Source organism: Maricaulis sp., from assembly GCF_048269565.1.
In the GTDB taxonomy this organism is placed as follows: Bacteria; Pseudomonadota; Alphaproteobacteria; order Caulobacterales; family Maricaulaceae; genus Maricaulis.
Map to the genome: position 1 here is coordinate 47,540 of NZ_JBLXIK010000002.1, position 224,137 is coordinate 271,676.

General features: G+C 64.4%; 222 protein-coding genes and 2 tRNA genes (1 of these 224 only partly in view). 123 read left to right on the top strand and 101 right to left on the bottom strand.

Annotated features, from left to right (window positions below):
• Positions 1-650: 650 nt before the first annotated feature.
• The 3 genes from ACN0YL_RS03690 to ACN0YL_RS03700 form a co-directional block, all read right to left on the bottom strand.
• Positions 651-1,817 carry a dipeptidase gene (locus ACN0YL_RS03690; RefSeq protein WP_417497072.1) on the bottom strand — a complete coding sequence of 389 codons (1,167 nt, stop codon included), beginning with the start codon at positions 1,815-1,817 and terminating at the stop codon, positions 651-653.
• 127 nt (positions 1,818-1,944) lie between these two features.
• On the bottom strand, positions 1,945-3,276 hold the full coding sequence (locus ACN0YL_RS03695; RefSeq protein ID WP_417492449.1) for a hypothetical protein: 1,332 nt from the start codon (positions 3,274-3,276) through the stop codon (positions 1,945-1,947).
• 150 nt (positions 3,277-3,426) lie between these two features.
• Positions 3,427-3,789 (bottom strand): Hpt domain-containing protein, encoded by a 363-nt coding sequence (locus tag ACN0YL_RS03700; protein WP_417497073.1) that lies wholly within the window; start codon positions 3,787-3,789, stop codon positions 3,427-3,429.
• A gap of 187 nt (positions 3,790-3,976) precedes the next feature.
• Between ACN0YL_RS03700 and ACN0YL_RS03705 the strand changes: the two genes are divergently transcribed.
• Positions 3,977-4,315 (top strand): hypothetical protein, encoded by a 339-nt coding sequence (locus ACN0YL_RS03705; protein ID WP_417497074.1) that lies wholly within the window; start codon positions 3,977-3,979, stop codon positions 4,313-4,315.
• A gap of 15 nt (positions 4,316-4,330) precedes the next feature.
• Entirely contained in the window at positions 4,331-6,145 is a 1,815-nt protein-coding gene (locus ACN0YL_RS03710) for a putative bifunctional diguanylate cyclase/phosphodiesterase (RefSeq protein ID WP_417497075.1), read from the top strand.
• A 9-nt stretch (positions 6,146-6,154) separates the two neighbouring features.
• On the opposite strand, the gene ACN0YL_RS03715 is transcribed toward ACN0YL_RS03710, so the two are convergent.
• Positions 6,155-6,829, bottom strand: a complete 675-nt coding sequence (locus ACN0YL_RS03715; RefSeq protein ID WP_417492452.1) for a ChrR family anti-sigma-E factor — start codon at positions 6,827-6,829, stop codon at positions 6,155-6,157.
• Complete coding sequence (locus ACN0YL_RS03720) at positions 6,826-7,404, bottom strand: sigma-70 family RNA polymerase sigma factor (RefSeq protein ID WP_417497076.1); 579 nt, start codon at positions 7,402-7,404, stop codon at positions 6,826-6,828. Before ACN0YL_RS03720 ends, ACN0YL_RS03715 begins: the two co-directional genes overlap by 4 nt.
• 156 nt (positions 7,405-7,560) lie before the next feature.
• Between ACN0YL_RS03720 and ACN0YL_RS03725 the strand changes: the two genes are divergently transcribed.
• The 7 genes from ACN0YL_RS03725 to ACN0YL_RS03755 all read left to right on the top strand — a co-directional run bounded on the left by ACN0YL_RS03725 (position 7,561) and on the right by ACN0YL_RS03755 (position 14,817).
• The gene (locus tag ACN0YL_RS03725; protein WP_417497077.1) at positions 7,561-8,931 is read left to right on the top strand and encodes an NAD(P)/FAD-dependent oxidoreductase; all 1,371 of its coding nucleotides are present in this window, start codon (positions 7,561-7,563) and stop codon (positions 8,929-8,931) included.
• The gene (locus ACN0YL_RS03730) at positions 8,928-9,701 is read left to right on the top strand and encodes a DUF1365 domain-containing protein (protein ID WP_417497078.1); all 774 of its coding nucleotides are present in this window, start codon (positions 8,928-8,930) and stop codon (positions 9,699-9,701) included. Before ACN0YL_RS03725 ends, ACN0YL_RS03730 begins: the two co-directional genes overlap by 4 nt.
• Complete coding sequence (locus ACN0YL_RS03735) at positions 9,701-10,942, top strand: class I SAM-dependent methyltransferase (RefSeq protein ID WP_417497079.1); 1,242 nt, start codon at positions 9,701-9,703, stop codon at positions 10,940-10,942. Before ACN0YL_RS03730 ends, ACN0YL_RS03735 begins: the two co-directional genes overlap by 1 nt.
• Before the next feature lie 116 nt (positions 10,943-11,058).
• Positions 11,059-11,823, top strand: coding sequence for a molybdate ABC transporter substrate-binding protein (gene modA / locus ACN0YL_RS03740; RefSeq protein ID WP_417497080.1), 765 nt, complete (start codon positions 11,059-11,061; stop codon positions 11,821-11,823).
• On the top strand, positions 11,823-12,494 hold the full coding sequence (gene modB / locus ACN0YL_RS03745) for a molybdate ABC transporter permease subunit (protein ID WP_417471121.1): 672 nt from the start codon (positions 11,823-11,825) through the stop codon (positions 12,492-12,494). The genes modA and modB overlap by 1 nt, the downstream gene beginning before the upstream one ends.
• On the top strand, positions 12,484-13,578 hold the full coding sequence (gene modC / locus ACN0YL_RS03750) for a molybdenum ABC transporter ATP-binding protein (protein ID WP_417497081.1): 1,095 nt from the start codon (positions 12,484-12,486) through the stop codon (positions 13,576-13,578). The genes modB and modC overlap by 11 nt, the downstream gene beginning before the upstream one ends.
• An 87-nt stretch (positions 13,579-13,665) precedes the next feature.
• Positions 13,666-14,817, top strand: a complete 1,152-nt coding sequence (locus ACN0YL_RS03755; RefSeq protein ID WP_417497082.1) for a CaiB/BaiF CoA transferase family protein — start codon at positions 13,666-13,668, stop codon at positions 14,815-14,817.
• On the opposite strand, the gene ACN0YL_RS03760 is transcribed toward ACN0YL_RS03755, so the two are convergent.
• The 4 genes from ACN0YL_RS03760 to proB (ACN0YL_RS03775) all read right to left on the bottom strand — a co-directional run bounded on the left by ACN0YL_RS03760 (position 14,814) and on the right by proB (ACN0YL_RS03775) (position 21,816).
• Positions 14,814-15,800 carry a hypothetical protein gene (locus tag ACN0YL_RS03760; RefSeq protein WP_417497083.1) on the bottom strand — a complete coding sequence of 329 codons (987 nt, stop codon included), beginning with the start codon at positions 15,798-15,800 and terminating at the stop codon, positions 14,814-14,816. The genes ACN0YL_RS03755 and ACN0YL_RS03760 overlap by 4 nt on opposite strands.
• Entirely contained in the window at positions 15,800-20,056 is a 4,257-nt protein-coding gene (locus ACN0YL_RS03765; protein ID WP_417497084.1) for a VWA domain-containing protein, read from the bottom strand. The genes ACN0YL_RS03760 and ACN0YL_RS03765 overlap by 1 nt, the downstream gene beginning before the upstream one ends.
• The gene (locus tag ACN0YL_RS03770; RefSeq protein ID WP_417492462.1) at positions 20,038-20,562 is read right to left on the bottom strand and encodes a hypothetical protein; all 525 of its coding nucleotides are present in this window, start codon (positions 20,560-20,562) and stop codon (positions 20,038-20,040) included. The genes ACN0YL_RS03765 and ACN0YL_RS03770 overlap by 19 nt, the downstream gene beginning before the upstream one ends.
• 96 nt (positions 20,563-20,658) lie before the next feature.
• Complete coding sequence (proB, locus tag ACN0YL_RS03775; protein ID WP_417497085.1) at positions 20,659-21,816, bottom strand: glutamate 5-kinase; 1,158 nt, start codon at positions 21,814-21,816, stop codon at positions 20,659-20,661.
• A 298-nt stretch (positions 21,817-22,114) separates the two neighbouring features.
• Here proB (ACN0YL_RS03775) and ACN0YL_RS03780 point away from each other — a divergent pair, with 298 nt between their 5' ends.
• From ACN0YL_RS03780 to putP, 3 genes are read left to right on the top strand one after another with little or no spacing between them, the layout of a single operon-like run.
• Positions 22,115-22,894: a pyrroline-5-carboxylate reductase family protein gene (locus ACN0YL_RS03780; protein WP_417497086.1), complete on the top strand. Its 780-nt coding sequence runs from the start codon at positions 22,115-22,117 to the stop codon at positions 22,892-22,894.
• 48 nt (positions 22,895-22,942) lie between these two features.
• Complete coding sequence (locus tag ACN0YL_RS03785; RefSeq protein WP_417497087.1) at positions 22,943-24,199, top strand: glutamate-5-semialdehyde dehydrogenase; 1,257 nt, start codon at positions 22,943-22,945, stop codon at positions 24,197-24,199.
• A 51-nt stretch (positions 24,200-24,250) separates the two neighbouring features.
• The gene (putP, locus tag ACN0YL_RS03790; protein ID WP_417492465.1) at positions 24,251-25,759 is read left to right on the top strand and encodes a sodium/proline symporter PutP; all 1,509 of its coding nucleotides are present in this window, start codon (positions 24,251-24,253) and stop codon (positions 25,757-25,759) included.
• A 60-nt stretch (positions 25,760-25,819) separates the two neighbouring features.
• Here the strand turns inward: putP and ACN0YL_RS03795 are convergent, their stop codons facing one another.
• A complete protein-coding gene (locus ACN0YL_RS03795; RefSeq protein ID WP_417497088.1) occupies positions 25,820-27,877 on the bottom strand; it encodes a 3-hydroxyacyl-CoA dehydrogenase NAD-binding domain-containing protein in 2,058 nt (685 codons plus the stop codon).
• A gap of 165 nt (positions 27,878-28,042) precedes the next feature.
• Between ACN0YL_RS03795 and ACN0YL_RS03800 the strand changes: the two genes are divergently transcribed.
• Positions 28,043-29,281, top strand: a complete 1,239-nt coding sequence (locus tag ACN0YL_RS03800; protein WP_417497089.1) for a TetR/AcrR family transcriptional regulator — start codon at positions 28,043-28,045, stop codon at positions 29,279-29,281.
• On the opposite strand, the gene ACN0YL_RS03805 is transcribed toward ACN0YL_RS03800, so the two are convergent.
• The 6 genes from ACN0YL_RS03805 to ACN0YL_RS03830 form a co-directional block, all read right to left on the bottom strand.
• Complete coding sequence (locus tag ACN0YL_RS03805) at positions 29,278-30,177, bottom strand: acyl-CoA thioesterase (protein WP_417497090.1); 900 nt, start codon at positions 30,175-30,177, stop codon at positions 29,278-29,280. The genes ACN0YL_RS03800 and ACN0YL_RS03805 overlap by 4 nt on opposite strands.
• A 99-nt stretch (positions 30,178-30,276) precedes the next feature.
• Positions 30,277-31,512: an NAD(P)/FAD-dependent oxidoreductase gene (locus ACN0YL_RS03810; protein ID WP_417497091.1), complete on the bottom strand. Its 1,236-nt coding sequence runs from the start codon at positions 31,510-31,512 to the stop codon at positions 30,277-30,279.
• A 120-nt stretch (positions 31,513-31,632) separates the two neighbouring features.
• Positions 31,633-31,827: a DUF2892 domain-containing protein gene (locus ACN0YL_RS03815; RefSeq protein ID WP_417492469.1), complete on the bottom strand. Its 195-nt coding sequence runs from the start codon at positions 31,825-31,827 to the stop codon at positions 31,633-31,635.
• Positions 31,824-35,099: an efflux RND transporter permease subunit gene (locus ACN0YL_RS03820; RefSeq protein ID WP_417497092.1), complete on the bottom strand. Its 3,276-nt coding sequence runs from the start codon at positions 35,097-35,099 to the stop codon at positions 31,824-31,826. Before ACN0YL_RS03820 ends, ACN0YL_RS03815 begins: the two co-directional genes overlap by 4 nt.
• A complete protein-coding gene (locus ACN0YL_RS03825) occupies positions 35,096-36,073 on the bottom strand; it encodes an efflux RND transporter periplasmic adaptor subunit (RefSeq protein ID WP_417497093.1) in 978 nt (325 codons plus the stop codon). The genes ACN0YL_RS03820 and ACN0YL_RS03825 overlap by 4 nt, the downstream gene beginning before the upstream one ends.
• A gap of 11 nt (positions 36,074-36,084) precedes the next feature.
• Positions 36,085-36,438 carry a rhodanese-like domain-containing protein gene (locus ACN0YL_RS03830; RefSeq protein ID WP_417492472.1) on the bottom strand — a complete coding sequence of 118 codons (354 nt, stop codon included), beginning with the start codon at positions 36,436-36,438 and terminating at the stop codon, positions 36,085-36,087.
• Positions 36,439-36,524: 86 nt separating this feature from the next.
• Between ACN0YL_RS03830 and ACN0YL_RS03835 the strand changes: the two genes are divergently transcribed.
• From ACN0YL_RS03835 to ACN0YL_RS03845, 3 genes are all read left to right on the top strand, one after another.
• On the top strand, positions 36,525-36,884 hold the full coding sequence (locus ACN0YL_RS03835) for an ArsR/SmtB family transcription factor (protein ID WP_417497094.1): 360 nt from the start codon (positions 36,525-36,527) through the stop codon (positions 36,882-36,884).
• 34 nt (positions 36,885-36,918) lie between these two features.
• Positions 36,919-38,208 (top strand): NAD(P)/FAD-dependent oxidoreductase, encoded by a 1,290-nt coding sequence (locus ACN0YL_RS03840; RefSeq protein WP_417497095.1) that lies wholly within the window; start codon positions 36,919-36,921, stop codon positions 38,206-38,208.
• Between the two features lie 187 nt (positions 38,209-38,395).
• Positions 38,396-40,495 (top strand): DEAD/DEAH box helicase, encoded by a 2,100-nt coding sequence (locus tag ACN0YL_RS03845; RefSeq protein WP_417497096.1) that lies wholly within the window; start codon positions 38,396-38,398, stop codon positions 40,493-40,495.
• A gap of 65 nt (positions 40,496-40,560) precedes the next feature.
• Here ACN0YL_RS03845 and ACN0YL_RS03850 read toward each other — a convergent pair whose 3' ends face one another.
• Complete coding sequence (locus tag ACN0YL_RS03850; RefSeq protein WP_417492476.1) at positions 40,561-41,805, bottom strand: MFS transporter; 1,245 nt, start codon at positions 41,803-41,805, stop codon at positions 40,561-40,563.
• 253 nt (positions 41,806-42,058) lie between these two features.
• Here ACN0YL_RS03850 and moaA point away from each other — a divergent pair, with 253 nt between their 5' ends.
• From moaA to glp, 6 genes are read left to right on the top strand one after another with little or no spacing between them, the layout of a single operon-like run.
• Positions 42,059-43,084 carry a GTP 3',8-cyclase MoaA gene (moaA, locus tag ACN0YL_RS03855; RefSeq protein WP_417497097.1) on the top strand — a complete coding sequence of 342 codons (1,026 nt, stop codon included), beginning with the start codon at positions 42,059-42,061 and terminating at the stop codon, positions 43,082-43,084.
• A 2-nt stretch (positions 43,085-43,086) separates the two neighbouring features.
• Positions 43,087-43,335 (top strand): MoaD/ThiS family protein, encoded by a 249-nt coding sequence (locus ACN0YL_RS03860; RefSeq protein WP_417491986.1) that lies wholly within the window; start codon positions 43,087-43,089, stop codon positions 43,333-43,335.
• A gap of 2 nt (positions 43,336-43,337) precedes the next feature.
• On the top strand, positions 43,338-43,808 hold the full coding sequence (locus ACN0YL_RS03865) for a molybdenum cofactor biosynthesis protein MoaE (RefSeq protein ID WP_417497098.1): 471 nt from the start codon (positions 43,338-43,340) through the stop codon (positions 43,806-43,808).
• A complete protein-coding gene (locus ACN0YL_RS03870; RefSeq protein WP_417497099.1) occupies positions 43,805-44,320 on the top strand; it encodes a molybdenum cofactor synthesis domain-containing protein in 516 nt (171 codons plus the stop codon). The genes ACN0YL_RS03865 and ACN0YL_RS03870 overlap by 4 nt, the downstream gene beginning before the upstream one ends.
• Before the next feature lie 2 nt (positions 44,321-44,322).
• Positions 44,323-44,805, top strand: a complete 483-nt coding sequence (gene moaC / locus ACN0YL_RS03875) for a cyclic pyranopterin monophosphate synthase MoaC (RefSeq protein WP_417497100.1) — start codon at positions 44,323-44,325, stop codon at positions 44,803-44,805.
• Positions 44,798-45,991, top strand: a complete 1,194-nt coding sequence (gene glp, locus ACN0YL_RS03880) for a gephyrin-like molybdotransferase Glp (RefSeq protein ID WP_417497101.1) — start codon at positions 44,798-44,800, stop codon at positions 45,989-45,991. Before moaC ends, glp begins: the two co-directional genes overlap by 8 nt.
• An 8-nt stretch (positions 45,992-45,999) precedes the next feature.
• On the opposite strand, the gene selD is transcribed toward glp, so the two are convergent.
• Entirely contained in the window at positions 46,000-47,052 is a 1,053-nt protein-coding gene (selD, locus tag ACN0YL_RS03885) for a selenide, water dikinase SelD (RefSeq protein WP_417497102.1), read from the bottom strand.
• Between the two features lie 54 nt (positions 47,053-47,106).
• On the opposite strand from selD, the gene mnmH reads away from it, so the two are divergent.
• On the top strand, positions 47,107-48,186 hold the full coding sequence (gene mnmH, locus ACN0YL_RS03890; RefSeq protein ID WP_417497103.1) for a tRNA 2-selenouridine(34) synthase MnmH: 1,080 nt from the start codon (positions 47,107-47,109) through the stop codon (positions 48,184-48,186).
• A gap of 7 nt (positions 48,187-48,193) precedes the next feature.
• On the opposite strand, the gene ACN0YL_RS03895 is transcribed toward mnmH, so the two are convergent.
• On the bottom strand, positions 48,194-50,071 hold the full coding sequence (locus ACN0YL_RS03895; RefSeq protein WP_417497104.1) for an acetyl-CoA hydrolase/transferase C-terminal domain-containing protein: 1,878 nt from the start codon (positions 50,069-50,071) through the stop codon (positions 48,194-48,196).
• A 114-nt stretch (positions 50,072-50,185) separates the two neighbouring features.
• Positions 50,186-50,273 (bottom strand) — tRNA-Ser (locus ACN0YL_RS03900).
• Between the two features lie 256 nt (positions 50,274-50,529).
• Between ACN0YL_RS03900 and ACN0YL_RS03905 the strand changes: the two genes are divergently transcribed.
• The 13 genes from ACN0YL_RS03905 to ACN0YL_RS03965 all read left to right on the top strand — a co-directional run bounded on the left by ACN0YL_RS03905 (position 50,530) and on the right by ACN0YL_RS03965 (position 61,609).
• Entirely contained in the window at positions 50,530-51,219 is a 690-nt protein-coding gene (locus ACN0YL_RS03905; RefSeq protein WP_417497105.1) for a 50S ribosomal protein L21, read from the top strand.
• A gap of 3 nt (positions 51,220-51,222) precedes the next feature.
• Positions 51,223-51,492, top strand: a complete 270-nt coding sequence (rpmA, locus tag ACN0YL_RS03910) for a 50S ribosomal protein L27 (protein ID WP_417469578.1) — start codon at positions 51,223-51,225, stop codon at positions 51,490-51,492.
• A gap of 124 nt (positions 51,493-51,616) precedes the next feature.
• The gene (locus ACN0YL_RS03915) at positions 51,617-52,159 is read left to right on the top strand and encodes a GNAT family N-acetyltransferase (RefSeq protein WP_417469577.1); all 543 of its coding nucleotides are present in this window, start codon (positions 51,617-51,619) and stop codon (positions 52,157-52,159) included.
• Positions 52,160-52,240: 81 nt separating this feature from the next.
• Complete coding sequence (obgE, locus tag ACN0YL_RS03920) at positions 52,241-53,275, top strand: GTPase ObgE (protein ID WP_417497106.1); 1,035 nt, start codon at positions 52,241-52,243, stop codon at positions 53,273-53,275.
• Positions 53,272-54,402, top strand: a complete 1,131-nt coding sequence (gene proB / locus ACN0YL_RS03925) for a glutamate 5-kinase (protein ID WP_417497107.1) — start codon at positions 53,272-53,274, stop codon at positions 54,400-54,402. Before obgE ends, proB (ACN0YL_RS03925) begins: the two co-directional genes overlap by 4 nt.
• A complete protein-coding gene (locus ACN0YL_RS03930; RefSeq protein WP_417497108.1) occupies positions 54,395-55,048 on the top strand; it encodes a nicotinate-nucleotide adenylyltransferase in 654 nt (217 codons plus the stop codon). Before proB (ACN0YL_RS03925) ends, ACN0YL_RS03930 begins: the two co-directional genes overlap by 8 nt.
• Positions 55,049-55,080: 32 nt before the next feature.
• Positions 55,081-56,085, top strand: a complete 1,005-nt coding sequence (gene egtD, locus ACN0YL_RS03935) for an L-histidine N(alpha)-methyltransferase (RefSeq protein WP_417497109.1) — start codon at positions 55,081-55,083, stop codon at positions 56,083-56,085.
• A gap of 127 nt (positions 56,086-56,212) precedes the next feature.
• On the top strand, positions 56,213-56,557 hold the full coding sequence (rsfS, locus tag ACN0YL_RS03940; protein ID WP_417497110.1) for a ribosome silencing factor: 345 nt from the start codon (positions 56,213-56,215) through the stop codon (positions 56,555-56,557).
• Positions 56,558-57,028: a 23S rRNA (pseudouridine(1915)-N(3))-methyltransferase RlmH gene (rlmH, locus tag ACN0YL_RS03945; protein ID WP_417497111.1), complete on the top strand. Its 471-nt coding sequence runs from the start codon at positions 56,558-56,560 to the stop codon at positions 57,026-57,028.
• Between the two features lie 31 nt (positions 57,029-57,059).
• On the top strand, positions 57,060-58,286 hold the full coding sequence (locus ACN0YL_RS03950) for a murein hydrolase activator EnvC family protein (RefSeq protein ID WP_417497112.1): 1,227 nt from the start codon (positions 57,060-57,062) through the stop codon (positions 58,284-58,286).
• A gap of 30 nt (positions 58,287-58,316) precedes the next feature.
• Positions 58,317-59,630 (top strand): S41 family peptidase, encoded by a 1,314-nt coding sequence (locus ACN0YL_RS03955; protein WP_417497113.1) that lies wholly within the window; start codon positions 58,317-58,319, stop codon positions 59,628-59,630.
• A 159-nt stretch (positions 59,631-59,789) separates the two neighbouring features.
• Entirely contained in the window at positions 59,790-61,112 is a 1,323-nt protein-coding gene (locus tag ACN0YL_RS03960; protein ID WP_417497114.1) for a divergent polysaccharide deacetylase family protein, read from the top strand.
• Positions 61,112-61,609, top strand: coding sequence for an RNA pyrophosphohydrolase (locus ACN0YL_RS03965; protein ID WP_417497115.1), 498 nt, complete (start codon positions 61,112-61,114; stop codon positions 61,607-61,609). The genes ACN0YL_RS03960 and ACN0YL_RS03965 overlap by 1 nt, the downstream gene beginning before the upstream one ends.
• Before the next feature lie 18 nt (positions 61,610-61,627).
• Here ACN0YL_RS03965 and ACN0YL_RS03970 read toward each other — a convergent pair whose 3' ends face one another.
• On the bottom strand, positions 61,628-63,169 hold the full coding sequence (locus ACN0YL_RS03970; RefSeq protein WP_417497116.1) for an amidohydrolase family protein: 1,542 nt from the start codon (positions 63,167-63,169) through the stop codon (positions 61,628-61,630).
• Between the two features lie 125 nt (positions 63,170-63,294).
• Here ACN0YL_RS03970 and ACN0YL_RS03975 point away from each other — a divergent pair, with 125 nt between their 5' ends.
• Positions 63,295-64,287, top strand: coding sequence for a helix-turn-helix domain-containing protein (locus ACN0YL_RS03975; RefSeq protein ID WP_417492005.1), 993 nt, complete (start codon positions 63,295-63,297; stop codon positions 64,285-64,287).
• A 61-nt stretch (positions 64,288-64,348) separates the two neighbouring features.
• Here the strand turns inward: ACN0YL_RS03975 and ACN0YL_RS03980 are convergent, their stop codons facing one another.
• From ACN0YL_RS03980 to ACN0YL_RS04010, 7 genes are all read right to left on the bottom strand, one after another.
• Positions 64,349-64,750 (bottom strand): F0F1 ATP synthase subunit epsilon, encoded by a 402-nt coding sequence (locus ACN0YL_RS03980; RefSeq protein ID WP_417492006.1) that lies wholly within the window; start codon positions 64,748-64,750, stop codon positions 64,349-64,351.
• 32 nt (positions 64,751-64,782) lie between these two features.
• Positions 64,783-66,222, bottom strand: a complete 1,440-nt coding sequence (atpD, locus tag ACN0YL_RS03985; RefSeq protein ID WP_417492007.1) for a F0F1 ATP synthase subunit beta — start codon at positions 66,220-66,222, stop codon at positions 64,783-64,785.
• Between the two features lie 18 nt (positions 66,223-66,240).
• Positions 66,241-67,128: a F0F1 ATP synthase subunit gamma gene (locus ACN0YL_RS03990; protein ID WP_417497117.1), complete on the bottom strand. Its 888-nt coding sequence runs from the start codon at positions 67,126-67,128 to the stop codon at positions 66,241-66,243.
• 32 nt (positions 67,129-67,160) lie between these two features.
• Positions 67,161-68,693: a F0F1 ATP synthase subunit alpha gene (gene atpA / locus ACN0YL_RS03995; protein ID WP_417492008.1), complete on the bottom strand. Its 1,533-nt coding sequence runs from the start codon at positions 68,691-68,693 to the stop codon at positions 67,161-67,163.
• A 3-nt stretch (positions 68,694-68,696) separates the two neighbouring features.
• Positions 68,697-69,257 (bottom strand): F0F1 ATP synthase subunit delta, encoded by a 561-nt coding sequence (locus ACN0YL_RS04000; protein WP_417469548.1) that lies wholly within the window; start codon positions 69,255-69,257, stop codon positions 68,697-68,699.
• 397 nt (positions 69,258-69,654) lie between these two features.
• Positions 69,655-70,401 carry a TerC family protein gene (locus ACN0YL_RS04005; protein WP_417497118.1) on the bottom strand — a complete coding sequence of 249 codons (747 nt, stop codon included), beginning with the start codon at positions 70,399-70,401 and terminating at the stop codon, positions 69,655-69,657.
• A 21-nt stretch (positions 70,402-70,422) separates the two neighbouring features.
• The gene (locus ACN0YL_RS04010) at positions 70,423-72,588 is read right to left on the bottom strand and encodes a primosomal protein N' (protein WP_417497119.1); all 2,166 of its coding nucleotides are present in this window, start codon (positions 72,586-72,588) and stop codon (positions 70,423-70,425) included.
• A gap of 151 nt (positions 72,589-72,739) precedes the next feature.
• On the opposite strand from ACN0YL_RS04010, the gene ACN0YL_RS04015 reads away from it, so the two are divergent.
• Together ACN0YL_RS04015 and ACN0YL_RS04020 are read left to right on the top strand one after the other, a co-directional pair.
• Complete coding sequence (locus ACN0YL_RS04015; RefSeq protein WP_417497120.1) at positions 72,740-73,426, top strand: DUF484 family protein; 687 nt, start codon at positions 72,740-72,742, stop codon at positions 73,424-73,426.
• Positions 73,408-74,343 (top strand): tyrosine recombinase XerC, encoded by a 936-nt coding sequence (locus tag ACN0YL_RS04020; protein WP_417497121.1) that lies wholly within the window; start codon positions 73,408-73,410, stop codon positions 74,341-74,343. The genes ACN0YL_RS04015 and ACN0YL_RS04020 overlap by 19 nt, the downstream gene beginning before the upstream one ends.
• A gap of 9 nt (positions 74,344-74,352) precedes the next feature.
• Here ACN0YL_RS04020 and ACN0YL_RS04025 read toward each other — a convergent pair whose 3' ends face one another.
• The 15 genes from ACN0YL_RS04025 to ACN0YL_RS04095 form a co-directional block, all read right to left on the bottom strand.
• A complete protein-coding gene (locus ACN0YL_RS04025; RefSeq protein WP_417497122.1) occupies positions 74,353-74,901 on the bottom strand; it encodes a GNAT family N-acetyltransferase in 549 nt (182 codons plus the stop codon).
• Positions 74,902-75,119: 218 nt separating this feature from the next.
• Positions 75,120-76,523, bottom strand: a complete 1,404-nt coding sequence (lpdA, locus tag ACN0YL_RS04030) for a dihydrolipoyl dehydrogenase (RefSeq protein WP_417497123.1) — start codon at positions 76,521-76,523, stop codon at positions 75,120-75,122.
• 60 nt (positions 76,524-76,583) lie between these two features.
• On the bottom strand, positions 76,584-78,107 hold the full coding sequence (gene odhB, locus ACN0YL_RS04035) for a 2-oxoglutarate dehydrogenase complex dihydrolipoyllysine-residue succinyltransferase (protein ID WP_417497124.1): 1,524 nt from the start codon (positions 78,105-78,107) through the stop codon (positions 76,584-76,586).
• Between the two features lie 35 nt (positions 78,108-78,142).
• Positions 78,143-81,127: a 2-oxoglutarate dehydrogenase E1 component gene (locus ACN0YL_RS04040; protein WP_417497125.1), complete on the bottom strand. Its 2,985-nt coding sequence runs from the start codon at positions 81,125-81,127 to the stop codon at positions 78,143-78,145.
• 197 nt (positions 81,128-81,324) lie between these two features.
• Entirely contained in the window at positions 81,325-82,233 is a 909-nt protein-coding gene (gene sucD, locus ACN0YL_RS04045; protein ID WP_417497126.1) for a succinate--CoA ligase subunit alpha, read from the bottom strand.
• On the bottom strand, positions 82,234-83,433 hold the full coding sequence (gene sucC, locus ACN0YL_RS04050) for an ADP-forming succinate--CoA ligase subunit beta (protein ID WP_417497127.1): 1,200 nt from the start codon (positions 83,431-83,433) through the stop codon (positions 82,234-82,236). It lies immediately after the preceding gene.
• A 104-nt stretch (positions 83,434-83,537) separates the two neighbouring features.
• Positions 83,538-84,851 carry a hypothetical protein gene (locus ACN0YL_RS04055; RefSeq protein WP_417497128.1) on the bottom strand — a complete coding sequence of 438 codons (1,314 nt, stop codon included), beginning with the start codon at positions 84,849-84,851 and terminating at the stop codon, positions 83,538-83,540.
• 127 nt (positions 84,852-84,978) lie between these two features.
• Positions 84,979-85,407 (bottom strand): DoxX family protein, encoded by a 429-nt coding sequence (locus tag ACN0YL_RS04060; RefSeq protein WP_417497129.1) that lies wholly within the window; start codon positions 85,405-85,407, stop codon positions 84,979-84,981.
• A gap of 86 nt (positions 85,408-85,493) precedes the next feature.
• Positions 85,494-86,051 (bottom strand): DoxX family protein, encoded by a 558-nt coding sequence (locus ACN0YL_RS04065; RefSeq protein ID WP_417497130.1) that lies wholly within the window; start codon positions 86,049-86,051, stop codon positions 85,494-85,496.
• Positions 86,048-86,806 carry a DNA-binding domain-containing protein gene (locus ACN0YL_RS04070; protein WP_417497131.1) on the bottom strand — a complete coding sequence of 253 codons (759 nt, stop codon included), beginning with the start codon at positions 86,804-86,806 and terminating at the stop codon, positions 86,048-86,050. The genes ACN0YL_RS04065 and ACN0YL_RS04070 overlap by 4 nt, the downstream gene beginning before the upstream one ends.
• Complete coding sequence (locus ACN0YL_RS04075) at positions 86,799-87,638, bottom strand: DUF692 domain-containing protein (RefSeq protein ID WP_417492141.1); 840 nt, start codon at positions 87,636-87,638, stop codon at positions 86,799-86,801. Before ACN0YL_RS04075 ends, ACN0YL_RS04070 begins: the two co-directional genes overlap by 8 nt.
• A 72-nt stretch (positions 87,639-87,710) precedes the next feature.
• Entirely contained in the window at positions 87,711-88,010 is a 300-nt protein-coding gene (locus ACN0YL_RS04080; RefSeq protein WP_417492023.1) for a DUF2282 domain-containing protein, read from the bottom strand.
• Between the two features lie 174 nt (positions 88,011-88,184).
• The gene (locus ACN0YL_RS04085) at positions 88,185-89,063 is read right to left on the bottom strand and encodes a hypothetical protein (protein WP_417497132.1); all 879 of its coding nucleotides are present in this window, start codon (positions 89,061-89,063) and stop codon (positions 88,185-88,187) included.
• Between the two features lie 90 nt (positions 89,064-89,153).
• Complete coding sequence (locus ACN0YL_RS04090; protein WP_417492025.1) at positions 89,154-89,885, bottom strand: hypothetical protein; 732 nt, start codon at positions 89,883-89,885, stop codon at positions 89,154-89,156.
• 81 nt (positions 89,886-89,966) lie between these two features.
• A complete protein-coding gene (locus tag ACN0YL_RS04095) occupies positions 89,967-90,365 on the bottom strand; it encodes a DUF2306 domain-containing protein (protein WP_417492026.1) in 399 nt (132 codons plus the stop codon).
• Positions 90,366-90,504: 139 nt separating this feature from the next.
• On the opposite strand from ACN0YL_RS04095, the gene ACN0YL_RS04100 reads away from it, so the two are divergent.
• On the top strand, positions 90,505-91,236 hold the full coding sequence (locus tag ACN0YL_RS04100; RefSeq protein ID WP_417492027.1) for a LytTR family DNA-binding domain-containing protein: 732 nt from the start codon (positions 90,505-90,507) through the stop codon (positions 91,234-91,236).
• Positions 91,237-91,354: 118 nt separating this feature from the next.
• Positions 91,355-92,113 (top strand): 2OG-Fe(II) oxygenase, encoded by a 759-nt coding sequence (locus ACN0YL_RS04105; RefSeq protein WP_417492028.1) that lies wholly within the window; start codon positions 91,355-91,357, stop codon positions 92,111-92,113.
• A gap of 7 nt (positions 92,114-92,120) precedes the next feature.
• Here the strand turns inward: ACN0YL_RS04105 and ACN0YL_RS04110 are convergent, their stop codons facing one another.
• Complete coding sequence (locus tag ACN0YL_RS04110) at positions 92,121-92,960, bottom strand: universal stress protein (RefSeq protein ID WP_417492029.1); 840 nt, start codon at positions 92,958-92,960, stop codon at positions 92,121-92,123.
• Between the two features lie 25 nt (positions 92,961-92,985).
• Positions 92,986-93,540, bottom strand: coding sequence for a GNAT family N-acetyltransferase (locus ACN0YL_RS04115; RefSeq protein ID WP_417497133.1), 555 nt, complete (start codon positions 93,538-93,540; stop codon positions 92,986-92,988).
• A 162-nt stretch (positions 93,541-93,702) separates the two neighbouring features.
• Between ACN0YL_RS04115 and ACN0YL_RS04120 the strand changes: the two genes are divergently transcribed.
• Positions 93,703-94,215, top strand: coding sequence for a tryptophan-rich sensory protein (locus ACN0YL_RS04120; RefSeq protein WP_417497134.1), 513 nt, complete (start codon positions 93,703-93,705; stop codon positions 94,213-94,215).
• Positions 94,216-94,296: 81 nt separating this feature from the next.
• On the opposite strand, the gene mdh is transcribed toward ACN0YL_RS04120, so the two are convergent.
• Entirely contained in the window at positions 94,297-95,259 is a 963-nt protein-coding gene (mdh, locus tag ACN0YL_RS04125) for a malate dehydrogenase (protein ID WP_417492032.1), read from the bottom strand.
• A gap of 123 nt (positions 95,260-95,382) precedes the next feature.
• Between mdh and ACN0YL_RS04130 the strand changes: the two genes are divergently transcribed.
• The gene (locus ACN0YL_RS04130; protein WP_417497135.1) at positions 95,383-95,922 is read left to right on the top strand and encodes a DUF6265 family protein; all 540 of its coding nucleotides are present in this window, start codon (positions 95,383-95,385) and stop codon (positions 95,920-95,922) included.
• Positions 95,923-95,946: 24 nt separating this feature from the next.
• On the opposite strand, the gene ACN0YL_RS04135 is transcribed toward ACN0YL_RS04130, so the two are convergent.
• From ACN0YL_RS04135 to ACN0YL_RS04150, 4 genes are all read right to left on the bottom strand, one after another.
• Complete coding sequence (locus tag ACN0YL_RS04135; protein ID WP_417497136.1) at positions 95,947-96,624, bottom strand: O-methyltransferase; 678 nt, start codon at positions 96,622-96,624, stop codon at positions 95,947-95,949.
• A gap of 29 nt (positions 96,625-96,653) precedes the next feature.
• Positions 96,654-97,799: a cell division protein ZapE gene (gene zapE / locus ACN0YL_RS04140; protein WP_417497137.1), complete on the bottom strand. Its 1,146-nt coding sequence runs from the start codon at positions 97,797-97,799 to the stop codon at positions 96,654-96,656.
• A gap of 151 nt (positions 97,800-97,950) precedes the next feature.
• Positions 97,951-98,379 (bottom strand): acyl-CoA thioesterase, encoded by a 429-nt coding sequence (locus ACN0YL_RS04145; protein ID WP_417497138.1) that lies wholly within the window; start codon positions 98,377-98,379, stop codon positions 97,951-97,953.
• Complete coding sequence (locus tag ACN0YL_RS04150; protein ID WP_417497139.1) at positions 98,376-99,515, bottom strand: iron-containing alcohol dehydrogenase; 1,140 nt, start codon at positions 99,513-99,515, stop codon at positions 98,376-98,378. The genes ACN0YL_RS04145 and ACN0YL_RS04150 overlap by 4 nt, the downstream gene beginning before the upstream one ends.
• 242 nt (positions 99,516-99,757) lie before the next feature.
• Here ACN0YL_RS04150 and ACN0YL_RS04155 point away from each other — a divergent pair, with 242 nt between their 5' ends.
• Positions 99,758-100,150: a hypothetical protein gene (locus tag ACN0YL_RS04155; RefSeq protein WP_417469491.1), complete on the top strand. Its 393-nt coding sequence runs from the start codon at positions 99,758-99,760 to the stop codon at positions 100,148-100,150.
• A 61-nt stretch (positions 100,151-100,211) separates the two neighbouring features.
• Here the strand turns inward: ACN0YL_RS04155 and ACN0YL_RS04160 are convergent, their stop codons facing one another.
• Positions 100,212-101,711 (bottom strand): CoA-acylating methylmalonate-semialdehyde dehydrogenase, encoded by a 1,500-nt coding sequence (locus ACN0YL_RS04160; protein ID WP_417492042.1) that lies wholly within the window; start codon positions 101,709-101,711, stop codon positions 100,212-100,214.
• Positions 101,712-101,996: 285 nt separating this feature from the next.
• Here ACN0YL_RS04160 and ACN0YL_RS04165 point away from each other — a divergent pair, with 285 nt between their 5' ends.
• Both ACN0YL_RS04165 and ACN0YL_RS04170 read left to right on the top strand, forming a co-directional pair.
• A complete protein-coding gene (locus tag ACN0YL_RS04165; RefSeq protein WP_417497140.1) occupies positions 101,997-105,344 on the top strand; it encodes an autotransporter domain-containing protein in 3,348 nt (1,115 codons plus the stop codon).
• Between the two features lie 137 nt (positions 105,345-105,481).
• Positions 105,482-106,210: a hypothetical protein gene (locus ACN0YL_RS04170; RefSeq protein WP_417497141.1), complete on the top strand. Its 729-nt coding sequence runs from the start codon at positions 105,482-105,484 to the stop codon at positions 106,208-106,210.
• Positions 106,211-106,232: 22 nt separating this feature from the next.
• Here ACN0YL_RS04170 and ACN0YL_RS04175 read toward each other — a convergent pair whose 3' ends face one another.
• Positions 106,233-106,907 (bottom strand): hypothetical protein, encoded by a 675-nt coding sequence (locus tag ACN0YL_RS04175; RefSeq protein WP_417497142.1) that lies wholly within the window; start codon positions 106,905-106,907, stop codon positions 106,233-106,235.
• A 150-nt stretch (positions 106,908-107,057) separates the two neighbouring features.
• Between ACN0YL_RS04175 and ACN0YL_RS04180 the strand changes: the two genes are divergently transcribed.
• Positions 107,058-107,903 carry a 1-acyl-sn-glycerol-3-phosphate acyltransferase gene (locus ACN0YL_RS04180; protein ID WP_417497143.1) on the top strand — a complete coding sequence of 282 codons (846 nt, stop codon included), beginning with the start codon at positions 107,058-107,060 and terminating at the stop codon, positions 107,901-107,903.
• A gap of 9 nt (positions 107,904-107,912) precedes the next feature.
• Here the strand turns inward: ACN0YL_RS04180 and ACN0YL_RS04185 are convergent, their stop codons facing one another.
• Genes ACN0YL_RS04185 through sdhC form a run of 6 tightly spaced genes read right to left on the bottom strand, consistent with a single transcriptional unit; the run spans position 107,913 to position 112,131 of the window.
• Complete coding sequence (locus ACN0YL_RS04185; RefSeq protein ID WP_417497144.1) at positions 107,913-108,281, bottom strand: VOC family protein; 369 nt, start codon at positions 108,279-108,281, stop codon at positions 107,913-107,915.
• Between the two features lie 57 nt (positions 108,282-108,338).
• Positions 108,339-109,118, bottom strand: a complete 780-nt coding sequence (locus ACN0YL_RS04190) for a succinate dehydrogenase iron-sulfur subunit (protein WP_417492047.1) — start codon at positions 109,116-109,118, stop codon at positions 108,339-108,341.
• A gap of 11 nt (positions 109,119-109,129) precedes the next feature.
• Entirely contained in the window at positions 109,130-109,555 is a 426-nt protein-coding gene (locus ACN0YL_RS04195) for a DUF3052 domain-containing protein (RefSeq protein ID WP_417497145.1), read from the bottom strand.
• Between the two features lie 2 nt (positions 109,556-109,557).
• A complete protein-coding gene (sdhA, locus tag ACN0YL_RS04200; protein WP_417497146.1) occupies positions 109,558-111,342 on the bottom strand; it encodes a succinate dehydrogenase flavoprotein subunit in 1,785 nt (594 codons plus the stop codon).
• 12 nt (positions 111,343-111,354) lie between these two features.
• The gene (sdhD, locus tag ACN0YL_RS04205) at positions 111,355-111,735 is read right to left on the bottom strand and encodes a succinate dehydrogenase, hydrophobic membrane anchor protein (protein WP_417497147.1); all 381 of its coding nucleotides are present in this window, start codon (positions 111,733-111,735) and stop codon (positions 111,355-111,357) included.
• A gap of 3 nt (positions 111,736-111,738) precedes the next feature.
• Positions 111,739-112,131 carry a succinate dehydrogenase, cytochrome b556 subunit gene (gene sdhC / locus ACN0YL_RS04210; protein ID WP_417492051.1) on the bottom strand — a complete coding sequence of 131 codons (393 nt, stop codon included), beginning with the start codon at positions 112,129-112,131 and terminating at the stop codon, positions 111,739-111,741.
• 249 nt (positions 112,132-112,380) lie between these two features.
• Here sdhC and ACN0YL_RS04215 point away from each other — a divergent pair, with 249 nt between their 5' ends.
• From ACN0YL_RS04215 to ftsY, 5 genes are all read left to right on the top strand, one after another.
• Positions 112,381-113,250, top strand: coding sequence for an SDR family oxidoreductase (locus ACN0YL_RS04215; RefSeq protein ID WP_417497148.1), 870 nt, complete (start codon positions 112,381-112,383; stop codon positions 113,248-113,250).
• 88 nt (positions 113,251-113,338) lie between these two features.
• The gene (locus tag ACN0YL_RS04220; protein ID WP_417497149.1) at positions 113,339-115,216 is read left to right on the top strand and encodes a DUF885 domain-containing protein; all 1,878 of its coding nucleotides are present in this window, start codon (positions 113,339-113,341) and stop codon (positions 115,214-115,216) included.
• A gap of 6 nt (positions 115,217-115,222) precedes the next feature.
• Positions 115,223-115,837, top strand: a complete 615-nt coding sequence (locus ACN0YL_RS04225) for a hypothetical protein (protein WP_339737538.1) — start codon at positions 115,223-115,225, stop codon at positions 115,835-115,837.
• Positions 115,838-115,872: 35 nt separating this feature from the next.
• A complete protein-coding gene (gene mtaB / locus ACN0YL_RS04230) occupies positions 115,873-117,207 on the top strand; it encodes a tRNA (N(6)-L-threonylcarbamoyladenosine(37)-C(2))-methylthiotransferase MtaB (RefSeq protein ID WP_417497150.1) in 1,335 nt (444 codons plus the stop codon).
• Positions 117,204-118,151, top strand: a complete 948-nt coding sequence (ftsY, locus tag ACN0YL_RS04235; RefSeq protein WP_417492056.1) for a signal recognition particle-docking protein FtsY — start codon at positions 117,204-117,206, stop codon at positions 118,149-118,151. Before mtaB ends, ftsY begins: the two co-directional genes overlap by 4 nt.
• A 4-nt stretch (positions 118,152-118,155) precedes the next feature.
• On the opposite strand, the gene ACN0YL_RS04240 is transcribed toward ftsY, so the two are convergent.
• Together ACN0YL_RS04240 and ACN0YL_RS04245 are read right to left on the bottom strand one after the other, a co-directional pair.
• On the bottom strand, positions 118,156-118,929 hold the full coding sequence (locus ACN0YL_RS04240) for a pentapeptide repeat-containing protein (protein WP_417492057.1): 774 nt from the start codon (positions 118,927-118,929) through the stop codon (positions 118,156-118,158).
• On the bottom strand, positions 118,926-119,645 hold the full coding sequence (locus tag ACN0YL_RS04245) for a hypothetical protein (RefSeq protein ID WP_417492058.1): 720 nt from the start codon (positions 119,643-119,645) through the stop codon (positions 118,926-118,928). The genes ACN0YL_RS04240 and ACN0YL_RS04245 overlap by 4 nt, the downstream gene beginning before the upstream one ends.
• 94 nt (positions 119,646-119,739) lie before the next feature.
• Between ACN0YL_RS04245 and ACN0YL_RS04250 the strand changes: the two genes are divergently transcribed.
• From ACN0YL_RS04250 to ACN0YL_RS04260, 3 genes are all read left to right on the top strand, one after another.
• The gene (locus tag ACN0YL_RS04250) at positions 119,740-120,588 is read left to right on the top strand and encodes an EamA family transporter (protein WP_417492059.1); all 849 of its coding nucleotides are present in this window, start codon (positions 119,740-119,742) and stop codon (positions 120,586-120,588) included.
• Between the two features lie 17 nt (positions 120,589-120,605).
• Positions 120,606-121,259, top strand: coding sequence for an inner membrane-spanning protein YciB (locus tag ACN0YL_RS04255; protein WP_417497151.1), 654 nt, complete (start codon positions 120,606-120,608; stop codon positions 121,257-121,259).
• 87 nt (positions 121,260-121,346) lie between these two features.
• A complete protein-coding gene (locus ACN0YL_RS04260) occupies positions 121,347-121,952 on the top strand; it encodes a MarR family winged helix-turn-helix transcriptional regulator (RefSeq protein WP_417469459.1) in 606 nt (201 codons plus the stop codon).
• 3 nt (positions 121,953-121,955) lie between these two features.
• Here the strand turns inward: ACN0YL_RS04260 and ACN0YL_RS04265 are convergent, their stop codons facing one another.
• The 5 genes from ACN0YL_RS04265 to ccmA all read right to left on the bottom strand — a co-directional run bounded on the left by ACN0YL_RS04265 (position 121,956) and on the right by ccmA (position 124,734).
• Positions 121,956-122,468 (bottom strand): redoxin family protein, encoded by a 513-nt coding sequence (locus tag ACN0YL_RS04265; protein WP_417497152.1) that lies wholly within the window; start codon positions 122,466-122,468, stop codon positions 121,956-121,958.
• Positions 122,465-122,620, bottom strand: a complete 156-nt coding sequence (gene ccmD, locus ACN0YL_RS04270) for a heme exporter protein CcmD (protein ID WP_417492064.1) — start codon at positions 122,618-122,620, stop codon at positions 122,465-122,467. The genes ACN0YL_RS04265 and ccmD overlap by 4 nt, the downstream gene beginning before the upstream one ends.
• Positions 122,617-123,348 (bottom strand): heme ABC transporter permease, encoded by a 732-nt coding sequence (locus ACN0YL_RS04275; RefSeq protein WP_417497153.1) that lies wholly within the window; start codon positions 123,346-123,348, stop codon positions 122,617-122,619. Before ACN0YL_RS04275 ends, ccmD begins: the two co-directional genes overlap by 4 nt.
• Positions 123,349-123,409: 61 nt before the next feature.
• Positions 123,410-124,078, bottom strand: coding sequence for a heme exporter protein CcmB (locus ACN0YL_RS04280; RefSeq protein WP_417497154.1), 669 nt, complete (start codon positions 124,076-124,078; stop codon positions 123,410-123,412).
• Positions 124,078-124,734 carry a heme ABC exporter ATP-binding protein CcmA gene (gene ccmA, locus ACN0YL_RS04285; RefSeq protein WP_417492068.1) on the bottom strand — a complete coding sequence of 219 codons (657 nt, stop codon included), beginning with the start codon at positions 124,732-124,734 and terminating at the stop codon, positions 124,078-124,080. The genes ACN0YL_RS04280 and ccmA overlap by 1 nt, the downstream gene beginning before the upstream one ends.
• Before the next feature lie 164 nt (positions 124,735-124,898).
• On the opposite strand from ccmA, the gene acnA reads away from it, so the two are divergent.
• Positions 124,899-127,574, top strand: a complete 2,676-nt coding sequence (gene acnA, locus ACN0YL_RS04290; protein WP_417492069.1) for an aconitate hydratase AcnA — start codon at positions 124,899-124,901, stop codon at positions 127,572-127,574.
• A gap of 75 nt (positions 127,575-127,649) precedes the next feature.
• Positions 127,650-128,393: a DUF1223 domain-containing protein gene (locus ACN0YL_RS04295; RefSeq protein ID WP_417497155.1), complete on the top strand. Its 744-nt coding sequence runs from the start codon at positions 127,650-127,652 to the stop codon at positions 128,391-128,393.
• On the opposite strand, the gene ACN0YL_RS04300 is transcribed toward ACN0YL_RS04295, so the two are convergent.
• Positions 128,390-128,932 carry an ActR/PrrA/RegA family redox response regulator transcription factor gene (locus ACN0YL_RS04300; RefSeq protein ID WP_417492142.1) on the bottom strand — a complete coding sequence of 181 codons (543 nt, stop codon included), beginning with the start codon at positions 128,930-128,932 and terminating at the stop codon, positions 128,390-128,392. The genes ACN0YL_RS04295 and ACN0YL_RS04300 overlap by 4 nt on opposite strands.
• Before the next feature lie 47 nt (positions 128,933-128,979).
• Entirely contained in the window at positions 128,980-130,305 is a 1,326-nt protein-coding gene (locus tag ACN0YL_RS04305; protein WP_417497156.1) for an ActS/PrrB/RegB family redox-sensitive histidine kinase, read from the bottom strand.
• Positions 130,306-130,437: 132 nt separating this feature from the next.
• On the opposite strand from ACN0YL_RS04305, the gene ACN0YL_RS04310 reads away from it, so the two are divergent.
• Together ACN0YL_RS04310 and ACN0YL_RS04315 are read left to right on the top strand one after the other, a co-directional pair.
• Complete coding sequence (locus ACN0YL_RS04310; protein WP_417492072.1) at positions 130,438-131,076, top strand: SCO family protein; 639 nt, start codon at positions 130,438-130,440, stop codon at positions 131,074-131,076.
• Between the two features lie 39 nt (positions 131,077-131,115).
• Positions 131,116-132,378 (top strand): polyhydroxyalkanoate depolymerase, encoded by a 1,263-nt coding sequence (locus tag ACN0YL_RS04315; RefSeq protein WP_417497157.1) that lies wholly within the window; start codon positions 131,116-131,118, stop codon positions 132,376-132,378.
• A gap of 101 nt (positions 132,379-132,479) precedes the next feature.
• On the opposite strand, the gene ACN0YL_RS04320 is transcribed toward ACN0YL_RS04315, so the two are convergent.
• Positions 132,480-134,105, bottom strand: coding sequence for a hypothetical protein (locus ACN0YL_RS04320; protein WP_417497158.1), 1,626 nt, complete (start codon positions 134,103-134,105; stop codon positions 132,480-132,482).
• 101 nt (positions 134,106-134,206) lie between these two features.
• Positions 134,207-136,072, bottom strand: a complete 1,866-nt coding sequence (locus tag ACN0YL_RS04325; protein ID WP_417497454.1) for a transglycosylase domain-containing protein — start codon at positions 136,070-136,072, stop codon at positions 134,207-134,209.
• A 243-nt stretch (positions 136,073-136,315) separates the two neighbouring features.
• On the opposite strand from ACN0YL_RS04325, the gene ACN0YL_RS04330 reads away from it, so the two are divergent.
• Entirely contained in the window at positions 136,316-136,516 is a 201-nt protein-coding gene (locus ACN0YL_RS04330; RefSeq protein WP_417492075.1) for a hypothetical protein, read from the top strand.
• Here the strand turns inward: ACN0YL_RS04330 and ACN0YL_RS04335 are convergent, their stop codons facing one another.
• The gene (locus ACN0YL_RS04335) at positions 136,517-138,391 is read right to left on the bottom strand and encodes a cation:proton antiporter (RefSeq protein WP_417497159.1); all 1,875 of its coding nucleotides are present in this window, start codon (positions 138,389-138,391) and stop codon (positions 136,517-136,519) included.
• A gap of 69 nt (positions 138,392-138,460) precedes the next feature.
• Between ACN0YL_RS04335 and ACN0YL_RS04340 the strand changes: the two genes are divergently transcribed.
• Entirely contained in the window at positions 138,461-138,718 is a 258-nt protein-coding gene (locus ACN0YL_RS04340; RefSeq protein ID WP_417497160.1) for a hypothetical protein, read from the top strand.
• On the opposite strand, the gene ACN0YL_RS04345 is transcribed toward ACN0YL_RS04340, so the two are convergent.
• Positions 138,715-139,257 carry a hypothetical protein gene (locus ACN0YL_RS04345; protein WP_417497161.1) on the bottom strand — a complete coding sequence of 181 codons (543 nt, stop codon included), beginning with the start codon at positions 139,255-139,257 and terminating at the stop codon, positions 138,715-138,717. The two genes, ACN0YL_RS04340 and ACN0YL_RS04345, sit on opposite strands and share 4 nt — an antisense overlap.
• Positions 139,258-139,319: 62 nt before the next feature.
• Here ACN0YL_RS04345 and ACN0YL_RS04350 point away from each other — a divergent pair, with 62 nt between their 5' ends.
• On the top strand, positions 139,320-140,327 hold the full coding sequence (locus ACN0YL_RS04350; protein WP_417492079.1) for a glycerophosphodiester phosphodiesterase family protein: 1,008 nt from the start codon (positions 139,320-139,322) through the stop codon (positions 140,325-140,327).
• Positions 140,328-140,413: 86 nt separating this feature from the next.
• Here ACN0YL_RS04350 and ACN0YL_RS04355 read toward each other — a convergent pair whose 3' ends face one another.
• A complete protein-coding gene (locus ACN0YL_RS04355; RefSeq protein ID WP_091765808.1) occupies positions 140,414-140,629 on the bottom strand; it encodes a cold-shock protein in 216 nt (71 codons plus the stop codon).
• A gap of 331 nt (positions 140,630-140,960) precedes the next feature.
• Here ACN0YL_RS04355 and ACN0YL_RS04360 point away from each other — a divergent pair, with 331 nt between their 5' ends.
• The 7 genes from ACN0YL_RS04360 to ACN0YL_RS04390 all read left to right on the top strand — a co-directional run bounded on the left by ACN0YL_RS04360 (position 140,961) and on the right by ACN0YL_RS04390 (position 145,890).
• On the top strand, positions 140,961-141,257 hold the full coding sequence (locus tag ACN0YL_RS04360; RefSeq protein ID WP_417492080.1) for a hypothetical protein: 297 nt from the start codon (positions 140,961-140,963) through the stop codon (positions 141,255-141,257).
• 117 nt (positions 141,258-141,374) lie between these two features.
• Complete coding sequence (locus ACN0YL_RS04365; protein ID WP_417497162.1) at positions 141,375-142,397, top strand: aspartate-semialdehyde dehydrogenase; 1,023 nt, start codon at positions 141,375-141,377, stop codon at positions 142,395-142,397.
• 112 nt (positions 142,398-142,509) lie between these two features.
• Positions 142,510-143,412: an EamA family transporter RarD gene (gene rarD, locus ACN0YL_RS04370; RefSeq protein WP_417497163.1), complete on the top strand. Its 903-nt coding sequence runs from the start codon at positions 142,510-142,512 to the stop codon at positions 143,410-143,412.
• Positions 143,413-143,446: 34 nt separating this feature from the next.
• Complete coding sequence (locus ACN0YL_RS04375) at positions 143,447-144,406, top strand: alpha/beta fold hydrolase (RefSeq protein ID WP_417497164.1); 960 nt, start codon at positions 143,447-143,449, stop codon at positions 144,404-144,406.
• A gap of 55 nt (positions 144,407-144,461) precedes the next feature.
• Positions 144,462-144,875: a hypothetical protein gene (locus tag ACN0YL_RS04380; protein WP_417492084.1), complete on the top strand. Its 414-nt coding sequence runs from the start codon at positions 144,462-144,464 to the stop codon at positions 144,873-144,875.
• A 69-nt stretch (positions 144,876-144,944) separates the two neighbouring features.
• The gene (locus tag ACN0YL_RS04385) at positions 144,945-145,355 is read left to right on the top strand and encodes a hypothetical protein (RefSeq protein ID WP_417497165.1); all 411 of its coding nucleotides are present in this window, start codon (positions 144,945-144,947) and stop codon (positions 145,353-145,355) included.
• Positions 145,356-145,437: 82 nt separating this feature from the next.
• Positions 145,438-145,890, top strand: coding sequence for a hypothetical protein (locus ACN0YL_RS04390; RefSeq protein ID WP_417497166.1), 453 nt, complete (start codon positions 145,438-145,440; stop codon positions 145,888-145,890).
• Here the strand turns inward: ACN0YL_RS04390 and ACN0YL_RS04395 are convergent.
• Positions 145,885-147,021, bottom strand: a complete 1,137-nt coding sequence (locus ACN0YL_RS04395; protein ID WP_417497167.1) for a serine hydrolase domain-containing protein — start codon at positions 147,019-147,021, stop codon at positions 145,885-145,887. The genes ACN0YL_RS04390 and ACN0YL_RS04395 overlap by 6 nt on opposite strands.
• An 81-nt stretch (positions 147,022-147,102) precedes the next feature.
• Entirely contained in the window at positions 147,103-147,972 is an 870-nt protein-coding gene (locus ACN0YL_RS04400) for a PfkB family carbohydrate kinase (protein WP_417497168.1), read from the bottom strand.
• A gap of 44 nt (positions 147,973-148,016) precedes the next feature.
• Between ACN0YL_RS04400 and ACN0YL_RS04405 the strand changes: the two genes are divergently transcribed.
• The 3 genes from ACN0YL_RS04405 to ACN0YL_RS04415 all read left to right on the top strand — a co-directional run bounded on the left by ACN0YL_RS04405 (position 148,017) and on the right by ACN0YL_RS04415 (position 149,826).
• On the top strand, positions 148,017-148,865 hold the full coding sequence (locus tag ACN0YL_RS04405) for an HpcH/HpaI aldolase/citrate lyase family protein (protein ID WP_417497169.1): 849 nt from the start codon (positions 148,017-148,019) through the stop codon (positions 148,863-148,865).
• Positions 148,866-148,953: 88 nt separating this feature from the next.
• A complete protein-coding gene (gene arsC, locus ACN0YL_RS04410) occupies positions 148,954-149,307 on the top strand; it encodes an arsenate reductase (glutaredoxin) (protein ID WP_417492090.1) in 354 nt (117 codons plus the stop codon).
• 162 nt (positions 149,308-149,469) lie between these two features.
• Entirely contained in the window at positions 149,470-149,826 is a 357-nt protein-coding gene (locus tag ACN0YL_RS04415; RefSeq protein WP_417492091.1) for a hypothetical protein, read from the top strand.
• A 5-nt stretch (positions 149,827-149,831) separates the two neighbouring features.
• On the opposite strand, the gene ACN0YL_RS04420 is transcribed toward ACN0YL_RS04415, so the two are convergent.
• Positions 149,832-150,743, bottom strand: coding sequence for a hydrogen peroxide-inducible genes activator (locus ACN0YL_RS04420; RefSeq protein ID WP_417492092.1), 912 nt, complete (start codon positions 150,741-150,743; stop codon positions 149,832-149,834).
• A 123-nt stretch (positions 150,744-150,866) separates the two neighbouring features.
• Here ACN0YL_RS04420 and ACN0YL_RS04425 point away from each other — a divergent pair, with 123 nt between their 5' ends.
• The 13 genes from ACN0YL_RS04425 to rplS all read left to right on the top strand — a co-directional run bounded on the left by ACN0YL_RS04425 (position 150,867) and on the right by rplS (position 160,569).
• Positions 150,867-151,412 (top strand): peroxiredoxin, encoded by a 546-nt coding sequence (locus ACN0YL_RS04425; protein WP_417492093.1) that lies wholly within the window; start codon positions 150,867-150,869, stop codon positions 151,410-151,412.
• Positions 151,413-151,548: 136 nt separating this feature from the next.
• Positions 151,549-152,076, top strand: a complete 528-nt coding sequence (locus ACN0YL_RS04430; RefSeq protein WP_417492094.1) for a carboxymuconolactone decarboxylase family protein — start codon at positions 151,549-151,551, stop codon at positions 152,074-152,076.
• Between the two features lie 134 nt (positions 152,077-152,210).
• A complete protein-coding gene (locus ACN0YL_RS04435; protein ID WP_417492095.1) occupies positions 152,211-152,507 on the top strand; it encodes a hypothetical protein in 297 nt (98 codons plus the stop codon).
• 121 nt (positions 152,508-152,628) lie between these two features.
• Positions 152,629-153,903 carry a dicarboxylate/amino acid:cation symporter gene (locus ACN0YL_RS04440; RefSeq protein ID WP_417492096.1) on the top strand — a complete coding sequence of 425 codons (1,275 nt, stop codon included), beginning with the start codon at positions 152,629-152,631 and terminating at the stop codon, positions 153,901-153,903.
• Between the two features lie 89 nt (positions 153,904-153,992).
• Positions 153,993-154,322, top strand: a complete 330-nt coding sequence (locus ACN0YL_RS04445) for a hypothetical protein (protein ID WP_417492097.1) — start codon at positions 153,993-153,995, stop codon at positions 154,320-154,322.
• Between the two features lie 185 nt (positions 154,323-154,507).
• Entirely contained in the window at positions 154,508-154,708 is a 201-nt protein-coding gene (locus ACN0YL_RS04450; protein WP_417497170.1) for a hypothetical protein, read from the top strand.
• Between the two features lie 254 nt (positions 154,709-154,962).
• Complete coding sequence (gene ffh / locus ACN0YL_RS04455) at positions 154,963-156,489, top strand: signal recognition particle protein (protein WP_417497171.1); 1,527 nt, start codon at positions 154,963-154,965, stop codon at positions 156,487-156,489.
• Between the two features lie 53 nt (positions 156,490-156,542).
• Positions 156,543-156,995, top strand: coding sequence for a 30S ribosomal protein S16 (gene rpsP, locus ACN0YL_RS04460; protein WP_417497172.1), 453 nt, complete (start codon positions 156,543-156,545; stop codon positions 156,993-156,995).
• 101 nt (positions 156,996-157,096) lie between these two features.
• On the top strand, positions 157,097-157,657 hold the full coding sequence (gene rimM / locus ACN0YL_RS04465) for a ribosome maturation factor RimM (RefSeq protein WP_417497173.1): 561 nt from the start codon (positions 157,097-157,099) through the stop codon (positions 157,655-157,657).
• Between the two features lie 686 nt (positions 157,658-158,343).
• On the top strand, positions 158,344-158,655 hold the full coding sequence (locus tag ACN0YL_RS04470; RefSeq protein ID WP_417492102.1) for a hypothetical protein: 312 nt from the start codon (positions 158,344-158,346) through the stop codon (positions 158,653-158,655).
• A gap of 98 nt (positions 158,656-158,753) precedes the next feature.
• Positions 158,754-159,392, top strand: a complete 639-nt coding sequence (locus ACN0YL_RS04475; RefSeq protein ID WP_417492103.1) for a hypothetical protein — start codon at positions 158,754-158,756, stop codon at positions 159,390-159,392.
• 44 nt (positions 159,393-159,436) lie between these two features.
• A complete protein-coding gene (gene trmD, locus ACN0YL_RS04480; protein ID WP_417469393.1) occupies positions 159,437-160,174 on the top strand; it encodes a tRNA (guanosine(37)-N1)-methyltransferase TrmD in 738 nt (245 codons plus the stop codon).
• The gene (rplS, locus tag ACN0YL_RS04485) at positions 160,171-160,569 is read left to right on the top strand and encodes a 50S ribosomal protein L19 (protein WP_417469392.1); all 399 of its coding nucleotides are present in this window, start codon (positions 160,171-160,173) and stop codon (positions 160,567-160,569) included. Before trmD ends, rplS begins: the two co-directional genes overlap by 4 nt.
• Before the next feature lie 164 nt (positions 160,570-160,733).
• On the opposite strand, the gene ACN0YL_RS04490 is transcribed toward rplS, so the two are convergent.
• On the bottom strand, positions 160,734-161,141 hold the full coding sequence (locus tag ACN0YL_RS04490; protein WP_417497174.1) for a metallopeptidase family protein: 408 nt from the start codon (positions 161,139-161,141) through the stop codon (positions 160,734-160,736).
• A gap of 123 nt (positions 161,142-161,264) precedes the next feature.
• Here ACN0YL_RS04490 and ACN0YL_RS04495 point away from each other — a divergent pair, with 123 nt between their 5' ends.
• A complete protein-coding gene (locus tag ACN0YL_RS04495; RefSeq protein WP_417497175.1) occupies positions 161,265-161,753 on the top strand; it encodes an MmcB family DNA repair protein in 489 nt (162 codons plus the stop codon).
• 10 nt (positions 161,754-161,763) lie between these two features.
• Here ACN0YL_RS04495 and ACN0YL_RS04500 read toward each other — a convergent pair whose 3' ends face one another.
• The 5 genes from ACN0YL_RS04500 to ACN0YL_RS04520 are packed head-to-tail and all read right to left on the bottom strand — an operon-like array spanning position 161,764 to position 166,474.
• On the bottom strand, positions 161,764-162,144 hold the full coding sequence (locus ACN0YL_RS04500) for a VOC family protein (RefSeq protein ID WP_417497176.1): 381 nt from the start codon (positions 162,142-162,144) through the stop codon (positions 161,764-161,766).
• Positions 162,110-163,180: a hypothetical protein gene (locus ACN0YL_RS04505; RefSeq protein WP_417497177.1), complete on the bottom strand. Its 1,071-nt coding sequence runs from the start codon at positions 163,178-163,180 to the stop codon at positions 162,110-162,112. The genes ACN0YL_RS04500 and ACN0YL_RS04505 overlap by 35 nt, the downstream gene beginning before the upstream one ends.
• Positions 163,177-165,021, bottom strand: a complete 1,845-nt coding sequence (locus tag ACN0YL_RS04510; RefSeq protein WP_417497178.1) for a Gldg family protein — start codon at positions 165,019-165,021, stop codon at positions 163,177-163,179. The genes ACN0YL_RS04505 and ACN0YL_RS04510 overlap by 4 nt, the downstream gene beginning before the upstream one ends.
• Entirely contained in the window at positions 165,018-165,758 is a 741-nt protein-coding gene (locus ACN0YL_RS04515; protein WP_417492109.1) for an ABC transporter permease, read from the bottom strand. Before ACN0YL_RS04515 ends, ACN0YL_RS04510 begins: the two co-directional genes overlap by 4 nt.
• Positions 165,758-166,474 (bottom strand): ABC transporter ATP-binding protein, encoded by a 717-nt coding sequence (locus tag ACN0YL_RS04520; RefSeq protein ID WP_417492110.1) that lies wholly within the window; start codon positions 166,472-166,474, stop codon positions 165,758-165,760. The genes ACN0YL_RS04515 and ACN0YL_RS04520 overlap by 1 nt, the downstream gene beginning before the upstream one ends.
• 375 nt (positions 166,475-166,849) lie before the next feature.
• On the opposite strand from ACN0YL_RS04520, the gene ACN0YL_RS04525 reads away from it, so the two are divergent.
• A complete protein-coding gene (locus ACN0YL_RS04525) occupies positions 166,850-167,140 on the top strand; it encodes a DUF2794 domain-containing protein (RefSeq protein ID WP_417497455.1) in 291 nt (96 codons plus the stop codon).
• 87 nt (positions 167,141-167,227) lie between these two features.
• Here the strand turns inward: ACN0YL_RS04525 and ACN0YL_RS04530 are convergent, their stop codons facing one another.
• The 3 genes from ACN0YL_RS04530 to ACN0YL_RS04540 all read right to left on the bottom strand — a co-directional run bounded on the left by ACN0YL_RS04530 (position 167,228) and on the right by ACN0YL_RS04540 (position 171,317).
• Positions 167,228-167,977, bottom strand: a complete 750-nt coding sequence (locus tag ACN0YL_RS04530; protein WP_417469380.1) for a Bax inhibitor-1/YccA family protein — start codon at positions 167,975-167,977, stop codon at positions 167,228-167,230.
• Between the two features lie 128 nt (positions 167,978-168,105).
• Positions 168,106-170,637 (bottom strand): ABC transporter permease, encoded by a 2,532-nt coding sequence (locus ACN0YL_RS04535; RefSeq protein ID WP_417497179.1) that lies wholly within the window; start codon positions 170,635-170,637, stop codon positions 168,106-168,108.
• Positions 170,634-171,317, bottom strand: a complete 684-nt coding sequence (locus ACN0YL_RS04540) for an ABC transporter ATP-binding protein (RefSeq protein ID WP_417497180.1) — start codon at positions 171,315-171,317, stop codon at positions 170,634-170,636. The genes ACN0YL_RS04535 and ACN0YL_RS04540 overlap by 4 nt, the downstream gene beginning before the upstream one ends.
• A gap of 86 nt (positions 171,318-171,403) precedes the next feature.
• Between ACN0YL_RS04540 and ACN0YL_RS04545 the strand changes: the two genes are divergently transcribed.
• A complete protein-coding gene (locus ACN0YL_RS04545) occupies positions 171,404-172,042 on the top strand; it encodes an arylesterase (RefSeq protein ID WP_417497181.1) in 639 nt (212 codons plus the stop codon).
• Positions 172,039-172,578 (top strand): RNA 2',3'-cyclic phosphodiesterase, encoded by a 540-nt coding sequence (gene thpR / locus ACN0YL_RS04550; RefSeq protein ID WP_417497182.1) that lies wholly within the window; start codon positions 172,039-172,041, stop codon positions 172,576-172,578. The genes ACN0YL_RS04545 and thpR overlap by 4 nt, the downstream gene beginning before the upstream one ends.
• A gap of 2 nt (positions 172,579-172,580) precedes the next feature.
• Here thpR and ACN0YL_RS04555 read toward each other — a convergent pair whose 3' ends face one another.
• The 3 genes from ACN0YL_RS04555 to ACN0YL_RS04565 form a co-directional block, all read right to left on the bottom strand.
• Entirely contained in the window at positions 172,581-173,228 is a 648-nt protein-coding gene (locus tag ACN0YL_RS04555; protein ID WP_417497183.1) for a histidine phosphatase family protein, read from the bottom strand.
• A 75-nt stretch (positions 173,229-173,303) separates the two neighbouring features.
• Positions 173,304-174,428: a histidine kinase dimerization/phospho-acceptor domain-containing protein gene (locus tag ACN0YL_RS04560; RefSeq protein ID WP_417497184.1), complete on the bottom strand. Its 1,125-nt coding sequence runs from the start codon at positions 174,426-174,428 to the stop codon at positions 173,304-173,306.
• Between the two features lie 204 nt (positions 174,429-174,632).
• Positions 174,633-175,865 carry an argininosuccinate synthase gene (locus ACN0YL_RS04565; RefSeq protein WP_417497185.1) on the bottom strand — a complete coding sequence of 411 codons (1,233 nt, stop codon included), beginning with the start codon at positions 175,863-175,865 and terminating at the stop codon, positions 174,633-174,635.
• A 147-nt stretch (positions 175,866-176,012) separates the two neighbouring features.
• On the opposite strand from ACN0YL_RS04565, the gene glsA reads away from it, so the two are divergent.
• From glsA to pyrF, 4 genes are all read left to right on the top strand, one after another.
• Positions 176,013-177,287 (top strand): glutaminase A, encoded by a 1,275-nt coding sequence (gene glsA / locus ACN0YL_RS04570; protein ID WP_417497186.1) that lies wholly within the window; start codon positions 176,013-176,015, stop codon positions 177,285-177,287.
• A 68-nt stretch (positions 177,288-177,355) separates the two neighbouring features.
• The gene (locus ACN0YL_RS04575; RefSeq protein ID WP_417492119.1) at positions 177,356-178,186 is read left to right on the top strand and encodes an SDR family NAD(P)-dependent oxidoreductase; all 831 of its coding nucleotides are present in this window, start codon (positions 177,356-177,358) and stop codon (positions 178,184-178,186) included.
• A gap of 3 nt (positions 178,187-178,189) precedes the next feature.
• Complete coding sequence (locus ACN0YL_RS04580; RefSeq protein ID WP_417497187.1) at positions 178,190-178,816, top strand: LysE family translocator; 627 nt, start codon at positions 178,190-178,192, stop codon at positions 178,814-178,816.
• Positions 178,817-178,827: 11 nt separating this feature from the next.
• Entirely contained in the window at positions 178,828-179,541 is a 714-nt protein-coding gene (pyrF, locus tag ACN0YL_RS04585) for an orotidine-5'-phosphate decarboxylase (protein WP_417492121.1), read from the top strand.
• 9 nt (positions 179,542-179,550) lie between these two features.
• Here the strand turns inward: pyrF and ACN0YL_RS04590 are convergent, their stop codons facing one another.
• The gene (locus ACN0YL_RS04590) at positions 179,551-179,805 is read right to left on the bottom strand and encodes a hypothetical protein (protein WP_417497188.1); all 255 of its coding nucleotides are present in this window, start codon (positions 179,803-179,805) and stop codon (positions 179,551-179,553) included.
• A 602-nt stretch (positions 179,806-180,407) separates the two neighbouring features.
• Complete coding sequence (locus ACN0YL_RS04595) at positions 180,408-180,617, bottom strand: DUF1674 domain-containing protein (RefSeq protein ID WP_417492145.1); 210 nt, start codon at positions 180,615-180,617, stop codon at positions 180,408-180,410.
• 85 nt (positions 180,618-180,702) lie between these two features.
• On the opposite strand from ACN0YL_RS04595, the gene ACN0YL_RS04600 reads away from it, so the two are divergent.
• The 6 genes from ACN0YL_RS04600 to ACN0YL_RS04625 all read left to right on the top strand — a co-directional run bounded on the left by ACN0YL_RS04600 (position 180,703) and on the right by ACN0YL_RS04625 (position 189,012).
• On the top strand, positions 180,703-181,998 hold the full coding sequence (locus tag ACN0YL_RS04600; RefSeq protein ID WP_417492123.1) for an RsmB/NOP family class I SAM-dependent RNA methyltransferase: 1,296 nt from the start codon (positions 180,703-180,705) through the stop codon (positions 181,996-181,998).
• Between the two features lie 71 nt (positions 181,999-182,069).
• Positions 182,070-182,729, top strand: coding sequence for a ribulose-phosphate 3-epimerase (rpe, locus tag ACN0YL_RS04605; RefSeq protein ID WP_417497189.1), 660 nt, complete (start codon positions 182,070-182,072; stop codon positions 182,727-182,729).
• A gap of 4 nt (positions 182,730-182,733) precedes the next feature.
• A complete protein-coding gene (locus ACN0YL_RS04610; RefSeq protein WP_417497190.1) occupies positions 182,734-184,509 on the top strand; it encodes a heparinase II/III family protein in 1,776 nt (591 codons plus the stop codon).
• Positions 184,510-184,556: 47 nt separating this feature from the next.
• On the top strand, positions 184,557-186,404 hold the full coding sequence (locus ACN0YL_RS04615; protein WP_417497191.1) for an SDR family NAD(P)-dependent oxidoreductase: 1,848 nt from the start codon (positions 184,557-184,559) through the stop codon (positions 186,402-186,404).
• Between the two features lie 52 nt (positions 186,405-186,456).
• Entirely contained in the window at positions 186,457-188,070 is a 1,614-nt protein-coding gene (purH, locus tag ACN0YL_RS04620; protein WP_417492127.1) for a bifunctional phosphoribosylaminoimidazolecarboxamide formyltransferase/IMP cyclohydrolase, read from the top strand.
• Positions 188,071-188,139: 69 nt separating this feature from the next.
• Positions 188,140-189,012, top strand: coding sequence for a dienelactone hydrolase family protein (locus ACN0YL_RS04625; protein WP_417497192.1), 873 nt, complete (start codon positions 188,140-188,142; stop codon positions 189,010-189,012).
• Between the two features lie 22 nt (positions 189,013-189,034).
• Here ACN0YL_RS04625 and ACN0YL_RS04630 read toward each other — a convergent pair whose 3' ends face one another.
• The 5 genes from ACN0YL_RS04630 to ACN0YL_RS04650 form a co-directional block, all read right to left on the bottom strand.
• A complete protein-coding gene (locus ACN0YL_RS04630; RefSeq protein ID WP_417497193.1) occupies positions 189,035-193,960 on the bottom strand; it encodes an NAD-glutamate dehydrogenase in 4,926 nt (1,641 codons plus the stop codon).
• A 364-nt stretch (positions 193,961-194,324) separates the two neighbouring features.
• Positions 194,325-194,573: a hypothetical protein gene (locus ACN0YL_RS04635; protein ID WP_417469345.1), complete on the bottom strand. Its 249-nt coding sequence runs from the start codon at positions 194,571-194,573 to the stop codon at positions 194,325-194,327.
• Positions 194,573-195,157: an isochorismatase family protein gene (locus tag ACN0YL_RS04640; RefSeq protein ID WP_417497194.1), complete on the bottom strand. Its 585-nt coding sequence runs from the start codon at positions 195,155-195,157 to the stop codon at positions 194,573-194,575. The genes ACN0YL_RS04635 and ACN0YL_RS04640 overlap by 1 nt, the downstream gene beginning before the upstream one ends.
• Positions 195,154-195,750, bottom strand: coding sequence for a GNAT family N-acetyltransferase (locus tag ACN0YL_RS04645; protein WP_417469343.1), 597 nt, complete (start codon positions 195,748-195,750; stop codon positions 195,154-195,156). Before ACN0YL_RS04645 ends, ACN0YL_RS04640 begins: the two co-directional genes overlap by 4 nt.
• Positions 195,747-196,385, bottom strand: a complete 639-nt coding sequence (locus ACN0YL_RS04650) for a hypothetical protein (RefSeq protein WP_417492131.1) — start codon at positions 196,383-196,385, stop codon at positions 195,747-195,749. The genes ACN0YL_RS04645 and ACN0YL_RS04650 overlap by 4 nt, the downstream gene beginning before the upstream one ends.
• A gap of 76 nt (positions 196,386-196,461) precedes the next feature.
• Between ACN0YL_RS04650 and ACN0YL_RS04655 the strand changes: the two genes are divergently transcribed.
• The 4 genes from ACN0YL_RS04655 to ACN0YL_RS04670 all read left to right on the top strand — a co-directional run bounded on the left by ACN0YL_RS04655 (position 196,462) and on the right by ACN0YL_RS04670 (position 201,081).
• Complete coding sequence (locus ACN0YL_RS04655; protein WP_417497195.1) at positions 196,462-197,439, top strand: LysR family transcriptional regulator; 978 nt, start codon at positions 196,462-196,464, stop codon at positions 197,437-197,439.
• A 24-nt stretch (positions 197,440-197,463) separates the two neighbouring features.
• Complete coding sequence (locus tag ACN0YL_RS04660) at positions 197,464-197,850, top strand: helix-turn-helix domain-containing protein (RefSeq protein ID WP_417469338.1); 387 nt, start codon at positions 197,464-197,466, stop codon at positions 197,848-197,850.
• A 636-nt stretch (positions 197,851-198,486) separates the two neighbouring features.
• Positions 198,487-199,749 carry a tyrosine-type recombinase/integrase gene (locus tag ACN0YL_RS04665; RefSeq protein WP_417497196.1) on the top strand — a complete coding sequence of 421 codons (1,263 nt, stop codon included), beginning with the start codon at positions 198,487-198,489 and terminating at the stop codon, positions 199,747-199,749.
• A gap of 843 nt (positions 199,750-200,592) precedes the next feature.
• On the top strand, positions 200,593-201,081 hold the full coding sequence (locus ACN0YL_RS04670; RefSeq protein WP_417497197.1) for a hypothetical protein: 489 nt from the start codon (positions 200,593-200,595) through the stop codon (positions 201,079-201,081).
• Between the two features lie 129 nt (positions 201,082-201,210).
• On the opposite strand, the gene ACN0YL_RS04675 is transcribed toward ACN0YL_RS04670, so the two are convergent.
• Positions 201,211-201,678, bottom strand: a complete 468-nt coding sequence (locus ACN0YL_RS04675) for a hypothetical protein (protein ID WP_417497198.1) — start codon at positions 201,676-201,678, stop codon at positions 201,211-201,213.
• A gap of 161 nt (positions 201,679-201,839) precedes the next feature.
• Between ACN0YL_RS04675 and ACN0YL_RS04680 the strand changes: the two genes are divergently transcribed.
• From ACN0YL_RS04680 to ACN0YL_RS04710, 7 genes are all read left to right on the top strand, one after another.
• Entirely contained in the window at positions 201,840-202,097 is a 258-nt protein-coding gene (locus ACN0YL_RS04680; RefSeq protein ID WP_417497199.1) for a helix-turn-helix domain-containing protein, read from the top strand.
• 116 nt (positions 202,098-202,213) lie between these two features.
• Positions 202,214-203,155, top strand: a complete 942-nt coding sequence (locus ACN0YL_RS04685) for a hypothetical protein (protein ID WP_417497200.1) — start codon at positions 202,214-202,216, stop codon at positions 203,153-203,155.
• Positions 203,156-203,314: 159 nt separating this feature from the next.
• Positions 203,315-203,494, top strand: a complete 180-nt coding sequence (locus tag ACN0YL_RS04690) for a helix-turn-helix domain-containing protein (RefSeq protein WP_417497201.1) — start codon at positions 203,315-203,317, stop codon at positions 203,492-203,494.
• Between the two features lie 5 nt (positions 203,495-203,499).
• Complete coding sequence (locus tag ACN0YL_RS04695; protein ID WP_417497202.1) at positions 203,500-203,838, top strand: hypothetical protein; 339 nt, start codon at positions 203,500-203,502, stop codon at positions 203,836-203,838.
• Entirely contained in the window at positions 203,835-204,482 is a 648-nt protein-coding gene (locus ACN0YL_RS04700; protein ID WP_417497203.1) for a hypothetical protein, read from the top strand. Before ACN0YL_RS04695 ends, ACN0YL_RS04700 begins: the two co-directional genes overlap by 4 nt.
• Positions 204,479-206,947, top strand: a complete 2,469-nt coding sequence (locus tag ACN0YL_RS04705) for a DUF927 domain-containing protein (protein WP_417497204.1) — start codon at positions 204,479-204,481, stop codon at positions 206,945-206,947. The genes ACN0YL_RS04700 and ACN0YL_RS04705 overlap by 4 nt, the downstream gene beginning before the upstream one ends.
• A 366-nt stretch (positions 206,948-207,313) precedes the next feature.
• Positions 207,314-208,084, top strand: coding sequence for a hypothetical protein (locus tag ACN0YL_RS04710; RefSeq protein WP_417497205.1), 771 nt, complete (start codon positions 207,314-207,316; stop codon positions 208,082-208,084).
• A gap of 110 nt (positions 208,085-208,194) precedes the next feature.
• Here the strand turns inward: ACN0YL_RS04710 and ACN0YL_RS04715 are convergent.
• Positions 208,195-208,269: transfer RNA gene (locus tag ACN0YL_RS04715), tRNA-Gly, on the bottom strand.
• Between the two features lie 133 nt (positions 208,270-208,402).
• Here ACN0YL_RS04715 and ACN0YL_RS04720 point away from each other — a divergent pair.
• The 5 genes from ACN0YL_RS04720 (at position 208,403) to ACN0YL_RS04740 (ending at position 211,028) form a co-directional block, all read left to right on the top strand.
• Positions 208,403-208,924 carry a prolyl-tRNA synthetase associated domain-containing protein gene (locus ACN0YL_RS04720; RefSeq protein WP_417497206.1) on the top strand — a complete coding sequence of 174 codons (522 nt, stop codon included), beginning with the start codon at positions 208,403-208,405 and terminating at the stop codon, positions 208,922-208,924.
• A gap of 63 nt (positions 208,925-208,987) precedes the next feature.
• The gene (gene trxA / locus ACN0YL_RS04725; protein WP_417497207.1) at positions 208,988-209,902 is read left to right on the top strand and encodes a thioredoxin; all 915 of its coding nucleotides are present in this window, start codon (positions 208,988-208,990) and stop codon (positions 209,900-209,902) included.
• 10 nt (positions 209,903-209,912) lie between these two features.
• Entirely contained in the window at positions 209,913-210,119 is a 207-nt protein-coding gene (locus tag ACN0YL_RS04730) for a Trm112 family protein (RefSeq protein ID WP_417492133.1), read from the top strand.
• Complete coding sequence (locus tag ACN0YL_RS04735) at positions 210,119-210,427, top strand: gamma-butyrobetaine hydroxylase-like domain-containing protein (protein WP_417492134.1); 309 nt, start codon at positions 210,119-210,121, stop codon at positions 210,425-210,427. Before ACN0YL_RS04730 ends, ACN0YL_RS04735 begins: the two co-directional genes overlap by 1 nt.
• A 61-nt stretch (positions 210,428-210,488) precedes the next feature.
• Positions 210,489-211,028, top strand: a complete 540-nt coding sequence (locus ACN0YL_RS04740; RefSeq protein WP_417492135.1) for a DsrE family protein — start codon at positions 210,489-210,491, stop codon at positions 211,026-211,028.
• Positions 211,029-211,040: 12 nt separating this feature from the next.
• On the opposite strand, the gene ACN0YL_RS04745 is transcribed toward ACN0YL_RS04740, so the two are convergent.
• Positions 211,041-212,315, bottom strand: coding sequence for a UbiH/UbiF/VisC/COQ6 family ubiquinone biosynthesis hydroxylase (locus tag ACN0YL_RS04745; protein WP_417497208.1), 1,275 nt, complete (start codon positions 212,313-212,315; stop codon positions 211,041-211,043).
• A 106-nt stretch (positions 212,316-212,421) separates the two neighbouring features.
• Here ACN0YL_RS04745 and ACN0YL_RS04750 point away from each other — a divergent pair, with 106 nt between their 5' ends.
• The 4 genes from ACN0YL_RS04750 (at position 212,422) to xth (ending at position 217,324) form a co-directional block, all read left to right on the top strand.
• A complete protein-coding gene (locus ACN0YL_RS04750; protein WP_417497209.1) occupies positions 212,422-214,845 on the top strand; it encodes a DNA translocase FtsK in 2,424 nt (807 codons plus the stop codon).
• A 57-nt stretch (positions 214,846-214,902) separates the two neighbouring features.
• Positions 214,903-215,577, top strand: coding sequence for a LolA family protein (locus tag ACN0YL_RS04755; protein WP_417497210.1), 675 nt, complete (start codon positions 214,903-214,905; stop codon positions 215,575-215,577).
• Positions 215,578-215,905: 328 nt separating this feature from the next.
• On the top strand, positions 215,906-216,487 hold the full coding sequence (locus tag ACN0YL_RS04760) for a hypothetical protein (protein WP_417492139.1): 582 nt from the start codon (positions 215,906-215,908) through the stop codon (positions 216,485-216,487).
• Between the two features lie 24 nt (positions 216,488-216,511).
• Positions 216,512-217,324, top strand: coding sequence for an exodeoxyribonuclease III (gene xth, locus ACN0YL_RS04765; RefSeq protein ID WP_417497211.1), 813 nt, complete (start codon positions 216,512-216,514; stop codon positions 217,322-217,324).
• A 28-nt stretch (positions 217,325-217,352) separates the two neighbouring features.
• Here the strand turns inward: xth and ACN0YL_RS04770 are convergent, their stop codons facing one another.
• Positions 217,353-218,039, bottom strand: coding sequence for a response regulator transcription factor (locus ACN0YL_RS04770; protein WP_417469321.1), 687 nt, complete (start codon positions 218,037-218,039; stop codon positions 217,353-217,355).
• Between the two features lie 259 nt (positions 218,040-218,298).
• On the opposite strand from ACN0YL_RS04770, the gene ACN0YL_RS04775 reads away from it, so the two are divergent.
• Positions 218,299-218,802, top strand: a complete 504-nt coding sequence (locus ACN0YL_RS04775; protein WP_417497212.1) for a L,D-transpeptidase family protein — start codon at positions 218,299-218,301, stop codon at positions 218,800-218,802.
• Here ACN0YL_RS04775 and ACN0YL_RS04780 read toward each other — a convergent pair.
• A complete protein-coding gene (locus ACN0YL_RS04780) occupies positions 218,799-219,473 on the bottom strand; it encodes a YggS family pyridoxal phosphate-dependent enzyme (protein ID WP_417497213.1) in 675 nt (224 codons plus the stop codon). The genes ACN0YL_RS04775 and ACN0YL_RS04780 overlap by 4 nt on opposite strands.
• Here ACN0YL_RS04780 and ACN0YL_RS04785 point away from each other — a divergent pair.
• Positions 219,472-220,092 (top strand): thiamine phosphate synthase, encoded by a 621-nt coding sequence (locus ACN0YL_RS04785; RefSeq protein ID WP_417497214.1) that lies wholly within the window; start codon positions 219,472-219,474, stop codon positions 220,090-220,092. The two genes, ACN0YL_RS04780 and ACN0YL_RS04785, sit on opposite strands and share 2 nt — an antisense overlap.
• Here ACN0YL_RS04785 and ACN0YL_RS04790 read toward each other — a convergent pair.
• Together ACN0YL_RS04790 and ACN0YL_RS04795 are read right to left on the bottom strand one after the other, a co-directional pair.
• The gene (locus tag ACN0YL_RS04790) at positions 220,089-220,571 is read right to left on the bottom strand and encodes an NtrZ family periplasmic regulatory protein (RefSeq protein ID WP_417497215.1); all 483 of its coding nucleotides are present in this window, start codon (positions 220,569-220,571) and stop codon (positions 220,089-220,091) included. The genes ACN0YL_RS04785 and ACN0YL_RS04790 overlap by 4 nt on opposite strands.
• A 103-nt stretch (positions 220,572-220,674) precedes the next feature.
• Positions 220,675-221,877 (bottom strand): hypothetical protein, encoded by a 1,203-nt coding sequence (locus tag ACN0YL_RS04795; protein ID WP_417497216.1) that lies wholly within the window; start codon positions 221,875-221,877, stop codon positions 220,675-220,677.
• Between the two features lie 343 nt (positions 221,878-222,220).
• Here ACN0YL_RS04795 and ACN0YL_RS04800 point away from each other — a divergent pair, with 343 nt between their 5' ends.
• Together ACN0YL_RS04800 and leuS are read left to right on the top strand one after the other, a co-directional pair.
• Positions 222,221-222,715 (top strand): DUF3576 domain-containing protein, encoded by a 495-nt coding sequence (locus ACN0YL_RS04800; RefSeq protein WP_417497217.1) that lies wholly within the window; start codon positions 222,221-222,223, stop codon positions 222,713-222,715.
• A gap of 37 nt (positions 222,716-222,752) precedes the next feature.
• Positions 222,753-224,137: the 5' portion of a leucine--tRNA ligase gene (gene leuS / locus ACN0YL_RS04805; RefSeq protein WP_417497218.1), read on the top strand. The gene runs 1,213 nt beyond the window's last position; only the first 1,385 of its 2,598 coding nucleotides appear in the window; the start codon lies at positions 222,753-222,755; the stop codon falls past the right edge of the window.

Below are 224,137 nucleotides of genomic sequence, written 5' to 3' on the forward strand. Positions count from 1 at the left end.
TTGGGAGGTGTGCGGGACGCGGCGAATGCCGTTTAGCGCAATAAGTAAGTGAGACATTCGAAACGTCCCGCACGTGGAGATTTGCTCGGACGCCTTACGGCCCCCGTCTCGAAACCGGAATGGACTGTGCGGTCGAGCTTTGTGCCGCCTTTCCTCTCCGGTGGCCACGCCGGGGCTTAAGGGTGTCATACCTCAGCCCGGACGAGCTCCACGCTCCCGACCGCCGCGAATGACTGAGCTCACGCCTCCCGTGCGACCGGAACAGGGAGATTATGCGCCAGGGTGCAGGGGGTGGGGATAAGTTTGATGATTTTTCGTCATCCCGGCGCAGGCCGGGACCTCGATATCACGGGCTCCGACCCTGTCACGTCGAGGTCCTGACTTGCGTCAGGATGACGTGGGATAATTTGCGGAGGGCGGGGATAAGTGGGCGCAATCTCGCCCACCGCCTCATCTCCAAAATCAATACCTTGTCATCCCGGACGGATGCCCGGACGCGTCAGCGATCCGGGCGCAGATCCGGGACCTACCCGCTGTTCCAGTTGGCCGCACGGGTAGGTCCCGGATCTACGCCCCGCCGTCGCGGGGCATCCGTCCGGGATGACAAAATTTTTGAATTTATGAGTGAAATAGTGGCCCGAAGACCGGTCTCACCCCGCCGGCAAGTTCTCCAGAAAGAAGCGGATCGTGTTCTCGCCCATCACGGCGCGGATATCCGCCTCGCTCAGGCCAGCGGCCAGCAGGCGATCCGTCAGCACGGCGTATTCCGAAGCGTCAAAGGTCGCGGTGATGGTGCCGTCATAGTCCGAACCCAGCGCGACATGCTCGACGCCGAGCAGATCAATCGCGGCCATGATCGTCGCGGCGACGCCTTGAGGGGTGTCGTCACAGGTGACGTCTTCCCAGAAACCGATGCCGATGACGCCGCCGCGCCGGGCGACCTCCAGCATCAGATCGTCGGGGATGTTGCGCCGGGCTTCGCAATGGCCGTGAATGCCGGTGTGGGAGATGACCAGCGGGACATCGGTCATGTCGAGGACATCGCGGACCACGGCCTGGGAGGAGTGGGCGAGGTCGATGATCATGCCGCGCTCGACGATGCGGGCGACGGCGGCGCGGCCGAAATCGGTCAGGCCCGTGTCGGAGACACCGTGCAGCGAGCCGCCGAGCTCATTGTCGAAGAAATGCTGCAGGCCGATCATGCGATAGCCTTCATCATACAGGCCGTCGATATTGGCCAGATCGCCCTCGAAGGGATGACCGCCCTCGGTGGCGAGAATGCCGACCAGCACATCGGGATCCCCGGCGCGGCGTTCCAGGGCAGCGGTGAGGTCGCCGCGCGTGCGGGCGACGACAAATTCACCGTCCGAGCCATCGGCCAGCCGGTTGAGGCGGCGGGCATGGAAGCGGGCGCGGGCATAGATCGAGGTCCAGCTGTCGAGCGGCCAGAGCTGGACGATGGCGAGCGGGGTGATGTTGTCACTGTCGGCGGTATTGCTGTCGTAATTCATGTCGGCCGGCGTCTTGGTGACGCTGGAGAAGACCTGCAGCGCGACATGACCGGCGCGCAGGCGCGGCAGATCGGTATGACCGCGGCGGTTCCAGCGATTGGGGTCGCGCATCCAGAGCAGCATGTCGGAATGCAGATCGGCGACGCGCAGGCTGTCGTGCAGGGCAGTCGCCTCGGCGGAGATGACATAGGGCTCGTGGGCGGTGACGACATTCATGTCGTGGTCGAGCTTTGCCGGAAGGATGCCGAATATGCCAATGGCCGCTGCCATCAGAAGCGCGCCCGCCACTATCAGAACAATACGCATTTTCTTCCCCGGATCTGTTTGACCGCGAGAGTGCCACAGCGCGCCGGTCTTGCAAGCAAAAGGGAGACAAACAAGAGGGCCGCCCGGTCTCCCGGACGGCCCTCCCGATCATTTCAGACTGTCAGTTCTATTCGCTGTAGAGCTCGGAGATTGACAGTGTCGCCGAGGCGTTATTGCCCTGGCTGTAGGAGCCGATCCAGATGTCATAGACTCCGGATGCGGCATTGTTGAAGCGCAGGGCCGGGTTCAGGCCGGCATTGCCGCCATCATCATCGCAGAACCAGTTGCCGTTCGGATCATTGATCAACAGGGTCGTGTCCGAACTGGACGCGGCCGAGATGATGAGCGGCAGGGAGCCGGCCGAATAGGTCAGCTCGAAATCCGGTGCCGAAGCGACCCAGCCGGCGCAGCCGGAGCGGACGCTGTCGGCCCGATAGCCACCACCCGAGGTGATGCTGACGCGGTAGGGATCAGGCTGGAAGCCGGCCCGCAGCGAGACCGAGCCATAGGCGGCCGGAGCCGACATGTTGATGCCGGAACGCGGCTGTGGCCGGGGTTGTGGACGGGGCTGTTGGCCCGCGACCTGGCCGATCTCGGAGATGGACAGCGTCGCGTCGGCATAATTGCCCTGGGAGTAGGAACCGACCCAGATGTCATAGCGGCCGGAGGCGAGATTGGTCAGCGTGACGAGCGGGTTGAGGCCATTGCCGCTGTCATCGTCGCAATACCAGTTGCCATAGGCGTCATTGACGACCAGCGTCGTGTCCGAGCTGGAGACGGCACCGATGGTCAGCGTATCAAAGCCGCCAGCGCTGTAATTGACCGAGAAATCCGGGGCGTTGGCAATCCACCCGCGGCAGGAACTGCTCAACGCGGACGCGCTGCGGGCGCCGCCGGAGGTGAGGTTGACGGTATAGGGATCAGGCGTGAAGCCGGCGCTCAGATTGACGCTGCCGAAGGTCGCCGGGGCATTGGTGTTCGGCGCACCGGACCCGCCCTGGGTCAGGCCGACTTCGGAGACCGAGAGAACGGCGGCGGCGTAATCGCCCTCGCTATAGGAGCCGATCCAGACGTCATAACGGCCGGAGCGCGGATTATTCAGCTGGATCAGGGGATTGAGGCCTTCACCGCTATCATCGTCGCAATACCACTCGCCATTGGGTCCATTGACCAGCAGCGTCGTGTCGGAGTTCGAGGTCGAGCCGATCGTCAGGTCATAGCCGCCGGCATTGTAATTGACCGAATAATCCGGTGCGTTGGCAACCCAGCCCCGGCACTGCGAGGACACATTGCTCGCCCGGATGCTGCCGCCGGAGGTGATGTTCACCCGGTATGGATCCGGCGTGAAGCCGGCATTGAGGTTGACGCTGCCATAGCTTGGCGGTGCCGAGAAATCCTGGGCGAGCGCGCTGCCCGCCATCAATGCAACCGACGCAGTCGCCAGCAAAAACGTTTTCATTGTAATTTCCCCTTTCAGATAGCCGGAGGCCTGACCCACCCCGTGCAAGCCGGCCCGGCAAATGCCTGATGGGCATACTACGAGGTTTCTTTAGTGAACCCTAGCTGAATAAAGGTCTTTTCGGACCGAATTTCGCAAAATAATCCGGTTTCAGGGCCGGCCGGCCGCGAGTAGCGCCGACAATGCGCCGTCAAGAACAGGCTGGAGTTCGGCCGCATCGGCGGTTTCGCCGCGCTCCAGGGCGCCCGCCAGATGGCCAAGCCGCGACAGACCGATATTGAGTGCGGCCCCGCGCAGGGCATGCGCCTTTTCACGCACCAGGGCCTGATTGCCCGCGCAGCCGGCGTCATGGCACGCGGCGGTCAGTGATCTCAGGTCTGCGGCAAACTGGGCCTTCAACTGGTCAAAGACTTCGGGCCCGACGGCCGCAACCAGCGCGTCGATTGTCGCCGTGTCGATCACCGTCTGCTGACGCCAGTCCTGAATCTGCCCCGCCATAACCTCTGCCCCCATGCCGTCAATTCACCACCGCTCTTGCCGGAACTCATACCGCCTGTCGCATGTCGAAACCAGACCGGAGGAACAGCCCCGGTCAGAGGCGCGCATATTTCATGCAGCCGCCAAAACCGCTTCATTTACTTCTTTTCGCGATAACTCCAGCAGACCAGCCGCACTCCGTGCATGCCAAGGAAAGCCGCTCATGGGCAAACCTCTCGACAAGAAACTCGGCCTCTACGTCAACCTGGCCGCATTGGTAAGCCTGATTGCGACAATCCTGGCGATCTATTTCTTCGTCGGCAGCCTCAATGCCAATGCCCGCCAGACCGATCGGCAACTTCTGGCCCAGAGCCTTGTTGCCGCCGCCGAGCAAAACGAGTTCTGGGCCGCAGACTACGGCTGGTGGTCCGTGGCGCTGGACTATTTCAATGACGGCGATACCGACGCGCTGGCCGCCAGCATGGCCGCCCCGATCCAGGATCATGCCGGATTTGATTTCGTGATCCTGGCGCAGGAGCCGCAACAACGCGTCTATGGCTAGGACCGTGCCACGGGAATGACGGTCCGTGACGACATCATCGAACCGGCCGGCCTGGCAGCCATCCGTGAAGACCTCGCCGAACAATATGCAGCCGGAAACTTTCTCGCCTCCCACTTCCTGCAGATCGGCGATCGCACCTATATCGCCTCGGCGACGGTGCTGGGCGAATATGAGGACCGTGCCGACACCGATCCGGCAGCCGACGCCCTGCTGATCATCGGCAAGGAGATGAATGCGGCCTTCTTCGCCTCGATCGAGCAGCACTATCTGGTCAATGGCATCCGCTTCATGCCGGCGGATGCGCCCGCGATCGACGGAGCCGAGCCGGTACGGGATGCGCACGGACACCAGGTCGGCCAACTCGTCTGGGAGCCTTCCCTGCCCGGGTTCAATACGCTGCGTGTCGTTTTTCTGCCCCTGATCGCCTATTCGCTCATTTTTCTGATCGCCTCGCAACTGATCGGCCTGCGCGCCCGCCGGCTGGCGCGCCAGGCCGAGGCCAATGAGCAAAGGGCCCACCAGGCCGCCGCGACCGACAACCTCAGCGGTCTGCCAAACCGGCATGGCTTCGCGCAGTTCATCAGTTCGGACATCGCGATCGAGGCTGCCCGGAACGGCCAGGCCGCTGCCATCTATATCGATCTGAACGGGTTCAAGGCGATCAATGACAAGGCCGGACACCAGACCGGCGACCTGGCGATCATCGAGACGGCGCGGCGTTTCCGGGCCGCCCTGCCATCCGATGCCTATCTGGCGCGCATGGGCGGCGACGAATTCGCCTGCATCCTGCTTGGCGATGAGGCCGGCATGCCCACCCTGGAGATCGCACGCACCCTGCTGTTCTCGCTGCATGCGCCGGTCATCTGTGACGGGCGCTCGTTCGAGCTCGGCGCGGCGGTCGGCATTTCCGAATCCCGTCCGGACGCGGTGAAGGATTTCGCGACCATGATCGACGAGGCGGATCTGGCGATGTATCGCGCCAAATCCGACGGGCTGGACCATCCGCTCTATTACGACAGCGAGTTCGCCGTGATGGACGGGGAGCGCCGCGCCCTCGATGCCGATATGGAAGCCGGGCTGGAGCGGGACGAATTCCATGTCGTCTATCAGCCCATCGTCAACGCCAGGACCGGCGAGACGGTATCCCTGGAAGCGCTGCTGCGCTGGCAACACCCGGTCCGCGGCGAAGTCTCGCCTGATATTTTCATCCCTGCCGCCGAGCATTCCAAGCTGATCCACCGGCTGGGCGGTCTCGTCCTCGATACGGTCTGCCGCGAATTCGACCACGCGCCCGGCGTCACCGTGTCGATCAATCTGTCGCCGACCCAGCTCAACGACCCCGATCTGTGCAGTCGTTTCCTCGCGCGCCTGAAAGAGCATGGGCTGACGCCGGCCCGGATCGAGCTCGAACTGACCGAATCCGTGGTGATCGAGGATTTCGAACGCACCAAGGCCCGGATGGACGAATTGAGCCAGGCGGGTTTCCGCTTCAATCTCGATGATTTCGGCACCGGCTTTGCCAGCGTCAGCTATCTGCACACCCTGCCCTTCAGCAAGATCAAGGTCGACAAGAGCTTCGTCGATCTGGTCGGCAAGAGCGAAAACGCCAACAAGATGTTGCAGGCGATCTCCCTGATGAGCGACGCCATGCAGCTGGAAACCGTCGCCGAGGGCGTCGAGACCGAGGCCCAGGCCTCGCTGCTGCGCCTGCTCGGCTTCAATTATATGCAGGGTTGGTATTTCGGCCGCCCGGCCACGGCCGCAGCCCGGGCACAACAGGGCACGCCTGACACCGAACCGGCAGCGCGAGGGGCGGCGGTCGGAGGCTGACCGGGCCGGCTACAGGCCGGTGAAGACCTGGAACAATCGCAAGAGCGGATCCTGGAAGCGCAGCTTGCCCTCGGTCAGCGCCAGGCAGACGCACTCGCCCTCATCGCCAATCCGGATATCGTGTTCGACGCCGGGATCGGCCTCCTCGACATCACCGCGCTGATAGCGCTGCTCGCCATCATAGAAACTGCCCTTGAGCACCAGGGTGAGCTCGGAGCCACGATGACCGTGATGCGGGATCGCGACGCCGGGACGGGCCCGCAAAAGCCAGAGGCGTTCGTCGTCGCCGCCCCGCCACAGCATCGCTTTCTCCAGGCCGGGCCCGAGAAATTCCCAGCGCAGGCGCAGATCGCCTTCGGCCATGAAGGCGCGCACCGCGTCAGGCAAATAGTCAGGCAGGGCCGCGCTGTCGGCCTCCGGTGTCGCCGCCTCGGCGACTGCCGTATCGTCGGCATCGCGGGCGAAAATGTCGTCGATGTCGAACGACAGATCGCCCCCGGTCGGCGCATCAATGCTCTCGAGCATGGCGCCGCCGATGCGCGTGATCGCTGCCGCCTGCTCACGGGCAGCGGGCGAGAGTTCGAGATGGGCCTGCAACAACACATCCTGACCGGGCGTCATCGCCGCACCGGCGGCATGGTCGAGATACCATCCATCATCCAGGGCATAGCCGCGCTGGCTCATTGGAACTCTCCCAGGCTGGTCTTCAGCTTGTCCATGGCAAGCCGGATACGTGATTTGACGGTGCCGAGTGGCAGGCCGAGACGGTCTGCGACCTCGCGATGCGACAGGCCCTCCATGAAGGCCAGCTCAAGCACGCGGCGCTGATCCTCCGGCAGACCGGTCAGCGCCTGGTTGACCGCAGCAACATCCTGCGTCCGGCCATAGAGTGTGTCAGCGGCATGGGTTTCACCGGGCTGCAATGAGGGATCGGTCAGGTCGGCGCGCGCCGCACGGGCCTGTTTGCGAAAGTGATCAATGTGCAGGTTTCGCGCGATCGTATAGACCCAGGTCGACACGGCAGACTTGGCGGCGTCATAGCTCTCGGCCCGGCGCCAGATCGCCAGCAACGCCTCCTGGGCGAGATCATCGCACAGGGCCGGCGGCAGGCTTCGCCGCATCAGGAAGCCACGCAAGCGCGGCGCAAAATGGTCGAACAGGATCTTGAAGGCTGCGCGGTCGCGATCAGCCGCCACCCGCGCGACGAGTGACGCCAGCGCGGCGCCATCCAGCGTCCCTGCCTGCGTCGCCGCGGCCATCCCGATTCGCCCCTTTGCCAGGCTGCCCGGAGCGGACAGCCAATCACAGCCTTGTATGTGAGCAATAGCGTACATGCTTTGCCTACGATGTCAGCCCGTCACCGGATCACAGACACGGCCAGTGATCCGCAGCCCTCGCGCTGGCGTAGACCCGGTATGGAAACGCAAGATCAGACGCACAGCGCGCAATCAAGCCGCCGGGGCCGCAACATTGCCGTCATCGGTTCGGGTATCGCCGGCCTCGCGGCCGCCTGGCGGCTGGCCCTGGTCCACAACGTCACCCTGTTCGAAGCGGCGCCGCGCCCCGGCGGGCACGCCCATACGGTTGATGTCGCAATCGACGGCCGAAGCATTGCTGTCGACACCGGTTTCATCGTCTTCAACCCGGCCAATTATCCCAATTTCACTGCCATGCTGGACCTGCTCGGCGTCGAGACCGCCCCCAGCGACATGTCCTTTGCGGCATCGATGGACGGACACGGGTTCGAATATTCCTCGCGGCCCGGCGGCCTGTTCGCCCAGAAGCGCAATCTCTTGCGCCCGCGCATGTGGCAGATGCTCGGCGATCTCTTGCGCCTGCACGCGCAGTCTCGCGTCTTCGATGCGACATCGGAACGTCGCAGCCTTGATGAATTCCTGCGCGATGAGGGCTATTCGCGCGCCTTCCGCGACGACCATATCCTGCCCATGTGTGCCGCGATCTGGTCATCCCCGGTCTCGCAGATGCGGGACTATCCGGCGCGCGCCTTCTTCGAGTTCTTCCGCAATCACGGCCTGCTGCAGGTGATCGACCAGCCAGCCTGGCGCACCGTGACCGGCGGCAGCCGCCACCATGTCGAGGCGCTCACCGAGCTGTTCATCGGCAATCTGCGCCTGTCGACGCCGGTTCGCTCCGTGCGCCGCACCCGCGAGGCGGCCATCCTGAAGCTTGAGAGCGGCGAGACGGCCCGCTTTGACGAGGTCATTTTCGCCTGCCATAGCGACCAGGCCCTGAAGCTTCTCGCCGACGCCTCACCGCAAGAGGCCAGCCTGCTCGGAGCGGTGCGCTATCGCGATAACCTCGCCGTGCTACACACCGATACACGGTTGATGCCACGCCGGAAATCGGCCTGGGCGAGCTGGAACTATCTCGACTCCTCGGTGAATGAAGGCGAGGACAGCATCAGCCTGACCTACTGGATGAACCGGCTGCAGCCCCTGCGGACGCAAAAACCCCTGCTGGTCACGCTCAACCCGGCCGTCGAGCCGGCGCCCGGGCTGGTGCTGCACACCGACCATTATGCGCACCCGGTTTTTGACGCGCAGGCGATTGCGGCACAGCGCCGGATCCATGAGATCCAGGGCGCCAATCGCAGCTGGTTTTGCGGCGCCTGGCTGGGCTCGGGCTTTCATGAGGACGGGCTGCAATCCGGGCTCGCTGTCGCCGAGGCCCTCGACGCACCGCTGCGTCCCTGGGGTCTGAAGGGCATGACGGGACGCATCCACTGGCCGGACCACCATGGCGCCGGGCGTGTCGCTGCCGGATGACCCCGCTACCCGCCTCCCTCCTGGCCGGCGACATCGGTCATACCCGCCTGACCCCGAAACGGCATGTGCTGCGCTATGGCATGCAGTCTGTCCTGCTCGATATCGACGGGCCGGAGCTGGCGGCGATCCGCTCGCCGCTGTTTTCGGTCAACCGCTTGAATCTCGTCAGCTATCATCCGCGCGACCATGGCCGCGGCGACGCGGCCCTGCGGCCCTGGGTCGAGGATCAACTGGCGGCCGAAGGCGCGGATTTCGGGTTGGGCCGGGTCCAGATCCTGACCGCGCCGCGCGTGCTCGGCCTGGTCTTCAATCCGGTGACGGTGCTGTTCTGCCATGACCGCGCGGCGGTGCTGCGTGCCGTCATCTTCCAGGTCAGCAATTTCCATGGCGGGCGCTGCGCCTACACTTTCGTGCTGCCGCCGGAGACCGCAGGGGAAACGCTGCGGTTTTCCTGCCGCAAGCGCTTCTTCGTCTCCCCCTTCAACGACACCGACGGCGAATACCGTTTCCGTCTCGACCGTGACGCCGACAGCCTGCGCCTGGGCATCCAGCTCTGGCGCGACGGCGCCTGCGTGCTCGGCGCGGTCCAGAAATGCGCAATCCGGCCGCTCGACACCGTCGGCCTGCTGGCAACGCCGCTGTCGCTGGCCCTCAACACCCCGAAAATCGTCGGCGCCATATTGTTCGAGGCCGCACGTCTTCGCCTGAAGGGGCTGAAGATGTATACTCCCCGGCACGGCTCCATCGACACCAGACCTTGGAGGCATTGATGGCTACCTATTCGGACCACGCTGATCGATCCGGCCAGCCGAAACCGCCCGGCGCGCTGGACCGTTTCGTCGCCAGCCGCCTGCGCCGCGCGCTGGCCGGGCTTGATGACGCCCACCTCATGATCCAACTCCCCTCCGGCTACCGCGTCTCCTGCGGCAATCCGAACGCAAGCCAAGTGGCCGAGTGGCGGGTGGAACGCTGGAATGCCGTCCTGCGCCTCGGCGCCAGCGGCGCGCTCGGCTTTGCCGAAGGTTATGTGAATGCGGAATGGGAGACGCCCGATCTGCGGGCCCTGCTCGACGTGCTGGCGCGCGCCTTCGACCGGATCGATCTGGCCCGGGCGCGCAGCGGACCGAGCCGCATCTTCGGCCAGGTCCAGCACTGGCTCAACGCCAATACCCGCCAGGGTAGCCGCCGCAATATCGCCTTCCACTATGACCTCGGCAACGCCTTCTACGCGCTGTGGCTCGATGAGAGCATGACCTATTCCTCCGCCTGTTTCACAGCACCGGACCAGACCCTCGAGGCGGCCCAGGCCGAGAAATACCGCCGCATCTGTGTCGCGGCCGGGCTCAAGCCGGGCGATCATGTGCTCGAGATCGGCTGTGGCTGGGGCGGGTTCGCCGAGGTTGCGGCGCGCGATTTCGGCTGCCGCGTCACCGGCGTCACACTCTCGGCCGAGCAACTCGCCTACGCGCGCGAACGGATCAGCAAGGCCGGGCTGGCGGATCAGGTCGCGCTGCAATTGCGGGACTACCGCGATGTCGATGAACAGTTTGATGCCATCGTCTCGATCGAGATGTTCGAGGCGGTCGGCGAGGCGCATTGGCCGGTCTATTTCGACCGGCTCGCCCATTGCCTCAAACCGGGCGGTCGCGCTGCGCTACAGATCATCACCCTGCGCGAGGATGATTTCGACGACTACCGCAACACGGTGGATTTCATCCAGAAATACGTCTTCCCCGGCGGCATGTTGCCACCCCCCTCTGCGCTGGCCCGCGAGGCCAGGCGCGCGGGACTGGAGGATCTCGGCGCCGACATGTTCGGCGAGGACTATGCCGAGACCCTGCATCGCTGGCATCAGCGCTTCAACGCCGCCTGGCCACAGATCGGCGAGCTCGGCTTTGACGAGCGCTTCGCGCGGATCTGGCGCTATTACCTCGCCTATTGCGAGGCCGGGTTCCGCTCGGGCCGCTGCGATGTCGGACAATTCGTCTATCGCAAACCGCCTGCGGCCTGATCGCTGCGCCTGACTCACGCCTCTGGACCGCGCTGCCGATCCGCCGTCAAATGGCGATCAACGCATCGAGCACACAGCGGGAGTTGCCGGCCTTGGCTTGCAGGACAGCACAGCGCATGCGGACAGTCTGGCGCGCCGGCCTGCTGGCGCTCGCCTGTCTGGTTCCGGCCGGACCTGCCCTGGCCGAACAGGCGCTGGTCGCGGTTGCCGCCAATTTCACCGAAACGGCGCGGGCGCTGCAGGCCCGGTTCGAGCAATCGGGCGAACACACCCTCATCCTCACCTCCGGCTCGACCGGCCGCCTCTACGCCCAGATCCGCCATGGCGCCCCGTTTGACGTCTTCCTCGCCGCCGACACGGCAACACCGCAAAGGCTGGAAGCCGAGGGCAGCACCGTCGCCGGCACCCGTTTCACCTATGCCATCGGACGGATCGCCCTGTGGTCGGCGGGCCGTCCGGACCCGGACGAGACGCTCGAAACCCGATTGCGCCAGGGCGATTACCGCAATATCGCCATCGCCAACCCGGCGCTTGCCCCCTATGGCGCTGCCGGACGCGCCGCGCTTGAGGCGATGGATTTGTGGCCACAGGCGCAGGACCGGCTCGTCACCGGCGAGAGCATTGCCGCCGTGCAGGCGATGCTGGCGACCGGCAATGCCGATCTCGGCTTCGTCCCGGTGGCGCAGTTCGCCGGCTCGCATCTGCCGGACGCGGTGCAATACTGGGAGATCCCGACCGACCTCTATCCACCGATCCGCCAGGACATCGTGCTGACCGTGCATGGCGAGAACAATGCCGCGGCGCGGGCCTGGCTGGCGTTTCTGGCGAGCGCACCGGCGCAGGACATCATCCGCGCCCATGGTTATGGGGTGGCAGAGTGATGCCCGATCTCGGCCCCCTCTGGCTCAGCCTGGCGCTGGCGGCGATCACGACGCTGATCCTGCTGGCACTCGGCACACCGCTGGCCTGGTGGCTGGCGCGCACGCGCTCACCGCTGAAACCGGTGCTCGAAGCGCTCACCGCCCTGCCACTGATCCTGCCGCCGACGGTGATCGGCTTCTACCTGCTCATCCTGCTCAACCCGACCTCGCCGATCGGCAGTTTCTGGCTCTCCCTGACCGGCACCACGCTGACTTTTTCCTTTGCCGGCCTGGTGGTCGCCTCGGTGATCTATTCCCTGCCCTTCATGGTGCAGCCGCTGCAAAGCGCCTTCGAGAGCGTCGGGCGCGGCCCGATGGAGGCGGCGGCCAGTCTCGGCGCCTCGCCGCTGGACGCCTTCTTCAGCGTCGCCGCACCGCTCTCGATCCGCGGCTTTCTCACCGCCTCGATCCTGAGCTTTGCCCATACGATCGGCGAGTTCGGCGTCGTATTGATGGTCGGCGGCAGTATTCCCGGCCAGACTCGGGTGATCTCAATCGCGATCTTCGAACAGGTCGAGAGCCTGCAATATCACGACGCGCATATCCTCTCGGGCGGGCTGATCGCCTTTTCCTTCATCACCCTGCTGATCGTCTACAGCCTCAATCGCCGGTTCCGCCTCCATGTCGGATGAGACCCTCTCCCTGCAGCTACGCTCCCGGCGCGGCGAATTCCGGCTCGAAGTCGAGGCGGAGATTTCGCTCGCCGGCATCACCGCCGTGTTCGGCCCCAGCGGTTCCGGCAAGACCAGCCTTCTGCGCCTGGTCGCCGGTCTCGACCGGCCCGATCAGGGCCGCATCGCGCTGGGCCAGGATGTCTGGAGTGATCGCGGCATTTTCGTCCCGGCGCACAGGCGCCCGGCGGCGCTGGTGTTCCAGGATGCGCGCCTGTTCGGCCATCTCAGTGTCGCCGGCAATCTCGCCTATGCCGAACGCCGCGCCGGCGCGGCCGAGACCCGTTTCGCCGCCGAAACGATCATCGAAACCCTTGATCTGGCACCGCTGCTGGAGCGCCGTCCCGCCTCGCTCTCGGGCGGCGAGGCCCAGCGTGTGGCGCTGGCGCGGGCGCTGTTGAGCCAGCCGCGCCTCTTGCTGCTGGACGAACCGATGGCCGGGCTCGATCATGCCCGCAAGGCCGAGCTCTTGCCCTATCTCGACACGACATTGCGGCAATTGGGCATTCCGGCGCTCTATGTCAGCCATTCCGTCGAGGAAGTGGTGCGTCTCGCCGACCGTGTGCTGGCGCTGTCGCAAGGCCACGTCGTCGCGATGGGGCCGGCGGAAGACGTGCTCGACGGGCTCGATATTGCGCCGCTGGAGCGCGATTTCGAGGCCGGCGCCATCCTGGCCGGCCGGCTGGTCGATCATGATGAGCGCCTGCAATTGAGCCGCATTGATCTCGGCGGCCAGATGCTTGAACTGCCGATGCCGGCGGCGCTGCAGCCGGGAGACACCGTCAGGCTGCGGATCCGCGCCCGCGATGTCGCCATCGCCACCCTGCGACCGCAGGAGATCAGCATCCGCAATGTCCTCGATGCCCGCATCGTCAGCATCGCCGCCGCCGATAATTCGCCCTATGCCGACCTGCTGCTCTCGGTCGGCAGCGGCCAGCTGAAAGCCCGGCTGACGCGCGCCTCGGTGGAAGCGCTGCAGCTGTCGGAGGGCCAGGCGGTCTATGCCCTGGTCAAGAGCGCCAGTTTCGACCGCGGCGCGGGCTAATCGCCGCAGCCGCCCGCCTGCGGCTTTGCCACCATGTCCCGACAGCGTATGAGCAGAGACGAACCCGTCACCAACCGAGGATTCTCCATGACCCAGGCCGCATCCGACAAACCCCTCGCCGGCCTCAAAGTGCTGGAACTGGCGCGCGTGCTCGCCGGGCCCTGGATTGGCCAGACGCTGGCCGATCTCGGCGCCGACGTGATCAAGGTCGAGGCGCCGCGCGGCGATGATACCCGCCATTGGGGACCGCCCTGGGTCGAGCATGAGAGCGGCCGGGCGGCGGCCTATTACCATTCCTGCAATCGCGGCAAGCGCTCGATCGCGCTCGATTTCAGACAGGCGGACGACCGCGAGACCGTGCTCAAACTGGTCGATGGTGCCGATGTGCTGGTAGAGAATTTCAAGGTCGATGGCCTCGCCAAATACGGGCTCGACTATGACACGCTGAAGCAACGCAATCCGCGGCTGGTCTATTGTTCGGTCACCGGCTTCGGCCAGACGGGGCCTTATGCCCACCGGGCCGGCTATGACCTGATGATCCAGGCGATGAGCGGCATCATGGATCTGACCGGCGAGCCCGACGGGCCGCCGCAGCGGCTCGGCGTGGCCTTCGCCGACATCTTCACCGGGGTGTATGGCGTGATCGGCATCCAGGCAGCGCTGGCCCAGCGCGAGAAGACCGGGCTCGGCCAGCATGTCGACATGGCGCTGTTCGACACCATGGTCGGGGTGCTCGGCAATCAGGCGATGAATTATCTCGTCACCGGCGTGGCGCCGCACCGGATCGGCAATTCACACCCCAATATCGTGCCCTATCAGGAATTCGCCGCCAGCGATGGCCATATCATCCTCGCCTGCGGCAATGACGGCCAGTTCGAGCGCCTGTGCGCCCTGCTGGAATTCCCGCCGGACGTGCTCGCCGCCAATCGCACCAATGCCGAACGCGCTGCCAACCGGACGGGGCTTGTGGCCCAGATCGCGGCGGCGATGGCGCGCTTCACCCGCGATGACCTGCTTGCGGCACTCGAAAAGGAAGGCATTCCGGCCGGCCCGATCAATACGGTCGAGCAGGCCTTCAACGATGTCCAGGCCCGCCATCGCGGCCTGGCGACCGAAGCCGACGGCATTCCCGGCATCCGCAATCCGATCCGCCTGTCAGGCAGCGAGGTCGGCTCGGGCGAGCGCTCCCCGGGCCTCGACGAGCATGGAGAGACAATCCGGAAAAATCTCTGGGACTAGCTCGCCGCGCCGCGCCGGCGCAGATACCAGTATCCGCCGCCGGCAAGAGCGAGCGCGAGCAGGAGGCCGCCAAGCCAGTTGGGCCAGACCGGCGCGTTGCGGGCCTCGACGGCGCGCGTCAGTTCCGACGCCACCGCCGCGGCCTCATCGGCGCCGCGCACCTCGGTGCCTACAGCTTCGCCAACCAGGGCGAGTTGGTAGAAAGACGGATCCTCGCTTTCGACACCGAGCGTGACCAGCGTGCCATTGACCGGCGCATCGGGCGCGTAGCGGACAATTTCCAGCGCCTTGAAGGCGCCCGCCTGATTGTCCCTCCAGGCACGGCTGTCGGTCAGCCGGATCAGGATCGGCCGCCCCCCGGAGCGGACATAGCGCATGCTGCGCCAGGAATAGGCATTGATATCAGTCTGGAAAATCACCGTGCCATCCGCCTCCATGACGGTCATTTGCGGACCATCATATCCGCCGGAACCGTGGTGAAGATGGATGCCGATGACGCCGCCGCGCTCGGCCTCGACGCGGAACCAGTCCTCATCACCCTCGGCCAGACGGATCACCTGATAGAAGGGCAGATCGATCGGCAGCGCCTGGTCGCGATGGTCATTCGGCTCGAAAGCGTCAAAGGGCGGATCGAGGCGAAGCCGGCCCTGGATTTCCATCGGCTGGCCGTCGGCCCGGGCCTGGCCCTGCAAGACCAGCTCATGGCGACCGCTCGGCAGCACGACCAGCGCCGTCGATGCAGCTTTCTCATCACGCGCCGGCGCGCTGAGTGTGACCGCATCCAGCCCGTCGGGCGCGGCCATCAGATCGAAAACCGGCAGGCCCGCAGCACGGGCGTCAAAGCGCAGGACGGCGCGGCCCTCGCCATCGAGCCGGATCGTCTCGAACCGGCCCGGCTCCACGGTTTGCGGGCGCTGGGCAGCGGCGTCCGGCGTCAGCGCCAGAGCCAGAGCCAGCGCAGAAAGAATAACGAGCCGCCACATCATCCGCTCTCCGGCTGGGCCGCTTCGACGGCCGAGGCAATACGGGCGCGGGCGCGATCCAGGCTCAGCAGGTTCGACCGCTCGTTCCGGGCCGCATTGCGGACGCGCAGCAGATCGGCTTCGCCCAGGCGGCTGGTGCCGAACTCGGTCCCGGTGTCAGACGGTTGTGAATTGATGCCCCAGCTGGCGCGGACATCGCTGCCATCGCGATTGCGGCTGCTGCCATAGTAAATCCCGTAGGACCGGGTCTGGTACTGGGCGATACAGCGGCCATCGGGCAAGGCCCGCTCGAGATAGCTGTGCTCGACCAGGGTGATGGTATCGAGATGGCGGCCACCATCCTCGACATTCACTTCATAGCCGCGCCAGGTATCGAGCTCGCAATTGACCACCGGTGCCGGCGGCGGCGCCTGCTCCGGCGGCTCGGGCGGATCGCGCTCGGGCGCGCGGTGACGATTGATCAGGGCGTCGAGCTGGCGGGTTGCCGCAACGACATTGCCGTCACAGGTCTCGGCGCCATCGGTGAAGGTGGCATAGCGCCATTCGCCGGAGCGCGGATCGGCGGAGGCGGCGAACACCTGCCGGGCCCGCGCATGTGCCTGCGCCAGCGGCGTGCCGCCGGCCGGCCGCACGGCGGCAATGCGGGCACGGACCACGGCCCGGTCGCGGGTGAAATCGAGCGCACTGACGGAGCCGCAATCGCTGAAGCTGACCAGGGCGAATTCGACCTCACGGCTGTCCGGCAGCCCGTCCAGGGTCGAGTCGATCCCGGACTTGGCGTTGACCATGCGGTTCTGCTCATCCATCGAACCGGAGCCATCGAGAATGATCAGGAGCGACAGCGAAGGCGCCGGACCGATCCGGTGCCAGAGATCCTCGCCGCCCCGGGCGGTCGTGTCGCCACCCCGCGTGGATTCGAGCCCGGACCAGAACAGGCCGCGCGGCCAGAATTGCGGTTCATTGACCACAGCGGCGGTGCGCGGGTCAGCATCCTGACGACCGCCACCAAGGCCGATCCTGACCTGGAGATCGCCATTCTCGTCCTCGGCAGTGGCGGCCTGTTCAAAGTCGAGCTCGCCCTGCCAGCGTGTCTCGCTGCCGGTCATCTCTACCTGCGCCCCGCCGACCTGGACGCGCGGCGGCTCGGTCACCGGCGCCGACAGGGTCAGGCGCAGGCGCCCGGTGCCCGTCGCGGGCGCGTCGCGGGCGGTCTCGACGTCGAGCACACGCTCCGGATCGCCCAAGGCGCCCCGCGTCAGGCTGGACTCGGCGTCATAGTCAGGACCACCGCGCCATTGGGCCGAATAGACCACCTGGCCACCGCCGCGCACCTCGATCGCCTCGGCATAGACGGGCAATGGGTCCACCAGGATCTGGTTGGAGGTATCAGGCTCCTCGCCGGGCGTTTGCGGCAGGCCGTCAGTCCAGGCTCCGCGCGTCGAGCGCGCGAAGACCGAAATCGGCTGCGCGCCGCGCATCGCTTCATAGGCATCCGCTTCGGGGATATCCGTGCTGGCCCGCCAGACCCGGGCATTGCGCCAGCGGCCCTCCAGGGGCTGCCCCGCAAACAGGAAGGCTTCGTCCTCGGCGTCGCGCTCCATATCGGTATCGAATTCGATCTCGATCTGCAGGCGCTCCCCGGCTGGGACCGGCCAGAAGGCCTGATCCTCTACCGGCGGCGGTGGCGGCGGCTGATTGAAAATATCGTCGCCGCCCGCGGCGGCAATGGGTTCTGGGGCCGGTGGCAGGCTGTCGCTGTAATAGAGATCGCGCTCACGGCCCGAGACTTCGATGCGGGCAATCTGCGGCGGACGCACGGCGCGTTGCAGCGCGAAGCGACCGACACTGGCGCGTCCCGGATCCGCGTCATCACTGCCGGTTCGGGTGACGAAGAGGAAGGCCTGCTGAGCGTCATTGAACTCGATTTCGGAGAAGATTTCCTCGACCGAAAAACGGATACGGTTGTCGCTCCAGCTTTCGATATCGGTGATGGCCATGGCGGATTCCGGCGTCAGGCCGATCCGCAATTCACCACGTGTGTCACCGAAATGCCGGCCATTCAGCGTCAGCGTGTCACGCGTGTCCTCGAGTACCGCGACGAGACCGGCTTCGGCCTCGACCGCGTCATCGGAGAAATCCACCACCGGCGTTTCATCGCACCAATTGGCGACCGAACGATAGGACAGGCCCTCCTCATCCATCTCGAACGCGCCGCTCCGGTCAGCGCGGAAATCCCAGGCGACATAGCCGGGATGCAGCGCGCCAAGCCCGTCGCCGTCGAAATCGGGCGAACTCCAGCTCGCGCTGGCGACCTCGCACAATGGCGTGGCGGCCTCGCGTTCGCCGTCGACAATTGCGGAGAGGTATTCATCCACCAGCGCGCTCTGCTCGTGGACCCCGCGATAGAGACGCTGGGCCAGGATGCGGCAGGTGGCGCGTTCGAAATCCTCTGGCGAACGACGCAGACCGGGCAGGATGTCTTCCGAACGGGCGCAAAAATAATCGGCGCCGGCGCGATTGAAGAAGCCGAACACGGTATGGGCATCGCGGCCGCGGCTATCGATCGGCGGCAAGGTCGTCAGACTGGCCGGCTCGAGATAGCTGGCGATCGGGAAGCGATCGCCGGTCGCGACCCCGAGCATGGTGCCCAGTCCGCCGCGCGCGACATCGGTCCCGTCGCTGTCGGCATAGGCGCTCAAGGCCACCCGGCCAACGATCCGCGTCATCTCGGCCGCATCGGTCCTTGATGTCGTGATCACTCCGCCCGACGCACCCTGGATATCGGTCAGGCCAAGCGCATCGGTTGCCTCCAGCAAGTCGCCAGCCGGCAAGGCAAAACGGATCGTCGAGCGGGCCAGGTCCGCAATACGGCCGACACCAATGAACTCGGCGCCGAACCCGGCGAGCATGGAGCTGTTGGTGGCCCAGATGTCGAAACATTCCGGGCCCGGACCGGCAGGCGCTGCCGAAGAGAGTGCCACGGAATCGATGCCATAGCCGCCATATTCGCTGCTGCCGAAATTCTCGATCACGGCTCGGAAACCGGCGCTGCTGCAGGCCAGCATTTCCTCGCGCTGCTGCGATACAGGCAGCCCCACTTCGGCATTATAGGTGACGCCGTGAGCACGGGCGGTGTAGCGCTCGCGCGTCATGTCCCAGGCGCGGTAATCGCCGACGCCGGGATAGGTCGAGCTCTCGCCCTCATGGCGCCAGACCGGAATCGAGATCGCCGAGGGCGGCGGCTCGGCATCGATATCGAGGCCGACGGCAAGATACAGCCCGCGCAGCGCGCGCGAGGCCAGCTGGACTGTGGTATCGACCAGGCCGACTTCCGGCGAGGACAGGGCGTCGGGCACGCCCGTGGTCGACTGGTGCCCGTGAATAATGCCGGTAAAGCCGCCGGTCAGGATCGCCTTGAGCGGGTTGAGGGCTGCCGCATTGGCATTGTATTCCGGCGCGCCCCAGCGCTCGAACATATGGCCCATCGCCCAGCGGTCCTGCAGGAAATGCTGGGCATAGCCTTCATAGGCCAGCGCCATCAGCTCGGCTTCGCGGATGGCATCACCATGCAGTTCCAGATCTGCCGGACTGGTCGCCCGGGACCGCATCGCGGCGGCCCGCCGGGCCAGGTCGAGCGCGGTGGCATGCAGGCGCTGATAGGAGCGCGTCGCTTGCGAGCCAAAATGCGAGGCGTTGAAGGCGCCGCCCTGCCAGACCATGTAATTGTGGCAATCGCCATAGGTGCCGGCCGGCATTTGTCCGCCGGGAACGGGCGGACAGAGTTCATTCTTGTTGATCCAGTCATAGATCGAATAGCTGAAATCAGGCACGCCGGCGAAATTGGCTGCGCCCGGAAGGGTCCGGCGCGGCAGCCCCATCACCGCAGCCGGGTCGGGCCAGGCGCCCTCGATATCGCCAATCTCGCGCCGGAAATAGCCGCCATTGAGATCATAGACGGTCAGTTCGGTATCCGGCGTCAGCCCCCAGGGGGAGCCTGGCGCGGCCCGATCGAGCGCCAGCTGGGCCAACCAGGCATGCTCATTCTCCCGGCAGGCGGAGGTCGAGGTCTGATGACAATTGTAAAGCGCCGCCCATTTGGCGTGATCACTATCGGCCTGGTGGCGTCCGGTTGCAGCCCCGGCGGGGCGCACCGGATGATCCTTGGTATCCCAGGCCAGCACGCCGATCACCACCGCGCCCGTCAGCGCAGCCAGCCCGGCCCGGCCGATCCAGCGTCTCACGGTCCCGGTGCGCACCAGCTGTCCTCCTCCAGGAAAAGTGTCGTGAAGGCCGCGACGGCGGCGTCGAGATCACCGGCGGCGCGGCGGGCATAGCGCTCGCGGCAAGGCGTCGGGCAGTCGGAAGCCGCCACGCACTGGCGCAGATGCGTCGCCCGCGCGCCATCGCCTTCCGGCTCATCCACCGCCAGACAGGCATAGACCGTGTCGAGGCATTGCCCCCATTGCGCGATCGCGTCGTCGAGACGGGGGTCGGTGATCATCACCATTGTCGCCTCACCGGTGCCGCCATGACCGGTGGGCCGCTCGGAGAGCACGACGCGGCACTCCTCGGCGCAGTCCGGATCGAATTGCGCTGTCGCCGGCTGCCAGAGGTCCGGCGGCGGCCGATCGGCCAGAAACCGGACGCCGAGAAAGCCGAGAATCAAGAGCAGGATGACGAGGGCGGCGCCTGCCAGCGCACGCCTGCCCAGACCAAACCAGCCGCGCTTCGCGGTGGTTTGCTGCTCGTCTTCCGAAACCATACAGCCCTCCCGCTGTTCGCCTATAAGGACATCACAGGGAGTGCTTTACAACCAAAAACTTGCAACCGGGGTCAGGCGAGGCGCCGGTTTACCGCCTCAGGAGGCGACCAGGGTGACCTGCTCGGTGGGGACGTCCCAGGGCAGGTGGTGGTTCTGGAGCATGACCAGGTTTTCCGGGCTGATGACGCGGCTGCCGCCCTGATAGCCGAGCAGTTCGGAGATCGGCTGGTCGAGATGTCGGGCCAGCAACAGGGTCTCGTTGGACGAGAAATTGGTCAGGCCGCGGGCGCATTCCTCGTCGGCCTCGTTATAAATGTGCAGCACATCACCCTTCTGGAAATCACCGTGAATCGAGACGATGTCATCGCGGTCAACGCCGAGATCACCGGCGAGCATGGCATCGATCCGCTCCTGCTTGAGCACCAGGCTGCCGGCCATTTGCAGGCGATTGGTCAGCCAGACCGCCCAGGAGGAGGCCGGCGTGCCCTTGGCGACGCAGCGCGTGTGGCGGCGTTCCTTGGCCAGGATAGAAGAGATCGGACGCTCGATAATGCCGCGGGCGATCAGCGTCTCGCAGCCGGCATCCTGGGCCATGTTGGCCGCGTGCATCTTGGTCAGCATGCCGCCGCTGCCCAGCGCGCTCGTGCTGTCGGTCACCGCCAGGTAGGAGCTGACATCATCAATGGTTTCAATGAACTGAGCGCCCGACTCTGACGGGTCGCGGTCATAGAGGCCATCGACACTGGTCAGGATGATCAGATGATCGGCCTGGATCATGTGCGCCACCTTGGCTGCGAGACGGTCATTATCACCAACCCGGATCTCCTGGGTGGTGACCGTGTCGTTCTCGTTCACGACCGGCATGACGCCGTGCTCGAACAGGCGCTGGATCGTATTGCGGATATTGAGGAAACTGCGGCGTTCCTCGATATCGCCCAGGGTCACCAGGACCTGGCCGATAATGAAGCCGTGTTCGGCGGCGACCTGGCCATAGGCATTGAGCAGAAGCGGCTGGCCGCAAGCGGCGGCAGCCTGCTTGTCGAGCACATCGGCTTCCTCGGGGGATTTGTCCACGGCATTGAGGCCAAGCGCGACGGCGCCGGAGGATGTCAGAACGACGTCATAACCCTGCTCGCGCAGATCCGCGATATCGCTCAAGAGCCCGTGCATAAAGGCATATCTCAGGGTCAGTCGTTTGCTGTTGGCCAGAAGGCTCGAGCCAATCTTGACAACAATTCTCTTGCGCGCACTCAAAACAGGTCTCCGTTCGAAATCAGGGGGGTCAATTTGTGAATATCCGTGTACATATACGATCAAGCCCCGAGATTCAACGGAGCTGCACATGTAATCGCGCTCATAATTTAAATTCACACACTGCCTTTGCTCTGTCTCTTATTTCTGCTCTTCACATCGAACTTTACTTAGTTCTGCAATGCTCACAGAGTTTGAATTGGGTGTGCTTATAAGTTACTACCCACAACAACTTGAGCACCGGAACCGCCACGCCAACGACCCTTCACGGCCTCCGGCGTGTCATCGCAGAGGAAGACGAATGCAGGTATTATTGATCGGCTGCGGCAAGATGGGCGGGGCCATGCTGCGCCGCTGGACCGAAGCGGACATCGCCCAATTCACCGTCGCATCGCCCAATGGCGGATCGGTTCCGGCCGGCGTGCCGCATGTGCGCTCCCCGGCCGAACTGGGCGAGCGGCGCTTCGACATCATCCTGATTGCCGTCAAACCGCAAATGATCGATGCCGCGCTGCCACCCTATCTGGCGCATCTGGCGCCGGAGGGCTGCCTGGTCTCGATCGCGGCCGGCTATTCCAGCACCCGGATCGCGGCGCTGGCTGGCGAAAGACCGGTCATCCGCCTGATGCCAAACCTGCCGGCCATGATCGGCCAGGGCGTCAACGGGCTCTACGCCAATGCGCTTTGCACAGAGACGCACCGTGAGGCCGCCACCGCCCTCGCCCGGGCGACCGGCTCGGCGATCTGGGTCGAGGATGAAGACCAGATCGACCGCATCACCGCCGTCGCCGGCAGTGGTTCGGGCTATGTGTTCGAGATCGCCCGCAGCTATGTCGCCGCCGCCGAAGCCCTGGGCTTCGACACCGCGACGGCGCGCACCCTGGTGCTCGACACCTTGGCCGGCGCCATCGAGATGGCACGCCGGTCGGACCAGCCGCTGGAAACCCTGCGCAATGATGTCACCAGCAAGAACGGCACGACCCAGGCCGGGCTTGAAGCCCTGATGCAGGACGGCACGCTCGACACTTTATTGCTGAACACCACGAAAGCCGCTTACGCGCGGGCCATCGAACTGCGATAATCGCACCCGTTCGCGCCCCACCACACCAAACCGCCCACAAGGAAACGAATGTCCGAGACCGTCCAAAAATATGTCAATGAGCTGGGCCGCAAGGCCCGGCGCGCCGCCCATGCCCTCGCCGGCGCCACGACCGAACAGAAGAATACCGCCCTGCGCGCCACCGCCACGGCGCTGCGCGACACCGCGCCCGCCCTGCTCGACGCCAATCGCAAGGATGTCGAAAGCGTCGCCGGCAAGGGCAAGAATGCTGCCTTCATCGACCGCCTCGTGCTTGATGAGACCCGGATCGAGGCAATGGCCTCGGCGCTGGAACAGATCGCCGACCTGCCCGACCCGGTCGGGCGCAAGCTGGCCCGCTTTGAACGCCCCAACGGCCTGGTGGTCGAGCGCGTTGCCGTACCGATCGGCGTTATCGCCATGGTCTATGAATCGCGCCCCAATGTCGGCGCCGATGCCGGCGCGCTGTGCCTGAAATCAGGCAATGCCATCATCCTGCGCGGCGGTTCCGAAAGCCTCAATTCAACGCGCCAGATCGTCGCCTGCCTCGCTGCCGGCCTCAAAGCGGCCGGCCTGCCGGAAGATGCGGTGCAACTGGTCGACACCACCGATCGCGAAGCGGTGAAATTCCTGCTGCATTGCGTCGATTATGTTGACCTGGTGATCCCGCGCGGCGGCAAGGGCCTGGTCTCGCTGGTCCAGCGCGAGGCACAAGTGCCGACCCTGCTGCATCTCGACGGCAATGTGCACACCTATATCCATAGCGACGCCGGTCTGGATAAGGCGACGCGCATCGTCGTCAATGCCAAGCTGCGCCGCACCGGCGTTTGCGGCGCGACGGAGAGCCTGGTTGTCGACCGCGCGGTCGCGCCGGCCTTTCTGCCGGGCCTGCTCGATGCGCTGGGCGCCTGCGAAGTGCGCGGCGAGGCGGAAGCCATCGCCATCGACGCCCGCATCAAGCCGGCCTCGGCCGAGGACTGGGACACCGAGTATCTCGACGCCATCCTGTCGGTGAAGCTGGTCGATGATGCCGCCGAGGCGATGGAGTTTGTCGAGGCCCATTCCTCGCACCATACCGATGCCATCATCACCGAGAATACCGACGCCGCCGCGGCCTTCCTCCGCACTATCGACTCGGCCGTGGTGATGCATAATGCTTCGACCCAGTTTTCCGACGGGGGTGAGTTCGGCATGGGGGCGGAGATCGGCATTGCCACCGGCAAGATGCATGCGCGCGGGCCGGTCGGGCTCGAGCAATTGACCATCTACAAATATCTCGTCCTCGGCGACGGCCAGACCCGGCCCTAAGGATCTCCTTCGCCGCCCAGACAACTTCCAATCCATGATCGTGAGCGTGACATGCAAGTTGAAGCCCTGATTTCCCTCGCCCTCTATTTCATCCTGATGATGGCGATCGGCTATTACGCCTACAAAAAATCAACCGGCAATGTCGCCGAGTACATGCTCGGCGGCCGGCAATTGCACCCGGCGGTGGCGGCACTCTCGGCCGGCGCCTCGGACATGAGCGGCTGGATGCTGATGGGTCTGCCCGGCGCGATTTATGTCTCGGGGATGAGCAGCGCCTGGATCGCGGTCGGTCTGCTGATCGGGGCCTATCTCAACTACAAGCTCGTGGCGCCACGCCTGCGCGCCTATACCGAGATCGCCAATGACGCGATCACCATCCCGGATTATTTCGAGAAACGCTTCAAGGACAATTCGCGCCTGCTGCGGGTGATCTCCTCGCTGGTGATTGTCGTCTTCTTCACCCTCTACACTTCGGCCGGCGTCGTCGCGGGCGGCAAGCTGTTCGAAGCCTCCTTCGGGCTGAGCTATGAGCTCGGCCTCTTCCTCACCGCCGGCGTCGTCGTCGCCTACACATTGTTTGGCGGTTTCCTTGCCGTCTCGCTGACCGATTTTGTGCAGGGCTGCATCATGTTCGTCGCCCTGGTCACGGTTCCGGTCGTCACCTTCATGGTGCTCGGCGGCACCGAGCCGATCCTGACCGAACTCAACACGATCGATCCGACCCTGCTGCAGATGACGACGGGCGTCACCGTGCTGGGCGTGATTTCCAGCATGGCCTGGGGGCTGGGTTATTTCGGACAGCCACACATCATCGTCCGCTTCATGGCCATCGCGACGCTGAAGGAAGTCCGCGCCGCGCGCCTGATCGGCATGAGCTGGATGCTGGTCACTCTGATCGGCGCCGTCGCCACCGGTATTCTCGGCCTCGCCTATGCCACCTTGACCAACACTCAGCCGACCGATCCGGAAACCATCTTCATCCTGCTGTCGCAGGTCCTGTTCCACCCGCTGGTCGGCGGCTTCCTGCTGGCGGCCATCCTGGCGGCCATCATGAGCACGATCTCGTCGCAGCTGCTGGTCTCCTCCAGCTCGCTGACCGAGGATTTCTACAAGCATTTCGTGCGCAAGGGCGCCAGCCAGAAGGAACTCGTCCTGGTCGGCCGCATCTCGGTCCTGGTGGTGTCGCTGGTGGCGATTGCGCTGGCCTTCGACCGGTCCAGCACCATCCTGTCGCTGGTCTCCAATGCCTGGGCCGGCTTTGGCGCCGCCTTCGGTCCACTGATCCTGCTGAGCCTGTTCTGGCGCGGCATGACCCGCAATGCCGCCCTGGCCGGCATGGTCACCGGTGCCGCGACCGTGCTGATCTGGATCTATGCTCCGTTCCAGATCAACGGCATGCACCCGTCCGATGTGATGTATGAAATGGTGCCGGGCTTTGCCCTCAGCCTGATCGTCACCCTGATTGTCGGCTTCATGACCCGCACGCCCACCAGCGCGCTGACGGATGACTTCGACACCATGAAGGAAGCCATGCGTACCGGCGTCATCGCGCCGAAATAGCGTCGGGCTGCAGACCTGAAATGACGGCCGGCGGGACAATCCCGCCGGCCGTTTTCATGTTCAGTTGAAGTTTTCGCCGGCATCCGCCTTGCGTCGCAACAGGGCAGACACGGTGAAGTCCGGCCCCAGCGCATCGGCCTGGCGTTCAAGCCCGTCGAGCACGGTTTTCAGCCCGATCGTATCGGCCCAGAACATCGGCCCGCCGGTAAAGGCCGGCCAGCCATAGCCATTGAGCCAGACGATATCGATATCGGAAGCGCGCTGGGCCATGCCCTCCTCGAGGATTTTCGCGCCCTCATTGATCATCGGATAGAGCAGGCGCTCACGGATTTCATCGGTCGAGAATTTGCGCTGCGGCGCTCCGCTCTTCGCGGCAAACTCGGCAATGATTGCCTCGGTCTCCGGCGAGGGCGAACCGCGGCGGTTGTCGTCGTAATCGTAAAACCCGCTGCCAGTCTTCTGGCCCCGCCGGCCGCGTTCGCACAGCACTTCGCGAATGGTCGAGCTGGTCGACCCCTCCGCCGTCCAGCCCAGATCCAGACCGGCAAGGTCGGCCATCTGAAACGGGCCCATCGGGAAGCCGAATTCGGTCAGGGCGACATCGACCTCCCACGGGCTGGCGCCTTCGAGCAGGAGCTTTTGCGCTTCGGTCTGGCGCGGCCTGAGCATGCGATTGCCGATAAAGCCGGGACAGACACCGGAAACGACCGCGATCTTGCCGATCTTCTTGGCCAGCGCCATCACCGTCTTGAGCACTGACGGCGAGGTCCTGGCACCGCGCACCACCTCGAGCAGGCGCATGATATTGGCCGGCGAGAAGAAATGCAGACCGACCACCGCCTCGGGACGTTTCGTCTCGGCCGCCATCTCGTCGATATCGAGATAGCTGGTGTTGGAGGCCAGGATCGCGCCGGGTTTGACGATGGCATCAAGGCGGCGGAACACCTCCTTCTTGATCTCCATCAGCTCGAACACGGCCTCGATCACCAGATCGCAATCGGCGAGATCCTCATAGGCCAGCGTCGGGGTCAGCAGCACCATCGCCGCCTCGACCTGTTCGGCCGTCATGCGGCCGCGCGCGGCCGTGCGCTCGTAATTCTTGCGGATCGTCGCGACACCGCGATCCAGCGCCGCCTGCTCGCGCTCGACCAGGGTGACCGGCAGGCCGGCGGAGAGGAAATTCATCGCAATGCCGCCGCCCATTGTGCCGGCCCCGAGAATCCCGACGCGGGCGATGTCGATCATTGGCGTGTCGGCGGGAATGCCATCGATTTTGGCGGCCTGGCGTTCGGCGAAGAAGAGATGCCGCATCGCCTTGGACTGGGTGCCGGAGACCAGCTTCATGAACAGTTCGCGCTCCAGCCTGATGCCCTCGTCAAACGGCCGGTCAACAGCAGCGCGGACCGCCTCGACACAGGCCTTGGGCGCATCGAAGCCTTTCAGACGGCGCGCATTTTCGGCGATGAACTTGTCGAACACCTGCGGGTGGTTCGCCGCTTCGGCGATCCGGTCGGTGCGCAGGCTCGACACCGGATGGCCGGCCCGGGCCGCGACGTCGCGCGCAAACGCGATGGCATCCTCGGCCAGCGTGTCGGCGCCGGCGAGCCGGTCGACCAGGCCGATTTCCATTGCCCGTGCGGCGTCAACCGGATCGCCGGTGACGATCATCGACAGGGCATCGGCAACACCGGCGACGCGCGGCAGGCGCTGGGTACCGCCGGCGCCGGGCAACAGGCCCAGCTTCACCTCCGGCAGGCCGAGCCTGGCCGAAGGCACGACGATCCGGTAGTGGCAGCCCAGCGCCACTTCCAGCCCGCCGCCCAGCGCCGTGCCGTGGATCGCGGCGACAACCGGTTTGGGGCATTGCTCGATCGCATCGACGACGTCCGGCAGCGAGGGGGCAAGCGGCGGCTTGCCGAATTCGGTAATATCGGCGCCGGCGAAGAAAGTGCGGCCGTCACAGCGGATCACCACGGCCTTGATGCCGTCATCACCAGCCGCTTCGCTGATCGCCGCGGCCAGCCCGGCGCGAACGGCGTGGCCGAGCGCGTTGACGGGCGGATTGTCGGAGATGATGACGAGGATATCCCCGACGCGTTGGGTGGTGATCACAGACATGTGACGCTCCTGTCTTGGCCGGTTGAATGCGCGCGCTCTTCGCCGCAAGGGCCGGGCTGGGCCGATTTGACCCCAAGCCCGAACGCCGGGCAAGGCATGAAAACCGGATTTGCACCACCTGTTGCCCTCGGTGACGCTCGCGGGAAACTCTGCTAAGGCGATGATATGGATGCCCGACCGGAGCCAGGCGATGACGCCACCACGCAGCGCTTTCAACAGAAGCGTGAACGCATCCTCGATGCCGCGACACGGCTGATCAACCGCCATGGCGTCAAGGGCATGACCTTTGTCGATGTCGCCGAAATGGTCGAGCTCAACACCACCAGCGTCACCTATTATTTCAAGCGCAAGGAATTGCTCGCCGCCGCCGTGCTCGACCGCACGATCGACCGGCTCGAGGTGCTGATCCGCGATGCTGCCGCCCGGCCGACACCGCGCGCGCGCATGGCCCGCTATGTCGAGGCGCACCTGGAACTGCATGCCCGCATCGAGCTCAAGCAGGCGCGGCCGATCACGGTCCTGTCGGACATCCGGGCGCTGGGCGAACCCTTCCGCAGCGAACTGACGGCACGCTATGTCAGCGCCCTGCGCAAGGTGCGTGAATTCTTCGAGCCACCGCGCAGCGACCGCGACAAGATCCTGCGCACCATCCGGGCGCATATCCTGGTGCAGAACATGTTCTGGCTGCCCGGCTGGCTGCCGCTGTATTCGGTCAGCGATTATCCGCGCATCAGCCGTCGCATGATCGAGGTGCTCGAGCACGGCATCGCCCCGGCCGGTGCCGACTGGTCGCCGCAATTACTGAAGGTATCAGCCCAGACCGAGACGCATGAGAGCGAGGGCATGCCGGAGAATTTCGCCCGCGCCGCCACCTGCCTCATCAATGAGAAGGGCTATCGCGGCGCCTCGGTCGAGCAGATCGCGTCCGAACTCAACGTCACCAAGGGCAGTTTCTATCACCATCTCGAGGCCAAGGACGAGCTGGTGCTGGAATGCTTCCGGCGCAGTCATGAGCGCATCTGGCTGATCCAGCGCGCCGCGATCGATGCGGGCGGCAGCCAGCTGGACCAGCTCGCTGCCGCGATCGGCACCTTGCTGGACGTGCAATTATGCAGCGAGTTCCCGCTCCTGCGCACCACGGCGCTGCAAGTCCTGCCCAGCGAATGGCGCACCGACATGCTGGAACGCTCGACCCGTCTGGCGCGGCGCTTCGCCGGCATGATGATTGACGGGATTTCCGAGGGCACGGTGCGCACGATCGATCCGCTGATCGCCAGCCAGATCGTGATGGGCGCGCTCAATTCGGCCTATGATCTGCGCGGCTGGGTCGCGCCGCTGCCACCCGGCACAGCCATTGACCTCTATGGCTCAACTGTCGCGCACGGATTGTTCGCCGGTAGCTAGCTACGCCGTTGCCGGATCAGGCCTTCCTGCGCCGTGCTGGCGATCAGGCGTCCGTCGCGGGCGAAGATCTTGCCACGGTTGAAGCCGCGACCACCGCCGGCCCAGGGACTGTCGGTGACGTAGAGCATCCACTCATCCGCGCGCACATCGCCATGCATCCAGATCGCGTGATCGAGACTGGCCGATTGCATGCCCGGACTGATCCAGCTCACCCCGTGAGGCTGCATGCTGGTGCTCAGCAAGGCCATGTCGGAGGCGTAGGCGAGAATGGCGCGGTGCATGACCTGGTCGCCGGCCACCGGCGCGGCGGCCCGCATCCACACCTGGCGCGCCGGCTCGCGCTTTTCCGGCCGCACCAGGGACCAGGGCTGAACCGCGCGCATCTCGATCGGACGCGGCCGTGTCATCGCGGTCACAAAGGCTTCCGGCAATTCATCGCGCTGTCGTTCGATCAGCTCGGCTTCGCTGAACAGGTCTTCCGGCTGCGGCACGTCGGGCATTTCGGCCTGGTGGGCAAACCCCTCTTCAGGCACCTGGAAGGAGGCCGCCAGATTGAGGATCGGCTTGCCGCGCTGCATCGCGACCACGCGCCGGGTGGAGAAGCTGCGCCCGTCGAAATCGCGCTCGACACGGCAGATGATCGGCAGGTTTTCATCGCCCGGACGCATGAAATAGGCGTGCAGCGAATGCACCACACGCTCCGGATCAACCGATGCGGCGGCCGACATCAGGGCCTGGGCAATAACCTGGCCGCCAAAGACACGGCCCTGGCCGCCCGGATTGCGCAGACCGCGATAGAGGTCGGTATCGAGCTCCTCGACCTGGAGCAGGCGCTCCAGGCCCTCGATCAGCTCGGCGGGCGTCTTGCGGGTCGGGGCGGTCTCGTTTGCGGGCATGGCCAGGTCCTTCCTGTCGGCGCGATGGGCCTGACCGAAATTCGCGGTCCGGACGCCTGCCGTCAACGCCTATTGTGCAGCGCAACAAATTTGCATGGATCAGGCCGTAACCTGCTTCATCGATACTGAAATGTCGGCAAGCCGACCCGGATCGACCGGCGTGCCCAGCCCGATCAGCTTCCGTCCGAACATGAATTCCGGCGGCGCGTTGACGGCCTCGACGGCGCGCACGGCATCGCCCTTCATGTGAAAGACGGCGAATTTTCCACTGGCGGGATCGCCGCGCACGATCTGGCTGGTGGCGTCGAGCGGCAGACCGGCGAGCTGTATCTTGAGGTCATACTGGTCCGACCAGAACCAGGGCACTTCCGGCGCCGGCACCGGCGTGCCGGTCAGCACATGCGCCACACAACGCGCCTGCTCCAGCGCATTGGGCACGCTCTCGAGCCGGAATTGTGTGTTGTAGAGGTCGAGCGGCCGACAGGAGACATCACCGATCGCGAAGATCGCCGGATCGCTGGTGCGGGCCTCGGCGTCGACGATGATGCCATTGCCGCATTCAAGCCCGGCCGCACGAGCCAGCTCGTCATTGGGCACGACACCGGCCCCGACCAGCACCAGATCGCAGGTCAGAGAACGGCCGTCGGCGAGTTCGACCGCCGCCACCTTGGCGCTGCCGGCAAAACCCTTGACCCCGGCGTTGAAAATGAATTCGACCCCGTGATCACCATGATATTTTTCCAGGAAGGCCGACATGGTCTCACTGGCGACGCGCGCGGCGCTGCGGGCTTCGCGCTCGACGATGATCGCCTTCATTCCCGCTTTGCGGGCCGAGGCCGCGACCTCAAGGCCAATATAGCCGGCGCCCACCAGGACAAGGGTCTTGCCGGCAAGCATGCCGGCTTTCAACGCCTCGGCATCGGCCAGGGTGCGCAGGGCCAGCACGCCGTCGAGATCCTCACCCGGCAGGCCGAGATGACGCGGCCGGGCACCGGTGGCAATCACCAGTGACTGGTAGCCAATCGTGGCGCCGCCCTCGAGGCTGACGCGCCGCGCAGCGCGGTCAATTCCAGCCACCCGGGTATCGAGACGCAGATCGACGTCATTGTCGCGATACCACTCCGCCGGCCGCAGGACGACATGGTCGAGACCGCTGGTGCCGGCCAGCCAGGCCTTCGAAAGCGGCGGTCGCTGATAGGGAACGACAGGTTCTTCGCCGATCAGGCTGATCGCGCCGGCAAAACCGCTCTGACGCAATTGCGCCGCAGCGGTGCCACCTGCATGACCGGCACCGATGATGACGACATGGGGTGGCAGGCTTGTGGTCTGGCTCATGATCGGTCGGCTTTCAGCAGGGTATTGGCGGGATTATTGTCCCGCCAATCAGACCGCATAACCAGCCCCGCGATCAACCGGCAAATCAGGCCCGCCCCGGACGGAACGGCCGGCGGGCCCTCACATTTCGCCGCGAAGACCCAGCGCCCGCAGGATATTTGCCGCCGGACAGAAGCCGGTGAAGCTCGACTGGACCAGGTTGAGCCCGACGAAAACCGCGAGGAAGATCCACCAGGGATGAACCAGCCAGGCGAGAAGGATGGAAATCAGAACGAAACTGCCCGCGAGCAGGGTTACGCCGCGTCCAACAGTCATGATGCACTCCCTTGAGTTTGGACCGGCGCATCTTCATCGCCGGTCACCGGCACGTAAGGCACGTCCGGATCCTTGAAAATCACATAAATGGCCGGGATCACCAGGACCGTCAGGAGGGTCGAGGAGGCGAGGCCGAACAGCAGCGAGATCGCCAGGCCCTGGAAGATCGGATCGCCGAGGATCACCACTGCACCGATCATCGCCGCCAGCGCGGTCAGCAGGATCGGCTTGAAGCGGATCGCGCCGGCGCGCAGCAGGGTTTCACGCAGCGACTCGCCCTCGACCGCGCCATGGCGGATGAAATCGACCAGCAGGATCGAGTTGCGCACGATGATGCCGGCCAGGGCGATGAAGCCGATCATCGAGGTCGCGGTGAAGGCGGCGCCGAACATCCAGTGACCCAGCATGATGCCGATAAAGGTCAGAGGCACCGGGGTGAGCACGATCAGCGGCACCCGGAAGGAGCCGAACTGGGCCACCACCAGCACATAGACACCCAGCAGGGCGACCATGAAGGCGGCGCCCATGTCGCGGAAGGTGACATAGGTGATCTCCCACTCGCCATCCCAGAGCAGGGTCGGCGTGGCATCGCTGGCCGGCTGGCCATGCAGGCGAATCACCGGCTGCGGCACAGCCTCGCTCCAGGGCCGGTCGTCGAGCGCGTCTGCGACGGCGCCCATGCCATAGATCGGCGCTTCATAGGCCCCGGCCAGCTCGCCCAACACCATTTCGGCATAGCGGCCATCGCGGCGATAGATCGGATAGGAGCCGGGTTCTTCGGTCACCGAGACGACATCGCCCAGCTCGACGACGCCGCGCGCACCCGGCAGGGCATTGGCCGGCACCGGCGTTGAGGCGAGGCGTTCATTCCAGCTGCGCTCACCGCGCGGCAGCGCGACCGAGATATCGATCGGATTGCGGCCCTCGCCGCGATGCGAATAGCCCACGGAGGTGCCGCCGATCAGCGCCGCGATGGTGTCATAGACATCGCTTTGCTGGACCTGGAAGAACTCCAGACTGTCCTGGTCGATGGCGATGCGCAGACGCGGACGTGGCGTACCGAAACTGTCATCGATATCGACGATATAGGGCACCGACTCGAAGGCCGCGCGCACTTCCGTCGCCACCGCCCGGCGGGTCTCGGCGTCGGGACCGTAGATCTCGGCCAGCAGGGTCGCCATCACAGGCGGGCCCGGCGGGATTTCGGCGACGCGCACGACCGTGCCTTCGGGCATGTCGAGGTCGGCCAGAAGCTGGCGCGCTTCCAGGGCGATCTCGTGCGAAGAGCGGTCACGCTCGGTTTTCGGCGCCAGATTGACCTGGAGATCGCCCAGTTCCGGCTGGCTGCGCAGGTAATAGTGACGCACCAGACCGTTGAAATTGAACGGTGCCGCCGTGCCGCTATAGAGCTGGATCGAGGTCGCTTCCGGCAGGGCTGCCAGACGGTCGGCCGCCTCGGTCAGCACGCGTTCGGTCCGCTCCAGGGTCGCGCCCTCGGGCAAATCGATCACGACCTGGAATTCGGACTTGTTGTCGAAGGGCAGCAGCTTGACCGTCACCGTGCGGGTGAAGAAGAGCGACATCGAGCCGAGGGTGAAAACCCCGACGACGAGCAGAACCGTCCAGGCGCTGGTGCGGCTGGCGATCACCGGTCCGGCGACGCGGCGGTAGAGCCGGCCGAGCGCACCTTCGCTCTCATGGGCATGGGCTTCGGCATCGCCAGGCTTGTCGGGCTTGCCGCCGGCGATGACCTTCATCAGCCAGGGCGTGATCACCATCGCAACGAAGAAGGAAAAGATCATCGCCGCCGAGGCATTGACCGGGATCGGCGCCATATAGGGGCCCATCAGTCCGGAGACGAACAGCATCGGCAGGAGCGCCGCGACGACGGTCAGGGTGGCGACAATGGTCGGATTGCCAACCTCGGCCACGGCCTCGATCGCCGCCTGGACGCGGCTGCGTCCGTCGCGCATCGCCCAGTGGCGGGCAATATTCTCGATCACGACAATGGCGTCATCGACCAGAATCCCGATCGAGAAGATCAGCGCGAACAGCGAGACACGATTGATCGTGTAGCCCATCAGATTGGAGGCAAACAGCGTCAGCAGGATGGTGGTCGGGATGACGACGAACACCACGACACCCTCACGCCAGCCGATCACGAAAGTGACCAGCAAGACGATGGAAACCGTTGCCAGGGCGAGGTGGAAGAGAAGCTCATTGGCCTTCTCGTTGGCGGTCTCGCCGTAATTGCGGGTGATCGTCACCTCGAGACCTTCGGGGATCAGCGTGCCCTCAAGCGATTCAATCCGTTCGATAATATGTTCCGACACAACCACCGCATTGGCGCCCTCACGCTTGGCGATCGCCAGGGTGACAGCGGGCAGGCGGGTCCATTCGCTCTCGCCCTCTTCGCGGTTGAGCATCCAGGCGCGGGCATCGGTCGGCATCGAGCCGACCACCACGGTCGCGACATCACGGACATAGACCGGACGGCCATCGCGCGAAGTCACCAGCAAGAGGCCGATATCGGGAATGCCCTGCAGTGTCTGGCCGGCGGTGACCGACCAGGTCTGGTCGGTGGCGGAAAGATTGCCGACGGGGAAGGAGCGGTTAGCCTCGGCGATCCGGCCCGCAAGCTGTTGCAGCGTGATGCCGTATTGCGACAGGCGCTCCGGATCGGGCTCGATGCGGATCTGGTCGGGGCGGCCGCCCACGATATAGGTCAGGCCGACATCCTCGACCGAGAGCAGGGCGGCGCGCAATTCCTCGACGATGTTGTAGAGGGCATTGTCGTCCCAGCGCCCGGCCTCGGCAGCGCGCGGCGACAGGGTCAGGGAGACAATCGCCACATCATCAATACCGCGCCCGACGACGAGCGGTTCGGGAACGCCGTTGGGAATCCGGTCCATATTGGCGCGGATGCGCTCATGAACGCGCAGGATGGCGGCATCGGGATCAGTGCCGACATCAAAGCGCGCCGTCACCATCACCTGGTCATCACCGGTCTGGGAATAGACATGCTCGACGGCATCTATCGAGCGGATAATCGCTTCGAGGGGCTCGGTCACCAGCTCGACCCCGTCGGCGGCACGCAGCCCGTCGGTGGCGACGATCACATCGACCATCGGCACGGAAATCTGCGGCTCTTCCTCGCGCGGGATCACCATCAGTGCCAGCAAGCCCACCGCCAGCGACGCCAGCAGGATGAGCGGGGTCAGCGGCGAGCGGATAAATGCCTTGGTCAGGCTGCCTGAAATCCCCAGCTTCATGGCTGCACCAGCAGATCGCCGGCGGCGAGACCGCCCAGGATTTCAACGCCGGCATCGCTGTTGAGTCCACGCTGGACCACGATGTCGGAATGGCTGCCATCACCGTGTTGCAGGCGGACATAATCGACGCCAAAGCGGTTTTCGAGATAGGCCTCCGGCACCAGGATGGCCGGACGCTCATCGACGCCGACATAAACGCGCACGCGCTCGCCGACAAAATAACTGCCCAGCCCCTCGACCACCGCATCGGCGATGACGCGGCCATCCTCGACCTGGGGATAGACCTGGCGGATATAGCCCGAAGGCGCGACATCGCCGGTGAGGTCCGAAACATCAACCATCACCGCATCGCCCTCGTGGATGCTGCGGGCATGCCGCTCGGGCAGGCGCAGACGCAGCAGATAGAGGTCCGAAGCGATCATCGCGACCGCCTCGCCGGACATGACAACACTGCCCGAGGTGACAGGGACCTGCAGCACGCGGCCCGAAGCCGGTGCCAGGACATCGCCCTGACGGGATTGCTGGACCAGGACATTGCGGTTCTGGCGCGCCGCGTCGAGCTGGCCCTCCAGCACACTGACCCCGGTGCGCGCCTCGTCGAGGCGGGCTTGCGGAAAAATACCGCGGTCAAACAGGTCCTGGGCCCGGGTCAGATCGATCCGCGCCTGGGCCAGTTGCGATTCCAGCGCCGCGACCTCGCCATTGGCGGCGCCGATCTGTGGCGCGATCCGGTCATCAACGACGACCGCGAGAATATCGCCGGCTGCGACGGCATAGCCCTCATCCACCCGCAATTCGCCGATCGTACCGCCGATCCGCGCGCGGGCGCTGACGACGTCGACACTCTCGACGGTGGCGAAGACCGCCTTGCGGTCGACTATCATCTGTTCGGTGACCGTATGGGTCCCGCCCGTCTGGGCCATTGCGGGCCCGGCCAGCAGGGCGAGCGGGAAAATGAGTGCGGACAGTCGCATTGGAGGCCTCATCAGGCTTGTGGGTCGAACATGGCGCCGGTGGCCGGATCAATGGCAATCGTGGCCAGGCCGGCCTGTTTCCAGGCGAGGATGCCGCCGCGGACATGCGTATCGATCGGCACGCCGGCGGCCTGGCAGCGCGCCACGGCATCGGCCGAGCGTTTGCCGGAGCCGCAATGAAAGATCATCCCGCGGTTCTTGTCGATGGGCAGGGCCGCCGGGTCGAAAGTCGAGAGCGGGAAAAGCAGGGCGCCGTGAATGCGCTCGGACGCATATTCGCGCGGTTCACGCACATCGATCAGAATGGCTTCATTCGACTGCAGCGCCTTGAGGGCGGTCTTTGGGTCCAGCTCACGCAGGCTCATCGGGTCTCTCCCATGGGACGGAATAACATAATTGACTTCTAATTTAGTGGAACATATTTTAGTGTCAACTAATGTTTGGAAACGCCATGAATGCACATTCGCCCAAGACGCCAGCAACGGGTCCGGCCGACCCTCATTTCGCCGAGCTCCAGCACCAGGCCGGCGACGCGGCCGCTTTCCTCAAGCAATTGGCGAATGAGAAGCGTCTGTTGATACTTTGCCGCCTGGCGCTGGGCGAGGCGACGGTGACGGAATTGTGCGAGATGGCGGATTTGTCGCAGTCGGCAATGTCGCAACATCTCGCCAAGATGCGCAGCGAGGGTCTGGTGAGCGGCCGCAAATCCGGCCTGCAGGTTCACTACTCGATCGCGGACGCGCGCTGTCACGGCATTCTGAAGCATCTCAAGGAAGATTTCTGCAATGCTGCCGACGGCCTGACGGGCTGATCCGACAGCGTCCATCCATCTGAAGGAGCGAGACATGGCACATATTGTTGTACTGGGCGCCGGACTTGGCGGCGTGCCGATGGCACTGGAAGCGCGCAAACACGTCAACAAGACCGACACCATCACCGTCATCAGCGACAGCGCCACCTTCCACTTCACGCCGTCCAATCCCTGGGTCGCTGTGGACTGGCGCAAGCCTGACCAGATCAAGGTCGAGCTGGAGCCGATGTTCGCCAAGAAGAACATCAATTTCATCCATTCCGCCGCGACCAAGCTGCGCCCGGAAGACAATGCAATCGATCTCGCCAATGGCGAGACCGTGACCTATGACTATCTTGCGATCTGCACCGGACCCGAGCTCGCTTTTGACGAGATCGAGGGGCTGGGCCCGCACAATGGCTTCACCCAGTCGGTCTGCCATGTCGATCACGCCGAAGCCGCGAAACCGGTCTGGGACGAATTCGTCAAGGATCCCGGCCCGGTCATTGTCGGCGCCGTCCAGGGCGCGTCCTGTTTCGGGCCGGCCTATGAATTCGCGATGATCCTGGAAACCGATCTGCGCCGGCGCAAGATCCGCGACCAGGTGCCGATGACCTTCGTCACCTCCGAACCCTATATCGGCCATCTCGGCCTTGATGGGGTCGGCGATACCAAGGGCCTGCTGGAAAGCGAAATGCGCAACCGGCACATCAAATGGATCACCAGTGCCCGCGTCACCAAGGTCGAGGACGGGTTGATGCATGTCGAACAGGTCGCAGAAGACGGCAGTGTCGCCAAGACGCATGAATTGCCGTTCAAATACTCGATGATGCTGCCGCCCTTCCGCGGCATCCCGACGCTTCGCGGCATTGAGGGTCTGGTCAATCCGCGTGGCTTCGTCATCGTCGACGAGAACCAGCGCAACCCGGCCTACCCCAATATCTACGGTATCGGTGTGTGTATCGCGATCCCGCCGGTCGGCAATTACGCGGTGCCTGTCGGCGTGCCCAAGACCGGCTTCATGATCGAATCCATGGTGGTCGCGGCAGCGCGGAACATGCGCGCGGTGATGGATGGCGAGACGCCCACCAATGTCGCAACCTGGAATGCCGTCTGCATTGCCGATTTCGGCGATGGCGGCGTTGCCTTTGTTGCCATGCCGCAAATTCCGCCCCGCAATGTCAACTGGGCCGGGGAAGGCAAATGGGTCCACATGGCCAAGGAAGCGTTCGAGAGTTATTTCATCGGCAAGGTCCGCAGCGGCACCGGCGAGCCCTTCTACGAGAAGGCGGTCTTCGACATGCTCGGCATCCACAAGGTCAAACCCAAGCCCCCGGCGAGCTGAGGACGAAACGGGCGCCATTTCGCCGCCCTCTGCTGCACTGCAATATAAAAATGTGCATAAGCCGGCTGGCCGTGTTAAGGGGGCGCTGACGCGTCACCCGAATATCGGACCAGTCGGCCGAGCCAGTCAGCTGGCATGATGAGGCATGATCTGGAGCAAACACGCGCCCGGATTGGAAACAGACCTCATGACACTGAACACCCGCATTGCGCCGGCCCTGGCCCGCGCGCTTGAAAAGAAGGGTTTTTCGACCCTCACCGAAGTCCAGGAATCGGTGCTCGCACCGGAAGCCGACGGCGCCGACCTGCTCGTCTCGGCCCAGACCGGCTCCGGCAAGACCGCTGCCTTCGGCTTGGCCATTGCCCCCACCCTGCTCGGTGACGCCGAACGCTTCGAACGCGGCGCCGAACCGATGGCGCTCATCGTCGCCCCGACCCGCGAACTGGCGCTGCAGGTCCAGCGCGAACTGGTCTGGCTGTATGGCGAGACCGGTGCCCGCGTCGTCACCTGCGTCGGCGGCATGGATACGCGCACCGAACGCCGCGCGCTGGAAGCCGGCTGTCATATCGTTGTCGGCACGCCCGGACGTCTGCGCGACCATATCGAACGCGGCGCGCTGGATCTGTCCTCCCTGCGCGCCGTCGTGCTCGACGAAGCCGATGAAATGCTTGATTTCGGCTTCCGCGAAGACCTCGAATACATTCTCGATGCCGCACCGGCGAGCCGCCGCACGCTGATGTTCTCGGCGACGGTTCCCCGCTCGATTGCCGACATGGCCAAGCGCTATCAGCGCGATGCCGTGCGCATTTCCACCGTTTCCGAACGCGCCCAGCACAGCGATATCGAATACAAGGCGCTCTCGGTTGCACCGAGCGATCGTGAACACGCCATCATCAATGTGCTGCGTTTCTATGACGCCCCCAGCGCCATCGTCTTCTGCGCCACGCGCGAGGCCGTCAACCGGCTCTCCAGCCGTTTCGGCAATCGCGGCTTCGCCGTCGTCGCCCTGTCCGGAGAACTGAGCCAGAAGGACCGCACCTCGGCCCTGCAGGCGATGCGCGATGGCCGTGCCCGCGTCTGCGTCGCCACCGATGTCGCCGCGCGCGGGATTGATCTGCCCGGCCTCGAACTGGTGATCCACGCCGACCTGCCGACCAATAGCGACACCCTGCTGCACCGCTCCGGCCGTACCGGCCGGGCCGGCCAGAAGGGCACCTGCGTCCTGATCGTGCCTCACACCCGCCGCGGCCGCGCCCAGCGCCTGTTGCGCGATGGCAAGATCCAGGCGGAATGGGGCAATGCGCCAAGCCTTGAGGACATCACCGCCAGGGATCGCGAACGCGTCATGTCCGACCCGTCCCTGTCGGAAACCTATGACGAGGATGCCCTCGCCATGGCGCAGGAACTGCTCGCCCGCTATCCGGCCGAACAGATCGCCGCCGCCTTCCTCAATCGCCGCCAGGCCGACATGCCGTCCGCCGAGGAATTGATTGAAAGTCCGGGCAACTATTCCAAAGACGGCCCGGGCGCGCCGGAAAAGCGCCGCGAGCCGTTTGGCGACAGCGTCTGGTACCGTCTCACCGCCGGGCGCAAGCACCGCGCCGAACCACGCTGGATCCTGCCGCTGATCTGCCGTCTCGGCCATATCACCAAGCGCGAGATCGGTGCGATCCAGATCGGCGAAGAGGAAAGCCGTTTCGAAATTCTCGCCTCGGAATCCGATCGCTTCATGGACGCGGTGCAAAAAGCCGGTGGCGGCGAGAAATCGATCCGCATCACCCGTGATGAGGGCGGGGCCGATGCGCCGCTCGACCGTCCGCGCACACCGCGCCAGCCCGCCGCCTATACCGGCCGGCCCAAGCCCGGCCGTGACGGCGAGAGCGGCAAGGATTTCACGCCGCGGCCCAAGCCCTACAAGGCCAAATCACGCGATGATGAGGCCTTCACCGCGCCCTATACTCCGAAGGCCAAGCCACGCAGCGCCGATAGTGACAAGCCCTATACGCCAAAGCCCCGCAAAACCGAAGGCGACAAGCCCTTCGCGCCCAAGGGCAAGCCCCGCGCTGCCGAGGGCGGTGCGCCCTCCAAGCCGCGCACCAAACCCTTCAGCGCCGATCGCAAGCCCGGCGCCAAGTCCGGCGCACCGCGTCCCAGCAAGCCCTGGGATCCGGCCGTGGTCGCCTCGGCTCCGGTCAAGCGCCGTTCACCAACCGAAAGCTCGGCACCCGGCGCACCAGGCCACGCGTTGAAAAAACTCAAAAAAAAGACCAAGCCGACCGGCGACTGAGCCGGCCTGATCGGCGTATGATCACGGGTGGGCGATGACGGCAAACCGTCATCGCCGCCGCGGCTCTACGCCTCGTCGGCGGGTTTGAGCTCGTCGGCGTTCGACAGTTCCGGGAACAGTTTGAACCAGCTCGCCGCCGTGACCAGCGCCAGCACCCCGCCCATCAGCACAGCGCCGACCGGGCCGAGAAAACGCGCTGCGACACCGGATTCGAACTCGCCGAGCTCGTTCGAAGCCGAGATAAACATGAACTCGACCGAGGACACCCGGCCCCGCATGCTCTGCGGCGTCGAGAGCTGGATGATCGACTGGCGGATATAGACCGAGATCATGTCGGCGGCGCCGGTGATGGCGAGCATCAGCATCGAGACCAGCAAGACCGTGGAAAAGGCAAAGCCGATCATCGCCACGCCATAGACAGCGATCGCGGCCAGCATCCACATCCCGACCCGGCGGGTCAGCGGCTTGCTGGCCAGCAAGAAGGCGATGATCGCCGCGCCAATCGCCGGCGCCGTACGCAACAGGCCGAGCCCGACGGTATCGGTGTGCAGGATGTCGCGCGCGAACACCGGCAATAACGCCGTCACGCCGCCAAACAAGACCACCAGGAGATCAAGCGAGATCGCGCCAAGCACGATGCGGTTGCCGCGCACATAGCGCAGGCCCTCCAGGATCAGTGCCGCGCCGTGGACGCCGTGCACATGTTCGTGTTTCGGCGTGCGCGCGGTCCAGATCGCGTAGATAGCGATCAGGGTCAGCACGAAACTGACGGCGTAGACCGTGGTCGGACCGGCAATATAGAGCAGGCCGGCAATCGCGGGTCCGGTAATCGCCGCGGCTTCGAATCCGAGCGAATTCCAGGCGATGGCCTGGCGCAACTCATCGCGCGGCACCAGGCGGGCAAACAGGGCGCTCGAGGCCGCCGGGGCAAAGGCATGCAGCACGCCCAGCCCGACCGAGGTTGAGAAAATCATCCAGAGCGCCGTCGGTCCGGCAAAGAAGGGGCTGGCGGCCAGTACAAGGGTGAGCAGGCCGCGGCCGATATTGCTGATCACCAGGATCATCTTGCGGTCGAGCCGGTCGGCCGCCTGCCCGCCGAGCAGGGAGAGCAGCAGCACCGGCGCAAACTGCGCCAGCCCGACCATGCCCAGCAGCAGGGCCGATTCCTCGACCGAGCGTGTCTGGCGGGCAATGTCATAGACCTGCCAGCCAATCGCCACAGCCATCATCTGGCGCGCGGCGGAATTGGCCTGGCGCATGATCCAGTAGCGCAGGAAGGCATCGTGCCGGAAAACGGAAAGCGAAGGCATCAACACGGCAGATCCAGTCCGGGACAGGCGGGCGGCAAGCCGGCCTGGCAGGACAGGGCGTCCCTGCGATTCCGACCCGCAACCGGATACACAGCCGCGCCCCCAATCCAAAGCCGAAATTGCAACTGCAGTGGCCGGATGGCCTGCGGCGCTGCCCGGCATCACATTCGCGCCAGCCACGCACCTGCCCCGTCGCGCGCGGTTTCACTTCGCGCTAGAGTGGCGCTCAATTCGAAGCGGCAAGGACATTCGCGTGGACGGTCAGCCTCTCACAGCAACACCGCCAGCCCGCCCGCTGATTGATCATTTCGGGCGGCATATCACCTATTTGCGGCTGTCGGTGACGGACCGGTGTGACCTGCGCTGTGTCTATTGCATGAAGGCGCGGCCGGAGTTCCTGCCGAAGTCGGAACTGCTGACCCTCGAAGAGCTGACCCAGCTGGCCGATGCCTTCATCGCCCGCGGCGTCAGCAAGATCCGCGTCACCGGTGGTGAGCCGCTAGTGCGGCGTGATGTGATGACGCTGATCGAAAATCTCGGCGCCCGCATCGGCAGCACCGGTCTGGAGGAGGTCTGCCTGACGACCAATGCGACGCAATTGCCGCGCTTTGCCGGCCAGCTGGCGGCGGCCGGTGTCAAACGCGTCAATATCTCCCTCGACACGCTCGATGAAGCCACCTTCGCCCGCCTGACGCGCGGCGGAAAGCTGGCCGAGACCCTGGCCGGGATTGATGCCGCCGATGCCGCCGGGCTCAAGATCAAGATCAACACCGTCGCCCTGAAGGATGATAACGAGCACTCGCTGCGCCAGCTGATCGCCTGGGCCCATGGCCGCGGCTTCGACACCACCCTGATCGAGATCATGCCGCTGGGTGAGGTCGATGCGGCGCGCTCGGATCAATTCCTGTCCCTGGCCGAGGTCAAGGCCGATCTCGAGCAAGGCTGGACCCTGACGCCGCTGAGCGACAAGACCGGCGGTCCGGCGCGCTATCACCGCGTTGAGGAGACCGGTGGCCGGCTCGGCCTGATCACGCCGCTGACGGAGAATTTCTGCGCCGGCTGCAACCGCGTCCGCCTGACCTGCACCGGCCAGCTCTATATGTGCCTGGGCCGCAATGGCCGCCTCGATCTGCGCGCGGCGCTGCGCGAGGGCGGGATGGACGCCGTCGACGCCCTGCTCGACGAGGCGATGGCGCTCAAGCCTGAGGCGCATGATTTTGATGTATCCGCCGGTGCCAGCCCCGAGGTCGGGCGCACCATGGCCCATACCGGAGGCTGAGCATGGCTCTCAATATCCGCTATTTTGCCGCCCTGCGTGACGCGATGGGCCGGAGCGAACAGACGCTCGACACGCTCCCCGCCGCCACCGGCGAGGCGCTGATCGACTGGCTCGCGCGCCAGGATCCGGCCGCGTCGGCGCTGGCGCACCCGTCCGTGCGCCTGATCATCAATGACGCGATCGCCCCGCGCAGCCAGCCCCTCCAGGACGGCGACACCATCGCCTTCTGCCCACCCTTCTCGGGAGGCTAGCGATGGGTGTTTTGATCAAGGTCCAGACAGAAAGCTTCGACCCCGGCGCGCTGCTCGCGCAGCTGACCGGATGCGAGGCGGATTGCGGCGCCATCGCCAGTTTTGTCGGCCAGGTGCGTGGCGGCGGCGATCTGGTGGCGCTGGAGCTGGAGCATTATCCGGGCGTCACCGAGCAGGCGCTGCGCCGCATTGCCGCAGAGGCGGCGCGCCGCTGGTCGCTCGGACAGGCCCTGATCGTCCACAGGACAGGGCGAATGGGGATCGGCGAGCCGATTGTCTTCGTCGGCGCCTCGGCGCCGCACCGGCGCGCGGCGCTTGAGGCGACCGGATTCATGATTGATATTCTCAAGACCCAGGCCCCCTTCTGGAAACGCGAACATACGGGCACGGGCTCGCACTGGGTCGAGCCGCGCCCCGGCGATGACGAGGCTGCAGCCGCTTGGCTGGCCGGAAGCGAGGATTTCACCGCATGAGCGCCATTCCCGACACCATCGGCTTCGCCGTCATGACCGTCTCCGACAGCCGCGACAGCAAGACCGACAGGACCGGCCCCTGGCTGCGCGAGCAAATCGCCGCCGAGGGCCATGCGGTGATCGATCATGCCATCGTCGCCGATGATATCGGCGCCATCCAGGCACAGCTGCAGAGCTGGATCGCCGACGCGGCCATCCACGCCGTCATCGCCACCGGCGGCACCGGACTGACCGGGCGCGATGTAACCCCGGAAGCCTTCAAGCCGTTGTATGAGAAGGAAATGGACGGTTTCTCCGCCGTCTACCACCAGGTCAGCTTCCGCTCGGTCGGCGTGTCGACCATCCAGTCGCGCGCCACGGCGGGCATTGCCGGCGGCACCTATCTGTTTGCCATTCCCGGCTCGATGGGCGGCTGCAAGGATGTCTGGAATCATATTCTCAAGGATGAGTTCACCCGCACCCACCGGCCGTGCAATCTGGTCGACCTCATTCCGCGCCTGACGGAGCGCTGAACATGACCGGCACACTCACCCACCAGGACGCCGATGGCCGTATCCGCATGGTCGATGTCGGCGGCAAGGACGAGACCGAACGCCGCGCCATCGCCAGCGGTCGCATCACCATGAGCCCGGCCGCCTTCGAGGCGATCCGCGATGGCCAGGGCCCCAAGGGCGATGCCCTCAAGACGGCGGAGCTGGCCGGCATCATGGCCGCCAAGAAAACCTCCGATCTCATCCCGCTTTGCCATCCCTTGCCGATCACCAAGGCAAAGGTGATGATCAATGCCAGCGCCACCGCGCCGGACTTCATCATCCGCGCCGAAGTCAGCACGCGCGGCCGCACCGGCGTCGAGATGGAAGCCCTCACGGCCGTCTCCGTCGCGGCGCTGACGCTCTACGACATGGCCAAGGCGCTCGATAAATCGATGACGATCTCCGACATCGTGCTGGACGAAAAGACCGGCGGAAAATCCGGAGATTATCGCCGCAATGACTGATGTCATGATCCCCGTCACCGCCGCCCGCGCCCGCATAGCCGCCGCCCTGCTACCGCTGGAGGCCGAGCCCTGCACCCTCCTGGACGCCTGCGGCCGCACCCTCGCCGCGCCGCTGGTGGCGCAGCTGACCCAGCCGCCCTTTGCTGCCTCGGCGATGGATGGCTATGCCGTCCATTCCCGCGATCTCGGCGATCTGCCGGCGCGGCTGGCGCTGCAGGGCGAGTCCGCCGCCGGGCATGGTTTTGATCTGAAGCTGAAACCCGGACACGCGATTCGCATCTCGACCGGAGCGCCGATGCCGCAAGGCGCCGATCAGGTGGTGATGCAGGAACGGGTGACACGAGACGGCAATCATATCACCCTCGACGACACCCCGCGCCCCGGCTCGAATGTCCGCGAGGCCGGGATCGATTTTGCCAGCGGTGACACCCTGCTGCCGACCGGCGCGGTGCTTGGCCCCGATGCCGTCGCCCTCGCCGCCGGTGCCGGCCTGTCGCAACTGTCCGTGCATCGGCGCCCGCGCGTCGGCATCCTTTCCACCGGCGACGAGCTGGTCGAGCCGGGCCAGACGCCCGGCCCGCACCAGATCATCAATTCCATCGCCTGGGGGCTGGACGGGCTGGTGCGGCAGTGGGGCGGCGAGCCGGTCTATCTCGGCATTGCCCGCGACAGCCAGGCCGATGTCCGCACCAAACTCGACGCCACCCAGGGCCTCGACCTCGTCGTTACCATTGGCGGCGCCTCGGTCGGCGATCATGACCATCTGCGCCAGGTCTTCACCGCGATGGGCGGCGTGCTCGATTTCGGCAAGATCGCCGTCAAACCGGGCAAGCCAAGCTGGTTTGGCCGGTTGGGCGATGTCAGTTTTCTCGGCCTGCCCGGCAATCCGGTGTCGTCGCTGGTGATGGCACGCCTGCTGCTGCGCCCGGCGCTGGCGGTGCTGTGCGGCCGGCCGGAGACGCTGGAGTTCAAGACGGCGGTGCTTGGCGAGGCGATGGCGGCCAACGGGATGCGCGAGAATTTCGTCCGCGCCCGCATCGATGCGCAGTCCGGACGCGTCCACCCGCTGGGCAACCAGGACTCCTCGGCGCTGTCAGCCCTGGTGCGCGCCGATGCGCTGATCCGACGCGAAATCGAGGCGCCGGAGGCGGGCGCAGGCGATCACACCGAAATCCTGCCGCTTTAGGCCCTGCCTCAGGCGAGCGAAATGCCCGGCTGGCCGGCCTCGATGCGCCCGATCACTGTCGCCGCCTGATGGCCATGGCGCCTGAACAGGGCCAGCACCTCATCGGCACGCTCCGGCGCGCAGGAGACCAGCAACCCGCCGCTGGTTTGCGGATCGCACAACAGATCGCGCTCGGCATCGGGCCAGCTGTCCGGCGGCGTCACGAAATCACCGACCGATGCCCAGACCCGCCCGGAAGCGCCGGTGCGCACGCCGTCTTCCGCCAGACGCCGCGCGCCGGCAAACACCGGGATGGCATCGCGCTCGAGCACGGCGGCGACACCGCTGCCCTCGCACATTTCGCGCAAATGCCCGAGCAGGCCAAAACCGGTGACATCGGTGACGGCATGCACACCATCAATATCGGCCAGATCCGTGCCGGGCCGGTTGAGCAATGTGGTCGAGGCGATCATCTCGGCCTGGTCTTCCGGCGTGATGATGCCGCGCTTCATCGCGGCGCTGTAAATGCCGATACCCAGCGGCTTGCCGAGGATCAGGACATCGCCCGGCCTGGCACCCGCATTGGTCAACATGCGGTCGGGATGGACAATCCCCAGCGCTACCAGGCCGTAGAAGGGCTCGGCCGCATCGATCGAGTGCCCGCCGGCGATTGGCGCGCCGGCGGCCTCGGCGACCGAACGGCCACCATTGAGAATCTCGCGGATCGTCTCCAGCGGCAGCTTGCCGAGCGGCATGCCGACAATGGCGAGGCAGAAGATCGGCCGCGCGCCCATGGCGTAGATGTCGGACAGGGCATTGGTCGCGGCGATGCGCCCGAAATCGAACGGGTCATCGACGATCGGCATGAAGAAATCCGTCGTCGCCACCACGGCGAGATCATCGCCAAGCCTGTAGACCGCCGCATCATCGCGGGTCGCGGCATCGACCATCAATTCGGCCGGCATGGCAAAGCCGGGCGTGCGCTCGATGATCTGGTTGAGCACGCCCGGATCGAGCTTGCAGCCGCAACCGCCACCGTGCGCCAGACTTGTCAGCAGGGGCGGCGTTGTGAGATCGGTCATGGGATTTCCTGGCATTCGGCACGACAGGTCGCCATGCCCGGTGGAATTGATCGAATGGAGTATACTGCGCCCATGCCCGATTATGCGATGCTCGATGACACGGACGCGGCCAGCCTGGCCGGATTCGATCTGATCATCGATGTCCGCTCGCCAGGCGAATTCGCCGAGGACCATCTGCCCGGCGCCATCAATCTGCCGGTGCTGGACGATGATGAGCGCGCCCGGGTCGGCACGATCTACAAACAGGTCTCGACCTTTGATGCCCGCCGTGAAGGCGCCGCCCTGGTGACCCGCAATATCGGCCACCATCTCGAGACCGCCCTGGCCGGCCTGCCACGCAAGTCGCGGCTGCTGCTGTATTGCTGGCGCGGCGGCATGCGCTCGCGCTCGATGTCGCTGGTGCTGGCGGCGGTCGGCTGGAAGATCACCCTGTTGCGCGGCGGCTATCGCACCTGGCGGCGCGAAGTGGTGGCGCAGCTGGAACATTCCGAGGCACCATTGCCCTTCATCCTGATCGATGGCCAGACCGGCACCGCCAAGACCGCCATCCTGCACCAGCTCGCCGCCAGGGGCGCGCAAGTGCTCGACCTGGAAGGCCTGGCCGTGCATCGCGGTTCGGCGTTTGGCGATTTTTCTGCCACGCCGCAACCCAGCCAGAAACGGTTCGAGACCCTGATCTGGCAGGAATTGCGGGCGATGGACCTGTCACGGCCGGTCTATGTCGAGGCCGAATCCAACATGGTCGGCCGTCGTCAGCTTCCGTCGCGGATCTGGGCGGCAATGAAAGCTGCGCCGCGCATCGCGATCTCGGCCCCGGTTGCAGCGCGCGCCGCCTATCTGGTCGAGGCCTATCCCGATCTGGTTGCCGACACGGCCAAGCTCAACGCCTCGCTCGACCAGCTCGCCAGCCGCCACGCCAAGACACTGATCGCGCATTGGCGCGAATTGCATGCGGCCGGTGAGTTCCGCCAACTGGCCGCCGAGCTGATCTCGGCCCATTACGATGCCGCCTATAACCGCGCCCGCAAGCATCGCGAAGACGAGCCGGTTCTCACCCTGCGCAGCGACAGCCTGGATGACGGCGCCATAGACGGCCTCGCCGACGCGATCCTGGCCGCCGGCATCAAGACCTGAGACGCGCTTACCCGTCCGCGGTCTGTTTCAGCGCCGCGATCAGCATCCATCGATACAGCCGGTCCATCAGCCCGGCGGGCCGGTCGAGACGCATGCGCGCCAGCGCCTCGCCATCGACCTCGCCTTTCAGGGACAGGCGCGCGCCGGCGAAGGCGAGACGCAGGGTCGAGACCAGCGAGGCAGAGGCATTGCCCATCACATCCAGCGCCGGGAGCAGGCGTTGCTCGACCGGCGTGAAATCAGTGCCGAAGGGGAAGTCCGGCAAATGTCCGGATTTGCGGGCATCGGCCAGGGTGGCGCGGATGCGTTCCGGCGTATTGTTGCGATAGCAGGGGGGGATCTCATGGTCGGCGGCGATCTTGCCGGCCTGTTTGGCCGTCGCCAGCAATTCATCCTGGAAGCGGGAATCGGCGATATTCAACAGCGCCGCCACCACATCCGCATCGGATTTCCCGCGCAGGTCGGCAATGCCGTATTCGGTCGCGACGATATCGCGCCGGTGCCGCGGGATGGTGGCGTGCGGGTAGGACCAGACGATATTCGAGACCGTCTTGCCGCGCTTGGTCCGCACCGCATCAATCGTGATGATGAAGCGGGCGCCGTCGAGGGCGAAGGCCTGTTCGGCGAAGTCGAACTGTCCGCCGACCCCGCTCACCACCTGGCCGTCACCCGTGGCATCGGACACCACGGCGCCCAGCAGCGTCACCATCATCGCGCTATTGATGAAGCGCGCCTTGACCCGGTCCCGCCGCCGCGCCTGCACGCCGCCATAGAGCGAATTGGTGAAGCTGACCGGTGACATGGCAAAACGCCGGCGCCGCGCCTCGGGCAGGGTGCGCAGGGCGGTATAGAAATCGCGGCATTCGACAAAGAAGGCCGCGTGCACCACGGCGCCATCGACCTCGCGCTTGAGCACACCGGCCTGTTCCAGCTGGATGAAGCCGTCGGTCAGCATCTCGCTGGCACCATAGAGACCGGTCTCGAACGGCTGGTCCTCGCAGGCCAGAGCCTCGCAATCGCCGGTATGCAGGGCGGCCGACAGGGGGCTGAAGATGTCATTTTGCGCGTGACGCAGGATCAGGCCCTGGGCGACAGCATCGCCGACGGCACCAATCCCGATCTGCAGGGTGCCCCCATCGGGCACCAGTCGCGCCACCTGCAGGCCCACGGCCTGCTGCGCCAGGCTCACCGGGCGTTTCGGTGCTGAATAGAGTTCAAAGTCCGTCGCTTCGCTCTCGAGCATGTGGGCGAATTCGCATCCGTCGACCAGCGCCGTGTCGCTTTCCATGAAGGGCATCTGGGAATTGACCTGGCCGACAAACATGAAGTCCGCCCGGCCCTCGGCACGCGCCTGCAGCAGATCGGGCGTGATGTCGGGATTGCTGCCGAGGCTGAAGCGCGGCCCGGCCTCGCCATCCTGTTTAGCCACCAGCTGGGCGACGACATTGACGCCGCGGTCGAGAATATAGCGCTGCGCGTCGGTGTAGTTGGCGCAGATATAATTCTGCTGCGCCCGCGGCACACCGCGCCAGCGGCCGGCGAGAAAGAAGAATTCGTCGACACGGATATTCGGCGGCAGCGAGCCGCCACGCAGGGCCGCAGCATAGGTCAGCGGCGGATAGGCGCCGAACAGGCGTTGCATCGCCGGCTCGAGAAAGCGCCGCTCCAGTTCGCTGCCGGGCGCCGGCGTTTCCAGCGTCAGTGCCGTGAAGATCGTCAGGTCGAGCCCGGGATCCGCCATCGCCCGCGCCACCAGCGCGTTGACGATATGGTTGGGCTTGCCGAGCCCGAGCGGCAGGGCCAGCACGATGGAAGGGCCGACGGCGGCAATAATCGCATCGGCGACGGCATCCGGCGCGTCATGATAGCGGGGTGCGGATGGCATGACATGTCCTCGAACAAGGGCCTTGGCCAAACCTAGCGCAGCGCGCAGACCCACGCCATGCGGCGATTGCGGCAGGGCTGCGGGCGGATCGGGCAGTCATGTATCGGGAGACAATGGCGGAGAGGGAGGGATTCGAACCCCCGGAACCTTGCGGTTCAACGGTTTTCGAGACCGCCCCAATCGACCACTCTGGCACCTCTCCGCGGGGAGGCGCTTTCTGTACCAGCGCGATGACAAAATCAAGAGGCGGAAACTGCCAATGCCAGCAAGCCTGTTGCTGTTGCCAGCGTTGACTCTGCGCGTGGCGTGCGTATAACGCCCGCTCCTGTCTGTGCAGCCCGCTGCGCGGACCGGTGATTGTTGGAACAACGCTCCGGGAATACGGAGTGAAGAAAAAGAGCCGCGCCATTGCCGGGAAAACCGGTGGGGGACGTTGCTGAACAAAGGAAACAGAGATCATGTTTGCAGTGATCAAGACCGGCGGCAAGCAATACCGCGTCGCAGCCGGCGACGAAATTCGTATCGAAAAGCTTGAGGGCCAGCCTGGTGACACCCTGTCGCTCGGCCCAGTGCTCATGCTGGGCAGCGATGATGGCGTGACCGTGGGTTCGCCTGTCATTGATGGCGCCCAGGTGATCGGCGAACTGCTCGACACCAATCGCGCCCGCAAGATCATCGTCTTCAAGAAGCGCCGCCGCCAGAATTACCGCCGCACCCAGGGCCACCGTCAGTGGGGCACGGTCGTGCGCATCGCTGAAATCGTTGCGCCGGGTGCCAAGGCCAAGACGGCGCTGAAGACCACGACGGCGGCTCCGGCCGAAGCCGCGGCTCCAAAGGCCGCGCCGAAAGCCAAGGCTGCAGCGCCGAAGAAGGCCGCTGCGCCGAAAGCCGAAGCCAAGCCTGCTGCAGCGAAAAAGGCTGCCGCACCGAAGAAAGCCGCCGCGGACGACCTCAAGGTCCTCTCCGGCGTTGGCCCGGCCCTGGAAAAGAAGCTGCACGCTGAAGGCATCACCACCTTCGCGCAGATCGCAGCCTGGACCCCGGCCGATGTTGAAGATTTCGGCGAAAAGCTGAGCTTCAAGGGCCGGATCGAACGTGAAGGTTGGATCGAGCAAGCCAAGACGCTCGCTCAAGGAACGGAGGGCTAATCAATGGCTCACAAAAAAGCAGGCGGTTCATCCCGTAACGGTCGCGACTCCGCTGGTCGCCGCCTTGGCGTCAAGAAATATGGCGGCCAGACGGTCATTCCGGGCAACATCATCATGCGTCAACGCGGCACCAAGGTGAATCCTGGGGCCAATGTCGGCATGGGCAAGGATCACACCCTCTTCGCGCTTGTCGAAGGCCGTGTGGCTTTCACCAAGAAAGCCAACAACAAGGCCTATGTATCGGTTCAGCCGATGGCAGACGCCGCCGAATAAACGGTTCGCACATATCGAGCCGTTCGCTGTTACCAGCGGGGCTCGACAGCGCAATCGCGCATCAGGGGAGACGGGTCACCGTCTCCCCTTTTGTTTGCCTCCCCGCCGCCCAATGGAGACCAGGATGGGTCCGCGGATCGAAACGACGAGATTATTGCTGCGCCCGCCGGAAATGCGCGATGCGCCCGACATCGCCCGTTATGCCGGCGATTACGATATCGCCAGGATGACGATGTTGATCCCGCACCCCTATCCGGTGCCGGCGGCGGAGATGTGGGTGCTGATGCGCCGCGCCGGCTGGAACAATTCGGCCAGCCGGCACCTGATCGTGCAGACGCGCGAGAGCGAGGGTGGCGAGATGTGCGGCATGGCCGGAATTTTCCGGCGTACGCCGGAAAGCGAGTGGGAAATCGGCTACTGGATCGCCAAGCCCTTCTGGGGCCGCGGTCTGGCGACCGAGGCCGGCCAGGCCCTGATCGACTATGCCCGCGACGAGCTGGCGGCACCCGTCATCACCGCCGGCCATTATGACGACAATCCGGCGTCCGGCCGGGTGCTGGAAAAGCTCGGCTTTCGCTATACCGGCGAGGCGTGCGAACAATTCTGTCTCGGCCGGCTGGCGCGCGCCAATTGCCTGGACATGAGAATGGAGCTGGCGGCGGCCTGAGGCCGGGCGCGGCAATGACGAGAAACGCTTATTTATGCCGGGGAAACCGGTATAAGGGGCGCACACAATAGAGATTATCCGATGAAATTCCTCGACCAGGCTAAAGTTTATGTCCGTTCCGGCAATGGCGGGGCCGGCTGCATGTCCTTCCGGCGCGAGGCCTTCGTCGAGTTTGGCGGCCCCGATGGCGGCGATGGCGGCAAGGGCGGCGATGTCTGGGCCGAAGCCGTCGAGGGCCTCAACACCCTGATCGACTACCGTTACAAGCAGCACTTCAAAGGCGATACCGGTGGCCACGGCCAGGGCCGTGACCGCTCGGGCAAGGGTGGCGAAGACGTCATCCTGCAGGTGCCGGTCGGCACCCAGATCCTCGACGAAAACAAGGAAGATGTCCTTGCTGACATGACCGAGCTGGGCCAGCGGGTGCTGCTGGCGCGCGGCGGGGATGGCGGTCAGGGCAATGCCCGTTTCAAGTCGGCGACCAATCGCGCCCCGCGCAAATCCACCCCCGGCTGGCCGGGCGAGGAGCGCTGGGTCTGGCTGCGGCTGAAGCTGATCGCCGATGTCGGCCTCGTCGGCCTGCCCAATGCCGGCAAGTCGACCTTCCTCAGCGTCGTCTCGAAGGCCAATCCGAAGATTGCCGCCTATCCCTTCACCACGCTCTATCCCAATCTCGGCGTCGTCGATCTTGGCCCCGGTTCGCGCTTCATCGTTGCCGACATTCCCGGCCTGATTGAGGGCGCGCATGAAGGCGCCGGCATTGGTGACCGTTTCCTCGGCCATATCGAGCGCTGCGCCTCGATCATCCACCTGATCGACGGCACTCAGGACGATCCGGTCGAGGCCTATCATACGGTGCGCAACGAGCTGGCGGCCTATGGCGGCGGCATCACCGAGAAGCGCGAAATCCTCGCGCTCAACAAGATCGACGCCATTCCCGAGGACGAGGTCGAGGAAAAGGTGAAGCTGCTTGAGAAGGCGACCGGCAAGACGGTCATGCGCCTGTCCGGCGTCTCCGGCGACGGCGTCAAGCGGCTGTGTTCGGAAGCCTGGCGTATCGTGCAGAAAGTCCGGGCCGGCGATACCGAACCCGACGATGAAGGCTGGACCCCGTGACACGCCCCGGCTTCGACGCGGCCCGCTGCATCGTGGTCAAGGTCGGATCGAGCCTGCTGCAATCAGGCCCGGCCGTGATTGACGCGATCGCGGACGATATCGCGTCGCTGACCGGGCAGAGCAAACGCGTCGTGCTGGTCTCCTCCGGTGCCGTGGCGCTGGGACGGCCACGCCTCGGCCTCGGTGGCGGCTCGCTGACGCTGGAACAGAAACAGGCGGCCGCTGCGGCCGGCCAGCCGGTGCTGGTCGGCGAGTGGGAGCGCGCCTTCGCCCGTCACGGCAAGGCCACCGCGCAGGCCCTGCTCACCCTCGACGTCACCGAATCGCGCCGCCACTGGCTCAATGCCTGTGCGACGCTGAATACCCTGCTCGATCTTGGCGCCGTGCCGGTGGTCAATGAGAATGACACCATCGCCACCGACGAGATCCGCTATGGCGATAATGACCGGCTCGCCGCCCGGGTGGCGCAGCTGGTCGGCGCCGATCTTCTGGTGCTGCTCTCCGATATCGACGGGCTGTTTGACCAGGACCCGCGCACCCATCCCGGGGCGCGCCGCATCGGCGAGATCAAGCGGATCGATGCCGCCATCCACGCCATGGCCGGCGGCGCCAATGCCTTGAGCGGTGTCGGGACCGGCGGCATGCGCTCGAAAATTCTCGCCGCCGAGATCGCCACCGCCTCGGGCTGTGCCACCGCAATCGGGCCGGGCGCAGCGGAGCGGCCGGTCCTGCGGCTGGCGCTGGCGGAGTGCGGCAGCTGGTTCCACCCGACCGGTTCGGCCGTCAGCGCCCGCGCCGCCTGGATTGCCGGCGCCCACAGTCCGAATGGCGAGATCCGCATCGATGCCGGCGCCGCGGCGGCGCTGCAGGCGGGCAAATCGCTCTTGCCGGTCGGTGCCACCGCCATCGAGGGACATTTCGAGCGCGGCGATGCAGTGCGGATCACCGGGCCGGACGGCAACGCGATCGCGCGCGGCGTCAGCGGCTATGACGCCAGCGATGCACGCCGGATCTGCGGCTGCAAGAGCAGCGAGATCGAAGCGCTGCTGGGTTATCGCCGCGCCGCGGCCCTTGTCCATGCCGACGATATCGTGCTCGCCAGTCCCGGCGGCGGCGCCCATGGCTGAGCGCCGCTCCAGCCCGATGGCGCGCGGTCGTCTGGTCAGCGCCCCGAAACCCGGCCGACCCTTGCGCAATGAGACGCTGGCGCGTGGCATGAAGATCGGCCTGTTCGGCGGCAGTTTCGATCCGCCGCACACCGGCCATCTCCATGTCGCCGAGGCGGCCAAACGGCGGCTCGGCCTCGACCGTGTCTGGTGGCTGGTCTCGCCGCAGAACCCGCTCAAGGATCGGCAGGCCGACGACCTGGACAGACGCATGGCCGCCGTCTCGGCCCTGGCGGACCGGCCCGGCATGGTGATCAGTGATTTCGAGTCGCGGCTCGGCTGCAATCGCACCATCGACCTGGTCCGGGCCCTCAACCGGCTCTATCCCGGCGTTCACTTCGTCTGGCTGATGGGCGCCGACAATCTCAAGAGCTTTCACCGCTGGGGCCAGTGGCGCGCGATCTTTGAATCAATCCCGATTGCGGTGATATCGCGCCCGCACGACGCCGTCCGTGCCCGCCTGGCACCGGCAGTGCGGATCTATGCCCACTCGCGGATTCGTGAACAGGGCCTCGCCCGGCTGCCCCTGAAAAAGGCACCGGCGTGGACCTATCTGATAGAACCGTTAGACTGGCACTCCTCGACGGCGCTGCGCGCGCGAAGCTGAAACCCACATTCCGAAGCAGGCAGGACCTCATCATGACCGATCTCACCCTCGGCCAATCTCCGCTTCATGCCGCGCTGGACTTCTTCGACGACCAGCATCCGCCCGCCGGCGATTTTCTGCGCGATGTCCTGAACGGGCTGGCCGCGACACCGAAAACCATCCCGCCGGTCTATTTCTACGACGCCGCCGGCTCGGCCCTGTTCGACCAGATCACCGGACTGCCGGAATATTATGTAACGCGGACCGAGCTTGCCCTGCTCGACCGGATCGGTCCCGAGCTGGCGCGCCTGGCTGGCCCGGGCGCCGTGGTCATCGAGCCCGGATCTGGATCGAGCGTGAAAATCCGCAAGCTGCTTGATGCCCTCGACAGTCCGGCCGGCTATGTCGGTCTGGATATTTCCGGCGAGCACCTCACCGCCGCCTGTGAGGAGCTGGCGCGCGACTATCCCGATCTGCATGTCGGAGCGATCTGTGCCGATTTCACCAACGGCCTGTCGCTGGACCATCTGCCCTTGCCGCAGGGGCGTCGCATCCTGTTCTTTCCCGGCTCGACGATCGGTAATTTCGAGCCCGCCGCCGCCCGCGACCTGCTGGCCGGTTTCCGCCAGGGCATGCGCGAAGGCGATGCCATCCTGATCGGGGCCGACCGGGTGAAATCACCGGCAACCCTGGAAGCAGCCTATGACGACGCCCAGGGCGTCACCGCCGCCTTCAATCTTAACCTGGTCGACCGCATCAATACCGAACTCGACGGCACGCTCGATGCGTCACGGCTGAAGCATGTCTCGGTCTGGAATGCGGACAAGTCCCGCATTGAAATGCATCTCGAAGCGCTGGAACCACAAGAGTTCGAAGTCGCCGGTCAGGTGTTCTCGCTCGCCAAGGGAGAGCGGATCCATACCGAGAACTCCCACAAGTTCACGCCGGAGAGTTTCCGGGCGCTGGCACATTCGGCCGGCTTTGATATGCTCAAGAGCTGGTCCGATCCAGCTGAACTCTTCTCGCTGCATTGGCTCGAACCAAACGTGAAAGCGTGATATAGGCACCAAATTGTATTGGTTGTCAGAAAGGACACCCGCCCTGTCTACGGAAACATCGCGCCGGACCAAGGAAGAAACGGCAGCTGCCGTCCGGGTCATCGGAGAAGACGGTCCCCTCGAGGAAATGGAAGCGCTCATCCTCGAAACTCTCGATGACGACAAGGCTGAAGACGTTGTTGCGATCGATCTTCGCGGCAGGTCCTCGGTTACCGACATCATGATCATCGCCTCGGGGCGATCATCGCGCCACGTCAGCGCCATCGCCAATCATCTGATTGATACCCTGAAGGAAACCGGGCGCGTCAAGACGCGTATCGAGGGATTGCAGACCTGTGACTGGGTACTGATCGATGCCGGCGATATCGTCATCCACCTGTTCCGCCCGGAAGTTCGCAGCTTCTACAATCTCGAAAAGATGTGGTCCGTCGATCCGGAGACCCCGACATCCCCGGACCAGCCGGCCGTCTAGGTGAAGCTCCGCATCGCAGCCATCGGACGTGTGCGCTCCGGCCCGGAGCGCGAGCTCGTCGATGACTACACCAACCGGTGCTCGATCGCGGGACGGGCCATTGGCCTGGGCCCGCTCAGCGAAACCCAGATCGACAATCGCAGCCTCAAGACCCAGGCGGATGAGAGCCGCGCCCTGGCGGAAAGCCTCGGCGGGGACGTCAAATTCGTGTTGCTGGATGAACGCGGCAAGGCCTTCAAATCGCCCGATCTCGCCCGCAAGCTGGGTGAATGGCGTGATGCCGGCTGCCGCGAAGTCGTGTTTGCCATTGGCGGTGCGGACGGACATGACCATGATGTCCTGCCCCGGCCTGACCTGATGCTGGCCTTCGGTCCGGCGGTGTGGCCACACAAGCTTGTGCGGGTGATGCTGGCGGAGCAAATCTATCGTGCCGTCTCAATTCTGGCCGGCACGCCCTATCACCGTGAGTAAGCCTTAACCGGGAAGCAGCTAGCGTCAGCGCATGTATCTCCTCGCCCTCACCCTCGTGCTGACCCAGGCTCAGCCGGCCGACACCGTGCCGGCCGATGCGGCCACAGCCGAACAGCTCGAGCAGGAAGCGCGCGAAACCGCCGCCCGCGCCGAGGCGGCGCGCGAGCAGGCCGAAGCGGTTGCCGCGGAAATCGCCCTGATGCAGCGGCAATTGGTGGAACTGGGCCAGCGCGTCGGCAATAGCGAACAGGCGGCGCTGGCGGCCTCGGGCGAGCTGGCGCGGCTCGGCCGCGAAGAAGCGGACATTCTGGCCCGCCTCGCCGCCGACCGCGAAACCCTGACCGATATTCTCGCCGCCATCCAGCGGATCGAGACCCAGACCCCGCCCGCGATCCTGGCCGCACCCGATGATGCCGCGCAGGCGGCCAGAGCCGCGACCCTGATGGCCCAGGTCGCACCGGAATTACAGGCCCGCGCCGAGGCGCTGTCGCTGGAGCTGGCGCAGCTGCGCGCGGTGCGCAGCGATATCGAGAGCCAGAGCACCGTCCTGGCCAGCGCCGAAAGTGCGTTATCGGCCCAGCGGCTGGAGCTGCAGGCCCTGATCGCCGAGCGGCGCGCGCTCGAGGCCCGCCGCCGCGATGAGGCGGTGGCTTTCCTCGAGGCCTCCAGTTCGGCCGGGGAACGCGCCCGCTCGATCCGATCGCTGCTGAGCGAACTGACCCAGATGGCCGCCGTCATGCCCAGTCTCAATCCGCGCCGGATCGAGGTGCCGGACAGTATTCCGGCGCCGCACATGCGTCCGATGCGCGATCTGATTGCCGCCCGCGCGCCCGATGCGCCGCTGGAAACCCTGCGCTTTGCCGATGCGCGCGGCCGCTTGCGGCCACCGGCGACAGGCGAGGTGGTGCGCCGCTATGCCGAACTGGGTGAAGATGGCACAGCATCTGAAGGAATATTCATTCGGACTCGCAGCCAGGCGCAGGTAGTGTCTCCTTTCGACGCCCGCGTCGAGTTCGCCGGACCGTTCAGCACGTATGGTGGACTCTTGATACTCAATGTCGGGGAGGGCTACTATATGGTCCTGTCCGGCATGGCGGTAACCTACGCCAGCGCCGGACAGAGCGTTCTGGCTGGCGAACCGGTTGGTGCCATGCCCAATAGCGGGCAAACGGCCCCAGAATTGTATCTGGAGCTGCGTAGAGACGGTCATGCAATGGATCCCGGGCCCTGGCTCAGATCCGGCGCGCAATCGGAATAGGACTTTCGCGCACAAAGGACGCGAGTTGGTATGCGCATCAATGTCTTCGCTTCAATCCTGGCCTTTGCGCTCGGGGCGGTCGCCATCACCATGGCTGCCGAGGGGCGCCAGGAAGACCATACGGAGACGTTCCGTCAGCTTGAGCTGTTCGGTGACGTGCTGAGCCGTATCGAGTCCGACTACGTCACCGATACCGAACAGACCCAGCTGATCGAAGCGGCCATTGAAGGCATGCTGACCTCGCTCGACCCCCACTCGGCCTATCACAACCCCGACGCCTATGAAGACCTGCGCGTGACCACGCGCGGCGAGTATGGCGGCCTCGGCATGGAAGTGACACGGCGCGACGAATTCATCACCATCGTCTCCCCAATCAGCGATACGCCGGCCGAACGCGCCGGTCTGCGTACCAATGACCGCATCATCGCGGTCGATGGTGAAAGCATTATCGGGATCACGGTCAACAGCGCGGTCGAACTGATGCGCGGCGCCGTTGGCGACCCGGTGACGATCACCATCTCGCGCGCCGGCGAGGACCCGTTTGACGTCACCCTGGTGCGCGACACCATCCCGCTGCGCACCGTCGCGACGCGTATCGAGGACGATGGAACACCCTATCTGCGTATCGCCGGCTTCAATGAACGCACCACCGAAATGGTGCTCGAGGGCATTGCCGAGCTGGAAGAGGAGAATGGCGGGCCACTGCCCGGCCTGATCCTCGATGTCCGCTATAATCCGGGCGGGCTGCTCGACCAGGCGATCGGGGTGACAGACGTCTTCCTCGACGGTGGCGAGGTCGTCTCGACGCGCAATCGTGATCCGCGGGACACCCAGCGCTATAATGCGCGCCCGGGGGATCGCCTCAATGGTGCGCCGATCGTGATCCTGATCAATGAAGGCTCGGCCAGCGCCGCCGAAATCGTTGCCGGTGCGCTGCAGGACCGCGAACGCGCCGAACTGGTCGGCATGACCAGTTTCGGCAAGGGTTCGGTCCAGACCATCATCCCGCTGCGGGGTGGCCGTGATGGCGCCCTGCGCCTGACCACCGGGCGTTATTACACCCCGGCCGGCCGCTCGATCCAGGGCACGGGCATCGTTCCGGATCTCCAGATCAGCTCCTTCCCGATTTCCACGGACGATGAGGACTCCGGCCCGGCGGTGCGGCTTGAAGCCGATCTGCCCGGCGCGCTCGAGAATGAAAATGGCGAAGACCGTGCCGAAACCGACATCGCCGCCATCGAACAGCCACCGGCCGACTGGCCGGAAGACGAGGACTTCCAGCTCTCGCGCGCCCGTGAAGTGTTGCGCGATGCGATGGAAAGCCAGCAGGCGGCGCTGCAGTAACCCAATGACAACAAAGCCCTGCCTGTACACCAGTGTGCGGGCAGGGCTGCGTCACCAGGCGTTAACCGTTTCTTTTCCGGGACAGGGCAGTTTTGACAGTGAATGGGTGCGTCTGATCGGACGCGCAACCGGTTAATTCGCTCGTCGAAGATTGTTCCGATGTCCAGTGCTGTCCTGCGTCATGTCGAACCCCTCCTGACCATCAAGGCACCCCTGTTTGCCGGGCTGGGTGCCGCTGTCCTGTTTGCCGCCGTCATCCTGGGCGTCGCCGTGTTCGGCGAAGCCGACCTGCAGCCACCGCTCGCCCGCGGCGGTGTCGCGCCGGCCCCGGTAGAGACCGTCTATCCCGCGGCGGAATTGCGGATTTCCCCGGCGGAGGATGACCCGCTTCCGATCCAGTTCATCGAACCGGAAGGCGTCGACGAAGCCCAACTCCCCGGCGTGGATGACCGTTTCGACACGGGCCGGCCTGCCACGCCATCGTCAGGCTCGGACCCGGCCGATGCCGAGGCCCGTCACGCCGCCAGCACCAACAGCGCCGAGGCGCTGCCGCCGGCCCCCTTGCCGGGATTGACCGAGAACACCCCCAACGGGCCGCTGCCGGTTATCCCGCCCAATGGCCTGCGCGCCTCGCGCGCCTATGCCCGCCCCTTCCATGGCGATCCGACCGCGCCGACGATTGCCGTCGTCATCGGTGGCCTCGGGCTCAACCGGACGGTGACCCAGGCGGCGATCGATGAATTGCCACCGGAAATCGCCCTCAGCTTCGCGCCCTATACCCGTGACCTGCAGAGCTGGGTCGACCGGGCCCGGGCTGCCGGACATGAAGTCCTGATCGAAGCGCCGATGGAACCCTTCGACTATCCCAATAATGATCCGGGCCCCCAGACCCTGCTGGCTGACGCCCCGGCCGCAGACAATCTTGCCCGGCTCGACTGGATCATGAGCCGCACGACCGGCTATTTCGCGGTCTCCAACTATCTCGGCGCCCGTTTCTCCGCCTCGGAACCGGCGATGACCCAATTGCTGCAGGGACTGGAAGCGCGCGGCGTGGCCTTCCTGCATGACGGCGCCGGCCGCCGCACCGTGATTGAGTCCGCCGCCCGTTCCAGCAATGTCCAGTACGCCATCGCCGATCGCGTGCTCGACGAGGATCCGAGCCCGACGGCGATCGACAATCACCTGCTGACGCTGGAGGCACTCGCGCTGCAAAATGGCGCCTCGCTCGGGGCCGGCTTCTCCTATCCGACGACAGTGGATCATGTTCGCGACTGGGCCCGCAGCCTGGACAGCCGCGGCTATCAGCTGGCACCGCCCTCGGCCGTGATGGCCCGCCGGCGCCTGCAGGCCCGCATGGAAGCCGAGGCCCGCGCCCTCCAGCCCGAGCCCGAGCAAGTCATCGACAATCGCTGGTCACGGCCGCCGGTAGATGCATCCGGCACCGGCGACCACGCACCGGCCGCCGCCTCATCGGGGCATTGATGCCTGCGCCCGCCGATCCCTGGCCCAATCACCGCGCCAATGTCGGGATTGCGCTGTTCAACAGTGCCGGCCAGGTCTGGCTTGGCCGCCGCGAGAGCACGCCGCCACCCTGGAACTGGCAATTGCCGCAGGGCGGGATCGATGCCGGCGAGGATGTCGAGGCCGCCGCCCTGCGCGAGCTGGAAGAAGAAACCGGCATCCGCCCGGAATGTGTCGAGCCGCTCGGAAATATCCCCGGCTGGATCGCCTATGACTATCCGCCGGACGTGCGCGAGGATCCGCGCTTTCACAAAAAGCGCCACCTCGGACAGAAACAGCGCTGGTTCGCCTTCCGCTTCCACGGCAGCGAAGCCGATATCGATCTCGAACGCCATGGCGAGGTCGAGTTCGACGCCTGGCGCTGGGGCGAACTGGCCGAAATCCCCGACCTGATCATTCCCTGGAAGCGGGATGTCTATCTGCGGGTCGTCGAGGCCTTTGGCGCCTACGCACGCTAGCCTGCCAGGGCCGGATCCCTATCGCGCGTCGACACCTTGCCGCGCCGAAAGATCGCTCCGCTCGATAGCCTCGCCGGCCAGGATCACGGTCGCGATCCGGTCATAGGCTGTGACATTGGCCAGCGGATTGCCGCGCAGGATCAAAAGGTCGGCCCGTTTGCCCGGCTCGATGGATCCGATCTCCTCGGACAGGCCGAACGCGGCGGCATTGTCGATGGTCATGGCACGGAAGAGAACGGGCAGAGGGATACCGGCATCGACCCAGTTGTGCATTTCCCAATAACCGGCCAGACCCGGAGGCGAGGCCCAGCCGAAACCGCCAACGGCCGTATCGCCGCCGAACAGGAAGTGCGCACCCTCGGCCTGCATGGCCTGGAGCAAGTCCTGATACCGTCCCAGGAAAGCGGATTGGGCCGCGCCCATGTCGGCCGCATCATTGCCCCGCGCAATCATGTCGCCGAACATGGCGACAAATTGCCCGCGCTGGGCCTGCGCCTCGCCACGCAGATAGTCGAGATAAGCCGGCGGCACGGCGTCAAGCCAGCCCGCATCCTCCAGCACGCGCGGATCAAACAGGCTGGCGGTGTTGCGGATCGTCTGGATGGTGGGCTGGACAGTGATCGGCGAGCGCGCGACCTCACGGGCAATCGCGGCCGTCCGGGTGGAAGGCCATGGGTCGGTGAAGGACTGGCCGGTCCATTCCCACATCCCGTGAGCCAGAATATCGATCCCGGACTGAAGCGCGAACTCATGCCCGGCCGGGGTAGTCGCGTGTAGCAGGACCGGCAGGTTGGCGGCATGGGCGGCCTCGACCACGTCGCGAGCGATCGCGACCGACGGCAGACGGAAGTCCGGTGCCCCGCCAGGCCACCACAGGGCCTCTTCATAGTAGAGCTTGATGCACTGGCCACCCTGATCCATTACCGACGCCACAGCGGCCTCGGGCGTGTGCGCCGCCGGGTCTGCCCCGGCGGGAACGAGACCGCCGGCATGGCTGTCGATCAGATAGCCCGGATAGGTTTCTCCGACGGGAGCGCCTTCAAGCTCGAGGGCCATGAACCCGTCCGACAGCACGACGCCCTGGCCGCAATGCACCAGATGGGGATGACGGGGCGCAGCCTCGAAGCGCGCATTTGTCGCCGCATCGGCATTGAGTTCGATCACGGTCGTGAAACCATGGAACAGGAAGCTGCGCGGTTGCTGCTCCATATAACCGCGGTAGAGCGCGGCATAGTCGTCGGTATAGCGGGCGCGCAAACCGGTCGCATGGTAGAGGTGAACATGGCTGTCGATCAGGCCGGGTATGAGATAGCCGTTCGCGGCATCAATGACCCGCGCGCCGGCGGGATCAACATCGCCGCTCCCCACCGCCACAATCCGGTCGCCGCTGAGCCTGACCCATGCATCCTGCAACGGGGCCTCGCGCTCCGGGCTGATCAGGGTTGCATGCGTGATGATGAGCTCGCCGTCCGGTGCCGGCTGACCGGGAGCGGGCGGCACCAGGCCGAGGCCGAGCAGCAGGGCGGTCGCAAGCGCGTTGACTTGAATTGAGCGGGTCATTGGCGGGCCTCCTTTGGCGAGCCCCCAGACAACACGCCTTCCCGGCCGGATGCGCCCTCAAGCGCGATCAAGGACGGGCCGATCACGATCTTGGACAAGCGGGCAAGACACCGTATCAAGTCGGGATGACGTCGATCCTGCTCATATCGGCCGCCCTGTCGGCAATCATTGCGCTCTACCTGGCCAGCCTGCGCGCGCCGCGGCGACTGGCGCATCGTTTCCTCGCCCTGGTCTTCGCGTTGTTCGCGATTCAACACGTGCTCACCAGTCTTTCACTGACAGGGTTGATTCCGGCGCTGGCCTGGTGGCGTCCGGTGCTGGCCATGGCGCTGCCAGCGGCGATTTTCCTGCATCTGCGAATCGCCGCGCGGCCCGGCGAAAGCGTGGGCTGGCCAGACCTCATTCACATCGCCGGACCGGTCGCGCTGGCCCTCACGCGCCTCGGCTACCCGGACGGCCCCCATCTCGATGGCGCCATCATCGCCGCGCTGGTTTTCTATGGCGGCCTTGCCGCCATCACCATCAAGGCACCGACACCTGCCGTGCGGCGCTGGAAATTCGTGGTCTGCGGCTGGTTGTTCGCGATGGCGCTCACCGATTTCCTGGTGATGCTCGAACTGGTGGGCAAGACCGACCTGGCTCACTCACTGGCGCTCGCGATTACCATGGCCGGCTTCCTTGTCTTCCTGGTCTACTTCCTGCTTTCCAGCCTGCATCAAGGCGGCCCGTCGAGCTGGATCATGACACGGATCCGCCGCGGCAATACTGACGCCGAGACTATCCGGGCGCGGCTGGACACTCACATGGCCGAGGCCCGCCCCTGGCTCGACCCGGAGCTGACCGTCGCGCGGCTGGCCCGTCAGCTGGCCTTGCCTCAACGTACCGTGTCGGAAGCCGTCAATGACCTGCACGGCACCAGCGTCAGCCGCTGGATCAATGGCTGGCGCATCGCCGAAGCCCGGCGTCTGATCCAGGCTTCGCCCGAGCGGCCTCTCGTTGAACTTATGCTCGATTGCGGCTTTCAGACCCGGTCCAATTTCAACAAGGCGTTCAAGGACGTCACCGGCGAGACCCCGAGCGAGTGGCGCAAGCGGGCTGGCGCCAGCGCGCAGTCCTGATCAATGAAAAGGGCCGCTCCATGCGGAACGGCCCTGATCATGTGTCAATCGGTGGGAGCAATCAGTGCGCGGCGACCGTCTTCATCGCTTCGAGCTTGCTCACGAGCGCTTCGGCGCTTTCGCGGGCCTCGTCGGTCTTGGCGACGCTGACATCCTCACGGGCATTGACCAGGTCGCGCTCAACCGCGACGACATCGATCTCGGAAACCGGGATCGCTTCTTCGGCCAGAATGGTCAGACCCGCAGGCGTCACCTCGGCGAAACCGCCATGGATGAAGGTCCGCTCGTTGACGCCGTCCCGGGTGATGATGATCGCACCGGAGCGGATCACCGACATGAAGGGCGCATGCTTCGGCAGCACGCCGAAATCGCCATCTTCGCCGGGGACCACAACCATATCGACTTCACCCGCAAACAGGCGGCGCTCAGGCGATACGAGGTCAAAATGCAGCTTGTCAGCCATCAGGTATTCCTCCGGCTAATGCCGGAGACCGCTTATGCGGCCTCCGCAGCCATTTTCTCGGCTTTTTTCACCGCGTCTTCGATCGTGCCGACCATGTAGAAGGCCTGCTCGGGAAGGTGATCATATTCGCCGTCACAGATCGCCTTGAAGCCCTTGACCGTGTCGGCCACAGGCACCTGGATGCCCGGGAAACCGGTGAAGATTTCAGCCACATCGAACGGCTGCGACAGGAAGCGCTCGATCTTGCGGGCGCGGGTCACCAGCATCTTGTCCTCTTCGGACAGCTCGTCCATGCCGAGGATGGCGATGATGTCCTGCAGGGCCTTGTAACGCTGCAGCGTTTCCTGGACCCGGCGGGCGGTGTTGTAGTGATCATCACCGACGATGCGGGGCTCGAGAATACGCGAGGTCGAATCGAGCGGATCCACAGCGGGATAGATGCCCTTTTCCGAGATCGCACGGTTGAGAACCGTGGTCGCATCGAGGTGGGCGAAGGTGGTGGCTGGCGCCGGGTCGGTCAGGTCATCGGCGGGCACGTAAACGGCCTGCACCGAGGTGATCGAACCCTTGTTGGTCGAGGTGATGCGTTCCTGCAGGGCGCCCATATCCGTCGACAGGGTCGGCTGATAGCCCACCGCGGACGGGATGCGGCCGAGCAGGGCGGACACTTCGGAACCGGCCTGGGTGAAGCGGAAGATATTGTCGACGAAGAAGAGAACGTCCTTGCCCTCTTCATCGCGGAAATATTCTGCCTGGGCGAGACCGGACAGGGCGACGCGGGCGCGCGCTCCCGGCGGCTCGTTCATCTGGCCGAACACCAGCGAGCAACGCGAACCTTCGGTCGAGCCTTCATGCTCTTTCGGGTCCTTGTTGACGCCCGATTCGATCATTTCCCAGTAAAGGTCATTACCTTCGCGGGTCCGCTCGCCAACACCGGCGAAAACCGAGTAACCACCGAACATCTTGGCGATGTTGTTGATCAGCTCCTGGATCAGAACCGTCTTGCCAACGCCGGCGCCGCCGAACAGGCCGATCTTGCCGCCCTTGGCGTAGGGGCAGAGCAGGTCGACGACCTTGATGCCGGTCGGCAGGATTTCAGCTTCCGTCGCCTGTTCGGCAAAGGATGGAGCCGGACGGTGAATCGGGGCCGTCATCGTGTGCGGAATATCGCCCGCCTCATCGATCGGCGCGCCGGTCACGTTCATGATGCGGCCGAGCGTGCCCGGACCGACCGGAACCATGATCGGTGCGCCGGTGTCGACAACTTCGACGCCGCGCTGCAGGCCTTCGGTCGCATCCATCGCGATGGTGCGAACCGTGTTCTCGCCAAGGTGCTGCGAAACCTCGAGGGTCAGCGGCTTGCCGTCATTGGTCGACATGAGGGCGTTGAGGATGCTGGGCAGTCCACCATCGAACTCGACGTCAACGACGGCGCCGGTGATCTGGACAATACGGCCTTTAAGAGTGCTCATAATTGGTCTTCCCCTCGTCTAGAGAGCTTCGGCGCCGGAGATGATTTCGGTCAACTCCGTCGTGATTTGCGCCTGACGGGTGCGGTTATAAAGAAGGTTCAGCTTGTCGATCAGTTCGCCGGCATTGCGGGTGGCATTGTCCATGGCAGCCATGCGGGCCCCCATTTCGCCAGCCGAGTTTTCCAGCAGGGTCGACAGAATTACGGTCGTGACATAACGCGGCAGCAGGACGTTGAGGATGGTCTCCTCGTCCGGCTCGGCCTCGTAGATGGCGCCGCCGGTATCGGGCCGCTCGACGCCCTCATCGATGGCATCCAGCGCCGGGATCAGCACCTTGGCGTAAGGCTTCTGCGAGATCACCGACACGAATTCCGAGGCAATGATTTCGCAGACGTCGAACTCGCCGGCCTCGAACATATGCGTGATCTTGTCAGCAATGCCCCCGGCGACGGCGCCATTGAGGGTTTTCTCGCCCTTGAGATCGACCGTCTCGACGATCAGCCCGGCAAACTGGCGCTTCAACTGATCGAAGCCCTTCTTGCCGATGCAGACGATCTTGACGCTCTTGCCGGCGCGCTGCAGCTCATTGATCCGCGTGCGCGCCAGACGGGCGATATTGGTGTTGAAACCGCCGCACAGGCCACGATCGGCCGTCATGACGAGCAGCAGATGCGTCTCGTCACGGCCGGTGCCGACCAGGAGCGGCGAAGCGCCCGGGTTACCGGCCATGGAATTGGACAGATTCGCCATCACGGCAGCCATGCGCCCGGCATAGGGGCGCGCGGCTTCCGCGGCCTCTTGTGCCCGGCGCAGCTTGGCCGCTGACACCATCTGCATCGCCTTGGTGATCTTCTGCGTGGATTTCACGCTGGCGATACGATTTCGAAGGTCCTTAAGGCTCGCCATTCGGCACTCCTAGTGGTCGTTTCGGTTCAGGTTCACGCGAAATGTTCGGTGAACTTGTCGAGAACGCCCTTCAGTTTGGCCTCAGATTGGTCGCTCACCTTTTTCTCATCACGGATCGCCGTCATGAGGGCGGCATGCTCGGCGTGGAGATGGCGAAGCAGGTCCGCCTCAAAACGCTTGATGTCGCCAAGTGCAATCCCGTCGAGATAGCCACGCGTACCGGCATAGATCACCGCGACCTGTTCTTCCATCGACAGCGGCGAGAATTGCGGCTGTTTCAGAAGTTCGGTCAGACGCTGACCACGGCTCAGCAGTTTTTGCGTTGCGGCGTCGAGATCGGAACCGAACTGGGCAAAGGCCGCCATTTCGCGGTACTGGGCCAGTTCGCCCTTCATCTTGCCGGCAACCTGCTTCATCGCCTTGGTCTGGGCGGCAGAACCAACGCGCGACACCGACAGGCCGACGTTCACGGCCGGGCGGATGCCCTGGTAGAACAGGTCGGTTTCCAGGAAGATCTGGCCGTCGGTGATCGAGATCACATTGGTCGGGATGTAGGCGGACACGTCATTGGCCTGGGTTTCAATGATCGGCAGAGCCGTCATCGAGCCGGAACCATTCGCTTCGTTCAGCTTGGCCGAACGCTCGAGCAGACGAGAGTGGAGATAGAAGACATCGCCCGGATAGGCTTCGCGGCCCGGCGGGCGGCGCAGCAGCAGGGACATCTGGCGATAGGCAACAGCCTGCTTGGACAGATCATCATAGACGATCAGCGCATGCATGCCGTTATCGCGGAAATATTCGCCCATGGCCGAGGCGGTAAACGGTGCCAGGAACTGCATCGGTGCCGGATCGGACGCCGTTGCAGCCACGACGATGGTGTAATCCATCGCGCCGTTTTCCTCGAGCGTCTTGACGATCTGGGCGACCGTCGAACGCTTCTGACCAACCGCGACGTAGATGCAGTAGAGCTTGGCGCTCTCATCATTGCCCTGGTTGATCGCTTTCTGGTTCAGAATGGTGTCGAGCGCGATGGCGGTCTTGCCGGTCTGGCGGTCACCAATGATCAGCTCGCGCTGGCCACGGCCGACCGGGATCATGGCGTCGATCGCCTTGATGCCCGTTGCCATCGGTTCGTGAACCGATTTGCGGGGGATGATGCCCGGCGCCTTGACGTCAACGCGGCGGCGTTCGGCGACATCGGCCAGAGGGCCCTTGCCGTCGATCGGCTCACCGAGACCGTCCATGACGCGACCCAGCAGGCCCTTGCCGACAGCGGTATCGACGATCGAGCCGAGACGCTTGACGGTGTCGCCTTCCTTGATGCCCCGGTCTTCACCGAAGATCACGCAACCGACATTGTCGCGTTCCAGATTGAGGGCCATGCCCTTAATCCCGCCCGGGAACTCGACGAGTTCACCGGCCGCGACCTCATCGAGGCCGTAAACGCGCGCAATACCGTCACCGACGGAAAGCACACGACCGACATCCGAAACCTTAGCTTCGGTGCCGTAATTCTTGATCTGATCCTTCAGGATCGCAGAAATCTCTGCAGCCCGGATGTCCATGGCCTACGCCTCTTTCATCGCATTCTTCATCCCGTCCAGCTTGGTGCGGAGAGATGAGTCGAACATACGGGAACCGATCTTCACGATCAGTCCGCCCATTAATTCAGGACGCACTTGCGTGCGCACTTCGATTTCGCGCCCAAAGGCACTTTTCAGAGAAGCCGCAAGGGCCTCGGTCTGTTTCTTGGTCAGCGCCGCGGCCGATGCCACGTCAGCCCGGACAATGCCGCGATCGGCATCAAGCAGGGCTGCGAAGATCGTCGCGATATCGCCGAGTTCGGCGGCGCGGCGGTTTTCCGCGACGACGCCGAAAGCATTCCGGGTCAGCGCGTTGAAACCGGCCTTGTCGGCCAGGGCATTCAACACGCCGGTTTTCTGCTCGGCCGAATAGAGCGGCGAGGTCAGAAAGTCGGACAATTCATCCGATGTTTCGAGCGCTGCGCGCAGGGCTGACAGGTCCGCAGCAACCGCATCAAGGCTGCCCGCGGTCTTGGCCAGCTCGAATACCGCTGTCGCATAGCGACCTGCAGCATTGGCTGTGATGGCGTCTTCGCCGGTGCTCACCGTGACGTCACTCTCTGGCTGGGGAAGTGTCTGTGATTCACCGGAAGGTGCAAACACTTGAAAATCAACGATTTGTACGAATGAACGAGTCAGCTTGCGCGACCCGTCCCCGGGGTTCGGCGCTGCGATAGCACAGGGCGATCAGCGCAGCAAGCCGGAGCAGGTATCGATTCAGCAGGCGGACGACTGTCGCGGCGCCGCCCGCCGGGGGCAAATCGCCGCAACACGGGGGCCCGACGCCAGGAAATGCGCGCTGTTTCATCAAGGCCAGGCGACGCCCTGGCCTGCCGGCACAGGGCTTTCGGCCCGCACGGGCGCCCGACCTCCGCCAGCAGGCCGCGAGCCAAATGACGGCGCCGGGCCGGGCCGGGTTTATTTTGACGATCTCACCCCCGCATCAGTGCGCCGTATCGCCCTCCCCGGTGCTGGGCATCCCCGCACGGTTCTTCTGGGCGAAGATGTTGAGCACTTCGACGAAGAGCGAGAAGGCGATGGCGAAATAGAGATAGGCGCGCGGAATATGGAAGCCGACACCGTCCGCGATCAGGGACATGCCGATCAGCAGCAGGAAGGCCAGGGCGAGCATTTTGGTAGTCGGGTGCGATTCGATGAAGCGGGAGACGGTGCCGGCAGCAAACAACATTACACCCATGGCGATCACCACGGCCGTGATCATGATGATGATCTGGTCGGTCATGCCAACGGCGGTGATCACGGAGTCGAGCGAGAAGACCACGTCGATCACCATGATCTGCATCACGATCATGGCGAAGCCGGCAGAGGCGGTGTCCTTTTTGACCTCGGTCACACCTTCAACCGTGTGGTGGATTTCAAGTGTCCCCTTCGCCAGCAGGAACAGGCCCCCGCCCAGCAGGATCAGATCGCGCACCGACACATCATGTTCCAACACGGTGAAGAGCGGCGTTTCCAGATGCGCCATCCACACCAGGCTGATCAGCATCAGCACCCGCAGGACCAGGGCCATGGAAAGGCCGATGAAGCGGGCGCGGGGCCGCTTCTCTTCGGGCAATTGCGCCGCCATCACGGCGACGAAAATGACGTTGTCGACGCCGAGAACGATCTCGAGAAAGGTCAGTGTCGCCAGCGACATCCAGATTTCGGGCGAAGTCAGTAGTTCGAGCATGGGGAGCATTCCTGTCGGGGATCACATGAAACTATAGGGATCGACATCAATCGTCACGCGGATCGAGGGCGGGATTTTCACCCGCTCCTTCCAGGCCCGCAGATAGGCTGACAGATCGATGGTCTTGTCGGCGCGCACCAGAATGCGCCGCCGGTGCCAGCCGCGCACGAGCGCGCGTGGCGGCTCGGCCGGCCCCCAGATCTCGACACCATCGGTCAGCGGTGCGGCTGCGGCATAACGCCCGGCGGCGGCCTCGACTGCCTGGACGTCGCGCGCCTGAAAACTGATCGCCGCCATACGGCCGAAGGGCGGCAGGCCGAGCGCCTCGCGGGCCATGATCTCGGTTTCGAGGAAGGCGTCGCGATCGCCGGCGATCAGCGCCTGGATCGCCTCGTGCTCGGGCTGGTGGGTCTGCAGCAGGGCGCGGCCAGGCCGTTCGGCACGGCCGGCACGGCCGGCGACCTGGACCAGGGTCTGGAAGGTGCGCTCGCCGGCGCGCGGATCGCCGCCGGCCAGGCCGAGATCGGCATCAATCACCCCGACCAGGGTCAGGTTGGGAAAGTTGTGCCCCTTGGCGGCGATCTGGGTGCCAACGAGGATATCGATCTCGCCGCGCTCCATCCGGTCGACCAGATCGGGGCCCGAGCTGCTGTCAGAGGAATAGATATCGATCCGCGCATCGGGGAAGAGATGTTTCGCCTCCTCGGCGACGCGCTCCACGCCCGGCCCGACACTGGTGAGACTGTCCTCGGCCTGGCATTCGGGACAGAATTTCGGCCGCGGCATCGAGAACCCGGTGACATGGCAAACCAGCCGCCCGGTATAGCGATGCTCGACGAGATAGGACTGGGTGTCCGGTGAGGTCATGCGATGGCCGCAGGCGCGGCACAATACCAGGGGCGCATAGCCGCGCCGGTTGAGATAGAGCAGCACCTGTTCGCCGGCCTGAAGCGTTTCGACCATCGCCGCGATCAGCGGCGGCGAGATCCAGCGCCCGGCCTCCGGCGGCGTTTCACGCAGATCGATGGTGTCGACCTGTGGCAGCACCGCCGCTCCGGGCCGCGCCGGCAGGCGCACATGCACATAGCGCCCGGCCTGGGCATTGGTCAGGCTTTCCAGCGAAGGCGTCGCCGAGGCGAGCACGATCATCGCGCCCTCGATCTTGGCCCGCAGCACCGCCAGGTCACGCCCCTGATAGGGCAGGCCCTCATCCTGCTTGTAGGTCGGGTCATGCTCCTCATCGACGATGATGAGTTTGAGACGGGTGAAGGGCAGGAACAGGGCCGACCGCGCGCCGACCACGATCCGCGCCCGTCCCTCGGCGACTTCGCGCCAGCAGCGGCGCCGCTCCTTCGGTCCCGCCGCCGAATGCCAGATCGCCGGCGCACAGCCAAAGCGCGCCTCAAACCGCGACAGCACGGCCGCTGTCAGCGCGATTTCGGGCAGCATGATCAGGATCTGGGCCGCGGGATCGCGGCGCAGGGTTTCGGCGATCGCCTCGAAATAGACCTCGGTCTTGCCCGAGCCGGTCACCCCGTCGAGCAGGGCCGCCTGGAAACCGCCGGCCCGGACCAGCCGCCGCAACACGCCGCCGGCCTCGGCCTGCAACATCGTCAGCGACAGGCCTTCGGCCTCGGGATCGGGACTGCCATAGGGCGGATCGACCTGGCGGCTGATGGCCATCAGGGCTCCTGCGGTCGCCAGCCCCTTGACGACACCGGCGCCAACGCCGGCCTCGCGCGCGATATCCGCCGCCGAAGCCTCCCCAAGCGCCAGGGCCGCATCGAGCACGGCGGCGCGGGCGGCTGTCATGCGCGGCGGCTCCTCGCCGCTGACGCGATAAAGCGTTTCGGTCGGCGAAGGTTTCAGCGCCTCGGCGCTGCGCAGCACCGAGCGCAGGATCACCCCGGGCGGCTGCACCAGATAGCGCGCCAGCCAGTCAACGAATTGCCGCGTTCCCGCCGGCAAGGGCGCTCCGCCCATCGGCGCCTCGACAGATTTCAACGCCCGCTCGCCCGGCCCCGGCTTGAGGGCCCAGACCACGCCATGCACCATCCGCTTGCCCAGCGGGGCCAGCACATGATCGCCCAGCCCCAGCTCCAGCCCTTCCGGCACGAGATAGTCGAAGGCCTCCGGCAAGGGCAGCGGAAACAGGATCGAGGCGCGAGATGACGATTCGGAGGACACGGGCGCAAGTGTGCCCGTTTGCGATCGGGAGTTCAAAGCGGAATAGCGTTGGGGACTCCAGACTCCTCCGCTGCATTTTCCTCCCCCGGTTTCCTTTTCGGAAACCGAATGGGGCAAGTCTGGTGCCTGATCGCAATGGAGCCGAATCATCATGACGGAAAACGCCGAGGGCATGCCTGCCGACCCGCTGGATACCGACCGGGTCCGCGATTTCCTGCTCTCCAATCCGGATTTCGTGCGTGAGGATGCCGAACTGTTCGCCCTGCTGGCCCAGCGCGATGCCGGTGACGGCGTGATCGATCTTGGCGCGGCAGCGCGCGGCAAGCTGCTGGCCGAGCTGCGCCAGCTCAAATCGCTCAATGCCAGTATTGTCGAGACCGCGCGCGCCAATCTGGCGACCCAGTCGCAAATCCACATGGCGGTTCTGGCCCTGCTGGAAACCGATTCGCTCGCCGCCCTCGATCGCAAGATATCCAGCCGGCTGACCGGTGCGCTGGGCGTCGATGTCTGCCGCGTCCTGATCGAAGGGCACGCGCCGCTGCCGGCAGGCGAATCGATTCTCGGCGCCGCTGAAGGCTTTGTCGGCGAAGTGCTGGGCAACAAGGTCGAGCGGCTCGGGCCGGTCAATCCGGTGATCGCGCACGCGCTCTATGGCCAACAGGGCGCGCGGGTGAAGTCCGAGGCGATCGTCAGGCTCGATTTCAATGGCCATGACGGCCTGATGGCGCTGGCCGCGCGCGATCCGGCGATGTTCGAGGCCGGCCAGGGCACGGAATTGCTCAATTTCCTCGCCCGCAGTGTCGAACGGATGGTCACACGATGGCTGCACGCGAGCTGAACCTCCCCCTCGCCAATGCGCGCCTGGCCTTCGGCCAGCACCTGGCGGGCGAGCGCCGGCTGAGCCCGAAAACCGTCGAGGCCTATGGCCGCGATCTCGACCAGTTCGCCGCCTTTCTCGGCGCACACCTCGGCCATACCATCAGCCTGGATGACCTGGCCGGGCTGAAGGCCACGGATTTTCGCGCCTTCATGGCGTCACGCCGCCGCGACGGGCTGTCGGCCCGGTCGCTGGCCCGTTCGCTCTCGGCGATTCGGACCTTTTATAGTTATGCGGAGCGGCGCTGGGGCGTCGAGAATGCCGCCCTGACCCTGATCGAGGCCCCGAAGCAGGGCCGCTCCAAACCCAAACCGGTCAGCGAGAGCGGCGCCCGGGCGCTGATCGATGAGGCCGGCCGGTCAAGGGGAAGCGACTGGATCGAGGCGCGTGATGTCGCGGTCTTGTCGCTGCTCTACGGCTGCGGCCTGCGCATCTCCGAGGCGCTCGCCCTGACGGGCCGGGACCGGGATTTGCCCGAGAGCATCCAGATCACGGGCAAGGGCGGCAAGACGCGCCTGGTGCCGATCCTGCCCGTGGTGCGCGAAGCGGTGGCGCATTATGCGGCGCTCTGCCCGTTCGAGCTGCCCGCCGGGCAGGCACTCTTCCGCGGCGTCCGGGGCGGCGCGCTGGGCGCACGCGCGGTCCAGAAGCGGATGGAGGATTTGCGGGCAGGCCTCGGCCTTGGCCCGACCGCGACGCCGCACGCCCTGCGGCATTCCTTCGCGACGCACTTGCTCGCCCATGGCGGTGATTTACGGGCGATCCAGGAATTGCTCGGCCATGCCAGCCTGTCGACAACACAGATCTATGCCGATGTCGAAACCTCGCGCCTGATGGCGATCTATGACGGCGCACATCCGCGGGCGCGGTCGCGCTGAGGCCGGGCCTCAGGCCGCGAGCTGGGCCCGGTCGTGCGACCAGAACGTCACCTCAAACCCCTCTTCAGGGTCCATAATGGTCGCCCCCTGTGTGAAGCCGGCTTTTTCAAGCACGCGATGCGAGGGATTGCGGTCGCTGCGGGTGCGGGCGATGACGCGCTTGACCTCGTCATGGGCATAGGCCCAGCCCATCAAGGCATTGACCGCCTCGGTCGCGAGGCCGCGTTCACGATAGGAGACCAGCATGGAATAGCCGATTTCCACCTCACCCTCTTCGGTCGGAGCCCCCTGAAAGCCACCAATCCCGAGCAAGCGATTCATGATCGGCGATATATAGACCCAGGAGTACCAGCCGACATGCTCGGGGTGTTCCACGAGCCGGTCCCGATTCCATTCGATCTGCGGTGTATCCATCAGTTCCGGCGGCCAGGACGGCTCGGGCTCGACACCCAGCGCGGCGAAAAAGGCCTTGCGGTCCGTCAGTTGCAGTTCCGCCAGCTCCCGGTCGAGAGCAACCAGGCGCAGGCGTTGTGAGACGATTTCGGTTCTGTCAGACATTGAACTGCATTCCATCTACTCGAGCCGCACACCATTCCACGCGGACGGACAGGTCGGCACCGTGGCGCGATCAGGGCAGTCATGCGGCACTGTTCAAGGCTTGTCGTCACAAGTTTTTGCGAAATGGCCCTTGCCGCGACCTGCCCGATACTGTCAATCGAGCGCTCCGGTGACAAGCCTGACCCGGAACGGAAATATACCCGATTCCCCGCCGCCTGTCAGGCCTGCATGCTCCAGCCCTCGACCCCCATCGCCGCCTGGCGCACGGCTTCGGTCAGGGTCGGGTGCGGATGACAGGTGCGGGCGACATCCTCGGACGAGGCGCGGAACTCCATCGCCAGACAGATTTCCGCAATCATCTCGCCGACATTGGCGCCGATCATGTGAGCGCCGAGAATCTCGTCGGTCTCGGCATCAGCGAGGATTTTGACGAAGCCATCGGTGGCGTGATTGGCGCGGGCCCGGGAATTGGCCTGGAAGGGGAATTTGCCCTTCTTGTATTTGCGGCCTTCCTGCTTGAGCTCATCCTCGGTTTTGCCGACCGAGGCCAGCTCGGGATAGGTGTAGACGACGCCGGGAATGACGCCGTAATTCACATGCCCGGCCTTGCCGGCAATGCGTTCGGCGCAAGCCACGCCTTCATCCTCGGCCTTGTGGGCGAGCATCGGGCCGGTGGTGCAATCACCAACCACCCAGACATTCTCCGCCGAAGTGCGGAAATGGTCATTGGCGATGATGCCGCGGGCATCGGGCTCGATGCCGACATTTTCCAGACCCAGACCGGCGGTAAAGGGCCGGCGGCCGATGCAGACCAGCACGGTATCGGCCTCAATCGTCTCGGCCTCGCCGCCCTTGGCCGGTTCCAGCGTCACTTTCAGCGTGTCAGGATCGGAACTGTCGACACCGGTCACCTTGGTGCCGAGGCGGAATTCCATGCCTTGTTTGGCAAAAATGCGCTGGGCCGCCTTGGCCAGCTCATTGTCCATGCCCGGCAGGATGCGGTCGAGATATTCGACCACCACAACCTCGGCGCCGAGGCGGCGCCAGACCGAACCGAGTTCGAGCCCGATCACGCCGGCACCGATCAGGACCAGGCGGCCGGGAACCTTTTTCAGGTCCAGCGCACCGGTCGAGGAAACAATGCGCGCCTCGTCGATCGTCACGCCCGGCAGCGGGGTAACTTCGGAACCGGTGGCGATGACGATGTGTTTGGTGTCGAGCACCGAAGTGCCGCTATCGGTTTCGACCTGAACCTTGCCTTGGCCGAGAATCTTGCCCTTGCCGCGGATATATTCGGCGCCGTTTTTCTTGAACAGGAATTCGATACCCTTGGTGAGGCCGTCGACGGTGTCGTCCTTGTGGGCCAGCATGGCCGGCAGGTTGAGTTCGACCTCTCCAGTGACAATGCCCATCGCCGCAAATTCGGTCGTCGCGCTCTCGAACAGTTCGGAGGCGTGCAGCATTGCCTTGGAGGGAATGCAGCCGACATTGAGACACGTCCCGCCCAGCTTGCCGCGCATTTCGATGCAGGCAACTTTCAGGCCGAGCTGGCCGGCCCGGATGGCGCAGTTATAGCCGCCAGGGCCGCCGCCGATAATGACGAGATCATAGGGCTTTGACATTTTGGGCCTCTCCGATGGCAGGCAGGATATGTGATGCGCGGGGCAGGCCCGCAGGCTTGATCAGAGGTCGAACAGCAGGCGCTGCGGATCCTCGAGGTTTTCCTTCACACGCACCAGCCAGGTCACGGCTTCCTTGCCGTCGACGATGCGGTGGTCATAGGACAGCGCCAGATACATCATCGGCCGGATCACGACCGCACCGTTGACCGCCATCGGGCGCTCCTGGATCTTGTGCATGCCGAGAATGCCCGATTGCGGCGCATTCAGGATCGGCATCGACATCAGCGAGCCATAGACCCCGCCATTGGAGATGGTGAAGCTGGCGCCCTGCATTTCGTCGATCGTCAGCTTGCCGTCGCGGGCGCGCTTGCCGAGGCGGATGATCTCTTTTTCGATCTCGGCGAGCGACATCTGGTCGGCATTGCGCACCACCGGCACGACGAGGCCGCGATCGGTGCCGACGGCGACGCCGATATCGTAGAAATTCTTGAAGATGATGTCGGTGCCGTCGATCTCGGCATTGACGGAAGGGATATCCTTCAGCGCCGCGACACAGGCCTTCACGAAGAAACTCATGAAGCCCAGCTTGACGCCGTGCTTGCCGACAAAGGCTTCCTGGTGGGCTTTGCGGGCATCCATGATGGCGCCCATATCGGCCTCGTTATAGGTCGTCAGGATGGCAGCCGCGTTCTGGGCATCCTTGAGGCGTTTGGCGATGGTCTGGCGCAGGCGCGTCATGCGGACACGCTCCTCGCGCGGCCCGGTTTCGCGCGGCGCAGCCGGAGCGGCCGGAGCGGCAGGTGCAGAGGCGGCAGCGGGTGCTGCGGCGGCAGGTGCCGGCGCGGCGGCGGCCTGGAGCGCATCGCCCTTGGTGATGCGGCCATCCCGGCCGGTGCCGGCGATGGCGCCGGCGTCGAGCTTGTTCTCTTCGATAATGCGCGCGGCCGATGGCATGGCGACGGCATCGCCGCCCGTAGCCGGCGCGGCGGTGGCGGCAGCCGGTGCGGCCGCTGCGGCTGCGCCTTCGGTGATTCTCGCGACGGCATCGCCCGGAGCGACGCTATCGCCCTCAGCGACCAGCAATTCACTGATCACGCCTGCCACCGGTGACGGCACTTCGACGGCGACCTTGTCGGTCTCGATCTCGACCAGGGCCTGATCGACGGTGACGCTGTCGCCGACCTTGACCAGCCAGGCGCCGATCGTGCCCTCAGTGACCGATTCACCCATTTGCGGCACCGTCGCCTCGACCGTCTCGCCGCCAGAGCTGGCGGCCGGAGCGGCGGGGGCAGCAAGCGCGGCAGCCGGTGCCGGCGCTTCAGCGGCGGGGGCAGCCGCAGCGGTCTCGCCACCGGCATTCATCGTCGCCAGCCGGGCGCCGATCTCAACGGTCTCGCCTTCCTCGACGAGAATATCGCCGATCGTGCCATCGCTTTCGGCGCGCACTTCGATCGCGACCTTGTCGGTCTCGAGTTCAACGAGGACATCGTCTTTCTTGACCGCGTCGCCGGTCTTGACCGACCAGCTGCCGACGGTGGCTTCAGTGACGGATTCGCCCAGTTGTGGAACGGTGATATCGGTCATGATCATGTCTTTCCTGTTCGCGGCGAGGCCGGGCGTCAGCCCAGGGCCTCGTCAACCAGCGTTTCCTGTTGATGCTTGTGCTTGGCGGCAATACCGGTCGCCGTCGAGGCCGAAGGCGCCCGGCCGACATAGACCGGGCGAAGGGCGCTGCCCTCCAGCTTGGCCAGCACGAATTCGAGATTGGGCTCGACGAAGGTCCAATAGCCCATATTGCGCGGCTCTTCCTGGCACCAGACGATCTCGGCCTGCGGGAAGCGGGCGAGTTCGGCGAGAAGCGCCTTGAACGGGAAGGGATAGAGCTGCTCGACGCGCATCAGATAGACATCGTCGATCTCCTTGGCCTCGCGCGCCTCAAGCAGGTCGTAATAGACCTTGCCGGTACACAGCACGACGCGGCGGATTTCGGCGTCGGGCTTCAGCTCGGTCGAGGACTGGGAAATCTCGCCCTCGGGCCGTGAGGTCTTGTCGGCATCATCCCACAATACGCGGTGGAAGGAGGAGCCCGGCCCCATCGCCTCGAGCGTCGAGACGCAACGCTTGTGACGCAGCAGGCTCTTCGGCGTCATCATGATCAGGGGTTTACGGAAGCCGCGATGGATCTGGCGCCGCAGGATGTGGAAATAATTCGCCGGCGTCGAGCAATTGGCGACCTGCATATTGTCCTGGGCACACATCTGCAAAAAGCGCTCGGGGCGGGCCGAGGAATGCTCGGGACCCTGGCCCTCATAGCCATGCGGCAACAGCATCACCAGGCCGGACATGCGCAGCCATTTGCGCTCCGCCGAGGAGATGAACTGGTCGATGATGACCTGGGCGCCATTGGTGAAATCGCCGAACTGGGCTTCCCACATCACCAGCGTATTGGGGGCGGCGAGCGAGTAGCCGTACTCGAAACCGAGCACCGCCTCTTCCGACAGCATGGAATCGATGACTTCGTATTTCTTCTGATCGCCGCCGAGATGGTTCAGCGGCGTGTAGCGATCGCCGGTTTCCTGGTCGATGATGTGCGAATGGCGCTGGGAGAAGGTGCCGCGGCCGCAATCCTGCCCGGACAGGCGCACCGGGAAGCCTTCGGTCAGCAGCGTGCCGAAAGCGAGATGCTCGGCCGTTGACCAGTCCAGCCCCTCGCCGGACTCGATCGCGGCGCGGCGCGCACCGATCACCCGATCCAGCGTGCGGTGAATATTGACGCCTTCCGGCACGGTAGTCATCGCCATGCCGACGGCGCGCAGGCTCTCCATCGTCGCGCTGGTCTCGCCCTTGCGATCATCGCTGTCAGGCAGGCCGAGGCCGGACCAGCGGCCATCGAGCCAGTCGGCCTTCTCGCGCGAGAAGGTCTTGCCGGCGTCGAACTCGGCCTCGAGGAAGAGATCGAACTCGTTCTCCATCGCCTCGGCTTCAGCCGCGGTGAGCGAGCCCTCGGCGATCAGCCGGTCCTGGTATTTCTTGCGGACCGGCGGCATGTCCTTGATCACCCGATACATGATCGGCTGGGTGAATGTCGGATCATCGCCCTCATTGTGGCCGTAGCGGCGATAGCAGAACATGTCGATCACGACATCCTTGCCGAAGAGCTGCCGGTATTCCGTCGCGATGCGCGTGGCGTGCACCACGGCTTCGGGATCATCGCCATTGACGTGGAAAATCGGCGCCTGGACCATCAGCGCCACATCGGACGGATAGGGACTGGAGCGGCTGTCCTTGGGATCGGTGGTGAACCCGATCTGGTTATTGACGATGAAGTGGATCGCGCCGCCGGTGCGGTGTCCGCGCAGGCCGGACAGGCCAAGACATTCGGTCACGATGCCCTGGCCCGCAAAGGCGGCGTCGCCATGCAGCAGCAAGGGCAGGACTTTCGAGCGCGGTGTGCCCGCCAGCTCGCGGCAATTCTGTTCCTGCTTCGCACGCGCCTTGCCCAGCACGACCGGATCAACCGCCTCGAGGTGTGACGGATTGGCGGTCAGCGAGAGATGGACCTTGTTGCCATCAAATTCGCGGTCAGAAGACGCGCCGAGATGGTATTTGACATCGCCGGAACCGAACTCTTCCTCACCCTGCGTATTGCCGCCCTGGAATTCGTGGAAAATCTGGTGATAGGGCTTTCCCATCACCGCGCCGAGCACGTTGAGACGGCCGCGGTGAGGCATGCCGATAATGATGTCGTCGACACCCATGGCGCCACCGCGCTTGATGATCTGCTCCAGCGCCGGGACCATGGCTTCACCGCCATCGGCACCGAAACGCTTGGTGCCCGGATAGCGCTTGTGCAGGAATTGCTCGAAGCGCTCGGTCTCGATCAGCTTGCCGAGGATCGCCCGCTTGCCGTCATTGGTGAAACGGATTTCCTTGTCCGGACCCTCGAAGCGCTCCTGCAGCCAGGATTTTTCCTCGGGATTGGAGATATGCATGAATTCGATGCCGACCGGGCCGCAATAGGTCCGGCGCAGGATTTCCAGCATTTCCCGCGGCGTCGCCGTTTCCAGACCGAGATAGCCGTCGATGAAGACGCTCTCATCCATCACCGACTCGTCAAACCCATAGGTCAGCGGGTCGAGTTCAGGCTGGGCGCCCTGGTCTGACAGGCCAAGCGGGTCGAGATCGGCGGCCAGATGCCCGCGCATGCGATAGGCACGGATCATCATGATGGCGCGGATCGAGGCCTGGGTCGCCTTGCGGATCGCGGCGGGGTCAGCCTGCGGTGCGGTGCGCTCCACATGGGCCGCAACCTTCTCGACCATCGCCGCTTCGTCCGGACCGATATCGCCGAGCGCCGAGACCATCTCGCCATTGGCGGCGTGCGGCCAGCCGGCGCGTTTCCAGCTCGGTCCGGCGGCCGCGCGCCGGGAATCGGCGGCGGAATCGCCCATGGCGTTGAAGAATTGTCGCCAGCTGTCAGGAACACTCGCCGGATCAGCGGCATAGGCGGCGGCCATCTGCTCGAGATAGACGGCGTTGGCGCCCTGCAGGAAAGACGTGTCCAGGAAGGATTGATTGTCGGAAGAGCGGGTCTGGTCAGACATGGGGGGGAGGGCCTGAAATCGCAAAAAGATTCGTAGGGAACTAAGCCGATACGGTTAACAACCATCTATGGCCGTTCTGTGGAAAACAGAAGGTTTTGGCAGGCGACTGGTGCCAACTTGCTGACAACTGACGCCAGACACGAAAAAGCCGCGCCGGGGCCATGCCCGACGCGGCTTGATCAGAGGTTTGAAAAGCCTCAGCCCTTGAGCAATTCCGCCAGCGTAGTGCCGAGACGGGCCGGGCTTGGCGAGACGGTGATACCGGCGCGCTGCATGGCTTCGATCTTGTCTTCCGCGCCGCCCTTGCCACCGGAGACGATGGCGCCGGCATGGCCCATGGTGCGGCCGGCCGGAGCCGTGCGGCCGGCGATGAAGCCGACGGTAGGCTTGGAGCGGCCCTTCCTGGCCTCATCCATCAGGAATTGCGCCGCGTCTTCTTCGGCCGAACCGCCGATTTCGCCGATCATGATGATCGACTTGGTTTCGTCGTCGGCGAGGAAGAGCTCGAGCATGTCGATAAATTCGGTGCCCTTGACCGGGTCGCCGCCAATGCCGACAGCCGTGGTCTGGCCAAGGCCGACCTGGCTGGTCTGGAACACGGCTTCATAGGTCAGCGTGCCGGAGCGCGAGACGACGCCGACCGAGCCCTTTTTGAAGATCGAGCCCGGCATGATGCCGATCTTGCACTCTTCAGGGGTCAGGATGCCGGGGCAGTTCGGGCCGAGCAGGCGGGAACTGGACTTTTCCAACCGCGCCTTGACCTTGACCATGTCGAGCACCGGAATGCCCTCGGTGATGCAAACGATGAAGGGGATTTCCGCGTCGATGGCTTCGATGATCGCGGCGCCGGCCCCTGCAGGCGGCACATAGATCACCGAGGCATCGGCCTGGGTCGCGTCCTTGGCTTCGGCAACCGAGGCGAAGATCGGCAGGCTGGCGGCGCCATCAAGGCCGGACGACCAGGTCGTGCCACCCTTTTTCGGGTGCACGCCACCAACCATCTTGGTGCCGTAATAGGCCAGCGCCTGTTCGGTGTGGAAGGTGCCGGTCTTGCCGGTCAGGCCCTGAACAATGATGCGCGTGTCTTTATTGACGAGGATCGACATCTATTTGGCCTCCTTCACGGCGGCGACAATCTTCTGGGCCGCGTCGTCGAGATCGTCCGCAGCGATCACATTGAGACCGGATTCATTGATGATCTTCTTGCCGAGCGCGACATTCGTGCCCTCGAGGCGCACCACGAGGGGAACCTTCAGCCCGACTTCCTTCACCGCAGCGACAACGCCCTCGGCGATGACGTCGCAGCGCATGATGCCGCCGAAGATATTGACCAGAATGCCTTTGACGTTCGGGTCAGCGGTGATGATCTTGAAGGCGGCCGTGACTTTCTCGGTCGTGGCACCGCCACCGACATCGAGGAAATTGGCCGGCTCGGCGCCGTAGAGCTTGATGATGTCCATCGTCGCCATGGCGAGACCGGCACCATTGACCATGCAGCCGATATCACCGTCGAGGGCGACATAGGCGAGGTCATGCTTGGAGGCCTCGATTTCCTTGGCGTCTTCCTCGGTCGTATCGCGCAATTCCATGATGTCGGGATGGCGGAACAGGGCATTGCCGTCGAAGGAGACCTTGGCGTCGAGCACCCGCAGATGACCGTCTTCCATGACGATCAGCGGATTGACCTCGAGCATGCTCATATCCTTCTCGGTGAAGGCCTTGTAGAGAATTTTCGCCAGCGAACCCATGTCGGCACGCGCGGTGCCGGTCAGCTTCAGCGCATCGGAAATCCGTTCCGCATCGGCGTCGGTGACACCGGTGAGCGGTTCGATATTCAGGGTCTGGATCTTTTCCGGGGTCGAATGCGCGACGTCCTCGATATCCATGCCGCCTTCGGTCGAGACCACGAAAGCAACCTTGCCGGTTTCGCGATTGACCAGGATGGAGAGATAGAGTTCGCGATCAATATCGGCACCGTCCTCGATATAGAGACGATTGACTTGTTTGCCGGCCGGGCCGGTCTGGTGGGTGACCAGCGTGTTGCCCAGCATTTCCTTGGCGTTCTTGACCACATCTTCTTTCGAGAAGGCGAGACGAACGCCGCCCTTGGCGTCGGGGCCGAGCTCCTTGAACTTGCCCTTGCCGCGTCCGCCGGCATGGATCTGGGATTTGACGACCCAGAGCGGTCCGGGGAGCTTGTCGGCAGCGGCCTTGGCCTCGTCGACGGAGAAAATCGCAACGCCTTCGGCGACAGGCGCGCCAAAGCTCTTCAGGACGGCTTTCGCCTGGTGTTCATGGATATTCATGTGTGCGGGCCTCGCGGGGAGAGAACGACAGATAGGCCGGGTGAGACCCGCCTTATAACACCCGCCCGCGTCAGCGCAATGGCTTCACACGGGTCGGGATTCAATCAGATACGAACGATGTGCGCCTCATCGTCCGGCGGTATGGTTCGGTGAACAATTTCATTGAATTCAAGCGCCCTGAGCGGCGCGGGCCTGTCGGCATCGGGCCCTATCAGATCACCGCTGAACAGGCGCACACCCGCGCTGACCGAGGCGCCCAGCAGGGAAGCATTCTCGATCTGCGTCAGAAAAGTCTCCGCCTTCAGGCTCTGCGCCGCGGTCACCAGTCCCAGCACGGCCTGTACAGTGGCGGTCGCCACCTCACCTTCACCGAGCCGATAGGGAATTTCGGTCCCGAATGCGCCGACACCACAGCCATCAAAGCGGCGCAGGTCACTGACCCCATAGGGCAGCCGGGCGATGATCTGCGCCCCGAACGGCATCATCGAGCGAAACAATTCATGCATCTGCCCCACCGGGGCGCCGTCGGGAATCGCATCAATACGCAACAGGAAGTGCCGCCGGATCGGCACCGGCACCGCCTGCAGGATCGCGAAATACTGCATCCGCTCGGAGAGCGAGGAGATGGTGTCATAATGCACCGGAATGATAATACCGCAGCTGGCGCCCTCGGCGTGGAGCCGCTGGAAGCCGCGCTGGGCCGCCTTCGCCACGGAATGGTCAAGCAGGCGGTTGAGCGGCCTTGAATTGATCGCCGGAAAGGTGTCGCGCCCATAGGCCGGCCATCCATTCACGATGCGCCGCGCGACGCACAGATGGTGAGTGACGCTGTTGCGGCGCGCGTCCCAGCACGGTTTGAAAACAATCTCGTCCCAGGGGATACTCGGGGTCCTGGCACCCGGTTCCGTCCAGCGCCGCGTCGCCGGGGCCGGTGACGATTCCGGCCCGGCCTCGCGCCAGCCGGCAACGTCCCGCGCCGCGCCGGCCTGGTCCGGGCCAGGTGCTGGGGGAACCGGCAAATCCTGAGGCTGGGCCCTGGCAATGATGTCGAGGAATTCCTCCGGCGAAACCGTGCGTGACTCCGCCACCATTTTCAGCGCGTTGAGCGCCCGGTCCCCGAGAAAGAACGCCGACAGTTCGTCAAGGATTTCCCCGACCCTGACCGCCGCGGAATCACCGGTCAATTGGCTGAAAATAATAAGAAAACCGCCCTGGCAACGGAAGACGACATCATCGGGGTCGAGGCGCTTTTCGATGAAATGGGCACTGACATCATAGATCTTGGCACGCAGCGGCTGCCAGCTATCGCCCGCGCGCGCTTTCAACTCCGCAAGATTGAGGAACTGGAACTGCCCCATCTCGACGTCCGCCCGCCCGGCCAGCGCCAGTTTGAGCTTCATCTTGAGTTCAGCCTGCATTCCCGTCGTGCTCCCTGCCCCCTAGGAAACACCCGGGCCCCTAGGAAACACCCGGGAGTGCAAACAGACCGTTACCACAACCATGGATGCAGCATCGCGCCCGCCGCTACCGGCACGGCATGGCCGTCTATCGCAAGGTCGCGACGATCATCCCGTCAACAGACAACGCCCCGCCGCCGCGCACACAAAGATAGAACGCCACCGCACCGTAAACGGCTGCACTGGTCCAGGCCTGCGGGGCGACCCACCAGGCGAAGACCGCCGTCGCCAACAGCAGCGCGAGCCCGACAAACCGCGTAAGAAACCCGACCGCCAGCATGGCTGCCGCCAGATGTGCACCCCAGACCGCGATCTGGGCCAATTGTTCCGGCGTGATGAAGGGCACGGCCCAGACCCCGGCCGCACTGACGGCCGACGGCACCACATCCGGCCAGTCACCGGCATGCGCCCGCCCCCAGACCCACAACCCGGGTATCAGCGACCAGCGAATTGCCGCACCGACGATCCAGTCCGGCATGAAGCGCTCGGCGCGAACCGTCGTTTTTATTTCCTGCATGCCAGTCCCCGCTTGCCCCTGCCTCCATTGGAGACCGTCTGCCGGCAAGCATGCCCGGACGGCGTCATACTGGCAATCGAATGCACCTAACGCGCGAACCGGGGCCCGGCCCAGTGGTCAATCGAGAGCCGGCCGGGACCATGGGCGGCGATATAGAGCGCCAGAACCACCCACAGTGCGTGCGTTCCCCACCAGGCATCCGGATAGACGAATACCTGGATCACCAGCGTCATCCCGAGCAGGGCGAGCGCCGAGAAGCGGGTCAGCACACCCAGGACGAGCAGAATCGGAAGTACGAATTCCGCCAGGGTCGCCATCCATGCGGCAATCTCCGTCGGGACCAGGGGAAGCGCGTATTCATTCTCGAACAGGTTCAGGGTCGAGGGCTTCAGGCTGAGCGGGAGTTCCGGCAGGCGCAGGTATGAACGCTGCACCGCGAAGTCATTGATCATCTCGGTATAGCCGAACACGCCGAACGTCTCGACCTTGGTCAGGAGCGAACGCCAGAATACGCCCGCCAGGGTCAGGCGCGCCAGCACGCGCAAGACATCGCCTGCGAGGAGAGTCTGCAGCTGGCCAGTCAGGCGCTGATGGATCTGATGCAGGCGCGCAGGCAGTGCCGCCATCGGGGCCGGGAGGGTCATGGAGTGTTTCCCTTGAGGATCGAATGGGTGAGAGCTTCGCCGAACAGGGCTGCCGCATCGCCGGCTGGGTCGAGCGAGAGAAGGTGTTCGGCCGCCGCTTCAAGATTTTGGCCCTGTGCCAGCGCCGTGAAAAACGCCTGCTCACCCGGCGTCAGGGCGCGATGCCTGACGACGCCGCGATGTCGCCACACAAGCGCAGACGCCGGCTCCGGCCTGAGGACGACAGTCCCGACCGGCTCTGAAGCCTCGCGATTGCGGCGCCAGATCTCATAGACCGGCCAGGGTGAGGACCAGAGGCTGACCGAGGGGTGCAGACCGGGCGCGAGATTCGGCAGATCGTGCGGCGGCAGCCCCGCAATCCGACCCGGATCAAGAGCCGGGAAGTCGCTGGCATGGTGGGCCTCAAGCCAAGCGCGGTCGAGACGGGCGATATCGGCCAGATAGACCAGATCCGCTGCCGGAGCGTAACCGGTGATGAAGTCCGCAAAACCGGCGCCATACAGGCTCAGTGACGGCTCGGCCGGGGGCGACACCTCCCAGTAGGCCCGCGCCATGCTTGCGAAAAACTCGGCCCCGACCAGCCGTGCCACAGCGGGGTAGGCGGACCGCAAGGCCTCGGTGATCCCGTGCACGACATTATTGCGGTAGACCGCCATGCGCCGCAGCGCCACCGGCGTGGTGAGCCGCGCCTCGATCGCCGCTGGATCACCGGAACGGATGGCTGCAGCGAAATCCTCGTGGAAATGATCAGGCATCGGCGCCCGCCTGTTCCATCGCGGCATCCAGCACGCCCTGGGCCCGCTCGCGCTCGACCAGCAACGTGTCGAATGACGGCAGGTTATTGTCACGCTCGATCAGAACCGGCCGCGGCCCGATGCGTTCGATCACGGCCCCGTACAGCGCCCAGACCGGGTCGGCGACAGGGGCGCCATGGGTATCAATCAGCAATTCGTCGCCCAGCCCTGCATCCACCTCATGACCCGCCAGATGAATCTCGCCGACGGCGGCAGCGGGAATCGTATCGAGCCAGGCGGAGATATCGAAACCGAGATTGTGGGCGCTGACATGCAGGTTGTTGACGTCGAGCAACAGGCCGCAGCCGGTGCGGCGCACGGTCTCGGCAAGAAAATCCGCTTCCGGAATATCCTCGCGCAGCGGCAGATAGCGGGACGGGTTTTCGATCAGCACCCGACGCCCCAGCGCCGTCTGCATCGCATCGACGTGCGAACAGAAACGATCAAGGGCCGCCCGGGTCATCGGAGTCGGCAGGAGATCGTTGAAATAGGTGCCCGAATGGACCGACCAGGCCAGGTGCTCTGATATGCGCACCGGCTCATAGCGGTCGAGCAGACGCTTCCAGCGCTGCAGGTGCATGGTATCAGGCGGTTCCAGCCCGCCCAGCGACATCCCCACTCCGTGAAGCGATAGCGGCCGCTGCGCCCGGATGGCATCGAGCCAGGCCAGACGCGGACCGCCGGCCGACATGTAATTCTCGGGATGAACCTCGAACCACAGGCCGGCCGCCTGCTCGTCCAGTGCCGGGCGAAAATGCTCCGGCTTCAGGCCAAGACCTGCTGAGGGGGATATTTCAGGACTGCACAAGCGACATCGCCTCACGCTGCGCTGTCGGGGGAACAGCGCATTTGTGGAAAGCCGGGGTTACGGGCGCTCGATTGGCGTCAGCGAACCATGGCCATAGGGCGTCTCGATGGACTCGCAGGTGCCGGCCGGAACGTTGGTCCAGGCATTACCCTGAAAGTCCACGGTCGAGGTGCCGGCGCAGGATGTGCCGGGGCCGGCGGCGCAATCATTCTCGCCGGCCAGTGCAACGCCGTAGCAATGCTCCATCGCGGGCTCACCGTGTGCATCCTGGGCCTGCGCCACGGCCGCAGAAAGCGACAGGGCGAGAGCGGATGCCGTGAGGGCAGTGATCGTGGTGATTTGGGTACGGGATTTCATGTGACTTCATCTCCAGAATCTGGTCGGCCGGTGGTTGGGGGGGACGTGCATGAGCGGCCGACAACCGGACCCTATCCGCAGGGGAGCGGAAGGCCAGTAACGACCTCGTCCGGCGGTTTCACCAATCCGTTATCGCTGTGGTGATGAAATGTGACTGCCCGCACTCAGGCCCGGTTATTGACCGGCATACATGGTCATGCGGCCGGTCTGTTCACCGAACACAACCGTCTCATAGCTGCCTCGCAGCGGCCGTTCGGCCGGGCAGGCCTCGTCGCGGCCGACGCGCGGCGTGGCGAAGACCGGCCCCTCGGCATTGTCTGTCATGCAGAGCAGCCCGCCACCGGTCAGGTGGTCGGGACCGGGCGCCAGCAATACCTGCCGGTCACGCGGAAAATCGCGATAGATCACCCGACACTCACCGGCGCCCAGCACCTGCCAGGCCCGGAATTCCATGGTGCCGTCAGCCATCAATTCCCCCACTGAAGCCGGCACCGGCCCGTGCCCGGGATTACACACCTCCAGCTCACGCACAAATTCGGCCATGCCGCGCCGATCCGTCGGCGCTCCGGAGCAGAGGCCGGCATCCGCGGCTCCAAGATCCTCGCAGCGAATCCGGTGGCCGACGCGGCCGAAATTGCGGCCACCCGGTCCACGGTGGCTGGTCGCCTCGATCGGCAAGCGGGTAAACGGGCGCGCCTGGCGCCCGGCGGAGCAGGGCGGAGCGGACGCCTGGGTCAATGTCGCATCAGCGGGAACACAATAGGTTTGCGCGGTTTCACGCGCCGGCCAGGTCCAGCTACCCGACATCACATGCAGATCGAGATCATCCCCGACCACGCCATTGAGCGCCCCGTTGAGACACTCGCCCGGCGCGATCATGAACCAGCTTCTCAGGGTGCGCGATTGAGCCGGCGTCGTCCGGTAGGCGGCCGCAGCGGCGACGGCAAATCCGGTCTGGTTACAAACCTCGAGCAACACGTCCCGCGGCGCTTGGGCCTGAACCGGGGCACAGATTCCAAAGGCAAGAAACAGGGCAAAGAAGCCAGCACGCATACGAGTCTCCATCGAAGCGATGTTTGCGGCCCGGCGGCGCAAGGTCAACCCGGAATGCCTCTGGCCGGCAAGGCTATGCGCGTCTGGCCCTCATCCCGCTCCGGCCGGCTCTGGCAGGGCAAGAAACTGCATCGGCATGCCGGCAATATCGATCCGCACGATGCGTCCGCTTTCGATATCGACGAAAATATCATTCGCCGGTTCGCCGCCTCGTTGTTCGAGGCGAAGCGTGGTGAACACCCCCGCCGGCGTTTCGACATCAACCTGTTCAGCGGCCGTGAGAACAACAGGCTCGACACTGTCCGAGGTCGGTTCATACCAGTCCATCGCGAAACGTTGTCCAAGCTCGAGCGGCGCGACAGCGGCGAGCAGGAACAGTGTCGCCCGGGCGATGGTGCCCTCAGGCAGTTCCTGGTTCACAGGCCGTGTCGCGTCATCCTGGCCCGGAGCGACCAGCCGGCGCTCACCGGTCGCGGTGTCGTCATCGAAGGCGACGTCGATCTGGTAATAGTTGCTGGCCTGATGAAGGCGAATGTGGAACTCGAGCGGAGCCAGGCTGGCCGTTTCCACGCGACCTTCCAGCGTCTCGTAGAGCTCGCGCGAGGCCCACATCGAGCGGTCATAGATGTGGATTTCATCACCTCGGCGGTACCAGCCCAGCCGCATGAAACCGTCCTCCTCGCCTTCATAGAAAAGGCCGAGATGGACCTCCCCCTGTTGCAGAGCGGCCTCGTCGGCACGCGACCTCCAATCCTCGACCTGGGCGTCGGCCATAGTGGCCGACATCAGCAATCCGGCCGCAGCCCCCATCAAATATTTCAAACCCGTTTCTCCTCGATCCACTCAGGCCAGACCGTCTCACCGCGAGGCTCTCGCGAACATGGAGGGAAGATGAACCGGCGATCACAGACTCGCGAGCAGCACCGTGTGCATCAGCCGGCCCGGGATGAAGGACAACAGGCCCGGAATGATCAGGGCACCGTAGAAGAGCCCCATAACCTGGCCACGATGGCCTTTCCGGTCACCCCGGCGGGCGGAGAGGACGAGACGGAAGACGCCAATAATCGTCAGCGGCACGAAAATATGGATGAAGGAGAAATCGCCGCCATTGATCTGCCGGATGAAAATCGCACTGATCGCAGCCGACGTCATCAGCAGGACGAACAGGATCCCCATCGTGCGGTGCGGCAGGTTTCCCTTCGGCGCAAACATCTGGATGGACCCGATCAGCAGCGCCCCGACGGCACTGAAAACATGCAGCTGGACGACGAAGGGGGCAGACAGGAAGGCTTCGGTATTCATGGTGTTCTCCTCGGTTGTTGCAGGCCGTGGGGAGACAGAAAGACCGGTTGCGCCGGCCATTGAAGCGCGATTGCGCAAACGGGCTGATGCTCTGCGCGAAATGCGCTAGGTGTTGATCCACGCTTCGTGAATGGACGTCATGATCAGGACAGAATTTATCAACGGCCTGCTGCCCGCCCTCGCCACCATCCTGGTTCTGGGCAGTTTCCTGTCGGTGCTCGGCCCGTATCAGACACATCAGCTCGGGTTTCCGGGCGTCTGGTTCTATTGGACCGGCCTGATGTGTGTCGGCTGGTTGTCCAACACACTGGTGACCCTGGTGCTGCGCCACATCACCGGCGACTGGCCCCGTCTGGCCCATTATGCCCTCGCCTCATTCCTGATCAGCATTCCGGTCACCATCGGGGTTGCGAGCATCCAGGCCCTGATCTCCCGCCCGTTCACGCTCGAGGCCCTGCCGATAGTCTTCATCTTCGTCTGGGTGATATCCGCGGCGGTGACCGCGCTGGGATGGCTGATGGACCGTCGCAACGCGGCGCCGGAAGCGCCGGCGGTCGGGCGTGCCCTGCTCGACAAACTGCCACCGCGGCTGCAACGGGCGCCGCTGCTGGCCTTGCAGTCGGAAGATCACTACCTGCGCGTCCACACCGCCGCCGGAGACGCCCTGATCCTGATGCGCCTGAGCGATGCAATGGCCGCCGCCGAAGGACTGGATGGACGTCAGACCCATCGTTCCTGGTGGGTGGCGCGCGCGGCAGTCGATACGGTGTCACGCGGGGATGGGCGCGCGACACTGACCCTGAACAATGGTGTGCAGGCGCCGGTCAGCCGCACCCATGCCCCCGGCCTGCGCGAGGCGGGCTGGTATTGAACCACGCGGCGATCTGCGACGGCATGCCGCCTGCGCGCAAGCTTGCCCGCAGCGGCACCACGTCACACACTCGCGCCCGTTCGCCACAGCCTGCAGGATGACCGCGCCGATGAACCCAATGATCGATTTCAAACTGAACCCGGACCTCGATGTCGCGCATTATGCCCGCCTCTACGCTGAAACCGGCTTGGTGCAGATCCCCGGCATCCTGTCCGAGGACACCGCGAATGCGGTGCATGAAATGCTGGCGCACCAGATGTCCTGGCGACTCGCCTTCGTCGCGCCCGATGGCGGCCAGGTCGCCGACTATGGCTCCGTCGTCTGTCTCGACCAGGCCGAGATGCAGGCGCTGGGTCGTCAGGGCATGCAGGAAATTCTCGGCGGGGTCATGGAGATGGCGCGCAAGAATATCGGCTTTCTCTACTCGTCCTATCCGATGATCCAGGCCTATTCGGAGGGTTGGGATCCCGGTCATCCGATCCACCAGCTGACCGAATTCATGAACTCGCCGGCCTTCCTCGATTTTGGCCGCCAGGTGATCGGCGCACCCCGTCTGACCAAGGCCGACTGCCAGGCGACCCTGTATTCACGCGGCCACTTCCTCACCCGCCACCGCGATGACGGCATGAATAACGAGCGCCGCGCCGCCTATACATTCGGCTTCACGCGTGACTGGCAGACGGATTGGGGCGGGCTGTTGATGTTTCTCGACGAGCAGCAGGACGTGTCACGCGCACTGATGCCACGCTTCAACGTCCTGTCGCTGTTCGACGGTCACCGAATACATTCGGTCAGCCCGGTTTCGCCCTTTGCCGGTGCAGGCCGTTACCAGGTCACCGGCTGGCTGCGTGACGATCTGCCCGCCTTTTTCTCCTGATCGCGGCTCAGTGCGCCAGCAACAGGGCGAACGCCGTACCGTCGATCAGACCGGTCGTCTCGTCGCGCCCGATCGCCCGCACCAGGGCCGGCGCTCCGAAACCGCCCATCACCAGAAGATCGGCGCGGCTTGCCGTCGCGGCCTCGATCAGCGCCTTGGCAGCGCTGCGCCCTTCCAGCGGTACGGTGCTGGTCGAGGTGACGATGCCATGCAGGTCGAGATAGGCGGAAACAGCCGACAGCTGATCGGAGGCTTCGGCATCGCCGCCGGCATGCAGCAGTGCGACAGCCTTGGCGGTCTCAAGCATTGGCATGGCACCGACCGTCGCGCGCATCGCCTCGAGCGAGCCGTCCCAGGCAATCGCCATGCGGTCAAAGCCCGCCTTCGCGTCGCGCGCGGCCGGCAAGAGCAGGACCGGCCGGCCCGACTGGGTCGCCGCCATGCTGATCGACTGCAATTGATGGGCACCGGCACGGCCTTCCGGCTTGGCCATCACCAGAAGGTCACACAGACGCCCCTCATCGGCGAGCGCCTCGTCGGGAAGGCCGACATACTCGATGAATTTGCCGATCACCGCATCATCGGCCTCGTCGGCGACGGTGTTGAACGCCGCGTGCGCGCTGTCACTGGCCGCCGCAGCCGCATCAGCCAGCGCCTCGAGCACGGCCTCCATGCCGTAGGTCGAGAAGGAGTCACCGAGGAAATCGGCGCCGCTGGCCAGATTGCGGCGGACGAACAGGGCATCGAGACGCGCAGCATATTGCCGGCACAGCTCCACCCCCTGGCGCAGCACCGGCGCATCGGCTTCGGAACCATCGAGCATGACCACAATACGACGCAGTTTCATGATGCTGTCTCCAATCAAGGTTTTGCTAGCGCTTGTGCACCGCGGCTTGTTTGCGCCTGGCGCGCCAGTCATCGGCACTCTGGCCCCAGACATCAACCAGAATGCCAAAGCCGGGAACCTCGACCTCCTCGCCAGTATTGGACGAACCGAGCCGCGCCGCGACGGCCTGGCTGCCATGATTGTCGGCGTGGATCAGGTGAATGACGCTATCCCAGCCCAGCGTGTCGAAGACGTGGTCCATGCAGGCGGCAGCGGCCTCGGTCGCATAGCCCTTGCCCCAGCTGGCCCGGTTGAGGGTCCAGCCGATTTCCGGTTGCGGCCAGCCATGCGGATTCCACGGCCCGACGCGCCCGAGCCATTGGCCGCTTTCCTTTTCGATCACCGAGAAAAATCCGTAACCGCGCAATTGCCAATGGCCGACGATTCCGCACAGGCCGCGCCAGGCCAGCGGCGGCGTCTGGACACCACCGATGAAGCGGGCAACCTCCTCATCGGCCATCAGCGCGCAGAGCGGTTCAAAGTCTGAAATGTCCGGTGCGCGCAGCACGAGGCGGTCGGTTTCGAGGACGGGTGTGATCATGCCCTGAAAGCGACACCACGCCGCCACAAAGGTCAAGTAGAAGCGCATGTGGAGCAGGTGCCTGGAGCACCGCTCGACCGGCCTTCTGCGCCGTTGCCGCCGGCCTGGCGCGGACATTGCAGAGTATAAGTTGAAACGGCCTTTGGGAGAGCACCCGCTGCTATGGACGCCAAGAACCGTCCCGGAGTGATACGATTGCTGATCTACATGCTGGCTGCGGCGGGCATGACAGGAGGTTTTGCGGGCTGGATTCAGTCCAGCGATGCCGTGCTATGGACGGCGAGCCTCAACCTGCCGGACTGGACACCGACCGGTATTGTACCGGTCATCCTCTCGATCGTGATCAATCAAATGATCGCTATCAGCCTCTGGGTCACGCAGCGCAGCGACACCGGGGCGATTCGTTTCGTCGCGGCCGCGCTGCAAATCGGACTCGTGATCGGGTTGGCACTCAAGGTCTGCATCACGTTTGGCGGGCAGGATATCAAGGCGGCCTTTCTCACCTCACTCGGTCTGTGGGTTTATGCGGTCCTGGCGCTGGCCGTTGTGGGCCGTTGCTCCAGACCAGCCGGTTGGCTGCTCTGGCCGCTATTTGCCTGGCTGACCTTCAGTGTCATCCTGAGTTTCGAGGTCTTGCGCCTCAACGACGCATCATCATTCGTTGGAGGCCTCTGAGCCCAAGCGCCCTTTGGAAACACAAGAACGGCCGCCGGATCACTCCGACGGCCGTCTTTTTGAACTCAGTTCAGGCGTCGATCAGCCCAGCGTCGGGTCCAGCGCCTTGCAGGCGGCAACCAGGCCTTTGACCGAGTCGACGGAGACGTCGAACATCGCCTGCTCTTCGGCATTGAGCGAAATCTCGACGACTTTCTCGACACCGCCGGCACCGATCACGACCGGGACACCGACATACATGTCGGTCTGGCCAAATTGGCCGGTCAGGTGCGCGGCGCAGGGCAGGACGCGTTTCTTGTCACGCAGATAGGCGGTCGCCATCTCGATGGCGCTTTCGGCCGGCGCGTAGAAAGCGGAACCGGTGCCGAGCAGGGCAACGATCTCGCCGCCACCGCCACGGGTGCGCTTGACGATTTCTTCCATCTTGGCCTCGGTCGACCAGCCCATCTCGATCAGATCGGGAACCGGTATGCCGGCGACGGTGGAGTAACGCAGCAGCGGCACCATGGTGTCGCCGTGGCCGCCCATCACGAAGGCGGTGACGTCTTCAACCGAGACGCTGAATTCATCGGCCAGGAAGTGGCGGAAGCGGGCGCTGTCGAGCACGCCGGCCATGCCGACGACCTTGTTGTGCGGCAGACCGGAGAATTGGCGCAGGGCCCAGACCATGGCGTCGAGCGGATTGGTGATGCAGATCACGAAAGCGTTCGGGGCGTGCTTGGCGATGCCTTCGCCAACGGCCTTCATGACTTTCAGATTGATGCCGAGCAGATCATCGCGGCTCATGCCGGGCTTGCGCGGCACGCCGGCGGTGACGATGCAGACATCGGCACCGGCAATGGCGGCATAATCATCGGCGCCGGCCAAAGCGGAATCCTTGCCAAAAACCGGGCTGGCTTCGGCGATGTCGAGGGCCTTGCCCTTGGCAACACCGGCAGCAATGTCGAACAGCACGACATCACCGAGTTCTTCACGCGCGGCGATATGGGCCAAAGTGCCACCGATCATACCGGATCCGATGAGCGCAATCTTGTTACGGGCCATGGGGAGAGCTCCTCTTGAGGGAAGTGAATTGCTGCAGTGCGGTCTAACGCCGTGCGCGCGTCCGGGCAAGCGTGCTCATTCGTCACGCACCCGGGAACAGGCCTTGCGGCAATGCGGAATGCATTGTCCGCCCTTGCCATTCTCGCCCATCGCCCGATCATGCAAGATCGCGCTGACCGCGCCTTGATACACGCGCGACCGAATCCGGAGAGGCTGATGCGACAAATTCCAATCTGCCTGCTGCTATTTCTCACCACGAGTCCGGCCATGGCCGCCGACCTTGATGGTCTGGCCTGGATGAGCGGACATTGGCGCTCGGCCGAGGACGGGACAATCAATGAGGAGATATGGACCGATGGTGCGGGCGGTCTGATGCTGGGCAGTAATCGAACGGTGCGGGGCGATCAGGCAGTGGCTTTCGAATTCCTGCGCATCGAGACGGACGGCACGCAGACGCGCTATTGCGCCCAGCCGGCAGGTGCCGCCGCGACCTGCTTTGCGATGACGGATCACGGCGAGGGACGAGTCCGCTTCGAAAACCCGGAACATGATTTCCCGCAGGCTATCGAATACCAGCGGGACGGCGACGCCCTGACGGCAACGGTGTCAGACCTGTCCGGTGCGCATTCGCTGAGTTTTGACTGGCGGCGCGTGCCAGAATAGCCGGGGCATCCCGCCCGAACGGCCTCAGCGCTTGATCGCCATCAGAATGCCGTCACCAATGGTCGTGAAGGCCATATCGACGCGGGCATCATCTCGGACCTTGTCGGCCAGGGCCTTCAGCGCAGCGGTATCGGCATCGGCCGCGCAACGCTCCGGATCAGCGACACTGCCCGACCACAGCACATTGTCGAACAGGACCAGCCCGCCCGGACGCAGGAGCTGCAGCGCCGCTTCGTAATAGGCGTCATAGCCGGTCTTGTCGGCATCGATGAATACCATGTCGACCGTATCCCCGATTTCGGCGACGAGCCCGGCGAGCGTCTCGCGGGCATCGCCGAGCCGCAATTCGACCTGGTCGTCGACACCGGCCTCGAGCCAGTAGGAATGGGCCCGGCCGGTATAATCATCGGAAATATCGCAGCCATAGAGCCGCGCCGCCGCCCCGTGCATGTCCACCATTGCCAGCAGGGTCGCCAGCGCGGAATAGCCGGTGAAGACGCCGATCTCGACCGCGGTCCGTGCCCGCACCAGCCGGGCGCACATTTGCAGGAAAGCGCCCTGCTCCGGGCTGATCTGCATCACTGAAACATCACCCATCGCTTCGGTTTCGAGCCGGCAGCGGCTCTGCGCCGGGTGTTCGGCACGATTGACGTTGCGAATATAGGCGGTGAGGCGGGCATCCAGCCCGAAGGAAGAGGACATGGTCAGTCTCCGCAAAAGCAAGGATCAGATCAGCTGGCCGGCCCAGTGTCATCGAGCTGCCAGCGCGCGGCAAGATAGTCATGGCTGCGCATCTCGATAAGGCGCGAGGCGGTGCGTTCGAATTCAAAGGCACCATCGCCCTGCGGATAGAGGTCAGCGGGCTCGGCATCGGCGCTCATCACCAGCTTGGTCTTCGCCTCGTAGAGCGCATCAATCAGGGTCACGAATCGCTTGGCCTCATTGCGCTTGTCGTGCTGGAGCCGGGGCACGCCGTCGAGCAGCACGGTATGGAATCGCGCCGCAATGGCGAGGTAGTCAGCGGCGCCGAGCGGTCGGGCGCATAATTCGTTGAAGCTGAAACGGGCGACGCCGGCCACCTCGCGCGGCACCTCCAGCTTGCGCCCCTGCACATCGAGCACGCAGTGCTGGGGCGCGGCACCCTGTGTCAATCGCACCCAGGCTGCTTGCATGGCCGCGACGGAGTCCGGCCCCAGCGGCGCATAATAAACCGGCGCCGCCTCGAGCTGCCGTAACCGGTGGTCGACGCCGCCATTGAGCTCGACCAGATCGAGGCGCGCTTTCAACTCCTCGATGAAGGGCAGGAAGAGCTGTCGGTTGAGGCCGTCGAGATAGAGATCGTCGGGATGTCGATTGGAGGTCGCGACCACCACCACGCCCTCAGCGAAAAGATGGTCGAACAGGCGGCCGAGGATCATGGCATCGGCAATATCGCTGACCTGGAACTCATCGAAGGCGAGCAATTGCGCCTCGGCGGCCAGAGCGCGGGCGACCGGCGGAATCGGATCATCGCCGGCCTTCTTGACATATTCCGGCCGGCGCTTGCGCTCGGACTCGCTCATGCCGCGCCACGCGCCGATGCGCGCATGCACATCCTGCATGAATTCATGAAAATGGACCCGGCGCTTCGCTGCTACCGGTGCATTGTCGATGAAGAAGTCCATCAGCATGGACTTGCCGCGCCCGACCCCGCCCCAGAGATAGAGGCCACGCGGCGGCGGCTTCAGCTTGCCGAATAGGCTTTTGGCGCCCGGCGTCCAGCCCTGCAGACGCTGCGACAGCGCCGTCAGTGCCAGCGCGGCCCGCTCCTGGTCCGCATCCGCCGACAGCACTCCGGAGCCAACCCGCTCCTGCCACAATGAAATCGGCGTCGCCATGGGGTTAGCGTAATGACGAGGGGTTGCGATGGCGTCAATGGGGGAAGGCGGCGGGTGCGGCTATCCAGCCGGCCACAAGCCGATCACCGCCGCAGCCAGCAAGGCCAGCGTAACCACGACCGCCACCGCCAGCCAGACGGGTCTCTCCACCTCACGCATGCACAGCCTCCAGCGCGGCGCGCATGGCGTCGGGCAGCGCCACCGGCCGGCGGGTCTCGCGATCGACATAGACATGCACGAAATGTCCCTGGGCGGCGGCATCGGGCTCGCCGGGTTTGAACAGGGCGATCTCATAGCGCACCGAGGAGCGGCCGATCTTCGCGATCCGCAGACCACCCTCGATCCGGTCGGGATAGGCCAGCGGGGCGAAATAATTGCAGCCGGTCTCGACGACGAGGCCGATCACTTCGCCAGCATGGATATCCAGCCCCGCCTCCTCGATCAGGAAGCAATTCACCAGCGTGTCGAAGAAGCCGTAATAGGCGGCATTGTTGATATGGCCGTAGATATCATTGTCGGCCCAGCGCGTCGGCAGATCGCGCCAGCGGCCATAGGCGGAGCGGGGCCGCGTCTCGATCACAGCACGGCCTCATAGCAGGCCAGGGCCGCATCCTGGGTCATCTCGCGCGGATTATTGACCAGCAAACGCGTCACCAGCATCGCCTCTTCAGCCAGTCGCGGCAGGTCATTATGACTGACGCCGACCTGGGACAGGCGCGTCTCGATGCCGACCGAAGCGGCGATACGCTCCATGTCCTCGACCAGGCCCTGGGTCGAGGCGTGCAGGCCGAGATGGCTGGCGAGCTCGGCGTAAAGCGGCTCGGCGACCGGCGCGTTGAAACGCAGCACCGGCGGCAGCATCAGCGAATTGGACAGGCCGTGTGGCACGTGAAACACGCCCCCCAGCGGATAGGCCAGCGCATGCACCGCCCCAACCGGTGCATTGGCGAAGGCCTGGCCGGCGAGCAGGGCCCCGAGCAGCATGTCCTCACGCGCATCGGTATCACGGCCATCGGTGCAGGCGCGCTCGATGGCGCCGTGGAGCTTTTTCAGGCCCGCCAGCGCCAGCGCATCGGAGACGGGGTTTTTCTGCAGCTTGGTCGTATAGGCCTCGATCGCGTGCACCATCGCGTCAATCCCGGTTGCCGCCGTGGTGCCGCGCGGCAGGCCATAGGTCAGCTCGGCATCGAGCACGGCGAGATCGCCATAAAGGGCGGGGGCATTGACGCCAATCTTCGAGCTCTCGCCGACCGTGATCACCGAGATCGGCGTCACTTCCGAACCGGTCCCGGCCGTGGTCGGGATCAGGATCAGCGGCAAACGCGGACCGGTGGCGTTATTGACGCCATACATCTGTGCCAGCGACTGCTTCGAGCCGAGCAGCATCGCCACCAGCTTGGCCGCATCCATCGAACTGCCGCCACCAAAGCCGATCACAACCTCCGCACCGAAGGCGCGGGCTTCATCCTCGGCTTCCAGCACAATGGCTTCCGGCGGATCGGCGACGACGCGGTCAAAGATCGCGACCGACAGGCCGGCCGCTTCCAGTGCCGCGACGGCGGCATCGATCAGCCCGACCGAGCGCACGCCGCGATCAGTGACCAGAAAGACGCGGCGGCGCTCGCCGATCAGGGGCGCGGCAATAACGGCCAGCCTGGCGGCCGAGCCGGCGCCGACATGGATATGGGGCACGGTGCGAAAATCGAAAGCGGACATGGCGTTCCCGGACTCCTCTGTCGGACGGCAATCTGCAGCGGTTTCATGGTTGCCCCGTTGCCGGTCCAAGGCAAGCACGGGCCTGGCGCAGATGGCAGCGAGCGTGCCGGAATGGTTCAGGTGTGGCGGCCGGAATCCTCACGACAGGTAGACCCAAATCATCAAGAAATACTGGCCTGTGCGCCCGGACGCCCCTAGGGTGATGCCTACGCCTTGGAAAGGCTGGTGTCAGGGATGTGCGTATGACGGTCAAGGTCAGCTTCAACGAAGATACGTCAATTCTCGCGGTCTCGGGCCGCGGTCAGGTCTTGCGGCGCGAGGCCGGCTGGGTCGCCGAGCGGTCAGCGGAATTGATGCGTGCGCACCCGGTGGGGGGTGTTCTGGTGGATTGCTTCGCCATCCAGCAGCAGACATCGCCTGCGCTCTCGGCCGAAATGATTTCCGAATTCGTCGCCACGATCGAAACCGTCGTGCCGATCGCCTATGTGCGTTCGGAAAGCTGGAATGCCGAGTATTGCCAAAGCGTGCTGGCTTCGCTGGATCACTTGCCGGACAATGCCAGGGTCTTCCTGCAGACCGACCTTGCCGAGGACTGGCTGCACGCCGAGGTCGCCAAGGCCGCCACGACTGTCTGAGCCAGTCGGCCGCGACGGCGGAGCCGGGCAACAGGCCCGCTCCGACCGCCACAATCCGTCATCAGTTCATCGTTGGAATGACAAAGGCCTGGTCGCCGATATCACCGGTCGGCCAACGCTGGGTCACCGTCTTGATCTTGGTGAAGAAGCGGATGCCGTCCGTGCCGTACTGATTGGTGTCGGTGAAGGCCGAACGCTTCCAGCCGCCGAAAGAGTGATAGGCGACAGGAACCGGGATCGGCACATTGATGCCGACCATGCCGACATTGACCTTGGCGGCGAACTCACGCGCCGCGAGCCCGTTACGGGTGAAGATGGCGACGCCATTACCGTACTGGTGATTGCTGGGCAGCGCGGCGGCCTCTTCCAGGGTCTCGGCCCGGATCACCTGCAGCACGGGCCCGAAAATCTCTTCCTGATAGGACTGCATACCCGGTTTGACATGATCGAAGAGGGTCGGCCCGATGAAGAAGCCCTTCTCATGACCCTGCAGTTCGAAACCGCGCCCGTCGAGCAGCAATTGTGCGCCCTCGTCGACGCCCATCTGGATGTATTTCTCGATATTGGCCCGGTGGGCGGCTGACACGACCGGTCCGTAATGGGCCTGGTCGTCTGTCGAGACACCGATGCGTAGCTTGACGGCCTCGGCCTTGATGCGCGCGACGAATTCATCGGCGGTCTTCTGGCCGACCGGGACGGCGACCGGCAGCGCCATGCAGCGCTCGCCAGCCGAGCCATAGGCCGCGCCGAGGAAATCATTCACGACCTGATCCATATCGGCGTCGGGCATGATGATGCCGTGGTTCTTGGCCCCGCCCATCGCCTGGAAGCGCTTGCCATGCCGCGTGCAGCCCTGGGCGATATAGTGGGCGATATTGGAGGAGCCGACAAAGCTGACCGCCTTGATATCATCATGCTCGAGCAGGGCATCAACGGCGGTCTTGTCGCCGTGGACGACCTGCAGCACGCCCTCGGGCAGACCGGCCTCGATCATGATTTCGGCCAGACGCACCGGCACGGACGGGTCCTTCTCCGACGGTTTCAGGATCATCGCATTGCCGGTCGACAAGGCCATGCCCATGAACCACATCGGGATCATGGCCGGGAAGTTGAACGGGGTGATGCCGGCGACAACGCCGAGCGGCTGGCGCATGGAATAGACATCAATGCCCGGGCCGGCGCTCTCGGTATATTCGCCCTTCATCAGGTGCGGCACGCCGCAGGCGAATTCGATCACTTCCAGACCGCGGATCAGATCGCCCTTGGAGTCGGCAATCACCTTGCCATGCTCGGACGACAGGAGATGCGCCAGCTCGTCCATTCGCTCTTCGACCAGCATCTTGTACTTCATCAGCACGCGGGCACGGCGCTGCGGGTTCATCGCGGCCCAGATGGCCTGGCCTTTCTTGGCGCCCTCGATCGCGCGACCAACCTCATCCGGCGTCGCGAACTGGACGCGGGCCTGCACCTTGCCGGTATTGGGGTTGAAGATGTCACCGTAATTGCCGGATCCGCCGGTGAAAGACTGGCCGTCGATGAAATGATTGACTTCACGCGTCATGGTTTCCGCTCCCGAGGGTTTTGGGTGACGGGTGGCCCGAGAATTCGCGCGTCCCGTCTTTGCCGCTCACTTAATACGCCGCGCCGGACCTGTCGAGACGAGCCGGTGAGGCCAGACACCGCCACTGGTTGCAATTTCCCCACATCCCCCTGAATTCGCTTTGTGCGGGGCTATAGTTTCCTTGCCAGCAAGGGCGCCCGAAGCTAGGAATGTGTGCAGCAATTCGGATTGCCACTGCAGATGGTCTGCAGGCCGCAAGCCGCTTTATCACATCGGGGAAAATCAATGTCGAAACGCCACCTTTCGGGGACATTCAAACACGCCATGGGCGCCAGCTGTTCGGTGCTGGCCTTGCTGCTGGCCGCACCGGCCGCCATGGCACAGACCGAGGTGCCGACCATCGTCCCGGCCGACCCGGGCACGTCGGAGACGATTCTCGACACGGCGACCGATGTCACCGGTGTCGGCATGTTTTTCCGCAATGACGGTTTCGTCTGCACGGGCACGTTGATCAATCCGCGCACCGTGATTTTCGCCGCCCACTGCGTCAATGACCGCCCGGCGAGCGATTACGGCTCCGACAGCGCCATCGCGGCTGCCTTCTCCTTTGGCGCCGATTCCCTGCCCGGCTTCCTGAGCTGGATCAACAACGCCTTTGCCTCCAACCCGGACCTCGCCGTCTTCAACATCAACCAGATCATCTACAATCTGGATTCGATTGCCCGCCCCGAGGGCGCCGGCTTCCTCGAAGGTGATGTCGCACTCTCCGTGCTCGACACCCCGGCCAGCGAAGTTCCAACCTGGGCGCTGCTCTTCTCGGCCCTGCCTGCACCAACCGCCTACACCCAGGAAACCGGCTCGGGCTATCACGTCAATCTGAGCGGCTATGGCCGTTCCGGGGTCGCCGCCGATGGCGCGACCATCGGCATCGACTGGCGTCGCCGTGCCGCCGAAAACTTCATTGGCGCGTTGAGTTCTTTCGACGAGCGCAACACCTTCCTGTTTGGTGACCCCTTCGGCGATCTGCCACAAAACCTCTACCGGCTCGATTTCGACGATCCGACGCGCACCAACCCGTACGATTTCGATCTCTATCGCGGCGATGCGGCGGACAATGAAGGTATTACAGCCGGCGGCGATTCCGGCGGACCACTCATCCTTGATGCTGCCAACAATCCAGGCTTTGAAGAAGATCTGGTCATTGGCGTCCTGTCCGGCGGCTCACGCTTCTTTGGCCCACAGCAATTCAGCTCCTATGGCACCGAGAGCTTCTACCAGCCGCTCTACCTGTTCTGGGACTGGATCGTCGCCAACAGCCCCTATCGCTATGTCGCCGCTGCCGAAGGCGATGGCGCTTGGGAAGATGCCAATCACTGGCTGACCGAGATCGATCCGGCCTTCCGCGTCATCGATGCCAGCGGCAATGTCGTGAACGGCCTGCCCGGCAATCCGGGCGTCGGCGTCGCCGGAACGGACCCGAGCTGGGGCGAAACCTGTTTTGCGCCTGGCGGCGTCAGCGGCCCGGGCGCCGAGTGCGTGACCCTCGAAGACGGCGATGTGCATCCCTATGATGGCGCAGCCCCGTCAGCCTCCGGCGACAGTAACTCGATCGGCGCGCTTGGTGCCGGTATTCCGGGCGCCGATGCCGGCCTGACGGTGGAAGACGCACCCCAGAATGGCACTGGCACGCTGGCCCTGGTCGACGGTGAATACACCTCGGATCCGCTCCCGGCCGCGACGCTGGAAAACGGTCTTCCCGGTGCCACCGGTTTTGTTCCGGACAATGTCGATCCGAATTCCGGCCTCGGCATCAATGCCCGCTATTATGACGTGAACCTCTCGGCCGCCGGCACGACGACGCTCGACAGCACGGTTGAAATCGACGTCCTGACCATCAGCGGTGCCGCTGCCGGTCTCGATATCGGTGCAGCCGGCGATCTGACCAGCCTGACCGAAATCATGCACCAGGCGGGCAGCGTCAATGTCGACGGTACGCTCACCACGTATGGTGATTATCTGCTGATGTCCGGCCTGCTGACCGGCACCGGCACCGTCCACACACCATACCTGACCAACATCCTGGGGCTGATTGCCCCCGGTGATCTCGGGACTGTCGGTACGCTGACCATCGATGGCAGCGCCGTTCTGGCTTCCGCGAGCGGCCTGGCAATCGAGATCGGTGACGGGGTGAATGACCGCCTCGTGGTCACCGGCGATGCATCGCTCGGCGGGACCGTATTGCTCAGCCCCGTCTCCGGCTACCTGCCGCGCTTCGGCGACAGCTACACCTTCCTGACGGCTGCCAGCATTACCGGCACCTTCGGCTCGGTCTATGACCTGCCGGGCGTTCTCAACCCGGTCCTCTCCTACAGCGCGACCTCGGCCAGCGTTGAGATTGAGGCCCAGAACTTCAACACCCAGGCCACCTTCACCAATAATTTCCAGACCGCCCTCGCGGGCGCCCTGGATGGTGGCCGCGCCGGCTCCTATGACGACCTCGCCGGCGTGTATGGTTTCCTCGACCTGCTGGAAGGCGATGACCTGACGGCCGCGCTTGATAGCCTGTCGCCTTATGAAGCAGTGATGTTCGACCGTTCGGTGCGGACGCACTCCGACGTGCTCGGCCGCGCCCTGCGCGAACAGATCGGCACCCTTGGCCTGATGGCCAATGGCGGCGATGACATTCTGGCCGAAGCCAAGCAGGCCAATGGCCTTGCCGGCATGAACGACCTCGGGCTGCTGGCTCGCGCCACCGTCAAGTCGGGCAATTCGGCCAGCGGTGCGGAAGATGGCGACATGCGCCGGATCTTCGGTTCGATCGGTACGATTGAGGCCACTGCAAGCACCTTCGCGGGTAGCGCGGACAGCGTGATCGACGGCGACTACTCGCTGTTCGGCCTCGATATTCCGCTCACCCAATCCCTGCGTATCGGTGCCGCAGCCGGCTTCGCGAGCTCTGACAACACCGCCGGTGCCGCACTGGGCGGAACCAATGTCAGCACCGAAACCGAGCAGCTGATGGCCTTCGCCTCCTACTCGACGGGCCGCCTCTCGGCCAGCCTGGCTGTTGGCCTTGCCAGCCATGAAAGCGACGCAACCCGGACCATCAATCTGGGCGGCGTGCTGGTGCCGGCACAAACCCGCACCACCGCAGACGAAAGCACGGTTGATGCCGCAATCCGTTATGATCTCTATTCGAGCGATGACGGTATCCACGTCACGCCGATGGCGAGCATCACGGCGAGCAATGTCGATTTCCAGGCCACCACGAGCTATTCCTCGATTGGCAGCCTCGACATCAATTCACGCTCGGGCAGCAACACCATCGCCCGCATCGGCTCGGCCTTCGGCCTGGACCTGGGGACGCGTATCTCCACAGCCCTCTATGTCGGTGCGGCCGAACAATATGGTGACGGCGCCGAGACCTATTCAGCGTCTTTCCATGACACCAGCGGTGTGAACTTCTCTGCACCCAGCGGCGTCGATATGGGCGGAAGCTGGTGGGAAGTTGCGGGCAGCCTGTCTGCTGAACTCAGCTTCGGCGGCACCCTCACCATCAGCCATGAGCGTCAGATCGATCGCGATTTCTCCGAAATCGAGATCACCTCGCTCAGCTATAGCCTGCCATTCTAGTCAAATCTGACTGAGTGAAATGCCAACACCCGGACGCACCGCGCGTCCGGGTGTTTTTTTTGAGGGGCCAATGCGACGGAAATTGACAGGACGCTCGTTGACGACCTGTCACTCACGCCGCAAGGAGCCCCGTCCCTATGGCCCGCCTATCCATCCTTGTCCCGACCGCCCTGTTTCTGCTCGCCGGCTGCGCCTCTCACGATGGCCCGCCCCCGGGGGAGCGCGGCGGACGCCCCGACGGCAATCGCGGCGGCGCCAGCGGCTTTGACATGGCCGTGCAACTCGTTGATCGCGGGGAATATCAGGAAGCCCTGCCCATCCTGCGCTGCGTCGCCGGACAGGGCAGCGGCTTCGAGATCGCGCAATACCTTGCCGGTTACAGCGCCATCCGGCTGGCAACAGCGGAAACGACGCCAGCCATCCTGCGTGACGAAATGCGCGTGGAGGGGTTTGACCGCCTGACCAGCGCTGCACAGGCCGGTTGGCCGACGGCGCAGGCCGAACTTGCGGTGCAGTTCGCTTCGCTCGACATCGCCGAGGCGCCGGTGCGCGCCGCCTACTGGGCCGCGGTCTACCGTCGCAATGCCCGGGACCGGACCTATGGCCTTGACCGACTCGATGACGGGATCGAAGCCCGGATCTCCAGCCGGATCGACGCGGCGCAGACCGCCGAAATCGAGAACCAGGCGGCAATGTTCATCATCGAACCCTTGACGGCGATTGCAGCCACACCGGCCTGCACTCCCTATCTCGGCTCACCCAGCTTCGGCCAGCAGCGCGGTGGTCGCGGACAGGGCCGCGGCCGTGGCGGTCGTGGCGGCGGCGGTGGCGGCGGACGCGGCGGGCCGTCCCTGCAACAGGGCTAGCGCCGACCGCCGGGTGGAGTGGTCAGCGGCTGCGGCGGGCGAGTTCACGCGCACGCACCCGTGCGCGCCAGGTCTGCAAGCCATGAATCATGCTGGCGACCAGGCCCATTTTCAGGCCACGCGGCGCACGGCGCGGATTGCCGGCTTCCGACAGGCGGGCTCGCGTTTCGGCCGCGTCGAAGACTTTGGTCTTGCGGAACACGGCGACATCGCCGGCGATCATTTCCTGCAAGGTCCAGCCTTCATCGGCACCCAGCGCATCGGCAAGCCGTGCCGCCGAACCCTTCGCCGTACCCATCAGGACCAGCACGCCGCCCAGCTTCAGCCGGCTGGCGATCTGGCGCCAGTTCCCGGCCATGGCCGGGAAGCCGAGATCGGAGCCGATCAGCGCGACATCAAGCGGGGAGCGGTCAGGCTCGGCCATCAGGCCCGCCTGGCGGCGCAGACGATCCACCTTCACGGAGCGCCGTTCACACTGGGTCTGGAGAATGTCGGTTTCCGCCAGCGACGCGATCACTTCGTGAAAGGCACCGCGCTGCAGGAAGACCGTACCGAGGTCGGAGCCGCCAAGTTGCAGCGTCTTGTCACCGGGTTTGACCAGGAGCGCGAGATAGTCGGCGACGACATCGTCTTCGATGCGGGCCCGTTTGGCCGGAATTCTGCGCGTGGTCCCGGCGGCGATTGCGGTCTGCATCATCATGGCGCGTCCCATTCGTGAACAAGGTGTTAATCCCGGGGACGCACATCGCAAGCGGCGGGCCAAAGCGTAAACAGGGTATTAACCCTGACGCGACCGCGACCGGAAATGTCGATTGCGCTACGGCACCAGCCGGGCTTCTCTGCTGGGATGGACACAGATGATTCCCCGCTGCCGGCGGTTCCGAAACATGTCGTCGATGACCTGATCGAGGATCGGGCGCCGCGGCTGATTCACACGCCGCTCTGGCCGCTGATCAAATGGATCGGCTATCCGCTGCTGGGCTATCGCCGCGCCGTGGGGATGGTCGACGCTATCGCCCAGCGCTCGGGCACTGACTGCCTGGAATGGTGTTCGGACTATCTCGGCCTCGATGTGGAAATGAGCGGGCTGGACCATGTGCCCGCCAGCGGCGCCTGCGTGATCGTCTCCAACCACCCCGGCGGCATTGCCGACGGCGTTGCGGTCTGGGATGCGCTGAAGGCGAAACGCCCGGATCTGCTCTTCTTCGCCAATCGCGATGCCCTCAAGGTCTGCCCGGGGCTGGAGGAGCGCATTATCCCCGTGGAGTGGCGCGACGAGGCGCGCTCTCGGACCCAGTCACGCGAGATGCTGAAACGCGCCATCGAAGCCTTCAAGGCGGAACAGTGCATCGTCATCTTCCCCTCCGGCCGGATGTCGGAATGGAGCTGGCAGAAATGGCAATTGGTCGAAAAGCCCTGGCATCCGACCGCCGTCAGCCTGGCGCGCAAGTTCAGGGCACCGGTCATTCCGCTCGCCATCCGCCAGCGGATGCCGTTTCTCTATTACGCGCTCGCCCAGCTCAGTGAGGAGCTGAAGGACATGACAGTGTTCCACGGCTTCATGGGCAAGGCCGATGCGCGCTACAAACTTGCCCTTGGCCGCGCCATGCAGATCGGCGCCGATGACGGCACGGATGCGGAAGCGACCGCCATGATGCGCGGAATTTGTGAGCGGGCCGCCTGGGGTCGCTAGAGCTGGCGCTCAGACGTGCTGGTCGATCAGGATCGGATTGCCATCGGGATCGGTGAGCATGAAATGGCCTGGTCCGGTGCCCGCTTCAATCGCATCACCGACATCAAGCCCCGCCGCCTTCAGGCGGGCCTGCAGGGCGCGCACATCTTCGAAATCGGTCAGGGTTTCGCGGTTCTGGCCCCAGCCGGGATTGAAGGTGAGCATGTTCTTCTCGAACATGCCCTGGAACAGGCCGATCACCTTGCCGCCCTGGCGCAGGACCAGCCAGCCCTGCTCAATATCGCCGCCGGTCTCCTTGAAACCCAGGGCTTCATAGAAGGCCTTCGAGGCGCGAATATCCTTGACGGCAAGGCTGATCGAGAAAGCTCCAAGTGCCATGCCACATTCCCTGTTTGCGTGGCGCCACCGGAGCAGCGCAATGCGGGGATACTAGCCTCAGCTCTCGCGTTCGACCAGCATGCCCTTGATCTTGCCAATCGCTTCGGCCGGGTTGAGCCCTTTGGGGCAGACCTGGGCGCAATTCATGATCGTGTGGCAGCGATAGAGCTTGAAGGGGTCGTCGAGCTCGTCGAGGCGCTCGCCCTTGGCCTCGTCGCGGCTGTCGGCCAGCCAGCGATAGGATTGCAGCAAAGCCGCAGGCCCGAGATATTTGTCGCCATTCCACCAATAGGACGGGCAGGCCGTCGAGCATGAGGCGCACATGATGCACTCATAGGCGCCATCGAGCTCGGCCCGCTCCTCGGGCGACTGTTTCCACTCCTTCTCCGGTGCCGGGGTATCGGTCTGGAGATAGGGTTTGATCGCCGCGTGCTGGGCGTAGAACTGGGTCAGATCCGGGATCAGATCGCGCACCACTGGCTGGTGTGGCAAGGGCGAGATCGTGATCGTGCCGTCATGCTCGTCAATGCCGGAGGTGCAGGCGATGGTGTTGCGCCCGCCGATATTCATTGAGCAGGAGCCGCACACGCCCTCGCGGCAGGAGCGCCGGAAAGCCAGGGTCGCATCGACATTGTTCTTGATCCACAAAATGGCGTCGAGAACCATCGGGCCGCAATCATCGAGATCGACCTTGTAGGTGTCCCAGCTCGGCGGATTGCCGCTTTCCGGATCATAGCGATAGACGCGGAAGGTCCGAACATTCTTGGCGCCGTCCGGCTTGGGCCAGGTCTTGCCTTTGGTCGGCTGCGAGCCGCGGGGAAGTGTCAGCTGAACCATGGGGTCCTCACTCAGTTCAAGGCGCGCTGGTCGCGCGGGATCATCAGTTTCAGGCCCGACCACACTGGGTCGACAGCGCAGACCTTCACGTCGACCAGGCCGATCGGAAGGGCAATCTCACGAATGGTGTCTTCGGTAATATCGGTCGGGACTTTCGAGGCCTTTTTCGGCCAGGAAACCCAGATCATGCCGGTGGGGCGGATCGCGCGCTTGAGCTTCGGCAATCCATCTTCCAGCTCGGCCCGAATGCGCGTGAACATGTGCACGAAGTCGAGCTCATCGCCTGGACTGGCCACTGTCTCGAGGCTGGCGAACTGTGCTGCCTCGCGCAAATCGGCATGATCGTCCGGCAGGTTCAGGAAGGCAGCGCGCTGCCCGTCCTTGAGCCCCAGCTTTTTCGGCAGGGGTGTTCCTGAATATCCGGCCGATTGCGCCATGATCAGTAAACCCGGGCTTTCGGCACGATGTAGTCGATATCGTCCGACATCGTGTAGTCATGCACCGGGCGATAATCGATTTTCACATCGCCCTTGTCATCGCACCAGGCGAGGGTGTGTTTCATCCAGGTCTCGTCATTGCGATCGGGGAAATCCTCGCGGGCGTGGGCGCCACGGCTTTCCTCGCGATTGGCCGCGCCATTGACGGTGACGGCGGCCTGGGCGAGCAGATTGTCGAGTTCCAGCGTTTCCATCAGATCGGTATTCCAGACCATGGAGCGGTCGGAGACACCGATATCGGGCATGCCGGCATAAACCTCGCGGATCGCCTCGATGCCTTCATTGAGGACGGGGCCGGTACGGAAGACGGCACAGTTGTTCTGCATGCCGCGCTGCATTTGCAGCCGCAGCTTCGCCGTTGGCGTGCCGCCTGAGGCATTGCGGTATTTGTCGAGCCGGTCGAGGGAGTTCTGCCCCTCTTCGGGCTTGAATTCCGGTTGCGGCGCGCCTGGCGTCACGGTCTCGCCGAGGCGCAGGCCCGCGGCGCGGCCGAACACCACGAGATCGATCAGCGAATTGGAGCCGAGGCGATTGGCGCCATGCACCGAAACGCAAGCCGCCTCGCCGACCGCCATCAGGCCCGGCACGACCGTGTCGGCATTGTCGCCAACCTTGGTGAGAACCTCGCCATGATAATTGGTCGGTATGCCGCCCATATTGTAGTGGACCGTCGGCAGGACCGGGATCGGTTCCTTGGTGACATCGACGCCGGCAAAGATGCGGGCGCTGTCGGAAATGCCCGGCAGACGCTCGGCCAGCACGGCCGGGTCGAGATGGTCGAGATGGAGATAGATATGGTCCTTGTTGGGACCGACACCGCGGCCATCACGGATTTCCATCGTCATCGAGCGTGAGACGACATCGCGCGAGGCGAGATCCTTGGCCGATGGTGCATAGCGCTCCATGAAGCGCTCGCCCTCGGAATTGGTGAGATATCCGCCTTCGCCGCGCGCGCCCTCGGTGATCAGACAGCCGGCGCCGTAAATCCCGGTCGGGTGAAATTGCACGAATTCCATGTCCTGCAGCGGCAGGCCGGCGCGCAGCACCATGGCATTGCCGTCGCCGGTACAGGTGTGGGCCGAGGTGGCCGAGAAATAGGCGCGGCCATAACCGCCGGTCGCCAGGATCACGGTCTGGGCGTGGAAACGATGCAGCGTGCCGTCATCGAGCTTCCAGGCCGTGATGCCGCGGCAGACACCATCATCCATGATCAGGTCGAGGGCGAAATACTCGATGAAGAATTCGGTCTCATGGCGCACGGACTGGCCATAGAGCGTGTGCAGGATGGCGTGGCCGGTACGGTCGGCGGCAGCACAGGTGCGCTGCACCGGGCCTTCGCCGAAATTGCGGGTCATGCCGCCAAAGGCGCGCTGATAGATCTTGCCGTCCTCGGTGCGCGAGAAGGGCACACCCCAGTGCTCGAGCTCGTAAACGGCGGCCGGCGCTTCGCGGCAGAGATATTCGATCGCGTCCTGGTCACCGAGCCAGTCGGAGCCCTTGACGGTGTCATACATGTGCCAGCGCCAGTCATCCTCGCCCATATTGCCGAGCGAGGCGGAGATCCCGCCCTGCGCCGCAACCGTGTGCGAGCGGGTCGGGAAAACCTTGGAGATACAGGCGGTCTTCAGACCGGCTTGCGAGGCACCCAGAGCGGCGCGCAGCCCGGAGCCGCCAGCGCCAACGACCACGACATCATAGGTGTGATCGATCCATTTATAGTCGGCCATGAAGAACGTCCGTTACAGCGCGAGTTTGACAAGTGCGAACACGGTGACCAGCCACAGGCCCAGTGTCAGAAAGGTATTGCCGAGCAGAAGCAGCGTCTTCATGCCGGCCTTGTGGACATAATCCTCGATCACGACCTGCAGGCCGGACCGCATGTGATGGAAGCCGGCGGTCAGCGTCAGCAGGGTGACAATTGCGCCCGATGGCGAGGCGAGGAAAGCCCGCATCGCGGCCGGATCCGGCGCGCCGGAAGTGGCGAGCATCCAGACAAAGACCGGGATGAGAAAGAAAAGCGCGATCGAGGTGACGCGCTGGGAGATGAAATGCGCCGTGCCGTGTCCGGAGGCGCCGAGGCCGCGCACCTTGGCGGCAGGGGTTCTGTAATCGGTGGTCATCGATCAGCTCCCGAAACCAAGCCAGAGGGCGATTGTCGGCACCAGGGCCAGGAACATGATCGCCATCGAGCGGAAATTCGAACCCTTGGGGTCGAAGCCCTTGCCGAAATCCCACATCAGGTGACGCAGGCCATTGAGCCAGTGATAACTCACCGAATAGGTCAGAAGGATCAGTCCGATGCGGGTGACCCAGGCCATCGGGCCCTCGAACAGGAAGGCAACCGAACCCTCGGCACCGAAGGCGAGAAGCACGATCCAGATCGCGATCGCGACGGCGCCGATATAATTGCCGATACCGGTTGCCCGGTGAAGAATGGAGGACGCCATAGTCGCATGCCAGCGCCACACCTGAAGATGTGGCGACATCGGCCGCGGGTCGGACCAGTCGGAAGCCATGAGGCACCCTTTCGAAATCTGTGTCGGTATCGCCGAACGCAGGACGCGCATCAGCTTTGAGTCTCGCACCGCACAATAGGCCGCATGTTGTCAGGGTCAACGCGATCAGGCGCACACCGCTGACAAGTTGCAGACATTTTGCCGCGAAGCCGCGTGTCACCGGAAGCCACACAGCCTGAAACAGTGCCAACTTCCCATTGGCGCGCGCCGCGCACCAGACTAGCCTGTCGCCAAAGCAGGGAGCTGATCATGACCAACCCGACCCCATCCGCCGTCGTTACCGGCGCCTCCACCGGCATTGGCCATGCCTGTACCGCCGAACTGACCGCCAAGGGCTGGCATGTCTTCGCCGGCGTGCGCAAACAGGCCGATGCCGACCGGCTGAAAGCAGAATTCGGTGCCGCCGTGACGCCGCTGACGATGGAAGTCACCGACACGGCCTCGATCCAGGCTGCAGCCGACACGGTTCGCGCGGCGCTGAAGGGCACGACGCTGAAGGGGCTGGTCAATAATGCCGGCATCGCCGTTGCCGGCCCGATGCTGACCCTGCCGGTCGAGGAATTCCAGCACCAGATGGACGTCAATGTCACCGGTATCGTCCGCGTGACCCAGGCATTCGGGCCGCTTCTGGGGGCCGATGAGAGCCTGACGGGCGGGCCGGGCCGGATCGTGATGATCTCCTCGGTCGCCGGCGAGATGGGCGCCCCCTTCCTGGGACCCTATTCAGCCTCGAAACATGCTGTCGAAGGCCTGTCGAAATCGCTGCGCCGTGAAATGATGCTGTTCGGGATCGAAGTCATCGTGTTGGGTCCAGGCGCTGTGGCGACACCAATCTGGGCCAAATCGGACGAGGTCGACATCTCGCCCTATGAGGGCACGGTCTACTACAAGGCGCTGACGCGGCTTCGCAACTTCATGAGCAAGAGCGGCCCGGAAGGCTTCCCGCCCTCGGTGATCGCCGATCGCGCCTTTCGCGCCCTGACCGAGGACAAACCGCGTTTCCGCTATGCGCTCGTGCCCCAGCGTCTGACAAACTGGTCGCTGCCACGCATGCTGCCCGAACGCATGGTCAACAATATCCTCGCCAAACGGCTCGGGCTGACGCGGCGCGAACGCTGAGGCGACATCGCTTGCCGGGCCTGCCCGGCTGGTGAAGAATGACAACAGAAACAATTCGCATCGGCGCCCCGGCGCCCGGGGGACTGACATGAGCTATCGCACGATTTCGCACGCCTCGCTGGCCGGCCTGATGGCTCTGGCCCTGACCGCCTGCGGGCAGACTGCGGACGCCCCGGCGGCCGGGGGCGCTGCGCCGGCGAATGAAAGCGTTGCCGGAACGACCAGCCCGGCCATCACGACCGCACCCGCCGAGACCATCGATGCCCGGTCCAGCGAGGCTTTCGCCAGCCTGGTCGCCGATTTCGAAGCCTTCGAACTGGCCAACAATCCCGACGAACGCGGCCGCCGCGGCGATCTCGAGGCGGCCGGGCAATGGCCGGACATCTCGCCGGAGGCGCTGGCGACGCAATTTGCTGCCGAGGCCGGCTTCCTTGAGCGTCTTGACGCCATCAATGCCGAAGACCTGTCGGCAAGCGACCAGGTCTCCCATGCAGTGCTCGACTATATCCTGCGCTTTCGCACCGAGTTCGCCCCCTTCGACCAGGCCCGCATCGCCTTTGATTCCGATAGCGGCTTCTTCTTCTGGCCATCCTATGCCGCGGCCTCGGCGCGCCCGCGCACGATTGCCGAGGGCGAGGCCTGGATTGCCCGCATCAACGGTATCGCCGGCTATTTCCAGCAGAATATCGACTGGATGCAGCGCGGACTCGACACCGGCTTCACCCAGCCGCGCATTATCGCGGAATCGGCGGCCGACCAGGTCGCCGGCCTCAGCGATCCGGCGACCCTGCGCGCGATCCTGATCGAGCCGATCGACAACCTGCCGACCTCGCTGCCCGCGGCCGAACGGGCCCGGCTCTATGCCGGAGCCACCGCCGCGATCGAAAACTCGGCCCAGCCAGCCTATGCCGGCCTGGCCAGCTTCCTCCGCGACGAATACGCACCGCAAACCCGGACAAGCCTCGGCATTTCCGAAGCACCTGAGGGCCGTGCCTATTATCAGACCCTGGTGCGCTACCACACCACGCTCGATACCTCGCCGGAAGAAGTACACGAGCGCGGCCTAGCCGAAGTGGCGCGCATCCGGACCGAGATGGAAGCGGTCATCGCCGAGAGCGGATTTGACGGCACGTTCGCCGAATTCCTCAACTTCCTGCGCACCGATCCGCAATTCTACGCGACGACGCCAGAGGAATTGCTGATGCATGCCGCCTGGATCGCCAAGCGGCTCGACGACCAGATGCCGGCCTATTTCGGCCATCTGCCGCGCCTCTCCTATGGCGTGCGCCCTGTGCCGGACACCATGGCGCCAACCTACACCACCGGCCGCTACTGGTCCGGCGACATGGAGCGCGGCATCGCCGGCGGCTATATGGTCAACACCTATGACCTGACCCAGCGCCCGCTCTACACCCTGCCCGCCCTGACCGCACACGAGGCTGTGCCAGGGCACCATCATCAGGGCTCGATCGCCGCCGAACTGGAGAATGTTCCGGATTTCCGCCGCGACACCTATATCACCGCCTTCGGCGAGGGTTGGGGCCTGTATTCCGAGACGCTGGGCCGAGATATGGGCATCTATACGACGCCCTATGAAGAGTTTGGCCGACTGAGCTATGAGATGTGGCGCGCCTGCCGCCTCGTGGTCGATACCGGGGTGCATTATATGGGCTGGACCCGCGAGGAGGCCGAGGCCTGTTTCCTCGAGAACTCCGCCCTGGCGCCGCACAATATCCGTACCGAAGTCCTGCGTTATATCTCCTGGCCGGGCCAGGCGCTGGCCTACAAGACCGGCGAATTGCTGATGCGCGACCTGCGTGCCGAAGCCGAGGAGCGCCTGGGCGAGGATTTCAACATTCGCGCCTTCCATGACGTGCTGCTCGCCGACGGCTCCATGCCGCTGTCTGCGCTGGAGGCCAAGATGCGCCGCTGGATCAACGAAGAAGAAGCCGGAAATCGGAACTAGATCACCATGCTCTTCGCCCTCACAGACTTTCTTGTCGTCATTGGCTGCGGCCTCGGGATCTGGCGGCTCTGGCCGCATCGCCGCAAGGGTGATGTCCGCATGGTCCGGCTGGGACTGGCCTTTGTCGGACTGGCAGCCCTGATCGGCGCGATCCGGTTCGCCAGCGGCCAGGTCGAGGAGCTAGCCCAATTGCACAGCCTGGCCAGCACATTTGCTGGCGCGGCCGGCATGTTGTTGATCGCCCTTGGTCTGGCCTGGGAGGCCTTTCCCATTCGCTGGCCTCCGGGCGTGGGTCGGTATCTGCGGATCGGGATTTCAGTTGTGACCATTGTCATGATGGCCTGGCCAGGCAGTGAGGACATTCTCGCCCTGCTGCCACAACTGGCCCTGCTTCTCGGTCTGGCCGCCAGCATCGCCCTGTTGCTACATCGCCGTTGGCAGACCGGACTCATCTGGCTGTTCGCATGGTTATTACTGGCCTATGCCTCGATCATGATCGGCGGCAGCCGCGAAGAGACCACATTCGGAATCGCCAACTGGCACGTCTACCACACGCTTCTGGCGCTCTGGGCGATTCTGGCGGGCGAAGCGATGCGGCGGGTGATTGCCAGCCGCGCTTGACCTGGAGGCGCGGCTCCACCACTTATCCACGCTCCATGAGCGCGCGCACAGACAATCCCGCCGCCTCCGGTGCCGACACGCCCTCCACGCGTGAGACGGATCCGGAAAACGGCCTTGAAATCCTGACCTTCGGCTGCCGGCTGAATGCCTGGGAAAGCGAAGTCATGCGCGCCCATGCCCGCGAGGCCGGGCTCGACAATGCCATCCTGGTCAATACCTGCGCCGTAACCTCGGAAGCCGTGCGCCAGGCGCGCCAGTCGATCCGCAAGGCCCGCCGCGCCAACCCCGATGCGAAAATCATCGTGACCGGCTGCGCCGCCCAGGTCGATCCGGCCATGTTCGCCGCCATGCCGGAAGTCGACCGCGTCGTCGGCAATGCGGAAAAACTGCGCGCCGAGACCTTCAACCCGGTCACCCTGCTGGGCGGCACCGAGAAGATCCGCGTCAATGATATCATGAGCGTGCGCGAGACCGCCGGCCATCTGGTCGAAGGCATGGAGGGGCGCGCGCGCGCCTATGTCCAGGTCCAGAATGGCTGCGATCACCGCTGCACCTTCTGCATCATCCCGTTCGGCCGCGGCAATTCACGCTCGGTCCCCGCCGGCGAGATCGTCGAGCAGATCAAGGCGCTGGTCGGATCGGGCCATAGCGAGGTCGTGCTGACCGGCGTCGACCTCACTTCCTGGGGCGGCGATCTGCCGGGCACGCCGCCTTTGGGCCGGCTGGTGCAGGCGATCCTGAAACAAGTGCCCGACCTGCCGCGCCTGCGCCTGTCCTCGATCGATGCGATCGAGATTGACGACGCGCTGTTCGAGGCCGTCACCGGCGAGGCGCGCATCGCGCCCTATCTGCACCTGTCCCTGCAGGCCGGCGACAATATGATCCTCAAACGTATGAAGCGCCGCCACTCGCGCGAGGACGCGATCGCGCTATGCAACCGGCTCAAGGCTGCGCGGCCGGAGATTGCCTTTGGCGCCGACATCATTGCCGGCTTCCCGACCGAGACCGAAGCGATGTTCGAAAATTCTCTGAAACTGGTCGATGAGTGCCAGCTCGCCTATCTGCACGTCTTCCCCTATTCGCCGCGCCCCGGCACGCCCGCCGCGCGCATGCCGCAGCTGGAGAAGTCCGTCATCAAGGCCCGCGCGGCGCGTCTGCGCGACAAGGCCGACCGGGTCCTGGCGGCGCATCTCGATACGATGATCGGTACCGTCAGCGGTGCCCTGATGGAAAAGCCCGGCTTTGCCCGTGCCGGGAATTTTGCCGCCATTCGCCTGCCGGAGACCGAATTTCCGCGCGCCGGCGCTCTGGTGAATATCCATGTCACCCATCATGACGGGCGCGAGCTGCACGGGGAGCTCACAGAATGAGCGACGACAAACCCACCGAAAAGAAGCGCGGCTTCTTCTCTCGCCTGGTTTCTGGGCTGAGCAAAAGCTCGTCCAAGCTCGGCGAATCGGTCACCGCGATCTTCACCAAGCGCAAGCTCGACCGCGAGGCGCTGGACGAGCTCGAAGATCTGCTGATCGCCTCCGATCTCGGCACGGCCGCCGCCCTGCGGGTCACCGACCGGTTGGCGCGCGACCGTTTCGACAAGGAAATCTCCGACGAGGAAGTCCGCGAGACCCTCGCCGAAGTGATCTGTGAGACGCTTGCCCCGCTGGAAAAACCGCTGCAGCTGACCGGCACGGACGGCCCGCATGTGATCCTGTTTGTCGGCGTCAACGGCTCCGGCAAGACCACGACGCTGGGCAAGATCGCCGTCAAGCTCAAGCGCGAGGGCCGCGACCCGATCCTCGTCGCCGGTGACACCTTCCGCGCCGCGGCAATCGAGCAGGTCTCGGTCTGGGGCGAGCGGGCGAAATCGCCCGTCATCAAGCGCGAGATCGGTGCCGATGCTGCCGGACTGGCCTTTGACGCGCTGGAACAGGCCGAACGCGAGGGCCGCGACACGGTGCTGATCGACACCGCCGGCCGGCTTCAGAACAAGGCCGAGCTGATGGACGAGCTGCGCAAGATCGTCCGCGTCATCCGCAAGAAAAACCCCTCCGCCCCGCACGAGACGGTGCTGGTGCTCGATGGCACGGTCGGTTCCAATGCCGTCTCCCAGGCCCAGGCCTTCCTCGATGCAGCCCAGATCACCGGCCTGGTGATGACCAAGCTCGACGGCACCGCCAAAGGCGGCGCCCTGGTGCAGGTGGCCGAGAAATTCCAGCTGCCGATCCACTATATCGGCATCGGCGAAGGCGAGGACGATCTGCAGGCCTTCAACGCCCGCGACTTCTCGCGGGCGCTGGCCGGGCTGGAAAGCTGACAGATCAGCCGCTCGCGATCACCGTGTTTTTGTTGAGAATATTCGCCAGCAGATTCAGGTCACGCGCCTGATTGGTGAAGTCGAGACGCGCCTGCCGCAGCTGAAGATTGATCTGGTCGACATAATACAAGATCACGGCCCAATCCGCCTGGGTCGGGGCGCCCGCGGCCTGCCGGACGCTGCGCTGGCCGTTTGCCAGCGCCGAGCCAAGGCTTTCAGGGACCGGCTCCACCCGCTTCAGGTCGCGCTCGATTTTCCGCAGGATGGAGTTGACCTCCGTCACCCATTCAACCCGGACGTTGGTCTGGCCAGAGGCCCCGCCAGCGAGCGACTGGAACCTGAAAAAGGACAGGTCGCGCATTTGGCAGTCCGTGAACTGCTCGCGATGCACTTTCGAACCTGAAAAATCGGCACGGTTGAGCGTGCAGTGCTCGAACACGGCGCCGGTCAGGTCGACATGGCGGAAAATCGTGTTCGACAGATCGCAAAATCTGAACACGGCGCCTTTCAGGCTGGAAAACGAGAAGTCCGCGCCGGTCGCGGTGGTGCCGTCGAACAGGGACTCGTCGAGATTTGAATTGCAGAAGACGCTGTTCTTGATCGAGACATCGGTGAAGTCCTGCCCCGGATCCTCGATATCGGAGAAGTCCGAATCGCAAAGAAAGTCGCTGTCGATCAGGCCGGAGGCCATAGACAGGGCGTGGAATGAATCCGCCTCAGAGTTGACGACCGCGTCAATAATTCGCCCGACCTCCGGGCTGACATGGATTTTGCTCATAGCGCGTCACACACCCTGACCGTCATATGCTCGTCGATTTTGGCGAGCTTTGCGAGCACGCGTCCGAGAAAACCCATTTTTCTCACACTGCCGTCCGCCGCAAGCTTGGACACGACAACATTGTGCCCGTGAATGAATTTTTCCACCTTGAGGACAATCTCGGCCTCCCCCTCCTGCTTGCGCATGATTCCGGCCGGCAAATAGTCGGGTTCGGAGTAGTCGAGACGGCTCCCCTGCTTGGGCGTGAACTTCCAACCATGTCTGTTCTTGAGGCCATTGACCGGCTTCACATAATCATAGGGCGCGTTTCGCGTGTCCTGGACGCTCTCCCGCTTGCTTTTCTTGCGCTTGCGCCCGCCGGCAGCCAGATTCGGCACCCCGGCTTTGATCGCGTCCTGGCGTTCATCGAGTTCGCCTTCGCGTCGTTCGACCGTTCGATCGATTGCGGCCAGATTATCAGGCCGCTTCACCTGGCACGACCAACCGGGGACTTCGAACACGAACTGGACATCGCGAAGCGCACACTTCACGTTCGGAATCGCAATGCCGTCGGTCACGATATCGATGTCGGAGAAGTCATACTTGATCCAAATGTCGCGGTGGTTGCGGCGTGTGGAGTTATCGATCCGGATCGAAATGGTGCCGCAGCCGAATTCCACGCACTTCTCACCCGATTTGCCCAGCTCGACCTCAACAGGATAATTCAGTGACGCCATTCACCCAGCCTCTCCAACCCAGGGTAGATTTCATCATCGCCTGCCGCTTTGCAAGACCAGGCGAGCGGCCCTGTTCAAACCGGCGCCCCGGCAGGTGACCCCGGCTCTCGCCTATGGCGCGCTCGCGATGCTGGGCTCGGCCCTGGCCCATGCCGGGATGACGCTGTTGACCAAGCGGGCGAAAGACCGGCTGGTGTTTCGCGCCCTGTCGCTGATCTTCGTCGCCGGTCTGATGCTGCCCTGGCTGGTGTTCCAGCCCCTGCCCGGCTGGGAGGTGTGGCGCTTTTTGCTGCTCGGCGCGGCGACGATCTGGGCCTTCAACATGTTGTTGATCGCCGCCTTTGAACGCGGCGAGATGAATCTGGTCTATCCGGTGATGCGCGGCAGCGCCCCGGCGCTGGCGACGCTGGCCGCCTACCTCTTTCTCGGCGAGGCCGTGTCGCTGTGGCAGCTGATCGGGCTGGCGATCGCCTCGGCGGCACTGGTCGGCTTTGCCTGGCCGGAAAAGGACGGCACACCGAAGACCCAGGTGCTGCTGATCGCCCTGGCGGCCGCGGGCATGACCGCCAGCTATACCGTGATCGACGCCGCCGGCGTGCGCGCCTCGGGCAATGTGATGGTCTATACGGGCTGGTTCTTCGTGCTTTCCGGACTGACGATCGGCCTGACGGCAATCGTCCGGCGTGGCAGCCGCATCTGGACCCTCGCGCGCCAGGAAACGCGCCCGGCCGCGACCTCGATGCTGTTCAACCTGACCACCTACGGCCTGGCGCTCTACGCCTATTCCATCGCGCCGGTGGCGCCGATGGCGGCCCTGCGCGAGACCAGTATCGTGTTCGGCGCACTGCTTGCGGCGCTGGTCCTGAAGGAAGCTTTCGGCTTGAAGCGTATTGCGCTGGCCGTGCTATTGGTCACCGGACTTGTCGTGATGCAGACATTGTGAAGACCGAGGAGAGCCCCGTGAGCCAGACCGAGACCACGTCGAAACAGACCGCCAGCATGCTGGTTGATTTCGGTCCCATCGGGGTCTGGATCGTGGTCTACAATCTCGCCCGCGCCTATGCCGGCGACCAGGCGATCTATATCGGCACCGGCGCCTATATGATCGCCGCCGTCATCGGACTGGCCTACGCGATCCGGGTCGAGAAACGCTTCCCGCCCATGCTGATCTTCACCACGGTAATCGTGCTGGGCATGGGCACGATCGGCATCGTGCTGCAGGATCCGATCTTTCTCTATCTCAAGCCGACCATCATCAATCTCTTCTACTCCTTCCTGATCCTGGTCAGCGTCGCGCTCGGGCATAATGTCTGGAAGGTGTTCTTCGGCAGCGTTTTCAACCTGCCCGAGGAGGCCTGGACCATGCTGGCGGTGCGCTGGGCGATCTGGTTCCAGTTTCTCGCCCTGCTCAACGAGCTCATGTGGCGCCACATCACCGATTCAGTGGTGCCGGAATCGGCGCGCTGGTTCGCCGAAATCGACCTCTCGGAAAGCTTCTGGGCCAATGCCAAACTCGGTGTGATGGTGATCAGCATGGTGTTTGCGGCGCTGCAGATGCCGCTATTGCTGAAATACCAGCAGAACGGCGATGAGGACGAACAGGAAGTTGCATAAGAAATGCGACGTTCCGTGATCGGACAAATGTCATTTTTGCGTTATAAATCCGCCCTAGGATGATCCTGCCGAGCCCGGGAGACCCAGATGGCGAGCGACAAGCACAGCCCGAAAGTTTTCGACCTTGCGGACTCGCCGGGGCATTTGCTGCACCGGGCCCAACAGTTTGCCGCCGAGCGTTTCACCAAGTCGATGGCCGGTGCCAAGTTGACCCAGCGCCAGTTCGCGGTCCTGCACGCAACGTCGGGCAATGAGGGCCTGACCCAGACCGAGCTGGTGAAGACCACAGGCATTGACCGGTCCACCCTGGCCGAACTGGTCTCGCGCATGGTGCGCAATGGTCTCCTCGTGCGCGAGAAGCTCGCCGATGACGCCCGCGCCAATGCCATCCATCTCAGCGAATCCGGCCGCACCCTGCTTGATGCGGCCACGCTTGGCGCCATCGAGGCCGACCGCGCCATTCTCTCCGCCCTGCCCAAGAGCAAGCGCGCCAATTTCCTCGCCACGCTCGGACGCATCGCCCTGACCCTGGAGAAGGGTGAGGAGGCGGTGAAAAAGGCCAAGGTCAAGGACAAGGAAAAGAAGAAGAAGGCGAAGAAACGCGCCAAGGAAAAGGCCAAGCTCAAGGCGAAGAAGGCCGAAAAAGCTGAGAAGAAGGCCCGAAAAAGCGCCGGTGAATCCGCCGCGGCCTGAGGCCTAGTCCTGCCCGGCACCGCGCTCCAACGCGGGATAGATCCGGTTGCGCAACACACTCGCCGTGAGCGGGCCGGACCAGCGCGCCAGAATCTGCCCGCCCGCCCCGACGACCAGGGTTTCCGGCGTGCCCGCGATACCAAGCGCCTGGGCCGAGCGCCCGTCGACATCCAGCATCACGCCGGCATAGGGGTCGCCCAAACGGTCGAGCGAAGCATTGGCGGCCGCCGCCGTGTCACGAAAGGCGATGCCGTAAATCGCGACACCCTCGGCCTGCAGTGCCATCAGGACCGGATGCTCCATCTGGCAATAGGGACACCAGGACCCCCAGACATTGATCAGATAGGGCCCTTCAATCGCGGCCGGGTCGAAGCCCGACCGGCCATCCAGAACCGCCAGTGTCAGGGCGGGCATGGGCTCGGGCGCTGCGGGGCGAGCCTGGTACCAGCGCAGGCCCAACACGGTGAGCAGGGCGAGAATGCCCAGGACAGCGAGAAGGCGGATCGCGCGCGTCATGCCTCGTCAGTCTCCAGCCGCCGCAGCCGTTCCGCCGCCGCACGGCGCTCGGCGAGCGCGAAAATGACCAGCCCGATCAGTGCCGCAGCCGATAATCCCCAGGCCGACCAGACCCAGACGGCATAGCCGCCCATGGCGAGAAATTCGCTCATTTGAAATCCCCGCGCTCTTTCTGCCGCATCAAGGCATCGGCCCGGCGCGCTATGGCGCGGCTGCGCAGACGGTAGAAGACCAGCCAGCCGGCCAATGTCGTATAGCCCAACGCCATCAGCCCCAGCGGCCAGAGCTGGCTCGGATCAATCGTCGGCCCGTCGGCGCGGAAGACCGAGGCCGGCTGGTGCAGGCTCGACCACCACTCAACCGAGAATTTGACGATCACCAGATTGATCACCCCGGCCATCGCCAGGATGGCGCCGGCGCGCGCCGCCTGCTGCGCATCCTCCAGCGCCGAGCGCAGCGCCATATAGCCGAGATAGACCAGGAACAGCACCAGCACCGAGGTCATGCGGGCATCCCATTCCCACCAGGTGCCCCACATCGGCTTGCCCCAGATCGACCCCGTCGTCAGCGCCAGCGCCGTAAACACCGCCCCGATCGGCGCGATCACGGCTGCGGCCGCATCGGCGATGGCATGACGCCAGACAAAATAGACAAAGCTCGCCCCGGCCAGGCCCGCATAGAGCGCCGAAGCCATATAGGCGGCAGGCACATGCACATACATGATCCGCACGGTGTCGCCCTGCTGATAGTCCGGCGGCGAGGCAAAGAAGGACATGTAGATGCCGGCGCCGAGCAGAATCAGCGTCAACACGCCAAACACCGGAATGGCGATGCGGGCAAGCCGGTCGAAACGTTGCGGGTTAGCGAAATAGGACAGCATGGCGCTCACTTACTTTGCGGGACGCTTGGCGGCAACTGCCGGGTGGTCGCAGGGCGGCGGGTCATCCCAACCGCCCCCGCACCGCCGCCGCGATCCCGAAGGGGGCCAGCGCCACCGTCCCAAGGCTGATCGCCAGCGTCAGCAGCAGGTTGGCCAGCGCGCGCTCATCGCCATCAAAGGCCGAGCGGCCCGCCCCGGCGGCGAAGATCAGCACGGGCACCATCATCGGCGTCGCGATCAGGGCGATCAGCAGGCCGCCGCGCTTGATGCCGGCGGCCAGCGCCCCGGCGAAACCGGCGATCAGGGCGAGGGCCGGGATCGCGGCCAGCAGGGCGGCGCCGAGCACCAGGGCGGCGAGTGGCGGCAGGCCATACATCAATCCCCCCAGCACGCCGATCAGTGGCAAAGGCCACAGCGTCGCGCTGGCCTGGCCCATCACCTTGGCCAGGCACAGGGCCGCCAGGCTGGTGGGTGTGAGGAGATAGAGATCGAGCGTACCGTCGGCAAAATCATCGCCGAACAGGCGTTCTGCCGATTGCAGCACGGAGAGCAGGGCGGCAAAGGCGAGAATGCCGGGACCGGCGGCCGCGAGCAGGTCGGCGGCGGGGCCGATGGCGAGTGGGGCAAGGGTGATCGCGGCGAGGAAGAAGGCCGCCGGTCCGGCCGCACCGCCGCCGCCGGCCCAGGCGAGGCGGGCTTCGCGGGCGAAAATGGCTGTCAGGACGCCCATCACAGCCGCCCCATATCGAGGCTGCGGGTATCGGGCCAGTCGAGCGGCTGGTGCGTCGCCGCGATCACCAGGCCGCCGCGAGCCCGGTGCTGGCTCACCAGCGCCGCCAGGCAGGCGCGGCCTTGAGCGTCGAGCGGGCCGGCGGGTTCGTCGAGCAGCCAGAGCGGGCGATTGGCGAGCACGATGCGGGCAAGGCCGCAGCGCCTTTGCTGGCCGCGCGACAGCCGGGCGGCGGGGCGGTCGATCAGATGATCGATCTCGAGGGCCCGCAGGGCCGGCATGATGGCGGTGCGCGGCTGGCCATAGAGATCGGCCCAGAAACGCAGCGCGCTGCGCGGTGTCTCGCCGGGCTTGAGCCCGTCGGCATGGCCGAGCCAGGCGATGCTGTCGGCGGCGGCGATGGCCGGGGGGGCGTCATTGAACATTATGGTGCCGGCATCGGGCGCGATAAACCCGGCCAGGGCGCGCAGCAGGCTGGTCTTGCCGGTGCCATTGCGCCCGCTCAGCAGCAGGGCCTCGCCCGGCGCCAGCGCGAAATCGAGGTCGCGCGCCAGCACGCTGTCGCCGCGCGACAGGCCCAGGGCGCTCACCGCGAGGCGGAGGGACGGGTATGCCGGGGCCGGTTCGACGGGCTGGGAGAGCGGCGCGGAAGTCATGCCAGCATGTCGCCCAAATGCAGGCCATACGTCAACGTACTGCGTGCCGCATTGCAGCAAACGGGGATGAGGGGTAAAACCCGCGCAAACATGTGGCCATATCCAGCTGGCCCACCCTCCCCACCGGGTGTCTGACACCCCACCGACCCTGAGGACGATCGCCCATGGCTTCTCTCGACAGTTTTTCCTGCAAACGCACTCTCACAGCGGCCGGTGAGACCTATAGCTATTACGACCTCAAGGTCGCAGAGCAGAATGGTCTGGCCGGAATTTCCCGCCTGCCGGCTTCGCTCAAGGTATTGCTGGAAAACCTGCTGCGTTTTGAAGACAACAAGACCGTCACCAAGGCCGATATCCAGGCGATGGCCGACTGGCTGACGACGCGCAAATCCACCCACGAGATTGCCTATCGTCCGGCCCGCGTCGTGATGCAGGATTTCACCGGCGTTCCCGCCGTCGTCGATCTCGCCGCGATGCGCGATGCCGCCACCAAGCTCGGCGCCGACCCGCAGCGAATCAATCCGCAGGTTCCCGTCGATCTGGTTATCGATCACTCGGTGATGGTGGATAATTTCGGCCACGCCGACAGTTTCGAGAAAAATGTCGAGCGCGAATATGAGCGCAATGGCGAACGCTATAAATTCCTCAAATGGGGCGCGTCCGCCTTCGCCAATTTCCGCGTTGTGCCGCCAGGCACCGGCATCATCCACCAGGTCAATCTGGAAAACCTGGCCCAGTGCGTCTGGACCAAGGATGAAGACGGCGAAACCATCGCCTATCCCGACACCTGCGTCGGCACTGACAGCCACACCACGATGATCAACGGCCTCGCCGTGCTCGGCTGGGGTGTCGGCGGGATCGAGGCCGAAGCGGCCATGCTCGGCCAGCCGGTCTCGATGCTGATCCCGGAAGTGATCGGCTTCGAACTGACCGGCAAGCTGCCGGAAGGCGCAACCGCGACCGATCTGGTGCTGGTGATCGTGCAGATGCTGCGCCAGCGCGGCGTCGTCGGCAAATTCGTCGAATTCTACGGCAAGGGTCTCGACCACCTCTCGCTGGAAGACGAGGCCACCATCGCAAACATGGCACCGGAATACGGCGCCACCTGCGGCTTCTTCCCGGTCGACAAGGAAACCCTCGCCTATATGACGGCGACCGGCCGCGACGATAAACGCATCGCGCTGGTGGAAGCCTATTCCAAGGCGCAAGGCATGTATCGCCCCGAATACGAAGCCGATCCGGTCTTCACCGACACGCTTCATCTCGACATGGCAACAGTCGTGCCGGCGATCTCCGGTCCGAAACGGCCACAGGATCGTGTCATCCTCACCGAGGCCAAGACCGCCTTCACCGAAGCGATGGGCAAGGAATTCAACAAGGCCAATGAAATGGCCAAATCGGCCCCGGTCGAGGGCGAGGATTACCGCATCACCAATGGCGATGTCGTGATCGCCGCCATCACCTCCTGCACCAACACCTCCAACCCGTCCGTTATGCTCGGCGCCGGCCTGCTGGCCCGCAATGCCGTCAAGCGTGGCCTCAAGGTGAAGCCCTGGGTCAAGACCTCGCTGGCACCGGGTTCGCAAGTCGTCACCGACTACATGCTGCGCGCCGGCCTGCAGGACGATCTCGATGCGCTCGGCTTCAACCTGGTCGGCTATGGCTGCACCACCTGTATCGGCAATTCCGGCCCGCTGCCGGGTCCGATCTCCAAGGCGATCAATGAAAACGATCTCGTCGCGACCTCGGTCCTGTCGGGCAATCGCAATTTCGAAGGCCGGATCAGCCCCGATGTGCGCGCCAATTATCTCGCCTCGCCGCCACTGGTCGTTGCCTATGCCATCGCCGGTTCGATGCAGATCGACATCACCACGGAGCCACTTGGCCAGGATGCCGAAGGCAATGACGTCTATCTGAAAGACATCTGGCCGAGCTCGGCGGAGATTGCCGAGACCGTGCGCACCTGCGTCACGCCGGACATGTTCGCGACCCGCTATGCGCATGTCTTCCAGGGCGACAAGGCCTGGCAGGGCATCGCGGTTCCCGAGGGCATCAATTACGCCTGGGATCACACCTCGACCTATGTCCAGAACCCGCCCTATTTCGAAGGCATGACGATGGAACCGGATGCACCGGGCGATGTCGTCAATGCGCGGATCATGGGTCTGTTCGGCGATTCCATCACCACCGACCACATCTCGCCGGCCGGTTCGATCAAGGCCAACAGCCCGGCCGGCCGCTATCTGCAGGAACGCCAGGTTCCGGTGCTGGAATTCAACTCCTACGGCTCGCGCCGCGGCAATCACGAAGTGATGATGCGCGGCACGTTCGCCAATATCCGCATCAAGAACAAGATGCTGGACGGCGTTGAAGGCGGCTATACCAAGAAGGACGGCCAGCAGGTCGACATCTTCGACGCCTGTATGGATTACCAGGCTGCCGGCATCCCGCTCGTCGTGTTCGGCGGCAAGGAATATGGCACCGGTTCCTCGCGTGACTGGGCCGCCAAGGGCACCCGCCTGCTCGGCGTCAAGGCCGTGATCGCCGAGAGCTTCGAGCGTATTCACCGCTCCAACCTGATCGGGATGGGCGTCCTGCCGCTGCAATTCGAGGACGGTGCGTCCTGGGAAGCGCTCGGCATGACCGGTGATGAGAGCGTCAACATCCTCGGCGTCGCCGATATCGAGCCGCGCGCCCTGATGACGGTCGAGATCACCTTCCCGGACGGCACGGTGAAGACCGCTTCGGTCCGTGCCCGGATCGATACCGAGAACGAGCTGGAATATTATCGCGATGGCGGCATCCTGCACTATGTGCTGCGCAATCTCGCCCGCTCGTAAGTCCGCATAACCACCTCCGCCCGCGTCACAGCCAAGTGATTGGCCGATGCGGGCGGGCGTGATTATGTAGATCGCATGCGCTTTCTTGCTTCCCTCCTGACGGCCTGCCTGCTGGTTTCACCCGCCCTGGGGCAGGGCGAAGCCGCAACCGCACCGGCCGAATCCCGCCCGGTCCTGGTCGAGCTCTTCACCAGCCAGGGCTGCGGGTTATGCCCGGAAGCCAATCGCTATCTCGGCGAGCTTGACCAGCGTGACAATGTCTTCGTCCTCGCCTTCGGGGTCAGCTATTGGGACATGTATGGCTGGACCGACACCTATGCCCGGCCCGAATACGTCCAGCGCCAGCGCACCTATCTGCCACGCCTCGGCGTCAACCGCCTCTACACGCCGCATTTCGTCGTCGATGGCGTCACCGACGCGCCGGGCTGGAACCAGGACAAGGTCTCCGATGCCGTCGATGACCGCCTCGCGGCAATGCCCGACAGCCCCTCCATCCGGCTGGATGACGGCCCGTTCGGCTCCTTCATCGTCCGCCTTGATGGCGCCGCGCCGGAAGACAGCCTCGATGTCTGGCTGATCGCCTATGCGCCGGGCTGGGCCAGTGTCGAGATCGGTGCCGGCGAGAATGAAGGCGTCGAGATGCTGCACTACAACATGGTGAAAAGCCTCACCTATCTCGGCCGCTGGTCAGGCGGCGAGGCGGACTATATGGGCGAGGCCTATCGCCGCTATGGCACGGTCGCCATCGTCCAGGGCGCCAATGGCGGCCCGATCTACGGCTATGCCCGGGCCGAACCCACGCCTGGCGGCGGACGCTAGCGCGGTGCGCGCTTGGCCAGGATGCGCTGCAGGGTGCGGCGGTGCATGTTGAGACGGCGGGCGGTTTCCGAGACATTGTGATCGCACAATTCGAACACGCGCTGGATATGCTCCCAGCGCACGCGGTCGGCCGACATCGGATTGTCCGGCGGCTCGGGCTTGTCATCGGGTCTGGCCAGCAGCGCCTTGATGACGTCATCGGCATCGGCCGGCTTCGACAGGTAATCGACCGCACCGGCCTTCACGGCGGCAACGGCGGTGGCGATATTGCCGTAGCCGGTCAGCATCACGACGCGGCAATCGGCGCGCGAGGCGTGCAGCACCTTGACCACTTCCAGCCCGTCACCATCCTGCAAGCGCAGATCCAGCACCGCAAAGGCCGGCGGGTTCTGGCGCGCGACCTCTTCGGCCTCATCGACCGTGCCGACTGCCGAGACGACAAAGCCGCGGCTGGTCATGGCGCGCCCGAGACGGGTGCGAAACGGAGCGTCATCGTCAAGGATGAGCAGGGTCCGGTCTTCCGGCAATTGGTATTCCATATCGTCCACGTGTCGATCCTCGCGATTCAACATCCATCGGTCCATTACTAGCGGAGGATAGCCGCCGCCTCTACCCGGTTGCGCGGCCAGACGATGCGCACCTCGGCGCCGCCCTGGGGCGAGACATTGTCGAACGCGACCCGGCCTCCGGTCTTCTCGATCATCGTCTTGGCGATAAACACGCCCAGGCCCAGCCCGCCCTGGCCGGGCGTGCCTGAACGGGTGGTGATATAGGGCTCGCCGATCTTGGCGAGAATCTCGGTCGTAAAGCCCGGCCCGTCATCGCTGATCGTGATCCGCAGGCTCTCGGCGTCCCAGCCGCCAACGACCGTCACACGCGTCGCTGCAAAATCGACCGCGTTCTCGACGAAATTGCCGATGGCATAGAGCATTTCCGGCATGCGCTGCAGCATCGGGGCCGGGCCGGCAATGCCGCTGTCGCGGACAGAAACATCAAGCATCGGACCAAGCCCGCGCAGTGGCGCGCTCGCCTCTTCCAGCGCCGCGAGCAGTTCAACCCGGTCATGACGCTCGTCGGACACGCCCTGTTCCTGGCTCAGCCGCTTGAGGATATCACGGCAGCGCCGCGCCTGTGTCACCATCAGTTCGGCGTCCTCGCGCAGCAGCTCGTTATCCTGCACCTCGCGCAGCATTTCCTTGGCCGTCAGCTGGATGGTGGCCAGCGGTGTGCCGAGCTCGTGCGCGGCGGCGGCGGCGAGCGCCCCAAGCGCTGACAGGCGCTGTTCGCGCGACAGCACGCTTTGCGTCGCCGCCAGCGCCGTCGCCATGCGCCGCCCCTCCTGGCTGACACGCCAGGAATAGACAGCGGTGAAGGCCACCGCGACAAAGATCGCGCACCACAGGCCGAGCACATACATGCCGGGCAGATCGATCGCCTCGCCGTCGATCCAGGGCAGCGGCAGGCTCCACATCCACATCACCCCGGTGCCCGCCATCGCGATCAGGGCGACGCCGAGGGCCCAGCGTTGCGGCAGGGCCGCAACCGCGATGGTCACGGGCGCCGACAACATGACGACGAAAGGGTTCTGCAGGCCGCCGGTGAGAAGCAGCAGGACGCACAGCTGGATGACGTCATAGCTCAGCTGCGCGAAGGCCTCCCAGTCCTTGGCAAATTGCTGCGCCGGCACAGAAAGGGTCAGCCAGGTATTGATCCAGGCACTGGCCATGATGACGCCGAAGCAGACGCCGATCGGCAGTTCGAACCCGACGACGTAGTGGACCAGAAGCACGGTCATGGTCTGGCCCGCGACCGCCAGCCAGCGCAGCATCACCAGTGTGCGCAGGCGCAGACGGCCGAAAACCGGCGTCAGATGCGCGTCGCTGCCATAGGGGTCCCAATCGGCATCGGTCATTGGCTGGCTCCGGCAATGCAGCGAAGTCGATGGACAGGCGGAACAAGCCGTCCTAGCTTCGCATTTGCAGCAAATTTCATCCGACGCGGCATAACATGGTTTGTCCGCCTTCGGATAGTTGGTGGTACGCACATGCAACGCGCCTGGATCTGGTTGATAATTGCCCTGCCGATGATTGTCGTCATCGGATTTTTCACGCTGATGCTGTCCGACCCCGGTCAGCGCGAGGAACGCCGCGCACCAACCCGCACCAGTGGCGAGGCCCTGATCGGTGGCCCCTTCACCCTGGTCAACCAGGATGGCGAGACCGTCACCGACGCCGATTTCCGCGGCCGGGCGATGCTGATCTATTTCGGCTATACCTATTGCCCGGACGTCTGCCCCTTCTCGCTCCAGATCATGGCCGCAGCGCTTGACCAGCTCGAGCCGGAACTGCGCGACCGGATCCAGCCCATCCTGATCACGGTCGATCCCGGACGCGATACCGTCGAGCAACTGGCGCAATATGTCGCCTCGCCGGCCTTTCCGGACGGGCTGGTCGGGCTGACCGGCACGCCGGAGCAGGTCGCCGCCGCCGCGTCCGCCTATCGCGTCGCCTACCGGCGCAGCGAGGGCGAGGCGGAAGACGATTATCTGATGGATCACAGCTCCATCGTCTATCTGATGGATTCAGAAGGCCGTTTCGTTGACGTCTTCACACATGGCGCCGATCCGCAAACCATGGCGGAGCGGCTGCAAGAATTCCTTGAGGAAGAAGGTTCATCCTCATGAGCATTGCCGATTTCGGTGGTGCCGGTCCCGGGAGGACTCATGCTTTATAGTGTTTACGAGTTGAACCGTCTGGCGATGACGCCGTGGCGTGCCGCCGCCAACGCCACCCGCCGCATGATACAGGCGCCCTGGAATCCCATCGGCGACACCTATGCCGGGCGCACCATGGCCGCAGCCGCCGACCTGTTCGAGTCGATGACGCGGCGTTATGTCAAACCGGAATGGAATCTGGATCCGGTCGAGATCAGGGGTCACAAGGTGCCGGTCACCGAAACCGTCATCTGGAGCCAGCCCTGGTGCAATCTGCTGCACTTCGACCGCGACACCGATGCCCTCAAGGCTGCCGGCGTCAGCAAGGCCCAGCCGAAAGTCCTGTTCGTGGCGCCGATGTCGGGCCATTACGCCACCCTGCTGCGCGGCACCGTCGAGGCCTTCCTGCCCGATCACGACGTCTACATCACCGACTGGAAGGATGCGCGCAGCGTCCCGGTCACCGATGGCCGCTTCGATCTTGATGATTTCACCACCTATGTCCGCGCCATGCTGACCGAGCTGGGCGGTGATACCCATGTCGTCGCCGTCTGCCAGCCCGGACCGCCGACCCTGGCAGCGGTGTCGCTGATGGCCGAGGACAATGACCCGGCGCGTCCGCTGAGCATGACCTTCATGGGGTCGCCGATCGATACCCGCCTGTCACCCACCGTGCCCAACAAGCTGGCGCAGGATCACCCCTATGAATGGTTTGCCGACAATCTCATCCACACGGTGACCATCCCCAATGAGGGCGCGATGCGCCGGGTCTATCCCGGCTTCCTGCAACTGGCCGGCTTCGTGAACATGAATCTCGACCGCCATGTCGACGCCCACAAGGAATATTTCGCCAATATGGTGAAAGGCGATGGCGACGAGGCCGACCGGCACCGCACCTTCTATGACGAGTATCTCGCCGTGATGGATCTCAGTGAGGAATTCTACCTCCAGACCATCCGCGACGTGTTCCAGCAGCACAAGCTCGCGACCGGCACCCAGGAAGTCAAAGGCCGCCTCGTCAAACCGGTCAGCATCACTGACATCGCCCTGCTCACCGTTGAGGGCGAGAATGACGATATTTCAGGCATCGGCCAGACCCAGGCGGCGCACACCCTGTGCTCACAGCTGCCTGACAGCCTCAAGGAAGACTGGGTCCAGCCCGAAGTCGGCCATTACGGCGTCTTCAATGGCCGCCGCTTCCGCGAACAGATCGCGCCGATGATGAAGCGTTTCATGGCCGAAAAGGGCGCTGCGGCGCGCGACGCACGCTAGGGCAACGGCCCCGGCATCGCTATCGCATTGATGAATCAGGCATGCGCCGGACAGGCCGGCCGGTCAGCGTAACGACTGACGGCCGGCCTGTTCCGCCCGCATCAGTCCCCGGCCGGGGGCTCGGCGGTAATTCTCAGCCCCAGCGCGGCGAAATCGAACATCTTGCTCTCGACCTGGGCCATCAGCTCAGCAACGGTCAGCAATTCCGGCGGCGCCATTTCGATCACCAGTGTGCCGCCCTGGTTGACGAAACTGGTCAGCGCGGTCGCAGCTTCGGTCACCAGTGCCTGTGGCAATTCCGGCGGCGCGGCCATCATGCCGGCCGCAATCATCAATCCCGACTGGGCCCGCAATTCTTCCGGGGTCATGCCCTGGGCAGCCGCCCCGGCCTTGATCGCGCGATCAAGCAGCGACAAATCCTGCAGCCGCAGGGCGATCCGGTTGATCGACAGAGGGCCGAGCGCTTCAAGCACGAGCGCAGCGCTTTGGTCGGGGTCCTCCGTCTGCGCCAGCCGATCGGACATTGCACGGATATTGGCGAGGTATTGATGATAGCCGCCGAAATCCTGCACCATATCCAGACGCAGCCCGTCACGCAGCTGGATGTAATTCTCCCCGGTGGTATAGGCGCGACCGGCCTCGGGGTCATAGACGGTATTGCTCTCCAGGCTCATTTCCAGCTCGTCATAGCCGAGCAGGCCGATCGCCGAGGCCAGCTGGGCCCCCGCCTCTGCCGCAGAGTCGGGCACCAGCCGCAGCGACCCCATATGGACATGGCTCCAGATGCCGTCACGGCGCCTGTCCATTGTCATGACGATCTCATCCAGGGTGGACGAGATGCCTGGCGCCTCCAGGTCGAAACCACGAATCTGGGCCCGATCGAACATATCCATCTGGTCTTCAGGGTCTGCCGCGTAATAGGCGGCCGACAATTCGGCCTCGTCCGCACCGGCTGCGAGGGCCTCCATCAGCCCGGAATAGCTGGATGTCTTCAAACCATCGACCGAGATCTCGGCCAGGCTGGCCGTCACCGGTTCGCCCTCGGACTGCCCCTGGACAGCGAGACCCAGGAACTCGAAACGCCCCAGGGTATCGGTGGTGTAGTCGCGGAAGGCGAGCCGGTCGAGGCGCAGCTCGAACGCGGCGTCCGTCTCGCTGCCGGTCACCGTGAGATCATCCATGGCCAGCAGGCCAAAGCGGTAGAGATCCCAGCGCGAACCGGTCTCCTCCACCTCATCTCCGCGCAGCATGCGGCCCAGATCGGCGGACATTTCCGGATTGGGGCGCTCCAGCCGCATTTGCCGGATGAGGAAACTGCTCTGCGCATCGCTCTCCGAGAGACCCTCAAGCTCGAAACCGTGCAGCAACAGGTTTCCATTGGCGTCCAGCCGAGGTGAATCGAGGCGCATGCGGTCGGCGTGAATTTCCCGCGGTTCCGGATCCTGGACCCCGGTGTCATCTGCGGCCGCGCCCTTGTCGGTGTCCGTCGCTTCGGGATCAGGCGTGTAGTGGAAGGTCACATTGGTGAAGGTATAGATCCCGGCGCGGAAGTCGGAGCGCTCGAAGCTGATCCGGTTCTCGTCGGACCGGTGAAGACCGATCGCCTCCATAGCCTGGTCGGCAGCGCTGCGGTCAAGCCGTGACATGTGTTGTGCCTGCGCGGTCCCCGCGGGTGCCAGACCGGTCAGTAGGGCGGCCATCGCCGCGCCCATGAAAGCGTGTTTCATCCCGATACCTTCGCTCAAGAGTGGTGCTGGACCCTGTTTATCAGCCCGGGATTGGCCTGTCGCGGGCCAGTTGGCCGGTCATGTACGGGATTATCGCCCGGTCAGTCCCGGCCAAGACCGGCAAGGAAAGCCGCGATCGGGTCTTCCTCGGGGGCAGGCGCCTGCGCGACAGCCGAGGTCTCCACACCGGCCGGTTCGGCCAGCTGCAGCGGCACGCTTGATGGATGCGCGTCGAGCCCGGTCCGCGGGGCCGCGCCCATGAACGCACTGAAGATCCGCGCCGGCGGTCCGCCGCCCGTCGCGCGCTGCGTGCGGGAATTATCATCATTGCCGGTCCAGACCACCGCGACGAGATCGCCGGCGAAACCGGCAAACCAGGCATCGCGGAAATCATTCGTCGTTCCGGTCTTGCCGCCGACACTCAGCCCGGCGACAGCGGCCCGGCGGCCGGTACCCGAACGAACGACGGTATGGAGAAGATCGCTCATCTGCCCCAGCGTGCGGGCGTCGACGACGATATCGCCGTCGGCCGGCCGCGCCGCATACAAGACCTCGCCATCACGGGTCTCGATCGAGGCGATGCCATAGGCCGCCGCACGATAGCCACCATTGGCAAACGGGGCATAGGCCGAGGCCATTTCCAGCGGCGTCACCTCATGAACACCCAGCGCCAGCGAACGATCGACGCGAAGCGGACTTTCAATGCCAAAGCGCCGCGCCAACCGTGCGACATGGCCGCGCCCGGTCTCCTCGGCCACACGCACGGCGACCGAATTGGACGAGCGCGAGAAGGCCTCGCGCAGGGTCATCGGGCCGCGATAATCATCATTATAATTCTGCGGCGACCAGTCACCGAGCCGGATCGGGGCATCGTCGCGGACATCTTCGGGCGTCAGGCCGGCCTCGAAGGCGGAGGCATAGACAAAGGCCTTGAAGGCCGAACCGGGCTGGCGCCGGGCCAGAACGGCGCGATTGAACTGGGAGGTGGCGTAATTGCGGCCGCCGACCATGGCCCGCACGGAGCCATCATGGGCCAGCGCCACCAGCGCCGCCTCGCCGGCGCCCATCGCCAGTTCGGTGTCATCCATGATCGATGACACTGCCCGCTCGGCGGCGCGCTGGGCGTTCACATCCAGGGTCGTGCGCACAATCAGGTCGCCGTGATCGGTACCGACCAGGGCGCGGACATCCTGGGCGACCCAGTCGATGAAATATTGCGCACCCGGACTGGAAGCGCCGCGCGAGACCCGGATCGGGGTCTCGGCCGCCTCGATCCGCTCCTGCTCGCTGATCCGGCCGGTCTGGGCCATCAGGTCAAGCACCACGGTCGCCCGCGCTGCAGCGCGCTGCGCGTCATTGACCGGGCTGTAGCGCGACGGTGCCTTGAGCAGGCCGGCCAGCAGCGCCGCCTCGCCGAGATTGAGCTCGCTGGCGGTCTTGCCGAAATAGCGCGTCGCGGCGGCCTCGATCCCCCAGGCCCCGCCGCCGAAATAGACGCGGTTGAGATAGAGCTCGAGGATCTCGTCCTTGGTGAACTGGCTCTCGAGCCAGAAGGCGAGCATCACCTCCTGCACCTTGCGCCGCACCGTGCGCTCGGAGGTCAAAAACAGGTTCTTCGCCAGCTGCTGCGTCAAGGTCGAACCGCCCTGCACCACACGGCCCGCACGGATATTGGCCAGCAGGGCGCGGCTCGTGCCGATCAGGTCGATCCCGAAATGGCTGTAGAAGCGCCGGTCCTCGACGGCCAGTACGGCGTCGGTGACATAGTCGGGCAAATCCTCGATCACCGCGAGGCGGCCATGCGCGGAACCACGGCGGGCGATCAGGCGGCCCTCATGGTCGTAAAACGCCAGGCTGGGTGCCCGCTCGACCTCGATCAGGCCGGAGGTGTCGGGCAGATCGCGCGCGATCGAGACCAGCCAGCCGGCCATACCCAGCCCGACCAGCAAGGCCAGGCTGACCAGCATCCGCCACACACCGCCGCCGCCTCGCGGCCGGCGCCGGGATGACCGGCGCGCCGGACCGGGAGCGGAGCGGTTGGGGCGTGTTGCCTCGAGCGGGGTGGCAGGCCTGCGGGCCATCGACTGTCCTTGCTAGATATCCAGGGCTTCATCTGCGGGAATCGGAGTTAATTCCCGATGAAGAACAGCGCTTGCAGGCTTGCCCCGAAAGCCCCGGCGCGGCACCATGTCGGCCGAAGGGGATTTGTTATGTCCAGCAAGCGTTCCGTAGCAATTTTGGCCGCACTCGTCGGCTCACTCTGCCTGTCCGGCTGTATCGGCCTGTATGAAGGCGCCGACTCGGTCTGCCCCCAGGGCAATCCGAATGCCGATAACTGGCCCTATTGCGGCCCGGCCCAACCGGGCGGCTCACAGCCGCGCATGCTCGGCGAAAAGCACACCGGCGCGTAATCAGCCGCCGGCCGCATCTGCCTCACGCTCGCCGGCGGCGGCGCCCTGACGCGCGAAACGTATCAGCAGGGTGCCGGGCGCATCGGGCAGTTTCGAACTGTTGCCGAGCAGGGAAATACTGCCATTCGGCCGCCGTGCGAGCACGAAATCGGCATCCTCGCCGGCATCCTCGAGGCATTGCTCCAGCGAATATTCCTCGGTCAGCCGGGTCGCCTTGAAGCGCCAGCCGCTCCACCAGTCCCGCGCCAGCCCGTCATAGCCACGGCCGCGACGGATCAGGGTGCGGCCGCGGGCGGTAAAGGCGATCGCGCTCGGGTCATCATCGACCCGCGCCGATTCAGCCGGCCCGTCAAAACCGGAGAGCTGGAAGACATGGCTGCGGCCCAGTTCCGGCGCATATTCAATACAGACCAGTGCGTTATAGGCATCATTCGGGGTCACCGCGACCAGGCTCGCGAAACGCGAGGGCTCCAGCCGCCAGTCGGCGGTCTCGGACAGAACCTCGCCATAATAGACTTCATGCCCGGCCAGGCGCGCGGCGCGCAGGCGGCGCCAGCTGGTATCGGCGATGGTGACAGGCACTTCGGCTTTTTTCAGCGCGTCCGCCAGACCCAGGCTCCAGGGATTGGCGCCAACGATGAGCAGGCGTTCCGGGCCGCTCTCCGACAGCCCCAGCCCGCGCGCCAGCGGTGCCACGGCAAAGCCGCAGCCGAAGACGCTGGCAAAGACGGCCAGAAACACCAGCGGCGCCAGAACGGCCGCATCCTCACGGCCCGACTGCAGCAGGCTGACGGATAAATGCCCCGCCGTCGCCGCGGCGACGACACCGCGCGGCCCGATCAGGCCAATGAAGGTGGCTTCGGCCAGCGACAGGCCCGATCCGAGTGTCGCCAGGAAGACCGCGACCGGGCGCACCACCAGGATGATCGCGGCGACGGCAGCGAAATGCTGCCAGCCCAGCGAGCCCAGCGCAGCCGGTGTCAGAGACGCCGCGAGAACGACAAACACGCTGGCGACGAGGATGGAGGCGATGCCTTCCTTGAAGCGGCGCATTTCCTCGATCGAGGCGAGGCGCGAATTGGCAACAACCAGCCCGAAAACGGTGACGGCGACCAGTCCGGTCTCTGCGGCAAGGGCATCGGCGATCGCGTAGCAGACCAGCACGGCCGCGAGCACGAGTGGCGCCTTCATCGGTTCGGGCACCCAGCCACGCCGGAAAGCGTGCGACATCACGATGCCAGAGACGAAGCCCAGCACCGCACCAATCGCGATCCCGAAACCCAGGGCCAGTGCGGCCGAGCCAACGCTATGGCCGAGCTGGGTCTGATGGATCGCCTCGAACACGAACACGGCCGCCAGCGCCCCGATCGGGTCGTTGACAATGCCTTCCCATTTCAACACCGAAGCGATGCGTGGCGGCAATTTGGCCTGGCGCAGCAGCGGCAGGACCACGGTCGGTCCGGTGATGGTGAGCAGGGCACCGATCATCGCCGACAGGTCCCAGGCGAGACCGCCAATGAAGTGGAGCGCCAGCGTCGCCAGGGCCCAGCCGAGCGGGAAGGCCAGGATGACCATGCGCCGGACGGCCGTTGTCGTATCGCGCAATTCGCGGAAATTGAGGGTGATGCCGCCCTCGAACAGGATGATCGCCACCGCCAGCGCAATCATCGGCCGCAGATAATCGCCGAAGCTTTCATCGGGCGTCAGCAGCGGATGCCCCAGCGTCAGCGCCGCGATCGGGCCGAGCAACAGGCCGGCGCCCATCATCAGCACGATCGAGGGGACGCGCAGGCGCCAGGCCAGCCATTGGGCCGCGACACCTGAACCGGTGATGATCGCGATGGTCAGGGGAAGGTCAGAAGCAGCATCTATCATGGGGCCTCTGATAACGCGTTTCGGACATCTCGTCGCCTGTCAGGCGCGCTGAAACGCAGGGAGGTGGAAATGGAAGCTCTGCCCTATGAAGCCCAGATGGCGCTCGTTTCGTTTTGTGCCGCCACTTTGATCGGCGGTCCCGTGGCGCTGATCGGCGCCGGCCGTGTCGCCAGCCTGGCGCGCCTGACCATCGGTTTCGCCATGCGGCGACAGCTGACAACCATGCTCGGGCTCTCCGCCCTGGGCGGGCTCGGCGCGCTTGGTGCCGGCCTGGTGCCCGATTCCGGGGCGATCTCGCTGGCCTGGCTGACGGGCCTGTTTCACTAGGCCTCGGGAATGGCATCGCCATTGGCGCTGTGCAGGAATTCGAACCCGATCGAGCGGCCGCCATACTCGCCATTCTCGTAGAGATCCGCCTGCTGCACGAACCAGGCTGACAGATGTTCGAACAGGATGTCGAACAGGCGCTGCAGCGCCGCGGGATCTGCCGGCAGGGCAAGCGAGAATGTGGTGCCGTTCTGGATGGTGATTTCCATTTCCGGCCCCATCTTGGCGCAGGTCAGGACCAGGCGCAGCCAGTCCCCGGTGCGCGAGACCCGCACGGCGAGACCGAAACTGATCGGGTCGAGCGGCAGAAATCCGGTGCCCGAGACCGAGAAGGCACCGCTCTGGTAGGGCTGGGGCGACCAGGCACCCTCCGGCGGAACCAGATAGACGCAGACCTTGGAACCACCTGACAGATAACGGCAAAATCCGGCCTGGACGGCTTCCGCTACATTGCGGACCTGGGCGTAATTATCAAGGCTGGCCCGGCCATATCGCTCGGCTGCATCGGCCAGGGTGTCAAAGTGTGTCGACTCGCTCATTTCGCTCTCCCGCATTCGCTGCGGGCAGGCTAGTGTGTTGCGACCACAAACGGGAGGGGCGAATGCGGTATTCCATCTGGGCACTGGCAGTAGCGGCGGGGCTGAGTGCCTGCGCGGCGCCGGTCGCGACCGATCCCTATGTCTGGCAGACGCTGAACGGCGCACCGCCGCTGGTGATCGCGCACCGCGGCGCCAATGGCGAACTGCCCGAGCACACGATCGAGGCCTATACGCTGGCGATCGAACAGGGAGCCGACATCATCGAGCCCGATCTGGTGCTGACCTCGGACGGCGTCTTCGTGGTGCGCCATGACCGCTGGCTCTCCGACAGCACCGATATCGCCGATCATCCCGAATTTGCCGACCGCCGCCGCGTTGAGGCTGGCCGCGATGACTGGTGGGTAGATGATTTCACCTTCGAGGAAATCCGCACCCTGCGCGCACGCCAGGTCCGCGAGGGCCGGCCGACGGAATTTGACGGGCTCTACATGATCCCGACCTTCGAGGAAGTGCTCGATCTGGCCGCCGTCCATGGCGTGCCGACCGAGCCGGAAGTCAAATCACCCGCCGCCTTCATCGAGGCCGGGCTCGATCCGCTGCCCGAACTGGTCCGCATCCTGCGCCAGCGCGGGCTCGACACCGCCGACGCCCCGATCGCGATCCAGTGTTTCGAGCCGGACTTCCTGGCGCGGCTGAATGAGGTGATCGATGCGCCGCTGCTGATGCTGGTCTTCCAGATGCAGGAGCTTGAGCCCGATCTCGACCCGCTGATACCGACCGTGGCGCTGGATGATATGGTCGCCTTCGCCGATGGCGTCGGCCCCTACAAGGCCCTGCTGGTCGATACCAATGGCGAGGACACCGGCTTCATCGCCCGCGCCCATGCGCTGGGGCTGAGCGTTCACCCCTGGACCTTCCGCGACGATCAGCCGGTTGGTGACGGCGCCGATATCGAAACCGAATTGCGCCGCATCTATGCGCTCGGCGCTGATGCCGTGTTCACCGACTTCCCGGCGACGGCGGTGCGGGTGCGCGATGCGATGATCGCCGAGGGCGCGTCCAGCAACTGAGGCCTGGATCACTGAGCACCGGACATGAAAATGGCGCGGGAGCCAGGCTCCCGCGCCACAGAATCTAGCGATCCTTTTTTCAGACCTTAGTCAGCGAACTGGAGGTTCACTGCCTTAGGGCCTTTGCCGCGGCGATCCGGCTCGGTGTCGAAAGCGACTTTTTGACCGTCGCTGAGACCCGGCAGACCCGACGCTTGCACAGCAGAGATGTGCACGAAGACGTCATTGCCGCCCTCATCAGGAGTAATAAAACCAAAGCCTTTGCTTTGATTGAAGAATTTGACCGTACCTGTGGCCATGATGGGGAACCTTCCCTGTATGCATGCTCCGCGTCCGGGCACAATCCATATTGTACACACCAGCGTCCCGGTGTGGGTGTTACGGACGTGAAGTCGGGGAAGGCTGAAGTCGAATGGTCCGATGAACGAGGCACCGGATAGGCGATCAGTATTCCGTCCGGCCTATGTGGCCGCCCGTTAGAAAGGTGTTATGCGCACGCTTTCGCGAAGAAATCAAATGAATCCGGTGTGGTCATTTCAAGGCGGCTTGTCATAATCAATTTCCTCCATTGCCCTGTCAGGCCTTGATGTCTGAATCGGGCACTGCAATGGACACGGATTCCGGAGCCTCGCCATGACACGCCGCCGTTTCCTCGATCGCACCCATCGAAACCGCACCCGCCGGGACGAGTCCGGCCGCGGCTTCAACCCGGCGAGCATGATCCGGCTGGCCGGTTTCGGCGCCGCCATCATCATTGCAGCCGGCGTCTATATCGGCTTCACCCGCCAGGGCGAGACGATTTATGACGGCCGCTGGGGTGTGCTGCAGCGGCTGATCACGCCGCTCTTCTTCGGCGTCAATGCGCTGGAATTGCTGGTTCTGGTGATTGTCGGCCTCGTCGGCTGGCGCATCTGGCGCAAGATGCAATAAGCCATGCGGTCGGACAGGCCATCAAATCCCTGATTCAGCCCTAGCCACACATGGGTCGCGGGTCTATGTCGATCAGGATCGGCATGGATCAATCGGGCACGACAAGAGGACGAAACCATGGGTGTACGCGTAGCGGTATTTGGTGCGACGGGCGCGGTGGGCAAGGAAATGCTCACCATTCTGGAAGAACGGCTGTTTCCGGCCGATGCCATTCATGTCCTCGCCAGCCGCAAATCCATGGGCAAGGAAGTCTCCTATGGCGACCGCACCCTGAAATGCGTCGATGTCGACACCTTCGATTTCTCCACCGTCGACCTCGTCCTGATGTCGGCCGGCGGCGATGTTTCGAAGGAATGGACACCAAAGATCACCAGGGCCGGCGCCATTGTCGTCGACAACTCCTCGGCCTGGCGGATGGATCCGGACGTGCCGCTGGTGGTGCCGGAAGTGAATCCCGAAGCGCTCGACGGCGTGATGAAGAAGCGCATCGTCGCCAATCCGAACTGTTCCACCATCCAGCTGATGGTCGCCCTCAAGCCGCTGCATGACCGTGCCAAGATCCTGAAGGTCAATTGCGCCACCTATCAGTCCGTCTCCGGCGCCGGCCAAGCGGGCATGGATGAGCTGTGGACCCAGACCAAGGGCATTTTCGTCAATGATCATGCCGATCCGGTCGCCTTCACCAAGCAGATCGCCTTCAATGTCATCCCGCATATCGACGTCTTCATGGAGGATGGTTCCACCAAGGAAGAGTGGAAAATGGTGATGGAGACCAAGAAGATCCTCGACCCGAAGATCAAGCTGTTCGCGACCTGTGCTCGTGTGCCGGTCTTCGTCGGCCATTCCATCGCCGCCCATATCGAGCTGGAAAACCCGCTCAGCGCCAAGGAAGCCAAGGCGCTGCTGCGCGAAAGCCCCGGCCTGATGGTGATCGACAAGCATGAGGACGGCGGCTACATGACGCCGGTCGAGAGCGTCGGTGAATTCGCCACTTTCGTCAGCCGCATCCGCGAGGACCCGACCGTCGAGAACGGTCTCGCCCTGTGGATCGTCGCCGACAATCTGCGCAAGGGCGCCGCCCTCAATGCCGTGCAGATCGCCGAAGGCCTGAATAATCGCGGATTGCTGAAGCACAGCTAGGGGCGGTGCCGACCTGCCCGTTTCTGCATCGCTGCCAATCGCAAGAAACGGCTCGCCATCGGCGGCGCAGCTGCCTATCTGCGTGATCTGATCCCGCAGGAAGGCCGCCGCCATGACCGAGCCCACACCGACTGAAATGCGCCGCGCCCTGTTTGCCGGCCTTACCGGTTATCTGATCTGGGGCGTTTCGCCGCTATATTTCCAGCTCGTCGGCTTTGCCGATGCGCTGGAAATCGTCGCGCACCGCGTGGTGTGGTCGCTGCCGATGCTGTTCGCGGCGCTGTGGTTTGCCGGCAAGCTGCGCGCGACCTTCAAGGCGATGTCGGATCCGCGCGTGGTGATGATCCTGCTGGGCACGTCGGTGCTGATCTCGATCAACTGGCTGGTCTTCGTGCACGCGGTCAATCATGGCCAGGTTCTGCAGGCCTCGTTGGGCTATTACATCAATCCGTTGATGAGCGTCGCGGTCGGTGTGGTGGTGCTGCGCGAGCCGCTCGGGCCGTGGCGGATCACCGCGATCGTGCTGGCCACGCTCGGCGTGCTCAACCAGATCATCGCCGTCGGCGAAGTGCCCTGGATCTCGCTGACCCTGGCGCTCTCCTTCACCGGCTATGGCTATCTGCGCAAGATCGTCACCGTCGACGGGCGCATCGGCCTGTTCTGGGAAACGGCCTTCATCACGCCCTTTGCGCTCGGCGCGATCATCTGGATGCAGTCGCAGGGGACGGGCCATTTCCTGCAGGGTCCCGCCGAGGCGGGCCTGCTGATCCTGGCCGGGCTGATCACCATCGTGCCGCTGCTGCTCTACATTATCGGCGCCCGCGGCCTGCGGCTCTCGACCATGGGCCTGTTGCAATTCACCGCGCCGAGCCTGCAATTCGCCATCGGCGTGATGCGCGGCGAACCTTTCACGGCGGCGCACCTGATCACCTTCGGCTTTATCTGGGCCGGGGTTGCGACCTTCGCCTGGAGCCAGTTGCGGCGCGGGCGGGCGGCGGTAGCGACAAGCGACTAGGGCTTCGCTAGTCTGAGGGCAAACAGGAGCTTTCATGAGCGATTTCCCCGCCCCGACCCGTATCAAGACCAATGGTATCGAGCTTTCCGTGCATCTGGCCGGACCGGAAGACGGCCAGCCGCTCCTGCTGCTCCATGGCTGGCCGGAGCTGGCTTATTCCTGGAAGAACCAGATTCCGGTGCTCGCCAAGGCCGGTTACCGGGTGATCGCGCCGGATTTGCGCGGTTTCGGCGCCTCGGATTGCCCCGAGGGTGCGGAGAATTATGACGTCGATACGCTGATGGCCGACTTCACCGGCCTGCTCGATGCGCTCGGACACGACACAGCGGTTTTCGTCGGCCATGACTGGGGCGGGATCCTCGTCTGGCACGCGGCAATGCTGATCCCCGAGCGGGTGGCCGGCGTGGTCGGCATCAACACACCGCATCTGCCGCGCGGCGCCGAAGCGCCGACGCATTATTTCCGCGAGGTCGGCGGCGAGGATCATTACATCCTGCGCTTCCAGCAGCCCGGCTATGCGGAAAGCCGGTTCGAGGGCCGCGAGGATGATTTCTTCGCCTTCATCTTCGGCAAGCCGCCGACGGCGGAACAGTTCGAGGCGCTCTATCCGGAGATCACCCATATCCCGCGCCTGTTTGAACAATTCGGCGGCCGTGACGAAGACCGCATCGTGGTCGGCCCCGAGGACCGCCAGGTCTATGCCGAGGCCTATCGCAAGACCGGCTTCGGACCGGGGATGAATCTCTACCGCAATTTCGACGCCAACTGGCAACGCATGGGCGGGGTCGATCACCGGCTCGCCATGCCGTGCAAACTGGTCGCGGCCGAGTGTGATTTCATGCTGCCGCCCAAGCTGGCGGCCTGGATGCCGGCCCTGTGCAAGGATGTCGATATCGACATTCTCGAAGCCTGCGGCCACTGGACGATGTGGGAACAGCCGGAAATGCTCAACGCCCATCTCCTGGACTGGCTGACACGGCGCTTCCCGGCCTGATGCGCGATTGGATAAAACCCTGTAAGGTTGCAGAAATGGCATTGGGATCGCACAGGTGGACATAGTGACCGGTTATCGCGTCGACATACGGCCAGAGCATCATTGCGGCATCGTCTGGCTGAGCGGCCCGCACGCCATCGACAGCCTGATGCAGAGCACGGACGATGTCGCCACACATCCCGACTGGTCGACCGATTTCGACATCATCGTCGTGATTGGCGCTGATTCAAACCTGAACGACGTCACCCTCGAGACCCTGATGGCCTACCAGAGCTTCATTGCCGCGTGGAGCAGCCGGCACCGGACGGGACCCAACAGCCGCGCCGCAACGGTCTGTGACGATGATCTCAAACGAGTGATTGTGGAGTTGTGGCTCGCGGTCAACCGGCTCGCAACCGGCGTCGAAGACGCCATCTATCCGACGCTCGAGGCTGCCCTGGCCGGGCTTGCGCGGCCGAAAGACAGCTGAACGCCCGGCTGTCCGCGCGCCACTGCGATTGCAGTTGCATAAAGCAATCATTTGGTGAGAATCACTCCGATGACGGAAAAAACCTACGAACTGCAGATTGATCCGGCGCAGCGCCTGGCCATCCTCAACGTGGTCGGTCCCGCCAGCACAGCCTCCCTGATCCAGGCCTTTGGCGAACTGGCAGCGGATCCGGCCTGGCAGGGGCAATTCGACCTCATGATCAAGATCGGCCACGAGCCAAGCCTGGAAAGCTTTACCCTGCCGGCGCTGGAGGAATTGCAGGCCTTCATGCGCGGCTGGAACGCGGCCAATCGCACCGGCGCCAACCCGCGCACGGCAATTGTCTGCCCGGACGGGCTGAAGCGTGTGATCGCCGAACTGTGGGCTGCCATGAATGGCACCGGCGATTGGCAGGTTGAAATCAACGTCTTCGTCAGCCGCGCCCGCGCCTTGCGCTGGCTGCAATCGCCGGCAAGCTGACAGGCAGGCGCAAACCGGGTTATGCTTTCCCCGGTTGCGGGCAGCAGCATGCCGCCCGGCCATCGACTTGTCAGGCCTGACCATGACCATGACATTCAAATGGACGCTGCAGCATCCCCTCAAACTCGCCGTGCTGGAGCTCGGCGGCTCGCTGTCATCGCCGGCCTTGCGGAAGGCCCATGACGCCGCCACCGCGCTGCCCGACTGGCACACCGGCTACAATCTCCTGGTCATCCTCGACGACACGGTCCGCACCGGATCGCTCGACCTCGAGGCGATGGAAACCCATCGCGCCTATATGCTGGACTGGAACCGGGCCAACCGCACCAATCCCGGCCCGCGCACGGCGATGGTCTGCAGTGACGCGCTCAAGCGCAGCATGGCCCGCCTCTGGGCCCTGGTCACCGACGAGGGCTGGCCCATCGAGATTGCCATTTTCGCCGATGCAGACACGGCAATCGCCTGGTTGAACGAAAGACGGGATGACGTGGAAACGGCCGGCATTGCGGCCGATCTCACGGACACACCGTCATAGACAGCCGTACAGCGCCGCGATCAGCCGCAGCGGCCGCGGGTCGCCGGCGAGATGATGTTGCTGCCGGTTCATGACATAGGCCGCGCTCAGTCCGCGCACCGGATCGGCCATGGCGCAGGATCCGCCCCAGCCGGAATGGCCGACAGCCGCCGGTTCCGGACCGTAAAACCCGCCATGGGTATTGCGCATCACGCCGGCACCCCAGGACAGATCGAACGGCAACACCTTGTCGCGGCCGCGCACCCGTTCACGGGTGAGGTCGTTCAGCGTCGTCTCGGAAATGAAGCGCTTGCCTTCCAGCTTGCCGCCATCGGCATAGACACTCATCAGGCGCACCAGCGCCTTCGCTGTCGAATGCGCATTGGCGGCGGGAAATTCATGCATGCGCCATTCGCTGGCGCCGCGGCGGCCGGGCGAAGACCAGGGCTTGAGAAAGGCCAGCTCGCCGGCCGGCGTGACCGCACCGAGATCGGGCAATTGCTTCGGCATCGCATGCTCGGCGACGCGGCCATGTTCGCTCTCCGGCAGGCCGATATGGAAATCGATCTGACCGGGCCCGCAAATATCCTCGCGCAGGATAGCGCCGATCGAGCGGCCATCGCTGCGCCGCGCCAGCGCATCGACGATGAAGCCGAAGGTGACCGGGTGGTAGCCCGAGCCGGACCCAAGGTCCCAGAGCGGCGTCTGGCGGGCCAGTTTCGCTTCGATCAGGGCGGCGTCGAACCAGTCGGCGGCATCCATTTCTTCGGACAGGCCCGCCAGCCCGGCCTGGTGTGACAGCGCCTGGGCGACGGTGACGGATGATTTGCCGCCGGCGGCAAATTCCGGCCAGAAATCGGCAACCGGCGCGTCGTAATCGAGCAGGCCCCGATCAACCAGCCGCGCAATCACCAGCGCCGCGACGGCCTTGCCGGTGGAATAGACCGGCACCAGCGTGTCGGCCTGCCAGTCTCGGGTCTTCTTGCGATCGGCCCAGCCGGCATGGATGTCGACGACAATCTCGCCGCCGAGCCTCACGGCGAAACCGGCGCCAAGCTCGTCGAAATCGGTCCAGTTGGCGAGAAAGGCCTCGGCGACGGGCTCGAAACCGGCGGCGACATGGCCATGAAGGGTGGGGGTGAGAACAGTCATTTTGGCGCGGCCTGGGCGAGGAGATGATGATGTCTGGCTATCCTGTTCCGGCGCCGGCGATCAAGCACAGCATCGGCATAACTACAGCGCCTCGGCCTCGAGCGTGACCAGGGGATCACGGCGCGCGGCGATCTCGGCCACCAGCGGCAGCTCACGCGACCCCAGCTCATTGGCGCGCATCACCAGGCTGACCGTCGCGGCGACGGCGCGCTCCAGCGCCGGTTTCGGCGCCAGCCCGCCCAGCCGTGCCGCGGCGAATTCGGCCGTCAGGACATCGCCGGTGCCCTTGGGAGCGTGCGGGCAGCGCTCATGCGTCACCATCCAGGCCTCATCGCCATCGCAATACATCACCCCGATGCGGCCCCGGCGCGGCAGCGAGGTCACCAGGGCCGGGCATTTGAGCGCCCGCGCGGCGCGCAGCATGGATCCCAGATCGGTCAGCGGCCGGCCGGTGAGATGTCCAAGCTCAAAAGCATTCGGCGTCACCAGATCGGCGCGCGGCAAGAGCTGGTCGCGAATGGCCAGGGCGATCTGCGGCGCGATGTAGAGCCCGTCCGGCGCATCGCCCAGCACCGGATCGACCACGATCCATGCCCGGTCCTGCTGAATGCGGTCCGGCTCATTGGCGCCAGCCTCGCCGCGTCGGGCCTCGCGCACGGCATCGATGGCGCCGGCGGCCGCGAACACCTGGGCGGGATCGGCGAAATAGCCCGTCAGCACCAGATCAATGCCGGCATACAGGCCCTGGGCCTCGATGGCGTCGAGCATGGACTGCACGAGACCGGAGGCGACCGCACCGCCGCCCGGTGCGCCCCAGCCGGGATGGCGACCATAGAGCACGGTGGGAACCAGCATTGAATCAATGCCGGCAGCGTTGAGCACAGGGGCACTGGCGCCACCGCCGACGGTGGACGCTGCAACATGGCTTGAAATCAACAGCGCCAAAGGCATGGGAAATATGCTACATCCCTTTCCCCGTCATTCGAAAGCCCTTCATGAAGCGCCTGATCCGTTCCGCCCTGTTTGTTCCCGCCAATAATCCGCGTGCGATCGAAAAGGCGGCCCAGCTCGGTGCCGACATGCTCGTGCTCGATCTGGAGGATGCCGTCGGCCCCGACGACAAGGAGGGCGCACGCGGACTGATCCCCGGCACGCTTGAACATTGGCAATCCTCCGGCGCGCTGCGGGCCGTGCGGGTCAATGGCGCCGACACGCCCTGGGGCGCCGGTGACCTGCGCGCGGCCAGTCTGGCGGACGCGGTGATCCTGCCCAAGGTGGAACAGGTCGGCGATCTGCATGGCGCGCGCTCGTCGCTGAACGCCTATGGCTCCTCGGTGCCGCTATGGGCGATGATCGAGACGCCGCGCGGCGTGCTCAATGTCGCCGCGATTGCCGGTGCAACCGGGACCGGGCTCGGCGGCCTGATGGCGGGGGTCAATGATCTCGCGCGCCTGCTGCGCTGCGCCCCCGATCATGACCGCGCGGCGATGCTGCCGCATCTGGCGCAAATCCTGTGCGCGGCGCGCGCCAATGGCCTCTATGCGCTGGACGGAGTCTATAACCAGTTTCGCGACCATGACGGCTTTCGCCGCGAGGCGGATCAGGGCCGCATGCTCGGCTTTGACGGCAAGACGCTGATCCATCCCGGCCAGGTCGAACCGGCGCATCGCTGTTTCCAGCCGACCGCGGCGGAACTGGAGCGCGCGGCGCAGATCGTGGCCGCCTTCACCGATCCGGCCAATGCCGGCAAGGGCGTGATCAATCTCGATGGCGACATGGTCGAACGCCTGCATCTCGATGCGGCGCGGGCACTGTTATCGGCCGGCAGCGGCAACGACCCCTGAACCCGGGCGAAACGCAACCAAAAGCAGGTTTGGACTTTTACAAATGGGGCCGAAACGGCTTTCATTGGCGGAACTCAAGGAAACTTACATGACCGATTCGACTATCATCTGGCACAATCCGCGGTGCTCGAAATCCCGCCAGACCCTGGCGCTGCTGGAAGCGCGTGGCGGCTCGCTGACGATCCGCAATTACATGGAAGACAAGCCCAGCGTGGCCGAGCTGAAAGACGTGATGAAAAAGCTCGGCTTCACTTCGGCGCATGAATGGCTGCGCAAGAATGAGCCCGATTATCGCGAGCTCAGCCTGAAGGCGATCGAGGACGAGGCCGCTATCATCAAGGCGATGTCGACCCACCCCAAATTGATCGAACGCCCGGTCGTGATCCACGGCAAACGCGCCATGATCGGCCGCCCGCCCGAACAGGTCCTCGAACTCTTCTAGGCCCGTTCTGTTTGCCCCCGGCCGGACCATCTCGTCCGATCGGGGGCGATCGGCCTCATTCCGGGCGCCGGCTATGGCGTTAACCCTATAATTTATGCATTGCCGCGAACGGCAGCTCGGGCCAATCCGGACTCTCCCCCGTACTGGTGCCCCGGAGTTGTCATGCGCATTGCCGTCGTCGACGACGATCCGATCGAACTTTTCCTGCTGCGTGAGCTGTCAACGAGTTTCGATACTTCGCTTGAATTTGATGGCCACACCACGGTTCAGGCCTTCATCGAAGCGCGGCCGGAACGCTATGATCTGGTCTTCCTCGACCGTCGCATTCCGCCGCATGATGAATATCAGGAAACCCTGCCCCTGCTGGCCTCCGCGGGCTATCGGGGCCGGGTTGTGCTGATGACAGCCCATGATTCCGGCGTGAAGAATGGCGATTACCGTTTCGAGCTCGTCGGGCCGGTCAACAAGCTGGAATTGCTGGAGCCGTCCCGCCTGAAAGCGCTGATTCACTGCGCCTGACGGCTTCAGGCCGCCGCTTCCGCTGGCACCAGCAGGCGCCGAATCACATCACCGAGCTGGCGCGCCTCCTCGGCCCTCGCCGACCCCTTGCGCCAGGCGATGCCGATTTCGCGGCCGATCACCGGCGGATCAAACGGCCGCACTTCCAGCCCCATCCGGTCGACCAGGCCGGCCTCGACCGCCATGCGCGGCAGCAGGGTTGCGCCCAGCCCGGCTTTGACCATCTGCACCAGCGTATGCAGGCTGGTCGCCGCGAAATCACTGCGCACAGTTCCCGCCGAACAGGCGGCCAGCGCATGATCGCGCAGGCAATGCCCGTCCTCGAGCAGCAATAGAGGTTCGCCCGCCAGGTCGGCCGAGTTAAGCGTCGGCTTGTTCGCCAGCGGGTGCGAAGCTTCGCAGCAAAACAGGAATTCATCGGCACCGAGTACATGCGTCTCGATCATCGAGGCCTCGAAGGGCAGGGCGACGAGAGCCGCATCGAGCCGGCGCTCGAGCAGAGCGTCATAGAGACGCTGGGTCAGATCCTCGCGCAGATAGAGTTCGAGCTTGGGGTATTCCCGCCGCATGGTCGGCAGCACCCGCGGCAGGAGGAAGGGCGCGATCGTCGGGATGACACCGAGCTTGAACGGCCCGGCCAGCGGTTCGCCGGCAGCCTGGGCGGCAATCACCAGATCCTCGGCCTCGGTCATCACCCGGCGCGCGCGCGTCAGCACCGCCTCGCCGGCGGGCGTGAGGATGGCCCCACGGGCACCACGCTCGACCAGGATGACACCGAGATTGGCTTCCAGCTCCTTGATCGCAGCACTGAGCGTTGGCTGCGTCACGAAAACCGCCTCGGCAGCGCGGGAGAAACTGCCATGCTCGGCCAGGGCGAGCAGGAATTGCAACTGGCGCAGGGTCGGGAGCTGGGACACGTATTGAGATTACCTATGGCTTTCCAAAAAACAATCCATTGGCTTTATTCAGCGGTCAAGGGCAAAAGCGCACCGTATTCTGACGCCGGCGCTTCCTGCCGGCCGCTTAAACTGGAGAGACACATGCTGGGTATTGGCGAAAAACTGCCGGATTTCGAAATCACGGGCGTGAAGCCGGGTTTCAATGCACACGAGGAAAACGGCGAATCCGCCTTCGAGAACATCACCCAGGAGAGCTTTGCCGGCAAATGGAAGGTGATCTTCTTCTACCCCAAGGATTTTACCTTTGTCTGCCCGACCGAGATCGTCGCCTTCGCCAAGCTGAACGGTGATTTCGAGGATCGCGATGCGGTGCTGATGGGCGGTTCGTCCGACAATGAATTCTGCAAGCTGGCCTGGCGCCGCGAGCACCCCGATCTCGACAAGCTGCCGATGTGGCAGTTCGCCGACACGACCGGCTCGCTGATCGATTCGCTCGGCATCCGTTCCGACGCCGGTGTCGCCTATCGCGCCACCTTCGTGGTCGATCCCGACAACGTCATCCAGCATGTCTATGTGACCAACCTCAATGTCGGCCGCAATCCGGAAGACACGCTGCGTGTCCTCGATGCGCTGCAGACCGACGAGCTTTGCCCGTGCAACCGTCCGGTGGGTGGCGACACGCTCTGATCCCGATCTGACGGCGCCCTATCCCCCCGGGGCGCCGACGACCCGGCCCCGGTGCCGCCGCGACATGCCTGCGGCGGCATCGGGGTTTTTTCGACCCCGACATTGCAATTAAGACTTATTCGCCATGGAGACCCCGATGACCCTTGATGACCTGAAAAACGCCCTACCCGATTACGCGAAGGATCTGAAGCTCAACCTATCCTCCCTGGCACGCGAGACCGAGCTCGACGACCAGAAGAAATGGGGCGTCTTCCTCGCCAGCGCCTGCGCGACCGGCGAGGCCTCGACCCTGCGCGCCATCCGCACCGAGGCGGCGCAGCACATGGAGCCCGCCGCCCTCGACGCCGCCAAGGCCGCGGCCGCGATCATGGGGATGAACAATGTCTATTACCGCTTCATCCACCTGTCCAAGAACAAGGAATACGGCACGCTGCCCGCGCGCCTGCGGATGAATGTGCTGGCCAATCCCGGCGTCGACAAGGCCGATTTCGAGCTGTGGTCGCTGGCCGTGTCGGCGGTGAATGGCTGCGGCCTGTGCATCGACAGCCACGAGACCGAACTGCGCAAGCACGGCCTGACCAGCCAGCAGATCCAGACCGCGATCCGGATCGCTGCCACGGTTAACGCCGTCGCCCAGACCCTGGCTGCAGAAAGCGTCGTTTAGGCTTTTTTAAGACAGTGGCCACATTCGCCCAGACTGGAGAAAACTCCCGAAAACAACTAGGATTAGTACGTTTTTCGGGAGTTTTCCACAGGGCTTGCAAATCATAATAAGCTCCGTATAATGAGCTTATGTCCATGATTGATCATACCCTCGACCACCTGCCCAAACGTACCAATCCGGAGAGCCATGCGCTCCGCGGCGGGCGGACGTGGTTTTCAACGCGCACGATTTCGCGTGCGCGCCATTTTGCCGACCTGTCCTGGACGAGCCTGCTGGTACAGCTGGGCATCTCCGCAGCCCTGATCGCAAGCGGCCAGTTGCTGCTGCCGGGCGATTTCGCGGCCCTGGCCAATCTTCTGGGCGGGATCGGCCTGGTGTTCTCGGCCCATCGCATCCTGTCGAAACTCACCCTCGGCTTCGAGCGCGACTGATCCGCAGCGCACCCCTCGTGGCGCGCCCTACCTCCGACAATTGACCGAAGCGCTACAGGCACTAGTGTGCGCTCAGGGATAATTCGACGCGGCCACCGGCCGGCGTCGCGGAGGGAAAATCATGGGTTGGTGGTTCGGGATCAAACTCTGGCAGCGCGTTCTCATTGGACTGGCCGCAGGCGTCGTCTTTGGCGTCGCGGCCTCGCAGGTGATGGGACAGGAACAGGCGACCCTCTGGCTCGCCACCTGGGTCCACCCGGTCGGCACCGCCTTCATCAGCCTGATCCGCATGCTGATCGTTCCCCTGATCTTCACGACGCTGGTGTCCGGCGTGATCGCAATGGGCAAGCCGGCCAAGCTCGGCACGCTCGGGCTCAAGACAATCGCGCTCTATCTCGTCACCACCCTGTTTGCCAATATTATCGGGCTGACCTTCGGCACCATTTTCCAGCCGGGCCGCGGCGCCGATCTCGGCAATGTCGAGGCCGTGCCGGTCTCCACCGAAGCGCCGTCGATCACCGACCGCCTGCTTGAAATCATCCCGACCAACCCGATCGCCGCCCTCGCCGATGGCAATGTATTGTCGATCATCTTCTTCTCGATCTTCCTCGGCGTCGGCATCCTGGCCACCGGCAAGGTCGGCAAGCCGGTCGCCGACCTGTTCAATTCGGCCTCCGAAGTCGTGCTCAAGATCACGCATTACGTGATGGAAGTGGCGCCCTATGGCGTCTTCGCCCTCGTCTCCTACACCGCCGCCAGCCAGGGCCTGGAATCACTGCAATCGGTGCTGGTCCTGATCGTCGCCGTCTATCTCGGCCTCATCACCCACGCGCTGATCACCTATGGCTTCCTGATCCGCGTCGTCCTCAACCTGCCGCTGGTCCGCTTCTTCCGCGGCCTGACCGATCCGATCGCCGTTGGCTATTCCACCGCCTCCTCCTCGGCCACCCTGCCGGTGACGATCGCGGCCTGTGAGGACAATCTCGGGATCAAAAAATCTGTCGCCGGCTCGGTCCTGCCGCTCGGCGCGACGATCAATATGGACGGCACAGCCCTCTATCTCGGCATCCTGGCGCTCTTCACCGCCCAGGCCTTCGGCTATGATCTGACCTTCATGAACTACGTCATGATCGCGCTGACCGCCGCCATCGTCTCGATCGGGGCTGCCGGCATTCCCTCGGCCTCGCTCTTCCTGCTCGCCATCGTGCTGCAGACCTTCGACGTCTCGCCGGAGCACACCGCGATCATTGTCGGCTTCATCCTGCCGGTCGACCGCATCATGGACATGGCCCGCACCTCGGTGAATGTGACCGGCGATGCCGCCGTCGCGACCGCGGTTGCCAAGTGGGAAGGCGAGCTCGACGAGGACGTCTTCCGGGCCCCGGCCAAGGTCTAGCCGGCGCGCCGGAAAATCTTCCGGCCCCCGGTGATCCAGCCGCGAACTGGCAGCGTACATCCCCTGCGTCCCCAAGCAGGAGAAGTCGTTTGCCCTCAAGATCCCGTCTTCTACTGCTGGCCCCAACGCTGGTTCTGACCGCCCTGATTATCTGGGCGGTCAGGGCTGGGGACTTTGCCGGCGCCGGCGACTGGCTGACCGGCGAGCCTTGGGGCATCGTCACCCTCGGCGATCTCTATTTCGGTTTCGTCCTCAGCGCCCTGGTAATCGCGGCAACCGAACGGCGCTGGCTGCCGGCCCTGTTCTGGATTCTGCCAATTTTTGTGCTCGGCAATGTCTGGACCGGCCTGTGGTTCATCCTGCGCTGGCCGCAAGTGTGGCGACGCCTTGCGCCACGGGACCGGGCGGACGCGGCGTGACTGTCGTCACGGGCTGATCGCCACACCGGCGCTAGACAGGGCCGCGACCGATCAGGCGGGGGAAAACCGCGATAGGTCCAATTTGAGCCATTTTCGGACCAAATTTTCAGCCAATTTGAGGCCATTATCATTCATTAACGGACTCAGGTTCGACTTCCATCGCTCGCAAAGAGGCGGAGATCGTGATGACCAGGACAGGGCGCAGCAGCGGAACACTCGTCAAATCAGCCATGCTGTGGCTGACGGTCTGCATCATGCTGGCCTCAGTGTTCGGTGCCCTGCTGACCCGCCCTGACCCGCGCCCGCAATTGCACTTCGCCCCCTCCCAGCCAGCGCCGATCATGACCGCCAGCGCCGTGTTTGGGGCAAAAAACGCCGAACGCTAGACGCGCCGCCCCATGGCGCAGCTTGACTCGGCGCGCCCACGCGCGTAAACGCCGCCACTTATCACGCAAGCCTTACCGCTTGTCTTACCTGCACATCCGTCCCGGCGATCCGGGATACGGGGGAGGCAGGCGAGATCCCCGCCCGGCGAAGTTTTCGCTCAGCGGGGTCGCGACCCTTTGCGCCTTTGGCGCGACAAGACTGGGCTTTGCGCCTCTGGCGCGGGACCGGCAGATACAGGCAGGACAACGACTATATGTTCGACACACTGACAGACAGGCTTGGCGGTATTTTCGACAGTCTCACCGGGCGCGGCGCGCTGTCGGAGAAGGATGTCGATGCCGCCCTGCGCGAAATTCGCGTCGCCCTGCTGGAAGCCGATGTCGCCCTGCCGGTCGTCAAATCCGTCATCAAGCAGATCCGCGAACGCGCCGTCGGTGAAGACGTTATCCGCGCCGTCGCGCCGGGCCAGCAGGTCATCAAGATCGTCCATGACGCGCTGGTCGAACTGCTCGGCGGCGAGGGTGAGCCGGAAGGCCTCTATCTCGAGGGCGAACCGCCGATTGCCATTCTGATGGCCGGTCTGCAGGGCTCGGGTAAAACCACCACCGCCGGCAAGCTCGCCAAGCGCATCACCGAGAGCCACAAGAAAAAAGTCCTGCTCGCCTCGCTCGATACGCGCCGTCCGGCCGCGATGGAGCAATTGCAGCAGCTGGCGGCCCAGATTGATGTCGCCTTCCTGCCGATCGTGCCGGGCCAGAAAGCCGTCGACATCGCCAAGCGCGCGATGAGCGCCGGCCGTCTGCAGGGCTTTGACGTTGTCATTCTCGATACCGCCGGCCGCACCTCGGTCGATGAAGAGATGATGAGCGAGGCGAAGGCGATTGCCGACGTCACGCATCCGCACGAAACCCTGCTGGTCGCCGATGCGCTGACCGGTCAGGACGCCGTCAATACGGCCGCCAAATTCCACGAACGCCTGCCGCTGACCGGCCTGGTCCTGACCCGCATGGACGGTGATGGCCGCGGCGGTGCAGCGCTGTCGATGCGCCATGTCACCGGCCTGCCGATCAAATTTCTCGGTGTCTCGGAAAAGCCCGACGGGCTCGATGCTTTCGATGCCCGCCGCGTTGCCGGCCGCATTCTCGGCCGCGGCGATATTGTCTCGCTGGTCGAAAAGGCCAGCCAGGATATCGACCAGGCAAAAGCCGAACGCATGGCCAGGAAGATGGCCAAGGGCAAGTTCGACCTCGACGATCTGCGCGAACAATTCGGCCAGCTCAAGAAAATGGGCGGGCTCGGCTCGATCATGGGCATGCTGCCGGGCATGAACAAGGCCGCCAAGGCCCAGGCCGCGGCTTCGGGCATGGACGACAAGATGCTGACCCGTCAGGAAGCCATCATCCTGTCGATGACCAAGGCCGAGCGCGCCAAGCCCGAGATTCTCAAGGCCAGCCGCAAGAAACGCATCGCCGCCGGTTCCGGTGTCGATGTCGCCGACGTCAACAAGCTGCTCAAGATGCACCGGCAGATGTCGGACATGATGAAAAAGGCCTCCAAGGGCGGCCGTGGCGGCCTCGCCGGCATGATGGGCGGCATGGGTGGCAGCATGCCCAAGGGCATGGGCGGCCCGATGGGTGGCCAGCAGCCCTCGCTCGGCGAGATCCCGAAAGACTTTCCCGGCCTTGGCGCAACCAAACCCGCCTCACCACCGGGCCTGCCCGGCCTCGGTGGCACCCCGCTCGGACCCGATGGCCTGCCAATCGGCTTCCCGAAGAAATAACTCCGCATTTTCAAACCCGAATCCACCAGACATGAACCCGAAGGACCAATGCAATGTCTCTTAAAATCCGACTGACCCGTGGCGGCGCCAAGAAGCGCCCTTACTACCGTATCGTCGTTGCTGACGCCCGCGCCCCGCGCGATGGCCGTTTCATCGAAAAGATCGGCTCCTACAATCCAATGCTGCCGAAAGACGCCCAGCGCGTCGTGCTCGATCTGGAAAAGGCCAAGGCCTGGATCGCCAAGGGTGCCCAGCCGACCGACCGGGTCGGCCGTTTCATCCACCAGGCCGAAGCAGACGCCTGGGCCTGGAAAGCCGGCTCCAACCCGAAAAAGGGTGAGCCCGGCCAGAAAGCCAAGGAACTCGCTGCCGAAAAGGCCGAGAAGGAAGAAGCCCGCCTGACCGCTATTGCCGAAGCCAAGGCTGCCAAGGAAGCGCCTGCCGCTGAAGAGGCTCCGGCCGAAGAAGCGCCTGCTGCTGAAGCCGAAGCGCCAGCTGAAGAATAGTCCGGACAGGCTTCGCCTTTTCGTATGACAGACCGTCCTTCCCGTCCCCGCCCGGCCCTGTGCCGGTCGGGGATCCGGGTGGCGGAGTGAAAGCCCCCTGCATGACCGCCAAACCCGCCGCCGATCTCGTTTTCGTTGCCGCCATCGCGGCGGCCCATGGCGTGCGCGGCGAATGCAAGGTCAAGAGTTTTACCGGCGATCCGGAAGCCGCCTTCACCTATGGCCCCTTCCTCGATGCCGCCGGCAAGGAAATCCTGCGCGCCAAACGCTGGCGTCCGGTCAAGGATGGCTGGGTCGTCGCCTTCGAGCAGGAATTGAGCCGCGAAGACGCTCAGGCGCTGCGCGGCACCCAGCTTTTCGTCCCGCGCGCGGCCCTGCCCGAGCTGGACGATGAGGAATATTACCATGCCGACCTGATCGGCCTCACCGTCCAGGGCCTCGACGGCGCCCCGATGGGCAAGCTCAAGGCGGTGCATGATTACGGCTCCGGCGATCTGCTGGAAATCACCGCCACGCCCGGCTGCAATGGCGACTGGTTCCTCCCCTTCACCCGCGATTTCGTCCCCCATATCTCGCTGACAGACGGTCTGATCACGATCGATCCGCCGGAAGAAGTCGGTTCGAAGGATGAGGAAGCGGGCGGCGGCGAGTCGCTTAAATAACAATAAATACAATTACTTGTCATCCCGGACGGATGCCCGGACGCGACAGCGATCCGGGCGTAGCTCCGGGACCTACCCATTGGACCAGCTGGTCTCACGGGTAGGTCCCGGATCTGCGCCCCGCCTGCGCGGGGCATCCGTCCGGGATGACAAAAATTGGATTGTTCGGGGTTGTGGGGGCTGTGTTTGTCAGCACTTATCCCCCACCGTCGACAATCATCCCACGTCATCCCGGCGAAGGCCGGGACCTCGACATAGCAGGCGCGGAGCCCGGTCGATCGAGGTCCCGGCTTTCACCAGGATGACGAAAAGTGAGCCAACTTATCCCCGCCCCCCAAACCCTGGCGCATAATCACCTCGTTCCGGTCGCACGGGAGGCGTGAGCTCAGTCAGTCGCGGCGGTCGGGAGCGTGCAGCCTGTCCGGGCGAAGGGGTGACATCCCGAGCGCTGGCAGGGCGTCCAGAAGGGTCTGACGGCACTAAACGACCGACCTGAGTACCTTTCCGGATTGGAAACGGGGTGGAGACAGCCCGGGAAAACTGCACGTGTGGGACGTCACGGATGTCACACTTAAATTATACGCGTTACCGGCATTCGCCGGCGTCCCACACCCTCCCATCCCTCCAGCGGCCAGCCGCGTGGAGATTTTGGTGCACCCCGCCGCCCCGGCAGACAGGAGGCCGAGATGAGAAAGAACCATCCCAAACAACCCGCCCACCTTAAATACAATGACGACCCGCTGATGGGCGCCTATCAGGCCGCCGCCCTCGACATGTTGTTCGAGGGCATGCTGGCCGCCTCGAAGGCGAGCGAGCCGGAGCGCGTGATGGCCTTCGCCGACAAGCTGTTGCGCCATGTGCCCGAGCGCCGGATCGGCCATGCCTGGATCGACAGCATGACGATGCTCTCGCGCGACAAGCCGGTCCGCTACCGCGCCGTCAAGAAGCGCGTCCGTGAATTATCCGCCTGGCACGGGTTTACGGATGCGGAGGGTTAGGTGCGAGAGCCGACGCACCTTGTTTTCGCCGGAAATGCCCGCGAAACTGGTACAAAGCATTCACGGCGCCTGAAGGATCGAAGAGAAAGGCCCATTCCGTGCGCATCCTGACCGCCATCGCGATGACGATAGGCCTGGCCGCCACCGCAGCCGGCCAGGATGCCGGTCGAGCGGCCCGGGATGCGCGCTACACCTGCGAGATGCTCGAGGATATCGGGGATGCGCTACCCGGTCCGGTCTATTATTCCCGATATTTTGCCTCTGCGCACGACAATCCAGCGTTTGAGTTCGCAGGGTTCGATGAATTCCTGCGCCTGCTCAGCGGGACCCCCTACACCGGGGGGCGCTCGCATGCCTCTGAGGACTGGATGCGGGCATTCCGGCAACTTCCGCTGAGCGTGCTCCAGGAGGCCTGGAACGGCTGGCGCGCCGGCGGCCCGATTTCCTGTCCCGGGATCGCCGCCGAACAGTGGGCGACGCGAACCGAGATGGAGGCGCGTTGGAGGCCTATACAAGAAGCAAGAATGCGCGCGGCAACTCTGCCGCCCAATCACCCACTCCGGCTGGAGCCACCGCCCTCAGCCAGTGGCTATTTCATCCAGATTGCACGGCCGGTTTTCAACGAATCTGGCTACCGGGCGCTACTCCTCGACAGTGAAGGCATGAGCGCAACCATCTACGCATACGGCGAGGACGGGTGGCGGAGCATCGCCACGGAACAATGGGCGTACTACTGACCTCCCCCTCCCCTTTACCCACCATCCCTGCTAAACCCCGCGCCATGACCGAAACCACCCCCCAAATCCCCTGGACCGCGACGGCCCTCACCCTCTTCCCCGAGGCCTTCCCTGGCGTGCTTGGGGTGTCGCTGATCGGGGCCGCTGCGAATCGTGGGCTTTGGGCGCTTGAAGCTGTGGACATCCGCGAGTTTTCCCGTCATAAGCACCGCTCCGTTGACGATACTCCGTCAGGCGGGGGTGCTGGTATGGTGCTCCGGCCTGATGTAGCGGCAGCGGCGATCGATGCGGTGCAGTCTCGCTGGAGTGGTGAGAAACGGCCGTTGATCTATTTGACACCCCGGGGACGGCCCCTTTCTCAAGCGCGAGTGCGGGAATGGGCAGCTGGTCCCGGTATTGCCGTGTTTTGCGGACGCTTCGAAGGCCTCGATCAAAGGGTCATTGAAGGGCGCGACATGGAGGAGGTCAGTGTCGGCGATGCCGTGCTGGCCGGGGGCGAAGTCGCCGCTCAGCTTCTCATCGAAGCCTGCGTGCGATTGCTACCCGGCGTGCTGGGTGACCCGGCCTCGGCCGAAGATGAGAGTTTCGAGGGCGATCTCCTTGAATATCCTCACTATACGCGACCGCGCGTTTGGGAGGATAGAGAGACGCCCGAAGTGCTGCTCTCGGGGCATCATGGCCGGATCGAGGCCTGGCGCCGCGAGATGGCAGAAGAGATAACGAAGAAGCGCCGCCCGGACCTTTGGTCCCGGTATCTGGGGCGCAAGGAGAATGCGCGATGAACACGATCCAGCAGATCGAACAAGAAGAAGCGACCCGCGTCCTCGGCGACAAGGTCCTCCCTGATTTCGCCGCTGGCGATACGCTGCGCGTTCACGTGCGCATCAAGGAAGGCGAGCGCGAGCGCGTCCAGGTCTATGAAGGCGTCTGCATCGCCCGCAATGGTGGCGGCCTCAATGAGAGCTACACCGTCCGCAAGATCTCCTTCGGTGAAGGCGTCGAGCGCGTCTTCCCGATGTATTCGCCGAACGTCGAAAAGATCGAGATTGTCCGCAAGGGCAAGGTTCGCCGCGCCAAGCTGTACTATCTGCGCGACCGTCGCGGCAAATCGGCCCGGATCACCGAGCGCACCACCGGTCGCGGCATCGTCAAGCGCGAGCCAAAGAAGAAGGGCTGAGCCCTCTCTTCCTTACCGTATCGAAAACGCCCGCTGTTCAACCAGCGGGCGTTTTTTTACGTCTCGTTAGGGAATTCTGGCCGGTTTTGCCGCCCGAGTCCGGATTTGCGGGTCATGCGGCAATGGCTTGTGACCAAACCCGCAGATCAGGACTCACCGGCCGTTCAGGCGCCTGAATCCTCGATTTTGTGCATATCTTCATCGGACAGGCCGAAATGATGCCCGATCTCATGCACCAGGACATGCGCGATCAGCTCGCCCAGCGTCACCGTCTCGCGCTCGGCCCATTCATCAAGGATCGGACGCCGGAACAAAAAGACGCGCGACGCCTCCGGTGACGGGTCCATGCTCGACTGCTGCGTCAGGTCCACGCCCATATACAGGCCGGTGAGCTCGAAGGGATCTTCCAGCCCCACAGCCTCGAGCATTTCCGCATCGGCGAAATCGGCGACGAAGAGTTCGACATGGCCGCACAGGGCCCGATAGGCCCCGGGCATCTGCTCCCAGGCGGTTCTGGCGAGGCTTTCGAAGTCCGACAGGGTCGGCGGGGTCAGATTGGCGGTCGTGGTCATGGCGATATCCGGTTTTGCTGTGACGCCTCTAACGCGTCCCGGCCACGAACGCACGCTTCAATGCCGCAATATCCGTGAGGGCTTTGGCTTGTCATGCGAACAAAAACCGAACAAACTGCCCCCATGGATCTCTCAGACGTCGCCTCCGACCGCAATCCGCAGATCGATGACGCCCGGGCGCTGATGCGCGGCGCCGCGCGGCTCCTGTGGCAGATGGGCTTCAGCGCCATCCCGGAATTCTCGCTGCCCGATGGCCGCCGTGCCGATCTCGCCGCCATCGGCCGCAAGGGCGAGATTACCATTATCGAGGTCAAATCCGGCATTGCCGATTTCCGCGCCGACCATAAATGGAATGACTACACCGGCTATTGCGAAAGGATCTATTTCGCCGTCTCGCAACGCTTCCCCCACGCGGTGATCCCCGAGCATGCCGGTCTGATCGTTGCCGACGGTTTTGGCGGCGCCATCATCCGCGAAAGCCCGGTCCTCACCCTCGCCCCGGCCCGGCGCAAGGCCCTGACCCTGCGCTTCGCCCGCGCCGCCGCCGACCGGCTGATGCGTGTCGGGGAAGGCGAGCAGGCCGATTACAGGGCCACACCCGGCACGGGCTGACCTGCCGCGTTCAGGCCTCCGGCTTGACCCGCCAGGGCGGATCGATGCGGTTGACGCCGGCATGATAGAGCTTGATCAGATGCCCGTCCGGGTCGCGCAGATTGGCCTCGCGCCACAGCCAGCCCATATCCGCCGGCCCGGTCTCGAACTCGAAACCCTCGGCCTGCAGCGCCGCAACCTCGTCATCGAGCGCATCGCATTCCAGATAGATCACCGCGCCCGGCACGATGGCATCGGGGCTCAGGTGCAGCGAAAAGGTCGTATCGCCCTGCGGCGCCAGGAAGCGCGAATAATGCGGCGAATCGACCAGAAGACGAAAGCCGAGCCGTTGATAGAAATCCTTCGATCGCGAAATGTCACTGACCGGAATCGTCACCTGGTTCAGACGCATGACTGGCTCCCGTGTAATCGGCAATCTCGTCGAGCGGCCGCAATAACCGGTCAAGGCTCAGATCACTCAGCAGATAGGCCCAGCCCGCAGTGCGGGCATTGATTGCATCGGCAGCCGCTCGGCCGCCATCGGTCAACGCTTCCGCCTCGATCACCGCCCAGCGGGTCTCGCCCAGCGCCAGGATATCGAGTCTGACACGCAGGCCGGAAAAGGTTTCCTCGACATGGCGTCCAACCGGCTCGCCGCGCAGCCGGTCGGCCCGGCGCACATCGCGGAAGCGCAGGCGTGACAGGGCCGCCGAGGGGCCATTGCCGGCCCCGGCCGTGATCGGACGCCAGCCGCCGGGCTCGCGCAGCGAGAAATTGCGCGCCGAACGCCCGGCCCGCTCAAACACATAGGCCGGACCCCGCTCCGGCGTGATCGCGGTGCGGGCGATGTCGGAACTGTCCAGTGCAATGAAATCAAGCTCCAGCCAGCCATCAGCAAGCCCCATCGCCGGCACGGCCGCGCCGCCATCGGAGAGCTCGGCGGCATAGCTGCGCGGCCGCTCCGGGAAGCGAAGATAGATCAAGCCATTGCGCGCTGCGCCGATCAGGATGTCGGTCAGGACCCCACCCTCGCTGCCGCGCACCGTCAGCCGGGTGCCGGCGCCGGGCTGACCGGCATCGGCCAGTTCCAGCCGCGCCAGCTTGGCCGGATCGGCGGTGCGGGCCCCGGCATAGCGCAGATCGGCGAGAAAGGCGTCGAGCTCGGCAAGGCGTTCGGGGATCACGGGATGATCATCACGGCTCGGCATCACCCAGCCGGCCTCACCGCGCGCCAGGGTGAAATGATCCTCCGGGCCGGTGATCTCGATCTCGCGGGCATTGGCGACGGTCGTTGACCAGTCCGGCAACACCGGGCCGCTGACCTCGGGCTGCCAGTCACGCCGGGCCTGAATGACGAGCGTTGCCGCCGCGCCAACCAGCAGAAGTGCGGCGATACCGCCGGTGATCAACAGGTGGCGCAGTCTTTGACGATCCATCGGCCGGCTCATCGGGCACTCCTGCGGCGGCGCACCAGCGTTCCGGCCAGACCCAGCAATACCACCAGGGCCGGGGGCACACCAATGGTCCAGAATTGCAGACTGGCATTGAGGGCATCGATATCATGGCGGAAGTCCCGCTCGACCTCGCGCAGACGGGCCCGGGTCGCCAGGATTTGCTGGCGCAGCGCCATCGCTTCATCACGGCCGGCCCGTGCGCCCGGATCGGCCAGACCGGATGCCTGGCCAGAGCCCAGCAATTCCTGCAGCCGCGTCTCGGCGACCTCGATCTCGGCCTCGAGCCGGTCCTGGATCTCGACATAACGCGCCTCGGCCTCGGCCCGCAGCGTATCGACGCGCGTCATCGGCCGGGCCGAAGGAGCGCGCGACCGCAAGCCGATCAGGGCCGGGTCACCGGCCGCCATATCGACCAGATTCATCGCCAGCGCCAGATTGTCGGCAACGATCATGTCTCCAGCGGCCGGGTCACTGCGCAGGTAGAAACTGTCGTCGAGCCAATCGATATCGGCAATCACGGTCAGGTCCAGCGGCACCTGCGAACGCGCCAAATGCTCGGCGGGACTGAACATCACATCACCGGCCGGTGGCCCGTCCGGGAAGGCCGTGCCGGTCTCGCCGCGCAAGCGGGCGCCGAGGATCACCGGCTGGTGTTGCGGCTCGTAATCGCGCAGCAGGTCATCCGGGCTCGGGGCGCCGGCCGCGATATCGGCATCGACCAGGGCGCCATCGGGGCTGGTGGTCAGCAGCGGCGTCACGTCAAAACCACTGTCGGGGAGGAATTCGAGCGCGCCGGGGGAGCCGAAATTGATGCCGCGATCAAGCGTCGAGGTCGCGAGATCCTCGCCGTCGATCTGGGCGCTGCCAATCGAGAACCAGAGCGGATAGGCACGGCGACGGGCGCGGCCATCGGTATCGATGATCTCGACCGGCAGACCGAGCGTGCGATCCATCGCCACGGTCTGGCTGTCCCAGGCAACGCCCCAATTGGCGAGCAATTGCGGCAGGTCGGATGCGCGGTGGGCATCGACCGGCGGCAGGCCGTCGAGCCCGGGACGCAGGGCCAGATGCGCCATCGGATCGATGAAGAGCAGAACCCGTCCGCGCCGCAGCGCAAACTGGTCAATCAGATAGAGTTGCCCCTCGCTGAGGCGGCCGGGATGGATGATCACAAGCGCGGCGGCATCGGGAATGGCTTCGAAATCGCGCTCGATCCATTGCAGGTCATAGGCGGCGTTGAGGTCGGCGATGAAACGGTTGGGGGCCCCGCTGGAGGGCTCAAGCGGCAGGCCGGACAGCACCGCCAGACGCGGCCGTTCCGGCCGGTCGATATCGGAGATCAGGCGGGTGATGTCATATTCCAGCCGCGCCTCGTCGGCCTGGTCGAACAGATCGATCACCGCACTGTCATCGACAGAATTACGTGCCACCAGGCCGAAGAAGATCTGGTCACCGGTGTCGGTTGGCAGGGAATGCAGACCCGCCGCCAGCGCCTCGTCCTCGGCCTGCGAGAATGGCGCCGGATCGATCTCGATCAGCCGGATACGACCGCCGGACTGTTTCTCATAGGCGCGCAGCAATTCGCGTACCCGGGTGGCATAACTGCGGATCGCCGGATATTGCGCCGCCTCGGAGCGCGAATGGTAGAAGCGCCATTCAACCGGCTCGTTGAGACGGTTGATCACCGCGAGCGTGCCGGGCGAGAGCCGGTAGAGACCATTCTGGGTCAGATCGATCCGCACCCCTGGCAGCCATTGGCCCGCCAGGAAAGTGCCGGCAAGAAAGAGCAGGACAATGCTGGCCAGCATCAGCGGCAGATAGAGGGCCTTCTTCATCGGCTGCCCCCGCGCTGTTCGGCAATCATCACACCGGCCGCCCCCAGCGAAGCGAAGATCAGGCCGGCGAAATACAACAGGTCGGTCAGGTCGATCACGCCATTGCGCAGCGCGTCATAGTGCTCGAGCGCGCTGAGACCGGCGACGAATTCGGAGACGGCAGCGGGGGCATTGTCCCCCAGCACCGAGAGCACCAGCGGCAGACCGGCCATGGTGAGGATGAAACAGGCACCGGCACCGAGCACAAAAGCCACCACCTGGTTGGAGGTCGTCGCCGACAGGGCCTGGCCGATGGCGAGATAGCCGCCGGCCAGCAACAGGGCGCCGAGATAGGCGGTGGCGATCGCCATATTATCGGGCGAGCCGAGATAATTCACCGCGATCCACATCGGCATGGTCAGGAGGATCGCCGCGGCCGCGACCGTCCAGGCGGCGAGGAATTTACCGCCGGTCGAGGCCCAGAGCGGAATCGGCAGCGACATCAGGAATTCCAGCGTACCGCGATCGCGTTCCTCGGCCCAGGCCCGCATCGCCAGCGCCGGCATCAGGATCACCAGCAGCCAGGGCAGATAATCGAACAGCGGGGCGAGATCGGCGCGGTTGGTGTCGAAAAAACGGCCGATATGGAAGGCAAAGGCGGGTGCAGCAAAGGCAAAGACCGCCAGAAATACATAGGCGAGCGGCGTCTGGAAATAGGCCGTCAACTCGCGGCGATACACGGCGACCAGCGATCCCATCAGGCAGCCTCGCCGATAGCGGGTATGCCGGCGGTGAAATGCCGGAAGGCGGCCTCGATGCTTCCGGCTTCCGTGACGGCCTCCAGCGCATGCGGCGTACCGTCAAACAGCAGGCGGCCCTGGGCGATGATGATGGCGCGGCTGCATACGGCGGGGACCTCGTCGAGAATATGGGTCGAGATGATGATCGCCTTTTCCGGCGCCATCTCGCGGATCAGCTCGCGCACCCCGTCCTTCTGGTTGGGATCAAGCCCGTCCGTGGGTTCGTCAAGGATCAGCACGGCGGGATCGTGGGCGATGGCGGCCGCCAGGGCAGCGCGGCGCTTGTAGCCCTTGGACAAGGTCCCGATCGGTTGCGAGGCGGCAGCACCAAGGCGGGCGCGTTCCAGCGCCAGCGCAGTAGCACGTTTCAGGGCATCGCCGGAGAAACCGCGTACCTGCAGCCCGAACGCGACAAAGGCCCGCGGCGTCATCGCCGGATAGGCCGGGGCGCCTTCGGGCAGATAACCCAGACGCGACTGAGCCTCGATCCGGTCCTCGACGCAATCATGGCCGGCAATGCGGGCACAGCCGGCATCGGGCTCGAGGCAACCGGCCAGCATGCGCATGGTCGTGGACTTGCCAGCCCCGTTTGGCCCGAGAAAGCCGAGCACCTCACCGCGCTCGATCACGAAACTGACATCGTCGACGGCCCGCAGGCCTCCGAATTCTTTCACCAAATGGTCGGCAACCAGCATGGGAAGCGCTCACGTATTGCAGACCCTAGCGTTAGCGCGGTGCACAGCACTTGGCCAGAGCGAAGAGTGGTCGCAAAATACAAATCGGGGAGAGAAGTGTCGACCGGCACGCTGCTCTTGATCCGGGGGGCTGGGGGGGCTGTTTAAAACCAGGACCCAGAGCGTTGATGCGGCCGATCGACACCGAAACCGTGGCGGTGCGGTGCGGCGCGATCAGGCCGAAAAAGTGGCGGTTTTGCGGCACAGGGTGAAATGTTTGTAAGCTGGCGCCCATAACGCTCCAGCAATTCAACCGGGAGGAGAAACCAGGTGGCGGCAGGACCCCAGACCGCGAAAAAGGCGCCCGCCCCGATCATGTGGGACCGGCGCGAACTCTCCGATATCCTCAATGTCTATGGCCGCTTCGTCGCAATGGGCGAGTGGAAGGATTATGCGATTGACGGCCTGCCGAGCACGGCGGTGTTCTCGATCTATCGCCGCGCCAGCGAAGTGCCGATGTTCGCCATCATCAAGACCCCGGCCGATGCCCAGCGCCAGGGCATGTACAAGGTCGTCGCCGTCGACGGCCAGGTGCTCAAGCGCGGCCATGAACTGAGCCAGGTCCTGCGCGTCTTCGACAAGAAGCGCTTCACGGTCGTCGACTGAGCCTTGCCATGAGACCACGAAAAAACCCCCGGAGCCGGGCTCCGGGGGTTGATAATTTGACGGGGCGTCCCGTTCAGCTGCGCTGGATCAATTGCGATTGCCCATGAAGCGCAACAGGAAGAGGAACATGTTGATGAAGTCGAGATAGAGCGAAAGCGCTCCGTGGACCTTCATCTTGGCCGCCAGTTCCGGCGTGCCGCCATATTCATAATAGCTGATCTTCAGACGTTGGGTGTCATAGGCGGTCAGGCCGGCAAAGATCAGCACACCAATCGCGGAGATCGCGAATTCCATGGCGCTTGATGCCAGGAAGATATTGACGATCGAGGCAAGGATCAGACCGAACAGGCCCATCATCAGGAAGGAACCCATCCCGGTCAGATTGCGCTTGGTGGTGTAGCCGTACAGGCTCAATGCCCCGAAGGCAGCCGCCGTCACGAAGAAGGTGTTGGCGATCGAACCGGCCGTATAGACGGCAATGATCGAGGACAGGGAAATGCCCATCACGCCGGCGAAGACGTAAAACAGGGTCCGTGCCATGCCGGAGCTGAGCTTGTTGAGCCGGAAGGAGATCAACATCACCATGCCGAGCGGTGCCAGCATGACGACCCATTTCAGCGGCGTGTTGAAGATGGTGTTGCCCAGCGGCGTCACGCCAAAGCTCTCGGTGCCGATACCGACAAAGAAGAGCTGGGCCGCGAGGATGGCCGCACCGGCGGTTACCAGCAGGCCGATCGTCATCAGATTGTAGATGCCGAGCATATAGCTGCGCAGCCCGGCATCGACGGACATGTCCATCGAGGGCGCGCCAGCATGGGTGCGGGAAAAATCATTCATCGTTGCGGTCTCTCATTCTTGCATTCGCCCGATCAGGCGATTTGAACTCAATATCGTCTCGCCCCGCACCGATTGCAAGGCGGGACGCACGGGCTCCGCGTCCCCCCTTGTGCGGGCCTTCCGCGGGTTCAGGCCTGGGCGCCATTCAGGGCCCGCGCGGCAGGGACCGACAGCGCGGCCCGGGCGACCAGCGCGCCACCGGCTGCAGCCGACAGGATGGCGATCGCACTCACCAGGCCAACCGCCGCCCAGTCCGGCGCCCACACGGCCTCGACCAGTTGCGTCATCACATACCAGGCCGGCGGAATCGCCAGCAGCAATGCCATCATCGTCGCCATAACCCCGACCAGCGCGAATTCGAGGGCGAAGATCACCAGCACGCCAGCAGGCGTGACGCCGAATGTCTTCAGGAGCGCGGCATCGGCCACACGGCGGCGGGCCGCAGCAGCGAAGGCACCGAGCATGACCAGGGCACCGGCAAGGGCCACAACGCCGGCGACGGCATTGATGGCGACGGTGGTCTGTTCAAACACTTCGGCGGCAGCCTGCAGACGTTCACGGATACGGTAGGTCACCGTTTCGGAGAAGGCGGCGCCGATGGCCGCGGCAACCGCGTCCTCGACCTCCGGGTCCACACGCAGCAAGGCGGTGTGGCTGGCATTGGCGCCCTCCAGGGTTCCGGGTGCAAACACGATCGCGACATTGACGCCAAAACTGCCCCAGTCGATCGTGCGCAGACTGGCGATTTCGGCCGTGATGTCGCGGCCGAGAATGCGAAGGGTCAGCTCATCGCCAACGCCGACGCCCAGCCCGCGCGCGGCATCGCCCTCGATCGAGATCAGTGGCGGTCCGGCATAGTCGGCCGGCCACCACTCACCGGCTTCCAGCGCCGATTCCGGGGGCTGATGTGCCAGATAGGTCAGCCGGGTCTCGCCATCGACCAGCCAGCGCTCCGACGGTGCAACCGCCTCCATGTCGAGCGGCACGTCCTTGATGGCAATGATGCGGCCGAGCAGGGCCGGGGCGCGGCGATAGCGCTGCGGATCATCGATGTCACCTCCGGCGACAGCGACGATACGGTCGAAATCTGCAGCGCGGTCGGCGGGTATCTGCGCGATAGCGAGGCTGGGAAGATTGGCCGGAGCGGTATCGCGGATCTGGGTCGCCAGATTGTGCTGCACCAGGGTCACGACCGCGAGCAGGGCCAGCCCCAGCCCCAGCGCCGGCGCCGCGATCGGTGCCACCGAGCCGGGGCCGCCGAGCTGGGTCAGGGCCAGACGCAGGCCGCCGCGCGTCCCATGAGCCAGCCAGCGCGCGAGACGGCGTAGCGCGAAGGCCGCGCCCCAAAGCAGGGCAAACACCAGCAGGGCAAAGCCAAGCATCACCGCGGCCACCAGTGGCGAGGGGCTGAACAGGATGGCCAGCGCCACGAAGACGAGACCGGTCAGCAGGGCAGCGATGCGTTCAGGCCACGGCGCTGCGCTCTGCCCCCTGATATCGCCGCGGAGCAGGGCCGAGGGCGGCGTCGCCCGCGCCCGGCCGATCGCCGGCAGGGCAAAGGCCAGAGCCGAGAGCAGGCCGGACAGGATCGCCAGCCCCAGCGGCACAGGATAGAGGCCAGCCTGGACGGGAATCGGCAAGGCGTCGCCAAAGGCCTGCGCCAGCAGCATCGGCGCCAGCGCCCCCAGGATGGCCCCGAGTACCGAACCGGCCAGCGCCAGGGCGAGGATCTGCAGCAGATAGGCCAGCCGGATCGTGGCGCCGTCGGCACCGAGCGCCTTCAGCGCCGCGATGGACCCGATCCGGGTCGCCAGGAAGGTCGAGACCGCCTGGGCAACACCCAGCCCGCCGGCCAGCAGGGCGGCCAGCCCCGCCACCGCGAGAAAGACGCTGAGGTTTTCGAGCAGGTCGTCAAACTGGTCACCCAGCTGGTCGCGCGTCGTCAGATTGATGCCCTGCTCGCGCAGCTCCGGCTCGAGCCCGGCCGCGAGCGCCTCAAGGTCCGCGCCCGCATCATCAAGGCGGACCCGAAGCCCGGTGCTGTAAATCGAACCCTCGCGCAGCAGGCCTGCGGCTTCGACGGTCTCGAGCCCGACCAACAGGCGCGGCGCGAAATCGAAGCCGAGATTGAGCCGGTCCGGCTCGCTGGCCAGTTCGGCCCGCAATTCAAACACCTCGCCGGCCAGCTCGATCCGGTCGCCGATGCGGGCATTGAAGACACGGAATATGTCCGGATCGGCGGCGGCACCCGCAATGCCGTCGCGCACGTCGAACAGACGTTCCAGCGACAGATCCGGCACGGTCTGTACCGTTCCGAACAGGGGATAGGCCGCATCGACCCCGCGCAGCCGCACCAGACGGCGCTCATCATTCAGGCTGGCCATGACATTGATGTCGGCGATGCGGGACACTTCGCCCGCCGCGGCCATTCCGGACATCAGCGCGTCGGGGATGTGGGCGCGCTGCGCGGAGAATGCCAGATCGCCGCCGAGAATGCGGCTGAGTTCACCGGCGACACCGGCACGAAACATCGCGCTCGCCGAACCGGCGGCAGCAATCGCAGCGACGCCGAGGGTCAGACAGGCAAGGAAAACAATGAAACCGCGCATGCCGGCGCGCAGCTCGCGTCCGGCGATGCGGACGGCCAGTTCGATATTCATGACAGGATCGCCCCGTCGCGCATCTCGACAATCCGGTCGGCGCGGCTGGCGAGTTCGCGGTCATGGGTGACCAGGACCAGGGCGGCGCCATGCTGGCGCGCGGCGTCAAACAGGAAGTCCGCAATCAGACTGCCGGCAGCGGTGTCGAGATTGCCGGTCGGCTCGTCGGCGAAAATGATCTCCGGCCCGACCGCCAGCGCCCGCGCCACCGCGACACGCTGACGCTCGCCGCCCGAGAGCTGGCCGGGATAATGCGTCAGGCGGTGGTCAAGCCCGACCAGGGCCAGCGCCTCGCTGGCGCGTTCGCGCACTCGGTCCTGACGCGCAATCTCCAGCGGTGCCATTACATTCTCCAGCGCCGTCATCGTCGGCATCAGATGGAAGGACTGGAACACAAAACCGACCCGGCCACGCCGCAGACGCGCCAGCTCGCCCTCGCTGCGGCCGCTCACCGGATCACCGAGCAGCAGGATGTCGCCGGATGTGGCACGCTCCAGCCCGGCTGCGACCGCCATCAGCGAGGACTTGCCTGATCCGGACGGGCCGACGATGGCCACACTTTCGCCCGCAGCGACCTCCAGGCTGACATGATCGAGAATATGCACCGGCCCGGAAGCGGCCATCAAAGTGAGTTCAACATCGCGCAGCGACAGGACGGGGGGCAGGCTGGTATCTGTCATTGCGGATCCGGTGTTTGTGTTGATATCGAATTTCGATATATGTCATAGGGCAGCATTCGGCAAAGGCCTTCTTGAAAATGCGTCACATGTTTCACCTTGTCGTGATCGGCCTGCTGGCCCTGGCTGCGCCGGCGATGGCGGCCGGCGATGAGCCCGGCTACCGGCTTGTCTTGATCGGCGACAGCCTCAGCGCCGGCTTCGGGCTCAGCGATGAGCAGGCCCTGCCGGCCGCGCTCGGCCGGGCGCTTGCGGCGCGCGGTCTCGCCAATGTCCGTGTCATCAATGCCGGCGTCTCCGGCGACACCACAGCGGCCGGCCTCAACCGGTTCGATTTTTCCGTCGGGCCCGATGCCGACGGTGTCATCATCGCGCTCGGTGCCAATGACGCGCTGCAGGGCCAGCCGCCGGCGCAGGCCCGCGCCAATCTCGCCGCGATGATCGACCGCGCACAGGTGCGCGGCCTCGATATCGTGCTTGCCGGCATGCTCGCCCCGATCAATCTCGGCGAGACCTACCGGCAGGAATTCGATACCCTCTATCCCGCGCTGGCGGCCGAAAAATCGGTACCGCTCTACCCTTTCCTGATGGAGCCGGTCGCCCTGCACCCTGAATTCCTGCAGCGGGACGGGCTGCATCCCACCGCCGAAGGCGTTGAACGGATGGCCGAACCGCTGGCCGATTTCCTGGTCGAAGCCCTGTTCAATCCAGCGGAGCCGGCGCCATGAGCCAACGTCTTTTCGCCGCCATCGGCCTGCCGGACGCGGCCTGCGATCCGCTGCTGGCACTGCAAGCGGGCCTGCCCGGAGCGAGCTGGCGGCCACGGGAAAACCTGCATCTGACCCTGCGCTTCTTCGGCGATATCGATGAGCGCCAGGCGGAAGATCTCGATTTCGAGCTGGCCAAGATCGCAGCCCCCGCTTTCGAGCTCACGCTCGAGGGGGCGGGCTGGTTTGGCCGGCTTGAACCGCACGCCCTGTGGATCGGGGTCGGGGAAAATCCCGCCCTGATCTCCCTGCAGGGGAAGTGCGAACGGGCGGCCCGCCGCGCCGGTCTGGCTCCGGAACAGCGCAAATTCCTGCCGCATATAACGCTGGCCTATCTCGACAGGACACCCGTCGCCAAGCTGGCGAAATTCACACAAGGCCTGGGCACATTCCGCAACGGGCCAATCCAGGTGACCGGATTCAGCCTTTATGCCAGCTGGCTGAGCCGCGGTGAGGCGAATATCTACGAGCCGGTGACGCGCTACCCGCTCGGCTGAACTCAGTCCGGGGCCGCGACCTCAAAGGCCGCAGGCAGGACGGTGAGTTGCCAGGCATCATCCAGCCGGTAGAGCCAGAATACATCGCCATAGGCTGTCTCTTCGAGACGGCCATCGCTGCAGCCTGCAGTCTGGGATGCCGCTTCGCCGGCAAATTCGGCCAGCCAGAGACAGCTGGTATTGGAATGCTCGGCGACGAGCGTCCAGCGCGCCTGCGAGGTCGCGGCTTCGGCAAAGGCATCGGCGCGGCTGCGCGTGACATGGTCATCGGCGGTGCAACCGGTTTCAAGCCCGTCGGCAGCCTGGTGCACAATGACCGCCTGGCCACCGGCCTCGGCCGTGCGCAAGGTCCGGCAGGCAGCGCTGGCGAAGGCTTCGTCGACCGGTGGCGCACCGATCAGCTCGGCCAAGCGGACGGTCATTTCGGTGCCCAGCGGGCTCAGGGGACAATCGAGCGCGTTACAGTCCGGCGCGATCTTGCGGGCATGGCGCACCACCAGGATATGGCGGTCGGCCCGGCCAATATCTGTGGCCAGCCCGGCGGGCAGGCGCTCAAGCAGGGCGGGCCGGTCGAAGCCGGAGCCGGTTTCAGACCCCGCACAGGCGGCAAGGAGCGTGCACAGCGCAAGCATCGGCAGGAAGGATTTCATCACAGGCCTCATTTCCGGTTTTGCCGAAGCCTAGTGCGCCATGCGCGCCGCTGCCACCCCAAACTGGCGGTGCCGCTAAACCTCGTGCCGCATTGGCAAAGTCGCCCGGATTGTGGTGCCACTGGTGCTATCGCTCGCAATCGCGAGATTGCCTTCCATCAGGCCGGCAAGCTGCCAGCAGGTAGCCAGCCCAATACCGCCATCGCCGCGCATACTGCCCTGATCGGACCGAACCCGCTCGATCACCTCGGCGGGAAATTCCAGTTCGGACGCCACGACCGTGAAGGTGACCCCGACGATATCTTCGGCGCCCGGGTCGAGATCAACGGCCAGCGTGACCGTGCCGACCGGGCTGTACTTGATGGCAAGCGATGTGAGGATAGACAGCATTTGCCGGGTCAGACGACTGTCACCGACCATGGTCGTTTCCGACGCTTCCGAGGCCTCACCGACCAGTGTCAGGCCGCTTTCCTTCGCCGAAGGGGCATAAAGCGCGATGATGGAGCGGACCAGCTCGGCCGGAGAAAAGCTCACCGCCCGCACCTCGACATCGCCGGTCCTCAGCTGTGACAGCTCGATCACGGCGCCGACGCGCGCCAGCATGGTCTGGGCTGATTGTTCGAGCGTGCCCAGGAGCCGGCGCTGGTTGGCATCAAGGCTGGTATTTCCCAACAGGCTTCCCAGCCCGATAATGCCATTCAATGGTGTGCGCAATTCATGGCTGAGGCCGAGCAGGAATTCGGATTCCTGGCGTCCGGCCTGCTGCCGGGTCGCGCTGGCAGTCTTCAGCTCGGCTTCCAACGTCGTCCGGGCACGATGTTCCTGCGCCAGGGCCGAGGCCGATTTGTCGAGCTCCGCCATCAAGCGTCCGAACCGCAGGGTCAACCGCACCACGCCCGCGAGAAAGAAAACGGTCGCGACGGTCTCGACGCCCCAGCGGATATAGGTCTGCAACAGGCTTCCCCATTGCAGCATCATGGCCTCACTTGCCCAGAGCGGGCCGAGCAACAGGAAAGCCAGATGGAAGAGGTGAAAGCCGCCCCAGAGCAGCATCCCGATCGAAATCAGGCCCAGCTCACGGCTGACGCCCGCGAAGCTGATCGCCCGCAGATTCCGCGCTATCACGAACAGCGTGAGCGCAAGCGCGAGGATGACAAAGACGTCCTGGGCTGCCGTTGACAACATGAAGTTCTCGCTCATGCGCGGCCCATAAAAATCTACGGGGCAGTCAGACTTCCACCTGCGGGAGGCGTAAAATGCAACCAGCCCGATAAATGGAGCCCGCAACCTCTCCATTATCGCCCGGTCTGTAAAGCACTATCCTTCCGGATGAATTAAACATGCGCCTGCTTGACTTACTGCCACGCCCGGCGGCCTGGGCCGCCGGGGGTCGCGCGACAGGCGTCAGTCATTGCGGCCGAGCCGGCGCTTGCGCCGGGCAAGGAGCTGAAGCCGCAGTGCATTCAGGCGAATGAAGCCCGCTGCATCCTTCTGGTCATAGACCTCGTCCTCCTCGAAGGTGACGTGGGCCTGGGAATAGAGGGAATGATCGGAGCTGCGCCCGACGACATTGACCGAGCCCTTGTAGAGTTTGAGCCGGACATCGCCTGTGACATATTCTTGGCTGGAATCGATCGCCGCCTGGAGCATTTCACGCTCGGGCGAGAACCAGAAGCCTTCATAGAGCAGCTTGGCATAGCGTGGCATCAGCTCGTCCTTGAGGTGGGCCGCGCCGCGATCGAGCGTGATCTGCTCGATACCGCGATGGGCTGCCATCAGGATAGTGCCACCCGGGGTCTCGTAGACGCCGCGTGACTTCATGCCGACAAAACGGTTCTCGACCAGGTCGAGCCGGCCAATGCCGTGTTTGCCGCCGAGCTCATTGAGGTGCGTCAGCAGGGTCGCCGGGCTCATCGCCTTGCCATCAATGGCGCAGGCATCGCCGCGCTTGAAAGAGATGGTGACATATTCCGGTTTGTCGGGCGCATCTTCCGGCCGCACGGTGCGCTGATAGACCAGTTCGGAGGCTTCCTCGGCCGGGTCCTCGAGCATTTTGCCTTCCGAGGAGGTGTGCCAGAGATTGGCGTCGACCGAGAACGGCGCCTCGCCGCGCTTGTCCTTGGCGACTTCAATGCCGTGCTCTTCGGCATAGGCAATCAGCTTGGTGCGCGAATTGAGATCCCATTCGCGCCAGGGTGCAATCACCTTCAGATCCGGGTCGAGGGCATAGACACCGAGCTCGAAGCGGACCTGGTCATTGCCCTTGCCGGTGGCACCGTGGGCGACCGCATCGGCACCGGTCTCATGGGCGATCTCGACCAGGCGCTTGGAAATCAGCGGCCGCGCAATCGAGGTGCCGAGCAGATAGAGGCCTTCATAGACCGCATTGGCGCGCACCATCGGGAAAACGAAATCGCGGACAAATTCCTCGCGCAGGTCATCAATGAAGATTTCCGAGACGCCGGCCGCCTGGGCCTTGCGCCGAGCCGGTTCCAGCTCCTCGCCCTGGCCGAGATCGGCGGTGAAGGTGACCACTTCGGCATCATATTCATCCTGAAGCCATTTCAGGATGACGGATGTATCCAGTCCACCGGAATAGGCGAGAACGATTTTCTTCACTTTGGCGGGCGTTTGCATGGCGGGGCTTTCCTCTGCACCTTTTACAGCTCGCGTAGCGCCCCCGCCCCTTGTGTGCAAGTGCCCCGGCGCGAAAAATCCTTGCATGACAGCAATTCGCGGTTATTCGCCGCTGGACAGACAGGCGCAGGACCGCAATCTAGCCGGATGGTCACTCATCCCATTTCCGCCTTCTCAGGTTTCTCCGGCCGCCGCGCCCGCTTCGAGCATGACATTGCCGACACTGCGACGGCGCGGGAACTGGTGGTGCGCCTGTTGCGGCAGGCACGCGAAGAGGGGCTTCACGATGCGCCCGGCCTGAAACAGCGCCTGCTCCAGGCCGGAGTCGATCTCGACATGCCGCGCCTGGCCGATGCCCGCCGTTTTCTCGACAGCGACACGCCGCTCGACGCCAAGGCCGTTGAAACCGGGCTGACACCTGATATCAGCCGTTTGATCCTGCAAGTCCTCGACGGCGATCTGGCGATCCGGAATTTCCCGGTATTCAAGAACCGGATCGCCAATATCTACGCCCATACCGAAGCCGCGGCCGGCGGCGCGGTCGCCAGCTATATCCCGGAACTGGCCAAGCAGGACCCGAACGCGTTCGGGCTCGCGGTGTGCAGTATTGACGGGCAGCGCATGGCGATGGGACAGGCGGATACGCCCTTCTGTCTGCAATCGGTGGTCAAACCGCTCAATTACGCCCTCGCCCTGGCCCTGAATGGAGAACGCTATGTGCACCATCATGTCGGCCGTGAACCGTCGGGGCAGGGCTTCAATGAACTGGCGCTCAATCGCGACAACCGGCCCCACAATCCGATGATCAATTCGGGCGCCATCATGTGCAGCGCCATGATCCGTCCCGGACATCCGGTCGACGAGCGTTTCGAGATGCTGATGCGGTTCTGGAACTCTGCCGCCGGCGGCCAGGTCTGCAGTTTCGACGAGGCCGTCTACCGGTCCGAACAGGCGACGGCCGAGCGCAATTTCGCGCTGACGCGGTTGATGGACAGTCACGGCGTCTTCCCCGAGGGCAGCCAGCCGGAACGCGCGCTCGACCTGTATTTCCGCAGCTGCGCCATCTCGCTCGACTGCCGCGCCCTGTCGGTCGTCGCGGCGACCCTCGCCAATGGCGGCGTCTGCCCGCTGACCGGGCACCGCATCGCCGAGCCGGTCGCGATCCGCAATACACTCTCGCTCATGCTCACTTGCGGCATGTATGATTTTTCAGGCGAATTCGCTTTCGTAGTCGGCCTGCCGGCGAAATCGGGGGTGTCGGGCGGGCTGATGCTGGTCGTGCCCGGCGTCTGCGGCATCGGCCTGTGGAGCCCGCCCCTGGACCGGCTCGGCAATACCGTGCGCGGACTGGAATTCTCGCGCCGCCTGGTCGAGGCCTTCCCGTTTCACATTTTCGCCGGAACCACCGCCGGACCGGCATAGCCGGCTGGACTTTCGCCGCGTCTCTTCGCACCTTGTGCGCCACTTTCAGCCCTTCGGGAGTTCGCCTCATGCGACGTCATCTTGTTCTGATCACCGGCGCCTCCTCGGGCATTGGCAAGGCGCTGGCACGCGAATTCGCCGCCAATGGCTGGGACCTCGCCCTGACCGCACGCCGCCAGGACCGGCTCGAAGCCCTGGCCGAAGAGATCAAGGCGCAATACGGCGTCGATAGCCTGGTGATTCCGGCCGATCTGTCCAAGACGACCGCACCGAAAAAGATCGTCGAGGCGGTCGAGGCGGCCGGACGCACAATCGACGGGCTGGTGAACAATGCCGGTTTCGGCCTGCCGGGCACCTATACCCAGACCAGCTGGAAGCAACAGGCCGATTTCCTGCAACTGATGCTGGGCAGCTATGCCGAGCTCGTGCACCGGGTGATGCCCGGCATGCAGGAGCGCGGCTATGGCCGCATCCTCAATGTCGCCTCGGTCGCCGGCCTGATGCCCGGATCGAAAGGCCATACCCTCTACGCGGCCGTGAAGTCGGCGCTGATCAAGTTTAGCCAGTCGCTCCACTTCGAGGGCAAGGAATACGGCATCCACGCGACAGCGCTGTGCCCCGGCTTCACCTATTCGGAGTTCCACGATGTCAACGAGACCCGCGATCTGGTGTCGAAAATGCCGTCCTATTGGTGGCTGACTGCCGAGCAGGTGGCCGAGGCCGGTTATAATGCCCTCCAGCGCAACCAGCCGATCTGCGTGCCGGGCCTCTGGTACAAATTCCTCACCGGCCTCAACCAGGTCCTGCCGACCCCGATGTCGATGTGGATGATGGAGCACAGCTCGGGCAGTGTCCGCCGCGGCGAGGTGGCTTCCGAAACGCCGGCGGCCGGAGACTGATCCGTGCTTGACCTCTCCCTGCTGCCGCTTTTCCTCGCCGGTGGCCTGGCACTCGCCTTGACGCCGGGACCGGACATGACCTTCACCTTGGCCACCACGGCCTCACGGGGCCTGCGTGCAGGGCTGGGTGCGGTGGCCGGGATTATCACCGGCGGCGCGATCTGGACCGTGGCAGCCGCGATCGGGCTGGCGGCCCTGCTGACAGCCTCCGAACATGCGCTATCGGTCATCCGCTATGGCGGCGCGATTTATCTGTTGTGGCTGGCCTGGCGCACAATCCGCACACTCGATGATGCGCCGCATGCCCGCGCCTCGGCATCAGCCTCGCAGGCCTTCCTGCGCGGGCTGATGACCAATCTGCTCAATCCCAAGGTCGGGCTGTTCTTCCTCGCCTTCCTGCCGCAATTCACCAATGCCGAACTCGGCCCAATCTGGATCCAGATGCTGATCTTGGGCGGGATCTTCTTCGCAATGGGGACGATGGTCCTGGTCGCGGTCGCGCTCGCGGCCGGTGCGGCGCAGGCCCGCCTGGCCCGCTCGCTGACTTTGCGGCGCGTGTTAAACGGTCTGGCCGCGACGGCGTTTGGCGGGCTCGGTTTACGCTTGATCTTCAGCGGCGATACCGATTAGACCTGCCGCTCATGTTACACGCTGATCCCCGCCTGATCGTCGCGCTCGACAAGCCGACTGTCTCCGACGCATGGGCGCTTGTCGAAGCGCTCGGCGATAGTGTCAATTTCTACAAGATCGGGCTGCAACTCATCCCGATCGGCGGCATGGAGCTCAGCGCCCGGCTGAAACAGGCCGGCAAACAGGTCTTTCTCGATTACAAGCTGCATGACATCCCGGCGACGGTGGAAAAAGCGACCCGCAGTCTCGCCGATACCGGGGCCGACCTTTTGACCGTGCATGCCGAGCCGGCCGTGATGCGCGCTGCCGTCGCCGGCCGCGGCGAGAGCAGCCTCAGGATTCTCGGCGTCACCGTGATGACCTGCTATGACGACGAAATGCTGACCGAGATGGGCTATGCCTATGGCGCCCGCGACCTGGTCATGCGCCGCGTCGAGCAGAGCCTGGAAGCCGGTGTCGATGGTGTCGTCGCCAGCGCCCATGAAGCCACCGAGATCCGACAGCGTTTTGGCGGTGATTTCCTGATCGTCACCCCGGGCATCCGGCCCGCCGGCAGCGCCGCCGACGACCAGAAGCGCGTCGCCACGCCCGCTAAGGCGCTGAGCGATGGCTCGACACATCTGGTGATTGGCCGCCCGATCAATGCCGCAGCTGATCCGGCCGCAGCTGCGCGCGCTGTCATCGCCGAGATGGCGACCGCCTCACCGCAGCCGGAACCGGCCTGACCGCCAAAATCAGTCGGTTGGGTAGGGATAGGCCCGCCGGGGCAGGGCCTGGGGCCGCGGCGCTGCCCTCTGGTCAAGGGCACGCACCTGCAACACGCGATGATCCAGCCGGGCATGGCCGGTGCGGACCTCGCCATCGGCTGCAATCAGGATCAGTCCGCGATAGCTGTAGACCGGCGCAAATGGCCGCTCGACGCCGCCGACCAAGCCGCCAGTGAAGAAATCATCGCCGAGCCGCACGGTTTCATTTGAAACAGGCGTCATCTGGCGTGGCGACGAATTGCCAACCGGACCGGATGGTGCCGGCGGCCATTGCCGGTATGCGGTTTGAGTCTGCCAGCTCGAGCTCTGCTGCGACGAGCTATGGGAGCTTCCCGATGATCCGGAGACGATCACCGCTCGCCGGTGGACAGGCTGCGGTGATATCGAGCGTCCGTCATGACTGACCGCGCGGGCCAATTCGGGCCGGGGCGTCCGTGGCCGAACCGCCGGGGGTGGCGGCGAAACCGGCTGCGCGTCGGCTGACAGCTCGACGGCGGGCCGGACGGCCTCGGTTTGTGGCGCAGCCATGCCTGCCGGCATCTCCGTAAAGCGACAGGGTGGGCCGGCATAGCTGCCAGCCATGGCCTGACGGATTTCATCCTCGCTGCAGATACGCTCCGGCCCGCCAGCCAGACGCGGTTCCGTCTGTGGCTGGGCGAGCGCCGCCGGTGCGGGCACTGCGACGGCGAGCATAAGGGCAAACCAGCGTTTCATTCCGGCACACTAGCGCGTCATCAGCGTCAGCCCCAGCGAACGCACCCCGCAGGCGAACTCGCGCCGGTCATGACGGCTGACAGGGGTAGGGGTGCGGTCGGTGAGCGGTGTCAGAAATCGCTGGTCTTGCCGTTGCGTTCCCAGTCACCAAAGCGCGTGGGTTCGAGCCCTTTCGGCCCGCCCGTCTCGGCTGGAAGCTCGGTCATCGCATCAATGGCCGCACGGCGCGCCGCCGCCTCTTCCAGGGCTCGCCTGGCGGCCGGTGTCAGCACCTTGTCAGGGGTCTGGGGCGTGGCGGGTTTTTCCGGCGTGTCTTCCATGCTGAAGCGATACAACTCCGGGCCGACGGCGACAATGCCGCCGGGATCATTAGACGCAGCGCGGCCGCCGTGCTAGCTGGCGCGCATGAGTGATGGACTGGATCCCCGCCGGGTGGCTGCCCGGGCCTATACGCTTGTGCTCAAACAGCGCAAGACGATTGAATCCGCCCTGGACCGCGACCCCGGTTTTGCGGCGATGAGCGATCGCGACCGCGGCTTCGCCCGCGCCATCGTCTCGACCACCTTCCGCCGGCTCGGCCAGACCCGGCTGGTGCTGAACAAGTTTCTCGCCCGGCCGATCGAGGAAAACGCCGCCCCGATCCAGGCCATATTGCTGACCGGTGCCGCGCAATTATTGTGGATGGGCGTGCCGCCACACGCCGCCGTCTCCTCCGCCGTGTCGCTGGCTGATGAGGACGACAAGTCGCGCCGCCTCAAGGGCCTGGTCAATGCCGTGCTGCGCAAGGTCGACCGCGAGGGCGCCGCGATTGCCGGTGCCAGCGCGCCACAGGAAAACCTGCCGGAATGGCTGGTCCAGAGCTGGCGCAGCGCCTACGGCCCCGGCCAGCTGAGCAAGATCGCCAATGCGCTGCTGGAAACCCCGCCACTCGACCTGACGGTGAAGATCCCGTCCGAGCGCGAGCACTGGGCCGCCGAACTCGGTGCCACCATCCTGCCGAACGGGACCTTGCGCCGCGCCGGTGTCACCGATCTGACCAGCCTGCCTGGCTTCGGCGAGGGGGCCTGGTGGGCCCAGGACGCAGCCGCCTCGCTGCCGGCCCAGCTGATGCGCGTCAAACCGGGCGAGACGATTGTCGATCTCTGTGCCGCGCCCGGTGGCAAAACGATGCAGCTCGCCGCCATGGGCGCCCGGGTTATCGCGGTCGACACCTCCGAACAACGCATGAAGCGGGTCACGGAAAACCTGCAGCGCACCGGACTCGAGGCCGAGCTGGTCGTTGATGACGGCCGCAGCTGGCGTCCCGACAATCGCGTCGACGCTGTCCTGCTCGACGCGCCCTGCACCGCCACCGGCACTCTGCGCCGGCACCCGGAAGCCGCCTGGATCAAGCGCCCGGAAGATGTCGCCAAGATGCAATCCCTGCAATTCGAGCTGATCAAGTCGGCGATCCGGATGATCAAGCCGGGCGGGCGCCTGATTGTCTGCACCTGTTCGCTGCAGCCTCAGGAAGGCGAGGCGCTGGCCAATACGATCTCGAATTATGACAGCCTGGCACCATTTGCCATCACCCGCACCGAGCTCACCGATCTGGCCGAATCTGTCACGAAGCAGGGTTTCATGCGGGTGACTCCGGCGGTCTGGCGCAGCCATGGCGGCATGGACGGGTTCTTTATTGCCCGCTTCTCGAAACGGGCCTGAATCAGGCCTCGGTCAGTTCAATCAGCGGGCTTGTCTTGCACGCGTGCAACAGCACTGTTATCCGATCTGTCATGGGCGCTCCGGTTTATATTTCACCCTCCATCCTGTCGGCGGATTTCGCCCGGCTCGGCGAGGAAGTACGCGCGATCGACGCTGCCGGCGCCGACTGGATCCATATTGACGTCATGGACGGGCATTTCGTGCCCAATCTGACGATCGGCCCGGGTGTCATCAAGGCTTTGCGCCCGCATACCGAAAAGCCGTTTGATGTGCACCTGATGATCACCCCGGTGGACCCCTATCTCGACGCCTTCATCGAAGCCGGCGCCAATATCATCACCGCCCATCCCGAGGCCGGTCCGCATTTCCACCGCACCGTCCAGGCGATCAGGACACGCGGCGCCAAAGCCGGCGCAGCGCTCAATCCGTCCTCCTCGCCGGAGATGATCGACTATGTCCTCGAGGAGCTCGATCTGGTGCTGGTGATGAGCGTCAATCCCGGCTTTGGCGGCCAGAGCTTTATCGGCGACCAGTTGCGCAAGATCGAAGCCCTGCGCGACATGATCGATCGCCGCGGCCTGTCGACCCTGATCGAGGTTGATGGCGGCGTCACCCCGGCGAACGCCCGGGCCTGCATCGATGCCGGCGCCAGCGCCCTGGTTGCCGGCTCGGCCGTGTTCAAGGGCGGACCCGACATGTACCGGCAGAATATCAGCGCGTTGCGCGGGTAGAGACATGGCTGGCGCGATCCGTCTGTCCGACTATCCGATAGCCGCTTTGCAGGCGCTCAGACACGAAGCCTCCTCGACCGTGAATGCGATCGGCGTCCTGCGTTCGATGCGGGCGCTGGGCTCGATCCCCGACAGCCTCGTCACCTTTCCCGCCGACGTTTACAGCGGCGACGCGAAACGCGGCGCAGCCATGCTGGACGGCCGCTTCCAGCTCGCCGGCGACCAGCTTGACGCGCGGCCGGGTGAGGCGGGTATCTGGGCGCGTTCAACACCGTCGCGGGCCTTTGCGCGCAGCCTGCATGGCTTTGGCTGGTTACGCGATTGCGCCGCCGCCGACCCGTCCGGGCAGGGCTCGTTGCAGCTGGTTGATGCCTGGGTCCGCGAGTTTGGCCGCTGGAACAGTTTTGCCTGGTCACAGGACGTACTGTCCTCACGCCTGATGAACTGGTTGCGCTGCGGCGAATTGCTGTTCACGCCGCCGGATGCCGGGGACAAGGACGCGAACAAGCGCCATGCCGCCCGGATGCGCTGTCTGGTGCGCCAGGCGCGCTATCTGCAACGCGCCCTGCCGCTGGCACCCGATGGCACGATCCGCTTGCGCAGTGCTGCCGCGCTGACCCTGGCGGGGCTGTGTTTGCCGGAGCAGACCGCGCTGCTCAAAACCGCCATCCTTGCCTATGGCCATGAAATCGATCGTCAGATTCTACCCGATGGCGGACATTTGTCTCGCGCACCGCGCGCGGTCGCCGAAGCGCTGATCGATCTGGTGACGGTGCGGGATGTCGCGGCCGGGCTCGATGTCGAACTGCCAGCCTCCCTGCTGCGTGCCAGCGACCGCCTGGCGCCAATGGCCCGCTTCTTCCAGATGGTCGATGGCGGTCTGGCAAGTTTTCATGGCGGCGGCGAGGGGGACCGGACCGCTCTGGCCACAGTGCTTGAACGCGGCGACATCAAATCGCGCAGCTTCGGCTTTGCCCCGCATTCAGGCTATCAGCGCGCCCATGCCGGCGGCGCCACCGTCCTGCTCGATGTTGGCGAGCCGCCACGCGGCGCGCTCAGTGTCGAGGCACACGCCTCCGCGCTCGCCTTCGAACTCTGCACCGCCAGCGGCCGCCTGGTGGTCAATTGCGGCTGGGCCGACGACCAGCCGGCCAATTGGCGCGAGGCGGTGCGGGCCACCGCCGCCCATTCGACGTTGACGCTGGAGGAGACCTCCTCGGCGCGCCTGCTCTCACCGGGCTGGCAGCGTGAACTGCTCGGCCCGCGGCTGGCGACTTCGCCCGGTCCGGTTACGGCACGACGCAATGAAGAGGAAATGGGTGTCTGGCTGGAAGGCGGGCATGAAGGCTATCGCGAGGATTACGGCCTTTCCCACCGCCGGCGGGTCTTCCTGGCAGCGGATGGCGGCGACGTCCGCGGCGAGGACGCGCTGTTCCGGCCGATCGAGGATGGCGCACCGGATGATGTCAATGTGCGCTGGCGGTTTGCCATCCGCTTTCATCTCCACCCCAGCGTGCGCGCCTCCCTGGCCCGCGACTCCATGAGCGTGCTGCTGGTGCAACCATCCGGCGCAGGCTGGCGTTTCCGCTGCGATGGCGAGCCGATCCGGCTGGAACGCTCGGTCTATCTCGCGGCCGGCGCGCCGCCCCAGCGCGCCACCCAGATCGTGGTTCAGGGTGAGGCCGAACCGTTCGGCGCGGGCGACCGGCCGCCAAATCGTGTACGCTGGGCGTTTCAGCGCCTCGGCCGGATCGGTGGCGCTGCGGGGGAAAACACATGAGTACGCCACGACCTGAAGCACGCGCATCGGCCGCGGCAGGCAACAAGATGACGATGATCTGGGTCGCCCTGTTCGATCTCTGTGCCGGCGCAGCCTCGATGTGGGCGGCGATTCATCTGCGCTATTTCTTCGAGGGGACTCCCCCACCGGATTCGATCATGCTGCAATCGGTGGCGGTATTTGCGCTCGCCTGTGCCGTGATCTTCCCTGTCTACGGCCTGCATCGCGGTCTCTGGCGCTTCACGGCGCTCAATGATGCCGCGCGCATTCTGATGGCGATTTTTGTCGCCAACCTGGTTTTCCTGCCGGTGCTTTTCCTGATCAACCGGCTGGACGGCTTTCCGCGCACCAGCCAGCTGATCGAGATACCGATCCTGATCGCGCTGATGCTCGGTTCGCGCCTGATCGTCGCATCCTGGCGTTCGCGCGGTCTGCAATCGGTGTTGCAGTTTGAAGACCGCAGCAAACCCGCAGCGATCCTTGTTGGTACCGGCGATGACCTTGATCTGGCCCTGCGTGAGCTTTCCCGGCGCAATGGCTCGGTCCCGTTCCGGCCGAAAGCCCTGATTGAACCCAGCGCCACTCTCGCCGGGCGCGCCATTCACGGCATGCCGGTTCTGGGCGGGCTCGACGTGCTTCCCGCGGCGCTGAAACGACTTTCTCAGGCGGAGAAACTGCCGGTGCGCCTCGTCCTTGCCGGCACGAGCACTGATGGCGAACTGGTCAATGCACTGGTACGGATTGCGGCGCGCTCGGGCGCCAAGCTGTCGCGGGCCCGGCCCGCAGAGGGGCCCGGTGCATTTTCGCCGGTCGAGGCGGCCGATTTGCTGAACCGGCCACCGCGGGCACCGGATCTGGAACCGGCACGGCCCCTGATCGAGGGCAAGCGGGTTCTGGTCACTGGCGCGGGCGGCACGATCGGGTCGGAGCTGGCGCGCCTGGCAGCGAAGCTGGGGCCGGAGAAGCTGATCCTGCTCGATTCCTCTGAAGCCAATCTCTACGAGATCGACCTGGAATTTGCATCCCGGTCACCGCAAGTGCCCTGGGCGGCCGTGCTCGGGGATATCCGGGACGCGGGGCGGCTGGAGCAGGTCTTTGCCGACGAAAAGCCTGATGTCGTGCTGCATGCGGCCGCGCTCAAGCATGTCCCGATGAGCGAGCGCAATCCAAGTGAGGCCGTGCGCACCAATGTGCTGGGGACCATGCAGACGATTCAGGCCGCTATTCGCAACGGGGCCCAGATCGTGGCGCTGATCTCGACGGACAAGGCGGTTGAGCCGACCAATATCATGGGAGCCAGCAAACGCGCTGCGGAACTGTTCGCGCAATCGGCCGCGGTCCCGGATAGCGCCACCCGGGTCTGTGTCGTGCGGTTCGGCAATGTGCTCGGCTCGACTGGCTCGGTGGTGCCGCTGTTCGAGCGCCAGATCGAACAGGGTCAGGCCATTACCGTGACCGACCCGGAAGCCACCCGCTATTTCATGACCGTCGAGGAAGCCTCCGGCCTGGTACTCTCGGCCGCAGCCCAGACGGCCGCCGATCCGGCCCTCAATGGTGCGCTCTACGTGTTCGATATGGGCGAGCCGGTTTCGATCCTGCGCCTGGCGCGGCAATTGCTGCGGCTGCGCGGCCGCGATCCTGACGCGCCGGGCGCACTTTCCGTCGTTGGCCTCAGGCCCGGCGAAAAGCGTCATGAGAGTCTGGTCTATCCGTTTGAGCACACACACGACACAACGATTCCAGGCGTCTGGCTGGTAGACGGTCCCGGCAGCGACCTGAAGGCGGTCGAAGCCAGGCTGGCCACCCTGTTGGCTGCCGCAGAAAGCCAGGATGGTGAAGCCGTGAAACTGGCCCTGCAACAGGTCTGCGGCCTGAGCCCGGCGGCGCCGATCTGATTGACTTGTCGCGCCGGCGTGCTACCTCCCCGCTCGACCCCGCCGATCCTGAATGAATGGAGCCCTGCCCATGCCCGATCTGGACCTTGTTCCGCTTCGACGCGCCCTGATATCCGTTTCAGACAAGACCGGCCTGATTGACCGGGCGCAACGCCTGGCGGCTGCAGATGTCGAAATTCTCTCGACCGGCGGCACGCTGAAGGCATTGCAGGCCGCGGGCATTCCCGCCCTCGACGTGGCCGAGGTGACAGCGTTTCCCGAAATGATGGACGGCCGCCTCAAGACTCTGCATCCGCGCGTGCATGGCGGTCTGCTCGGACGCCGTGACAACGAGCAGGATGCAACGGACATGGCGCAGCATGGCATCCCGGCCATCGATCTGCTCTACGTCAATCTCTACCCGTTCGAGGATACGGTCTCCAAGGGCGCCGAATACGACACCTGCGTCGAGAATATCGATATTGGCGGACCGGCCATGATCCGCGCTGCAGCCAAGAACCATGCCTGGGTCGCCGTCTGCGTCGATGGCGAAGACCTCGATGCCGTGCTCGACGCGATGGACAATGAATCCGGCTCCACTCCGCTGGCGCTGCGCAAACGCTTGGCGGCCAAGTCCTATGGCCGCACCGCGGCCTATGATGCGGCGATTTCCAACTGGTTCGCCGACACGCTCGACATCCCGACCCCGGCCTACCGGGCCTTTGGCGGCAATTTGCTGCAGGCGCTGCGCTATGGTGAAAACCCGCACCAGGCCGCGGCCTTCTATCGCACCTCGGAAAACCGCCCCGGCATCGCCACCGCACGCCAGGTTCAGGGCAAGGCGCTGAGCTTCAACAATCTCGCCGATGCCGACGCCGCCTTTGAACTCGCCTCCGAATTCGATCCGGCCAGCACGGCCGCCGTTGTGATCGTCAAGCACGCCAATCCCTGCGGCGTCGCGCTGCATGATGATCTGGCCACCGCTTATGAGAATGCCCTGTCCGCCGACCCTGTCTCGGCCTTTGGCGGCATCGTCGCGATGAACCGCAAGCTCGATGCCGTCACGGCGAATGAGGTGGTGCGGATCTTCACCGAAGTGGTGATCGCGCCCGATGCCGATGAGGACGCGCTGGCAATCCTGTCGGCCAAGCCGAATGTGCGCGTGCTGCTGACCGGCGCCCTGCCAGACCCCGACCAGACCGGCTGGCTGGTCAAGACGGTCGCTGGCGGCCTGCTGGTGCAGGAAAGGGATACCGGACGGGTCCTGCCCTCCGAGCTCAAGACCGTGACCAAGCGCGCACCGACCGAACAGGAGCTCACCGATCTGCTGTTCGCCTGGAAAGTCGTCAAACACGTCAAGTCCAACGCCATTGTCTATGTCCGCGATGGCGCCACGGCCGGGATCGGCATGGGCCAGACCAGCCGTCTCGAGGCTGCCCGCCTTGCCCTGAGCAAGGCCGAGGCTACCGCTATCGAGAATGAGTGGGACCAGCCGCATACCCGGGGTTCGGTCTGCGCTTCCGACGCCTTCTTCCCGTTTGCCGACGGTCTCAAGGCGGCAATCGAAGCCGGGGCGACAGCGATTATTCAGCCGGGCGGCTCGATCCGCGATGACGAGGTGATCGCGGCAGCCGATGAAGCCGGGCTGGCCATGGTCTTCACCGGAATGCGCCATTTCCGGCATTAGGACGGGTCGTGACGCAATGTGAATCAACTAAACATTGACCAATCCGTCAGTGACGCCACATTGCACGCCATGATGTACGGATTTCTGATACGGGCGGTTCCTGCCGCCCTGGCAATCGCCGCGACCGGTCTGGGCGCTTCGGCCAGCTCCAATGTCACGGGGTTCGGCGTGCCGCAGCGCTCGCTCGAGCAACAGGTCGAACTGATCCGGCCGTTCACCCAGATCCGGATTCCTGAAGCCGCCACCGGTCCGGTACCAACGGTGCTGATGTTTCACGGCTGTGGCGGACTGCGTGAAGTTCAGGAAGACTATGCCCGCTCAGCCCTGGAGGCGGGGTACGGTGTCGTGATCATCGGTTCGAACGCGGCACGCGGCATTGATCGCTTTGCGGCCATGAGCCAGGTCTGCACCGGCCTGCGGCTGTGGGGCCGCGAACGGTCGGCGGATGTGTTTGCCGGCTTGAGGCTGGCGCGCGAAGACGCCCGTATCGATGCGACGCGGCTTGCCCTGATTGGCTGGAGCCATGGCGGATGGACGGTTCTCGAAGCGCTTGATGATGCCGGGCGCCGGGCCGTGCCCGAGGCGCTGGATATGGGCGGCGAGGCGGCGCCGGATCTCGCCGGGGTTCGCACCGCGATGACGGTCTACCCCTATTGTGGCTTTCCGATGCGCAGCGACGGGCGCGAATACGCCCGCGACATTCCGCTGCACGCCATTCTGGCCGAGAGCGACATGATTGCGCCGCCCGGTGATTGCGAGCGCCTGTTCGAACGCTCGGAAGCGGCCGGGCATCCGGTCGATTTCGAAATCCTGGCTGGCCAGACCCACGCCTTCGACGAGCCCAATCCGCCGCCTGACCCGCGCATCCATTACGATGCCGACGCGGCGGAACAGGCGCGCAGCCGCTGGATCGAGATTCTCGACAGCGAACTGGCGCGCTGAACCGCGTGCCGCCATTGCTGCGCTAGGGCTGGGCCACCGACGCCATTTCGCCGAGCTGGGTTGAGGCGATCGACAGTTTCGACAGTGTCCAGGCGCCGGACTCGTCGAGCTGACGCTGCACAAGGTCGACACGGTCGGCCTCGTCGCCATTGACGGTATTCCAGGCCTCGACCAGCGAATCTGCCCAGTCGCGCGACGGCGATTCGACACCGCTCGCCAGCGATCCACCCGCCTGGGCAGCAAAGCGCATCGCCGAGGACGCGAGGGCCTGCTGGCTGGCATAGAGATCTTCCATCAGCCGGCGGACCGCGAGACGATCCCAGTGCAGCTCGGACGACACTTCCTGGCCGAGACCGCGCAGACGGTCAAAGCGGAAGCGGGCGCCGATCGCGTGGTAGATATAGGCGGTCGATGCGAGCGGCCAGTCACTGGCCACCGCCATGTCGATGACATCGGTTGACGAGGTCAGAGGCCGCAATTCGGCCACAGCCTTCGCCAGCGCCGGCGGTGCGCCGGCGGCGACGAATTTCTGCTTGCGGGAGCGAACACCCTTGCGCTCGTGATCGGAGATGATCTCGTGCGCCATGCCGCGCAATTCCTGCACGCCGGACTGGTAGTTCTCGATCACCGTGCCGATCGCCTCCAGCGAGGAGGCGGCGCGGCCGCGATTGCGCCGGACCAGCCAATAGGCTTGGCGCCGCAGCAGGCGGATGATCTCGCCGTGAAGATCGATCTGGACCGAGGCCGGGGCCTTGTTGTCGAGCTGGTTGATCTCGGTCGACAATTCACTGAAGCGGAAAATCTGGCGTCCGACCTCGAAGGCGTGGGCGATCGCCGGCACCGCAGCGGCCGTGGAGTCGATCGCGCGGTGGATGAAGGTCGGCCCGCCCAGATTGATCATTTCATTGGCGAGAACCGTGGAGATGATCTCCCGTTTCAGGCGATGGCTTTCCATGGCCTCGGAATAGCTGTGGAGCCCGTTCGGGAAATAGTTCACCAGCATGGAATGGAAATGCGGATCATCGGGTACGTCCGACGCGACGAGCTGATCAAACAGGGTGATCTTGGCGTAGGAAATCAGCACCGCGAGCTCGGGCCGGGAGAGCCCGAGGCCGCGCTCTTTCAGACCGCGCATGCCTTCGAGATTTGGCAGACCCTCAACCTCGCGATTGAGCTGGCCGGCGCTTTCAAGCCGGGCCATGAAGCGCTCATGGGCGTCCAGATCGGCAACCGCCGAATGCTCGGCCATCGAAAGCGCCAGGGTCTGGTCGTAATTGTGCTGCAGGACGTGATGCGCGACATCGTCGGTCATCGACTCCAGCAGGACATCGCGCTCGGCCAGACTCATGGCGCCACTGCGCACCATGGGCCGCACCAGAATCTTGATATTGACCTCATGGTCGGAACTGTCGACGCCGGCGGAATTGTCGACGAAGTCGGCGTTCGCGCGGCCACCATTGCGGCTGTATTCGATGCGCGCCGCCTGGGTAATGCCCAGATTCGCGCCTTCACCGATGACCTTGACCCGCAATTCGGAGGCATTGACCCGCAGACCGTCATTGGCCTTGTCACCGACTTCGCTGTGTTGCTGGTGACTGGCTTTGACATAGGTGCCGATGCCGCCAAACCAGAGCAGTTCAGCATCGGCCTTGAGCAGGGCATTCATGAGGTCAACCGGGCTAGCACTCGGTGTGGTCAGGCCGGTCAGGGCCCGGATCTCGTCAGACAGGGGCAGTGATTTTTCGCCGCGGGAGAATATCCCGCCGCCCTTGGAGATCAGTGATTTGTCATAGTCCTGCCAGGAGGAGCGTGGCAGGTCGAACAGGCGTTTGCGTTCCTGCCATAACCGTTCCGGATCGCCCGGGTCGGGATCGATGAAGATATCCCGGTGATCGAAGGCGGCGAGCAGACGGATCTGCTTCGACAGCAGCATGCCATTGCCGAACACATCGCCGGACATGTCGCCGACACCGATGACGGTAAAGGGCTCGGCCTGGATGTCCTTGTTGAGTTCGCGGAAATGGCGTTTGACCGATTCCCAGCCACCACGGGCGGTGATGCCCATCTTCTTGTGGTCATAGCCGGCCGAACCGCCCGAGGCGAAGGCATCGCCGAGCCAGAAATCAAACTCGTCGGTCGCCAGGCCATTGGCCGTGTCGGAGAAGGTTGCCGTGCCCTTGTCGGCAGCGACAACAAGATAGGGATCATCATCATCCCAGCAGATCGTGTCCGCAGGATGGGCGACGACATCGTCGACAATATTGTCGGTGATATCGAGCAGGCCGCGGATGAAGGTCTTGTAGGCCTCGCGGCCGGCTTCAAACACCTCGTCGCGTGAGCCATTGCGCGGCAGGGTCTTGGGATAGAAGCCGCCCTTGGAGCCAACCGGCACGATGACCGCGTTCTTGACCTGCTGTGCCTTGACCAGGCCCAGCACTTCGGTGCGGAAATCATCGCGGCGATCCGACCAGCGCAGCCCGCCGCGTGCGACCGGGCCAAAGCGGAGGTGGACACCCTCGACATCGGGCGACCAGACGAAGATTTCCCGATAGGGTTTGGGAAGCGGCAGATCGGCCAGTGAGGCGCTGTCGATCTTGATCGAGATGCGCGGCTTCACATCGCCGGCGGCATCGCGTTGATAGAAATTGGTGCGCAGGGTCGCCTGCAACAGCTCGTACATGCGGCGCAGGGCCCGGTCATGATCGAGACTGCGCACAGCATCAAGCTGCGCCACGATCTGCTCGCCGACCTTTGCTGCCGCCTCGACACGAGCCTTCTGGCCGCCGTCGAAGGCCGGGTCGAACTTGACCCGGGCCAGCTCAAGCAGGCCGCGAGCGATATCGGGATAGGCGGCCAGCGCCTCTTCCTGGATCGCCTGCGACGGATCGAGCCCGGTCTGCTGACGATAGCGGGCGCAGGTCCGCAGGAAAGCTGCCTCGCGCCAGGTAACGCCGATCTCGACGATCAGACGGTTGAATCCGTCATCCTCGGCACGGCCATCGGCCATGGCCAGCAGGGCATCCTCGAGCTTTGGGCCCAGTTCTTCGAGCGACTGGTGTTTGAGCGCATCGGACCGGATCTCGAAATCATGGACATAGGCGCGGTCGACCAGCTCGCCATTGCGGCCACGGCGGTCAACCGGGAATCCGGTTTCCTGCACGACATAGACGCCGAGGTTTTCCAGTACCGGCATCACGCGCGACAGCGAGACCGGCTTGCCGACCCGATAGATCTTCAGGCGCAATTCGGTCTGCTGGTCGTCGGCCTCGCGATAGGTGCGTACGGCGACCTGGTTGGGCGAATCGAGCGATTCCAGTTTCAACACGTCGGCCAGGGCCTCGTGGGAATCATAGAGTTCGCGATAACCGGCCTTGAAGGCGTCCTGGTAGGCCGGCATGCGCAGGCGGATGGCTTCGGACGCCGTGCGGCGGACATGGGATTCCAGATCGTCTTCCCAGGTGCGCGACAATCGCGTCACACGCCGTTCGAGCTCGTCGATATCGGGCTCGGGGTGATCGAACGGGTTAAGCCCGATAATGAAATGGACCCGCGCCAGCGAACTGTCGCCGAACTGCGGGTAGAAGGCCGAGAGCCGGCCGCCGAACGCATCACGGATCAGCTCGCCCGCCTGTTCGCGGACCTGCGAATTATAACGGTCGCGCGGCACAAAGAGCAGCGCCGAGACGAAGCGGTCGAACTGGTCGCGGCGAATGAAGAGCTTGGTGCGCGGACGGTCGTGCAGATGCAGGATGCCAAGGCAGATTTCCAGCAGGTCATTCTCTTCGGTCTGGAACAGTTCGTCGCGCGGGAAGTTCTCGACCGTATTGCGCAGTTTCTTTGCATTGTGGGTGCCGGGCGCCTTGCCGGCCCGTTCGAGCACACGGCGGACCTTGCGGCGGATCAGCGGCACGAGCGAGGCGCTCTGGTCATAGGCTTCGGCGGTGAACAGGCCGACGAAACGCGATTCCCCGATCACGGCACCGTCCTCGCGATACCGTTTGACGCCGATATAATCCATATAGACCCGGCGATGGACGCGCGATTTCATATTGCCCTTGGCAACAATGATCGGCGTCGGTTCGCGCAGGAAGGTTTCGATCGCCGGCGTCAATACAGCCGGTTCGGACCCCTTGCGCAGCACATGGCGCTCGGGATCACGCAAGACGCCGCGCCCGGAATCGCCACGCACGCGCGGATGACGATCAGCCATCGAGCCATCATCATTGACGTCGAAATCATAGATGCGGCAGCCGAGAAAGGCGAAATGGTCATCGCGGAGCCAGCGCAGGAATTCGAGCGATTCAGCAATTTCTTCCGGCGAGGCCAAGGTCGTGGCCTGTTGCAGGTGCGCGATGGACTCGTCCATCTGGGCCCGCATGTCCGACCAGTCCTCGACGGCAACACGGACATCATCGAGCGTCGCGGTCACACCCTCGATCAGCGTGCGGCGGGACAATTCGTCCAGCGCCGGCAGGTGCACCTGGATCATGGATTCGGCGATACAGCGCCCACCTTCGGTGATGCGATCACCATCAGACGAGCGCCTGACCTGCACGATCGGGTGGAACATGGCGATTACGTCATGGCCCTGCGCACCGACTTCGCCCATCACCGAATCAACGATGAAGGGCCGGTCATTGCCGATGATTTCAAGGATGTCACGCCCGAGATCGACGCCGTCCGACCGGGTCGCGGTCCGCATCCGGACCAGGATGTCATCGCCCGCGCGCTTGTTACCAAAGGACCAGAATTCGACGCTGAGGGCCGCCAGGTCGTCGGCAGAGACACGTTCCAGGTCTTCCGACAAGGCGTCGTCATAGATTTGCGCGAAGAAAGCGTTGCCGGTCTCGCCGCACTCGCCTCCGCACTGTTCCTGCCAGCGCTGACGCGCCGCTTCCATGAATTCCGCACGCGTATAAGCATGCGCGATTCCGACGACCGCCCCCATGATACGGCGCTCCTCAGCTCAGGTTGATCAGAACTCGAACCTAGACCTGTTTGCGGGCGGTGCAACCCGGCTACGCCGTTGAAAACGCAATCTCGCTATTCCGATTGGGATGGCTTGAAAAATGCGGCACCGCCGGGAAGGGACAGGGGACCCGGCGGTGCCTGACAGACCTCATTCGGCAGGCTGGGGGGGACGCACGTTAGAGGCCTGTTCAATCACTGGCTTGGTCGGGGGAAACCTTGCCAGGATACTTGTGGACGGGGCATTGATGCCGCCGTCACTACACATATGGGGAGGCGTCGCCAGCAATCCAACCCCACGCATTCACAGCTTCGTGACCGGGGAAGAAAACCCGCACGGCCCGCTAGTGCGTACGCCCGTGCGGTTCAGCCGCCAGCAAGAGATCGGCAGGCCGGTCACTGTCGCCCAGCGCGCGCTGGACGCCACAACGCAGGACCTCGATCAGATAGGTCAGGTCATCATCGCCGCTTTCCAGCGCCTGGAGTTCCTGTTCGACCAGGGACAAAACCAGGTCGGCGACCTGCAGCCGATCACGGTCATTATCAGCCTGCCGGATATCCGGGAAGTACTTTGCCAGGGATCTTTGGGTCATCAGCCTATTCCAATTTTCTTCAGGGTTGGGGTTTCCGGCGAGCGCAGCCAAGTGGCAACGACCTCGTCCAGGGGCATCGTGCTGCTCAGGCGGTCGATCAGATCGAAGGAAATATCGCGAACGCTTGAGGCCGATCGCGGTCCCACGGCCCGGCCGCCGACAGCCTCGGGAATCACCGTCAATCGCTGGTCACGGGCGACCGCATCAAACATGGTCGCCATCAGCGAAAAAGGTGCCGAGAAGCCGACCAGGAAGCAGGGCGGGCCGGAATAGTGACGGATCATGCGTCCGAAATCCGGGTCGGAATATGCCGACAGGCCGGTGCGGATGAAGACCGCCTCGCGCGAAAGCGGCGCCAGGCCGTCGATCGGCGCACCGGGTACGCTGACACCGCAATTGATCGCCGGCCGGTTGCTTTGATACTGGCAGTGCAGCACGGGCCAGCCGGACAGCCGCGCCGAAGTCAGCAGGCGCCGGATGCGATCGGCGACGGCAGCATTGCTGCCATCGTCTTCCGCCTCGCCCGGATCGAGCGATTCTCTCTGGCAATCCAGCAGGACAAGCGTGGGCAGGTAACGGTTCATGCAAGCTCCTCCGGCCGGCGTTGCCGGCGGGGCGCGCGTCGCAGGGAACGGTCAAACGGCCCGGGCCGGTCCCAGTCACCATCGGGGCGGATGATCGCCAGCGGATCGGAATCCATGGTGATCGCATTGGCGGGGCGTTCCAGCGGGTGCTCAATCTCGACATATTCATAATCGGAGAACATGAAGCTGGCGCGGCCGGGGCGGACCCGGAAGCCGTGGGAGCGCCAATAGGCCACCCGGTTGAGCTGGGCATGGCCAAGCACCTGGCGATAGCCGCGACGGGCACAATAGCTCAGGGCTTCCTGCATCAGGGCACGCATTACGCCATGGCGGCGGAAGGTCGGCAGGACCGCCGCCCGTTCGACCTTGGCGAAGTCGGCAAACCAGCGCAGCCGCAACACGCCGACCGGCTCGCTGCCACGCCAGGCGATCAGGTGCGAGGCGGCAACCAGGTCATTGCCGTCATATTCCTCGTTATAGGGCGCGCGCTGCTCGCCCATATAGGTGACACCGCGCAGGGTCATCGCCATGACAACATGGTCAAAGCTGCGCGCTACGGTGACGCGCATCCGGTCTCGGCTCTCCGCATTCATGCGAACTGCTCCTGTGAAATGGGTTTGCTGCGAACCGAGAGCTTCTCGGCGATCCGGTGCGGGAAGCCGGTGCTGCCGAACAGCATCGTCGCCCCGTCGGGACGGCCGAGCGGAACAAAGCCCAGCCGCGACATCAGCTTTTCGCCTTCCACCGAACGGGCGCGGGCATAGACGCGGATATCGCAATAAACCCCGTACCAGACCGCCAGCAGCCCGCGCAGCGATGCCGCCTGGTCCATCGGCGAGCGCCCAGCCATGCCCCAGGACAACAGGGCATGGGCCGTTTCGGTCGGGCCGCACACCCATTCGCGCCGCGCATTGGCAAAGCCGAACTCGCCAGCGAGAAGAGCGTCCACCCCGGCCTGCGTCAGGGGAATGGAAGCGAGCAGGGCATTGGCCTTGCCGTTCTTGCGGCGCAATTGCAGGGCCCGCCCGGTCCAGGACTGGACGCGCCAGAGCGCTTCAGGCCCGGCGACCTCGCCTTCGATCAACTCGTCAGCGAGCCGGTGAAATTCATCGATCTGGTTTTCATGAACCTGCGTGAAACCATATTCGCCGACAGCTGCATGAAGTTGGGCGTCCTGAAATTGAACGCCTGACCGGGATCGGTTAGGGTCGTCGATTGTACTACGCATTGGGCTACCCTGTTTCGGATTGTCCCAATTGGCTTAACATCGCCGCTGCTCACGCGGCCTCTTCGAAGTTGGAATAGTGGATAGTCACGAAACAGCCATCAGCCTGCGTCGCAACGTGTTTGACTGGGACGACCTCCAGATTTTCCACGCTGTCGCGACGACAGGCTCCATGAGCGGTGCCGCCGCAGCGCTCGGCTGCCAGCAACCGACCGTCAGCAAGCGCATGCGTCAGCTTGAGAGCCGGCTCGGAGCGCAGCTGATCGACCGGCGCGCCGATGGTATCGTGCTGACCCAGGCCGGCGAGGCAGCACTGGACTATGTGCGCACCATGCAGCGTTCGGCGCAGCAGCTTGAGTCACGCATTTCCGGCACCGACAGCGCCAATACTGGCGATGTGACCCTGCACGCGTCCGACGGACTGTCGACCTATTGGCTGGCCCGCCACATGCCGCGCTTCATGCGTGTCAATCCGGGCATAAACCTTCACCTCCTGCGCCCGGGCACCGGGGCGGGGCCCGCACCAGACCTTTCCATCACTTTCACGCGTGACAAGGATATGGACGCGCCGACTTCGGCGCTGGGCACGATGCACTACATGCCCTTCGCCTCACGCGAATTCATCAATTCCTATGGCGTGCCAAAATCGACCCACGACCTGCTCAATCTGCGATTCCTGAAACTGGAGCAGTATGACCGCGGTCTCTCGCTCTGGGAAAACCGGAATGAGATTGTGGATGCATACATAAATTATGCATTCCGGACGGACGTAAGCTCTATCCTGTTGGAAACAATTATACATGGCGGTGGAATCGCCATGGCGCCAACCTATCTGGCTGCGCTGTATCCGGACGAATTGGTCGTGCTTGACTATGATGTTAAACAGGACGTGCGATTTTGGCTCAAATATCTCCCCGGCAGCCAGCGCGTCGGACGTACAAAGTGTGTAGGTGACTGGATTAACGGAATTTTCGACCCTACGAATAACCCTTGGTTTCGTGAGGAATTCTGTCACCCCGGCGAATTCTGCGAAATCGAAGTGATAAAACCGAAGTGAAAAAATCAGGACTGTGAGGCGATTATGAGTGCTAGAGGCCCAACGAGTATCGACCAGCACGTCGGCGCTCGCCTTCGCCTGCGGCGCAGCCTGCTGGAGATGAGTCAGTCCGAGCTCGGCGAAAAGCTCGGCGTGACATTTCAACAAGTGCAAAAGTATGAACGCGGCACCAATCGCATTGGCGCCAGCCGGCTTTTCCACGTTGCACGCGTGATGGAAGTCCCGGTTTCCTATTTCTTCGAAGGCCTCGACACTGAAGGCACTTCCGAGTTGAAGGGTCCGGATTCGGAAACGCTCTACGACTTCATCGCCAGCCCTGATGGCCTGGCCCTGGCGTCAGCATTTTCCGGAATTCGCGACCAGACCGTCCGCCGCCGCGTCATCGACCTTCTGAGATCACTCTCGGTCTGATCCTCCGCCGGCACCTGTCTGCCGGATGAACGCAGCCGTCACGGTTTTGCCCGGACGCGGTCGTGCTCACGCCTTACGAACCCCTCAGCTTGAGACCTTCAAAGCTGAGGGGTTCTTTTATGCGACTGAAACCAACCGGAAATCCGCCCGCGCACACCGGCACCGCGAACGCGCAGGACAGCCGGCCCATGGCCCACCCATGGTTCCACCTGAACCGCGCGGCCCGTCACTCCGCCTCATCGCTCGATCTGGCAGCCGCTGCGAAATTCAGCCAGAAATCCTGAGGCAGCGCGCTGATGCCGCGGATGACGGCACACCCGTGGTGATGATTCAGCGGGGCATCACAGCGATCGCCGGTGCACAGGCCTGCGCCGGGTGCCGGTCACCCGAAGGTGGCACCAAACTCTGCTCATATCCGGAAGAGAATGGAGCGGGCGATGAGATTCGAACTCACGACATTCACCTTGGCAAGGTGAACGTCGCTATTTTCCTCGCGTGTTACCGGTTTTCCTAGACTGTCTCAAACAGCTGAATTATAATGCTTCTCATGGCATTGGCGTTCCGGTCATGTCCCCAGCGTTACCTTCGCGGTGCTGGGACGGTGCTGGAAAAGCCAAGAATTGAGGAGCAGGGCAGATGAATACGAACAAGCGGGAACGCATCTCGAAACGGACGGTTGACGCGGCGCTTGCCGGGGAGCGCAAGTACATCGTTTGGGATATCGACCTGAAAGGCTTCGGCGTCCGGATCATGCCGAGCGCCGTGAAGACCTATTTCATCGCCTATCGCGCCGCCGGCGGCGGTCGCGGTGCGCCTCAGCGCGAATACACAATCGGCCGGCATGGCCAGATCACCGCTGAGCAGGCGCGCACAGAGGCCGCGAAGCTCCTGGGCTCGGTTCGCTTCGGAGCGGACCCGGCAGCGGACCGCACATCGTCGCGTGCCGAGCTGTCGGTGTCTGAGCTGTGCGACCTCTACCTGGCTGAGGGCGTGGCGACCAAGAAGGCGTCCACGCTCGTCAATGACCGGCAGCGCATCGCGCGCCACATCAAGCCATTGATCGGTCGCAAGCGCGTGTCCGCTGTCTCCTCTGGCGATATCGAGCGCCTGCAGCAGGATATCGCCACCGGCAAGACGGCGGTGCGGGTGACGAAGGAACGCAAGCGCACAGATCCTGCAGCCACGGGCGGCAAGGGCGCGGCGTCCCGCACTGTTGGACAGCTGGGGGCCATCTTCGCGTTCGCGGTCAAGCGTGGCCTGCGCTCCGACAATCCCGTGATCGGGGTGAAGCGCTACAAGGACGGCCAATCGCACCGCTTTCTCTCGACCGATGAGATGGGCAAGCTGGGAACGGCCCTGCTCAACTCGACCGCCAACACAATGGGCCGGGACATTATCCGCCTGCTGATACTCACGGGTGCGCGCAAGGGTGAGATCGAGCAGCTGCGTTGGAGCGAAGTCGATTTCCAGCGTTCGTGCCTGCTGCTCGCTGATTCGAAGACGGGCGCGAAGGCCGTTCCGGTTGGCGCGGCCGTCCTGGAGTTGCTGCAGGCCGTCAAGCGCACAGTGGGCTCGCCCTTCGTGTTTCCGTCCGAGACGGACCCGACCAAGCATTTCGTCGGTACGCCAAAGGTATGGCGGCAGGTGCGCGCTGCGGCCGGGCTTCATGAGGTCCGCCTGCACGATCTGCGTCACAGCTATGCGAGCGCCGCTGCCGCTGGAGGCCTGTCCCTGCAGCTGATCGGCCGGCTGCTGGGCCACCAGAACGTCAAGACCACCGCTCAGTATGCCCACCTGGCGAATGATCCAGTGATGCAGGCGGCGGAACGCACCTCCACTGTCGTGGCTGCAGCCCTGTCCGGGCACTCTGCTGAGGTGATCACCCTCAAGAAGGCTTAACCGGGCTCGTCAGAGCCTGCGACCCGCCCCGAGGATGGGGGGATGGGGCCACACCCGCGCGTGGAAATGGGCGCGGCGCCAGCTACCGGCAGGATATGCCGGTTGTCGCGGTCATCATTCCGATGAGTGATCGGGATCGGGGCGGCGGCGGCGCACGCCCGCACCAGCAATCATTCAGCGAGCCGATCTATACTGATCAATTACTTACGTGTCGGGGATGCGGCGCGGGTCCTCCTCTGGGCCTGTCCGGATACGGGGCGTCTGAGCCCCGGCCCTCGCTAGGCACACAGGTTTTTAACATGGTTGACACAACTGGTTTACATTCCTGCCAAATGGCAACCTGTGCTTTACATGTAAACATAGCAGATCAAGATGCAGGCTCATTTACAGTAATATGAAGTATTGAGAAGCGTACATAGCCTCAAGAGTATTGCCGGACGTCAACGCTGAGGGTTGACTGTTTACACAATCGGAGAATTTCGGTGGGAACTGGTGGGAACGGTGGGAACGGTTGGCCGGATTTTCAGCCTGGGCAAGCGATGCCACCGATTGCGGCAGGGCCTCACTCATTCTCTCAGATGGGAACTGGTGGGAACTGGTGGGAGCCACCTCGCCCGGCCCGCTCCACCGAACGCCGTTCGCCGGGGCGGATCCTGCCGGCACCCACACCGCGTCCGCTTCCTCTCGCTGGGGAAAGCCCGTGACACGCAGGGACGGCCCCGCGCGCGGGTGTGGCCCCATCCCCCCGATTGTCGCGGCGTGATCGCGGGCACGCGACAAATGGCTTGCATGGAACTATCCTGCAGCCAGAGGCCGCACGGCGGCATCATAGTGGAGGCGACGTTGAAGCTTTTTCAGACAATTGGCCTTGCTGCCGCGATCCTGGGTGGCCTCGGGACGGCGGCTGACGCTCAGGACTGGAGCCCATGGGAGCGCGCACACTCAGTCGCACGGCTTGATGATTTCTATGTGATCCGCGACGGCGGTCCCTGCTACGTCAAGCAGAGCTATGCCAGCAATTCGTCGCGCATGGACCTAGTTTACAGTTCGGCGAGAGGCCTCGCATTGATTACACCGTTCAGCACAATGCCAGATCAGATTCTCTATGAGGTTGATCCCGCTGGCGCGGTGCCGGCACACACCCTGCCGAGAAGCTATTTTCGACACGCCAACGCCATCGGACTACCTCCCGGCTTGGTAGACCAAATGAAGCAAGGGCAATCGCTCATGGTCATGGCGCAGGTCCGTGGCCAATGGTCCCATGTCCAGACATTCCCGCTGATGGGGTTCACCGCCGCTGTGCGCCAGCTATCGGAGCCCCCTTGCGCCTGACGGGCTGTGCACGCCCCAGCGTCGCAGCGGATTGAAAATCCGCGTGTCGGTGGTGCGAATCCGCCCCCGGGCACCACCACGGGTCTGCTGCGGCTCGATGGTAGGGCGGAAGCTTCCCAAGCTTACGCCCTAACCACCGTGCTCAGGCGCTGGGGCCATCCCCGCCAACGGATTGACCAGGCGCTCGAGCCCGCGAACCTGGTCCATTCCGTCCGTCATGTAGTTCGCGAGAAGCGGGCTCCACACGCTGCCGGCCGGATCCTCGATAGCCTGCAGCAGGAATGACCTCACAGCGTACAGATTGCGCTCGCAGCGCATTTCCATCGCGTCGGCACAGGCCGGGCTCGCCCTGGGCAGGTCCATGGCGTCTGCAGAGGCCATCAGCAGGTGCAGGAACGCGCCCTCTGCCGAGCGGGGCCGCACCCAAGAGGCCGCCTCCTCCACGGCTTTAAGGCGCTTCGTGATCGCCTGTGCGGCCGGATCGCCAAAGCCACCGGCTTCCTCAGCCTCGGCGAGCGCGATCAGGAGGGCGGCGGTTTCGCCGGCAAAGCGGGCCGATGGGCAGGTGCTGCCTGCGGTCAGATCAGATTGAAACATTGGGTGCTCCGTGTTCGTGGCTTCCATTGCGCAGCGCCTGGCGTGTACCGGCATAGCGAAGCGTCAATATATATGACGCTTTGGAATTGGCAAACGGATCAATCCTGATATTGTCCGATGCCACGCCATGCCATCGTGATGGCGGCTGAAAGGATGCCCGCATGTTGACTGCTGAAGCCTGCCGCGCCGGCCGCGCCCTTCTGGGGTGGGGGCTTGAAGACCTTGCCGGGGCGAGCGGCATTGCTGCCGGCACGCTGTCGCGGATCGAGAATGGCCGCACGATGCGCGCCGGCACCATGAAGAAGCTGGTGGACGCCTTCGGGGCCAATGGCGTCGAGATCGTGAAGACAGAAGACCGCACCGGGGCGGTGCTGATCTATGCCCGCCGAACGGCGTTCGCTGGGGATGCTCAATCGTGACCGCAGCCCCTCCTCACAAGGCCGGTGATGGCCCTGCCGCAGAGGGTTGGACCCGCCTTAAGCCCAGCCGGGAGGTATCCAACGATATTCCCGTTCCCCAATCCGCCTCGAGGTTGGTGTCGACTGGTGAGCTCGATTATTTTTCCGACCTATTTGGCGCAGGCTTCTCCCCAGCGGGCTCAGAATTCGAATTCGGGGATGGCTTTGATCGAGAGCGGGTGCGGGTTGATCCGGTAGACCCGCATGAGTACTGGCCAGAGGGGTCTGTTGTCGCTCGCATTGTCTATGCAGATCGCCCCCTTATCCGCGAATTGTTCGGAGCGTATTGCTCGCCTGAGGCCACCCAACGCTTGCGAACCGGCGCAGAAGAAATCCTACGGGCGCACCAGTTCCCGACCGCTCAATCGGGTCGGGTCGAATGGGTGTGGAAGGGCGACTCCCTATTTTGGGCAGTCGATGGGACGTCGGATCGCGAGGAATCGGTTGGCATCATTCTTGACAATGTTCCCGACAAGCGTCGCTTGGAAGCCTACCTGCTCCCGACTGCGCCTATCAACTGGGCGATACTGGTCTATGACTTTCTTCGCTGGGGTGACGCCTTGATGAGCCTCCCGGAAGAGGGGAGCGGCCTGACACCAGAGAAGGCTTGGCGGAAGGTTTCATTGCACGCATTTCTGCACGGCGTGCTCCTCGCGAACTACTATGCCCGTAGACGCCACGAGGAGTCCGTCCAGGCTGGGCATCGCTCCCAACGGTCCGTTCTCAGTGCCGGCGGTGCGAAGCGTGACCAAGCACAGCGCTGGCAAGCAACCCTAAAGCCTCATATCGAACGACTTTTTGATGCAAACCCAACCCTGTCCGGACCGGATGTATACAAGAAGCTGCGGGCGCGAAGCGATGTTTCAAACCCGAAGTCCCAAGGCCATCCCCTTCGTGCGTTCTTCAGGGTCGAGCCCGATCAATACACGACCTACCCGAGCGAGAACTCGGTGTCGCGATATGCGAACTCCCTAAAGAAAGCGCGCCAAGCCCGCGCGGCTTCGTCCGATGAAGCCTGACCAATCGACGATTCATCCGACGCAACACTGACGGATCAGACACATCTTCGATCCGGTTAACACCCTCACCGAAGCACGTGCACTCCTTCGCCTATCGCAGCGCAGACGCGCGGCAACAACCGAGGGAATGCTTCTATGTCACACACTTCACCCCGCTACTTGAACACCTATCAAGCGGCTGAATTTCTCAGCGTCAGCCCGAGCTACCTCAACAAGCTCCGCCTCACAGGGGACGGACCAGTCTTCGTCAAGGTGGGCACTCGCGTGACCTATGACCGGGCGGACCTGGAAAACTGGGCCACCGACCGCAAACGCACCTCCACGTCCGCGACGGCCTGACTTCCATGGCCACCAACGCGAACACGCGGCGGGGTCTGATCGACTTCGCCCGCGTCAATAGCGCCGCCCTGTCCGATGCGAGACGCATCGTGCCGGCGCTTCTCCCTGCCGGCCGCATGGATGGCGTGGAGTGGGTTGCTCGCAATCCTCAGCGCTCCGACCGCCGCCTGGGCTCGTTCAAGATCAATCTCGATACCGGCAAATGGGCAGACTTTGCCACCGGTGATCGGGGCGGCGATCTCGTCAGCCTGGCCGCCTTCGTCAGCGGCGAAAGCCAGCGCGATGCAGCCATCCACCTGGCGCAATCGCTGGGGGTTGATCCATTCGAGGAGGCTGCCCGATGAACGCGCACACGAGACGGTTCGACCCGGTGCCGCCCTGGGCTGTCGCAAGCCTGCGAGCGGGAATCAGTCTGCTCGACGGGGAGCGGATTCGCCGCCAGCTGTGCAGCGAGGGCATAGCGCGCCGCTACAGGGAGATGCGAGAGATCGCCTTTCTTCGCCCCGACGTGAGCTCGGCCAATTTTCAGACTTTTCGAAAGACGCTGGCGGCCTGCGGGGTCACGCTCGTCCCCCCTGATTCGGTCGCGTGTGGCATGGGGTCTCGATATGCCGGCGCGTTTGTGATCGGGCAGTATCATCCCGGCTTCCATATGCGCGCCGCACGGATGTTGTTGGGTTGGTCATCCGGCGATGTCAGCGGCCTGCCCGATTGGGGCCTGTCCTGCGAAGAATTGGGCGATATGGAGACGTCCTCACGGAGCTTTCTGGGCGCTCCGGTCAGCGAGGCCTCCACCGAACGCGGACTGTACGGCGCTGAGATCGTCAGAAGGCTGAGGCCTGTCTACGGCGCGGCTGGCGTCACGATCATCTTCGACGATGGCCGGGGACCGGATGCGGTCACGTTCGGCGTCTGGGCTCCTGTCGAGATCCTCGAGCCAGCTGCAGGCCGTGCGGCGCTGCTCCGCCTTGGAAGGGGCCGCGCATGACTGATCAGACGAACGATCCGTTCGACCGGGTCCGCGCTGCCCTCGATGCAGAGCCAGAGCCCGGCGAACGGCGCTCGCCCGACGCGGCGGGCGAGCTGATAGCGCCAGTACCGGATGATGCGCCGGCACGGCCCGACAAGTTCAGACGCTTGGGCACGCCGTCGCGGGTGTGGACGTATCGCGATGCGGCGGGCGCTGTGCTTCGGCATACGCTGCGCTTCGACCAGGGGGAGGGCGAGAAGGAAATACGACCACTCACGCTTTGGCGGGATGGGGCAGAGCGCGCGACCTGGCGCTTCAAGTCTGAGCCCGGCGATGCGCGGCCGCTCTATGGTCTGGACCGCCTCGCAGCTCGCCCCAGCGCGCCGGTGCTCTTGAGCGAGGGCGAGAAGGACGCGGACGGGGCTGCGGAGCGTTTCCCCGATTATGTGTGCATGACATGGCCGGGCGGGTCGAACGCCATCGGCAAGGCTGATTTCGGACCACTCAAGGGCCGCTCTGTAGCGATCTGGCCCGATGCCGACACACCGGGCCTCAAGGCAGCGAAAGCGGCTCAGCGGGCCGCCCTGTCCGCTGGGGCCAAGGTCGCGGGCATTGTCACCTTGCCCGATGGAATGCCGGACGGATGGGGGTTGTCCGATGCCTGGCCTGCAGTGCTCAGCCAGCTCGCTGCGCAAGGCCGTCTCACGGATGCGTTGACGGCCGCCCCGTTGACCCCGGCCCTGCCCTACGGGTTCCGCCTGTCAAAGACCGGGCTGGAATATGAGACCGGCGAAGGGGAAAAGCGGCAATGGATGCGAATCACCGGCCCCTTCACGGTCGAGGGCGAGGCTCGAGATCCAGACGGCGGCGCTTGGTCTGTGGTGATCAAGTTCCGTGACCGCGACGGCCGTGAGAAAACCGAGATCATATCGCGCGGCGACCTGGCGCGAGATTCCGGGTCGGTGCGGGCGCGATTGGCCGATGAGGGGCTTCAAGTCCCCAGCGGGCGCGGCGGCAAGGTCGAGCGCTTCGCTCAATTCTTCAATGAGATCGAGAGCCCAACGCGCCTGACACTGGTGGCGGCAACCGGTTGGGCCAGCGGGGGCCGCTTCGTGCTGCCCCAGCGGGTATTTGGGCCGGACGGGTCCGAACCGATGCTGTTCACCGGCGATGCGAACGCCCTGCACTATCGGCAAAAGGGTAGCCTGGCGACCTGGCAGGATGAGATCGCGGCGAAGGCGGCCGGCAATAACCTGCTCCTGTTCGCGCTCTCGATAGGATTCGCCGGTCCGCTCTTGCGGCCGCTCAATATCGAAGGCGGCGGCTTTCATTTCCGGGGCGGCAGCTCCACCGGCAAAACGACCCTGGCCTATGCGGCCGGTTCGATCTGGGGAGGTGGAGGCGCGCTGGGGGCGGCTCAGTCCTGGCGATCCACAGCGAACGCCCTTGAGATGATCGCCTATGGGCATAGCGAGACGCTGCTTGTGCTTGATGAGTTGGGCCTTGTTGCGCCAGAGGAAGCCGGGCAGGCGGCCTATGCCCTCGCCAGCGGACAGGCAAAGGGGCGAGCCAAGGCAGACGGCTCTCTTCGCCGCCGGTCCGAGTGGCGCACCATGCTGCTGTCGACAGGTGAGATCGGCCTTGCCGACCATATCCGGTCCGGCAAACGCAATGACCGGGTGATGGCTGGTCAGGAACTGCGCCTGCTGGATATCCGCGCAGACGCTGGACAGGACATGGGGATATGGGAAACGCTGCACGGCGCAGCTTCCCCGGCTGGGCTGTCCGATCAAATCAAGACCGCGTGCGCCAAACACTACGGCTTCGCTGGACCGGCCTTCGTCGAGCGCTATGTCTCGGAGCCGGACGCGGCACGCGCCCGCGCTGGGGAGATCATGGCGGGGTTCCTCGATAAGGCGCAACGGCCCGGCGATCACGGACAAGCCCAGCGCGCGGCCCTGCGCTTTGCCTTGGTGGCGGCGGCCGGCGAGCTGGCAGCGGCATTTGGTGTGGTGCCCTGGCAGGCGGGGGACGCCTCCAAGGCAGCCCTGCAACTGTTCGACCGATGGGCATCGGCATTCGGGCGATCCGCTCCACGCGAGAAACAAGACATTATCCGCAGGCTCAAGGGGGCGATCGAGCAAGACCAGAGCCGGTTCGCGGCCTTCGCTGAGAGCGTGCACGATGAGATCGAGGAACACACCGGCACCGGCCATCGCGCCGGGGAGGCGCGCTCGCTCAAGACCTTGGGCTACACCCACACACATGAAGCGCAGGACTTCTTCCTGTTTCACGATACGGGCTGGGCAGAGGTCTTCGCGGGGTTTGACCTGACCTATGCAGCGCGTGTGGCCCTGGAGGGCGGCTTCCTCTCTGCCGGCGATGGCAAACACCTGAAGCGGGTGAAGAAGTACAAGGGCAAGAACCGCCGCTTCTACTGGATTGATGCAACGATCCTGGAGGCTGAATTTGATGGCGAGTGACCCGCTTGCGGACGCTATCGCACGGGCGCGGCACCATTTCGGGGCCGGGTTCCCACCAGATCGGCCGTGGGAACGCCCGTCCGACGAAGTGGGAACCGCAAAGCATGAAAACAATCAGGGCGCTGGGGCAGTGGTTCCCACCGTTCCCACCGTTCCCACCCCCAGCGATATACCTGACGAACTCCGTGACCGGTATGAGGAGCGCGCGGCCATCATGGAATTCGACGGGGGGCTGGATCGAGCAGAGGCCGAACACCTTGCCCGGATCGACACGGGCGCCTAATTTCATCGGACACTACAATGGTGGTGGATCTTGGGCCGTTCCGGCGAATAGCCTCGATCTTGAGGTCAGCAGGAGGAACATGCTTGCAACAGGGACCGGATTTGGACGAGGTCCACGACCTTTTAGAGGGCGTTGAATTCTCACAATCGCAATTGAAGTCTAGCGACTCGGAATTTGCCGACCACATTGACCTGAGTGGGATCACCACTGCGGTGCTTGTGCTGTACGGTGGGCATGTCGACTACGGGTCTCCAGAAGCCAAGCAGCTTGGCGTTCCGCCGAAACTGATCAACTCCCTTATTAAGCCGTCCGTCAAAATCCTGCGCCAAGACGCCCTTGTTCTGGCGAACAGACTGCATAGCCAATTGCGCAGTTTGGAAGGTGAGCTTGCCCCTGATGGTGTGGTCACAGCACCGGAGGAGCGCCGCCCCAGTCAAAGTGCGGCCGAGCCGTCCGGACCGACCAACTCTGGGCAAAACCCTATCAGGGTTAAAGCCACGCAATGGGCCGCTCCGCCGACGTCAACCAATATCAAACAAAAAATATTCGAAGTCTCCGCGCTCCTCGACGACATCGTCTATTTCGTTCGAGCGAGCAACCAGCCGGATGACGAACGGGCTCTGACCGAAATTGAGCGGACACAATTGATCGCTGTGCTTGAGACCGCCCTTAGTATCCTGAAGGCACCCCTCTTGGAGAAGGGGCTCTTGGAAAAATGCCGTGACCTACTGAAGCGTGCGGCCCGTCGGACTGCGGAGAACAAGGTAGAAGAAACCCTAGGAACGCTGGCCGACAAAGGTGTCGACGATATCGCGGATTTGATAGATCAAATTCCATGGGACGCCATATTCTAGCGCGTCGAAAATCGAGGGAAACGAGACGGTCTGCTTCAATGCACGGTGCTGGGATGGTGCTGGAATTTTTTCCAGCCCAAAATCCGTCAACCGCTAAGTGATTGAAAGAATGGAGCGGGCGATGAGATTCGAACTCACGACATTCACCTTGGCAAGGTGACGCTCTACCCCTGAGCTACGCCCGCTCATGTCTATGCGGGGACCAGCCCCGCCAGGGAGCGGGGTATATCGCGCAAACCCGGACGGATTGCAAGAGGGAGATTCCGTCGCAGTGCACAAGGACTTGATCCGGCCCGCCGCCCGCGCTTCAACTAGCGTATGAGCGCTTCCCGTCCGACATTGTTCGCCCGCCTCGATGCACTGGGGATCGTGCATGAAACCGTCAGCCATCGGCCGATCTTCACGGTCGATGAAGGCCGTGACATCAAGGCTGCCATGCCCGGCGGACACACCAAGAATCTCTTCCTCAAGGACCGCAAGGGCCAAATCTTCCTCATCACTGCGCTCGACGAGACCCGGATAAAGCTCAACCGGCTGCACCACCATATCGGCAGCGCCCGCCTGTCCTTCGGCCCGGAAGAGCTGTTGCTGGAAACCCTTGGCGTCCGGCCAGGATCGGTGACCGCACTGGCCCTGTTGAACGACACCGGAGGCCGGGTCCGTTTCGTGCTCGACGCCGCACTGATGCAATGGCCCGTGGTCTATTCACACCCGCTGCTCAATGACGCCACGACCGGAATGGCGCCGCAGGATCTTGTCCGCTTCGCCGAGTCCACGGGGCATTCGCCGCAGATGATTGACTTCACCGCCCTGCATGATGATGAAGAGAGCACAGACTGACCGCTTGCGCACAAGGCCCGGCGGGGCCACTTATCCAGCAAGACGCAGCAAGGAAACAGCACCATGACCATGTTCAATACCGGAGCCACCGATACCGAGGCCGACACGCTGGTCAAGGATTCCTCCGACCGCGATTTCATGGCCGACGTCGTCGAACCGTCTAAATCGGTTCCGGTGCTGGTTGATTTCTGGGCGCCCTGGTGCGGACCCTGCCGCCAGCTCGGTCCAATGATCGAACATGTCGTGCGGCAGGCGGAAGGTGCCGTACGGCTCGTCAAGATCAATATCGACGAGAATCCGGGCATCGCCCAGCAATTGCAGGTGAAATCCATTCCCGCCGTGTTTGCCTTCAAGGATGGCCAGCCCGTTGACGGCTTCATGGGCGCCCTGCCTGAAAGCCAGATCAAGGATTTCATCCAGCGAATCTCCGGCAAGGGTCCGAGCGAGGCCGAACTGAAGTCGATCATTGATCGCGGCATGGCCGGTCTCGAAAGCGGCGATCTCGGCGGCGCGGCGCAGGATTTCGCCTCGGTGCTGCAAAATGATCGCGGCCATCCGTCGGCGCTGGCCGGACTGGCCCGTGTCTGGCTCAAGTCAGGCGATATCGACAAGGCCACCGAAATCCTCAACCAAGTGCCTGCCGACCGGGCCAACGATCCGGCGGTCGAAGCCGCACGCACCGCGCTTGAACTGGCGACAGCGGCGCCGGCCGATGACGCCGTCACGGCACGCCTGCGCGAGGCCGTCAAGGCGACACCCACCGATCTGCAAGCCCGATATGACCTCGCCGAGGCACTGCTTGCCGGCGGAGACCAGGCCGGCGCTGCCGATCAATTGCTCGCCATCACCGCGCTTGATCGCGAATGGAATGAGCAGGCCGCCCGCACCCTGTTGCTGAAAATCTTCGAGGCTGCCGGACCAATGAGCGATGTCGCCCGCGACGGTCGCCGCCGCCTGTCCTCGATCCTGTTTGCCTGAGGAGGCCATCATGAGTGACCCGTCCACCGGAACCGCCAACCGCGCCGTCGACCCGAAACTGCTTGAGATCCTCGTCTGCCCGGTTACCCGCGGACCACTGGTCTATGATCGCGAGGCGCAGGAGCTGGTGTCCGAGGGCGCCGGCCTCGCCTATCCGATCCGCGACGGCATTCCGATCATGCTGCCCGAGGAAGCCCGGCAGCTGGAGCAGACATAATGGCGCGCGCCTGGCCCGAGAAATTGCGTTTTTCAAAACAGGACAAGACCCTGCAAGTGCTGTTTGACGATGGCGCCGCCTTCACGATCCCGTTTCAGACGCTGCGGGTCGAGAGCCCCAGCGCCGAGGTCCAGGGCCATGCGCCCGACCAGAAGGTCACCGTGACCGGCAAGGAAAACGTCCTGATCTCGGCCGCCGAACCGGTCGGACGCTATGCCGTGCGCCTCGTCTTCGACGATGGCCATGATAGCGGCCTGTTTACCTGGGACTATCTTTACGCTCTCGGCGAAGCCGCCAACCCCGCCTGACCCCACTGGCGCGCCCCGGGGGCGAGGTCTAGGGTGTCTGGGAATTTCACACAGGTGCGACATGAAACGCTTCACAATCATCCCCACGCTTGCAGCGATGACCCTTGGCGCAAGCGCCGCCTGGGCCGGACCGGACGACTTCACGACCGGACCGCTGATCGAAGCCTATGGCGCTGTCGCAGTGATCGACAACCAGATGTCCATTCCCGATGGCACGGTCTTCCAGGTCGCGTTTGATATTTCGACGCCAGCGGAAGTCGGTGAGCTTAACCGGCAGCTGGTCAGCGCAGCACGTTTTCTCAACATGCATACCGCGGCAGGGATTGCGCCCGAAAATCTTCAGCTTGGCATCGTGATCCATGGCGGCGCGGTGCGGGATGTCTCAAGCGACAGCCATTTCACGCCCGGCGTCGAACCGGCCAATGCCGATCTGGTTGCAACCCTGATCGCCCACGGCGTCAAGATCTATGTCTGCGGTCAGAGCGCCGCCTATCATGATGTCGGCACGGAAGATTTGCTGCCCGGCGTCACCATGGCGCTGTCAGCCATGACCGCGCACGCCCTGCTACAGCAGGACGGCTACAGCCTCAATCCATTCTAGGCCAGGTCCGTCTCAGGCAGCGTCCAGGCGCTCGCCGCGCAGCAGCCGGGGCGGATCGCCGGTCTCGCCGCCAGCCTGGCGCATGAAGAAGCGCCGCGCCGGTCCGATGCCGTTGACGATCGACAGGCCGAGACCGCGCAAATGCCGCAACGGCGCTATATCGTTGGAGAACAACCGATTGAACAGATCGGTGCCGGCTGCCAGCGAGGCGCTGTCGAATTTGCGCCAGTCTTCATAGCGCCGCAGTGTCGTCAGGGCGCCGATGTCGAGCCCGACCCGTTTCGCCTCGCCGCAAACCTCGGCCAGTGCCGCCGCATCCCGGATTCCAAGATTGAAGCCCTGGCCGGCCAGCGGGTGAATGCCGCGCGCGGCGTCGCCGACAAAGGCGATCCGTTCGGTGCAGAAAGTCTCGGAAAATTTCAGACCCAGCGGATAGGCCCAGCGCGGCCCGACCGGGCGGACATCGCCGAGAAAATCACCAAAGCGATTCTCAAGCTCCTGCTGGAAAACCGTGTCATCGGCGGCTTTCAGGGCGTCGGCAACATCACTCGGCTCGGTCCATACCAGAGATGAGCGATTGTCCGGCAATGGCAGAATCGCAAAGGGGCCGGAGGGCAGGAAATATTCATAGGCGACGCCATTATGCGGCTCGGCGTGCTGGACCGTGGCGACGAGGCCTTTCTGGCCGTAATTCCAGCCGACGCTGCGGATTCCGGCCTGTTGGCGAATGCGCGAGAACTTGCCATCGCAGGCGACCAGCAGTCTGGCCGACAGCCGGCGGCCGTCAGCGAGCTCGACCGTCACACCATCGGGGCGGGTTTCATAACGCTCCGCGGTTGCCGGCGCGATGCTGACAATATTGGGCCGCTGCAGCACGGCACTGGCCAAGGCCTGCCGGGTATGGCGATTTTCGGCCATCCATCCCAGCGGCTCACCATCAGGCCCCTCGTTGATTTCGCGCCGGTCGAAATGCAGGCTGTGCGGCCCCGGTCCGCCCGGCTTGATGCCGCCATACGGCCGACCATCACAGACCATGATGTGCTCGATGCGCGCGGTATGGGGCCGCAAGGCTTCGGCCACGCCCAAGGCTTCAAACAGGCGCCATGAGGTATAGGCCAGCGCCGAGGCCCGGCCGTCGAAATCCGGCGCCAGCTGGGTGTCGATCGGCAGGGTGTCAATCACCGCGACCCGCAGGCCCGCCTGTTCCATGGCCAGGGCCAGGGTCAGCCCGGCCAGGCCGCCACCAACGATGACGGCATCACCGTCGAAGAAATCTTGCTCGCTCATGGGGGCGAGAATAGGGATATTTCGCGGTCGGGAAAGCGGGCATCGCGCCGCAGCCGCATTAACCTCTGTTTACCACCCGGATACCCTTGCCGCGCTAAACCGGGGCATGACCAAACGCGCGACTGTAGAAACCGATGACCTGGCACCGCAGCCAGACCGGATCTGGCTGGCACGGACCTCCGACCTCCTGCTCGGTGTCGTGATGCTGGCCGGTGGCGGCTTCCTGCTTGCCTCCCTGCTGAGCCATAACGCGCTCGATCCGAGCTGGAATGTCTCGGCCGCCGGCGAGGTGCGCAATCTGATGGGCGTGCCCGGGGCCGGAACGAGCGATCTCATGCTGCAATCCCTCGGCTGGTCAGCGGCTGGGCCCGCGATCGCGCTGATCATCTGGGGTGGCATTCTCGTACTGCGACGCCCGCGCCGCCGGCCGGGCAGCATTGCTGCCTGGCGCTGGCTCGCCGCGGCCATCGGCACATTCGGTTTTGCCGCCGCTGCCAGCGCCCTGCCTGTACCCAATGCCTGGCCCTTTGCCAGCGGGCTGGGCGGTGCGATCGGCGACATGATGCTGGGCGGCCTGCGCAGCCTGCCGGCCTCGGTCGACCTGCCCGCGGCAACGGGCATCGCCGCAACGCTCGGCCTTGTCTTCGCTGTGGCCGGGATATTCTTCACCTTCGGGCTGCGCTCGCGCGACCTTTCGGCTGCCTATGACGCGGCCGGACTGGCCTGGGCGACAGCGCGGGTCTGGTTCGATTCGCTGCGGGGCCACGGACTGTCGCTAGGCCGGTTGCTGAGTGATGCCGGCAGCCGCCCGGATGATCGGGAGATGCCGCGGCGCGAAGAGCCGGTGCTGCGCCGTGCCATGCGCGCCGCCGATAGCGAGCTCTCCGATGAGGATGAGGCCGCATTTGACGATGCCCCGGAGCCTGCCTTCAGTTCCAGCGTCAAGGTCGCGCCCACCCGCCGCGCCTCGGCCTCGGGCCGCGACAGCCGCGAGGCCCAGGGCGCCCTGCCATTCGTCAAGTCGAGCGGCTTCAAACTGCCGCGCCTCGACCTTCTGGCCAAGCCGCAGGCACGCAATGCTGCCGTCGACGAGTTGTCTCTGCGCCAGAATGCCGTGCTGTTGCAGGGCGTGCTCACTGATTTCGGGGTCAAGGGCGAGATCGTCCAGGTGCGACCCGGCCCCGTGGTTACCCTGTATGAATTCGAGCCGGCGCCCGGCGTGAAATCCTCACGGGTAATCAATCTGGCTGACGACATCGCGCGCTCGATGAGCACAACCGCCGCCCGCGTCGCCGTCGTACCGGGGCGCAATGCGATCGGGATTGAATTGCCCAATCCAAAGCGTGAAACCGTGTTCCTGCGCGCGCTGCTGAACTCGAAAGTGTTCGAGGACAGCAAGGCCGAATTGCCGATGGCGCTCGGCGAGACCATTGGCGGCGAGCCTTTCGTTGCCGACCTGGCGCGCATGCCGCACCTGCTGATCGCCGGGACCACCGGGTCCGGGAAATCGGTCGGCATCAATGCCATGATCCTGTCACTGCTCTACCGGCTGCCGCCGGAAGATTGCCGCATGATCATGATTGATCCGAAGATGCTCGAATTGTCGGTCTATGACGGCATTCCACATCTGCTGACGCCCGTCGTGACAGATCCAAAGAAGGCGATCGTGGCGCTGAAATGGGCAGTGCGCGAGATGGAAAGCCGCTATCTGCGCATGTCGAAGATCGGTGTGCGCAATGTCGCCGGCTTCAATGAACGCGTTGCCGCCGCGACCGCCAGTGGCGAACCGCTCTCGCGCACGGTCCAGACCGGCTATGACCGCGAAAGCGGCGAACCGATTTTCGAGACCGAGATCATCCAGGCCGAGAAAATGCCGTATATCGTCGTGGTTATCGACGAGATGGCCGATCTGATGATGGTCGCCGGCAAGGAGATCGAGGCCGCCGTTCAGCGCCTGGCGCAGATGGCGCGCGCTGCCGGCATCCATGTCGTGATGGCCACCCAGCGCCCCTCGGTTGACGTCATCACCGGTACGATCAAGGCCAATTTCCCGACCCGGATTTCCTATTCCGTCACCTCCAAGATCGACAGCCGGACCATCCTGGGCGAGCAGGGTGCTGAACAGCTGCTCGGCATGGGGGATCTCCTCTACATGGCCGGCGGCGGACGCCTGCGGCGCCTCCACGGCCCGTTCGTGTCCGACACCGAGGTCGAGGAAGTCGCCGCCTATCTCAAGAAACAGGGGGCGCCGGAATATCTCGAGGCCGTCACCGCCGACAGCGAAGATGGCGACAGCGGCGCGCTCGGGCTCGACGGCGAGGCCAGCAGTGGTGACGCGCTGTTTGACCAAGCCGTGGCTCTTGTTGCCCGCGACCGCAAATGCTCGACCAGCTATATCCAGCGACGGCTGCAGATCGGATATAACCGCGCCGCCACCTTGGTTGAGCGCATGGAAGACGAGGGCATGGTCGGCCCGTCCGACCATGCCGGGCGGCGCGAAATCTATCTTCCCGAGCACAATGCCGCCTGAGCCGGGAATGAACATCAAAGCCTTGCTCGCGCCGCAATCTCACGGCAGCTTGGCGCCATGATCACGCACCTGATTTCCGCCCTGCTCCTGCAGGCCACGACTCCGGCGGCCGACGCGTTGCCTGAGCCTGCATCCGCGCAAACGCCGCCAGCGACCCTGCAAGCGGAGCCGGCCGCGTTTGATCGCGAGGCGGCTATTGCCGACGTCAACACCTATCTCAACGCGATCACCACCCTTCGTGCCCGCTTCATCCAGATCGCGCCGAACGGCAGTGCCACACGCGGCCTGTTGTCGATGTCGCGGCCGGGCCGGCTCCTGTTCGAATATGACGACCCGTCCCCGATCCGGGTGATTGCCGATGGCACCACCGTGGCGCTCGAGGATCGCGCGCTTGAGACGGTTGACCGGGCGCCCCTGCGCTCAACCCCGCTCTGGTGGCTGCTGAAGGCGGATATCGATATCGCCACCGATGCAGAAATCATCGATATCCGTAGTGAATACGGATTCCTGTCGGTGGTCGTGCGCGATCCGGATGGTGAAATGGACGGCGAGATCGAGTTCCTGTTCGCCGGACCGGAGCTGGAATTGCGCGAATGGTTCGTCACCGATGCCCTGGGCGAGGTGACACGGGTCAGCCTGCTGGAAACCGAAACCGGTATCGCGCTAAACCCGCGACTGTTTGCGATACCTGACCCGCAAGCCGAGCGCGATTCCCGGCGCGGACGGCGCTGACACCTGCGACATTTTGACCACAGGCAACACCTTTCTAATATTTTATTTGTATATTTTTTCCAGCCGTGTCGTTATTACTACGCTGACTGAGAGATAAGGGATCGGCTTCGTCCCCCCGCTTGCGGATCCTCACCTCAGTCGCGCCGGTCTGATCCCCTCCCGGCGCTGCGACGATGAAAAATTCGCGCACAGCTCGGCGCCCGGTCTCCCCCCCCTTGGGACCGGGCGCCTTTCATTTCGGCCCCCGCCATGATCCGCATTTCCCCTGTGCAGGCGGCCGATTGGGCGTTAAACAGCACGCATGCAATTTCACGACAATTCCGACGACGTGGATTTCACACGTCTGCTCGAGGAAATCCCTCTGCTCTACAAGGCGCGCGCCTTTGCCGAGAGCCTCAACGCCAATACCTGGTTCGCCAGACTCGGCGAGCCGCTCGACCCGCGTGATCGCACCCTGGCCCGCGCCTATCTCGATGGCCTTGGCTTTCCGGAAGCCGAGCCGGCCCTGCTGTCGGACTGGAGCGAAGCGGCGACCGCCGCCGAAAGTCTCGACCGTGACCCGGTCGGCTGGGAAGCCGAGGAAATGCTGCGGGCCGGGCTCATCAGCCGCGTCCTCGAGCGGCTCGACGAGGACGCCGTCAACGTGGCCCTGTCCCAGGTCGGCAGCAAGACACATGAATCGTCGCGCGATGCCGTTGAGGAAGCCGCCTCCATGGACGATATCGAGGACATGGAACTTGTCCACGCCGCTGCGGGCGCACTGGCGCAGGCAGCCAATGGCGCCGCACTGGTCATCCTGGCCGAGGCCGAGGACGATGAGCCGCCACACCCCTTCCTCGCACGCTGGCGCCTGTTCGCCCGCGGCCGCTGGCCGGTCGGTCTGGCCGGTGCCAGCTATAATATTCTCTGATCGTCGGGACGAAAGAACACAGCCATGAGCGGTATTTCCATTGCCACCTGGAACATCAATTCCGTGCGCCTGCGCGCGCCCAGCGTGGCGGCCTGGGTGGCAGAGGCCGATCCCGACATTTTGTGCCTGCAAGAGATCAAATGCCTGAGCGAGCAATTCCCGGAAGAGGCCTTTCGGGAAATGGGGTTCCGGCATTTTCACATCCGCGGGCAGAAGGGCATGCACGGGGTTGCGATCGCCTCGAAACTGCCGCTTGAGGATTTGCCCGACGAGGATCTGTGTCCAAGGTCAGAGGCGCGGCATCAGCGCGTTGGCGTCGCCGGTTTTGAACTGCACAATTTCTACATCCCGGCCGGTGGCGACGAGCCGGACCCGGCGATCAATCCGCGTTTCGCCCACAAGATGGAATTCCTCGACAAGCTCGAGGCCTATTTTACCCGGCGCGCGACAGAAAAGACTCCGCTCATCCTGGTCGGCGATTTCAACATCGCGCCCTATGAGCATGACGTCTGGTCACACAAGCAATTGCTCAAGGTCGTCAGCCACACCCCGGGCGAAGTGGATGCACTGGAACGGATCCGGCTTGCCGGCCAGTTCAGCGATGTCGCCCGTGAACTGATCCCGCTGGACGAGAAAATCTACACCTGGTGGAGCTATCGCGCGAAAGACTGGAAGGCTGCGAATCGAGGCCGCCGTCTCGACCATATCTGGGTCTCTCCGGAGCTGCACGACCAGGCCGTCGCCGGTGGCCGCGAGGCGCTCAGGGTCTGGGATCATGTCCGCAGCTGGGAAAAGCCGTCCGACCATGCTCCTGTCGTGCTGACATTGCAGGCCTAGACCTTGTCACACCGGCGAGGCCCGCCGTTCAGTGGGCCAGCCGGTAACCGCCGCTCTCGGTGACAAGCAGGCGTGCGTGCGAGGGATCAGGTTCAATCTTCTGGCGCAGCCGGTAGATATGGGTTTCCAGCGTGTGGGTGGTGACCGCCGGATTATAGCCCCAGACCTCGTGCAACAGCTCCTCGCGCGGCACAGCCTTGGCGCCGGCGCGATAGAGGTATTTGAGGATATTGGTCTCTTTCTCCGTCAGCCGGACTTTTTTCTGGTCCGCCGTCAGCAAGAGCTTCATCGCCGGGCGGAACTCGTACGGGCCGACCTGGAAGACAGCGTCCTCGCTCTGCTCGTGACTGCGCAGATGCGCCCGCACCCGCGCCAGCAGTACGGAAAACTTGAAGGGTTTGGTGACGTAGTCATTGGCACCCGATTCGAGGCCAAGAATCTGGTCGGAATCGGTATTCTGACCGGTGAGCATCACGATTGGCGCCGTGATACCGTTCTTGCGCATCAGACGGCAGGCATCGCGGCCATCCATATCGGGCAGATCGACATCCAGAAGGATCAGGTCCGCCCGCTGGTCACGCGCCACCGACATGCCCGCGCCGGCGGAACCGGCCGCCAGGGTCTGGAATTCCTCGTGCAAATCGAATTGTTCGACCAAGGCTTCGCGCAGATCATCGTCGTCATCGATGATCAGGATTGATTTCTTTGAGCTCATATCGCCGATCATGCCGATTTCGCGACACAAGGCAAATACTACCGGCCGGCAAGGGTAACCGGGCAATTTTTGCCGGGTTCGCTGTGGCAGGCCTTGTGTCAAACGCTTGATTTATGGCCCGAAAATTGCTTCTACAGGCGGGAGTCCGGTCTCCGGACACCCAGCCGTGGTGGGGAAGGCGAAGGGGACGCCAGACATGGCTTCATGCCATGAAACAGGCGTCCCTCGCCGACCATCCGGCAATGCCCAGGTTGTTGTCATGGACTGGATCGTTTCCGCATCAGGCTCGCTGGAGCTGGACGGTCAGCGCGTCCGCGCCGCCCTCGGCCGCTCCGGCATATGTGCCGCAAACCTCAAGCAGGAAGGCGATGGCGCCACACCCACGGGCCGTTATCGCCTGCGCCGCGTGCTGTACCGGTCCGACCGCATGCCGGTGCCCGGGACAGATTTGCCCTGCCGGGAAATCCACGCTGATGATGGCTGGTGCGACGATCCCGCCGACCCGGCCTATAACCGCCCGGTCCGACTGCCTTATCCGGCGTCGCATGAAACACTTTTGCGTGAGGACGGCCTCTACGACCTGGTCCTGGTGCTGGGCCATAATGACGATCCGCCCGTTCCCGGTGCCGGATCGGCGATCTTCCTGCACTGCAAGCGCGGGGATTATGAACCGACCGAGGGCTGTGTTGCACTCGACCCGACCGATGTGAAACGCTTGCTGGCCCTGGCGAAACCCGGCGACGCACTCGTAATCGAGCCCTAGGGCCGGTCACCGAAAAAAGCGGTGCCGATTCGCACCGAACTGGCTCCAAGCGCAATCGCGGTCTCGAAATCGGCGCTCATCCCCATCGACAGTTCGCGCAGCCCGTTCTCACGGGCGAGCTTGGCGAGCAGGGCAAAATGCAGCCCGGCCGGCTCGGCCGTCGGCGGAATACACATCAGGCCATCGATTACCAGACCATGCTCATCGCGCATGCGAGCCAGAAAGCCGGGCAGTTCGACCGGAGCGATCCCGGCCTTTTGCGGTTCTTCGCCCGTATTAACCTGGACCAGAAGCCGAGGCGTGCGACCGCTGGCCGTCATTGCGTTGCGCAGAGCAAGCGCCAGCTTATCGCGATCGAGCGTTTCGATGACATCGAACAGCTCCACGGCCTCGTGCGCCTTGTTGCTCTGCAGCGGCCCGATCAGGCGCAATTGCAGATCCGGAAAGGCGGCACGGCGGTCACCCCAGTGGGCGTAGGCCTCCTGGACACGGTTTTCACCGAAAACACGCTGACCAGCCTCGAGCGCTGCGACCAAGGCTGCGTCGGGCTGGCGTTTCGAGACGGCGACGAGGGTAATATCGGACGGATTGCGTCCGGCCTGTTGCGCGGCAGCCGCAAGCTGTGCGAGCAAGTGGGTGCGGCGTGCCGCGATATCCGGAGATTTTTCCATGACGCGGCCATATGATGCACAGCCCGGCTTGGCAAGACTGGCCAAGCGGGTTCGCGGCAGGCGGAGCTGCGATCTGCCGGCACTGTTCGCGCTGACAGACCCGGCCCGAACCCCGGACCCGATTGCCTATGCCCGGGCACTCACGCCCGGCACCGGGCTGGTCTATCGCCATTACGGAGCCGCCGACCGGTTCGAAACCGCACTGACGCTGGCCCGCATCGCGGATGAATGCGGCCTGTTGCTGTTTGTCTCCGGTGATGTCCGGCTTGCTGACCGTGTCGATGCCCATGGCATTCACTGGCCCGAACGGATGCTGGGCGCCGCCGCCTCACGACGCATGCGCGGCGACCGGCGCCCCTTCACCGCATCCGCACATTCGGCTGCCGCCGCACAACGCGCCCGGCTGGCCGGAATAGATGCAGTGTTTTATTCGACGGTCTTTGCCAGCAAAAGTGCGACAGCCGGACGGCCGCGCGGGATATTCGCCGCGGCCGCGCTGGCACAAAGTGTGGAGATACCGCTCTTCCCGCTCGGCGGCGTCAATGCGCGCACGGGCCGTCGGCTGTGTGGATTGGGGTTTGCGGGATTGGCCTGCGTCGGCGCCTTGTCAGACGACTAGAAACGCAAAGCCGATTCAAACTTGATCTCGGGCTGACGTTCATCACTGTCGGTCAGGCGGAAAATCGGGTCTTCAGGCGAGATCAGGCGAACCTGGCCGCCAAGGCGGAAACGCTCGCCCAGATTGATGAATGCACCGGCGCTGAGGTCATTGACGTCGCTGCGGACATCGGACCCATCCTGGATGCCGACACGGACGCCCCAGCGGCCGCCGGGCGATTCCCAGTCAACGGTGGTTTCCATGTCGAGACCAGGGAGCATTCGCTCATTCATCGACAGGGTGAAGGCCTCATACCAGGGCGTCTCGACGCCGGGCGCATCGGTGAGCGCACCCTGGGATGGCGCCTGAACGACCGGTTGAGCGGTGTCCGATGTGTCCTGGGCTTGGGCGGCTGGCGCAAGGCTCAGCATTGCCGTTGCGATCGAACCAGCGATCACGGTCTTGGCCAACAGGCCCCGGCAATTTCCCCACTTGGACATGGAACTACACTCCCTCGGTTCGTGAGACTAGCCAAAGGCAAACGACTCCCCAAGCGGATTCTGCCGAGGCCGAAAAAGAATCTCGCCAGCTGTGGCGGATATGTCAAAACTGCCAGCCGAGCTCGGCGAAAATAGCCGCCCCCTCGAGCCGGATTTCATCGCGCCCGGCGGGCGTCAACACCGGATCGTCGCGGGTCGAGGCCTGTACGCCGCCGCCAACCACCCAGCGCTCGCCAACGAGCCGCGAACTGCTGAGCTGGACGGTCTGCCCGTCGACGTGAACGAGGTCATCACTGAAGCGCGCCAGTTCAAGCGAGGTCAGCCACGGGCCCTGTTCCCAGGCGGTGGAGATCGACCAGGCCTCATAGGAACCGTCCGCAGCAATGCCGTTATTGCTCCGCAGCCAGCGCGCGCCGGCACTCAGCGCTCCACGGCTCCAGGAGAAGCCCGCATCGCGAGTGCTGATACCGGAAAAGCCGGCCAGCCCCGTCGCCTCGCTGCCTTCGCTTGCCCCCAGGCTGATGGCGAAGGCGTTATCGCCGCGACGTATGTCATAGCGGGCACCGATTTCCCAGACATCATCGAACACAGGGCTGACCAGGCCGGCGGGTCCGTCGCCCCAGGCACAATGGTCAACACCGCAATCGCGCACACGGGGAGTGAAGGATGTGGCGAACCGGAAAGAGCCGATCGTGGAGGCCTGTCCCAGCGCGATGGAGTGAAACACAAGCTTGGGCGAATAGCCCGAGCTCAGATTGATGGTCCGGGCGCCGCTCAGGCCTGTCAGATCGACACGGCCGCCGTCGGCGCGGCTCAGACGGAAGGCCGTCGGCCCGCGCTCGGCATCCAGCACCGCAGCACCAGAACCATATCCGGCGCGGAGCTCACCCCAACCGATATCCACATAACCATATCCGGACTGGAGCGCGACCCGCGTCGTGTCACTGGCACCGGCGGTTGCTGACTGGAAGCCGGAACTGCCGGCCCGGACCGCGCGCGCGGTGCCTGCGACTAATGTGGAGGCACAATCAGCCAGGCCGGGCGGACAATCGCCAACCCGGCCACCCCAGGCCCGGCGACCGGAATCCTGCTCGACCCGGCCTCCCAGGACGAAACCCCAGCGGCGCCCTGAGTCCGTATAGGTTTCGAGCTGCAGCTCGGCATCAAGGTCAAAGAGAAAATCGGATGATGGTGCAGCATCAATCCCGGCAAGCCAGGCACTACCGATGTCGAGCCGCAGTTCCGGCTGGAAGCCGCTGGCGGGTTGTGCGGAGCTTCGGGATGATAAATCCGGGGATTGAGCCATCTGGGCCAAAGCCGGCGGGCCCGCGAGGCTACCGGACAAAGCGGCGACAAGTATCGCGCTGAAAGTCCGTATCATACCTCGCGGCCCCGCCGATCGGCCCCGTCCCCCCGGACGTCGCGGTGTTAATGGAGGCGACAGACCGGCTATGGTCAAGCGTCCGCCACCTTTCCGGCGAGGGTTCCTCGTCACATGTTGCAGTCTTGCCACGCTCACATGGGTGCCTTTCGGCGCTGGCGCGAGCAAGATGGCGTGTTATACACACATTCTCGATACCCCCGAGCCCACAAGTTTCTGGTGTGAGGGAAGTGTTTTCGCCGTTTTTGCATTGAAGGAGTTACGGCACATGTCCGACAGTCGGATCCTTGGCGCGGCCCTGCTCGCCGCCCTCCTGTTTCTCCCGGCCTGCTCCACCAGCGGCAGCGAAGCCTCTCCGGAAGCTGCTTCCTCGCAGCGCTCGTCCGGTTTTCGCTTGCCGAACCCGCTGCGCAGCAATCAGCCGGTCGCGCCTGAAGGTATTGGCGTCAACGGTTATCTGTGGCGTGCCAGCCTCGACACGATCAGCTTCATGCCGCTCTCCGAGGTCGACCCGTTCGGCGGCGTCATCATCACGGACTGGTATGCGAACCCGCAAATGACCTCCGAGCGCTTCAAGCTGACCGTCTATATCCTTGATACGCGCCTGCGTGCCGATGGCCTTGCGGTCAATGTGTTCCGCCAAGTCCGCGAGGCAGATGGTGGCTGGATCGATGCCGAGACCGACCCGCAAACCTCCTACGAAATTGAAAACGCTATCCTGACCCGGGCTCGCCAGCTCCGCATTGCGCGACTGGAAGATTAGGGCGCCGGACAGGCGGTCGAACGCTGCGAGCAAGTCTATGAGCCGATACAATCCACGTGAAGCCGAGCCAAAGTGGCAGGCGGCTTGGGCGGAGCGTGACTGCTTCCGCGCGGGCGGGCCCAAGGCTCAGAACGGCAAACCCAAATACTATGTGCTGGAGATGTTTCCCTATCCGTCAGGGCGCATCCATGTCGGGCACTCGCGCAATTACACGATGGGCGACGTCATTGCCCGCTACAAGCGGGCCCGCGGCTTTGACGTCCTGCACCCGATGGGCTGGGATGCCTTTGGCCTGCCGGCCGAGAATGCGGCGCGCGATCGCGGCGTTCACCCGGGAAAATGGACCCACGCCAATATCGATGTGATGCGTGGCCAGCTGCAGCGCCTCGGCCTGGCGCTCGACTGGAGCCGCGAATTCGCAACCTGCGACCCGTCCTATTATCGGCACCAGCAGGCGATCTTCCTGAAATTCCTCGAGAAGGACCTGGTCTATCGCAAGACCGCCAAGGTCAATTGGGATCCCGTCGACCAGACCGTGCTGGCCAATGAACAGGTGATCGATGGGCGCGGCTGGCGCTCTGGCGCCCTCGTCGTCCAGCGCGAGCTGGATCAGTGGTTCTTCAAGATTACCCGCTACGCCGACGAACTGACCGATGCGCTCGACACGCTGGATCGCTGGCCGGAAAAAGTCCGTACCATGCAGGCCAACTGGATTGGCCGTTCCCGCGGTGCGACGGTGAGCTTTCCGCTGACTGATGCCGATATTGCCAATCAGTTCGGCGCCACCGTCGACGTCTTTACCACCCGTCCGGACACACTGTTCGGTGCCAGCTTTCTGGCTCTCGCACCCGATCATCCCATCGTGCGCAAGATCGCCGAGGACAATCCTGAGGTCGACCTCTTCATGCGCGAATGCGCGCGGATGGGGACAACGGCCGAGGATATCGAGAAGGCACCAAAACGCGGCGTTGATCTCGGTATCACGGTACGTCATCCCTTCGATGAATCATGGGAACTGCCTGTCTGGTCAGCGAATTTCGTGCTCTCATCCTATGGGACGGGCGCGATTTTCGGCTCACCGGCCGGCGATCAGCGCGACCTCGATTTCGCCCGCAAATACGACCTTGCCGTCAATCCGGTTGTCCTGCCCGCAGGCGCGGACGCCAACAGCTATGAGATCGACGACGAGGCCTATACCGGCCCCGGCACGATCTTCAATTCGCGCTTCCTGGATGGTTTGAGCACAGAAGCCGCGCTGAACCGCGCGATCGAAGAGCTTGAGTCCCTGGGTCTCGGCAAGGGTGCGACCAGCTATCGTCTGCGCGACTGGCTGGTCTCGCGCCAACGCTATTGGGGCTGCCCGATTCCAATCATCCATTGCGATGATTGCGGTGTCGTCCCGGTACCGGAAGACCAGTTGCC

What these genes read in the sequence shown, in the direction of transcription:
- ACN0YL_RS03690 (WP_417497072.1), bottom strand. Translation starts at nt 1,817, where the DNA reads ATGCGTATTGTTCTGATAGTGGCGGGCGCGCTTCTGATGGCAGCGGCC.
- ACN0YL_RS03695 (WP_417492449.1), bottom strand. Translation starts at nt 3,276, where the DNA reads ATGAAAACGTTTTTGCTGGCGACTGCGTCGGTTGCATTGATGGCGGGC.
- ACN0YL_RS03700 (WP_417497073.1), bottom strand. Translation starts at nt 3,789, where the DNA reads ATGGGGGCAGAGGTTATGGCGGGGCAGATTCAGGACTGGCGTCAGCAG.
- ACN0YL_RS03705 (WP_417497074.1), top strand. Translation starts at nt 3,977, where the DNA reads ATGGGCAAACCTCTCGACAAGAAACTCGGCCTCTACGTCAACCTGGCC.
- ACN0YL_RS03710 (WP_417497075.1), top strand. Translation starts at nt 4,331, where the DNA reads ATGACGGTCCGTGACGACATCATCGAACCGGCCGGCCTGGCAGCCATC.
- ACN0YL_RS03715 (WP_417492452.1), bottom strand. Translation starts at nt 6,829, where the DNA reads ATGAGCCAGCGCGGCTATGCCCTGGATGATGGATGGTATCTCGACCAT.
- ACN0YL_RS03720 (WP_417497076.1), bottom strand. Translation starts at nt 7,404, where the DNA reads ATGGCCGCGGCGACGCAGGCAGGGACGCTGGATGGCGCCGCGCTGGCG.
- ACN0YL_RS03725 (WP_417497077.1), top strand. Translation starts at nt 7,561, where the DNA reads ATGGAAACGCAAGATCAGACGCACAGCGCGCAATCAAGCCGCCGGGGC.
- ACN0YL_RS03730 (WP_417497078.1), top strand. Translation starts at nt 8,928, where the DNA reads ATGACCCCGCTACCCGCCTCCCTCCTGGCCGGCGACATCGGTCATACC.
- ACN0YL_RS03735 (WP_417497079.1), top strand. Translation starts at nt 9,701, where the DNA reads ATGGCTACCTATTCGGACCACGCTGATCGATCCGGCCAGCCGAAACCG.
- modA (WP_417497080.1), top strand. Translation starts at nt 11,059, where the DNA reads ATGCGGACAGTCTGGCGCGCCGGCCTGCTGGCGCTCGCCTGTCTGGTT.
- modB (WP_417471121.1), top strand. Translation starts at nt 11,823, where the DNA reads ATGCCCGATCTCGGCCCCCTCTGGCTCAGCCTGGCGCTGGCGGCGATC.
- modC (WP_417497081.1), top strand. Translation starts at nt 12,484, where the DNA reads ATGTCGGATGAGACCCTCTCCCTGCAGCTACGCTCCCGGCGCGGCGAA.
- ACN0YL_RS03755 (WP_417497082.1), top strand. Translation starts at nt 13,666, where the DNA reads ATGACCCAGGCCGCATCCGACAAACCCCTCGCCGGCCTCAAAGTGCTG.
- ACN0YL_RS03760 (WP_417497083.1), bottom strand. Translation starts at nt 15,800, where the DNA reads ATGTGGCGGCTCGTTATTCTTTCTGCGCTGGCTCTGGCTCTGGCGCTG.
- ACN0YL_RS03770 (WP_417492462.1), bottom strand. Translation starts at nt 20,562, where the DNA reads ATGGTTTCGGAAGACGAGCAGCAAACCACCGCGAAGCGCGGCTGGTTT.
- ACN0YL_RS03780 (WP_417497086.1), top strand. Translation starts at nt 22,115, where the DNA reads ATGCAGGTATTATTGATCGGCTGCGGCAAGATGGGCGGGGCCATGCTG.
- ACN0YL_RS03785 (WP_417497087.1), top strand. Translation starts at nt 22,943, where the DNA reads ATGTCCGAGACCGTCCAAAAATATGTCAATGAGCTGGGCCGCAAGGCC.
- putP (WP_417492465.1), top strand. Translation starts at nt 24,251, where the DNA reads ATGCAAGTTGAAGCCCTGATTTCCCTCGCCCTCTATTTCATCCTGATG.
- ACN0YL_RS03795 (WP_417497088.1), bottom strand. Translation starts at nt 27,877, where the DNA reads ATGTCTGTGATCACCACCCAACGCGTCGGGGATATCCTCGTCATCATC.
- ACN0YL_RS03800 (WP_417497089.1), top strand. Translation starts at nt 28,043, where the DNA reads ATGGATGCCCGACCGGAGCCAGGCGATGACGCCACCACGCAGCGCTTT.
- ACN0YL_RS03805 (WP_417497090.1), bottom strand. Translation starts at nt 30,177, where the DNA reads ATGCCCGCAAACGAGACCGCCCCGACCCGCAAGACGCCCGCCGAGCTG.
- ACN0YL_RS03810 (WP_417497091.1), bottom strand. Translation starts at nt 31,512, where the DNA reads ATGAGCCAGACCACAAGCCTGCCACCCCATGTCGTCATCATCGGTGCC.
- ACN0YL_RS03815 (WP_417492469.1), bottom strand. Translation starts at nt 31,827, where the DNA reads ATGACTGTTGGACGCGGCGTAACCCTGCTCGCGGGCAGTTTCGTTCTG.
- ACN0YL_RS03820 (WP_417497092.1), bottom strand. Translation starts at nt 35,099, where the DNA reads ATGAAGCTGGGGATTTCAGGCAGCCTGACCAAGGCATTTATCCGCTCG.
- ACN0YL_RS03825 (WP_417497093.1), bottom strand. Translation starts at nt 36,073, where the DNA reads ATGCGACTGTCCGCACTCATTTTCCCGCTCGCCCTGCTGGCCGGGCCC.
- ACN0YL_RS03830 (WP_417492472.1), bottom strand. Translation starts at nt 36,438, where the DNA reads ATGAGCCTGCGTGAGCTGGACCCAAAGACCGCCCTCAAGGCGCTGCAG.
- ACN0YL_RS03835 (WP_417497094.1), top strand. Translation starts at nt 36,525, where the DNA reads ATGAATGCACATTCGCCCAAGACGCCAGCAACGGGTCCGGCCGACCCT.
- ACN0YL_RS03840 (WP_417497095.1), top strand. Translation starts at nt 36,919, where the DNA reads ATGGCACATATTGTTGTACTGGGCGCCGGACTTGGCGGCGTGCCGATG.
- ACN0YL_RS03845 (WP_417497096.1), top strand. Translation starts at nt 38,396, where the DNA reads ATGACACTGAACACCCGCATTGCGCCGGCCCTGGCCCGCGCGCTTGAA.
- ACN0YL_RS03850 (WP_417492476.1), bottom strand. Translation starts at nt 41,805, where the DNA reads ATGCCTTCGCTTTCCGTTTTCCGGCACGATGCCTTCCTGCGCTACTGG.
- ACN0YL_RS03860 (WP_417491986.1), top strand. Translation starts at nt 43,087, where the DNA reads ATGGCTCTCAATATCCGCTATTTTGCCGCCCTGCGTGACGCGATGGGC.
- ACN0YL_RS03865 (WP_417497098.1), top strand. Translation starts at nt 43,338, where the DNA reads ATGGGTGTTTTGATCAAGGTCCAGACAGAAAGCTTCGACCCCGGCGCG.
- ACN0YL_RS03870 (WP_417497099.1), top strand. Translation starts at nt 43,805, where the DNA reads ATGAGCGCCATTCCCGACACCATCGGCTTCGCCGTCATGACCGTCTCC.
- moaC (WP_417497100.1), top strand. Translation starts at nt 44,323, where the DNA reads ATGACCGGCACACTCACCCACCAGGACGCCGATGGCCGTATCCGCATG.
- glp (WP_417497101.1), top strand. Translation starts at nt 44,798, where the DNA reads ATGACTGATGTCATGATCCCCGTCACCGCCGCCCGCGCCCGCATAGCC.
- selD (WP_417497102.1), bottom strand. Translation starts at nt 47,052, where the DNA reads ATGACCGATCTCACAACGCCGCCCCTGCTGACAAGTCTGGCGCACGGT.
- mnmH (WP_417497103.1), top strand. Translation starts at nt 47,107, where the DNA reads ATGGAGTATACTGCGCCCATGCCCGATTATGCGATGCTCGATGACACG.
- ACN0YL_RS03895 (WP_417497104.1), bottom strand. Translation starts at nt 50,071, where the DNA reads ATGCCATCCGCACCCCGCTATCATGACGCGCCGGATGCCGTCGCCGAT.
- ACN0YL_RS03905 (WP_417497105.1), top strand. Translation starts at nt 50,530, where the DNA reads ATGTTTGCAGTGATCAAGACCGGCGGCAAGCAATACCGCGTCGCAGCC.
- rpmA (WP_417469578.1), top strand. Translation starts at nt 51,223, where the DNA reads ATGGCTCACAAAAAAGCAGGCGGTTCATCCCGTAACGGTCGCGACTCC.
- ACN0YL_RS03915 (WP_417469577.1), top strand. Translation starts at nt 51,617, where the DNA reads ATGGGTCCGCGGATCGAAACGACGAGATTATTGCTGCGCCCGCCGGAA.
- obgE (WP_417497106.1), top strand. Translation starts at nt 52,241, where the DNA reads ATGAAATTCCTCGACCAGGCTAAAGTTTATGTCCGTTCCGGCAATGGC.
- ACN0YL_RS03930 (WP_417497108.1), top strand. Translation starts at nt 54,395, where the DNA reads ATGGCTGAGCGCCGCTCCAGCCCGATGGCGCGCGGTCGTCTGGTCAGC.
- egtD (WP_417497109.1), top strand. Translation starts at nt 55,081, where the DNA reads ATGACCGATCTCACCCTCGGCCAATCTCCGCTTCATGCCGCGCTGGAC.
- rsfS (WP_417497110.1), top strand. Translation starts at nt 56,213, where the DNA reads ATGGAAGCGCTCATCCTCGAAACTCTCGATGACGACAAGGCTGAAGAC.
- ACN0YL_RS03950 (WP_417497112.1), top strand. Translation starts at nt 57,060, where the DNA reads ATGTATCTCCTCGCCCTCACCCTCGTGCTGACCCAGGCTCAGCCGGCC.
- ACN0YL_RS03955 (WP_417497113.1), top strand. Translation starts at nt 58,317, where the DNA reads ATGCGCATCAATGTCTTCGCTTCAATCCTGGCCTTTGCGCTCGGGGCG.
- ACN0YL_RS03960 (WP_417497114.1), top strand. Translation starts at nt 59,790, where the DNA reads ATGTCCAGTGCTGTCCTGCGTCATGTCGAACCCCTCCTGACCATCAAG.
- ACN0YL_RS03965 (WP_417497115.1), top strand. Translation starts at nt 61,112, where the DNA reads ATGCCTGCGCCCGCCGATCCCTGGCCCAATCACCGCGCCAATGTCGGG.
- ACN0YL_RS03970 (WP_417497116.1), bottom strand. Translation starts at nt 63,169, where the DNA reads ATGACCCGCTCAATTCAAGTCAACGCGCTTGCGACCGCCCTGCTGCTC.
- ACN0YL_RS03975 (WP_417492005.1), top strand. Translation starts at nt 63,295, where the DNA reads ATGACGTCGATCCTGCTCATATCGGCCGCCCTGTCGGCAATCATTGCG.
- ACN0YL_RS03980 (WP_417492006.1), bottom strand. Translation starts at nt 64,750, where the DNA reads ATGGCTGACAAGCTGCATTTTGACCTCGTATCGCCTGAGCGCCGCCTG.
- atpD (WP_417492007.1), bottom strand. Translation starts at nt 66,222, where the DNA reads ATGAGCACTCTTAAAGGCCGTATTGTCCAGATCACCGGCGCCGTCGTT.
- ACN0YL_RS03990 (WP_417497117.1), bottom strand. Translation starts at nt 67,128, where the DNA reads ATGGCGAGCCTTAAGGACCTTCGAAATCGTATCGCCAGCGTGAAATCC.
- atpA (WP_417492008.1), bottom strand. Translation starts at nt 68,693, where the DNA reads ATGGACATCCGGGCTGCAGAGATTTCTGCGATCCTGAAGGATCAGATC.
- ACN0YL_RS04005 (WP_417497118.1), bottom strand. Translation starts at nt 70,401, where the DNA reads ATGCTCGAACTACTGACTTCGCCCGAAATCTGGATGTCGCTGGCGACA.
- ACN0YL_RS04015 (WP_417497120.1), top strand. Translation starts at nt 72,740, where the DNA reads ATGACGGAAAACGCCGAGGGCATGCCTGCCGACCCGCTGGATACCGAC.
- ACN0YL_RS04020 (WP_417497121.1), top strand. Translation starts at nt 73,408, where the DNA reads ATGGCTGCACGCGAGCTGAACCTCCCCCTCGCCAATGCGCGCCTGGCC.
- ACN0YL_RS04025 (WP_417497122.1), bottom strand. Translation starts at nt 74,901, where the DNA reads ATGTCTGACAGAACCGAAATCGTCTCACAACGCCTGCGCCTGGTTGCT.
- lpdA (WP_417497123.1), bottom strand. Translation starts at nt 76,523, where the DNA reads ATGTCAAAGCCCTATGATCTCGTCATTATCGGCGGCGGCCCTGGCGGC.
- odhB (WP_417497124.1), bottom strand. Translation starts at nt 78,107, where the DNA reads ATGACCGATATCACCGTTCCACAACTGGGCGAATCCGTCACTGAAGCC.
- ACN0YL_RS04040 (WP_417497125.1), bottom strand. Translation starts at nt 81,127, where the DNA reads ATGTCTGACCAGACCCGCTCTTCCGACAATCAATCCTTCCTGGACACG.
- sucD (WP_417497126.1), bottom strand. Translation starts at nt 82,233, where the DNA reads ATGTCGATCCTCGTCAATAAAGACACGCGCATCATTGTTCAGGGCCTG.
- sucC (WP_417497127.1), bottom strand. Translation starts at nt 83,433, where the DNA reads ATGAATATCCATGAACACCAGGCGAAAGCCGTCCTGAAGAGCTTTGGC.
- ACN0YL_RS04055 (WP_417497128.1), bottom strand. Translation starts at nt 84,851, where the DNA reads ATGCAGGCTGAACTCAAGATGAAGCTCAAACTGGCGCTGGCCGGGCGG.
- ACN0YL_RS04060 (WP_417497129.1), bottom strand. Translation starts at nt 85,407, where the DNA reads ATGCAGGAAATAAAAACGACGGTTCGCGCCGAGCGCTTCATGCCGGAC.
- ACN0YL_RS04065 (WP_417497130.1), bottom strand. Translation starts at nt 86,051, where the DNA reads ATGACCCTCCCGGCCCCGATGGCGGCACTGCCTGCGCGCCTGCATCAG.
- ACN0YL_RS04070 (WP_417497131.1), bottom strand. Translation starts at nt 86,806, where the DNA reads ATGCCTGATCATTTCCACGAGGATTTCGCTGCAGCCATCCGTTCCGGT.
- ACN0YL_RS04080 (WP_417492023.1), bottom strand. Translation starts at nt 88,010, where the DNA reads ATGAAATCCCGTACCCAAATCACCACGATCACTGCCCTCACGGCATCC.
- ACN0YL_RS04085 (WP_417497132.1), bottom strand. Translation starts at nt 89,063, where the DNA reads ATGCGTGCTGGCTTCTTTGCCCTGTTTCTTGCCTTTGGAATCTGTGCC.
- ACN0YL_RS04095 (WP_417492026.1), bottom strand. Translation starts at nt 90,365, where the DNA reads ATGAATACCGAAGCCTTCCTGTCTGCCCCCTTCGTCGTCCAGCTGCAT.
- ACN0YL_RS04100 (WP_417492027.1), top strand. Translation starts at nt 90,505, where the DNA reads ATGATCAGGACAGAATTTATCAACGGCCTGCTGCCCGCCCTCGCCACC.
- ACN0YL_RS04105 (WP_417492028.1), top strand. Translation starts at nt 91,355, where the DNA reads ATGATCGATTTCAAACTGAACCCGGACCTCGATGTCGCGCATTATGCC.
- ACN0YL_RS04110 (WP_417492029.1), bottom strand. Translation starts at nt 92,960, where the DNA reads ATGAAACTGCGTCGTATTGTGGTCATGCTCGATGGTTCCGAAGCCGAT.
- ACN0YL_RS04115 (WP_417497133.1), bottom strand. Translation starts at nt 93,540, where the DNA reads ATGATCACACCCGTCCTCGAAACCGACCGCCTCGTGCTGCGCGCACCG.
- ACN0YL_RS04120 (WP_417497134.1), top strand. Translation starts at nt 93,703, where the DNA reads ATGGACGCCAAGAACCGTCCCGGAGTGATACGATTGCTGATCTACATG.
- mdh (WP_417492032.1), bottom strand. Translation starts at nt 95,259, where the DNA reads ATGGCCCGTAACAAGATTGCGCTCATCGGATCCGGTATGATCGGTGGC.
- ACN0YL_RS04135 (WP_417497136.1), bottom strand. Translation starts at nt 96,624, where the DNA reads ATGTCCTCTTCCTTCGGGCTGGATGCCCGCCTCACCGCCTATATTCGC.
- zapE (WP_417497137.1), bottom strand. Translation starts at nt 97,799, where the DNA reads ATGGCGACGCCGATTTCATTGTGGCAGGAGCGGGTTGGCTCCGGAGTG.
- ACN0YL_RS04150 (WP_417497139.1), bottom strand. Translation starts at nt 99,515, where the DNA reads ATGTCCGCTTTCGATTTTCGCACCGTGCCCCATATCCATGTCGGCGCC.
- ACN0YL_RS04155 (WP_417469491.1), top strand. Translation starts at nt 99,758, where the DNA reads ATGACGGTCAAGGTCAGCTTCAACGAAGATACGTCAATTCTCGCGGTC.
- ACN0YL_RS04160 (WP_417492042.1), bottom strand. Translation starts at nt 101,711, where the DNA reads ATGACGCGTGAAGTCAATCATTTCATCGACGGCCAGTCTTTCACCGGC.
- ACN0YL_RS04165 (WP_417497140.1), top strand. Translation starts at nt 101,997, where the DNA reads ATGTCGAAACGCCACCTTTCGGGGACATTCAAACACGCCATGGGCGCC.
- ACN0YL_RS04170 (WP_417497141.1), top strand. Translation starts at nt 105,482, where the DNA reads ATGGCCCGCCTATCCATCCTTGTCCCGACCGCCCTGTTTCTGCTCGCC.
- ACN0YL_RS04175 (WP_417497142.1), bottom strand. Translation starts at nt 106,907, where the DNA reads ATGATGCAGACCGCAATCGCCGCCGGGACCACGCGCAGAATTCCGGCC.
- ACN0YL_RS04180 (WP_417497143.1), top strand. Translation starts at nt 107,058, where the DNA reads ATGGACACAGATGATTCCCCGCTGCCGGCGGTTCCGAAACATGTCGTC.
- ACN0YL_RS04185 (WP_417497144.1), bottom strand. Translation starts at nt 108,281, where the DNA reads ATGGCACTTGGAGCTTTCTCGATCAGCCTTGCCGTCAAGGATATTCGC.
- ACN0YL_RS04190 (WP_417492047.1), bottom strand. Translation starts at nt 109,118, where the DNA reads ATGGTTCAGCTGACACTTCCCCGCGGCTCGCAGCCGACCAAAGGCAAG.
- ACN0YL_RS04195 (WP_417497145.1), bottom strand. Translation starts at nt 109,555, where the DNA reads ATGGCGCAATCGGCCGGATATTCAGGAACACCCCTGCCGAAAAAGCTG.
- sdhA (WP_417497146.1), bottom strand. Translation starts at nt 111,342, where the DNA reads ATGGCCGACTATAAATGGATCGATCACACCTATGATGTCGTGGTCGTT.
- sdhD (WP_417497147.1), bottom strand. Translation starts at nt 111,735, where the DNA reads ATGACCACCGATTACAGAACCCCTGCCGCCAAGGTGCGCGGCCTCGGC.
- sdhC (WP_417492051.1), bottom strand. Translation starts at nt 112,131, where the DNA reads ATGGCTTCCGACTGGTCCGACCCGCGGCCGATGTCGCCACATCTTCAG.
- ACN0YL_RS04215 (WP_417497148.1), top strand. Translation starts at nt 112,381, where the DNA reads ATGACCAACCCGACCCCATCCGCCGTCGTTACCGGCGCCTCCACCGGC.
- ACN0YL_RS04220 (WP_417497149.1), top strand. Translation starts at nt 113,339, where the DNA reads ATGAGCTATCGCACGATTTCGCACGCCTCGCTGGCCGGCCTGATGGCT.
- ACN0YL_RS04225 (WP_339737538.1), top strand. Translation starts at nt 115,223, where the DNA reads ATGCTCTTCGCCCTCACAGACTTTCTTGTCGTCATTGGCTGCGGCCTC.
- mtaB (WP_417497150.1), top strand. Translation starts at nt 115,873, where the DNA reads ATGAGCGCGCGCACAGACAATCCCGCCGCCTCCGGTGCCGACACGCCC.
- ftsY (WP_417492056.1), top strand. Translation starts at nt 117,204, where the DNA reads ATGAGCGACGACAAACCCACCGAAAAGAAGCGCGGCTTCTTCTCTCGC.
- ACN0YL_RS04240 (WP_417492057.1), bottom strand. Translation starts at nt 118,929, where the DNA reads ATGAGCAAAATCCATGTCAGCCCGGAGGTCGGGCGAATTATTGACGCG.
- ACN0YL_RS04245 (WP_417492058.1), bottom strand. Translation starts at nt 119,645, where the DNA reads ATGGCGTCACTGAATTATCCTGTTGAGGTCGAGCTGGGCAAATCGGGT.
- ACN0YL_RS04260 (WP_417469459.1), top strand. Translation starts at nt 121,347, where the DNA reads ATGGCGAGCGACAAGCACAGCCCGAAAGTTTTCGACCTTGCGGACTCG.
- ACN0YL_RS04265 (WP_417497152.1), bottom strand. Translation starts at nt 122,468, where the DNA reads ATGACGCGCGCGATCCGCCTTCTCGCTGTCCTGGGCATTCTCGCCCTG.
- ccmD (WP_417492064.1), bottom strand. Translation starts at nt 122,620, where the DNA reads ATGAGCGAATTTCTCGCCATGGGCGGCTATGCCGTCTGGGTCTGGTCG.
- ACN0YL_RS04275 (WP_417497153.1), bottom strand. Translation starts at nt 123,348, where the DNA reads ATGCTGTCCTATTTCGCTAACCCGCAACGTTTCGACCGGCTTGCCCGC.
- ACN0YL_RS04280 (WP_417497154.1), bottom strand. Translation starts at nt 124,078, where the DNA reads ATGGGCGTCCTGACAGCCATTTTCGCCCGCGAAGCCCGCCTCGCCTGG.
- ccmA (WP_417492068.1), bottom strand. Translation starts at nt 124,734, where the DNA reads ATGACTTCCGCGCCGCTCTCCCAGCCCGTCGAACCGGCCCCGGCATAC.
- acnA (WP_417492069.1), top strand. Translation starts at nt 124,899, where the DNA reads ATGGCTTCTCTCGACAGTTTTTCCTGCAAACGCACTCTCACAGCGGCC.
- ACN0YL_RS04295 (WP_417497155.1), top strand. Translation starts at nt 127,650, where the DNA reads ATGCGCTTTCTTGCTTCCCTCCTGACGGCCTGCCTGCTGGTTTCACCC.
- ACN0YL_RS04300 (WP_417492142.1), bottom strand. Translation starts at nt 128,932, where the DNA reads ATGGAATACCAATTGCCGGAAGACCGGACCCTGCTCATCCTTGACGAT.
- ACN0YL_RS04305 (WP_417497156.1), bottom strand. Translation starts at nt 130,305, where the DNA reads ATGACCGATGCCGATTGGGACCCCTATGGCAGCGACGCGCATCTGACG.
- ACN0YL_RS04310 (WP_417492072.1), top strand. Translation starts at nt 130,438, where the DNA reads ATGCAACGCGCCTGGATCTGGTTGATAATTGCCCTGCCGATGATTGTC.
- ACN0YL_RS04315 (WP_417497157.1), top strand. Translation starts at nt 131,116, where the DNA reads ATGCTTTATAGTGTTTACGAGTTGAACCGTCTGGCGATGACGCCGTGG.
- ACN0YL_RS04320 (WP_417497158.1), bottom strand. Translation starts at nt 134,105, where the DNA reads ATGAAACACGCTTTCATGGGCGCGGCGATGGCCGCCCTACTGACCGGT.
- ACN0YL_RS04325 (WP_417497454.1), bottom strand. Translation starts at nt 136,072, where the DNA reads ATGCTGGTCAGCCTGGCCTTGCTGGTCGGGCTGGGTATGGCCGGCTGG.
- ACN0YL_RS04330 (WP_417492075.1), top strand. Translation starts at nt 136,316, where the DNA reads ATGTCCAGCAAGCGTTCCGTAGCAATTTTGGCCGCACTCGTCGGCTCA.
- ACN0YL_RS04335 (WP_417497159.1), bottom strand. Translation starts at nt 138,391, where the DNA reads ATGATAGATGCTGCTTCTGACCTTCCCCTGACCATCGCGATCATCACC.
- ACN0YL_RS04340 (WP_417497160.1), top strand. Translation starts at nt 138,461, where the DNA reads ATGGAAGCTCTGCCCTATGAAGCCCAGATGGCGCTCGTTTCGTTTTGT.
- ACN0YL_RS04345 (WP_417497161.1), bottom strand. Translation starts at nt 139,257, where the DNA reads ATGAGCGAGTCGACACACTTTGACACCCTGGCCGATGCAGCCGAGCGA.
- ACN0YL_RS04350 (WP_417492079.1), top strand. Translation starts at nt 139,320, where the DNA reads ATGCGGTATTCCATCTGGGCACTGGCAGTAGCGGCGGGGCTGAGTGCC.
- ACN0YL_RS04360 (WP_417492080.1), top strand. Translation starts at nt 140,961, where the DNA reads ATGACACGCCGCCGTTTCCTCGATCGCACCCATCGAAACCGCACCCGC.
- ACN0YL_RS04365 (WP_417497162.1), top strand. Translation starts at nt 141,375, where the DNA reads ATGGGTGTACGCGTAGCGGTATTTGGTGCGACGGGCGCGGTGGGCAAG.
- rarD (WP_417497163.1), top strand. Translation starts at nt 142,510, where the DNA reads ATGACCGAGCCCACACCGACTGAAATGCGCCGCGCCCTGTTTGCCGGC.
- ACN0YL_RS04375 (WP_417497164.1), top strand. Translation starts at nt 143,447, where the DNA reads ATGAGCGATTTCCCCGCCCCGACCCGTATCAAGACCAATGGTATCGAG.
- ACN0YL_RS04385 (WP_417497165.1), top strand. Translation starts at nt 144,945, where the DNA reads ATGACGGAAAAAACCTACGAACTGCAGATTGATCCGGCGCAGCGCCTG.
- ACN0YL_RS04390 (WP_417497166.1), top strand. Translation starts at nt 145,438, where the DNA reads ATGACCATGACATTCAAATGGACGCTGCAGCATCCCCTCAAACTCGCC.
- ACN0YL_RS04395 (WP_417497167.1), bottom strand. Translation starts at nt 147,021, where the DNA reads ATGACTGTTCTCACCCCCACCCTTCATGGCCATGTCGCCGCCGGTTTC.
- ACN0YL_RS04400 (WP_417497168.1), bottom strand. Translation starts at nt 147,972, where the DNA reads ATGCCTTTGGCGCTGTTGATTTCAAGCCATGTTGCAGCGTCCACCGTC.
- ACN0YL_RS04405 (WP_417497169.1), top strand. Translation starts at nt 148,017, where the DNA reads ATGAAGCGCCTGATCCGTTCCGCCCTGTTTGTTCCCGCCAATAATCCG.
- arsC (WP_417492090.1), top strand. Translation starts at nt 148,954, where the DNA reads ATGACCGATTCGACTATCATCTGGCACAATCCGCGGTGCTCGAAATCC.
- ACN0YL_RS04415 (WP_417492091.1), top strand. Translation starts at nt 149,470, where the DNA reads ATGCGCATTGCCGTCGTCGACGACGATCCGATCGAACTTTTCCTGCTG.
- ACN0YL_RS04425 (WP_417492093.1), top strand. Translation starts at nt 150,867, where the DNA reads ATGCTGGGTATTGGCGAAAAACTGCCGGATTTCGAAATCACGGGCGTG.
- ACN0YL_RS04430 (WP_417492094.1), top strand. Translation starts at nt 151,549, where the DNA reads ATGACCCTTGATGACCTGAAAAACGCCCTACCCGATTACGCGAAGGAT.
- ACN0YL_RS04435 (WP_417492095.1), top strand. Translation starts at nt 152,211, where the DNA reads ATGATTGATCATACCCTCGACCACCTGCCCAAACGTACCAATCCGGAG.
- ACN0YL_RS04440 (WP_417492096.1), top strand. Translation starts at nt 152,629, where the DNA reads ATGGGTTGGTGGTTCGGGATCAAACTCTGGCAGCGCGTTCTCATTGGA.
- ACN0YL_RS04450 (WP_417497170.1), top strand. Translation starts at nt 154,508, where the DNA reads ATGACCAGGACAGGGCGCAGCAGCGGAACACTCGTCAAATCAGCCATG.
- ffh (WP_417497171.1), top strand. Translation starts at nt 154,963, where the DNA reads ATGTTCGACACACTGACAGACAGGCTTGGCGGTATTTTCGACAGTCTC.
- rpsP (WP_417497172.1), top strand. Translation starts at nt 156,543, where the DNA reads ATGTCTCTTAAAATCCGACTGACCCGTGGCGGCGCCAAGAAGCGCCCT.
- rimM (WP_417497173.1), top strand. Translation starts at nt 157,097, where the DNA reads ATGACCGCCAAACCCGCCGCCGATCTCGTTTTCGTTGCCGCCATCGCG.
- ACN0YL_RS04470 (WP_417492102.1), top strand. Translation starts at nt 158,344, where the DNA reads ATGAGAAAGAACCATCCCAAACAACCCGCCCACCTTAAATACAATGAC.
- trmD (WP_417469393.1), top strand. Translation starts at nt 159,437, where the DNA reads ATGACCGAAACCACCCCCCAAATCCCCTGGACCGCGACGGCCCTCACC.
- rplS (WP_417469392.1), top strand. Translation starts at nt 160,171, where the DNA reads ATGAACACGATCCAGCAGATCGAACAAGAAGAAGCGACCCGCGTCCTC.
- ACN0YL_RS04490 (WP_417497174.1), bottom strand. Translation starts at nt 161,141, where the DNA reads ATGACCACGACCGCCAATCTGACCCCGCCGACCCTGTCGGACTTCGAA.
- ACN0YL_RS04495 (WP_417497175.1), top strand. Translation starts at nt 161,265, where the DNA reads ATGGATCTCTCAGACGTCGCCTCCGACCGCAATCCGCAGATCGATGAC.
- ACN0YL_RS04500 (WP_417497176.1), bottom strand. Translation starts at nt 162,144, where the DNA reads ATGCGTCTGAACCAGGTGACGATTCCGGTCAGTGACATTTCGCGATCG.
- ACN0YL_RS04505 (WP_417497177.1), bottom strand. Translation starts at nt 163,180, where the DNA reads ATGAGCCGGCCGATGGATCGTCAAAGACTGCGCCACCTGTTGATCACC.
- ACN0YL_RS04510 (WP_417497178.1), bottom strand. Translation starts at nt 165,021, where the DNA reads ATGAAGAAGGCCCTCTATCTGCCGCTGATGCTGGCCAGCATTGTCCTG.
- ACN0YL_RS04515 (WP_417492109.1), bottom strand. Translation starts at nt 165,758, where the DNA reads ATGGGATCGCTGGTCGCCGTGTATCGCCGCGAGTTGACGGCCTATTTC.
- ACN0YL_RS04525 (WP_417497455.1), top strand. Translation starts at nt 166,850, where the DNA reads ATGTGGGACCGGCGCGAACTCTCCGATATCCTCAATGTCTATGGCCGC.
- ACN0YL_RS04530 (WP_417469380.1), bottom strand. Translation starts at nt 167,977, where the DNA reads ATGAATGATTTTTCCCGCACCCATGCTGGCGCGCCCTCGATGGACATG.
- ACN0YL_RS04535 (WP_417497179.1), bottom strand. Translation starts at nt 170,637, where the DNA reads ATGAATATCGAACTGGCCGTCCGCATCGCCGGACGCGAGCTGCGCGCC.
- ACN0YL_RS04540 (WP_417497180.1), bottom strand. Translation starts at nt 171,317, where the DNA reads ATGACAGATACCAGCCTGCCCCCCGTCCTGTCGCTGCGCGATGTTGAA.
- ACN0YL_RS04545 (WP_417497181.1), top strand. Translation starts at nt 171,404, where the DNA reads ATGTTTCACCTTGTCGTGATCGGCCTGCTGGCCCTGGCTGCGCCGGCG.
- thpR (WP_417497182.1), top strand. Translation starts at nt 172,039, where the DNA reads ATGAGCCAACGTCTTTTCGCCGCCATCGGCCTGCCGGACGCGGCCTGC.
- ACN0YL_RS04555 (WP_417497183.1), bottom strand. Translation starts at nt 173,228, where the DNA reads ATGAAATCCTTCCTGCCGATGCTTGCGCTGTGCACGCTCCTTGCCGCC.
- ACN0YL_RS04560 (WP_417497184.1), bottom strand. Translation starts at nt 174,428, where the DNA reads ATGAGCGAGAACTTCATGTTGTCAACGGCAGCCCAGGACGTCTTTGTC.
- ACN0YL_RS04565 (WP_417497185.1), bottom strand. Translation starts at nt 175,865, where the DNA reads ATGCAAACGCCCGCCAAAGTGAAGAAAATCGTTCTCGCCTATTCCGGT.
- glsA (WP_417497186.1), top strand. Translation starts at nt 176,013, where the DNA reads ATGGTCACTCATCCCATTTCCGCCTTCTCAGGTTTCTCCGGCCGCCGC.
- ACN0YL_RS04575 (WP_417492119.1), top strand. Translation starts at nt 177,356, where the DNA reads ATGCGACGTCATCTTGTTCTGATCACCGGCGCCTCCTCGGGCATTGGC.
- pyrF (WP_417492121.1), top strand. Translation starts at nt 178,828, where the DNA reads ATGTTACACGCTGATCCCCGCCTGATCGTCGCGCTCGACAAGCCGACT.
- ACN0YL_RS04590 (WP_417497188.1), bottom strand. Translation starts at nt 179,805, where the DNA reads ATGACGCCTGTTTCAAATGAAACCGTGCGGCTCGGCGATGATTTCTTC.
- ACN0YL_RS04595 (WP_417492145.1), bottom strand. Translation starts at nt 180,617, where the DNA reads ATGGAAGACACGCCGGAAAAACCCGCCACGCCCCAGACCCCTGACAAG.
- ACN0YL_RS04600 (WP_417492123.1), top strand. Translation starts at nt 180,703, where the DNA reads ATGAGTGATGGACTGGATCCCCGCCGGGTGGCTGCCCGGGCCTATACG.
- rpe (WP_417497189.1), top strand. Translation starts at nt 182,070, where the DNA reads ATGGGCGCTCCGGTTTATATTTCACCCTCCATCCTGTCGGCGGATTTC.
- ACN0YL_RS04610 (WP_417497190.1), top strand. Translation starts at nt 182,734, where the DNA reads ATGGCTGGCGCGATCCGTCTGTCCGACTATCCGATAGCCGCTTTGCAG.
- ACN0YL_RS04615 (WP_417497191.1), top strand. Translation starts at nt 184,557, where the DNA reads ATGACGATGATCTGGGTCGCCCTGTTCGATCTCTGTGCCGGCGCAGCC.
- purH (WP_417492127.1), top strand. Translation starts at nt 186,457, where the DNA reads ATGAATGGAGCCCTGCCCATGCCCGATCTGGACCTTGTTCCGCTTCGA.
- ACN0YL_RS04625 (WP_417497192.1), top strand. Translation starts at nt 188,140, where the DNA reads ATGATGTACGGATTTCTGATACGGGCGGTTCCTGCCGCCCTGGCAATC.
- ACN0YL_RS04630 (WP_417497193.1), bottom strand. Translation starts at nt 193,960, where the DNA reads ATGGGGGCGGTCGTCGGAATCGCGCATGCTTATACGCGTGCGGAATTC.
- ACN0YL_RS04635 (WP_417469345.1), bottom strand. Translation starts at nt 194,573, where the DNA reads ATGACCCAAAGATCCCTGGCAAAGTACTTCCCGGATATCCGGCAGGCT.
- ACN0YL_RS04640 (WP_417497194.1), bottom strand. Translation starts at nt 195,157, where the DNA reads ATGAACCGTTACCTGCCCACGCTTGTCCTGCTGGATTGCCAGAGAGAA.
- ACN0YL_RS04645 (WP_417469343.1), bottom strand. Translation starts at nt 195,750, where the DNA reads ATGAATGCGGAGAGCCGAGACCGGATGCGCGTCACCGTAGCGCGCAGC.
- ACN0YL_RS04650 (WP_417492131.1), bottom strand. Translation starts at nt 196,385, where the DNA reads ATGCGTAGTACAATCGACGACCCTAACCGATCCCGGTCAGGCGTTCAA.
- ACN0YL_RS04660 (WP_417469338.1), top strand. Translation starts at nt 197,464, where the DNA reads ATGAGTGCTAGAGGCCCAACGAGTATCGACCAGCACGTCGGCGCTCGC.
- ACN0YL_RS04665 (WP_417497196.1), top strand. Translation starts at nt 198,487, where the DNA reads ATGAATACGAACAAGCGGGAACGCATCTCGAAACGGACGGTTGACGCG.
- ACN0YL_RS04675 (WP_417497198.1), bottom strand. Translation starts at nt 201,678, where the DNA reads ATGTTTCAATCTGATCTGACCGCAGGCAGCACCTGCCCATCGGCCCGC.
- ACN0YL_RS04680 (WP_417497199.1), top strand. Translation starts at nt 201,840, where the DNA reads ATGTTGACTGCTGAAGCCTGCCGCGCCGGCCGCGCCCTTCTGGGGTGG.
- ACN0YL_RS04695 (WP_417497202.1), top strand. Translation starts at nt 203,500, where the DNA reads ATGGCCACCAACGCGAACACGCGGCGGGGTCTGATCGACTTCGCCCGC.
- ACN0YL_RS04700 (WP_417497203.1), top strand. Translation starts at nt 203,835, where the DNA reads ATGAACGCGCACACGAGACGGTTCGACCCGGTGCCGCCCTGGGCTGTC.
- ACN0YL_RS04705 (WP_417497204.1), top strand. Translation starts at nt 204,479, where the DNA reads ATGACTGATCAGACGAACGATCCGTTCGACCGGGTCCGCGCTGCCCTC.
- ACN0YL_RS04720 (WP_417497206.1), top strand. Translation starts at nt 208,403, where the DNA reads ATGAGCGCTTCCCGTCCGACATTGTTCGCCCGCCTCGATGCACTGGGG.
- trxA (WP_417497207.1), top strand. Translation starts at nt 208,988, where the DNA reads ATGACCATGTTCAATACCGGAGCCACCGATACCGAGGCCGACACGCTG.
- ACN0YL_RS04730 (WP_417492133.1), top strand. Translation starts at nt 209,913, where the DNA reads ATGAGTGACCCGTCCACCGGAACCGCCAACCGCGCCGTCGACCCGAAA.
- ACN0YL_RS04735 (WP_417492134.1), top strand. Translation starts at nt 210,119, where the DNA reads ATGGCGCGCGCCTGGCCCGAGAAATTGCGTTTTTCAAAACAGGACAAG.
- ACN0YL_RS04740 (WP_417492135.1), top strand. Translation starts at nt 210,489, where the DNA reads ATGAAACGCTTCACAATCATCCCCACGCTTGCAGCGATGACCCTTGGC.
- ACN0YL_RS04745 (WP_417497208.1), bottom strand. Translation starts at nt 212,315, where the DNA reads ATGAGCGAGCAAGATTTCTTCGACGGTGATGCCGTCATCGTTGGTGGC.
- ACN0YL_RS04750 (WP_417497209.1), top strand. Translation starts at nt 212,422, where the DNA reads ATGACCAAACGCGCGACTGTAGAAACCGATGACCTGGCACCGCAGCCA.
- ACN0YL_RS04755 (WP_417497210.1), top strand. Translation starts at nt 214,903, where the DNA reads ATGATCACGCACCTGATTTCCGCCCTGCTCCTGCAGGCCACGACTCCG.
- xth (WP_417497211.1), top strand. Translation starts at nt 216,512, where the DNA reads ATGAGCGGTATTTCCATTGCCACCTGGAACATCAATTCCGTGCGCCTG.
- ACN0YL_RS04770 (WP_417469321.1), bottom strand. Translation starts at nt 218,039, where the DNA reads ATGAGCTCAAAGAAATCAATCCTGATCATCGATGACGACGATGATCTG.
- ACN0YL_RS04775 (WP_417497212.1), top strand. Translation starts at nt 218,299, where the DNA reads ATGGACTGGATCGTTTCCGCATCAGGCTCGCTGGAGCTGGACGGTCAG.
- ACN0YL_RS04785 (WP_417497214.1), top strand. Translation starts at nt 219,472, where the DNA reads ATGACGCGGCCATATGATGCACAGCCCGGCTTGGCAAGACTGGCCAAG.
- ACN0YL_RS04780 (WP_417497213.1), bottom strand. Translation starts at nt 219,473, where the DNA reads ATGGAAAAATCTCCGGATATCGCGGCACGCCGCACCCACTTGCTCGCA.
- ACN0YL_RS04790 (WP_417497215.1), bottom strand. Translation starts at nt 220,571, where the DNA reads ATGTCCAAGTGGGGAAATTGCCGGGGCCTGTTGGCCAAGACCGTGATC.
- ACN0YL_RS04795 (WP_417497216.1), bottom strand. Translation starts at nt 221,877, where the DNA reads ATGGCTCAATCCCCGGATTTATCATCCCGAAGCTCCGCACAACCCGCC.
- ACN0YL_RS04800 (WP_417497217.1), top strand. Translation starts at nt 222,221, where the DNA reads ATGTCCGACAGTCGGATCCTTGGCGCGGCCCTGCTCGCCGCCCTCCTG.